171 protein-coding genes, 2 tRNA genes and 1 pseudogene (2 of these 174 cut by a window edge) are annotated in these 230686 nt (G+C 72.5%); 80 read left to right on the top strand and 94 right to left on the bottom strand.

Going from position 1 to position 230686, the window contains the following annotated elements:
* The 3 genes in view from WMF20_RS27275 to WMF20_RS27265 are tightly spaced (at most 54 nt apart) and all read right to left on the bottom strand, a layout consistent with a single transcriptional unit that may run on beyond the window.
* Positions 1-287: the 5' end (the start) of an ABC transporter permease gene (locus tag WMF20_RS27275; protein ID WP_437604865.1), read on the bottom strand. 787 nt of this gene lie to the left of the window's left edge; only the first 287 of its 1074 coding nucleotides appear in the window; its start codon is at positions 285-287; its stop codon lies off the left edge, out of view.
* Positions 284-1843 carry a sugar ABC transporter ATP-binding protein gene (locus tag WMF20_RS27270; protein WP_437604864.1) on the bottom strand — a complete coding sequence of 520 codons (1560 nt, stop codon included), beginning with the start codon at positions 1841-1843 and terminating at the stop codon, positions 284-286. The genes WMF20_RS27275 and WMF20_RS27270 overlap by 4 nt, the downstream gene beginning before the upstream one ends.
* 54 nt (positions 1844-1897) lie before the next feature.
* Complete coding sequence (locus tag WMF20_RS27265) at positions 1898-2920, bottom strand: sugar-binding protein (protein WP_437604863.1); 1023 nt, start codon at positions 2918-2920, stop codon at positions 1898-1900.
* Positions 2921-3390: 470 nt separating this feature from the next.
* On the opposite strand from WMF20_RS27265, the gene WMF20_RS27260 reads away from it, so the two are divergent.
* Positions 3391-3915, top strand: coding sequence for a hypothetical protein (locus WMF20_RS27260; RefSeq protein ID WP_437604862.1), 525 nt, complete (start codon positions 3391-3393; stop codon positions 3913-3915).
* Positions 3916-4029: 114 nt separating this feature from the next.
* Here the strand turns inward: WMF20_RS27260 and WMF20_RS27255 are convergent, their stop codons facing one another.
* A complete protein-coding gene (locus tag WMF20_RS27255) occupies positions 4030-4656 on the bottom strand; it encodes a hypothetical protein (RefSeq protein WP_437604861.1) in 627 nt (208 codons plus the stop codon).
* A 282-nt stretch (positions 4657-4938) separates the two neighbouring features.
* Between WMF20_RS27255 and WMF20_RS27250 the strand changes: the two genes are divergently transcribed.
* Positions 4939-5247, top strand: a complete 309-nt coding sequence (locus WMF20_RS27250; protein WP_437604860.1) for a hypothetical protein — start codon at positions 4939-4941, stop codon at positions 5245-5247.
* Between the two features lie 138 nt (positions 5248-5385).
* The gene (locus tag WMF20_RS27245) at positions 5386-6108 is read left to right on the top strand and encodes an MBL fold metallo-hydrolase (RefSeq protein WP_437604859.1); all 723 of its coding nucleotides are present in this window, start codon (positions 5386-5388) and stop codon (positions 6106-6108) included.
* Between the two features lie 594 nt (positions 6109-6702).
* Here the strand turns inward: WMF20_RS27245 and WMF20_RS27240 are convergent.
* A complete protein-coding gene (locus tag WMF20_RS27240) occupies positions 6703-7377 on the bottom strand; it encodes a phosphoenolpyruvate--protein phosphotransferase (protein ID WP_437604858.1) in 675 nt (224 codons plus the stop codon).
* A 322-nt stretch (positions 7378-7699) separates the two neighbouring features.
* Here WMF20_RS27240 and WMF20_RS27235 point away from each other — a divergent pair, with 322 nt between their 5' ends.
* Together WMF20_RS27235 and WMF20_RS27230 are read left to right on the top strand one after the other, a co-directional pair.
* Positions 7700-9400 (top strand): DUF1592 domain-containing protein, encoded by a 1701-nt coding sequence (locus WMF20_RS27235; RefSeq protein WP_437604857.1) that lies wholly within the window; start codon positions 7700-7702, stop codon positions 9398-9400.
* 9 nt (positions 9401-9409) lie between these two features.
* Positions 9410-10741 (top strand): DUF1552 domain-containing protein, encoded by a 1332-nt coding sequence (locus WMF20_RS27230; RefSeq protein WP_437604856.1) that lies wholly within the window; start codon positions 9410-9412, stop codon positions 10739-10741.
* Positions 10742-10933: 192 nt separating this feature from the next.
* Here WMF20_RS27230 and WMF20_RS27225 read toward each other — a convergent pair whose 3' ends face one another.
* Both WMF20_RS27225 and WMF20_RS27220 read right to left on the bottom strand, forming a co-directional pair.
* Positions 10934-11614 (bottom strand): universal stress protein, encoded by a 681-nt coding sequence (locus WMF20_RS27225; RefSeq protein ID WP_437604855.1) that lies wholly within the window; start codon positions 11612-11614, stop codon positions 10934-10936.
* Between the two features lie 209 nt (positions 11615-11823).
* Positions 11824-12648, bottom strand: a complete 825-nt coding sequence (locus WMF20_RS27220; RefSeq protein WP_437604854.1) for an SDR family oxidoreductase — start codon at positions 12646-12648, stop codon at positions 11824-11826.
* 639 nt (positions 12649-13287) lie between these two features.
* Here WMF20_RS27220 and WMF20_RS27215 point away from each other — a divergent pair.
* Entirely contained in the window at positions 13288-17163 is a 3876-nt protein-coding gene (locus WMF20_RS27215) for a serine/threonine-protein kinase (RefSeq protein ID WP_437604853.1), read from the top strand.
* A gap of 52 nt (positions 17164-17215) precedes the next feature.
* Positions 17216-18994 carry a DUF6178 family protein gene (locus WMF20_RS27210; protein ID WP_437604852.1) on the top strand — a complete coding sequence of 593 codons (1779 nt, stop codon included), beginning with the start codon at positions 17216-17218 and terminating at the stop codon, positions 18992-18994.
* Between the two features lie 51 nt (positions 18995-19045).
* Here the strand turns inward: WMF20_RS27210 and WMF20_RS27205 are convergent, their stop codons facing one another.
* Both WMF20_RS27205 and WMF20_RS27200 read right to left on the bottom strand, forming a co-directional pair.
* A complete protein-coding gene (locus WMF20_RS27205; RefSeq protein ID WP_437604851.1) occupies positions 19046-19990 on the bottom strand; it encodes a hypothetical protein in 945 nt (314 codons plus the stop codon).
* A 251-nt stretch (positions 19991-20241) separates the two neighbouring features.
* Entirely contained in the window at positions 20242-20382 is a 141-nt protein-coding gene (locus WMF20_RS27200) for a MopE-related protein (protein WP_437617173.1), read from the bottom strand.
* Between the two features lie 299 nt (positions 20383-20681).
* Here WMF20_RS27200 and WMF20_RS27195 point away from each other — a divergent pair, with 299 nt between their 5' ends.
* Both WMF20_RS27195 and WMF20_RS27190 read left to right on the top strand, forming a co-directional pair.
* Positions 20682-21470 carry an SDR family NAD(P)-dependent oxidoreductase gene (locus tag WMF20_RS27195; RefSeq protein ID WP_437604850.1) on the top strand — a complete coding sequence of 263 codons (789 nt, stop codon included), beginning with the start codon at positions 20682-20684 and terminating at the stop codon, positions 21468-21470.
* 189 nt (positions 21471-21659) lie between these two features.
* Positions 21660-22016 (top strand): hypothetical protein, encoded by a 357-nt coding sequence (locus WMF20_RS27190; protein WP_129577150.1) that lies wholly within the window; start codon positions 21660-21662, stop codon positions 22014-22016.
* Between the two features lie 70 nt (positions 22017-22086).
* Here WMF20_RS27190 and WMF20_RS27185 read toward each other — a convergent pair whose 3' ends face one another.
* The gene (locus tag WMF20_RS27185; protein WP_437604849.1) at positions 22087-22863 is read right to left on the bottom strand and encodes a hypothetical protein; all 777 of its coding nucleotides are present in this window, start codon (positions 22861-22863) and stop codon (positions 22087-22089) included.
* A 298-nt stretch (positions 22864-23161) separates the two neighbouring features.
* Here WMF20_RS27185 and WMF20_RS27180 point away from each other — a divergent pair, with 298 nt between their 5' ends.
* Positions 23162-23629, top strand: a complete 468-nt coding sequence (locus WMF20_RS27180) for a DUF2243 domain-containing protein (protein WP_437604848.1) — start codon at positions 23162-23164, stop codon at positions 23627-23629.
* Here WMF20_RS27180 and WMF20_RS27175 read toward each other — a convergent pair.
* The 3 genes from WMF20_RS27175 to ybaK all read right to left on the bottom strand — a co-directional run bounded on the left by WMF20_RS27175 (position 23618) and on the right by ybaK (position 26408).
* Positions 23618-24784 carry a protein kinase domain-containing protein gene (locus WMF20_RS27175; RefSeq protein ID WP_437604847.1) on the bottom strand — a complete coding sequence of 389 codons (1167 nt, stop codon included), beginning with the start codon at positions 24782-24784 and terminating at the stop codon, positions 23618-23620. The two genes, WMF20_RS27180 and WMF20_RS27175, sit on opposite strands and share 12 nt — an antisense overlap.
* Before the next feature lie 240 nt (positions 24785-25024).
* Positions 25025-25849 (bottom strand): hypothetical protein, encoded by an 825-nt coding sequence (locus WMF20_RS27170; protein WP_129577146.1) that lies wholly within the window; start codon positions 25847-25849, stop codon positions 25025-25027.
* Positions 25850-25922: 73 nt separating this feature from the next.
* Positions 25923-26408: a Cys-tRNA(Pro) deacylase gene (gene ybaK / locus WMF20_RS27165; RefSeq protein WP_437604846.1), complete on the bottom strand. Its 486-nt coding sequence runs from the start codon at positions 26406-26408 to the stop codon at positions 25923-25925.
* Here ybaK and WMF20_RS27160 point away from each other — a divergent pair.
* Both WMF20_RS27160 and WMF20_RS27155 read left to right on the top strand, forming a co-directional pair.
* Positions 26386-27732, top strand: a complete 1347-nt coding sequence (locus tag WMF20_RS27160; protein ID WP_437604845.1) for an ABC1 kinase family protein — start codon at positions 26386-26388, stop codon at positions 27730-27732. The genes ybaK and WMF20_RS27160 overlap by 23 nt on opposite strands.
* Before the next feature lie 145 nt (positions 27733-27877).
* Entirely contained in the window at positions 27878-28636 is a 759-nt protein-coding gene (locus WMF20_RS27155) for a hypothetical protein (protein ID WP_437604844.1), read from the top strand.
* A gap of 62 nt (positions 28637-28698) precedes the next feature.
* Here WMF20_RS27155 and WMF20_RS27150 read toward each other — a convergent pair whose 3' ends face one another.
* On the bottom strand, positions 28699-29625 hold the full coding sequence (locus WMF20_RS27150) for a hypothetical protein (RefSeq protein WP_437604843.1): 927 nt from the start codon (positions 29623-29625) through the stop codon (positions 28699-28701).
* 147 nt (positions 29626-29772) lie between these two features.
* Between WMF20_RS27150 and WMF20_RS27145 the strand changes: the two genes are divergently transcribed.
* A complete protein-coding gene (locus tag WMF20_RS27145) occupies positions 29773-30297 on the top strand; it encodes a hypothetical protein (protein WP_437604842.1) in 525 nt (174 codons plus the stop codon).
* 78 nt (positions 30298-30375) lie between these two features.
* Here WMF20_RS27145 and WMF20_RS27140 read toward each other — a convergent pair whose 3' ends face one another.
* The 3 genes from WMF20_RS27140 to WMF20_RS27130 all read right to left on the bottom strand — a co-directional run bounded on the left by WMF20_RS27140 (position 30376) and on the right by WMF20_RS27130 (position 33832).
* Positions 30376-30618, bottom strand: coding sequence for a hypothetical protein (locus WMF20_RS27140; RefSeq protein ID WP_437604841.1), 243 nt, complete (start codon positions 30616-30618; stop codon positions 30376-30378).
* A 116-nt stretch (positions 30619-30734) separates the two neighbouring features.
* A complete protein-coding gene (locus WMF20_RS27135) occupies positions 30735-32609 on the bottom strand; it encodes a DUF885 domain-containing protein (RefSeq protein ID WP_437604840.1) in 1875 nt (624 codons plus the stop codon).
* A gap of 323 nt (positions 32610-32932) precedes the next feature.
* Positions 32933-33832 (bottom strand): SCE4755 family polysaccharide monooxygenase-like protein, encoded by a 900-nt coding sequence (locus WMF20_RS27130; protein WP_437604839.1) that lies wholly within the window; start codon positions 33830-33832, stop codon positions 32933-32935.
* A gap of 641 nt (positions 33833-34473) precedes the next feature.
* On the opposite strand from WMF20_RS27130, the gene WMF20_RS27125 reads away from it, so the two are divergent.
* On the top strand, positions 34474-36495 hold the full coding sequence (locus WMF20_RS27125) for a lipoxygenase family protein (protein ID WP_437604838.1): 2022 nt from the start codon (positions 34474-34476) through the stop codon (positions 36493-36495).
* 54 nt (positions 36496-36549) lie between these two features.
* Here the strand turns inward: WMF20_RS27125 and WMF20_RS27120 are convergent, their stop codons facing one another.
* Entirely contained in the window at positions 36550-37209 is a 660-nt protein-coding gene (locus WMF20_RS27120; protein ID WP_437604837.1) for a carbonic anhydrase, read from the bottom strand.
* A gap of 151 nt (positions 37210-37360) precedes the next feature.
* On the bottom strand, positions 37361-41317 hold the full coding sequence (locus WMF20_RS27115) for a M36 family metallopeptidase (RefSeq protein WP_437604836.1): 3957 nt from the start codon (positions 41315-41317) through the stop codon (positions 37361-37363).
* A gap of 672 nt (positions 41318-41989) precedes the next feature.
* Here WMF20_RS27115 and WMF20_RS27110 point away from each other — a divergent pair.
* A complete protein-coding gene (locus WMF20_RS27110) occupies positions 41990-42949 on the top strand; it encodes a diacylglycerol/polyprenol kinase family protein (protein ID WP_437604835.1) in 960 nt (319 codons plus the stop codon).
* Positions 42950-42951: 2 nt separating this feature from the next.
* On the opposite strand, the gene WMF20_RS27105 is transcribed toward WMF20_RS27110, so the two are convergent.
* The 7 genes from WMF20_RS27105 to WMF20_RS27075 all read right to left on the bottom strand — a co-directional run bounded on the left by WMF20_RS27105 (position 42952) and on the right by WMF20_RS27075 (position 51126).
* Entirely contained in the window at positions 42952-43593 is a 642-nt protein-coding gene (locus WMF20_RS27105) for an HD domain-containing protein (protein WP_437604834.1), read from the bottom strand.
* 102 nt (positions 43594-43695) lie between these two features.
* Entirely contained in the window at positions 43696-44556 is an 861-nt protein-coding gene (locus tag WMF20_RS27100) for a mechanosensitive ion channel family protein (RefSeq protein ID WP_437604833.1), read from the bottom strand.
* A gap of 322 nt (positions 44557-44878) precedes the next feature.
* A complete protein-coding gene (locus WMF20_RS27095; protein ID WP_437604832.1) occupies positions 44879-45799 on the bottom strand; it encodes a formylglycine-generating enzyme family protein in 921 nt (306 codons plus the stop codon).
* Positions 45800-46389: 590 nt separating this feature from the next.
* Positions 46390-47610 (bottom strand): matrixin family metalloprotease, encoded by a 1221-nt coding sequence (locus WMF20_RS27090; RefSeq protein ID WP_437604831.1) that lies wholly within the window; start codon positions 47608-47610, stop codon positions 46390-46392.
* A 1-nt stretch (position 47611) separates the two neighbouring features.
* Positions 47612-48181, bottom strand: coding sequence for a hypothetical protein (locus WMF20_RS27085; protein ID WP_437604830.1), 570 nt, complete (start codon positions 48179-48181; stop codon positions 47612-47614).
* A 332-nt stretch (positions 48182-48513) separates the two neighbouring features.
* On the bottom strand, positions 48514-50526 hold the full coding sequence (locus WMF20_RS27080; protein ID WP_437604829.1) for a DUF4139 domain-containing protein: 2013 nt from the start codon (positions 50524-50526) through the stop codon (positions 48514-48516).
* A 117-nt stretch (positions 50527-50643) separates the two neighbouring features.
* Positions 50644-51126: a peroxiredoxin gene (locus tag WMF20_RS27075; RefSeq protein WP_129577131.1), complete on the bottom strand. Its 483-nt coding sequence runs from the start codon at positions 51124-51126 to the stop codon at positions 50644-50646.
* Here WMF20_RS27075 and WMF20_RS27070 point away from each other — a divergent pair.
* Positions 51125-52555 (top strand): hypothetical protein, encoded by a 1431-nt coding sequence (locus tag WMF20_RS27070; RefSeq protein WP_437604828.1) that lies wholly within the window; start codon positions 51125-51127, stop codon positions 52553-52555. The genes WMF20_RS27075 and WMF20_RS27070 overlap by 2 nt on opposite strands.
* Before the next feature lie 93 nt (positions 52556-52648).
* On the opposite strand, the gene WMF20_RS27065 is transcribed toward WMF20_RS27070, so the two are convergent.
* Both WMF20_RS27065 and WMF20_RS27060 read right to left on the bottom strand, forming a co-directional pair.
* Positions 52649-53134 (bottom strand): hypothetical protein, encoded by a 486-nt coding sequence (locus WMF20_RS27065; protein WP_129577129.1) that lies wholly within the window; start codon positions 53132-53134, stop codon positions 52649-52651.
* 335 nt (positions 53135-53469) lie between these two features.
* On the bottom strand, positions 53470-55062 hold the full coding sequence (locus WMF20_RS27060; protein WP_437604827.1) for a protein kinase domain-containing protein: 1593 nt from the start codon (positions 55060-55062) through the stop codon (positions 53470-53472).
* 170 nt (positions 55063-55232) lie between these two features.
* Here WMF20_RS27060 and WMF20_RS27055 point away from each other — a divergent pair, with 170 nt between their 5' ends.
* The 4 genes from WMF20_RS27055 to WMF20_RS27040 all read left to right on the top strand — a co-directional run bounded on the left by WMF20_RS27055 (position 55233) and on the right by WMF20_RS27040 (position 61116).
* A complete protein-coding gene (locus WMF20_RS27055) occupies positions 55233-57869 on the top strand; it encodes a protein kinase domain-containing protein (RefSeq protein WP_437604826.1) in 2637 nt (878 codons plus the stop codon).
* A 123-nt stretch (positions 57870-57992) separates the two neighbouring features.
* Positions 57993-59096 carry a serine/threonine-protein kinase gene (locus WMF20_RS27050; protein WP_437604825.1) on the top strand — a complete coding sequence of 368 codons (1104 nt, stop codon included), beginning with the start codon at positions 57993-57995 and terminating at the stop codon, positions 59094-59096.
* 52 nt (positions 59097-59148) lie between these two features.
* Positions 59149-60270, top strand: a complete 1122-nt coding sequence (locus tag WMF20_RS27045) for a hypothetical protein (RefSeq protein ID WP_437604824.1) — start codon at positions 59149-59151, stop codon at positions 60268-60270.
* A 591-nt stretch (positions 60271-60861) separates the two neighbouring features.
* On the top strand, positions 60862-61116 hold the full coding sequence (locus WMF20_RS27040; protein WP_437604823.1) for a hypothetical protein: 255 nt from the start codon (positions 60862-60864) through the stop codon (positions 61114-61116).
* A gap of 376 nt (positions 61117-61492) precedes the next feature.
* Here the strand turns inward: WMF20_RS27040 and WMF20_RS27035 are convergent, their stop codons facing one another.
* Positions 61493-62518: a serine/threonine-protein kinase gene (locus WMF20_RS27035; protein WP_437604822.1), complete on the bottom strand. Its 1026-nt coding sequence runs from the start codon at positions 62516-62518 to the stop codon at positions 61493-61495.
* 781 nt (positions 62519-63299) lie between these two features.
* Positions 63300-64334 (bottom strand): LysR family transcriptional regulator, encoded by a 1035-nt coding sequence (locus WMF20_RS27030; RefSeq protein WP_437604821.1) that lies wholly within the window; start codon positions 64332-64334, stop codon positions 63300-63302.
* A gap of 116 nt (positions 64335-64450) precedes the next feature.
* On the opposite strand from WMF20_RS27030, the gene WMF20_RS27025 reads away from it, so the two are divergent.
* Entirely contained in the window at positions 64451-65647 is a 1197-nt protein-coding gene (locus tag WMF20_RS27025; RefSeq protein ID WP_437604820.1) for an FAD-dependent oxidoreductase, read from the top strand.
* A gap of 128 nt (positions 65648-65775) precedes the next feature.
* On the opposite strand, the gene WMF20_RS27020 is transcribed toward WMF20_RS27025, so the two are convergent.
* Positions 65776-66495: a hypothetical protein gene (locus WMF20_RS27020; RefSeq protein ID WP_437604819.1), complete on the bottom strand. Its 720-nt coding sequence runs from the start codon at positions 66493-66495 to the stop codon at positions 65776-65778.
* Positions 66496-66977: 482 nt separating this feature from the next.
* Here WMF20_RS27020 and WMF20_RS27015 point away from each other — a divergent pair, with 482 nt between their 5' ends.
* Together WMF20_RS27015 and WMF20_RS27010 are read left to right on the top strand one after the other, a co-directional pair.
* Positions 66978-68060, top strand: coding sequence for an NADH:flavin oxidoreductase/NADH oxidase (locus WMF20_RS27015; protein ID WP_129577118.1), 1083 nt, complete (start codon positions 66978-66980; stop codon positions 68058-68060).
* 69 nt (positions 68061-68129) lie between these two features.
* Positions 68130-71738 carry an SNF2-related protein gene (locus WMF20_RS27010; protein ID WP_437604818.1) on the top strand — a complete coding sequence of 1203 codons (3609 nt, stop codon included), beginning with the start codon at positions 68130-68132 and terminating at the stop codon, positions 71736-71738.
* A gap of 6 nt (positions 71739-71744) precedes the next feature.
* On the opposite strand, the gene WMF20_RS27005 is transcribed toward WMF20_RS27010, so the two are convergent.
* Together WMF20_RS27005 and WMF20_RS27000 are read right to left on the bottom strand one after the other, a co-directional pair.
* On the bottom strand, positions 71745-72335 hold the full coding sequence (locus tag WMF20_RS27005; RefSeq protein ID WP_437604817.1) for a Uma2 family endonuclease: 591 nt from the start codon (positions 72333-72335) through the stop codon (positions 71745-71747).
* A gap of 65 nt (positions 72336-72400) precedes the next feature.
* Entirely contained in the window at positions 72401-73831 is a 1431-nt protein-coding gene (locus WMF20_RS27000) for an MATE family efflux transporter (RefSeq protein ID WP_437604816.1), read from the bottom strand.
* 175 nt (positions 73832-74006) lie between these two features.
* On the opposite strand from WMF20_RS27000, the gene WMF20_RS26995 reads away from it, so the two are divergent.
* The 4 genes and pseudogenes from WMF20_RS26995 (at position 74007) to WMF20_RS26980 (ending at position 76926) form a co-directional block, all read left to right on the top strand.
* Entirely contained in the window at positions 74007-74906 is a 900-nt protein-coding gene (locus tag WMF20_RS26995) for a hypothetical protein (protein ID WP_437604815.1), read from the top strand.
* Positions 74907-76099: 1193 nt separating this feature from the next.
* A complete protein-coding gene (locus WMF20_RS26990) occupies positions 76100-76507 on the top strand; it encodes a hypothetical protein (protein ID WP_437604814.1) in 408 nt (135 codons plus the stop codon).
* 110 nt (positions 76508-76617) lie between these two features.
* Positions 76618-76662 (top strand): annotated as a pseudogene (locus tag WMF20_RS26985) (hypothetical protein); the annotation flags it as partial.
* Positions 76663-76737: 75 nt separating this feature from the next.
* Complete coding sequence (locus tag WMF20_RS26980; protein WP_437604812.1) at positions 76738-76926, top strand: hypothetical protein; 189 nt, start codon at positions 76738-76740, stop codon at positions 76924-76926.
* 153 nt (positions 76927-77079) lie between these two features.
* Here the strand turns inward: WMF20_RS26980 and WMF20_RS26975 are convergent, their stop codons facing one another.
* Positions 77080-78330 (bottom strand): MFS transporter, encoded by a 1251-nt coding sequence (locus WMF20_RS26975; RefSeq protein ID WP_437604810.1) that lies wholly within the window; start codon positions 78328-78330, stop codon positions 77080-77082.
* Positions 78331-78429: 99 nt separating this feature from the next.
* Between WMF20_RS26975 and WMF20_RS26970 the strand changes: the two genes are divergently transcribed.
* Genes WMF20_RS26970 through WMF20_RS26950 form a run of 5 tightly spaced genes read left to right on the top strand, consistent with a single transcriptional unit; the run spans position 78430 to position 84539 of the window.
* A complete protein-coding gene (locus tag WMF20_RS26970; RefSeq protein WP_437604809.1) occupies positions 78430-78663 on the top strand; it encodes a hypothetical protein in 234 nt (77 codons plus the stop codon).
* Complete coding sequence (locus WMF20_RS26965) at positions 78656-79150, top strand: nucleotidyl transferase AbiEii/AbiGii toxin family protein (protein ID WP_437604807.1); 495 nt, start codon at positions 78656-78658, stop codon at positions 79148-79150. Before WMF20_RS26970 ends, WMF20_RS26965 begins: the two co-directional genes overlap by 8 nt.
* A 57-nt stretch (positions 79151-79207) precedes the next feature.
* Positions 79208-81619 (top strand): hypothetical protein, encoded by a 2412-nt coding sequence (locus WMF20_RS26960; protein ID WP_437604806.1) that lies wholly within the window; start codon positions 79208-79210, stop codon positions 81617-81619.
* A 47-nt stretch (positions 81620-81666) separates the two neighbouring features.
* A complete protein-coding gene (locus tag WMF20_RS26955) occupies positions 81667-83865 on the top strand; it encodes a hybrid sensor histidine kinase/response regulator (protein WP_437604804.1) in 2199 nt (732 codons plus the stop codon).
* On the top strand, positions 83862-84539 hold the full coding sequence (locus WMF20_RS26950) for a DNA alkylation repair protein (RefSeq protein WP_437604803.1): 678 nt from the start codon (positions 83862-83864) through the stop codon (positions 84537-84539). Before WMF20_RS26955 ends, WMF20_RS26950 begins: the two co-directional genes overlap by 4 nt.
* Before the next feature lie 60 nt (positions 84540-84599).
* Here the strand turns inward: WMF20_RS26950 and WMF20_RS26945 are convergent, their stop codons facing one another.
* The 3 genes from WMF20_RS26945 to hisS form a co-directional block, all read right to left on the bottom strand.
* Complete coding sequence (locus tag WMF20_RS26945; protein ID WP_437604802.1) at positions 84600-85232, bottom strand: COMM domain-containing protein; 633 nt, start codon at positions 85230-85232, stop codon at positions 84600-84602.
* A gap of 103 nt (positions 85233-85335) precedes the next feature.
* Positions 85336-87117 carry a hypothetical protein gene (locus WMF20_RS26940; RefSeq protein WP_437604801.1) on the bottom strand — a complete coding sequence of 594 codons (1782 nt, stop codon included), beginning with the start codon at positions 87115-87117 and terminating at the stop codon, positions 85336-85338.
* Positions 87114-88400, bottom strand: coding sequence for a histidine--tRNA ligase (hisS, locus tag WMF20_RS26935; RefSeq protein WP_129577106.1), 1287 nt, complete (start codon positions 88398-88400; stop codon positions 87114-87116). The genes WMF20_RS26940 and hisS overlap by 4 nt, the downstream gene beginning before the upstream one ends.
* A gap of 114 nt (positions 88401-88514) precedes the next feature.
* Here hisS and ruvX point away from each other — a divergent pair, with 114 nt between their 5' ends.
* Entirely contained in the window at positions 88515-88943 is a 429-nt protein-coding gene (gene ruvX, locus WMF20_RS26930; protein WP_129577105.1) for a Holliday junction resolvase RuvX, read from the top strand.
* A 9-nt stretch (positions 88944-88952) separates the two neighbouring features.
* Here ruvX and WMF20_RS26925 read toward each other — a convergent pair whose 3' ends face one another.
* Positions 88953-90515 (bottom strand): serine/threonine-protein kinase, encoded by a 1563-nt coding sequence (locus tag WMF20_RS26925; protein ID WP_437604799.1) that lies wholly within the window; start codon positions 90513-90515, stop codon positions 88953-88955.
* Between the two features lie 389 nt (positions 90516-90904).
* On the opposite strand from WMF20_RS26925, the gene rpsO reads away from it, so the two are divergent.
* The 5 genes from rpsO (at position 90905) to WMF20_RS26900 (ending at position 98786) form a co-directional block, all read left to right on the top strand.
* Positions 90905-91171 (top strand): 30S ribosomal protein S15, encoded by a 267-nt coding sequence (gene rpsO / locus WMF20_RS26920; protein WP_129577103.1) that lies wholly within the window; start codon positions 90905-90907, stop codon positions 91169-91171.
* Between the two features lie 523 nt (positions 91172-91694).
* Positions 91695-93968 carry a polyribonucleotide nucleotidyltransferase gene (pnp, locus tag WMF20_RS26915; RefSeq protein WP_129577102.1) on the top strand — a complete coding sequence of 758 codons (2274 nt, stop codon included), beginning with the start codon at positions 91695-91697 and terminating at the stop codon, positions 93966-93968.
* Positions 93969-94263: 295 nt separating this feature from the next.
* Complete coding sequence (gene pyk, locus WMF20_RS26910; RefSeq protein ID WP_044986218.1) at positions 94264-95691, top strand: pyruvate kinase; 1428 nt, start codon at positions 94264-94266, stop codon at positions 95689-95691.
* Positions 95688-97643: a protein kinase domain-containing protein gene (locus WMF20_RS26905; protein WP_437604798.1), complete on the top strand. Its 1956-nt coding sequence runs from the start codon at positions 95688-95690 to the stop codon at positions 97641-97643. The genes pyk and WMF20_RS26905 overlap by 4 nt, the downstream gene beginning before the upstream one ends.
* An 84-nt stretch (positions 97644-97727) precedes the next feature.
* Entirely contained in the window at positions 97728-98786 is a 1059-nt protein-coding gene (locus WMF20_RS26900) for a hypothetical protein (protein WP_437604797.1), read from the top strand.
* A gap of 19 nt (positions 98787-98805) precedes the next feature.
* Here the strand turns inward: WMF20_RS26900 and WMF20_RS26895 are convergent, their stop codons facing one another.
* The gene (locus WMF20_RS26895; RefSeq protein ID WP_437604796.1) at positions 98806-99564 is read right to left on the bottom strand and encodes a class I SAM-dependent methyltransferase; all 759 of its coding nucleotides are present in this window, start codon (positions 99562-99564) and stop codon (positions 98806-98808) included.
* A gap of 78 nt (positions 99565-99642) precedes the next feature.
* Here WMF20_RS26895 and WMF20_RS26890 point away from each other — a divergent pair, with 78 nt between their 5' ends.
* A complete protein-coding gene (locus WMF20_RS26890) occupies positions 99643-100140 on the top strand; it encodes a hypothetical protein (protein ID WP_437604795.1) in 498 nt (165 codons plus the stop codon).
* Between the two features lie 28 nt (positions 100141-100168).
* Here the strand turns inward: WMF20_RS26890 and WMF20_RS26885 are convergent, their stop codons facing one another.
* Both WMF20_RS26885 and WMF20_RS26880 read right to left on the bottom strand, forming a co-directional pair.
* Positions 100169-105349, bottom strand: coding sequence for a translocation/assembly module TamB domain-containing protein (locus WMF20_RS26885; RefSeq protein ID WP_437604794.1), 5181 nt, complete (start codon positions 105347-105349; stop codon positions 100169-100171).
* A 183-nt stretch (positions 105350-105532) separates the two neighbouring features.
* A complete protein-coding gene (locus WMF20_RS26880; protein WP_437604793.1) occupies positions 105533-107239 on the bottom strand; it encodes a protein kinase domain-containing protein in 1707 nt (568 codons plus the stop codon).
* Positions 107240-107409: 170 nt separating this feature from the next.
* On the opposite strand from WMF20_RS26880, the gene WMF20_RS26875 reads away from it, so the two are divergent.
* Positions 107410-108951: an FAD-dependent oxidoreductase gene (locus WMF20_RS26875; protein WP_437617172.1), complete on the top strand. Its 1542-nt coding sequence runs from the start codon at positions 107410-107412 to the stop codon at positions 108949-108951.
* A 54-nt stretch (positions 108952-109005) separates the two neighbouring features.
* Here WMF20_RS26875 and WMF20_RS26870 read toward each other — a convergent pair whose 3' ends face one another.
* Positions 109006-110214, bottom strand: a complete 1209-nt coding sequence (locus tag WMF20_RS26870; RefSeq protein ID WP_129577095.1) for a hypothetical protein — start codon at positions 110212-110214, stop codon at positions 109006-109008.
* Between the two features lie 493 nt (positions 110215-110707).
* A complete protein-coding gene (locus tag WMF20_RS26865) occupies positions 110708-111301 on the bottom strand; it encodes a hypothetical protein (RefSeq protein ID WP_020737439.1) in 594 nt (197 codons plus the stop codon).
* A 429-nt stretch (positions 111302-111730) separates the two neighbouring features.
* Between WMF20_RS26865 and WMF20_RS26860 the strand changes: the two genes are divergently transcribed.
* The 6 genes from WMF20_RS26860 (at position 111731) to WMF20_RS26835 (ending at position 118634) form a co-directional block, all read left to right on the top strand.
* Entirely contained in the window at positions 111731-112063 is a 333-nt protein-coding gene (locus WMF20_RS26860) for a hypothetical protein (RefSeq protein ID WP_437604792.1), read from the top strand.
* Between the two features lie 539 nt (positions 112064-112602).
* Positions 112603-113388: an alpha/beta hydrolase family esterase gene (locus WMF20_RS26855; protein WP_237244148.1), complete on the top strand. Its 786-nt coding sequence runs from the start codon at positions 112603-112605 to the stop codon at positions 113386-113388.
* Between the two features lie 406 nt (positions 113389-113794).
* Entirely contained in the window at positions 113795-115006 is a 1212-nt protein-coding gene (locus WMF20_RS26850) for a sugar ABC transporter substrate-binding protein (protein WP_437604791.1), read from the top strand.
* Between the two features lie 33 nt (positions 115007-115039).
* On the top strand, positions 115040-116608 hold the full coding sequence (locus WMF20_RS26845) for a sugar ABC transporter ATP-binding protein (RefSeq protein ID WP_437604790.1): 1569 nt from the start codon (positions 115040-115042) through the stop codon (positions 116606-116608).
* Complete coding sequence (locus tag WMF20_RS26840; RefSeq protein WP_437604789.1) at positions 116605-117660, top strand: ABC transporter permease; 1056 nt, start codon at positions 116605-116607, stop codon at positions 117658-117660. Before WMF20_RS26845 ends, WMF20_RS26840 begins: the two co-directional genes overlap by 4 nt.
* Before the next feature lie 5 nt (positions 117661-117665).
* Positions 117666-118634: an ABC transporter permease gene (locus WMF20_RS26835; protein WP_129577089.1), complete on the top strand. Its 969-nt coding sequence runs from the start codon at positions 117666-117668 to the stop codon at positions 118632-118634.
* 75 nt (positions 118635-118709) lie between these two features.
* On the opposite strand, the gene WMF20_RS26830 is transcribed toward WMF20_RS26835, so the two are convergent.
* Both WMF20_RS26830 and WMF20_RS26825 read right to left on the bottom strand, forming a co-directional pair.
* Complete coding sequence (locus WMF20_RS26830; protein WP_437604788.1) at positions 118710-120086, bottom strand: DUF1552 domain-containing protein; 1377 nt, start codon at positions 120084-120086, stop codon at positions 118710-118712.
* A 53-nt stretch (positions 120087-120139) separates the two neighbouring features.
* On the bottom strand, positions 120140-121783 hold the full coding sequence (locus tag WMF20_RS26825; RefSeq protein ID WP_437604787.1) for a DUF1592 domain-containing protein: 1644 nt from the start codon (positions 121781-121783) through the stop codon (positions 120140-120142).
* Positions 121784-121874: 91 nt separating this feature from the next.
* On the opposite strand from WMF20_RS26825, the gene WMF20_RS26820 reads away from it, so the two are divergent.
* On the top strand, positions 121875-122243 hold the full coding sequence (locus WMF20_RS26820) for a hypothetical protein (RefSeq protein WP_437604785.1): 369 nt from the start codon (positions 121875-121877) through the stop codon (positions 122241-122243).
* A gap of 273 nt (positions 122244-122516) precedes the next feature.
* Here the strand turns inward: WMF20_RS26820 and WMF20_RS26815 are convergent, their stop codons facing one another.
* The 15 genes from WMF20_RS26815 to WMF20_RS26745 all read right to left on the bottom strand — a co-directional run bounded on the left by WMF20_RS26815 (position 122517) and on the right by WMF20_RS26745 (position 138112).
* A complete protein-coding gene (locus WMF20_RS26815; RefSeq protein ID WP_437604784.1) occupies positions 122517-123350 on the bottom strand; it encodes a ferritin-like domain-containing protein in 834 nt (277 codons plus the stop codon).
* A 102-nt stretch (positions 123351-123452) separates the two neighbouring features.
* A complete protein-coding gene (locus WMF20_RS26810) occupies positions 123453-124517 on the bottom strand; it encodes a hypothetical protein (RefSeq protein WP_437604783.1) in 1065 nt (354 codons plus the stop codon).
* Between the two features lie 206 nt (positions 124518-124723).
* Positions 124724-125431, bottom strand: coding sequence for a hypothetical protein (locus tag WMF20_RS26805; protein ID WP_437604782.1), 708 nt, complete (start codon positions 125429-125431; stop codon positions 124724-124726).
* Positions 125432-125676: 245 nt separating this feature from the next.
* On the bottom strand, positions 125677-126018 hold the full coding sequence (locus WMF20_RS26800; RefSeq protein WP_437604780.1) for a cytochrome C oxidase subunit IV family protein: 342 nt from the start codon (positions 126016-126018) through the stop codon (positions 125677-125679).
* A 15-nt stretch (positions 126019-126033) separates the two neighbouring features.
* Positions 126034-126699 (bottom strand): cytochrome c oxidase subunit 3 family protein, encoded by a 666-nt coding sequence (locus tag WMF20_RS26795; RefSeq protein WP_437604779.1) that lies wholly within the window; start codon positions 126697-126699, stop codon positions 126034-126036.
* A complete protein-coding gene (locus tag WMF20_RS26790; RefSeq protein WP_437604777.1) occupies positions 126674-128332 on the bottom strand; it encodes a cytochrome c oxidase subunit I in 1659 nt (552 codons plus the stop codon). The genes WMF20_RS26795 and WMF20_RS26790 overlap by 26 nt, the downstream gene beginning before the upstream one ends.
* A complete protein-coding gene (gene coxB, locus WMF20_RS26785) occupies positions 128329-129414 on the bottom strand; it encodes a cytochrome c oxidase subunit II (RefSeq protein WP_437604776.1) in 1086 nt (361 codons plus the stop codon). The genes WMF20_RS26790 and coxB overlap by 4 nt, the downstream gene beginning before the upstream one ends.
* Positions 129411-130247 carry an SCO family protein gene (locus tag WMF20_RS26780; protein WP_437604775.1) on the bottom strand — a complete coding sequence of 279 codons (837 nt, stop codon included), beginning with the start codon at positions 130245-130247 and terminating at the stop codon, positions 129411-129413. Before WMF20_RS26780 ends, coxB begins: the two co-directional genes overlap by 4 nt.
* Entirely contained in the window at positions 130247-130639 is a 393-nt protein-coding gene (locus WMF20_RS26775) for a hypothetical protein (RefSeq protein WP_437604774.1), read from the bottom strand. The genes WMF20_RS26780 and WMF20_RS26775 overlap by 1 nt, the downstream gene beginning before the upstream one ends.
* Positions 130636-131823: a hypothetical protein gene (locus tag WMF20_RS26770; RefSeq protein WP_129577079.1), complete on the bottom strand. Its 1188-nt coding sequence runs from the start codon at positions 131821-131823 to the stop codon at positions 130636-130638. The genes WMF20_RS26775 and WMF20_RS26770 overlap by 4 nt, the downstream gene beginning before the upstream one ends.
* Positions 131820-132452, bottom strand: a complete 633-nt coding sequence (locus WMF20_RS26765) for a c-type cytochrome (protein WP_437604773.1) — start codon at positions 132450-132452, stop codon at positions 131820-131822. Before WMF20_RS26765 ends, WMF20_RS26770 begins: the two co-directional genes overlap by 4 nt.
* On the bottom strand, positions 132449-132982 hold the full coding sequence (locus WMF20_RS26760) for a DUF3341 domain-containing protein (protein WP_437604772.1): 534 nt from the start codon (positions 132980-132982) through the stop codon (positions 132449-132451). Before WMF20_RS26760 ends, WMF20_RS26765 begins: the two co-directional genes overlap by 4 nt.
* On the bottom strand, positions 132982-134325 hold the full coding sequence (gene nrfD / locus WMF20_RS26755; protein ID WP_129577076.1) for an NrfD/PsrC family molybdoenzyme membrane anchor subunit: 1344 nt from the start codon (positions 134323-134325) through the stop codon (positions 132982-132984). The genes WMF20_RS26760 and nrfD overlap by 1 nt, the downstream gene beginning before the upstream one ends.
* Positions 134322-137348 carry a TAT-variant-translocated molybdopterin oxidoreductase gene (locus WMF20_RS26750; RefSeq protein ID WP_437604771.1) on the bottom strand — a complete coding sequence of 1009 codons (3027 nt, stop codon included), beginning with the start codon at positions 137346-137348 and terminating at the stop codon, positions 134322-134324. Before WMF20_RS26750 ends, nrfD begins: the two co-directional genes overlap by 4 nt.
* A gap of 113 nt (positions 137349-137461) precedes the next feature.
* The gene (locus WMF20_RS26745) at positions 137462-138112 is read right to left on the bottom strand and encodes a cytochrome c3 family protein (RefSeq protein WP_437604770.1); all 651 of its coding nucleotides are present in this window, start codon (positions 138110-138112) and stop codon (positions 137462-137464) included.
* Positions 138113-138395: 283 nt separating this feature from the next.
* Between WMF20_RS26745 and WMF20_RS26740 the strand changes: the two genes are divergently transcribed.
* Positions 138396-139766 (top strand): PQQ-dependent sugar dehydrogenase, encoded by a 1371-nt coding sequence (locus tag WMF20_RS26740; RefSeq protein WP_437604769.1) that lies wholly within the window; start codon positions 138396-138398, stop codon positions 139764-139766.
* A gap of 6 nt (positions 139767-139772) precedes the next feature.
* On the opposite strand, the gene WMF20_RS26735 is transcribed toward WMF20_RS26740, so the two are convergent.
* Together WMF20_RS26735 and WMF20_RS26730 are read right to left on the bottom strand one after the other, a co-directional pair.
* Positions 139773-140855 carry a hypothetical protein gene (locus WMF20_RS26735; RefSeq protein ID WP_437604768.1) on the bottom strand — a complete coding sequence of 361 codons (1083 nt, stop codon included), beginning with the start codon at positions 140853-140855 and terminating at the stop codon, positions 139773-139775.
* Between the two features lie 10 nt (positions 140856-140865).
* Complete coding sequence (locus WMF20_RS26730) at positions 140866-142401, bottom strand: serine/threonine-protein kinase (RefSeq protein WP_437604767.1); 1536 nt, start codon at positions 142399-142401, stop codon at positions 140866-140868.
* Positions 142402-142677: 276 nt separating this feature from the next.
* On the opposite strand from WMF20_RS26730, the gene WMF20_RS26725 reads away from it, so the two are divergent.
* The 3 genes from WMF20_RS26725 (at position 142678) to WMF20_RS26715 (ending at position 150101) form a co-directional block, all read left to right on the top strand.
* Positions 142678-143301 carry a TetR/AcrR family transcriptional regulator gene (locus WMF20_RS26725; protein ID WP_129577071.1) on the top strand — a complete coding sequence of 208 codons (624 nt, stop codon included), beginning with the start codon at positions 142678-142680 and terminating at the stop codon, positions 143299-143301.
* A gap of 415 nt (positions 143302-143716) precedes the next feature.
* Entirely contained in the window at positions 143717-149008 is a 5292-nt protein-coding gene (locus WMF20_RS26720; RefSeq protein ID WP_437604765.1) for a trifunctional serine/threonine-protein kinase/ATP-binding protein/sensor histidine kinase, read from the top strand.
* Positions 149009-149099: 91 nt separating this feature from the next.
* Positions 149100-150101, top strand: a complete 1002-nt coding sequence (locus WMF20_RS26715; RefSeq protein ID WP_437604764.1) for a response regulator — start codon at positions 149100-149102, stop codon at positions 150099-150101.
* A gap of 91 nt (positions 150102-150192) precedes the next feature.
* Here WMF20_RS26715 and WMF20_RS26710 read toward each other — a convergent pair whose 3' ends face one another.
* The gene (locus tag WMF20_RS26710) at positions 150193-151194 is read right to left on the bottom strand and encodes a hypothetical protein (RefSeq protein ID WP_437604763.1); all 1002 of its coding nucleotides are present in this window, start codon (positions 151192-151194) and stop codon (positions 150193-150195) included.
* Between the two features lie 705 nt (positions 151195-151899).
* Here WMF20_RS26710 and WMF20_RS26705 point away from each other — a divergent pair.
* Positions 151900-153240: a S1 family peptidase gene (locus WMF20_RS26705; RefSeq protein WP_437604762.1), complete on the top strand. Its 1341-nt coding sequence runs from the start codon at positions 151900-151902 to the stop codon at positions 153238-153240.
* A gap of 160 nt (positions 153241-153400) precedes the next feature.
* Here the strand turns inward: WMF20_RS26705 and WMF20_RS26700 are convergent, their stop codons facing one another.
* Complete coding sequence (locus tag WMF20_RS26700; protein ID WP_437604761.1) at positions 153401-153925, bottom strand: hypothetical protein; 525 nt, start codon at positions 153923-153925, stop codon at positions 153401-153403.
* Between the two features lie 494 nt (positions 153926-154419).
* On the opposite strand from WMF20_RS26700, the gene WMF20_RS26695 reads away from it, so the two are divergent.
* The 6 genes from WMF20_RS26695 (at position 154420) to WMF20_RS26670 (ending at position 162351) form a co-directional block, all read left to right on the top strand.
* Entirely contained in the window at positions 154420-155022 is a 603-nt protein-coding gene (locus WMF20_RS26695) for an RNA polymerase sigma factor (RefSeq protein ID WP_129577065.1), read from the top strand.
* Positions 155019-155879, top strand: coding sequence for a hypothetical protein (locus WMF20_RS26690; protein ID WP_437604760.1), 861 nt, complete (start codon positions 155019-155021; stop codon positions 155877-155879). The genes WMF20_RS26695 and WMF20_RS26690 overlap by 4 nt, the downstream gene beginning before the upstream one ends.
* A 56-nt stretch (positions 155880-155935) precedes the next feature.
* Positions 155936-157750: an LA_2272 family surface repeat-containing protein gene (locus WMF20_RS26685; protein WP_437604759.1), complete on the top strand. Its 1815-nt coding sequence runs from the start codon at positions 155936-155938 to the stop codon at positions 157748-157750.
* Positions 157751-157985: 235 nt separating this feature from the next.
* Positions 157986-160385, top strand: a complete 2400-nt coding sequence (lon, locus tag WMF20_RS26680) for an endopeptidase La (protein WP_437604758.1) — start codon at positions 157986-157988, stop codon at positions 160383-160385.
* Positions 160386-160958: 573 nt separating this feature from the next.
* Positions 160959-161912, top strand: coding sequence for an endonuclease/exonuclease/phosphatase family protein (locus WMF20_RS26675; RefSeq protein ID WP_129577062.1), 954 nt, complete (start codon positions 160959-160961; stop codon positions 161910-161912).
* A 10-nt stretch (positions 161913-161922) separates the two neighbouring features.
* Positions 161923-162351 (top strand): hypothetical protein, encoded by a 429-nt coding sequence (locus WMF20_RS26670; RefSeq protein WP_437604757.1) that lies wholly within the window; start codon positions 161923-161925, stop codon positions 162349-162351.
* 75 nt (positions 162352-162426) lie between these two features.
* Here the strand turns inward: WMF20_RS26670 and WMF20_RS26665 are convergent, their stop codons facing one another.
* Both WMF20_RS26665 and WMF20_RS26660 read right to left on the bottom strand, forming a co-directional pair.
* Entirely contained in the window at positions 162427-165192 is a 2766-nt protein-coding gene (locus WMF20_RS26665) for a PAS domain S-box protein (protein ID WP_437604756.1), read from the bottom strand.
* Positions 165193-165487: 295 nt separating this feature from the next.
* Positions 165488-167950 (bottom strand): SUMF1/EgtB/PvdO family nonheme iron enzyme, encoded by a 2463-nt coding sequence (locus WMF20_RS26660; RefSeq protein WP_437604755.1) that lies wholly within the window; start codon positions 167948-167950, stop codon positions 165488-165490.
* A 642-nt stretch (positions 167951-168592) separates the two neighbouring features.
* Between WMF20_RS26660 and WMF20_RS26655 the strand changes: the two genes are divergently transcribed.
* Positions 168593-169468: a hypothetical protein gene (locus tag WMF20_RS26655; RefSeq protein ID WP_437604754.1), complete on the top strand. Its 876-nt coding sequence runs from the start codon at positions 168593-168595 to the stop codon at positions 169466-169468.
* 81 nt (positions 169469-169549) lie between these two features.
* Here WMF20_RS26655 and WMF20_RS26650 read toward each other — a convergent pair whose 3' ends face one another.
* The 3 genes from WMF20_RS26650 to WMF20_RS26640 form a co-directional block, all read right to left on the bottom strand.
* Positions 169550-169783: a hypothetical protein gene (locus WMF20_RS26650; RefSeq protein ID WP_437604753.1), complete on the bottom strand. Its 234-nt coding sequence runs from the start codon at positions 169781-169783 to the stop codon at positions 169550-169552.
* The gene (locus WMF20_RS26645) at positions 169780-169980 is read right to left on the bottom strand and encodes a hypothetical protein (RefSeq protein WP_437604752.1); all 201 of its coding nucleotides are present in this window, start codon (positions 169978-169980) and stop codon (positions 169780-169782) included. The genes WMF20_RS26650 and WMF20_RS26645 overlap by 4 nt, the downstream gene beginning before the upstream one ends.
* Positions 169981-170113: 133 nt before the next feature.
* Positions 170114-171694, bottom strand: a complete 1581-nt coding sequence (locus WMF20_RS26640) for an aldehyde dehydrogenase family protein (protein ID WP_129577055.1) — start codon at positions 171692-171694, stop codon at positions 170114-170116.
* A 373-nt stretch (positions 171695-172067) separates the two neighbouring features.
* Here WMF20_RS26640 and glgB point away from each other — a divergent pair, with 373 nt between their 5' ends.
* The gene (gene glgB, locus WMF20_RS26635; protein ID WP_437604751.1) at positions 172068-174314 is read left to right on the top strand and encodes a 1,4-alpha-glucan branching protein GlgB; all 2247 of its coding nucleotides are present in this window, start codon (positions 172068-172070) and stop codon (positions 174312-174314) included.
* 580 nt (positions 174315-174894) lie between these two features.
* A complete protein-coding gene (locus WMF20_RS26630) occupies positions 174895-175506 on the top strand; it encodes a response regulator transcription factor (RefSeq protein WP_129577053.1) in 612 nt (203 codons plus the stop codon).
* Positions 175507-176044: 538 nt separating this feature from the next.
* Here the strand turns inward: WMF20_RS26630 and WMF20_RS26625 are convergent.
* The 6 genes from WMF20_RS26625 to WMF20_RS26600 form a co-directional block, all read right to left on the bottom strand.
* The gene (locus WMF20_RS26625; protein ID WP_437604750.1) at positions 176045-176668 is read right to left on the bottom strand and encodes a hypothetical protein; all 624 of its coding nucleotides are present in this window, start codon (positions 176666-176668) and stop codon (positions 176045-176047) included.
* Complete coding sequence (locus WMF20_RS26620) at positions 176665-177228, bottom strand: FMN-binding protein (protein WP_129577051.1); 564 nt, start codon at positions 177226-177228, stop codon at positions 176665-176667. The genes WMF20_RS26625 and WMF20_RS26620 overlap by 4 nt, the downstream gene beginning before the upstream one ends.
* Positions 177229-177315: 87 nt before the next feature.
* The gene (locus WMF20_RS26615; RefSeq protein ID WP_437604749.1) at positions 177316-178689 is read right to left on the bottom strand and encodes a protoporphyrinogen/coproporphyrinogen oxidase; all 1374 of its coding nucleotides are present in this window, start codon (positions 178687-178689) and stop codon (positions 177316-177318) included.
* Positions 178690-178712: 23 nt separating this feature from the next.
* Positions 178713-180209, bottom strand: a complete 1497-nt coding sequence (locus tag WMF20_RS26610; RefSeq protein ID WP_437604748.1) for a hypothetical protein — start codon at positions 180207-180209, stop codon at positions 178713-178715.
* Positions 180210-180306: 97 nt separating this feature from the next.
* Positions 180307-181914: a hypothetical protein gene (locus WMF20_RS26605; protein WP_437604746.1), complete on the bottom strand. Its 1608-nt coding sequence runs from the start codon at positions 181912-181914 to the stop codon at positions 180307-180309.
* Positions 181911-182165 (bottom strand): hypothetical protein, encoded by a 255-nt coding sequence (locus WMF20_RS26600; protein ID WP_020737388.1) that lies wholly within the window; start codon positions 182163-182165, stop codon positions 181911-181913. The genes WMF20_RS26605 and WMF20_RS26600 overlap by 4 nt, the downstream gene beginning before the upstream one ends.
* A 136-nt stretch (positions 182166-182301) precedes the next feature.
* Here WMF20_RS26600 and WMF20_RS26595 point away from each other — a divergent pair, with 136 nt between their 5' ends.
* A complete protein-coding gene (locus tag WMF20_RS26595; RefSeq protein ID WP_437604745.1) occupies positions 182302-182988 on the top strand; it encodes an SMI1/KNR4 family protein in 687 nt (228 codons plus the stop codon).
* A 159-nt stretch (positions 182989-183147) separates the two neighbouring features.
* A complete protein-coding gene (locus tag WMF20_RS26590; protein ID WP_437604744.1) occupies positions 183148-184731 on the top strand; it encodes a serine/threonine protein kinase in 1584 nt (527 codons plus the stop codon).
* A gap of 158 nt (positions 184732-184889) precedes the next feature.
* Here the strand turns inward: WMF20_RS26590 and infC are convergent, their stop codons facing one another.
* The 3 genes from infC to WMF20_RS26575 all read right to left on the bottom strand — a co-directional run bounded on the left by infC (position 184890) and on the right by WMF20_RS26575 (position 188037).
* Positions 184890-185624: a translation initiation factor IF-3 gene (infC, locus tag WMF20_RS26585; RefSeq protein ID WP_437604743.1), complete on the bottom strand. Its 735-nt coding sequence runs from the start codon at positions 185622-185624 to the stop codon at positions 184890-184892.
* Positions 185625-185865: 241 nt separating this feature from the next.
* Entirely contained in the window at positions 185866-187932 is a 2067-nt protein-coding gene (gene thrS, locus WMF20_RS26580; protein WP_437604742.1) for a threonine--tRNA ligase, read from the bottom strand.
* 33 nt (positions 187933-187965) lie between these two features.
* Positions 187966-188037 (bottom strand) — tRNA-Val (locus WMF20_RS26575).
* Between the two features lie 466 nt (positions 188038-188503).
* On the opposite strand from WMF20_RS26575, the gene WMF20_RS26570 reads away from it, so the two are divergent.
* From WMF20_RS26570 to WMF20_RS26530, 9 genes are all read left to right on the top strand, one after another.
* Positions 188504-189640 (top strand): transketolase, encoded by a 1137-nt coding sequence (locus WMF20_RS26570; RefSeq protein WP_437604741.1) that lies wholly within the window; start codon positions 188504-188506, stop codon positions 189638-189640.
* Positions 189641-189858: 218 nt separating this feature from the next.
* Positions 189859-190293, top strand: a complete 435-nt coding sequence (yajC, locus tag WMF20_RS26565; protein WP_437604740.1) for a preprotein translocase subunit YajC — start codon at positions 189859-189861, stop codon at positions 190291-190293.
* A gap of 55 nt (positions 190294-190348) precedes the next feature.
* A complete protein-coding gene (secD, locus tag WMF20_RS26560; RefSeq protein WP_437604739.1) occupies positions 190349-192502 on the top strand; it encodes a protein translocase subunit SecD in 2154 nt (717 codons plus the stop codon).
* A gap of 77 nt (positions 192503-192579) precedes the next feature.
* Positions 192580-193821 (top strand): protein translocase subunit SecF, encoded by a 1242-nt coding sequence (gene secF, locus WMF20_RS26555; protein ID WP_437604738.1) that lies wholly within the window; start codon positions 192580-192582, stop codon positions 193819-193821.
* Between the two features lie 84 nt (positions 193822-193905).
* A complete protein-coding gene (gene recJ / locus WMF20_RS26550; protein WP_437604737.1) occupies positions 193906-195678 on the top strand; it encodes a single-stranded-DNA-specific exonuclease RecJ in 1773 nt (590 codons plus the stop codon).
* A 40-nt stretch (positions 195679-195718) separates the two neighbouring features.
* Positions 195719-196498, top strand: a complete 780-nt coding sequence (locus WMF20_RS26545) for an ABC transporter ATP-binding protein (protein WP_129577039.1) — start codon at positions 195719-195721, stop codon at positions 196496-196498.
* A gap of 35 nt (positions 196499-196533) precedes the next feature.
* Positions 196534-197649 carry an MlaD family protein gene (locus WMF20_RS26540; RefSeq protein WP_437604736.1) on the top strand — a complete coding sequence of 372 codons (1116 nt, stop codon included), beginning with the start codon at positions 196534-196536 and terminating at the stop codon, positions 197647-197649.
* A 293-nt stretch (positions 197650-197942) separates the two neighbouring features.
* Positions 197943-199085, top strand: coding sequence for a pyridoxal phosphate-dependent aminotransferase (locus WMF20_RS26535; RefSeq protein ID WP_437604735.1), 1143 nt, complete (start codon positions 197943-197945; stop codon positions 199083-199085).
* Between the two features lie 334 nt (positions 199086-199419).
* Positions 199420-199491, top strand: a tRNA-Val gene (locus WMF20_RS26530).
* Positions 199492-199810: 319 nt separating this feature from the next.
* On the opposite strand, the gene WMF20_RS26525 is transcribed toward WMF20_RS26530, so the two are convergent.
* Together WMF20_RS26525 and WMF20_RS26520 are read right to left on the bottom strand one after the other, a co-directional pair.
* Positions 199811-200728: a hypothetical protein gene (locus tag WMF20_RS26525; RefSeq protein ID WP_437604734.1), complete on the bottom strand. Its 918-nt coding sequence runs from the start codon at positions 200726-200728 to the stop codon at positions 199811-199813.
* A gap of 75 nt (positions 200729-200803) precedes the next feature.
* A complete protein-coding gene (locus WMF20_RS26520; protein ID WP_437604733.1) occupies positions 200804-202390 on the bottom strand; it encodes a TIGR02266 family protein in 1587 nt (528 codons plus the stop codon).
* Positions 202391-202644: 254 nt separating this feature from the next.
* Here WMF20_RS26520 and WMF20_RS26515 point away from each other — a divergent pair, with 254 nt between their 5' ends.
* Positions 202645-203010 (top strand): PilZ domain-containing protein, encoded by a 366-nt coding sequence (locus WMF20_RS26515; RefSeq protein WP_061627742.1) that lies wholly within the window; start codon positions 202645-202647, stop codon positions 203008-203010.
* Between the two features lie 540 nt (positions 203011-203550).
* Here WMF20_RS26515 and WMF20_RS26510 read toward each other — a convergent pair.
* The 6 genes from WMF20_RS26510 to pilB form a co-directional block, all read right to left on the bottom strand.
* Positions 203551-205182 (bottom strand): hypothetical protein, encoded by a 1632-nt coding sequence (locus WMF20_RS26510; protein WP_437604732.1) that lies wholly within the window; start codon positions 205180-205182, stop codon positions 203551-203553.
* Positions 205183-205425: 243 nt separating this feature from the next.
* Entirely contained in the window at positions 205426-206589 is a 1164-nt protein-coding gene (locus tag WMF20_RS26505) for an OmpA family protein (protein ID WP_437604731.1), read from the bottom strand.
* Entirely contained in the window at positions 206586-206912 is a 327-nt protein-coding gene (locus tag WMF20_RS26500; RefSeq protein ID WP_437604730.1) for a DUF4398 domain-containing protein, read from the bottom strand. The genes WMF20_RS26505 and WMF20_RS26500 overlap by 4 nt, the downstream gene beginning before the upstream one ends.
* Positions 206913-207039: 127 nt before the next feature.
* Positions 207040-207732 carry a transcriptional repressor LexA gene (gene lexA / locus WMF20_RS26495; protein WP_061627745.1) on the bottom strand — a complete coding sequence of 231 codons (693 nt, stop codon included), beginning with the start codon at positions 207730-207732 and terminating at the stop codon, positions 207040-207042.
* 203 nt (positions 207733-207935) lie between these two features.
* Complete coding sequence (locus WMF20_RS26490; protein ID WP_437604729.1) at positions 207936-209075, bottom strand: type IV pilus twitching motility protein PilT; 1140 nt, start codon at positions 209073-209075, stop codon at positions 207936-207938.
* A 4-nt stretch (positions 209076-209079) separates the two neighbouring features.
* Positions 209080-210780, bottom strand: coding sequence for a type IV-A pilus assembly ATPase PilB (gene pilB, locus WMF20_RS26485; RefSeq protein WP_437604728.1), 1701 nt, complete (start codon positions 210778-210780; stop codon positions 209080-209082).
* 106 nt (positions 210781-210886) lie between these two features.
* On the opposite strand from pilB, the gene WMF20_RS26480 reads away from it, so the two are divergent.
* Positions 210887-212113, top strand: a complete 1227-nt coding sequence (locus WMF20_RS26480; RefSeq protein ID WP_129577030.1) for an FHA domain-containing protein — start codon at positions 210887-210889, stop codon at positions 212111-212113.
* On the top strand, positions 212110-213459 hold the full coding sequence (locus WMF20_RS26475) for a serine/threonine-protein kinase (RefSeq protein WP_437604726.1): 1350 nt from the start codon (positions 212110-212112) through the stop codon (positions 213457-213459). The genes WMF20_RS26480 and WMF20_RS26475 overlap by 4 nt, the downstream gene beginning before the upstream one ends.
* Positions 213460-213472: 13 nt before the next feature.
* On the opposite strand, the gene WMF20_RS26470 is transcribed toward WMF20_RS26475, so the two are convergent.
* Positions 213473-213769: a hypothetical protein gene (locus WMF20_RS26470; protein WP_129577028.1), complete on the bottom strand. Its 297-nt coding sequence runs from the start codon at positions 213767-213769 to the stop codon at positions 213473-213475.
* A gap of 149 nt (positions 213770-213918) precedes the next feature.
* Here WMF20_RS26470 and WMF20_RS26465 point away from each other — a divergent pair, with 149 nt between their 5' ends.
* On the top strand, positions 213919-216717 hold the full coding sequence (locus tag WMF20_RS26465; RefSeq protein ID WP_437604725.1) for a tetratricopeptide repeat protein: 2799 nt from the start codon (positions 213919-213921) through the stop codon (positions 216715-216717).
* 56 nt (positions 216718-216773) lie between these two features.
* Here WMF20_RS26465 and WMF20_RS26460 read toward each other — a convergent pair whose 3' ends face one another.
* Both WMF20_RS26460 and WMF20_RS26455 read right to left on the bottom strand, forming a co-directional pair.
* Positions 216774-218921, bottom strand: a complete 2148-nt coding sequence (locus tag WMF20_RS26460) for a M3 family metallopeptidase (RefSeq protein ID WP_437604724.1) — start codon at positions 218919-218921, stop codon at positions 216774-216776.
* A gap of 97 nt (positions 218922-219018) precedes the next feature.
* The gene (locus tag WMF20_RS26455) at positions 219019-220539 is read right to left on the bottom strand and encodes a PPC domain-containing protein (RefSeq protein WP_437604723.1); all 1521 of its coding nucleotides are present in this window, start codon (positions 220537-220539) and stop codon (positions 219019-219021) included.
* 434 nt (positions 220540-220973) lie between these two features.
* Here WMF20_RS26455 and WMF20_RS26450 point away from each other — a divergent pair, with 434 nt between their 5' ends.
* Positions 220974-221252, top strand: coding sequence for a hypothetical protein (locus tag WMF20_RS26450; RefSeq protein WP_237244135.1), 279 nt, complete (start codon positions 220974-220976; stop codon positions 221250-221252).
* A 42-nt stretch (positions 221253-221294) separates the two neighbouring features.
* Here the strand turns inward: WMF20_RS26450 and pruA are convergent, their stop codons facing one another.
* Positions 221295-222935: an L-glutamate gamma-semialdehyde dehydrogenase gene (pruA, locus tag WMF20_RS26445; protein WP_437604722.1), complete on the bottom strand. Its 1641-nt coding sequence runs from the start codon at positions 222933-222935 to the stop codon at positions 221295-221297.
* A gap of 170 nt (positions 222936-223105) precedes the next feature.
* Between pruA and WMF20_RS26440 the strand changes: the two genes are divergently transcribed.
* Complete coding sequence (locus WMF20_RS26440) at positions 223106-224101, top strand: DUF2804 domain-containing protein (protein ID WP_437604721.1); 996 nt, start codon at positions 223106-223108, stop codon at positions 224099-224101.
* A gap of 19 nt (positions 224102-224120) precedes the next feature.
* Here the strand turns inward: WMF20_RS26440 and ligA are convergent, their stop codons facing one another.
* Together ligA and WMF20_RS26430 are read right to left on the bottom strand one after the other, a co-directional pair.
* Complete coding sequence (gene ligA, locus WMF20_RS26435) at positions 224121-226145, bottom strand: NAD-dependent DNA ligase LigA (protein ID WP_437604720.1); 2025 nt, start codon at positions 226143-226145, stop codon at positions 224121-224123.
* 13 nt (positions 226146-226158) lie between these two features.
* Positions 226159-226644 (bottom strand): NUDIX hydrolase, encoded by a 486-nt coding sequence (locus tag WMF20_RS26430; RefSeq protein ID WP_129577022.1) that lies wholly within the window; start codon positions 226642-226644, stop codon positions 226159-226161.
* A 150-nt stretch (positions 226645-226794) separates the two neighbouring features.
* Between WMF20_RS26430 and WMF20_RS26425 the strand changes: the two genes are divergently transcribed.
* On the top strand, positions 226795-227541 hold the full coding sequence (locus WMF20_RS26425; protein WP_437604719.1) for a hypothetical protein: 747 nt from the start codon (positions 226795-226797) through the stop codon (positions 227539-227541).
* A gap of 59 nt (positions 227542-227600) precedes the next feature.
* A complete protein-coding gene (locus tag WMF20_RS26420) occupies positions 227601-228419 on the top strand; it encodes a carbon-nitrogen hydrolase family protein (RefSeq protein ID WP_437604718.1) in 819 nt (272 codons plus the stop codon).
* 85 nt (positions 228420-228504) lie between these two features.
* On the opposite strand, the gene WMF20_RS26415 is transcribed toward WMF20_RS26420, so the two are convergent.
* A complete protein-coding gene (locus WMF20_RS26415) occupies positions 228505-229137 on the bottom strand; it encodes a helix-turn-helix domain-containing protein (RefSeq protein WP_437604717.1) in 633 nt (210 codons plus the stop codon).
* A 354-nt stretch (positions 229138-229491) separates the two neighbouring features.
* Positions 229492-230686 carry the 3' portion of a DNA gyrase/topoisomerase IV subunit B gene (locus WMF20_RS26410; protein WP_437604716.1) on the bottom strand. The gene runs 743 nt beyond the window's last position, so 1195 of the gene's 1938 nt are visible here — the last part of the coding sequence; the start codon falls outside the window, past its right edge — the gene reads right to left on this strand; the stop codon is at positions 229492-229494.

Here is a 230686-nt window from a genome sequence, read left to right as displayed (position 1 = left end):
GAGAGCGCGACCGGCACGCCGACCCAGAGCGGGTACCCCAGGCACCCCATCCCGGACGACGAGAGCTTGGCGAGCAGGACGCCCGTGAGGCCGATGACCGAGCCGATCGACAGGTCGATGCCGCCGGTGATGATGACGAGCCCCATGCCCATGGCGAAGATGCCGAGCATCGAGATCTGCCGGGCGGTGTTGACGACGTTGGACTGCCCGAGGAAGTCGGGGTTCGAGATCCAGAGCCCCGCGCACATCAGGACGAGCACGAGGCCCATGCCCAGCTCACGCTTCATACCGTCACCTCGACTCCCGCGGCGCCCGCGCTCCCCGTCATCAGCGCGGCGATGCGCTCCTGGGTCAGGCCCTCGCGCGGGAGCACGCCCGTGATCCGCCGCTCGTGCATGACGACGACGCGATCGCTCATGCCGAGGATCTCCTCCATGTCGGAGCTGACCATCAGCAGGGTCATCCCCTCGTCGACCAGCGCGGCCATGTGCCGGTAGATCTCGGCCTTGGTGCCCACGTCGATGCCGCGGGTCGGCTCGTCCAGGATGAGCACGCGGGGGCGCATCGACAGCCATTTCCCGAGGACGACCTTCTGCTGGTTGCCGCCGGAGAGGTTCACCGCCCGCTGATCGAGCCCCTTCGCCTTGATGCGGAGCCGGCCCACCTCGTCCCGCGCGGCGCGGCGCTCGGCGTCGCGGCGGAGCCACCCGAAGCGGCTGCAGCGGGCGAGGCTCGGCAGCGACGTGTTCTCGACGAGGGTCATCGGGAGCACGAGCCCGCGCCGCTTGCGGTCCTCGGGCGCGAGGCACACGCCGCGGTCGATGGCGTCGCGCGTCCCGCGCGGCAGGTAGGGCGCTCCCGCGAGCGTCATCGCGCCGCCGAGCGCCCGGGTCGCCCCGAAGATCGCCTGCATCAGCTCGGTACGCCCCGCGCCGACGAGCCCCGCGAACCCGAGGATCTCCCCGCGGAGCGCGGTGAAGCTCACGCCCGCGGGGGCGCCGGGCACGAGCAGGTCGCGCACCTCGAGCGCGGGCTCGCGCGGCGGGCGCGCGCGCTTCTCCGGGAAGTAGCGGCCGCTGAGCTCCCGCCCCACCATCATCGCGACGATCCTGTCGTGCGTCGCCTCGGCCCGCGGGACGTCGCCGACGTGCCTGCCGTCGCGCAGCACGGCGATCCGGTCGGCGAGGCGCAGCACGTCGTCCATGCGGTGCGAGATGTAGAGGATGCCGATCCCCTCGGCGCGGAGCTTCTCGACGATCGCGAAGAGCTCCCGCGACTCGGCCGCGGTGAGCGATGACGTCGGCTCGTCCATGAGGATGATGCGCGCGTTCACCGAGAGCGCCTTGGCGATCTCGACCATCTGCATCTGCCCCGCGGTGAGCGCCGAGACCGGCGTCGTGGGCGGCAGCGAGAGGCCGACGCGCCTCATCAGCGCCGCCGCCCCCGCGCGGAGCGCCTCGCGCCGGAGCGGGGCCAAGAGGCCGCTCGACCCCTCGTTGCCGAGGAAGATGTTCGCGGCGATGTCGAGGTTCGGCGCGAGCATCAGCTCCTGATGAATCAGCGCGACGCCGAGGCGCCTCCCGTCGCGGACCCCGCGCAGCGCGACGCGCGCGCCGTCGATGGCGATCTGCCCCTCGTCGGGGGCGAACGCCCCGCCGAGGATCTTCATCAGCGTGCTCTTGCCCGCGCCGTTCTCCCCCACGACCGCGAGCACCTCGCCGGCGCGCAGGGTGAGGGAGACGCCGGCGAGCGCGGTGACGCCCGGGAAGCGCTTGACGATCCCGCGCATCGCGAGCAGGGGCGGAGGCGCGGGGAGGGGGAGCGGAGCGGGGGCGAGCGTCATTGGCGGGAGGAGGCTCGAGGGCGGCGGGGCCGCCGCTCGCGCCGCCGGGTCGCGCTACTTCTTCAGCTCGGCGAGCCTGGCCTTGAACGCCGCGACGTTCTGCTTGTCGATCACGTCGACGCCGGTGTCGACCATCTTGTTCGGGGGGATGGCGGCCATGGCCGCGTCGCCCTTGGTGGCGAGCTCGTGCATCCACTTGCTCGTGAGGTAGCCGAACTGGAACGGCTTCTGTACGACGGTGCAGGCGACCGTGCCGCTCTCGATGCCGCTGAGCGTCGCGTCCTCTTCGTCGAACACGGCGGGGATGACCTTGCCCTTCTTCCCGAGCGCCTCGACGGCGGCGATGATGGCCGGCCCGTTGTACGACCAGAGGCCCGTCGCGACGTTGAGGTCCGGGTGGGCGTTGAGGATGTCCTCCACGTTCGCGCGCGCCTTGGCGCGATCCCCGTTGTCCTCGCGCTTGTCGACGATCTGGATGTTGTGGGGAGTGACCGCGTCCTGGATGCCCTTGAGGCGCTGGGTCGCGTTGTCGACGGCGAACATGCCGACGAAGACGGCCATCTTCCCGCCGTTCGGCAGGAGCTTCACGATCTCGTTGCCGAGCGCCTTGCCGGCCTCGTAGTTGTTCGTGCCGATGTACAGCAGCCGGTTCGACTTCGGTGCGTCGGAGTCGAACGTGATCAGCTTGGTCTTCTCGGCGACCTTGTTGAGCACGGGGACCTGATCGCTCGGCGCGAGGGCGGTCACGCCGACGGCGTCGTAGCCCTGGCTGGCGAGGCTCTCGAGGATCTGGTTCTGCTCCTCGGGCGTGCTGTTCTGCGGCATCTTGACGTCGACTTGAATCTTGGCCTCCTGCTCGTACTTCCTGACGCCGGCGATCGCGATCTTCCAGAACTCGCTGGAGCCGCTCGTCACGAACGCGAGCTTGACGACCTTGGCCGTTTCCGGGCTGCCCTTGCTGCTGCCATCGCCGCTGACACCGGCCGCGCCTCCCTGATCGCAGCCAGCGATCCAAGCCATCGACAGCACGGCGAGCGCCGCACACGCGAGCTTCCAGAGATTCTGTTGATGTTTCACGTCAGCTCTCCTCGGTTCGTCCGCGACAAGCGCGCGTCGAGACGATGCCGCCGATCCGCGACATCGGTGATACCCCGAAGCGATGCTAGCGATTCGCCGCGACGATGTCGCGCCTCGTCTGGACGACCCAGGCGGAAACTTCGGGCCGACGCTCTCGTGCGCGGCAGGGAAGAGCCGTGCACGAGCCCGCCTGCCTTGCAGAACAAGCGATGACACAGCCCTCGATGTGCGGCGCATTACGGTGATTTCAGGCTGCACGTCACCTGCCTGTGAGGTCGCCGCTGGCGATGTGTTCGCGCGGTGGCGACGTGGTGCGCGCGAGGCGCACCGGGGGTCGTGTCGGGATGGCGCGGACACACGTGGCTGAATGGTGAGGGGGACGTTGCGGGGACACCGGATCCGCGCGGGAACGGCGCCACCGCGGAAGTCATGGTTGGATTCGCGCGGGAGAACCTCTAGAATGACCAGCCGTGTCATCTCCCAAGCAGTCGCAGAGCGCTTCTTTGTTCCTCTGCGTGACGTTCGTTCCGAACGAGCGGCTGGCCACGGCCGTCTTGCGGCTGGTGTCCAGCTTTTGCGGCCAGGTGCTGGACGACGCGAATGTGAGCTCGCGGTTCTACATGGCCGCGCACGAGCTCGCGGAGAACATCACGAAGTACTCCACCGGGCCTCGCGTCAGCCTCGAGCTCGCGCTGGAGGAGGACGAGAGCTCGCATATCATGAAGATCCGCGCGCGGAACGAGGCGTCCCCCGAGCGCCTGCGCGAGGTCGAGCGGCGGCTCATGGCGCTGAAGACCGCGAGCGACCCGGTGAAGCATTACGATGATCTCATCACCGAGACGGCGATGCTCGACGGGATCTCGGGCCTCGGCCTCGCGCGCGTCCGGGCCGAGGGCGGTCTCGACATGGACTACACGATCGAGGGGAACGAGCTGACGATCATCGCGCACGCGCCGATCGAGCGATGGGGGGCGAGCGGGCAGGTCGGAGGTTGAGCCCGTCGCGCGTGGGCCGCCTGCTGCCCGACGGGCGGCGGCGCTGGGCCGCGCGCCGCAGCGGCAGCGCCGCGGGCCATCGGGCAGGCGAGCCGACCCACGTCGTGGGCTCGATCAGTGACAGGCCCTCTTGAGCCCGATGTACATGACGTCTTGCTGGCAGAGGAGATTGCAGCTGCCGACCGGGCCTGGGTCGCCGCACGCGACCTCCTCCACCAGGTACACGTTGGATGCGTTCCGGCAGGCGCCGCCGCCCTCGCAGCGGACCGCGGGGATCTGCGGCTCCTCCTCGCCGCTGCAGTCATAATCGAAGCCGCCTCCGGGGCGGATGGGGGTGTCATAGAACGTGTTGGGCTGGTCGGGGTGGACCTGCGCGTGCCTGTCGTCGCAGTCGGTGCCGCCCTCGCACGCGATCGACGGATAGCCGTCGCCGTCTGCGTCGCAGTCGATCATCCCGCCGCCGCCCCCGCCGGAGCCCGACGTCGCCCCGCCGCTCCCGCCGCCGCCGGAGGCCGCCTCACCCCCACCGCCGTCGCCGGAGGCCGCCGCGCCCGCGGCGCCCCCGCTGCCGCCCGCCGCGCCCCCGGCGCCGCCCGCTGCGCCCGACGACGCGGTGGCGCCCGCGGCGCCGGCGCTCGAGCTCGCCGGCTCGGTGAAGACGACATCGGGAAAGCTGCACCCCGCGCTCAGCGCGGCAGTCGCGGCGGGCATGGCGACGAGCGCGAACCATCGATGACGCAAGGGCATCCTTCCATGGTCCTCATGATTCCTTCCCGCGTCAACCGTCCGTCGAGATGTCCGATGGTGCAGTGCACCGCATCGTGTTCGCGCGGCGGGGAGGGCACGCCCAGCTGAACGGCGGAATGCGCAGCTTCATCATCTTCGAGTCCAGGCTGCCCAACCCGACCCCCAGCCTGGGCCGCGCGGGCTGCCGCCCCGTCGTCGAAGGGGATCCGGTCGCTCCGGGTCGGGGCGCCGAACGCTTGGAACCAGATCACGAGCGCGCCGTTCAGCACGGCGGGCATGACGCCGGTGGGCAACAAGCTGCGCCTCGACTTCTTCACCTCGGCGATCCAGCCCGATCCGTCGTGGGTCGGGACCGTGGTCGCGCTGATCTCGATCCTGTCCGCGGGCATCCACAACCAGTTCGTCGGGTCGGCCGGCCTCACCCCCCTCCCCAGGAACGTGTTCTCGCCCATTACGTTCACGCTCGCCGCGCCCACCGTGGCCGCGCTGAACGCGTCGCCGAGCGACGTGTCGATCACGCTCGAGCTCACCCTGAACCCCGGCTCGGGGCCCTACTTCCTGGACAACCTCCGCTTCACGAACTGACCGCGGCCATCGAGGCTCGCCGCCTCCGGCGGCGGCGCGCCGCGGGCGTGGCGCTTCCCGCGAGCGGCTCACTCTGGTAGGGTGGCCGCTGAGGCGGGAGCGCGCGGAACAGCGCCTTTCGCGCGAGAGGAGGAGCGGATGGCGGATTCACCGAGCGAGGCTCGGGTCACCGAGGTGGCCGATGGCGTCTACCAGCTCCACACCCCGGTGGGGGAGGGCAAAGCTGCGTTCTCGTTCAACCAGTATCTCCTGGTCGACGACGCGCCGCTGCTCTTCCACACCGGCCCGCGCCGCCTCTTCCCGGCGGTGCGCGCGGCGATCGCGCGGGTGATGCCGGTCGAGCGGCTGCGCTACGTGGCGTTTTCTCACTGCGAGTCGGACGAGTGCGGCGCCATGAACGAGCTGCTCGACGCCGCCCCGCAGGCGGCGCCCGTGTGCGGGCGGATCGCCGCGATGGTCGACGGGGACATGTTCGACCGCGCGCCGCGGGCGCTCAAGGACGGCGAGGTCCTCGAGCTCGGCCAGCGCCGGGTGCGCTGGCTCGACGCGCCCCACCTGCCGCACGGCTGGGAGTGCGGCTATCTGTTCGAGGAGTCCACCGCCACGCTGCTCTGCGGCGATCTCTTCACGCAGCCCGGCGCAGTCCACCCGGCGCTCACGCGCGACGACATCCTCGAGCCGAGCGAGGCGATGCGCCGGGCGATGGATTACTACGCGCACGGCCCCGACGCGCCCCGGCTCCTCGAGAAGCTCGCGGCCACGTCTCCCCGCGTGCTCGCCTGCATGCACGGCCGGGCGTACGAGGGCGACGGGGCCGCGCTGCTGCGCGCGCTCTCGCGCTCGCTCGCCGCGGCGACGTGAGCGGCGCGCCGAGGCGCTGACGCCTCTTCTTGGTGTTCTTGGCGTCCTTGGCGGTTCGTTCCCGTTCGAGCATCGTGATTGATCGGTGCTCTAGGATTGCCTCGGCGGGTCGTTCGGGCTCTATTCATGGGCGGGTCTCGCCGCAGGGCGTCCGCGACGTCGAAGTAGAGCTCTTCCGCCGGATCACACCCCTGTGTGAACGATACGACGAGGCGCTCTCGTCGCCGTTCTTCACGCCGTCGCGCCGGACAGCAGGGCGATGCACAGCGGGAGCGCGACGCGACGACGGGTGTTCCTGCGCACGGGAGCGGATCTCCTTGGGCGAGCCTCGGACCGGACGGAGCACGCCCGGGCCAGGCCTGCGGGCGACAGCCGCACGTACCAGAACAGGGCTGTCGGAAGGCCTGGGAGGCGCCGGGATGCGCGGGTGATGGTGCTGGCCACGCGCGTCGTGAGACGCATTCCGACGGCGCGATGAAAATTCTCAGCCGCAGAAGTACGCATCCTGACGATCTCGTCAGCGCCTGACTCGATGTTTGCCTGTGCGGGGCGGGAACTCGATGGCGCTCAGGGGCTGTGGGGCGCGGCGAGCGTTCAGATCGGCTCGGGCTCGGGCTCTGCCTGTGCCTTTCTCTTGGCGCTGGCCGTGCGGGCGCGCTGCTCGGCGCGGCGCACTTCATCGGCCGCGTCCTCGTACGGCGAGAGCAGCCGGTCGCGGAGGAGCGCGTGCCTCTCGTCCCTGTCGTCGTCGTACTCGGCGTGCACGTGGACCATGAGCGAGCCGTAGGCCTCGTGCCACGCCTCCACGGCCTTGATCGCCGGATCCGCGCTCTTCGCCTCGGTGACGCCGAGCTTCTGGCCGTACAGCTCGGTCCAGCGCCGCAGGCGGCCCGCCTCGGCCGAGAGCCCGAGCCGATCCACCGCCGCCTTCACGTCCTTGCGTTCGAGCGCCTTGATCATCGCGCTCATGCGCACCCATTGCTGGGAGTAGACGAGGCGGACGAAATCGATGCCCGACGAGAGCACCTCGGAGCGGACGAGCAGGGCGCCGCTGCGGCGCGCCGCCTCGTCCTCCGAGAGCGGCAGGATGCCATCGTGATCGAACGCGCGCTCGACGCTATCGAGGACGCTGTTGAATGCGCGGGAGCGGACCCCCGAGCGCCATGTCGACGACTGGTAGTGGATAGACGCGACCCGTGATAGGGTCGACGGGATCGGCGCCGGGTCCGCTGGCTCGACGCGCCGCACCTGCCGCACGGCTGGGAGCACGGCTACCTGCTCGAGGAGTCCACCGCGACGCTGCGCTGCGGCGATCTTTCGACGCAGCCCGGCACCGTCCACCCGGCGCTGACGCGCGACGACATCCTCGAGCTGAGCGAGGCCATGCGCCGCCCGCCCGCGGACCCGTCTTCGATGCGTGGATGAGCTGTTGAATTAGCGTCGCTTCTCCGGGAGGCTGGGCGGATCGCGCAAGGCTTCATATGTCGCCCATGTCTGTAAGATGGGGCGGCCACCACGAGGAGCTTGAAATTCGGATCGCGTTTTGATTTCCTGGCCCCCCCAGCTTTCTCTAGCCCAGCGAGAGCGTGCCATGCCGGTCGCAAAGCTCATCGGTGTCCTTCCTTCATTCATGGGCCGTTCGCTTCGCCTCGCGGCGCCGCTCGCGGTCGTCGTGGCCGGCGGGTGCACGGGCGTCTTGGGTGGTAGCCCCCTGGACTCGACGGATCCGGCGACGGATTCGGCGGCCGAGTGCGGCGCAGCCCCTGCGCTGGCCAAGCCGCGCATCTGGCGGTTGACCAAGAGCCAGCTCGCCAACACCTTGCGCGACGAGTTCGGCATCGAGCCCGCGGCGCTTTCGAACTTGCCGAGCGAGGCCCGGCTCGACGGCTTCGCCAACCAGGCCTCACAGCTGCGAATCGCGCCGCTCCTCGCGGAGGTGTACTTCGCGCTCGGCGAAGAGCTCGGGGCGCACGCGCTGCAGAACCCCGACAAGTTCGGCATCGCGTGCGACGCCGCCACCTTGGCGCCTGGCACTTGCCTGGAGGGTTTCATCGCCACAACGGGGCGAAAGCTCTGGCGCCGCCCGCTCTCGGCGACGGAGGTCGCCGACTTCAGCGCGCTCTTCGCCAAGACGGCCGCGCAGGGCGCAGGTCCTGCCGGAGGCATCACGAGCGTCGTGCAGGCGCTGTTCATGTCGCCGAGCAGCCTGCACCGCACCGAGCTCGGCACGGTGAAGGACACCGGAGCGGTGACACCGCTGACGGATCACGAGATCGCTTCGGCGCTCTCGTACATGCTCTGGGATAGCGCGCCGGATGCCGAGCTCACCGCGCTCGCAGATCAAGGGAAGCTGCGCGACCGTACAGTGCTCTTGGACCAGGCCAAGCGCCTGTTCGAGGCGCGCGACAAGGCGTCGCCGGCCATGAACCACTTCTTCGAGCAGTGGCTGGAGCTCGAGAATCTCCCGAACGCGGTGAAGGACGCCGGCCTCTTTCCGATGGCGACGCCCGAGCTCAACGCCGATTTGAAAGAAGAGCTGCGCCTGTTCACGGACAGCGTGCTGTTCGACGCGGGGGCGGATCGTCGCTTCGACTCGCTGTTCACGAGCACGTACGCGTTCGTGAACGAGCGCACCGCCCCGCTCTACGGTTTGAGCGGGGTGACCGGCGACGCCATGGTGCGTCGCGAGCTCGATCCGGCGGAACGCCGAGGCATCTTGACGTCGCTGCCGTTCCTCTGGGGCCACGCGCACGCCCAGGATACGGCCCTCGTTGGGCGTGGCGCCTACGTCCGCGCAGAGATCCTGTGCCACCGCGTGCCGCTGCCGCCCGGCGGTGTTCCGAATCCTGGCAAGTTTGCCGAGCCGAACGCCACGGGTCGGCAAAGACTCGGCATTCATGCGAGTCCGGCCTGCTCCGCCTGTCACAAGCTGTTCGATGGCATCGGGTTCGCGCTCGAAAGCTACGATCCCATCGGTCGCTTCAGAACGACGGAGCATGGGCAGGAGATCGATGCGAGCGGCAGTCTGCCGCTGCCGAGCGAGGGGAATAAGGAACCCGGAATCGTGTTTTCCAACTTCGTGGAGCTGGTGGACGAGCTGGCGCAAAAGCCGGATGTCTACGGCTGCTTCGCCCAGCAGTTCGCCGCCTACGCCTCAGGTTACGATTTGCCGGAGCTCGACGCCTGTGAGAAGGAGCGCGTCGTGGACGAGTTTGCGCGCTCACAGAACGCGATCGATCAGCTGGTGCTGAGCGTGATCGCATCGCCAAGCTTCATCGACCGGAAGAACTAGGAGCTCGCCATGCGCAACGTAAAGTTTTCCCGGCGTACGATGCTCCGTGGCCTCGGCTACGGAACCGTCTTCTGTTCTGGGCTGTTCGACAACGTCTACGCCCAGACCGCTCCGCGAATCACGCGCGTCGCCATGTTCGGCTACGCGAATGGCTCTCAGTATCAATCGGAGCCGACCGGAGGCGAAAAGGACTTCGTCCTCAAGCCGCACATGGCGCCGCTCGAAGCGGTGCGCAACGACATCCTGGTGTTCAAGAACCTGACGCTCGCACGCGACCCCGGTAACGCGCACCGCTCGGCGTCGTTCTCGGTGTTCGGCCTCGGCGCGCAGACCAGCATCGATCAGGAGTTCGCCAAGTTCCTCAAGGACACGACCCCGCTGGCATCGCTGGAGATCGCGGTCGGACAGACGTCCGGCGACGGCGGCGTCATCCCCGGACTGTCTCAGGTCGATGGCAGGTTCATCCCCAGCGTGAAAAACCCGCTGGCTGCGTATCAGCGCGTCGCCGACCGCATCAGCGGGGGCGCTCCCGCGCCGGGCAACGGCACGCCCATGAACACGCCCAGCGCCGCCGAGCAGGCGCTGCTCCGCCGCCAGAGCGTGCTCGACTTCATCAAGGAGGACGTACAGTCCTTCCGCGGGCGTCTCGGGCCGGAGGAAGCCTCCAAGATGGACTTCTACCTCGAGTCGCTGCGCACGCTCGAACGCGATGTCGGCGGCAGCATCCCCACAGACATGCCTTCGAACTCGTGCTCGAAGCTCGCGGCGCCGCTGCTGAGCAAGGACACCATGATGAACGATATGCCGGAGCACAGCCGGCTGTATCTCGACATCATGGCGATGGCTTTCGCCTGCAACGTCACTCGCGTGGCATCCATGATGTGGGGCGGTGGCGAAAACAACGAAGCCGTCAAGTTCGGTGACATCGATATCTCGGCCTGGCACTCCATCTCGCACGGCGATCCGGACGGCGCTCCGGGACGACAGATCATTCGGCTCCAGGCATATTTCGCGCAAGAGTTCCGCTATTTCATCGAGAAGCTGAAGAGCTTCTCCGACGGCCAGTTCTCGCTGCTCGACAACACCGCAGCGGTCCTTTCGACCCAGAACGGCAGCAGCCAGCTGGGCTCCGCCCAGAACTTCGCCGAGACCGACCACCCTCCCCAGCACGCACCTTTCGTGGTCGCCGGCAGCTGTGGAGGCGCTTGGAAGACCGGGCGCCTGCTCGACGCCGGCGGGCGCAATCACAACGACGTTTATCTCAGCATCGCCCGGGCGATCGGCATGAATGTGACGTCGGTCGGCCGCGCCGCGTGGTGTAGAGGTCCGCTCATCACGTAGCTGGCGGGCGCCGGGCGGCGCCGCAGCGCTGACTGACCACGCGGCCGGTCCTCGCGGGCGGCGGCGTTCGCCTGCGCCATCAGGCGGGCGACCGCCTCCCGCGGCGCCTCGGCGCGGCCCTCTGCGGCGCCGGACAGCGGGGCGATGGACAGCGGGAGCGCGATGCCACGACGGGTGTTCCTGCACGCAACGTCAGGTCGAGAACCCCCAGGGCCTCACCGCGCGGCGCACCGTCCTCGTCGTCTCGGCGCCCGAGTAGACGTGCGCGTGGACATGGCCCTTGTGGCGCTCGCACCACAGGCTCGCTCCGCCGGTCCGGTTGCGCTCCGCGAGGCAGTCGGGGCAGGGCGGCTCGATCTCAGGAACACGCCACGAGTCGTCGTGGTGCTTGTCCCGGACCACGCACACCGGACACCCGGCGGTCCGCACCACGCGCTCGGCGACCGAGCCGAGCAGCACGCGCTTCACGCCGGTGCGCCCGTGCGTGCCCATCACGATGAGATCCGCGTCGACGTGCGCCGCGAGCCACACGATCTCCTGGGCCGGATCGCCCGTGAGCAGGTGCGTGACCACGCGCTCGACGTGCGCGGGCCGCGACGGCATGGCGAACTCGTCGACGACGCTCTTCGCGAGCTCCTGGAGCCGGGCCGCGGCGTCCGAGGCGCTCGAGGTCTTGACGAGGCCCTGCAAGCCCAGCATCTCCCGGCGGCTGTCCGCCACCGCCACGACGTGCACCTCGCCGCCCGTCTCCTCGGCGTTCGCCAGCCACAGCGCCCGGAGCAGCACGCCCCGGCTCGCGGGCGAGAGATCCACCGCCGCCAGGACGTTGAACGGCCTCGTCGCGCTCGACGTGCTCGAAGAATTCGATTCCATGGCTTCCTCCCGTGACATGTCCTCGTTGGCTCGCGACCGAGTCGCAACGAGCGTGCCTCTCGCCGCCCCGCGCGCGGTCGCGCTCGGCGCGGCGCGGGGAGAGCCCGGGACGCAGACGATGCGCTTCGCCGCGCACCCGATGCGTGGACGAAAGGAGTGTCGGAGGAGGGAGCGGCGGCCGCGAGCCCCGCGCCGCCGGCCGGGAGCGCTCAGCCGGCGGCCGAGCCGGCCTTCCGCTGCGCGCTGTCGCAGACCCAGCGGACCACGCCCGGGATCACCCCCTGCGCGATCGCGCTCACGCGCGAGCCGACGTCGGGGTAAATCTCGAACCGCCCGCGCGCCATGCCGTCGGCCATGCTGCGCGCCACCGCGTCCGGCTCCAGCGTCTTCACGTTGCCCGCGATGGCCTTGGTCTCCGCGGGCTTGTACCGGTTCTCGAACGCGAGCTGCGGCGTGTCGGTGTCGGGCGGCATGCACACGCTCACCCGGACGCCGTGCGGCCACATCTCCGCGCGCAGCGCCTGCGAGAAGCCGATCAGCGCGAACTTGCTCGCGGCGTACGGCGTGTAGCCGTAGATGCCGATCACGCCCGCCAGCGACGAAACGTTGAGCACATGGCCGCTCCCGCGCGCCACCATCGCCGGCAGCACCGCCTTGCACAGGTGGACGGCGCCGAAGAAGTTCACGTCCATCATGCCGCGGAACTCCTCGACCGGCAGCTCGAGGAAGCGCCCCGGCATCACGGCGCCCGCGTTGTTCACGAGGTGATCGATCGGGCGCTCGGCGAGCAGCGGCTCCAGGGCGCGCGCGACGTCCTCCGCCCGGCCGACGTCGAGCTCCAGGACGTCGACCCGCGCCGACGGGTGCTCCCGCCGGATGCCCACCGCCGCCTCGTCGAGGAGGGCCCGGCGGCGCGCGACGAGCGTGACCGCCGCGCCGTAGCCCGCGACAAGCCGCGCGAACGACAGGCCGATGCCGCTCGAGCCGCCGGTCACGAGGACGCTCTTGCCCTGAAAGTAAGTTCGGGTGTCCATCGACGGCGGAACCTACCCCAGGAGAGCGTCAGGCGCGAGGCGCTCGTGCGGGCCCGCGCCGGAACGCCTCGGCGGGCGCGCCTCCGCCCCTTCCGAGCGTCCTTCAGCAGGCTCCCCGCGGCGGCGCCGATCGTCTCCGACCGGGCTTGTTGAGCTTCTTCTTCTTTTGCTTCTTGGACAGCTTCGCCTTCATGCGCTTCAGCCCAGCACGCTGGATGCCATGCATTGGAGTCCAGGGAGCCGTCACGAAAGCGATGCTCCTCCGTGACGCGCGCCACGCGGATAGGACGTTTTGCCCCGCTGTGGTGAAAATGCCCGGTCAACCCCCCGGCGCGCCGCCCCGCCTGGGCGACAGGGCAGCGAGCGCGCGCCGGACGAGCCCGCGGGGCGAGGGCGCCTCCGGGGGAGCGCCCGGCGCCCGGGACCCGCGCGCGGGATCACCACCCCGCACGGAACGGCGCGCGCCGCCCGTGCCCCGGGGCGTTGGTGTTTGCTACATTACAATGTCTGCGGTCGCGGTCGCCGGCGTGCTGCTGTGCCCAGCCGCTCCGGGCGGACCCGCTGGCGATCGGCGCCGAGTTCGTCTACTCACGTTGTAAGCAAGCTCATGCGAGATCTCAGGTAACACGGGGAGCCGAGATGCGCGTGGGAGACGTCATCGACCGTCGCTTCCGGCTCGAGCGCCTCGCCAGCTCCGGCGGGATGGGCGACGTCTACCGCGCCATCGATCTGGGCACGAACGAGCCGGTCGCGCTCAAGGTCCTGCAGCGCCGCGGGCTCCAGGAGGCGATCCGGTTCGCGCGCGAGGCGGAGGCGCTCGAGGCGCTCACCGCGCTGCGGCACCCGGGCATCGTGCGCTACGTCGCGCACGGCGCGACCGACGCGGGGCAGCCCTACCTCGCCATGGAGTGGCTCGCCGGCGAGACGCTGACCGAGCGCCTCGCCAGGAGGTCGCTCTCCGTCCGCGAGACCCTCGCGCTCGCCTCCAGGGTCGCCTCGACGCTCGGCGTCGTCCACCGCGCCGGCATCGTCCACCGCGACCTCAAGCCGAGCAACCTGCTCCTCGTGGGCGGCGCCGTCGAGGGGGTCACCCTCATCGACTTCGGCGTGGTGCGCCTCGGCGCCATCGACCGGCACCTCACCATGCCGGGCACGATGCTCGGCACCCCGGGCTACATGGCGCCCGAGCAGGCCCGCAGCGAGCCGAACATCGACACCCGCGCCGACGTCTTCTCGCTCGGCTGCGTGCTCTTCAAGTGCCTCACCGGGCGCTCGGCGTTCCAGGGCGCCGACGGGCTCTCGGTGCTCATCAAGGTCATCCTCGAGGACCCGCCGCGGCTCCGCGAGCTCCGCGGCGACATCCCCGAGGCGCTCGACGACCTCGTCGCGCGCATGCTCGCGAAGCCGCCGAACGAGCGGCCCAAGGACGGCGACGCGGTCGCGGCGGAGCTCCTCGAGCTCGACGACCTCGGCGCGGGCGCCGTGAGCAGCCGCCCGTCGAACACCCTGCGCGGGAGCGAGATCACCACGAACGAGCGCAAGATGATGTGCCTCGTGCTCGCGCGCGACGTGACCGGCGACGCCGAGGCGACGCGCTCCCAGGAGGAGGACCTGGAGCGCAGCAAGGCGCTCATCGCCGTGGCCGAGCGCTACCAGGGCGAGCTCGAGATCCTGGAGTCGCGCTCCCCGCTCATCGTGCTCTCCGCCGCCGGGGCGCCGACCGACCTCGCGGCCCAGGCCGCGCGCTGCGCGCTCGCCCTGAACGCGCTGCTCGGCTGCGTGCCGGTCGCGCTCGTGACCGGCCGCGCCGAGATCTCCTCGCGGCTGCCGGTCGGCGAGCTCATCGACCGCGCCGTCCACCTCCTGCCGCCGGCCCACGCCCCGGCCGGCGCGGACGCCGTCCGCATGGACGAGGTGACCGCGGGGCTGCTCGGCTCCCGGTTCGACATCACCCGCGACAAGAGCGGCCTCCGCCTGCACGGCGAGCGCGAGGCGCTCGCCACGACGCCGCCGCTGCTCGGCAAGCCGACGCCGTGCGTCGGGCGCGACCGCGAGCTCGCCCTGCTCGAGGCCGCGTTCGCGCACTGCGTCGAGGAGTCGACGCCGAGCGCCGTGCTCGTGACCGCGCCCGCGGGCGCCGGCAAGTCCCGCCTCCGCACCGAGCTGCTCCGCCGCCTGCGCGACCGCGGCGAGGAGATGGAGGTGTGGATCGGGCGCGGCGACCCCATGAGCGCCGGCTCGGCCTTCGGCCTGCTCGCGTCGGCGCTCCGGCGCACGATCGGCCTGTTCGACGGCGAGCCGGTCGAGGCGCGGCAGCACAAGATCCGCGCGCGCGTCGCGCGGTACGGCCGGGGCGAGTCCCCGCGCACCGCGGCGTTCCTCGGGGAGCTCATGGGCGTGCCGTTCCCCGACGGCGACAGCGTGCAGCTCATGGCGGCGCGGCGGAACCCCGTGCTGATGAGCGACCAGATCCGCCTCGCCTGGGAGGAGCTGCTGCGCGCCGAGTGCTCGGCGCGGCCGGTGCTGCTCGTGCTCGAGGACCTGCACTGGGGCGACCTGCCGAGCGTGATGCTGGTCGACTCGGCGCTGCGCAACCTCGGCGATCAGCGGCTGATGGTGCTCGCGCTCGGCCGGCCCGAGGTGCGCGAGCTCTTCCCGAAGCTCTGGGCGGGGCGCGGCGTGCACGAGGTGCAGCTCTCGGGGCTGCCGCGCCGCGCGAGCGAGCGGCTCGTGCGCCAGGTGCTCGGCGAGGACGTCGCGCCGGAGCTGCTCACGATGATCGTCGACCGCGCCGACGGCAACGCGTTCTACCTGGAGGAGCAGCTCCGCGCGGTCGCCGACGGCAAGGGCGCCGACCTGCCCGAGACGGTGCTGGCGATGGTGCAGGCGCGCATCGAGGCGCTCGACATCGAGGCGCGGCGCGTGCTGCGGGCGGCGAGCATCTTCGGGCAGACGTTCTGGCAGGGCGGCGTCTCGGCGCTCGTCGGCGGGGCGCAGGTGGCGCCGAAGCTGGTCGAGCTGGAGCAGCGCGAGGTCATCGCGCGGCGCGGCGAGGGGAGCCTTCCCGGCGAGGTCGAGTACAGCTTCCAGCACGCGATCGTCCGGGAGGCGGCCTACGGGATGCTGACCGAGGGCGATCGGCGGCTCGGGCACCGGCTGGCGGGCGAGTGGCTCTCGCGCTTGGGCGCGGCGGACGCGATGGCGCTCGGCGAGCACTTCGAGCGCGGCGGCGAGCTGTCGCGGGCGGCGGCCGCGTACTGCCGCGCGGCCGAGCAGGCGCTCCGGGCGCAGGACCTCGCCGCCGCCGTCGAGCGCGCCGAGCGCGGGGTCGCGTGCGGCCCGACGGCGCAGACGCTGGGCGCGCTGCGCCTCGTGGAGGCCGAGGCGCACGTCTGGCGGGGGGAGCTCGCGCTCGCGGAGCAGCGCGGCATCGAGGCGGTGGACCGGCTACCGGCCGGCTCGGCGCCGTGGTTCTCAGCCATCAAGCAGGTGGCGGTCGCCGCGGGCAAGCTCGGCGGCTTCGAGCGGGTGGAGCGCTGGATGGGCGTGGCGCAGGCCGCCGAGGCGGAGGCGGAGGGCGCGCTCGTGGAGAAGCACGTGTGCCTCGGCGGGGGCGCGCTCCTGCTCGTGTTCGGGGGGCGCTACGCGTTCGCGGACGCGCTGATCGAGGCGGTCGAGGGCGACGGGACCGACCTCGCGGAGCGGGAGGTCGAGGTGGAGGCGCTGCTGCACGAGGTGCGGTCGATCCGGGCGCTCGTGAACGGCGACCCCGGCGCCTGCCTGAGGGGCCTGTCGTCGGCGCTCGCGGCGTTCGAGCGGGCGGGCGACCGCGGCAACGCCTGCGCGGTCCGCATGAACGTGGGCTACATGCACGCGGAGCTCGGGGATTTCGCGGGCGCGGAGGAGGTGCTGCGCAGCGCCCTCGCGGCCGCGGAGCGGATGGGGCTGCACGAGCTGGCGGCGGCGACGCTGAGCAACCTGGGGCACGTGCTCGGCTACCGGGGGCGCATCGAGGAGGCGCAGCGGACCGAGCGGGAGGCGATCGCGCTGTCGCAGCGGCTCGGGGATCCGCGCCAGGAGGGGAGCGCGCGGACGTACCTCGCGCGGATCGCGCTGATCGCCCGGGATTACGAGGCGGCGGAGCGGGAGGCGAGGACGGCGGCGGAGATCTTGCAGAGCGCGCCGCCGCTGCGCGCGGCGGCGGTGGCGGCGCGGGCGCGGGCGCTCCTCGGCCTGGGGAGGTACGACGAGGGGCTCTCGGCGGCGGGGGAGGCGTTCTCGATGCTGGAGGCGATCGGGGCGATCGAGGAGGGGGAGTCTTCGGTGCGGCTCGTCTACGCCGAGGCGCTGGAGGCGAACGGGATGGAGGCGGACTGCGCGGCGGTGATCGCGGCGGCGCGGGAGAGGTTGCTGGAGAGGGCGGGGAAGATCAGCGATCCGGTGTGGCGGGAGAGGTTCCTCACCGTGCCGGACAATCAGAAGACGCTCGCGATGGCGGAGCGGTGGGTGGGGTAGGGAAGAGTTCGCGTGCTCCTCGTGGAGCACCGGGAGAGAGGTGAGACTCGATATGACGAATGCGCTCGCCAAGTCGACGCGTCCTCGCCACCTCGTGGCGAAGCTCCTCGAGCAGCCGGATCTCGTGCGGCTCGTGCAGGGTCTGGAGGCCCCGGTCCTCACCCGGCTGATCCACCATATCGGCCTGGAGGACGCGGGGGAGATCGTCGCGCTCGCGACGACCGAGCAGCTCAAGGGGATCTTCGACGAGGACCTGTGGCGCAGCGAGCGCCCGGGCAAGGACGAGGCGTTCGACGCGGATCGGTTCGCCCTGTGGCTCGAGGTCATGCTCGAGGCCGGCGAGGCGTTCGCGGCGCGGAAGATCGCCGAGCTCGACGAGGATCTCGTCACGCTGGCGCTGTGCAAGCACGTCCTCGTGATCGACATCGACGGGCTCAGCGTGCAGATGTCGAGCTCGGAGCGCTCGGACGACGACGATCTCGTGGAGAAGGCGCTCGAGAGCTGCCTGTATCAAGAGTTCGAGGAGTTCCGCGTCATCGCCAAGGATCACCGGAGCTGGGATTCCATCCTCCTGGTCCTGGTCGAGCTCGACAGGGAGCACCACGCGCTCCTGCGGGCGCTGCTCGAGCGGTGCTGCGCCATCTCCACCGAGGTCATCGAGGAGTCCGGCGGGCTCTACGACGTCCTCACCTCCGAGGAGATGCTGGAGTCCGACGTCGCCGCGGACCGGGAGGACCGGCGCGAGCAAGAGGGGTTCGTCGCGCCGTCCGCGGCCGTGAGCTTCCTCAACCTGGCGCGGGTCACGCCGCTCGACGAGATCCTCGGGGCCCGGACGTACGATGCCGTCACGCGCGCGCATTTCCGGGCGGCGGCGGCGAAGGCGCGGCCCCCCGCCGCGGCGCCCCGGCGGCCGGTCTCCGGCGGGGAGAAGGGCGCGCCGGCCGCGGAGGACCTCCAGAGCTTCCTCGAGGTGCTGCGCGAGGCGGACATCGTGGCGCCCGCGGCCGATGCGCGGCTCCTCACGGCCGGCGAGCGGCGCGAGGGGGAAGACCTGCTGTTCACGTCGGCGATCCGCGAGGCGATGGCGCGGGACGCGGAGCTCTACGGGAAGCGGCTCCTGGAGCTGAGCTATCTCGTGAACGTCCTCATCTCCGGGTGCAGCCACGACGGCCGCGCGTTCCGGCCGTTCGAGGCGGCCGAGGCCGTGCTCTGCACCTGCAGCCTCGGGCTCGAGCGCCTCCTCGGAGAGCGCGCGGGGCGCAAGAGGCCGGGCCCGGACGAGCTCGCGTCGGCGATGACCGAGCATGACGCGGTGAAGATGTTCATGGCCGGGTGGAATCTCCTGCACCACGAGGTGCTGCTCCAGGCCGCCGGCGCGCTCCGGAAGGCGCTGGCCGGGCTGATCGCCGACCAGCCCGACGCGCAGGCGGCCCGGGCGATCGAGCGCGTGGCCGCCGGGCTCGCGGCGGACGTCGACGCGGGCAAGCCGTGGCGCTCGCGCGGCAAGCTCGATCGGATCGAGCGCGCGCTCGGGGCCGAGGCGACGGCGGCCTACCGCGCGCTCCTGGACGAGCTCCCGACGCTGCCCGACGGCGCGGTCGAGGCGGCGCGGGCGAGCGGCGCGCAGCGCTCGCGGTTCGTCTCGAGCGCCGCGCAGATCCGGGCCATCCAGGCGATGCTGACGCGGCCGGATGGGAGCGGGGCGACGGCCGCCTCGCGCGCGGCCGGCCCTGCTGGGCGTGGGGCAAAGGCCGCCCCGCGCGCGGCCGGCGCCGCTGCGCCCACCAAGGCGCGCAAGCGCGCGCAGCCCGGCGCGGGCCGCCGGAAGTAGCGGATCGGGCCACCGCCGCGCCGCCGCCCGGCCGGGGGGGGCGGCGCGCGATCAGCCCTCGCGCGGGGGCGCCTCGGGCAGGCCGCCGTTCTTGCGGAGCGTGGCGATGAGGCGGTCCAGCGCCTCGCGGTAGCCCTTCTGGGCCGCGGCGATGCGCTCCTCCATCGTCGCGTCGATCTCCTTCACCTGGGTCGCGGACGAGTCGAGCATCGCCTTGCTGCGCCCGAGCTCCTCGATGCGCTCTTCCGACGCCTTCTTCTCCTCGTCGGTGCGCCGGCCCGACGACTGGAACGCGCGCTCCGCGGCCACGGCCTCGTCGATCGACGCCTTGATCGCCTCGATCTCCTCGAGCATCCGGCGGAGCCGGAGCTTGTGCTCGACCATGTCGATGTGGACGGTGTAGCTCGCGAAGGCCACGGCGTCGGCCTGCCGCTCGAGCGTCGCCGCGTTCTCCTTGCCGAGCGAGGCGCGGTGGCGCTCGATGGTGCGGTGCGCCTCGTTGCGCTCGCGGACGTACTTCTCGAGCTGGCGCGCGACGCCCTCCTCGAGCGCGTGCGCGGTGGCGCCGGTGACGTCGGCGTCGCACCCCTTCTGCTTGACGACGTACTGCGCGGCGCCGCTCACCTTGCGGGTGAGCTCGTCCTGATTTTCGTTGAAGAACTCCATGGCGCCGTTCACGACGCGCAGGCGCTCGACGTAGTCGTAGCTCCGGCCCGCCGCGTCCGCCTGCTCGATGACCTCGACGGCCACCTTCCAGTCGGGCTTCTTGAGCTCGTCCGGGTAGCCCTTGAACTGGCCGGTGGCGCGCTTCGCGAGGTCCTCGCGCTCGCTGAACGACGTGGCCGTGGCCTGGAGCTCGGCCGGGTAACGCTCGGCATAGCCGCTCTGGCGGGCCGACGAGGCGATCTCGGGCTCCGGCTTGGGGGCGCTGCAACCGAGCGCGAAGAGGTGGCCGGCCAGGAAGAGCGCGCCGGCGACGAGGCGGGGTCGGTTCATGGGCGCAGGCGTATAGCCCAACTCCGCCCCCGGAGGGCGCGCTCCGCGCAGCCCGCGCGGCGGCTCGGCGCGCCCGAGATGCGATGTGTCATGTGGTGTGGGTCGCGCAGGGTCAGGTGTGCGTTCGCCTGGGCTCGCGGGGCGGATCGGGCGATTGCGCTCGCGTGACGGGGCGCAACGCACCTGGAGCGACGGACGGAGGGAACGTCGGATCACCGAAGGAGCTCGAGCCGCCGAGACGCCAAGCGCGCTCAGCCGCCGGTCCCGCCTAAGCCGCCTGCGCCCTCTGGCTCATCGCCGCACGCGACGCCATCACAGCTGTTGTCGACGCCGTCGCCGCACACCTCCTCGGCTCCCGGATGCACCGACGGAAGGTCGTCGCGGCAGTCCAGCTCTTGGTACCCATCCTGATCGCGGTCCGAGCACGATTCGTCGTGGACCAGCAGGCCGGGGAGACGAGCCCCACAGCAGAGGCTGCGCGCCCCACACCCGCGCGCGCCGCGCGTCGCGCACCGCTGGACATCGCGCAGGACGCTGGAATTGCTTCCCTTCTCGTCGCGTCCTTGGCATCGTCGCGGCCCGCTCTGCGCGCCCGAGGCGAGCGAGGGCGGTTGTTCTTCTTTATCTCAGCATGGCGAGCGCCGGAGCCGGTCACGGCGGCGTCGATCACCTTCGCGAGAGGATGTGCGGCATGGGAGCTTTGAAAGACAAGGTCGTCATCGTCACGGGCGCGAGCGCGGGCATCGGCAGGGAGACGGCCGCCGCCCTCGCCGCCGAGGGCGCGAAGGTCGTCGCGAGCGCGCGGCGCGAGGCGCAGGGGCGCGAGCTCGTCGCCGCCGTCAAGGACCGCGGCGGGGAGATCACCTGGGTCACCGCCGACATGCGGGTCGAGCGCGACGTGCAGGCGCTCGTGGACGCCGCGGTCTCCACCTACGGCCGCCTCGACGGCAGCTTCAACAACGCCGGGGTCGGCTTTCTGGCGCCGTTCATCGAGATGAGCAACGAGGACTACGACCAGTTCCTGGACACGAACCTCCGCGGCGTCTTCTGGTGCATGAAGTACCAGATCAAAGCCATGCTCGCGGGGGGCGGGGGCTCCATCGTCAACTGCGCCTCCGTGGCAGCGTCGCGCTCCTTTCCCGGGCTGTCGGCCTACGCCGCGTCCAAGGCCGGCCTCGTCGCGCTCTCGCGCGGCGCCGCGGTCGAGGTCGCGCAGAAGGGCATCCGCATCAACACGGTGAGCCCCGGCATCATCGAGTCGGAGATGGCCACAGTGGGCTGGCGCCTCGACGATCCCCAGGGCCGCGCCTTCGCCTCGTCGCTCCACGCCATGAACCGCGTCGGCAAGCCGGGAGAGGTGGCCGCGGCGGTCGCGTTCCTCCTCAGCGACAAGGCCTCGTTCGTCACGGGCCAGGACATCATCGTCGACGGCGGCCTCGTGCCGGCGGCGTGGCCCGCGGGCTACGCGGGCGGGGGCTGAGCCGCGCCCAGCGCGCGCCCTGAGCCGCGCTCCTCCGCGGCCGCTCGCCGCCGGGTGCGCGGGATGGCCCCGCTCGGCCCGGCCGGCGCGAGCGGCCGGGGACGGCGCGCGTCGGCACCTCGCGTGCACGCAGCGGGTCGGCGCGCGCGTGTGCGGGGGATGCACGGCGCGCGGCGATGGAGGGGAACCATGGGGCGCGATGACGAGGAGCGGCCCGAGCCGCAGGCGCAGGGCAAGGGGCGTGTCGACGAGGTCGATCAGTCGAAGGGGATCTTCCGGCTCGACGGGCCGCATCCCAAGGAGGCCGAGCTCCGCGCGCCGGGCACGCTCGGCGGCGGTCCTTACGAGGAGTCCGGGCGCGGCGGCCCCGCGGGCTCGCTCGAGCCGCGGGACCCCAGCCTCGCGTCCGCGGGCGCGGCGGCCTCGCCGGAGGAGCCGCCGGCGCAGGGCGGCGACGCGGCCGACGAGGCGCGGCCGGTGGCGGGCGCGCTGCCGCAGCACGAGGAGCGGAGCGCCGAGGAGCGCAGGGCCGCCGGGCAGGGGTAACCAGGGGTAACAGGGGAGGCGGCGGCCGGGCGCGCGCCGAGCGCGCCGAGCGCGCCGGCGCCTCGCGCGCTCACCGCGGGGCCGCGGCGCTCGCGACGCCCAGGGCGACGTATTTGCTGAGGGTGCCGAGCACGCCCATCTTGTCGCGGAAGTTCTTCATGAGCCGATCGGGCAAGATCAGCTCGTCGAACAGGAAGCCGCCGAGCGCCGACAGCGCGCCCGTGAGCGGGCCGCTGCGCTTCCCGGTCGCGTCGAGCGCCCTCTCGTAGCCGATGCCCCAGGCGAGCAAGCCCCCGGCGAGCACCGCGATCCCGGCGGGCGTGACGACCGGATCGAACCGGTCGCTCGCGCGGCGCCCCCCGAGCCCGACCGCCGTCGCCATCGCGTTCATCGAGGCCCAGGGCGAACCGCGCTTGAGGCTCGACGCTGCCATCATCGTGCACATCGTCGCCGCCGTCAGCGCGGCGCCGGTCCGCAGCCCGCGCGTGACGATCTCGCTCATGCGGGCCCCCTGCTGAGGGCGCTGCGCCGCCGCGCGGGGCGCCTCGGGCGGCAGGGCCGTCGCCTCGGGCGGCAGAGCGCTCGCCCGAGCAGGCGGAGGGGCCGCCTCGGCCGGCACAGCCGTCGCGGGCGGCAGGGCGCTCGCCTCCGGCGGAAGGGCGGTTGTCTGGACGGGGGGAGACATCCGCTCGGAAGGGGGGACCAGCGCCGCGGGCTGGTCGGCCTCGGCGCCCCCCTGTCGGCCGACATGGAGATAGTCCTCGCGACCATCATGGTAGGTATAAGGGACCGGCTTGGGACCCTGGTGCTCCGGCTCCGGCGTTCCTGCGGCGCGTTCCGGGTTCATTCGATTCTCCATCTGACACCTTTCGACGATTTCTGCGAAACCTAGGATCTGCGGCGGGTGCCAACTCCGTGCCAGCGCCGTGTCAGCCAGTCCACGTCGCCGGGCCATCGCCCGAGCGCGATCGACCCGGGCTCCCGCGGTCGCACGGACGCACGCCGGCGGTCCCGCTGGCCTGGCCGATCCGCCCTCGTCCGCGCGCGCCCGTGGTTTGACCCTCGCATGGGGCTGCGCCCAGGAGGACCCCATGAGCACGGCGCGCCCGCTCGATCACGACTCCCCCACGAGGACATCGCGCGCCGTGAAGACGGCCGGCGTGCTCTTCGGGTTGGGCGCGGGCGGGCTGATCGATGGAATCCTGTTCCATCAGCTCCTGCAGTGGCACCACATGATCTGCTTCAGCTGCCATCCGGGCGCGACCATCGACGACGTGCGGAGGAACATCTTCGCAGATGGCCTGTTCAGCGCTGTCGCATTCGGTCTCACCGTGGCAGGAGTCAGCAAGCTCTGGGGCGCGCTGCAGCGGGGCGGAGCCCTGCTGTCCGGGCGGATCTTCCCCGGCGCCGCCGCCGTGGGCTGGGGGGTGTTCAACCTGGTCGAGGGGGTGATCGATCATCACCTCCTCCAGATTCACCACGTCCGTCCAGGGCCAGGTCAGCTGGGTTGGGATCTGGCCTTCCTCGCGTCCGGGGGCTTGCTCGTGCTCGGCGGCCTGCGCCTGATGCGCGCGGCGCCACGCGGCGCGCGTGCCGGGCTGTCAGCGGGATGAGGGGGCGCGGCGGGGCGAGGGCAGGCGCCGGGCCGGATCGCCGGCGCGGTCGGCTGCGTCGAGCGACAGGTCGCGCGTCTCGGTCACGGGGGCAGCCGCCGTGAGCGGCGGCGGCACGGCGAGCGTGGTCATCGGGGCGCCCTGCGCGACGGCCGCGCCCCCGTCGCCCTCGGCGGCAGAGGTCATGTCGAGCGACGCCGTTGTCTCGCCCCCAGGGGCCGGCGCGGCCGCCTCGACCGAGCGGCCGAGCGGGTCGCCGCCGGGCCACGCCAGCGCGATGGACGCAGCGCTCGACGCGGGCCCGCGCGCGCGGCGCTCGGCCTTCATCATCGACGGGTCGAGCGCGGTGCCGCCCGCGAGCAGCGGGCGCAGCGCCGCCAGCATGGCCGCGGCGCTCGGGTAGCGCGCCGAAGGATCCAGGGCGAGCGCGCCGTGGATGACCGCCGCGACCTCGACCGGGACCCACGGGGCGATCTCGTGGAGCGGCAGCGGCGGCGTGCTGCAGATCGTGTAGACGAGCTTCCCGAGCGTGCCGACCTGCTGGTACGGGGCGTGGCCGGCGACGGCGCAGTAGAGGGCGCTGGCGAGCGACCAGAGATCGGTGCGGTGATCGACGTCGCGGCCGTTCTGCACCTGCTCGGGCGACATGTACAGCGGCGAGCCGAGCACGCTGCCGGTGTTCGTCAGCCCCGTCGTGTGCGCCAGGGCCAGCGGATCGGCCAGGATCTTGGCGATGCCGAAGTCGAGGATCTTGACCGTGAGCGACCCGTCCGGGCGCCTCGCGAGGAAGAGGTTCGCCGGCTTGATGTCGCGGTGGACGATGCGCGCCTCGTGCGCCTTCTGCAGGCCCGCGAGCGCCTGGGCGCCGATGCGCAGCACGACGTCCGGCGGGAGGGGCCCGACCGCGTCGATGCGCTGCTGGAGGTCCTTGCCGTGGAGGCGCTCCATCGCGATGTACGAGGTGTCCGTCTCCTCGTCGGTGCCGGCGTCGAGCACCTGCACGATGTGCTCGCTGTCGATCGCGCTCGCCGCCCGCGCCTCGCGGCGAAGGCGCTTCACCCCCTCGCTGCCGGGCAGGAGGTGGCGCCTGCTCATGACCTTGATCGCGACGCGCAGCTGCGTGGTCGTGTGCTCCGCCTCGTACACGGAGCCCATCCCCCCTCGCCGAGGAGGCGCACGAGCTTGTATTTGCGGTCGATCGTCTGGCCTATCAATCGCAGTGCAGCCTAGCGAAGCGACCCTGGTGCGGCAACGACGTCTCCCGTGGACGGCCGCGCCGCCGGCGGCCTGGCGAGGCACGTCAACAGCGCTCACCCGCTCGAGCCGCGCGGCGCTCTGGAGGTGGGTCGCCGAGCTGCGGAGATGGGTCGGGGCGCGGCGCCGCGCTCCGCGCCATCACCGCTCCGCCCGCGCGGGGCCGCCTTCGCCCCACGCCATCTGCGCGAGGCGGTGCAGCAGGGACAGCGAGGGCGGCTGCGCGCCCGCCTCGAGCGATGGGAAGGCGCACGTCAGCTGAACCACGGCGAACGGCGCCCTCCTGGCGATGAGCAGCTCGCAGTGGCCGCTGAACGCCGCCGGGTTCCGGGGCCGGGCGGGGGGGGCGAGCGAGAGGCCGTCGGGGAGCTCCGCGAGCGCGCGCCCGAGGTCGTCGAGCTCCTCGGGCGCGAGGCGTCGCTCGCGCGGCTCGGCCGCGCCGCTGCCACCCGGGTAGAGCAGCGCGTGCCCGCTGGCCTGCGAGCGGAACGGGCCGTCCGAGGACGGCGAGAGCGAGAGCTCGACCTTGGCCCAGCGGCGCCCGCCGCCGGCCGGCGCGATGCCTTCGAGGACGAGGAGCCAGTCCGGCGCCGGCCGGCGCGCCATCGCGCGCCTCGCCCAGCGCCGCAGCGCGTGGGGCCGCGCCCAGGGCGAGAGCCCCGCGTGCCACGCGCGGAACGCGAGCTCCTCGCGGTACGCCGCGCCCGGGAGCCACGATCGGGCCGCCTCGAGCGACTCCCACACCGCGAGCCCCGCCGCGAACGCCGGGCCCACGCTGATGCACTGGACCAGCCCGGGGATGCACGCGGCCGCCGCGGCGAGCACGGCGCCCCCCGCCGCGGCCGACGCGACCAGCTGGACCGCCCCGAGCCCGAGCTCCCACGGATGGCTGCCCTGGCACAGCTGCCGCAGCTCGGCGGTGCTCAGCTCGCTCGGGTCGCGCACGTCGCAGGCCGCTCTGGTCATATCCTCGTCGCCGCCCCGGGCTCGGCCCAGGGCCGAGCGCTCCCATCATACCGCGATCCGGCGGCGCGCGCCGTCAATCTGCGTCGCCGCCGGGGACGGCGATGGGGCCGACCGCGGCCTTCGTCGCGCGCAGGTAGTCGCCGGGGGCGACGAGGATCTGGGTGCCTCGCACGCCGGCCGAGATGGAGACGACGTCGAAGAGCTCGATCGTTTCGTCCGCGTAGACGGGATAGGCCTTCTTCGCGCCGAGCGCCGTGACCCCGCCGCGGACGTAGCCCGTGAGCGGCTGGACCTCTTTCAGGGGCACGGTGTCGACCTTCCGATCTCCGGTGAGCCGCGCGATCGCCTTGAGGTCGAGCTGGGCGTTGCCCGGCACCACCGCGAAGCAGACGCCGTGGCGATCGCCGCGCGCCACGAGCGTCTTCCACACCTGCTCCGGCGGCAGGCCGATCTTCCTGGCCACGGTGCTTGCGGTCAGGTCGCTCGGATCGACCTCGTAGGTGCGCAGCTCGTACGGGATGCCGAGGCTGTCGAGGATGCGCGCCGCGTTGGTCTTCATGCGGGGCATGCTATACGCGCCGACCGGGCCGATGACGACCGAGAAGAAGCTCCCCGAGGGCCGGCTGAACCGCTTCGTCCGCCTCGCGGGCCTCGGCGCCCGCGCGGGGGCGGCGCACCTGCTCGCGCGGCGGGGCGACGCCGCCGCGGACGCCGCGGCGCACGTCGCCGAGGTGCTGGGCGCGATGCGCGGGCTCGCCGCGAAGGTCGGCCAGATGGCGAGCTACGTCGACGGCTTCATCCCCGAGCCGCAGCGCGAGGCGTACGAGGCCGCGCTGCGCTCCCTTCGCGCCGCCGCGCCGGCGTCCTCGCCCGCGGCCGTCCGCGCGGTGGTCGAGGAGGACCTCGGGGCCCGGATCGACGAGCTCTTCGCGGCGTGGGACGACGCGCCGTTCGCGAGCGCCTCCATCGGCCAGGTGCACCGCGCGGCGCTCGCGGACGGGCGCGCGGTGGCCGTGAAGGTCCAGCACCCGGGGGTCGACCGGGCGCTCGCGAGCGACCTGGAGAACGCCGGCATGATCCAGGCGATGGTAGGCGCGGTGGCGCCCAGGGCGCTCGACTCGAAGCGCGTGCTCGAGGAGGTCAGGGCGCGGTTCCTGGAGGAGCTCGACTACACCCTGGAGGCGGAGCGACAGCGGTATTTCGCGGGCGTGCACCGGGGCGATCCGACGATTCACATCCCCGAGGTCATCGCGTCTCGCTCGTCGCGCCGCGTGCTCACCGCCGAGCTCGCGCGCGGCGCGACGCTGGAGGAGGCCGCGGCGCGCGATGAGCGCACCCGGCGCGCGTATGCCGAGGCGCTCTGGCGGTTCGTGTTCAAGGGCAACCTCGTCGGCGGGATGTTCAACGCGGATCCGCACCCGGGCAACTACCTCTTTCACGCGGACGGCCGGGTCACCTTCCTCGATTTCGGCTGTGTCGAGCCGCTCGACGGCGCGCGGCTCGAGCACGGGCGCGGGATGCACCTCGCGGCGCTCCGGAAGGACGAGGCGGCGTTCGCGCGGCACGCGGCGCTGATCCTGGGGACGCGGGGCGGGCGGTTCGAGGAGATGTCGCTCGCGTACACGCGGCGGTGCTTCGAGCCGCTGTTCAGCGCGCCGTTCCGCGTCACGCGGGCTTACGTGACGAGCCTTGTGGAGGGCGTGATGGCGATCAAGGAGCAGATCCTGGTGAAGGACAGCGGGTTCGTGCAGCTGCCGCCGGGCATGGTGTTCTTGAACCGGCTCCAGTTCGGGTTCTACTCGGTGCTCGCGCGGCTCGGCGTGGAGGTCGACTACGCCGCGGTCGAGCGGGCGTTCCTGCGGGAGGCGGGGCTGCTCGAGTAAGGCTGCGGGCGCGCGCGCGACCCGGCGCATGCGCGACCCGCTGGCGAGGGCGCGTCGGAGAGCGGCTCGACGGCTTCTGCCGGGAGCGGTCGGCGCTATAACGCGTGGTCGCGGCCCTTGATCGGGGCAGGCATTGGAGGGGCACATGAACAGACTCGCTCATCGAAAGACAATCGCCGCGCTCGCCCTGCTCGCCGCCGCCTGTGGCGGGTCGTCGGACGACGCGCCCGACGACGGGAGCAGCGGGACGACGGCGTCTGGCGCGGGCGGCGGCACGACGGCGTCTGGCGCGGGCGGCGGCACGACGGCCTCCAGCGGGGCGACCGCGCCGGACGGCGAGATCCTGGCGCTCGAGATCGTCGAATGGCACCAGGACGAATCGGCGCTGCGGGTCTCGTTGGTCCTCAGGAATCAGGATACGTTGCCGCTGCCGGTGACGCCGGAGAGCTTCTCCGTGACGAGCTCGGATGGGTTCTCGCTCGGCTGGGTGCCCTTTCGATGGATCACGAACCCGTGCCCGGCGGTGAATCTGCCGTCCTCGGGCTCCTTGCGCTGCGAGATGGGCTTCAGCAAGAGCGCCGAGCAGGAGCCGGCACGGCTGGTGTTCGCCGCGCTCGACGGGCGCCAAATCGAGACCCCGTTTCCGGCCGAGTCGCCCATCACGCTGGACAACTTCTGCTCCCACATCAGCGTCGACGGTCGTTGCTACGAATGCGTGACCGAGTGCGGGTTGTACGAATCCGTCTGCACCTCGGACGAGGACCGGATCAACCTCGACAGGCTTCTCTTCTCTGCGGGGGACTCTTGCACCGAAGATGCTCCCCCCCTGAGCGAGGCCTGTTTTGACGGGCTGCTGACGTGCATACAGGATGACTGCGTCGAGGACTGCGATTTGCACCCTTGATCCACGAGGCGGCCGACCGCGGGAGCGCGCCTCGCCTTCCGCCTGCCGGGAGGGAGGGCGCTTCAGCGCGCGCGGCGGTCGTGGAAGAGGAGCATCTCGATCGTGCCGGCCTCGCGGAGCCACGGCTGGTCGTGCGGGCCCGGGAGGACGCGGAGCGTGTGGGGGATCGAGCGCTTCGCGAGCTGCGCGGCGAGGGCGGCGTTCGCGTCGTGGAACGGGTCGCCCTTGCTGGTGAGCAGGTGGAGATCGCGCGGGCCGGCCGCGGCGACGGCCCCGGCGAGGCGGTCGGCGTAGGCCGAGGCGCGGTGGGCGCTGATGGCGGACTGCACACCGCCCCAGGCCCCGAAGAGCTCGGGCCTGCGGAGGAACACCTCGACGCCGACGTAGCCGCCGAGCGAGCAGCCGTCGAACGAGGTGCGGGCCGCGTCCTGGAACACGGGCGCCTCGGCGCGGGTGCGGGGCAGGACCACCTCGGCGAGCCAGCGCGCGTAGCCGTCGAGGGCGGCGGAGGGGTTCGGGGCCTTGTGGACGTTCGGCGTGTACGGGCACGCGATCGCCAGGCCCCGGAAGGGCTGCGCCGCGAGGGCGGCGTTGACCTCGGCGAGCCGCGCGTCGGTCCAGTCCTTCCGGCGCGCGGTGCGGCCGAGCGGCGGGCGGCGGAGCCGCTCGTAGGCGGACCCGAGGCCGTAGCGATCGAGCCACGCGAAGGCGCCGAGGCGCTCGTCGCCGGTCTCGCCGAGGCCGTGGAGGAGCACGAGCAGCGGCACGCGCTCGCCCGGGGCGAGGTGCCTCGGGACGAGCAGCGTGAACCGCCGGCCGAGGGCGCGATCGCCGGGGACCTGGAGGTCGCGGACGTCGAAGGCCGGCGGGGCGGCGGGCGCCGGAGGCGGCGGGGCGGCGGAAGGGGCGCCGGCCGGGTCGGCGAGGGCGGCGCGCGGGGCGAGGGCGGCGGCGCAGAGGGCGAGGAAGGGGCGCCGGGGGAGGAGCATGCGGGGAGTGTCGCAGCTCGGCTGCTCCGGGCCAGCTCGTCGGGGCTCCACAGGGATCTCCCGGGTCTCTGGGGGCTGACAGGAAATGGCCGAGGCGCGCCGACGGGGTGGACGCGGCGCGCGCCGAGCGGGTACACCGGGGCGCCCATGGCCACGACGCACGACGCGACCGACGAGACGCACGACGAGGTGGGGCAGGCGCGCCCCGTTCGCCCCGAGGACCAGGACCCGAAGCTGTGGAGAGGCCAGGGGTGGACGGCGCGGGTCATCAAGAACGAGGACGACGACGGGTGGGCCGTCGAGATGACGTGCGACGGCCAGAGCGAGCCCTCGCTGGTGGGGCCGTGGACGATGGGGCGCGACAAGAAGAACCCGAAGCCGCTCGACGCGGGCGCGTTCGCCACCCTGGTGAAGACGGCGAACGAGGTGCTGGCGCGGCACGTCCAGCAGCGCCGGGCGCTGCTCCACCGGAACGTGACGGTGGCGGTCGAGGGCGGCGCGCGGGTGCGGGTGGACCTCGACGTGGTGCCCGACGAGGACGACCCCCACGCCGTCCTCACCGAGCGCGACGCCGCCGGAGGGATCGTGCGGCGGTCGCGGGTCGCCGCCGATTTCAAGCTCACCGCCGAGAGCGCGCGCAGGTGGCTCGAAGGGGGCGTCCCCGAGGCGTGACGGGCGCGCAGCCGGTCATGTGCCCCTCGAGGTCGTGAAATTAGGGCCGCGAAAGAGAGGGCCGCCGATCCCCCGCGCTCAGCCGGGATGGCCCGGCGTCCAGGCCGGCGGATCGCTCGCCGGGAACGACTCGTCCGACGCCTCGTCCTCGGGCTCGACCGGCGCTTCCGGCGCCTCGCGCGGCGAGAGCGCGCCCCCGCGGTCGACCGGCGTCTCCGGAATCCGCTCCTCGCGCGTCTCCTCCGTCGGCTCGGAGCCGGCCGCGGCGCCCTCGGGCGCTCCCGGCTGTCGCTGTACCGCCGCCTCCTCGCTCGCTTCCATGCGTCCCCTCCGGCGCTGCCGTGCCCTCCTCGACAGCTGGAGCCGGCGAGGCGCGCCGCAAGGGGATCCCCGGCGAGATCGAGGCGGCGCTCTCTCTGCGCTCGCCTCGCCCTCGCTCAGCGCGCCGGCTGAGCCCCCACGAACCGCTCCAGCACCGCCTGGCGCAGCAGCTTCGGCGGCAGGATCCCCTGGGCGAGCACGAAATCGTGGAACCGCTGCGCGTCGAAGCGAGGGCCCATCCTGGACTCGACCTCTGCGCGGAGCTCCATCAGCCGGGTGAACCCGTAGAAATACGATGTCGCCTGCCCCGGCGCGCGGAACGTGTAGCGCTCCACCTCGGACTGCGCGAACGGCGCCGACAGCACCACGTCCTTCTCCAGCAGGGCGCGCGCGGCCGCGGGCGTGATCTTGCCGGCCTGGAGCTCCGGGTCCAGGAAGGCGCGCGCGGCCCGCAGCAGGCGGTATTGCAGCGAGACGAGCTGACCCTCCGGCGGCATGAACGGGAGCACGATGGCCTCGGCGTAGAGGCCCCACCCCTCCACGTTGGCGCTGTTGTCCGCGAAGACCGCCCTGGCGATCGAGACGCCCCGCTCGACCAGCGAGGCGAACTGGAGCTCGTGTCCGGGGCGCGCCTCGTGGGCGGTGAGCGTCCACGACGCCGCGGCGTGGGTGAAATCGTCGACCTTCCGCAGCCCCTCCGCGGAGCCGGGCGGCGCCGGGAGGCTCAGCGGCAGCACGAACTCCCCTTGTTCGCCCTGGTTGTCGAGCAGCCGCGGCGGCCGCATGTGCGGCGCAGGCGTCTCGGCGCTCTCGGCGGCGGTGCCGAGCCGGATGCGCGCCGGCCGCTCGGGCAGGGTGACGAGGCGCTCTTTTCGAATGATGGCCTCGATCTGGGCGAGCCGCTCCTTGTAATGCGGCAAGATCGCCTCGCCCACCAGCTGCTCCTGTTTCAGGGCGCGGATCACGTCGCGGTAATCCGCGCTCGGCAGCTTGCGCGCGGCGGCGATCGACACCGAGACCTTCTGCATCTGCGCCTTCAGATCGTCGAAGGCGGCGTGGGCCAGGGACGCGAGCTCGGCGGGCGGGAGATCGACGCCATACGACTCGAGCGCGAACGCATAGAGCGGCGGGGGCAGCGCGAAGCCGACCCGCGCCCGGGGGAGCACCTCGGCGCGCAACGCCGCGTCGTACGCCTCGAGCTGGCGGTTCAGCGCGGCGAGCGGCTCTTCGTGGCCGCTGATCGCGTATTTCCGGAAGAGCTCTCCGATGCCCTCCCGCACGCGGGCGTTCGTGGCGAGGTGCCGCTCGATCTCCATCCTGGAGGGGGCGAGCAAGCCGGGTTTCCCGAGGTCCTGGGTGAGCCTGGCCCTGGCCTGCTCGGCGATGGGCGCGTGGCCCCCCTCCAGGCCTGCGTAGCGCCGGAGCCGCGTGAGGGCCATGGCCCGCCGCGCCGGCGAGTTCCGGTCGTCCAGCAGGACCGAGATGCCCGTGAACACGAGCCCCGTGACGTGCACGTACGAGACCCGGTGCTTCTCGTCGAGCTCCGAGCCGCGCACCGCGCGATCGGCGGCGTCCAGCAGGATCTGCAGATCTTCGGCGACCGCCGGGTCCTTCTCGGCCTCTCGCCGCTTCTGGAGCTCGACGATGGCCGCGCGGTAGGCCGCGCGCTCCCGCGCCTCGACCCCCGGCGAGAGATCGGTGATCTCCCCGTCCGCGCGCTCGATCCCCGCCGCGCCGGCGTGCTCCGGCGAGAACCGCGCGAGCACGTCGAGGAGCACCTGCGCGTGCTCGTTGCTGCGCTCGACCCACGCCGGGGTGCGGGGGGCTGCCGCAGGCGGCGCGGCGGGCGGCGCCGCCTTCGCGCTCGCGGCGGCCGGCGGCGCCGGCGAGGGCAGGGGAGCCGGCGCGGCCGCGGGAGGCGGCGCCTCGCGGGCGCACGCGGCCACGAGCAGGGGGACGACGGCGAAGGGGCGGAGGGCGCGCAGGGCCATATCGCACCTCTGGCACAGGCGCCGCCGCGAGCCAATCACGACGAAGACACGCGAGGGCTCCGCGAGCGCGCTTTTCGCTGCCGTGATGCGCCGCCCCCGCGACCTGTGTTGTTCTTCATGAACTCCGCGGTTTACAGCGTACTTCTCCAATCCGCGCGCGCGCGGCGATCACCCTGCGGAGCGGGCGCATCTCGCGACGTGCCCTCCTCCGGCGCGGGGCGGGCGGCGCGGGGCGGGCGGCGCGGAGCTGGCGGCGCGGAGCGGGTCGCCCGCGTGGCGCGCCAGGGAGCGCGTCGCGCGCGCTCGCTCGCGCGCCGATGTGCTCAGCGGCGGCGGCGCCAGCGCAGGAGCCCGAGCGCGAGCAGGCCTGCGGCGGTGGCGATCGCCGGGTCCTCGGCGGCGCCGACGCGGCAGCCGCAACCCGACGAAGAGGAGGAATCGGACGCGTCAGCGCCGGCGCTGCCGCCGTCGCCGCTCGCGCCGGCGCCGCCGTCGCCCGCGCTGCCGCCCGAGGACGCGGTGCTGCCGCCGTCGCCGGAGCCGCCGCTGCTCACGCTGCTCGATGCGGCGCCGCCCTCGCCGGATTCGCCGCCTGCGCCGCCTGCGCCAGCCCCGGTGGGCTCACCCTCGCGCGGGAGGATCGTGACGGTCGCGCAGTGGTGATAGAAGCAGCCGCCCGGGTTGTTGATCCCGTGGTTTGACATGAACTCGCTGACCTGCAGCGTGCAGTTCTCGCAGGTCAGATCGTCGGGGAGCTTGATCTCGACGGTTTGCTCGGCCGTGAACGCCGACGTGTGGACGAGCAGGCCGTCCGCCACGAGGGGGAGCTGCGGATCTGTCTCGATGACGGTGGAGCCGCACGGCGTGGCGCCAGGGGTCACCACCGGATCCGGGGGGAGCGACTCCGGCTTCTCCGCGATCGACACGCGGTAATGGCCCGGGTGGAATATCGTCTCGTCGATCCTCAGCTTGATCGTCTGACCCTGGACATACGTGGTCACCTCGCCGGTCGGCTTGATCGGCGTCCCGGGGTCCGCCTGGCCGCAGGGCGCGCTCTTTTGCGGGTCGCCGAGGTTGCTTTGCTCCGAGTAGCAAGCGGGCTCGAGCAGGACGAAGTGGGCGTGGGCCACGGCCGGGTCGATCGCGGCGAGGGCCGCCGCGGCGAGGGCCGCTGCCGCGGGCGCGCGCCACGGCGCCTTGGGTCTCGTTCGTGATGTTCGCATCGCAATTCTCTAGGTCAGGAGGTGGTCTCGCGGCCGCGCCCGTGGAGACTCGTTGGCTCTCCTCCCAGGGCGTCGCGGGCGCCTACTCTCCACCACCGCTTGTCCGCCGCCAAGCCCGAACTCGCCGCGGCGACGACACCCGAGCTCGCGATCGCCGCGGCGACGACAACCAAGCTTGAACTCGCCGCTGTCAGCGGTCGCCGGACCGCGGCGCAGCGCCGCGCCCGCGCCGGCCCGAAGCTCGTCCCCGTGACGGCAGCGCCGGCGCCAGCAGCTCGCCGTCGATCCGGAAGCCGCCGTGGCGCGCCGTCGACCACGTCGCCGGCGCCGGACGGCTCGATGGGCCCGACGGACGGCGCCGCTCTCCGTCGCTCACGAGGCGGCTCGCGTCCCCGGACCGGCCGGACGCGCTGCCACGGCTCCGCACCTCGCCGCCAGACGACGCCGCGATGTCACCGGACTGCCTCCATGTCCTCCGCGGCGCTGTGGTCGATTCTCGTTTCGTGTGGGCGTGAGCGCGAGGTGCGCGCCCGGGATCTCTCGACTGCCGATCTGCAGATCAGGCCACGCGCCGGATTGTCAGTCGTGTGGACCCGGCGTAGCGTGGTGCTCCTTGCAGTTCCTCCAACATCGAGGGCGTCATGAGTAACCCGTCCCTGCCTCAGAACGACTCTCCCGCGGAGCAGCAGCAGCGTAAGAGCGAGCTCGCCCGCGCCCAGCAGACGTACGTCTACGACCACGACACCCGTCTATCGCCCCTCGGGGTGGCCCAGAGCGTTCCGAACGGACAGGGGTTTGCCCCCATCCTGGTGGGCTCGGCCGCGCTCGTCATCCTCGAGCTCGTCGGCAACGTGATGGCCAAGGCGTCCAAGCTGGTGGGCTCCGACGGCGCGCTTCATTCCCCGAAGGGAGGCCCGATGGACGACGCGACGAGCGCCAAGATCCAGGGCGTCCTCCACGATCTCAAGCAACGTCATCGGGAGCTCACCCTCATGCTGACGCCGCTCCATGGCGAGCCCGAGCGCGCCCCCGCGCCGCCGCCGCGAGCGCCGGCGGTCGCGGTGGTCGAGGGGTTCGCGCAGAAGATCGTCACGGCGGCCGAGGGCCGCGCCGTGGAGGGCGTCCTCGGCGCGACGAACTATCCCACCAAGAAGGTGGGCGATATCATCAAGTCGCTGCTGGATGCGCTGCTGAGCGCGGCGGGGAAGCTCCTTCTCAGTCTTGTCGGGATGTACGGGCAGGCGACCGGCGTGTACGACTACGTCTCGGAGTTCCAGACGTTCCGCCTGCCCGAGATCGCGAGCGTCTACCAGGACGACTCCATCTTCGCCTGGCTGCGCGTGGCGGGGCCGAACCCGCTCGTCCTCGAGCGCGTCGCGTCGCCCGGCGCGAGCTTCCCCGTGACCGACGCGCAGTATCGCTCGGTGATGGGCGAGGGCGACTCCCTGGCGAGGGCAGGCGAGGAGGGGCGCCTCTACCTGGCCGACTACGAGGTGCTCTCGCAGCTCGTGCCCGGGACCGCGCCGGATCAGCAGAAGTACGTCGAGGCGCCGCTCGCGCTCTTCGCGGTGCCCGCCGCGGGCTCGCCGAGCCGCCTGCTCCGCCCGGTGGCCATCCAGTGCGCCCAGACGCCGGGCGCGGCGAGCCCGATCTTCACCCCTTCGGACGGCGTGGCGTGGGAGGTGGCCAAGCTCCACGTGCAGGTCGCCGATGGGAACTTCCATGAATTGATCTCGCACCTCGGGCAGACCCACCTCGTCATGGAGGCGTTCGCGATGGCCACCCCGCGGCAGCTCGCCCCCGAGCACCCGGTCAACGTCCTGCTCACGCCGCATTTCCAGGGCACCCTGGCGATCAACAACGCCGCCGAGGCCGATCTCATCGCCCCGGGAGGCCCGGTGGACAACCTGCTCGCCGGGACGATCGCGTCGTCCACCCGGCTCGCGGTCGACGCCGTGCTGAGCTACAGCGTCAATCAGCAGTTCCTCCCGGTGGCGCTCGCGCGCCGCGGCGTCGACGACCCGAGCACCCTGCCGAGCTACCCCTACCGCGACGACGCGACGCTCCTCTGGAGCGCGATCCATACGTGGGTGTCGCGGTACCTCGCGATCTATTACACGAGCGACGCAGACGTGCTGGGCGATTACGAGCTGCAAGGCTGGTTCGCCGAGCTGTCTTCCCCGTCGGGATGCGGCCTGAAAGACATCGGCGAGGACGGGGCGATCCGCACCGTCGCTTATCTGGCGAACCTGCTGACGCACGTGATCTTCACCGCCAGCGCCCAGCACGCGGCCGTGAACTTCCCGCAGAGCTCCCTCATGAGCTTCACCCCGGCGCTCCCGCTCGCCGCCTACGCCCCGGCGCCGAGCATCACCGCGGGCCTGCCGTCCTCGGAGATCTTCCAGCACCTGCCGCCCCTGCAGCAGGCGCTGCTCCAGCTGAACGTGATGATGCTCCTCGGCGGCGTCTACTACTCGCGGCTCGGCGACTACGACCGGAACATCCCGGGGGCGTATTTCACCGACGCGCGGATCCGCGAGCCCCTCGAGGCGTTTCAGCGCGAGCTGATGGATATCGAGGCGACCATCGGCAAGCGCAACCTCCAGCGCTCCCCGTACGTCGTCCTCCTGCCGTCGCAGATCCCGCAGAGCATCAACATCTAGGCTCGGCCTCGCCGGAAGCGCCGGAATCAGGCGTCGTGGAGCGTCATCGACGCGTCACGCGCGATCGAGGAACGTCACCTCGCCGGTCTCCAGGGCGTACTCGGCGCCGACGATGCGCATGCCCTCCTCGGCGCACAGCCGCTCGAGCAGCCGGCTGCCGTGCCGGAGGTGATCGCACGAGTTGCGCACGTTGGCCCGGACCGCCTCGCGCATCAGGAAATCCCTTGGAGCGTGGCGGCCGGCGGCGCTCACCACCGTCTGCACCGGGGCGCGGCAGCGCTCGACGATATCGCGGATGTTGTCGGTGAGGACGCCGCCGCTCTCCTCCTGGAGCAGCTCGCCCAGCGTGGCCTTGATGGCGCCGCAGCGCGAGTGGCCCATCACCACGGCGAGGCGCGTCCCGAAGGCGGCGGCGGCGAACTCCACGCTGCCGACCAGCGACGGCGCCACCACGTTGCCCGCCACCCGGATGACGAACAGATCGCCGAGGCCCTGGTCGAAGATGAGCTCGGACGGCACCCGCGAGTCCGAGCAGGAGAGGATGATGGCGAACGGCCGCTGCCCTTCCGCGAGCGCGGCCCGCTCCCGCTGGCCCAGCACCACGCGCTCGCTGCGGACGTTGTCGGCGAAGCGCCGGTTGCCCTCGATCAGCCGCTCCAGCGCCTGACCGGCGGACATGGGGGGCAGGGCGGGCGGGGGGTCGGTGATGCTCATGACGGCCGGCCAGCGTGGTAGAGCGCGCGGCGGGCGTCAATGGGCTGTCGCCCGCCGCGGTGCGCCGTTCGTGGCCATCGGCCTCGGAGCGACCGCGATCACGGCCGACGCCGCGCTGGAACGCGGCGCCGGGGCGCGGCGCGCGCGGGGATCACCGCGCCGTGCCGCCGCGGCGCCGCCGCCGCATCGCGAGCGCCGCGACGGCGGCCGCCGCCCCGAGCGCGCCCAGCGGAGCGCGCTGCGCTCCCCCCGGGATCGCGCACCCGCACCCCTCCTCCGGCGGCGACGGCTCCCTCGCCGGATCGACCACCACGCTCACCTGGTCGGCCGCCTCCAGGATCCCGTCGCTGACCTTCACCTCGAACGCGAGCGCCGTCGCCGCGGCCACCTCGGGCGCCACGAAGGTCGCCCGCGCGCCGTCGCCCACGAGCTCGACCGCCGGCCCCGCCGTCTGCGTCCAGGAGAACGTCAGCTCGTCCTCCTCGGGATCCGAGCTCCCCGACGCGTCGAGCGTCACCAGCTCTCCCACCGCGACCGCCTGATCCGCCCCGGCGTCGGCCGCCGGCCCTCGCTGGCAAGAGGCGGTGTCCTCGACGAGCGTCGCGAACGGCTTGTTCTTCACGCCCGCGAACCCGATGTCGTCGATCTCCCAGCCGGTGTCGCCCGCGGCCTCGTCGGTGCCGAGCCGGAACCGCACCCGCACCGTCTTTCCGGCGAACGCGGTCCCCAGATCCACCGACACCCTGTCGAGCTCGGGCCACGACGGGCTCTCGCCGACGAACGCCCTCCGCCTGGCCAGCGGGTTGCCCGACTCGCTCGTGATCCTGCCGCCGTAGCCCGGATCCGCGGTCTTCGCGACGTCGACCCACGTCTCGCCGCCATCGGCGCTGATCTCGATCACCGCGCCGTCCCAGAACGTGCCGTCGCTCGCCTCGAACTGGTGCCGGTGCGCGAACGTCAGCACGAAGCGCTCGGTCTCGCTGACCTCCAGGGGCGGCGACACCAGCGCCGCGTCGGACAGGGTCCCGAGATCGACGCCGCGCCAAACGCGGTTCGGCGCGGTCCCCTCGGCGCGCGACCACACGAGCTCGCTGGAGATCCCCTCGACCGTCCACGTCGTGCTCTGCGTCTCCACGCCGTCGACCGTCGACGACCCGGGGACCTCATCGTAGTTCACGCGGCGCACCAGGGCCTCGACCCGCGTCGGCGTGCACGCCTCGGCGCTCTTCAGCGTCAGGTTGAGCTTCAGGTCCTCGGCGGGCTTCATGTTCCGGTCGAGCTTCACCGGCACGGTCGCGGTCCCGGTCGCGAACGGCGCGATGTCGCCGAACGACGCGCGCGCGCCCTCCGGGAAGGTCACCCCGCCGCCCGGCCCCTCGATGGACACCGCCGCGCCGGTCAGGGGCGCCGCGCCGCGATTGACGATCTCGATCGTGACCGTGCCGGACTCCTCCGCGTCGAGCAGCCCGTCGCTGTCGCAGGAGCCGGCGCTGTCGTCGAGCTCCGCGCGGACCAGCGCGAGCTCGGGCTGGACCTTGAAGCTCTCGACCACGCCGGAGAGGCCGCGCGCGTCGACGCGCGGCGACACGGCGCACGTGCCGGCCCCGCGCCGCGCGAACGCCTCCGCCATCGCGCGGAAGTCGCCCTGATCGCTGGCGAGCGCGGCGGCCAGCACCGCGTCGCGCTGCTCGGTGAAGGTCGGGTTGGCGGGGGCGAGCTTCATGCCGGCCACCACGTAATCGCTCATCCGCCGCCGGGTCTGCTCGAACGCGCGCGGCGGGGTCAGGCCGCCGCCGTGCCGGATCAGCGCGACATAGGCCTCGAACATCATCGCCGCCCAGACCTCTCCGGCGTTGTGCACCTCGGAGTTCTGCGGAGCCGAGACGTTGAGCGGGTGGTCGGGGAGGCGCTCGTCGTCCGAGATGTGCCGGAACGTCAGCCCGTTCTTGGCGAAATCGACGGAGTAGGGCGCGCGGCGGATGCCGAAGTAGCTGTCGCCGAGCGCCGCGCTCCCGTAGCTCGAGATCGGGTAAGCGCCGTCGAGGTCGTCGCCCTCGCGCAGCGCCATGTGCAGCGCGATGAAGTCCCCCCACCCCTCGCTCTGCGCGCCGCACATCTGGGTGCTGCACGCGACCTGACGGAGGTGGATGTAATGGCCCCACTCGTGCGCCACGATGGTGTTGTCGATCGTCCCGTCGCGCTCCACGCTGGGCTCTCGGGTCATCGTGACCGTGAGCGGCGCCTGCGCCCCGGCGAGCGCCGCCTTGAGCGCGCCGCCGTCCTCCAGCGAGACGCTCTGGGCGGGCGTCGTCACCTCGAGGTCGTCGCCGGCGAGCCGCGGGGCCCCGTCGCTCTCGCGGTTGTTGGCGATGATGACGCCGACCGCGCCGGCCTCCTGCGCGTTGCGCGCCTTCTCTGCGAAGGCGCACCCGCCGCGGTCGACGAGGGCGATCTTGCCGGCCACGTCGCTCGTGATCGGCCCGCACGCGTCGCCCCGGGGCGCGGCGTCGTCCTCGCCGAGGGCGAGCTCGCCGGTCACCTCGTAGCGCTGGGGCCCGAACATGGCGGTGTTCGACGCGTAATTGGCGTTCTGCGGCGTGACGCTGAGCGACCGCAGGTCCGGCCCGGTCCACAGGTACATCTGCATCCGCGGCGACGCGCCGTCGTACGTCGCATCCATGTTCGCGTTGTCGCGGCTGCCGCCGGGCGCGTCGTCCTGCGCCTCGGCGAGGAGCGGGTCGCCGCCGATGCCGCCCCGGCCGAGGTTGTCGCGCTGGGCGTTGCCCGCAGCCTCGGTGAAGCCGGAGTCGTAATACCAGTCGTGGAGCCAGTTCGTGACGTAGAAGACCTGGGTGACGGCCGCCATGATCTGATCGGGCCCGGCGAGCGGCTCGGCGAGCGGATCATAGGTGTAGTCGAACGCGCCCGGCCCCGAGAGCTCCGCGCGCGTATCGCCGCTGGAGAACCCGTCGGGCGCGTTGTGATCCGCGTAGGCGTCGACGTTGTTGCCGCGGGTCGAGGTCGCGTCGGCCGGCAGCCACGGGTCGGCCCGGCCGTCCGGGTTCGTGTTGAAGCCCTCGATGGAGATGAGGCTCGGCGCGATGAACCGCGGGCGATGGCCGTCGGGCCGCCCGGTCGGGTGCGGCGACATGTCCGCGATGGGCCCGCCGAGCGGGGTGTGCTTGTCGTCGTCCTCCGCCCAGACCCGGTAATCGAAGGTCGCGGCGTGGGAGAGGTTTTCCCGGTAGAGATACCGCCCGTCGCTGGCCCCGAACACCCACGCGGTCGCGTCGGAGCTCGTGCGCCCGGCGTCGCCCGAGACGAGCTCGACGAAGTAGCCGGGCACGAGCCGGTCGGGCAGCGGAAACAGCACCTTCCTCACCCGCGCCGGCTGCGCGAAGCGCAGGCTGCCGGCGCGCTGGCGCGCGTGCGCGGTGTCCGCGAGGTCGAAGAGCCGATATCCGCCCTTCGCCTCGCCGAGGTCGCGGAGGTCGGCCGTCTTGATGTCGATGCGGTGCGCGTCGCGCACGGCGCGGACGACCGCCTGGGCCGGCGCGCCGGTGAACGCGCGGCTGCGCTTCGAGCCGGGCCGGAGGGAGCCGGCGCCGGGCGGCAGCGCGACGGCCGACGCGTGCAGGTTGCCGCCGAGGGCGACGAGCGTGAGGTCGCGCTTCATGAGCACCTTGAGCTCGCTGCGGAAGACCGGGATCCCGTCGACGTCCTGCCCCAGCGTCACGAGGATGCCGCCGCGCCCGGTGTCGTGGATGTGGCGCACCACGGCCGTGTCGAGCGCGGCCTGCGGCAGGTGGTAGAGGCGCGCGTACTGCTGCACGTACCAGCGGGCGGCGGCCTCGGCCGTACTGTGGGTGGCGGCCGGCGGGCGGTGCTCCGGCGAGGTCGCCCACACGAACGTCGGCACCCCGCGCTGCGGGTCGGTCGACGCGATGACGGCGCCCGGCGCGTCGTCGCTGGCGACGCGCGCCACGCCGGCGGGCGGCGCTGGCGGCTCCCTGAAGTAGGCATCGTGATTCGGGCGCTCGCGCGCGTGGGCGAGGGGACCGGCGAGCAGCGCGAACGACAGCGCGGTGTACCGAACTGAAACCTTCATGTTCCTCGATTCTCCGATTCCGAGGGAACGACGCCTGTTGGCCACGCGCGCGACGGCCGCGCGCTGCGTCCCGGGCGCCTCGCGCCCACCCGTCGAATCCGCGACGCGCGGCACCCTAGCCGCAGCGTGCGTGCAGGGGAAGCGCGACCGGTCGCGCCCTGTCCGGAGTCGTAAGGCGCCTCTCATGCGATCTCGTCGCAGCGCTTGTCAGGGCGCGAGTCCGGCGGCTCCGATCCAGGCATGGAATAAAGAGGATACCGTCGCGCTCCACTCCATGAATCCATGAATCCATGAATTGCACTGTTGTGATCGCCGCCTGACGTCGTGGGGCGCATCGGCCGCGCGCGCCGAGCTCGCCCGACCTGGGCAGGAGGGGAGACTGTCGCGCCCGCGACCTCCGCCGGAATCGGGCGGGGTGGGGGAGCTGGGGAGGGGGGAGCTGGGGAGCGCTGGCTCAGGAGGCTCCGGATCATGCGGTGCGTCGTCGCTGCGCGGGCTCGTGCGGCGTCGGCCGTGCAGCGAGGGATCGAGCGAAGGCGGTTACGCGGTCGTGCGCGCTGTGGCGCGCCTCAGCGGCGCGGGCGCGGCGGGCCAGCCCACGTACGCCCCTGCGGTATGACGAAGCGCTGACATGCAGCGCGGGCATCGGAGACTATTCTGACAAACGCCAACGTGATCCACGCCTTGCACGTCGAGACCAAGCTCGTCTCCGAAGAGCTCTGCGCTCTTCTGCGTCAGGTTGATCCCGCGGTCTTCGTCTTCCGGGACGAGCCCGAGGTGCGCGCCCGGGTCGATCGGGTGGTGTTGCGGCTCCGGGAGCTCGTCGTGGCGGCCGAGCGCGACGACGCGGGGGGCGCGCTCGATCGGCTCCGCGACCGCCTCCGCGCGCTGCTCGCGGCGGTCGAGCGGGCGACCCCGTCCGGGACGCCCTCACCCAAGGCGGCGTGGATCGCGTTCCAGCGCGAGGTCCAGCCTGCCTACGAGTCGTTGCTGCTGGCGCTGCGCGGGGTCGTCGCGGCGCCGCCGAGCGTCAGGCCGACGAACCATGCGCGCAGCCTGTGGCACGTGGGCTCGGGGCTGGCGGTGCTCGGGCTGGTCCAGCTCCTGCCCGAGCGCGGCTGGCTCGTGGCCGTGAGCGGCGCCTTCGCGGCGGCGGCGTGGTCGATGGAGATCGCGCGCCGGGTGAGTGAGCGGGTCAACGATCGGCTGATGCGGCTCTTCCGGCTCGTGGCGCACCCGCACGAGCGTTACCGGGTGAACTCGTCGACCTGGTACATGACGGCGCTCCTCCTGCTGGCGCTGTTCGGGACGCGGCTGAGCCAGTCGCTCGCCGTGGTGGTGCTCGCGGTGGCCGACCCGGCGGCGGCGCTCATCGGCCGTCGCTTCGGCCGCACGCGGCTGCGCGACGGCCGCTCGCTGGAGGGGACGCTCGCCTTCTTCGCGGCCGGCGCGCTGAGCTCCCTCGCGGTGATGTGGGCGCTCGGCCCGGCGTCGCTCTCCTCGCGGCTCCTCCTGGCCGCCGTCGCCGGCCTGGCCGGGGCGGCCACCGAGCTGTTCTCGTCGCGGATGGACGACAACTTCACGATCCCGGTCGCCGTTGCGGCCGCGGTGACCGTCGCCGGCGCGGGCTGAGCTCAGCGCACCGCGCCGCCGATCTCGACCGCGAGGCGGGCGAGGTACTGCCTCATGAACTCCGCCCGTCGCGCCCCCTCGCGACGCCCGGCGGCCGTCCTCAGGCTCTCGGCGGTTTTGAACAGCTTCACATGAAAGTGGTCGATCGCGTTCTCGCGGTCGTTCCACGGCCTCCGCTCGGCGAACGGATCCTGGGGATCGTAGAACCGCACCCCGAGCAGCCCGCCCACGGCGAAGCAGCGGGCGATCCCGATGGCCCCCAGCCCGTCGAGCCGGTCCGCGTCCTGGACGACCCTGGCCTCGAGGGTCCTCGGCTCGATGCCCGCGCTGTAGCTGTGGGCCTCGATGGCGTGGGCGATGTCCGCGAGGAACGCCTCGGGGTACGCGACGCTCCGGAGGAAGCGCAGCGCCTCCTCCGCGGAGAGCCGCGAGGCCTGGGAGCGCCTGGGATCGTTCTTGGGGACGTTCACGAGGTCGTGCAGCCAGGCCGCGGGGACGACGACCTCCAGCTTGGCCCCTTCGTCGGCCGCGAGGGCCTTGGCCGTGGCGACCACGCGCGTGAAGTGCGCCAGATCGTGGGCCGGATCCTTGCCGAGATCGGTCTGCTCGAGCTGCTTCGCGAAGAGCGCTTCCCAGTCCCTCATCCCCCGCCTCTTACCCACCGGGACGAGCGCGGGCAACGCCGACGGGGAGCGCGAGCGCCATCCGTCGCGGGCCGCCTCCGCGCGCGGCCCGTGGGCGGCGCGTCAGGCCGCCGGGTGCGCCTCTGCGCCCTCGCCGCGGGGAGGCGCGGCCGCGAGCTGGTTGATCTGCACGTGCTGGCTCGGGACAGGCAGCCCAAGCTTGCCGAGCTCCTCGCGGATGACCTTGTTGGTGGCGAAGAAGACGGCGCCGTAAGAGCTGCTCTGGCAGAAGGGCCGGACGGCCAGCACGGGCCCGGAGAGGTTGAACTCCAGGATCTCGACGACGGGCGCGGGCTCGCTGACCACGTTGGGGATGAGCGCGAGGCGCGCCTTGAGCCGGGCGATCGCCGCCTCGTGATCCGCGCCGTGCGCGAGCTGCGCCGTGCAATCGACGCGACGGAACGGGTTCGCGCTGAGGTTCTGGATCGTGTCGCTGAAGATCTTGGCGTTGCCCACGATGGTGCGGATGTTGTCCGGCGTGTCCAGGGCGGTCGCGAAGAGCCCGATCGAGTGCACCGCGCCCGTCACGCCCCCGGCCGTCACGACATCGCCGGTCTTGAAGGGGCGCAGGAGGATCATGAAGATGCCCGCCGCGAGGTTCGAGAGGAGCCCGGACCACGCCATGCCGATGGCGATGCCGATCGCGGCGAGCAGGCTGGCAAAGGTGGTCGTCTCGACGCCGAAGACGCTGAGCACCGCAATGATCAGCAGGATGTTCAGCAGCACGGACGTCGCCGACTCCAGATAATGCGCCAGCGTGACGTCGAGCTTCTTCAGCGCGGCGCTGCGCTGCATGACCGAGAGGACCCCCCGGATGATTATCCGGCCGATGACCCAGACCAGGATCGCGCCCACGATCTTCGTGCCGACGCTCACCCCGAGCGCGACCCCCATGTCCATGTATCGCTGAACTCTCTCGTCCATCTCAAGCCTCCTGGCGACGTGCGCGCCGCTCGCGGGGCGCCCTGTGCAAGGCGCGTGCGCGCCTCGCCTCGAGAGAGCTTCCCCCGGCGGGCACCTCTATCACGCGAGCGGGGCGGTTCGCGAGAGGGGCGGTAGAGATCTTCGAGCATCAGCCGTGCGGCCTGCGCACCTCAGCTGGCCGCGGGGCCGGCGCCCGGCCGCGCCTCGGGTCGCCGGCGCGTCCTCCTCGCTCGCCGGCGCCCGCGGGCGCTGCCGCGGCCGCACACGATCGCTCGCATCTCCGGTCGGTATGCTGAGGTCAGCGCCACGGAGCCGCTGGGCGCTACGTCGCCTGCGGCTCCACGTCGGCGCAGCAGCGGAAGCCGACCTCGTAGCCGTAGTCGTCTTCCTTGTGAAAGGTCGTCATCGGGCGGCACTGGCTCCGGATCGGACCCCACCACCCGCCCTTGAGCCCGCTGCGGTAGGGGGCCTTCTGGTCGGTGCGCACCACCCACTCGTTGACGTTGCCGTTCAGATCGTAGACGCCTGCCCACGAGGCGCACTCCGCGCGCGAGCCGGCCGGCTCGCGGCCGTCCAGCCGCGAGAGCTCGGCGGCGCATCGCTCGTTCTGCATGCAGGCCTGGTAGTGGAGCAGCCGCTGCGAGTGGTCTGGAAAGCGGTACTCCCGGTCTTGATTGCACGTCTCGGCGTTCCGCTCGTAGCCGTAGACGTAAGGCAGCGCCTCGGGGCCCTCGCAGGCGAAGTTGAACTCGGCCTCGGTGCACAGCCTTTTGCCCTGCGCCTCGCAAAGATCGGCGGCCTGCTCCCACGACGTCAGGGTGCGCGGCAGCTCGCCCGGGACGTTCGGGTACTCGTAGCGGTCCATGCAGAACGAGAGGCTCTCGGTCTTCTTGGCGACGCACCGCGACGGCTCGCGGAAACGCAGGCACCGGGCGGCCACGCCCGGCTCGCCGTGGCGCTTCGTCCACTCGGGGTGGTATTCGAGGCATTCTTGCACCACGGCGGGGCAATACTCGCCTTCCACCCGCACCATCCCGCCGGGGCAGCCCTCGGTCCTTCCGGGCAGGGTGACCGGCGCCTCGATCGCCGGGGGGTCGTCCGTCGTGGGCTCGTCCAGCGGCCCGTCGGTCGCCATCTCCGCAGACGCGATCGGCGCGGGATCGGACTGCGGGAGGTCGGACTGCAGAAGCTCGGACTGCGGGAGGTCGGACGGCGGAAGCTCGGACTGCGGGGGTTCGGACATCCCCCCGGAAAGCTCGCGAATCTCGCCGTTGCGAGCGTCCCTTCCCTCCGTGTCCGGGTGACTGCTGCAGCCAGAGGCCGCAACGCCAAGCAGTGTCAGTAGTACCGTGATGCCCAGGGTTCGCACAATGACCTCTTCCCACGTTTGCCTACATCGGCGCACATGCGTGGGCCAAGACTTGAACCGAGCTCGCCTCGATCGTCGCGCGAGCGTCGGGACCTGGGTGGAGAGATTGCAAAATCCCGGCCTACTGCCGTGCCCGGCGATCGCGGGCCACGCGGCTGCGCGGCCCGTCGTCGAGCCGCGGTGTGGCCGCCTGGACGGCCGGAATGGCCGGCCAGCGCGCGGCCACCTCGGCACACCGCCTTGCGCGCGACATGCGCGCCCTACGTCAGTTTTGCGTGGTTGGATGGCCGCCGACGCGTCGCCGTGCCCACGGTCGGTCGGCGGTCCCCGGGCGGCGCGAGCGACGGCGCCGCGGCGGGACGATCATCGACGCCCACCGCGGGCCGGGGTGGGGCCGGCCGGGCGGCCGACGCCCGCGCCGGCGCGGCCGCCGGCGGTCCCCCGGGATGCCCGCGGCCGAACGCTCAGCGCCGGCGCCGCCGCGAGGCCAGCGCGCCGAGCACGCCGAGGAGCATGACCCCCCCGAGATCGGCCGAGCGGCCGTTGGTCGAGCACGAGCACCCGGAGTCGCTGCCGGACTCCCCGTCGTCGTCCTTCGGCGTGTCGTCGGGCGACGCGCCTCCGCCGCCCACGCCGCTGCCCGAGGCGCTGCCCGAGGCCGCCGACGAGCTCGACGCCGCGCTCGTGGTCGAGCCGCCTCCGGCCGAGGAGGTCGACGTGCTGCTCGCGCCAGCGCCGCCGCCGCCATCGCCGCCGCCGCCGCCACCGCCGCCGCCGCCGTCGACGCCGGCGCACTCGGTGGAGCACTCCGCCGAGCACTCGCCGCAGATGCACTCGATGATGCGGACGTAGATGCTGGCGCCCTCCGCATGAGTGTCCACGCAGCGCTGCGCGCACGCGTCGTCCGCGCACTCGGAGTAACAGCCGGCGAATTCCCGGCACGGGCGCGACGCGCCGCAGGCGTCGTACCGCGCCCTGCACACGCCCGCGAGCGAGTCGTTGGAGCAGCTGTTGCACTCGCTGCCGCCGCCGCTCGCGGCGCTCGCGGCGCTCGCGGCCGTGGTCCCGCCGATGGGGTACAGGGCGCACACGCCCTCGATGTCGTCGTCCTCGAGGGAGCGGATCGACGAGCCAGCGACGTAGTACGCGGTCATCGTCGAGCCCCGCGCGTCGGAGTGGCCGAGGCCCAGGAAGTGCCCCTCTTCGTGCGTGGCGATCGACTGCGTGTCGACGCATCCGTCGTTGCCGGTGTCGTTCCAGCAGAACCCGACGTTGTTGAAGACCATGTCGGCGTCCACGATGGCGTTGCCGAAACCCCAGGCCGGCGTCGTGACGCCGATGACCGAGTGGACGTCGCCGAGCATGCCCGGCCAGGAGTCGCTGATCCAGTGGAACACGCTCTTGCCGTCTCTGTGGTCGTAAAGATCGGTGGTGTCGCCGAGGAGGGTGACCCCCCACTCCGTACACCCCACGCTCGACCACGCCTCGAACCCGGCCTGGATCCGGGAGACGGCGATGCCGGCGATCGGGCGCGGGATCGTCGACTGGTTGATGTAGTAGCCGACGGGCAGCTTGCCCCAGCGGGGAACGCTGGGGTCGAGCGGCGTCCACGCGGCGGCCTCGCCAGCGGCGGCGAGGGAGGAGAGGGCGCCGAGGGCGGCGGCGAGGGCGACGCGGCGCCTCACCTCACTTCACTCCCGCGAGGTGGACCACGTCCGTCATGAGGCTCTCGACCGGCTCGACCTCCACGGCGGGCGTCTGCACGGGCACCAGCGCGCCGCCGTTCCGCCGGACGAGGTGCAGCCCCTCGAGGCTGCGCCGCGCCAGGCCCTTCGTGTCCACGTGATAGACCGACAGCGCGAGCGCCGTGAAGTGCCATCGCCCCTTGTCGCCGGCGCGCAGGAAGACCACCGCGTCCTCGCCCTGCGAGAGGTTGGCGTCGCCGAGCACGCGCTGTGTCTTGCCGTTGTAGGTCCCGCCCATCTGCTCCAGCACGATCACCTTCGGACCACCGCTGTCCGCGCCGCCCTTGAGCGGCTGAGTGACCGTGAGCTCGGTGCGGGTCACGATCGACCTCCCGTCGTCGGACTCCGTCGTGTACGACTTGCCGACGGTCACGCGCGCGACGGTCGCCGACTTGCGCACGAGCTCCTCGCGCGAGAGCAGGACGGCCGTCGTCGCGTCGGCGGGCGCGCCGAGGCACAGCAGAGCGGCGGCAGCGGACAGGGAGAGCACTGCGTTCACGCTTCTCTTCATGTCGATGACTCCTTAAGACCCTCTGTTCTATCCTGAAGCGCGCGCGGCGGCCAACCGGGATCAGGACGGAGTTCGTGCTCTCCGTGCTGCGGTGCAGGATATCTGTCGTGGTGACGGAACATCGCGCGATCGGATGGCGTCATGCCGTCATCTGCGCTCTGCGTAATTGCTCACCGCGCGTGGGTGGTGCGCCGAAATTTGTGCGGTGCCTGTGACGCGCTGCTCGTCCTCGAGGGCGAGATCGTCATGTCGCTGCGCGACGGGGGGAGAGCGTCATCGCGCCCGGGAGGAGCTGCCCGGGCCGCATCTTCGGGGCCCGAGGCCGGGCGGAACTAGGGCGCGAGCGACAGGTCGCGCACGTAGTCGGCGAGCGCCCGCTCCGCGCTGGCCACCGCCTCCCGCGCGCCCGGCAGCTTCGCCGACAGCGCCGCGATCCGGTCTTCCTGCTCGCTCAGCGCCCTGAGGTACCGCTCCTGGAGCGCGCTCCCGGCGGGCACCACCTTGAGGTTCGCGCGCACGCGCTCCTGCTCGCCGCGCAGCGCCGCGAGCTCGGCCTCCAGCGCCGAGAGCGCGCGCCGCTGGACTTCGACAGCCGCCCTGAGCTCCGCGATCCGCGCGAACACGGCGCGCAGCGCCTCGGGGATCTCGCGCGAGGACAGGTACACCTCGATCTGCTCGTTGGACAGGCTCGTGAGCGCGATCGTGTGCGAGACGGGGTGCTCCAGCGCGACCGTGAGCCGCGCCGTCTCGCCCGCGGCCACCTCCCGCCGGATGCGGTAGCGATCGCGCGTCGTCTCGACGCCCTCCTTGGGCTCGGCGAGCTCCCACCCGGCGAGGCGCGGGTGCTCGATGAGCACGACGCGCGGCTCGCGCGCGGCGCCCACGATCGTGTAGACCGTCACCTTGCGGGCGGTCCGGACGAGCTCCAGCACGCCGCCCTGGATCCGCGCGCGGGCGATCGCCTCCTCGGCCCGCTCCTCGCGGTCGATGCGCACCTTCAGGTCCACGGCGAAGCTCACGAGCCGCGACTCGCCCGGCGGCAGCGCCGCGAGCCGGGCGTCGCCCACGTAGGTGACGACCCCCCCGGCGGAGCGCTCGTAGACCGTCATCGCGCCGGGCGGCAGGCTCGTGTCGCTGTCGTTCCGCAGCCGCACCGAGGCGAGCGGCCTGTGCGCGCTCGCCTCCGGCTGGTAGAGCCACACGCGCTCCGCCGGGAGCTCGCGCTCGACGATCGGGAGGAGCGCCGTATGCCCGCTCGCGATCGTGAGGGGCGCAGGGAAGTGGAACACGACCTGCGTCGCCGCCTCCTTGCGCTCCGGCGCGCGCTCCTCGGCCTTCTCGGCCACGGCCTTTTCGGCCGGCGCGGGGGCCCCGGCGGGGCCCGCGAGGCCTTGGTAGCCCGCGTGCCGCGCCGCCCTCGCCGCGAGCGCCGCGGCGCCCTCGTCGAGGCGCGGCAGCACCCGCTCCGCGACGTCGACCGGCACCTCGGGGCGCTCCACATAGTAGATCTCGTAGAGCGCCTGGCGGAACGTCACCGGGTTGCCCGACACCAGGGTGAAATCCACGTTCTCCCAGTCGCCGCCGCTCTGGTTCTCCACGATGGCCCACCCGGAGAGCGCGCCTGTCTTCGCCTGCGCGTCCTCCGGCACGGTGAGCCGATACGAGGTCTTCCAGAGCGGCACCTCGATGACGTAGGCCACCCGGACGACCCGCTCGCCCTCGCCGGCCGTGCGCACGACGAGCTCGCGGCGGTTGCGCTGGCGCCGGCTCGCGAGCCCGAGCAGCGCCGCGCCGACCTGCCGCCGCAGCCGCTCCTCGGCGAACTCCACGCTCTCGAGCGCCTCCAGGACGACCTGCTTCAGCGCGCCGTCCGACATCAGCGCGAGCCAGTGCCGGTTCTCCGAGCCGCCGCCCGGCAGCGCCACCTGCGCCGCCGTGACCGCGACGATCCGCCCGGCGACGATCCCCTCGGGCCCGCGGGCCCGCACCTCGGCGCCGCGCAGGGCGTTCAGCAGGGAGGCCTCGGACTCCAGCGCTCCCTCGTCGAACGGGAGCTCGCGGAACAGGTCGCGCAGCGGCTCCCTCCCGGGAAGCGTGATGCTCCCGGTCACGCCGCGATCGTCGTAGACGACGATGCTCTTCAGCACGTCGTCGACCTGATCGAGCCGCACCTCGAGCCGGAGCGCGGCGTCGCCGCGCACGCGCGCCTCGTACTCGAAGTATCCGACGCCGCCGGTCGAGAGCACGACGCGGCGCAGCGAGAGCGCGTCCGCCGCGGTCCCCGGCCGGGCAACACCCGTCGCGTCGGCCGCCAGCGTCGCTGTCGTCCACAAGTGATGATCCATCGTCGCCTCCCCCCGGCGGAGGCGTGCGATGGCCCCGCCGTGGGGGTTCATAACGCCCCTCGCGAGGGCGTCAACGACGGGCGACGGGTGGAGTTCGCGCGCCGCTCCCGGCGCCCGTCAACCGCGGCCGGAGGCCTCGATTCGCTTCACGACGGCGAGCGCCTCCTCGACGTGCCTCGCCGCGCGGAGCTGGGAAGAAAAGGCATGTCGAACGACCCCCTCGCGATCGATGACGAACGTCACGCGGCCCGGGAGGAGCCCGAAGAGCGGCCTCACGCCGTAGCGCGCCGCGATCTGCCCGCCGGGGTCGCTGAGCAGCGTCATGGGCAGGCGGTGCTTCTGCGCGAACTGCTCGTGGGATCCCTCCGAGTCGGCGCTCACCCCGATGACCTCGGCGCCGGCCTCCGCGAAGGCGTCGTAACGATCGCGGAAAGCGCACGACTCCGCGGTGCATATCAGGGTGTCGTCCTTGGGATAGAAAAAGAGGACGACGGCCTTCTTGCCGCGGAAATCGGAGAGCTTCACCGCCTCTCGCCTCTGCGATTGCAGGGTGAAGTCAGGGGCGATCTGACCGACGGACAGGGTGGAGGGGGCGAGCATGTCGGTCCTCTACCCGATGCGCCGCGCCGCGTCCAAGGCCGCGGGGCCGCGCGGAGACCCGCCGGCGGCGCGCGGCGGCGGCTCCTCCGCTCCGGAGCTTCTTCGCGATCTCCAGGCAGGCGCCCGGCCGCAGGCCGCGGCGGATTCTCCAGGGACCGGGCCCGCGGCCGCCCCGCGCCCGGGAGAGATCGAGCGAGCGGCGGCCCAGAAGGCGCGCAGCGCGCGCCGGACACCGGCCGCGGGCGGCCGATCGGGCTACCCTGGGCGCCCCATGGCCACCACGTTCGCTGCGCTCATCTTTCGACCCGCCGAGATCCCGGACCGCGCGCTGTCCCAGGGCTTTGCCGTGGCGCTCGGCGGCTGGGACGTCGCCGCGCCGCGCCTGTTCGTCGCGCCGCTCCCGGGCGTGCCCGGCTACGCTGCCGCGTATTACTCGAGCGGCGAGCCCGCGGGCGGCGGCGACGAGCTCGACCACCTCGCCGAGCTCTTCGAGGACGAGCTCTCCCCGCCCGTCGCCGTGCTCGACGCGGCCGAAGGGCTCGGCCACGCGGGCGCGACGATCTTCGCGCTCGTGTTCTCGGAGGAGGTCGTCCACGACGACGGCTGGCGCTTCGAGGCGAGCGGGTTCGTCCGCCATTTCGTGCGGGAAGGGGAGGACGGCCTCGAGGCCGGCGTGGAGACGCCCGACCGGAGCGACCTCGTCGCCATCGACGCCGATCTGCCGGAGACCGCGACCGCCCAGGAGGAGCGCGACGCGACGGATCGCGCGATCCGGCCGCACCGCGGCTCCACGTTCCTCGCGGCCGAGCTGGGGGCCCCGGTGCTCGGCGCGCTGATGGGCGGCCTCTTCGCGCCCGAGCGCCGGGTCGCGGTGCACCTGGTCGAGCCGGGGCCGGCGTCGATCGCCGCGGAGGTGGAGCGCCTCAACCGGGTGCTCCGGCGCGAGGACGGCCGCGGCGCGAAGGCGACGCCCCCGCCGCCCGTCCGCGGCGTCGCCCCGCCGGCGACGTACGCGGCGTTCGCGCGCGCCTACGACTGGGCCGATCCGGCGGATCCGGAGGATCTCTACCGGGAGCTCGCGATCGGCGCCGTCGAGGGCACGCTGCGCTTCCTGCGCGAGGACGAGCTCCTCGGCCACGAGCGCGAGCCCGGCTGGGACGCGGCGGCGGCGCGGCAGCTCTACCCGATCGCGCGGCTCTCGGGCTCGGCGCTCGGCGGCGGCGCGGCCCAGCGGGCGATCCTCGCGCTCGGGGCCGACGGCGAGCAGCTCTGGGTCGTCCGCGGCGGCACGAGCGCGGCGCCGGCCGGTCCGACGTTCGGCGAGCTCCTGCGCTACCTCTCGCTGGGCTGGTCGCGCCGGAGCGACGCGGAGGAAGACCTCATCGGGGCGCTGATGCTGCGCGCGCGCCTCAGGTCCCTCGGGGGCTGAGCCGACGCGCGGGCGGCTGGGCGTCCGGCATCGAACGGTCGCCGCGCCCCGCGCCTGCGGCGTGGGGCGCCTCGGTGCGTGTGCCCGCCCGGATCAGAGATAGGTGTCGTACGCTTGGCGCCCGGTGATGGCGGGGCGGACCGGGTACATGCTGGGGTCGTCAAGGACCATGTGGAGCACGCCCACCTCCCGCTCGTTGTTGGCGAATACGCTCACGAGGATCCCGCCCTGCTTGACGCCCTTTTCGTAGCGTTCCGCCCAGTGCTTCGGGACGCCTGCGGAGATGAGGATCTCGCGCAGGCCGCCGGTGATCCCGGCGCCGACCGCGCTCGCCACCACGGCGGCGAGCGGGCCGGCCACCACGAATCCGAGGTCGGGAACCACGGCGCTCATCGCGATGGCGGCGCCGAACGTGTGCGCCGGCGGCGTTCCGTCCGGAACCCTGAAGCACCTGTGGCGCGTCGCGTCGGTCATCAGCAGGCTGACGTCCTGTCGCGTGTAGCCGCAGTCGATGATGCGTTCCGCCGCGGCTTCCGCCTCGTCGCGCGTCTGCACCAGGCCAATTACGAGCTTCGCCATGAGAGACCTCCTTCGCGTGAGCGCGTCCCCGCTCCGGGCCCCCGCGGCGGATACCGCACGGACCATGCCAATTCGGATTTCTCACGCGTCCGCGCGATTGCTTCGATATTCGCGGCCCCTGGACCCCGGCCGAGCGAGGCGGGATGTCGCAGTGCGCCCGCCGTGCCTCGCCTTCTGATGGCAACTTTCGCCTGCGCCGCGCGATATTCCATGTTTGAAAGCGAACGGCGCAAGAACGCCGTGACAAGAGGTCTCGTCCGGCCGGTGCGACCGCGCGCGCGCCGGCGTTCACCGACCGCCTGGGGCGGCTGGAGCACGGCAGCGCGGAGGTCGCCTCAGAAGCCGATCGTGTCCTCGAGCGGCGGAGGCGGCGGCTTCGTCGCCGCGGGGCGACCCGTCGTCGCGGCCCGGCCGCGGCCGTCCGCGGCGCCGCGCGGCGCTGCGGTCGCGCCGGGCTTCCCGGCCGCGGGCGAGCCCGTCCGGGGTCCCGGCGCGCCTGCCTGGACCGACGGGGTGCCTGCCGTGCCCGCCTGGTTCGCCTGCGCGGCCGCCGCCCCCGGCTGTGCGCCCTCCGCGGCCTCGGCCGTGCCCGCCTTCGCGGGCTCGACCGTGGCTTCCGCCGCGGGCTCCGCCGGCGCGATCTGCCCCGGCGCCAGAGCGCCGCCCTGCGCAGCGGGCCCAGCCGGCTGCGCTGCGCCCGACGCCGCCTGCCGCGGCGCCGGGTCGGCCGAGGGCGAAGACGCCTCGACGCTGGGCGACGGCCTCGCCACGAGGAACACGACCACCGACAGGGCCGCCCCCGCGGCGAGCGCCCCCGCCAGGATGGCCGGCGCCCATTTGCGGGACCCGTCGGTCCCCGAGGTCGCCATGCCGGCGAGCGTCCGCCCCGGCGTGCCCGTGCTCGAGAGCCGCGCGCCCGGCGCCGACGACGGCGTGCCGGTGGTCGAGAGCCGCGCGCCCGGCGAAGGCGGCACCGGCGCCCCGAACAGCACCGGCTGCGACCCGCCCGCCGGCGCGCCCCCGTGGCTCACCCGGTCCCCGCTGGACGACGGCTCGGTCGTGAACGGCGTGCGCGCGAGCCCGAGGACCGCGTGCTCCAGCGCCTCCGCCAGCTGCCGCGCCGACGCGAAGCGCGCCGCAGGATCGAGCGCCAGCGCCCGCTTCATCCAGGCGTCGATCGCCGGGGAGAGCTCCGGCCGGATCGCGCTCGGCGGCGTGAAGATCCCGGTGTGGAGCACGACCGACAGCGCGCCCAGCGTCTCGCCCCGGAACGGCACCTGCCCGGTGAGCGCGTGGTAGGCGACCACCGCGAGACCCCAGAGATCCGCGCGGAAATCGACGTGCTTCGCGCTGAGCAGCTGCTCGGGGCTCATGTAGAGCGGCGTGCCGAGCATGCTCCCGGTCGACGTCATGCCGAGATCGCCCTGCGGCGCGCCCTGGACCCGCTTCGCCACCCCGAAGTCGACCACCTTCACGAACAGCTCGCCCTCGACGTCGAGCAGGAAGATGTTGTCCGGCTTGACGTCGCGGTGGACGATCCCGAGCTGGTGCGCCCGCCCGAGCGCCTTCGCCGTCTGCGCCACGATCGCCGCGACCTCGACCGGCGGCAGCGCGCCCAGCCGCTGCATGCGGCTCTTCAGGTCCTCCCCCTCGAGCAGCTCCATCACGATGTACGGCACGCCGTCCGGCGTGACCCCGTGATCGAAGACCTGCGCGACGTGCGGGCTCTTGATCTGCGCGGCCGCCATCGCCTCCCGCCGGAAGCGCTCGACGAAGCCGCTCTGGTCCGCGTAGGCCGGCGACATGAACTTCACCGCCACCTGCGTCCCGAGCGCGAGGTGATCGGCCACCCACACGCTCCCCATCGCCCCCTTGCCGAGCTCACGCGCCAGCCTGAGCGTGCTCGTCACCTGCTGTCCGGGGTTCATCGGGGGTGCCTCTCCAATCAGCCGAGCCGCCGACCCGAGAAGGCGCCGTGTGCGCGAAGCGCGGTCCTCCGGGCGTCTACGCGCACAGCGTACAACAATCGCCCCGAACCGTCACCAACGAGCGCGTAGGCCGCGGACGTGGCAGGTGCTCTCGGATAAGCTCTCGCCATATGCGCGAGGGCACGCTGGTCGCAGGCCGGTTCGAGGTGCACCGCCTTGCCGGCGCCGGCGGGATGGGCACGGTCTACCGGGCGACCGACCAGCTCACCGGCCGGCCCGTGGCGCTCAAGGTCGCGCCCCCGGAGCTCGCGGCCCGCTTCCGGCGCGAGGCGCGCCTGCTCGAGGCCGTGCAGCACCCGCTCATCGTCCAGCACATCGCCCACGGCACGAGCGACGACGGCGCCCTGTGGCTCGCGATGGAGTGGCTCGACGGCGTCACGCTCGACGCGCGCCTCGGCGAGGGGCCGCTCCCCGTCGCCGACGCGCTGCTCGTCGCCCACCAGATCGCCGACGCGCTCGCCGCCGTGCACGCGCTCGGGATCACGCACCGCGACCTCAAGCCGAGCAACGTGCTCCTCCGCGACGGCAGGGTCGACGGCGTGGTCCTGCTCGACTTCGGCGTCGCGCGGGCGGCGGCGTCGACCACCCTCGTCACGGAGGCCAGCTCGCTCGTCGGCTCGCTCGGCTACGTCGCGCCCGAGCAGGCGCGCGGCGACGCCGAGGTCGACGCGCGCGCCGACGTCTTCGCGCTCGGGGTGCTGCTCTTCGAGAGCCTCGCCGGGCAGCGCCCCTTCGCGGCCGACGACCCGCTCGCCGAGATGTGCCGTATCCTCCTCGAGGAGGCGCCGCGCCTCGCCGAGCGGCGCCCCGACGTGCCGCCCGCCATCGACGAGCTCGTCGCGCGCCTCCTGGCGAAGGACCCGTCCGCCCGCCCCGCGGACGGCCGCGCGGCCGCGGCCGCGCTCGCGGAGACGCGCGCCCTGCTCGCGCGCTCGCCCGGCGAGGGCGGGGACGGCGCGCCGGCGTCGGTCACGGGCGACGAGCGGCGGCTCATCAGCGTGGTCCTCGTCGACCTGGGCGCCGCGGACCCCGAGCCGGCGAGCGATCGAGGCGTCGAGCGCGTCGTCGCGGACGTCGCCGAGGCGTTCGGCGGCGATCGGGTGCGGCTCGCGGGTGGCACGCGGATGGTGCTCCTGTCCTCGCAGACCGACGAGGCGTTCACCGGCCGCGGCGGCTCCGGCACGATGGTCGCCTTCGATCTCGCGGCGCGCGCCGCGCAGTGCGCCCTCGCGATGAAGGCGCGCCTGCCCGGGCGCCCGGTCGCGCTCGCCACGGGGCGGGCGCAGGTGGGCGAGCGCCTGCCCGCGGGCGACGTGATCGACCGCGCGGTCGCCTGCCTGCGCGAGGCCGGGGGCGACGTGCGCATCGACGAGGTCACGGCGGGGCTCGCGGCCCCGCGCTTCGAGGTGATCGGCGACGGCCCCTCGTTCCTGCTGAAGGGCGAGCGCGACGGCACGGAGCCGGAGCGCACGCTCCTCGGGCGCGTCACCGCGTTCGTCGGGCGCGACCGCGAGCTCGCGATGCTGCGCGGCCTCTACGAGCAGAGCGCCGACGAGCCCGTGGCGCGCGCCGCGCTGGTGCTCGGCGAGGCGGGCATCGGCAAGACGCGCCTGCGCTGCGAGCTCGTCCGCGCGGTGCGCGAGGCCGACGCGCGCGCGTCGGTCTACGTGGCGCGCGGCGATCCGATCGGCGCGGGGGCGCCGTTCGGCATGCTGGGCGAGATCGTCCTCGCGGCCGCGGGCTGCCTGCCCGGCGAGGCGATCGAGGCGCGCCGCGGCAAGATCCGCGAGCACGTGGCGCGCGCCGTGCCGGCCGCGGACGCGCGGCGCATCGCGTTCTTCCTCGGCGAGATCGCGGGAACGCCGTTCGACGATCCGGAGCCCGAGCTCGACGCCGCGCGGGGGGACGCGGTCTTCCTGGGCGAGCAGGCGCGCCGCGCCGTGCTCGACTGGCTCGCCGCGCGGTGCGCCGAGGGGCCGGTCGTGGTGGTGCTCGAGGACATGCACTGGAGCGATCACGCCTCGGTGTCGGTGCTGGACGAGGCGCTCCTCTCGCTCGCGGATCGCCCGCTGCTCGTGCTCGGCTTCGCGCGCCACAGCGTGATGGAGACGTTCCCCGGGCTGTGGGCGGCGCGCGGCGTGCAGCACATCAGGCTCGGCGCGCTGAGCCCGCGGGCGGCCGAGCGGCTCGTCCGCAGCGTGTTCGGCGACGAGCTCGCGCCGTCCGAGGTGGCGCGGCTGGTCGAGCACGCGGACGGCCACCCGTTCTTCCTCGAGGAGCTGATGCGCGCGCGGGCCGAGGGCCGGAGCGACCTGCCGCCCACGGTGGTGGCGCTGATGCACACGCGGATCGAGGCGCTGCCGGCCGAGGCGAGGCGCACGCTGCGCGCGGCGAGCCTGTTCGGCGGGAGCTTCTGGCCCGACGGGGTGCTGCAGCTGCTCGGCGCCGGCACGTCGGCCGAGGCGCTCGATCGCTGGCTGAAGAGCCTGCTCTCGGAGGAGCTCGTCGCCCGGCGGGGCGTGTCGCGCTACCCGGGGCATGAGGAGCTCACGTTCCGCCACGGCCTCGTGCGCGACGCCGCCTACGGGATGCTCACCGACGGCGATCGCGCCGCCGGCCACCGCGCGGCCGCGCGCTGGCTGCGCTCGGTGGGCGAGACCGACGAGCGGGTCCTGGCCGAGCACGTCGAGCGGAGCGGCGAGCCCGAGCGCGAAGGCGGCGAGGCGCTCGCCCGCGGCCCGGCGTGAGGGCGACATATGGAAAAGGGTGAAAGACGCGACAACGCGTCACACGACGACGGCGCGTAACGTAAAATGGCCGGGTTGATGGATTTCCATTGACGTGATACCTGGCCGTCCAGAGTATCGAGCATGGAGTCGTCTGGTCTGGGCACTGTCGGTCCCTACGAGCTGCTGCTGCAGCTGGCCGTGGGCGGCATGGCCGAGGTCTTCATCGCCCGTCGCGCCCGCGCGGCGGGCCCGGGCGGCGAGGGCGCGGGCGGCGCGGCTGCCCCGGGCGAGCCGCTCGTCGCGGTGAAGCGGATCCGCGCCGATCTGCGGTCCGAGTCGGGTTATGCCGCGATGCTCTTCGACGAGGCGGGCATCGCGTCGCGCATCGCGAGCCCGAATTTCGTGCCGATCCTCGATTGCGGCCTCGACGAGGGGGGCGCGCCCTACCTCGCGATGGAGCTCGTGGTGGGGGTGACCCTGAAGCACCTCACGAGGCCGCCGGAGATGCTCGAGATCGGCGACGCGCTCGAGCTCATCGCGGAGGCGGCCGACGGGCTGCACGCGGCGCACGAGGCGCGCGACAGCTCGGGGGAGCTGCTCCAGGTGATCCACCGGGACATCTCGCCGTCGAACGTCCTCGTCGGCGTGGACGGGCGGGCGTCCATCTGCGACCTCGGGCTCGCGTACGCGCTGCGCCGCACGACGCGGACGAAGACCGGGACGGTGAAGGGGAAGCTGAGCTACCTCTCGCCCGAGCAGGCGCACGCGCGGCCGCTGGATCGGCGCTCGGACGTGTTCTCCCTCGGGGTCGTGGCGTGGGAGGTGCTGGCGGGCAGGCGGCTGTTCATCGGCAGCAGCATGCTGTCGATCCTGCACGCCGTGCTGGAGCGCGAGGTGCCGCCGCTCTCGAGCGAGCGCGAGGGCGTGGGGCCGGCGGTCACGGCCGCCGTGGCGCGGGCGGTCGAGCGCGATCGCGACGCGCGCTGGCCGACCGCGGCGGATTTCGCGCGGGCGCTGCGCGAGGCGGCCGAGCGCGAGGGGCACGCCGCGTCGCGCGCGGCCATCGGCGCGCGGGTCGCCGAGATCCTGCCGGAGCCGCTGCGGCCGCTGCCGCCGTACTACGCGCCGGGCGGGCCGGTCGTCACGCCGGAGATCATCGCCACGCTGCGCTCGATGCACGCGGCGGGGGTGGTCGGCGAGGCGGACGCCAGCGTCCTGATGCCGCGGGGGCGCTCGCGCGGCTGAGCGGCGTGCACGCATGGGCGCGCGCCGGCCCGGGAGGATAGGATGTTCGAGGATGGAGCCCATCTTCGTCCTGATGATCATCTCGGGGATCGCGGGGCTCGCGAGGTGCTTCGCGGGGGCGCGAGGGGAGGCGATGCGGGCAGCCGAGGTCCGCTGGCGGCTCGCCCGGCCCGTCTGGCAGCGCGCCGCGGCCCTCGTCGGGGGGGAGTTCAGGTCGGGCCCGAGCCAGTCGGGCGACCCGCGGATGCAGATCTCCGTCGTGGTCGAGAACGTCGCGCTGCTCGTCGACCACGACGTCGACCTCGACGACGTGCTCGCCGTGCGGTACCGCACGTGGATCACCAGCACCGCGCGGAACCCGTCGGGCCTCAGGCTCCGGGTCAACGAGCAGCGGCTCGGCGGCTCCTGCGGCGGGGCCTTCCGCGCGAGGCGGGTGGACGTCGGCGATCGGGCAGCGGACGGCGCCTTCGTCGTCAAGGCGAGCAGCGCGACGCTCGCGCGCTGGTGGCTCACCCCGGAGCTGCGCGCGGCGCTCCGCGCGGCCACGGACTACCAGCTCACGCTCGAGTCGCACCGGCTCACCGCCGTCCGCGCCGGGCTGGAGGACGACGCCGAGAAGCTCGCGAGCGCCATCCGCGCCGCCGCGCTCCTCGCCGGCCGCGGGCGCGCGCTCACGAAGGAGCTGCGGGCGCTGGCGCACGAGCTCGGCGGGCGCCTCTCGCCCGGCGCCGGCTCCATCTCGTCCGAGGGCGAGGTGACCATCGAGCTCGAGCACCGCGGCCGGCGCGTGACCGTCGATTTCGGGCGGGACGGGAAGAAGGGCCCGTTCGGCACCCAGGTGCGCGCCGCCCGCGCCGCGTCCCCCTCGGAGCGGTTCGCCGCGAGGCGCCGGTCCAGGCGCGCCGCGGCGAAGGGGACGCCCCGCGCGCGCGGCGACGAGCCCCTCTCCGTCGCCTACGAGGTGCAGGCCGAGGCGCCGGACCGGCTGGCGCGGCGCCTCGGCGACGAGCTGCAGCGCGAGATCGTCGCGCTCCGCCCGGCGGCGATCCTGGGCGACGAGGCCGCCGTCGCGCTGGTGTTCGGCGAGCTCGAGACGGGGCGCGATCGGATCGAGCGCGCCATCGCCATCGTCGCCGCGCTCGCGGCGCCCGGCCCGCACGGGCCCTACCGCTGATCGCGCCGAGCCGCCGTGTCGCCGTGTCTCCGCGAGCCCGGCGTGACGGCGCGCGGTGGGCCTCGCGCGGGAGCCCGCTGTCACATCGTCCCCTGCCACAGGGGGTGTGCAGGCGTTCCTCCACGGCCTGGCCGCGCCAGAGCCAGGAGTGATCTGCCGAGATTCCCCAGGAGAGGAACACCCACGCATCGTTCGGGCCCTCGCTCGCGGCGGCCTCGTAGATCCGGCGAAAGCCTGCCCGTCCGTCCACGAAGCCATCGCTTTCCAGCTCGATGGCGAGCCTGCGGAGCCGCTCGGAGCGGGACAGTCCTGCGTCCGCGGTGCTCGCGAGGAATCGTTGGAGCGCCTCGGCAGTGATCTCGATGGGGGCGTCAGCGCGCCTGAGCTTCTCGATCTCGGCGGCAAGCCAAGGCTCCACCTGGCGAGCCTCGATGCCGCGCTCAGCCCTCTCTAGAGCTGCCCGGATCGCTTCCACAAGATTCATTCGAGACACTCTACGATGGCTCGCTCTACGTCGCAAACGCGGTGGCTCCAGGCGGCCGGGCGCGAAGGGAGGCTTCCGTCGTTGGACAGGCGAAGTCTTTGAGCCCGATGGTTTCCAAAGAAAGGAGCATCGACGTGCAGCAAGAAACTGTGCGCGAGCGAATCGAACAGACCCTGCGGGTCCTTGTAGGGCTGCCGCTACGCTACATGGGACGTGCTGTGGACATGGCCTGGCTCGGTTTCGGCGACATGGTCGAAGTGCCGAAGCGCAATGGGGGGACAAGATGGGTCGCAAGGCACGCGTTGCACCTGCAATGCGATGACAGTCACTTCGTGGTCTTCGAGGATGCTGAGAGTGATTGAGGTGGTAAGCGTCCAGCGCTGGGGCACGACGAGCGCGGATGGCGCCTTGAAGACGTGCCCGTTGGCCGGGTGCAGCAGACCGCGCGCCTTGGTTCCTGGACGGGGCGCCTTGGTTCCTGGACGGGGCGCCTTGGTTCCTGGACGGGGCGCCTTGGTTCCTGGACGGGGCGCCTTGGTTCCTGGACGGGGCGCCTTGGTTCCTGGACGGGGCGCCTTGGTTCCTGGACGGGGCGCCTTGGTTCCTGGACGGGGCGCCTTGGTTCCTGGACGGGGCGCCTTGGTTCCTGGACGGGGCGCCTTGGTTCCTGGACGGCGCGCCTGGGTTCCTGGACGGCGCGCCCGCCTGACACGGCGCACGCAGCGCGACGTCCGGCGATCAGGGCGTTGTACCCTGCCGCCCCAGCAGCCGCGCCGTCGCGCCCTGCGCGGCGTCGACCGCGCGGCCGGCCGTGCGCGCCGCCTCGCGGAGGGCCTCGTCTGCGCCGCGTGCGCCGGCGCCCCCGGACGGCCTCGACAGGAGATACGCGGCGAGCGCCACGCCGAGCGCCACGGCGACGCCGGCCGCCGCGAGGCGCCGGCGCCGCGGTCCGCGCCGCGCCGGCGCCGCACCCGCCGCGGCCGCGAAGGCGGCGATCATCGCCTCGACGCTGGGGAACCGCTCCGGCGGGCTGATCGCGAACGCCCGCGCGAACCACGCCTCCAGGGCGGGCGGCGCCTCCGGGCACAGCGTGGTCACCGGGAGGCGCGCGCCGACGAGGATGGAGGCGAGCACGGCGGCCAGGTTGCGGCCCGGGAACGGCAGCTGCCCGGTGAGCGCCTCGTGCGCCACGACCGCGAGCGACCACATGTCGAGGTGCGGCCCGGTCTGCCCCTCGCACGTGTGCTCCGGGCTCAGGTACGCCGGCGTGCCCAGCACCACGCCGTCCGCCGTCCGGCGGCGGAAGTCGGCCGGCCGATCGTCACCTACCCATTTCGCGATCCCGAAATCGGCGATCTTGGCGCGCAGGTGGCCGTCGCTCCCCGCGACGAGCAGGATGTTCGACGGCTTGATGTCACGGTGCACGACGCCGAGGCCGTGCGCCACCGACAGCGCGTCGCCGAGCTGGCGGAGGAGCGGCGCGAGCTCGGCCGCCGGCATCGGCCCTCGCTCCTGCAGCCATTGCCGCAGCGACCTGCCGCGCACGTACTCCATGACGAGGTACGGGCCCGCCGCCGGGTCCTCGCCGGCGTCGTGGACCGCGACGACGCCGGCGGTCTTCTGGCCGAGCTGCGCCGCGACCCGGGCCTCGAGCCGGAACCGCTCGATGGCGTCGAGTTGCCGCCCGTTGCGCGCCACCACGAGGAACTTGAGCGCGACGTCGACGCGCCGGACGCTGTCGTGCGCGCGCCAGACCTCGCCCATAGCGCCGCGCCCGAGCGGGTGCTCGAGCCGGTAACGCCCGCCGACGAGGCGGCCTCGCAGCCGCCCGGCGCGGCGCGAGGAGGCAGGGCGGGAGTCTGCGGGTCGATCAGCGAGCGCGGCCGCGGCGCGCGCGCCGTCTCTTCTCTGGGAATCGGGTTGGGGATCGAACGAGGATGGCTGGAACACGATCGAGCACCTCCGTGCCGCCTCTGTGTCCCAGATGCGTCGATGCTCCTCTCGGGCGACGCGCTGGGGCCAGGGACCGGGGCATGAACGGAGCGTATCGCGAACGTGGGATTCAGGGAATCCCGGACAGCGCACCTCGATCGGAGAGCCAACCGCGGACTTGTGCTCACAAGGTCTTACGGTGGCGCAGAACGTCGGTGTCTACGCTACGTGGATCTCGCTCGGCGGTCGAATCCCGCCCGTACCGCGTCGCGGCGCGGGGTCTCGCGTCTCCGGTCGCGGAGCTGCGCGAGACCTGGGGCTCAGAATAGCGCCACGACGGTGGTCACCACGCTCGCCGTCGCGGGGATCGCGCGCAAGAACGCCTTGGAGTTCCACGACTGATCCATCGAGCAATCCGCCGTGGTGCCGCCGGTCAGGTCCTTCCAGTTCGCGGCGATTCGCTCGTTGACGCCGAACTCGGTGTTGTTGTCCGTGCGAGAGCCGCCGCCGAATGCCCGGCGAGGGGCCTCAGCCCGCGGGCGCGCCGTCCGCGCTGGCGAGCCGCGCGCCGACCGGCTGGATCGCCCGGCGTGGCCTCACAGAAGATGTGAAGTCAGGAAGCGGGTTTGGCCCGCCTCCCCATCTTCCCACCGTCCTGTTCGCGCCGGGCGCGGGAGACTGCCCCCTTCTGTGAGCGCCCCGCCTGGGTGCGCGGGCGCGCGGGCGGGGGCGTGGTTTCGCGCACTGCGGAGATGACGACCTCGCGGAAGCAGCGCGCGCCCTCGTCCTCGTGGGTCCTCTCGTGCCATACGAGCTGGATCTTCAACGAGAACCCGGGCAGCGGCGGCTCGATGATCGCGAGCGGGGCGAGGCGGGCGAGCGCCTCGGCCAGGCGGCGAGGCATCCCGGCGATGAGATCGGTATTCGCGGCGGCGACCGCGGCGGCGGAGAAGCTCGGGACCGTCATGGCGATTTCGCGGCGCAGCCCGTGCGCCGCGAGCTGCTCGCGGGCGGCCCGGTTGCCGATGCCGCCCCGCCCGAGCGCGACGTGGATGTCGATATGGCGCATCGCATTGAACACCTCGCGCGTCATCGGGCCGCGGGCGCACGGGTGGCCGCGGCGGACCACGAAGACGCTGTCCTGCTCGTAGAGGTCCGCGGCGTGGTGGCCGGGCGGCAGCGGGTGAGCAGGCGCGATCGCCGCGTCGATGTCGCCGCCGGCGAGCCCCCCGGCCGCCTCGAGGTGGTCGACGCTCGCGACGCGGAGGACCGCGCGCGGCATCTTCGCCGCGAAGGCCCGCGCGATGGCCGGCAGGCTGCATATCTGATCGAGGTCGGAGCACGCGATCGCGAACGCGCGCGTGGTCGCCATCGGGTCGAACGCGCGGTCGCCCGCGATCGCGCCGGCGATCTCGCCGAACGCCGCCCGGAGCCGCGGAATCATCTGCTGCGCGCGGGGCGTCGCGACCAGACCGCGCCCGCTCCGAACGACGAGCGGGTCGCCGAGCTGCGCGCGCAGCCGCGCGAGCGAGTTGCTCACGGCCGACGGTGTAACGTGGAGCCGCCGCGCCGCGCGCGCCGCGCTCCGCTCCTCGAGCACCGCGTGGAGCACGAGCAGGAGGTTGAGATCGAGCGCCGGTAAGTTCACGAATCGTGACGATTAGCATCACAAACCATCACTGGCAATGAATGCCTGTCACACGCATGCTGGCCCGGACATCGAGCCGGCGTGGCTCGACCGGCGGACAGGGTGGAGGTGGTGAGATGACCAAGCGAGGCGTGCAGCGGGCGATCGTGGTCGGCGGAGGCATCGCGGGTCCGGTGCTCGGGATGTTCCTGCGGCGCATCGGCGTGGACGTGACGATCTTCGAGGCGCGCGAGGCGTCTGCGGAGCGGGAGGGCGCGTTCCTGGGCATCACTCCGAACGGAATGAACGTGCTCTCGGATCTCGGCCTCGCGGGCGCGGTGGAGGCGCTCGGCGCGCCGTGCGCGGGTCTCCGGTTCGAGAACGCGCGCGGCCGGCGCGTCGGGGTGATCGATCAACGGGAGGCGGCGCGCCGCTTCGGCGCGGGGCTCGTCATGATCCGGCGCGGGGCGCTGCACGCCGCGCTCGCGGAGGAGGCGGCCCGGCGCGGCGTCGCGATCCGGTACGGCGCGCGGCTCGAGGACGTGGACGCCTCGGATCCGCGCGAGGTCGTCGCGCGCTTCAGCGGCGGCGGCGAGGCGCGCGGCGACGTTCTCCTCGGGTGCGACGGGTTCCGCTCGCGCACGCGGGCTCGGGCGCTGCCCGGCGCGCCCGAGCCGCGCTACACCGGGCTCATCGACTTCGGCGGCTTCGCGCGTTGCCCCGGCGCGCCGATCGAGCCTGGTTGGAACGTGATGGTGTTCGGCCGGCGCGCGTTCTTCGGCGCGTTCGCGGCGCCCGGCGGCGAGGTGTGGTGGTTCCACAACAGCGGGGAGCCCGCTCCGGCGCACGGCGACGCCGCGCCGCCGGAGCCGCTCCGCGAGCGCATCCTCGCGCTGCACCAGGGCGATCCGGGCTGGATCGCGGACGTGGTGCGCGCGACCCCGGAGGTCCTCGGGCCGTGGCTGCTGCACGACATCCTGACGATGCCGCGCTGGCACGCCGGCCGGGTTTGCCTGATCGGGGACGCGGCGCACGCGGCGACCCCGCACGCCGGCCAGGGCGCCTCGCTCGCCATGGAGGACGGGATGCTCCTCGCGAGGTGTCTCCGGGACGAGCCCGACCCGGAGCAGGCGTTCGCGGCGTTCGAGCGCCTCCGGCGGCCGCGCGTCGAGGCGATCGTCCGGCAGGCGCGCCGGAACGGCAGCCGCAAGGCCGTCTCCGGGCCGGTGGCGGAGTGGCTCCGCGACCGGGCGCTGCCGCTGTTCCTGCGGCTCGGCGCGGCCGCTCAGCAGCGCGTGTACGCGTACCGGATCGACTGGGAGGAGCGGGTCTAGCTCGCTCCGCCGTTCAGGCTGGCGCCGAGGGCGTCGGCGAGGATATCTGTACACGGGCAGCGCGGCGAGGCTCTTGACCTTGGTGCCGTGTCAGAGCGGCCGTGGCGCGACCGGGGGCGCGCGCCGGATCAGCGCGCCACGCAGATGCCGGCGCAGTCGGCGCTGCCGGTGGCCGTATCGCAGTCGTCGCTCGGGTCGTCGACGCACTCGAGCCCGTCGGGGCAGGGGAAGCCCGCGAAGCCGCCGCACATGATGGGCTTGGGCTCGACGCAGACGCCGGCGCAGTCGGCGCCGCCGTGCTCCGGGTCGCAGTCGTCGGTCGGGTCGTCGACGCACTCGAGCCCGTCGGGGCAGGGGAGGCCCGCGAAGCCGCCGCACATGGCGGGCTTGGGCTCGACGCAGACGCCGGCGCAGTCGGCGCCGCCGTGCTCGGGGTCGCAGTCGTCGGTCGGGTCGTCGACGCACTCGAGCCCGTCGGGGCAGGGGAAGCCCGCGAAGCCGCCGCACATGACGGGCTTGGGCTCGACGCAGACACCGATGCAGTCGGCGCCGCCGTGCTCCGGGTCGCAGTCGTCGGTCGGGTCGTCGACGCACTCGAGCCCGTCGGGGCAGGGGAAGCCCGCGAAGCCGCCGCACATGACGGGCTTGGGCTCGACGCAGACACCGATGCAGTCGGCGCCGCCGTGCTCCGGGTCGCAGTCGTCGGTCGGGTCGTCGACGCACTCGAGCCCGTCGGGACAGCTGGTCCCGAGGAAGCCGCCGCACTCCTGGGTCGTTTGCGGATGCTGCGTCTCCCCGACGTCGTCGTCGTCGCCCTCCGCCTGGCAGCCGACGAGTCCAATCACCATGAGCAAGAAAGCCAATCCTGTGTGGCGCATCAGAACCTCCGCGTCGTGCTTGTTCGAGCCCTCATGCGGCCGCCGGACCGGCGATCGCGCGGCAGCCTGGCGCGCAGGCGCCGCCAGGGGAGGACACCCCTGACGCCACCGCCCAGGCCACCTTCAGGGCTCTTCTGTTTCTGCTCCCCGAGGCGCGTCCTTCGGGAAGCGGCGCTCCATCGTCGCGCCTGTCTTCGCCCGTCTTCAGCTTGAGCAGCCTCCGTGCCAGCGAGATTTGGCACAGCTCGCGCGGAAATCGCGGCCTGCCGCGGGGGGGTCATCGCGGCCGCGGTGTCTCGCGTGTGTCTCGAAGTGTCTCACGTGTGCCAACGGTGAGACAGCCGGCTCGTGCGCCTCGCACCGAGGCCACGGCGCCACGGCCGGAGGACGCCTCCGCTTGCGCGCGCGCGTCCGGGCTGCAACGCTGCGCGCCTCTTGCAAGGAGGTCTTCTGTGGCGAGCTTGTTCGAGCCCTTTCGCTTGAAGGACATCACGCTGCGCAACCGCGTGGTCGTCTCTCCCATGTGCCAGTACTCCTCCGTGAACGGCCATGCGACCGACTGGCACCTTGTCCATCTGGGCTCGATGGCGAGAGGTGGAGTCGGCCTCGCCATCGCCGAAGCCACGGCGGTGTCCCCGGAGGGCCGTATCAGCCCGCGAGACGCCGGGCTGTGGGAAGACAGCCAGATCGAGCCGCTCAGGCGGATCGTCGCGTTCATCAAGGAGCAGGGCGCGGTGCCGGGCGTCCAGCTCGCGCACGCGGGGAGGAAGGCGAGCGCCAACCGGCCGTGGGAGGGCGACGACCACCTCACGAAGGAAGAAGGCGCCTGGGAGACGCTGGCGCCCTCGGCGAAGCCGTTCGGCGCGTACCTCCCCCAGGTGCCCAGGGAGATGTCGAAGGCCGACATCGACCGCGTGAAGGGCGATTTCGTCGCCGCCGCGCGTCGGGCCCTCGAGGCAGGCTACGAGTGGCTCGAGCTGCACTTCGCGCACGGCTACCTGGCGCACAGCTTCTACTCGCCGCTCTCGAACGCGCGCACCGACGCGTACGGCGGGACGTTCGAGAACCGGATCCGCTTCCTGATCGAGACGTTCGAGGCGGTGCGGAACGCCTGGCCGGAGCGCCTGCCGCTCACCGTCCGGCTCTCGATCACGGACTGGGTGGATGGCGGGGTCACGATCGAGGAGTCGATCGAGCTGACGAGACGGCTCAAGGCGTCCGGCCTCGATCTGCTCGACGCGAGCCACGGGTTCGTGGTCCCCGATGTCTCCAAGATCCCCTGGGGCCCCGGCTTCCTGCTCCCGCACGCCGGACGCCTCCGCAAGGAGGCGGGCGTGCCGGTCGCGGCGGGGTGGTTCATCAACGAGCCGGAGCAGGCCGAGGCGGCCCTGAAAGAGGGCCAGGCGGACCTCATCGTGCTGGCCCACGCCCTGCTCGACGACCCGCACTGGGCCTACCACGCCGCGAAGAAGCTGGGCGTGGAGCAGCCGAGCCGCGTCCTCCCGCCGCCGTACGGCCACTGGCTCAAGCGCTGAGGGCGGCGGCCGGCGCGCCAAAACCCCTTGAACCGGGCCCGCGCACCGACGACGTTGCGCGGCCCGACCATGCCAGGCGACCCCCAGCCCGTCACCCCCGGAGCGCCGGAGGCGCCGTTCGCGACGCGGGCGGCGCTCCTGTCCTGGCTCGCGCGCCACGCCATCGCGCACCTCGCCCGGCTGAACCTCGAGGCCGTGGCCCCGCGCCTCGATCCCGCCCTCTGGCCCGAGCTGCGCGTCCTCGGCGCGCGGCGGCGCCTCATCGACCTCGCGAGCGACGACGAGCTCGCGCGCTCGATCGAGTGGCTGCCGCCCTCGCGCCTCCGCGACGCGCTGCCGCCCGCCGTCCTCGCCTTCCTGGAGGACGAGCGCGCCGCCGCCGCGCTGGCGCGCGCCGCGGTCCCCGCGCTGCTCCGGCCGCCCGACGAGCCGCGGGCCCAGCCGGCGCACGCCCTCCTCTGCGCCCTGCGCGCCCGCGTCCCCGACGCCGTGGCCCCGCGCCCCGAGCGGGCGCTCCGGGCCGCCCCGCTGCGCTTCGACGCGGCGCTGCCCGGCTTCCGCCTCGACGACCCGCTGCCCTACGAATCGCAGCGCGTGGGCGCCGGCTTCGTCCGGCCCGAGGCGCGGCTCACCCTCGCCCCCGGGGCGCTCCGCGCCGAGTGCGGCTGCGGCGCGGCCGACTGCGTGCACGTGCTCGCGGCCATCGACGCGGCGCTGCTCTGGCTCCGCCAGCCCCCGGGCGAGGCCTTCTCCCGGGCGCTCGACGAGCTCGGGCGCCCCCCCTGGGAGCGCACCTTGCTGGCGCTCGACCGGGCGTTCGACGACGGCCCCGGCGCGCGCGCCGGCGTCGAGCTCACCTTCCGGCTCGACGTCGTCGAGGGCGCCGGCGTCGCGGTCGCCCCCTGGATCCACCGCGTCGGCAAGAAGGGCCAGCGCGGCGCCGGCGCGCGGATCGGCAAGAAGCGCCTCCTCCTGGAGCACGGCGCGAAGCTCTCCGCCGAGGACGCCCGCATCGCGGCGCTCCTGCCCGACGGCGACGCGTTCGCCTCGCGGGCGCTGCTCGACGCGCTCATCGGCCACCCGCGCCTCGTCCTCGGCGAGGCGCCCGACGTCGCGGTGCGCATCGAGCGCACGCCGGTGGGCCTCGTGGCCGAGGAGCGCCACGGCGCCGTGCGGGTGAGCGCCGGCGTCGAGGGCACCGCGCTGCCCCCTCCGCTGCTCGAGCGCCTGCGCCGGGCCCGGCCCGAGGAGGTGCTGTTCCTCTGGGACTGGGACAAGGGCGCGCGCCGGCTCACGCTGCTCGACGTCAAGACCGAGGTCCGGTCGCTCCTCGACGTGCTCCTGCGTGAGGGCAACGTCTTCCCGCCCGAGAGCCACGCCGCCCTGCTCGCCGCGCTCGCGCGGTGGGCGCAGCGCGTGCCCGTCGCCATGCCGCGCAGCGTGATGGGCGAGTCGGTCCCGCCCGCGCTGAGCCCGGTGCTGCGGCTCACCGCCCAGCCCCGCGGCGCGGTCGAGGTGGAGCTGCGCATCCGGCCGCTCGAAGGCGGCCCGACGCTCGCGCCGGGCGCGGGCGCCCGCGACGTGCACGTGCGGCGCGGGGAGAAGGCGCTGCACGCGGTGCGCGACCTCGCCCGGGAAGAGGGCTTCGCCGCCGCGCTCGCGGCCGAGCTCCCGCTCGCCGGGGCCGAGCCGCTCGAGGATCGCCGCTTCCACTACCGCTTCGCCAGCGCGCACGGCGCGCTCGACCTGCTCGCGGCCTGCGCGGCGCGCGACCCGCCGCCGGAGCTCGAGTGGGTCGGCGCGCCGCTCCGCGCGGTGGCGAGCCGCGGCCCCCAGGCGCTCAAGATCATCCTCGAGCGGCGGCGCGAGTGGTTCGGCGTCCTCGGCGGCCTGAGCGTCGCGGGCGAGCGCGTCGAGCTCGCGCGGCTGCTCGAGGCGGCGCGGCGCGGCGAGCGTTACGTGCAGGTCGAGGCGCAGACCTACGTGGAGCTGGGCGAGGCGCTGCGCGCCCACCTCGAGCGCCTGTCGGACCATGTCCACGAGACCCGGCACGGCCTCGCGGTGGGCCCCTCGGCCGCCGGGGTGCTGTGGGAGATCGAGCAGGCCGGCGCCGCGCTCGACGGGGATGGCGCCTTCCGGCGGCTCGCCGAGCGCGTCGCGGCCGCGGGCGAGCTCTGCCCGGCGGTCCCACCGGCGCTCGGGACCGAGCTCCGCCCGTACCAGGTCGACGGTTACCGCTGGCTCGTGCGGCTCGCGGCCTGGGGGGCCGGGGGCGTGCTCGCCGACGACATGGGCCTCGGCAAGACCGTGCAGGCGCTGGCCGTCCTGCTCGAGCGCGCCGAGCGCGGGCCGGCGCTCGTCCTCGCCCCGACGTCGGTGGCCTTCAACTGGCGGGACGAGGCGCAGCGCTTCGCGCCCTCGCTGCGCCTCACGCTCTACGCGGACGAGGCCGATCGCGACGGCGCGCTCGCGCGGCTCGGCCCGGGCGACGTGCTGGTGCTCAGCTACGGCCTGCTCGCGCGCGACGCCGCGCGCCTCGCGGCCCGGCGCTTCGCCACGGTCGTCTTCGACGAGGCCCAGAGCCTGAAGAACGCGACCACCCTGCGCGCGCGCGCCGCGCGGGCGCTCCAGGCGGACTTCACGAGCGCGCTCTCCGGCACGCCGCTCGAGAACCACCTCGGCGAGCTCTGGAGCCTGTTCACGATCGTCTTTCCCGGCCTCCTGGGCAGCTGGGACTCGTTCCGCGATCGCTATGCCGCGCCGATCGAGCGGCACGGCGATCCCGCCGCGGCGCCCGCGCTCGCGCGCGTGCTCGCCCCCTTCCTCCTGCGTCGGACCAAGGCGCAGGTGGAGGCCGAGCTCCCGGCGCGCACCGAGGTGCGCGTGCCGGTCGTCCTCTCGAGCGCCGAGTGGCGGCTGTACGAGGACGCGCGCCTCGCGGCGCTCTCCGATCTCGAGACGCGCCGGTCGGTCCGTCGCGAGCAGCAGCGGCGCGTCGAGGTGCTCGCGGCGCTCACGCGGCTGCGGCTGCTCGCCTCGCACCCGCGGCTCTACGACGAGCGCTCGGCGCTCGCCTCGTCCAAGCTCGCGCGCCTCCTCGAGCTCGTCGACGAGCTGCGGGCGGAGGGGCAGCGCGCGCTCGTCTTCAGCCAGTTCACCTCGCACCTCGCGCTGGTGCGCGAGGCGCTCGAGGCGCGCGGCGTCGCGTACGTCTATCTCGACGGCGAGACGCCGCGGCGGGCGCGGGGCGAGCGGGTGCGCGAGTTCCAGGAGGGTGCGGCGCCGCTCTTCCTCATCTCGCTCAAGGCGGGCGGCTTCGGCGTCAACCTCACGGCGGCCACCAACGTGATCCTCCTCGACCCCTGGTGGAACCCCGCGGTCGAGGATCAGGCCTCGGATCGCGCGCACCGGCTGGGCCAGCGCCGGCCGGTCACCATCTACCGCCTGGTGGCGCTCGGGACGATCGAGGAGCAGATGCTGTCGCTGCACGAGCAGAAGCGCTCGCTCGCGGCCCAGGTCCTCGGCGGCAAGGACGCGGCGGGCAAGCTCTCGACGCAGGAGCTCCTGGGGCTGCTCTCGGCGCGGCTGCGGGGGCCGGACGGCGGCGAGGGCGGCGAGGTGGAGCGCGCCGCCGGGCTCGACGAGGATCCCGGCGCCGGGGCGCCGGCGCCCGCCTGAGGGGCGCTACGTCGCCCAGAGCACGGCGAGCTCCAGCTCGATCGCCTCGAACGGCGCGGCGCGGACGCGCGCGGCGTCGCGGTGGACGGCGAGCTGGATCCAGCCGCGGCCGGGGGCGAGCGAGAGGACCTCCAGGGTCCGCTGGATGGGATCGACCAGCCACGCGTGCAGCACGCCTTCGCGCGCGTAGAGGGGCATCTTCTCCTTGCGATCGTGCTGCTCTGTCGAGGGGCTCAGGACCTCGCAGATCCAGTCCGGAGCGAGCGAGAAGTAGGGGGTGTCGGGGAGCTCGTGCATGCGCTCCCGGCGCCAGCCGGCGATGTCCGGCACGACCGCTTCCACGTCGCCCGGCGATTCCGGATCGGGGAAGTGCAGCTCGGGCTCGTCGAGGATCCACCATCCGCCTGGGCCGTTCCTGCCGTGGTCGAAGGGACCGCCGATCTCGATGCCCAGGCTCGACGCGGCGCGCGCATGCCGCGGCGCCGGCCGCGGGAAGACGTGCAGCACGCCGCGGATGAGCTCTGCCACCTTGTTCGGCGGGGCGGCCTCGAGGTCGGCGTACGTGGCGCGGCGGGGCTTCTCGGCGGGCTGGCCCATGGCTCCAGCCTGCCTGCGGGCGCACGGCCAGGCAAGCTGCGCCCGGCGGGGGCGCAGTCGGCGGATCACGCCTCGCCGACCTCGTTCGCGAACCCCTTCGCGGGGTCGGCTTGCCTCGCCGCGTCCGCCGGGCCGGCGGGGTGGACGACCACCCGCTTCCAGCGCCCCGAGGCGTAGTAGGCCAGGCTCGCGGCGAGCGACACGACGAAGCTCGCCGCGATGGCGTACCAGACGCCCTTCACGCTGCGCATCTCGCGGGAGAGGAAGTAGGCGAGCGGGGCGCGGACCACCCAGAGGCCGAGCAGCGAGATCGCGGTTGTCACCAGGGTGGCGCCGGCGCCGTTGATGATGCCGTTGCTCACGAAGGAGAGGCCGAAGAGCACGTACGACGCGCCCACGATGTGCAGGTACGAGACGCCGAGATCGATGACGACCGGATCGGCGATGAACACCCGGAGGAGCGCCTCGGGGAAGATGATGGCCGCCGCCGAGCACGCGAGCGTGATCGCGGCGCTGAAGGCGCAGCCCCACAGGAAGATCTCGCGCACGCGGCCGTGGTGCCCCGCGCCCAGGTTCTGCCCGGCGAGCGTCGATATCGCCATTCCCATGTTGATCGCGGGCAGGAACGCGATCTGGTCGATGCGCGAGGCCGCGCCGAACGCCGCGGTCGCGACCTCCCCGAACCCGTTCACGATCCCCGTCACCACCACCATGCCCAGCGAGACCACCGACTGCTGCACGGCCGCCGGCACGCCGATGCGGAGCGTCCGCCGGATCGTCGGGCCGAGCTGGCCGAAGCGGGGCCACCTCGGCGAGATCGGGGATTTCCGGGCATAGAGATATCCGTTGAGCGCCACGAGCGCGAGGACCTGAGAGACGATCGTGGCCCAGGCGGTCCCGTTCAGGCCGAGCTCCGGCAGCCCCAGCTTCCCGAAGATGAGGAGAGGATCGAGCACCGTCGTGAGCAGGACGGAGCCGAGCTGAAAATAGAGGGGAGTCTTCGAGTCCCCCGTCCCCTGCAGCATGCTCCTCAGCGCGAACATGCCGAAGCTGAAGGGCAGCGAGAGCAGGTAGACGCGGAGGTAGTGCACGGCCGGCTCGAGCACCTCGGCCGGCGTGTCCATCGCGCGGAGGATCTCGGGCGTGAAGATCTCGCCGACGACGGTCAGGACGATGCCGAGGCCGTAGATGAGCACGGTCGAGCCGTCCACCACGCGCTTCAGCTCGTCGAACCGCCTGGCGCCGAAGCTCTGCGAGACGAGGATGTTCGTCGCCAGGGTCATCCCCATCCCGACGCCGAAGATCGTGAAGACGACGGGGAAGCTCACGGTGACGGCCGCCAGGGCGACCGTGCCCAGGTACTGGCCGACCCAGATGGCGTTGATGAAGCTGTAGGTCGTCTGGAGGAAGCCCCCGAGGAGCATCGGGAGCGAGAACGTCACGATGTGTCTTGGGATGCTGCCGGTCGTCAGATCGGTGCCGAACGTCGGTTTCATCGGGCTCCTCGCCCGCGGGCGGGCGGAAAGTAGGGATCGTGGGGGGTCTCGGGTGCGGCGTAACTTAGCGGACGCGCGGCGACAGTCCATGCCCGCTGGCGCGCGGTTTGCAGCCCGCGCCGGCCGCTGAGCGCATCGGTCCTTCCTGCGGTTGCGCCAGCGAGAGGAGAACGACATGCCGAAAGCGAAGTCCGCCGGCGCCCCCAAGCAGCCGGGGGCGCGGGGCGCGGCCCCGGAGCCGTCCGAGGCGACCTTGCCGCTGGTGCTCACCGCGGCCGAGCAGGATCTCCTGGGGCGCGCCCTCAAGCTCCTGGTCAACGTCCAGGCCGCGCCGTTCGTGGAGAGGGCGCGTCGCGAGGGCTACACGGCCGAGGAGCACCGCGAGGGGTGGCGGCTGCTCAAGCTCGCCTCGGGCGAGCAGCGCCCGCTGGAGCACCTGTTCGTGGAGGCCGCGAGCGGCGGGGTGGTGGAGGGGACGGAGCGGATGCGGCTGCTCCAGGAGGTCGATACCTTCGAGAACACGTGGTTCCCGCGCGCGCGGGCGATCATCCGCCGCGTGGTGCCGCGCGAGCGGCGCGGCGGGTTCGAGGCCGCGTTCTTCAAGAACCTGGAGCAGCAGCCGCTCGGGCCGGCGGTGATCATGTCGGTCGGGACGTTCCTTCGCCGGGTCGAGGGGCTCGCCAGGAACAGCGACGGCGACGCGAAGAAGGTCCACAGGACGCTCACGGCGCGCGGGCTGACCGAGGCGAGGATGCAGCACGTGCGCGAGCAGATCGCGCGGCTGGAGGCCGGCGCCGGCGCGCCGGGGCAGCCGCCCCGGGTGCCTGTGGCGGAGCTGGAGCGGGCCCGGAAGGAGCAGCGGGAGGCGCTCGAGGGGCTGCGCGACTGGTTCAACGACTGGGCGACGACGCTCCGGCAGGTCTTCTCGGTCAAGGCGCAGATCCAGCTCGGCCTCACGGTGATGAAGCGCGCGGCGGCCGCCGCCGAGGAGGTGGTCGAGGAGGAGCCGCCGCTCGACGGGGCCGACGACGGCGCCGAGGTCGAGGTCGCGGGCGCGGAGCCGCCGCTCGGCTGACGCGGCGCCGGGCGCCGCCCGGCCCGTCAGGCGCCGGGGAGGCCGGCGGGGCGGCGCGGCGGAAGCGGAAAGCCGGTCCGGGGAGCCGGAGGAGGGGGTCTCGAGAACGGCCGAGGGGGGTCTCGAGAACGGCCGAGGGGGGTCTCGAGAGCGGCCGAGGGGGTCTCGAGAGCGGCCGAGGGGGTCTCGAGATGTGCGCAGACCTCGCTCCGCGCTCTCCGGACCGGCTGCGGCGGTGTCCAGACCCGCCGCCCCGGTTTCCAGACCGGCACCGGCGCCCTTCCGCTGCCGCGCCGGCGCTCTCCGGACCGGCACCGGCGCTCTCCACCCCCGCGCCGGCGCGCTCCGGACCGGCTCCGGCCATCTTCAAGCGCGTCCTGGAGGCGATCGCTGTCCAGGGAGCGATCGCTCGCCTCTCGTTCGGGCGCGACCGAGCCGTCCGCGCCACCCGAGACGGTCGGTGCATGTGGCCACGAGCCCTTTCGAGGTGGCTCGGGACACCGGGCCGGCAGCGCGAAACCCCCTGAGCGAGCGCACAGATGCCGCGCGGGCGAAAGGAGCCTTCGCGGCGCCAATCGCAGAGGGGCTCCGCAACCGGTTGCTCCCTTCCGCAATGGTTTGCGTCATTGAACAACGGTTTGCGGTCCCCGGGACCCCGGCCGCACGTCCCGACGGCACTGGCGCAGGGCCGTGCAAGGGGTTGCATCGCGGCAGCGATCCACCTCGGCCGCACCAACGCGGGGCTCCGCGCCAGGGCGGAGGACGCGGCGTGTCGGGGGGCACGAGAAGAGTTGAAATCCCAAGGCGCCGAGGACACCAAGAGAGAGGAGACGCCCGTCTTCGTCTCTCCCTTTTATGGACGTCCTTGGTGTCTTATTCTTGTTTGTCTGAGTCGTTGTACCCGACGGGGCTGAGCTCCGCCTCGGACTACACACTGCGAGCGCCGTCGCCTGATGCGGGGATGCTTGTGGCGATTGTTCCATCTCGACCAGCGATCCCTGCCAGCACACCCGGACGGCCTCATGCGCTCAGAAACAGCTCTCGAACCCGTCACGGCACCCACAGCTCGACGTGTCGATGATGCACGCACCCGTTCGGCTGCGAGGGATGGCGCCTGCGCCGAGCGCCCTGACCTGGCGACGCTTGCCTCCCGATGTGGCGCGGAGTAGGGTAAATCAATGGCCGTTCAAGCGGTGACCGTGAACCTGCCGGAGCCTCTGTACGAGCGGCTGGCGCGACGCGCGAGCAGGATGCATCGGACCGTCGAGGCTGAGCTCGTCGAGGCGGTGGCGGCGTTGCTCCCGGACGAGCCCGAAGAGCTGCCGGCCGACATGGCCGAGTCGATCGCCGCGCTGCACCTCCTGGACGACGAGGCCTTATGGCGAGCCGCGAGGACCTCCCTGGCCGCTCAGAAGGCTGCCGACCTCGAGGCCCTCCACGTCAAGCGCCAGGGAGAAGGGCTCTCTGCATCGGAGTCCGATGCGCTTGCGATGCTCGTGAAGGAGTATACGCGGATCATGCTGGTTCGCTCCCGAGCGGCTGCGTTGCTCAAGCAGCGTGGGCACGATGTCTCGGTGCTGCTCCAGAAGCATGAGCCGTAGTTACATCTCCAGGGCGCTGCGGGAGCAAGTCGCCGCAGAGGCGCGCCACCGGTGCGGCTTCTGCCTCACGTCGTCGAGCATCATCGGCTCGCCGATGGAGATCGAATCACATCATCCCCGAGTCGCTGGGAGGCCTCACCGAGAGAGAGAACCTCTGGCTGGCGTGCTCCCTCTGTAACGAGCACAAGGGCAACCGCATCGCGGCCTCCGACCCTCACACCGGGGAGACCGTGCGCATCTTCGATCCGCGCCGACAGGCGTGGCCGGATCATTTCTCGTGGAGCGCGGCGGGAGACCAGATCATCGGCAAGACCCCCACGGGCAGGGCTACCGTCGTTGCCGTTCGCTTGAACCGCGCCGAGCTCGTGGAAGCCCGGCGGGGCTGGGTGATCGCCGGCTGGCATCCACCCAAGGATTGACCTAAAAGCATCGATGTTCCCGCGCTTGCCGCGCAACCCGGCGGCCAGGCGCCCGCAAGGCGCTCCGGGCTGCGCGCGCTCCAGAGCTCCTCCCGACCTTGCTCGAACAAACGCAGCTCGCCGCGGGGCGCGCCCGCGCACACAGCGGCCCTCTCAGGCCGCCCGCAGCCGCCACACCGCGGGGCGCAGCAGCAGGAGCGGCGCGGCGAGGCCCGCGATGACGCCGCACCACACCGCCGCCTCGACGCCGATCCGACCCGCGAGCCAGCCGGCCGCGAGCGTGCCCGCCGGCAAGAGCGCGCCGGTGAGCACGTGGAGCGTGGCGTTGACCCGGCCGAGCACGTGGAGCGGCAGCATCGATTGCCGGGCGCTCACCGCGTGGATCATGAACGCCACGAGGAACGCGTCCCCGAGGAGCTGGTGCAGCACGAGGGCAGGGACCGCGAGCCGCCCGAGGTGCGCGGCGAGCGGGATGAGCGCGGCGCCGGCCTGACCCACCGCGAGGCTGAGGATCATCGCAGGCCCGGCGCCGAGGCGGCGGCCCAGCCACCCCGCGATGACGCTGCCGCCCAGCGCGCCGACGCCGCCCGCGCTGATGATCAGCCCGACCGCGGCGGGATCCAGCCGCAGGCCCTCCAGGAGATAGAGCATGTACAGCGCGGAGAAGACCCCGCCGCTGAAGAGCGCCTGCGCGCCCATGGCCAGGAACGTCGCGCCGACCACGGGGTGGCCGAGGCCGTGGCGCAGCCCCACCCGGAGATCCTCGCGCAGCGAGGCGCCCCCCTCGGCCGCGTCGCCCGCAGGGGCGGCCGGCGCCTCGACGGCCCGGATGCGCCCGAGGAGCGCCGCCGACCCGAGGTAGGACAGCGCGTCCGCCACCATCGTCACCGGCGCGGTGAGCACCTGGATCAGGATGCCCGCGGCGCCGGGGCCGGCGATCTCCGCGGCGGCCTCGGTCATCTCCAGCCGGGCGTTCGCCTCGACCAGGCGATCCTGCCCGACCAGCGCCGGCAAGTACGCGTTGTCGGCGATCTGGAACAGGGAGGTGGCCACGCCGACCAGCGCGGCCACCGCGGAGAGCTGGAAGAGGGTCAGCGCGCCGGCCCAGGCCGCGATCGGCACCGAGAGGATCAGCGCGGCGCGCGCGAGATCCGCGCCGATGAGCAGCGGCCGCTTGCGCGACCGGTCGACGAGCCCGCCCGCGAAGAGCCCCACGAGGACGCCCGGGGCGGTCGACAGCGCCGAGAGCGCCGCGACGCCGGCCGCGTCGGCGCCGAGGCTCACGATGGCGATCACGGGCAGCGCCGTCCGGCTCACGCGGCTGCCCAGCGCGCTCACCGCCTGCGCGGCCCAGAGGCGCAGGAAATCGGGGTGGCGAGAGAGGCCGGCGGGGGGAGAGGACATGGGGCCGGGGCGCGAGTAGAGCAGAAAAGAAGGAAGGACGGGGCGCCGCGATGGCCCGGGACCATCCGGCTGGCTCGAGAGGCGTGCTACACGACGGCCATGGACCGCGACGAACGTACTGGTGAAGTCTTTCTCCGCGTCGTGGGTCGGCGCACCGCGCCGCCGCTCGGCGAGCCCCCGCCGCTCGAGTCGCGCGACGCCCTCGCCACCATGGCCCGCTATCGAACACGGGCCCCCAAAGGGATCTTCGTCTACCGCAGCCACGCCGAGATGGAGGCCGACAGGCTGCGCTGGACCGTCGATGCCATGATCGAGCGCGCGCGCCGTGGCTGAATATACGCGCCCGGCCACGTGGGACGATGTCAAGCTGCTTGCCCGCTACCTCGATGAAGCGGGCGTACGATGGGCGCTGATCGGTGGCTATGCGATCGCCGCGCACGGGTTCGTCAGGTTCTCCGAAGACGTCGACATCCTCGTCGACCCGTCCACCGAGAACGCGAAGCGCTGGATCGCGGCGCTCGCCCGGCTGCCCGACGGCGCGACGCGCGAGCTCGTCGGCGAGGAGGATGTCTTTGAACGCGAAGGTCCGTACGCCATCCGGGTCAACGACGAGTTCACCATCGACGTGATGCCTTCGGCCTGCGGCCACGGATGGGCCGAGCTGGAGCCCTACGTGGAGGAGCGCTTCATCGACGGTGTCCGGCTACGGGTCCTCGGGCTCGAAGGGTTGCTGAAGACAAAAGAAGGCATGCGCGACAAGGACCGCGCCGACGCCGCGGTGCTGCGCGCCGCCCTGGACGCTCTCCGCAGCGCGAAATGAGGGTCGCCTCTCCGGGCAGACGCGACTACGAAAGCAGCCCTGGAGCCACCCGCGCCCATGCCCACGCTGCTGCGTTCACCAGCCACGAGGCTCGCCGCAGCGCTCGTCGCGATCGCGATGGCGCTCGTCGGCCTCCTGCCCCTCTTCGACGGCCCCGGCTACGAGAGCGCGCTCGCCGCAGGCCTGCTCGCGCCGAGCGCCGCGGCGATCGCGACCGCCCTCGACGTCGCCGCCCACCGGCCCGTGCCGATCGACGCCTTCCGCCGCGGCGTCGCGAACGGCGCCCTGCTCGCGGTCGTCGCGTACGCCACCACCCTGGCCCACGGCCTCCGCGCAGGCTTCTGCGACGTGCTCGGCGGCTCCGCGCACTTCGCCCTCGGGCCCGGCCTCGGCGCGGCCCTCGGCGGCGCCTGGGGCGCGGTCGCGGGCGAGCTCGCCGCCGGCATCCGGCGCGACGACGCCGCGCCCCTGCCGCCTGCGTCCCCCGCGTGGCGGCGCCGGCTCGTCGCCGTCCTCGCCGCGCTCGCCGCCCCGCTCGCCTCGATCGGCGTGAGCGCCGTCCGCTTCTACACGAGCCCGATCGTCTTCGCCTACGACCCGTTCGTCGGCTTCTTCAGCGGCACCCTCTACGACACCGTCGTCGACGCCTCCGGGCTGCTCACCTACCGCGCCGGGACGCTCGCCACCCTGGTCGCCGCCTCCGCGCTCGCCCACCACCTCGTCCACGACGCGGGCGGCCGGCTGTCGTTCCAGCTGCAAGGCCGCCCCGGGCTGCTCCTGCTCGGCGCGGCGTGCGCCGCCCTCAGCGCCGCGAACCTCCTCGAAGGCGCGCGCCTCGGCCACTTCCAGACCTCCGAGACCATCGCGGCCGAGCTCGGCGCCCTCTCGCAGGGCCAGCGCTGCGAGGTCGTCTACCCGCGCGGCATGCGCGAGGCCGACGTCCAGCGCTTCGTCCGCGAGTGCGACGCCCACGTCGCGGCCGGCGAGCGCTGGCTCGGCGCGCCCGCCGAGCAGGACGGCGCGCCGCTCCGCGTCCGCGCCTACCTGTTCGAGAGCGCGGCGCAGAAGGGCGCGCTGATGGGCGCGTCGCGCACGTACGTGGCGAAGCCGTGGCGCCGCGAGGTGTACCTGCAGGCCGCCGGCTACCCGCACCCGACCCTCGGGCACGAGATCATGCACGTGCTCGCCGGCGCCTTCGCCCGCGGCCCGTTCGAGATCGCCGGGCGGCTCGGCGGGTGGCTCCCCGACCCGGGCCTCATCGAGGGGATCGCCGTCGCCGGCTCGCCAAGGGAAGGCGAGGACCTGAGCCCGAGCGAGTGGGCCAAGGCCATGAAAGATCTCGGGATCCTGCCGCGGCTGTCGCGCCTGTTCGCGCTCGGGTTCCTGGCCGAGAACTCGTCGACCGCCTACACCGTGAGCGGCGCCTTCGTCGGCCACGTGCGCGCGACGTACGGGCCCGCCGCGGTCCGCGCCTGGTACGGCGGCAAGCCGCTGCCCGAGCTCACCGGCGCCTCGTGGGACGAGATGGAGCGCGCGTGGCACGCCCAGCTCGACGCGCTGTCGCTCCCGGACGCGGCCAGGGCGCAGGCGAAGGCCCGCTTCGATCGGCCCGCCGTGTTCGAGCGGCGCTGCCCGCACGTGGTCGACGCGTGCGCGCAGAAGGCGGAGCAGCTGCGCGCGCGCGGCGACCACGAGGGCGCCATCGCCGAGTACCGGCGCGTCCTCGCGCTCGACCAGAGCCCCGCGACGCGCGTCGCCATCGCCGAGACGCGGCTCGCGAGCGACGCGCCCGGCAGCCGGGCCGAGGGGGTGCGCGAGCTGGAGGTCGTCGCCGGGGACGCGTCGGTGCCGCGCCACCTGCGCGACCGCGCGGCGGAGCGGCTCGGCGACGTCGCGCTCTCGGCCGGCGACCGGGAGCGCGCGGTCGCGTGGTACCAGGAGGTCGCCGGCCGCCTCGTCGACGAGGACCGGCTGCGGACGCTCGACGTCAAGATCGCCGCCGTCCACGACGAGCGGGCCCGCGCGGCCGTGGTCGAGCTGCTGATCGGGACCCGCGGCGGCGCGCCGGACCGGTTCCGGGCGGCGGAGCTGCTCGGCGCCTGGGCCGCGCAGGCGCCCGGCGACGGCCTGCCGAGCTACCTCCTCGGCCGCCAGTACCTGAACGACGGCCGCTTCGACGAGGCGGCCGATCGCCTGGACCGGGCGCTCGGGGCCCACCTGCCCATCCAGCGGGTCTGGATCGAGGCCGAGCGGCTGCGCCTCGTGGTGGCGTGCGGCGTCGGCGACGCCGAGACCGCGCGCCGGATGTTCGCCCAGTACGCCGCCCACGAGGGGCCGGCCGGCGCCGGGCCCGCCGTGAGCCAGGAGCGCCGGGACGCCGCCCTCCGGCTGCTCGAGCGGTGCGACCACGCGGCGCCCCGGCCCGCGGCCCCGGCGACCCCATCCGACAGGCCGGACGGACAAAAGTGAAGAATGCCTCTCGTCCCCGCGCGCCGACGTGGTGAGATGTCGTGGCGATGCACGATGCGCCTGCGAGCGAGAGGTACCGCCGCCTCGTCGCGCTGAACGCTGTCCTCACCGTCGTGGCCCGCCACTCGAACCTCCTCCTGCCGAGGCCGTTCGAGGAGCTCGCCGACGCCGTCGGCCGGTTCGCCTCGTTCCAGCTCTTCGCGGTGCTGTTCCCGGAGCCCGAGGGCGAGCTCCGCGCGCACGCGGTCATCCGCAGCGACACGCTCGCCGCCGCGCCGTTCGGCGCGCTGCTCCCCGCGCCGGCGGCGCTCTTCCGGCGGGTGTTCGGCGAGGGCAAGGCGTTCTCCTGCGACGACACCCGCGCGGGGGACGCGCTCGACGGTCTGGGGCCGACCGAGGGGTGCCTCGCGTACGTCGCCTTCCCGGTGCGGGCCGCGCCGCCCGGCGCCGAGGCCGCGGCGCGCGCCAGCAGCTCCGGCGTCGGCCCCGTGGTGGCGGCGCTCGTGCTCGGCTACGCGGACGCCGCGGCGGCGGCCGCCGCGCCGGTCGAGCTCCTGGAAGAGCTCGCCGACGCGCTCGGCGCCGGCCTGGATCGCTCGCTGCGCGTCGTCGCCGGCGAGCGCGAGGCCGCCGAGCGGCTGCTCAGGATCCGCGAGCTCGAGGAGCAGCACCGGAACCTCCTCGACAACGCGCCGCTCATCATCTTCCGGCTCGATCCCGAGACCGGCGAGCTCTCGTTCCTGAACCGCCACGCCGAGCGGCTCCTCGGGGTGCCGGTGGCCGAGGCGCTGAAGACGCCGGGCTTCCTCGGCGAGGCCCACGCCGATCCGGAGGGCGTGATGTGCTTCGAGGACGCGGTGGCGCGGGCCAAGCTCGGCGCCCCCTCGTCGTCCTACGAGGCGCGCCTCAGGCGGCGGGGCGGCGACGCGATCACCGCGCGCGGCACGGTGTACCCGCTGGTCTCGGATCGCGGCCGCGTGGTGGCGATCGAGGGCGTGCTCGCGGACGTGAGCACCGAGCACGCGGCGCGCACGCGGCTCATCCAGGTCGATCGGCTGTCGACGCTCGGCACGCTGGCGGCCGGCGTGGCGCACGAGATCAACAACCCCGCGGCGTTCATCCTGCTCGGCCTGGACATGCTCGACCGCCTGCTGCGCGGCCCGAACGTGCGCATGGAGGGCGCGGCCGCCTCGAGCGCGTCGGAGCTCTTGCGGGAGCTGCGCGACTCGATCAAGCGCATCGTCGACATCGTCCGCGACCTCAAGCTGTTCGCGAGCCCGCCGCAGCCCGAGGGGTCGCGGCGCACGCTGACGGACGCGAACCGCACCGTGGAGTCGGCGCTGAGCCTGACGCGCGGCCAGATCATCGAGCGGGCGCAGATCGTGAAGAACCTGTCGGAGGTGCCGCCGATCCTGATGGACGACGGCCGGCTCGGGCAGGTCATCGTGAACCTGCTCGTCAACGCGGCCCAGGCGATCGCGAAGCCGAGCTCGAAGCACGAGGCGCGCGATCAGACCGTGACGGTCGAGACGCGGAGCGACGGGGACACGGTCGAGATCGTGGTGACCGACACCGGCGGCGGCATCGCGGAGGAGAACCTGCCGCGCATCTGGACGCCGTTCTTCACGACGAAGGGGCCCGAGGTCGGCACGGGGCTCGGCCTGTCGATCAGCCGCGAGATCGTCGAGCGGGCCGGCGGGCAGATCACGGCGCAGAGCCCGGTGCCCGGGGGCGATCCGCCGGGCGGGGCGCGGTTCATCATCTCGCTGCCGGCGGCGGGGCGCGCGGAGGAGGCGACGCCGAGCGTCTCGCCGGTGCCGCGGCTCGTGTCGAAGCGGGCGCGGGTGCTCGTGGTCGAGGACGAGGCGTCGCTGGCGCGCGCGCTGTCCGAGCAGCTCGGCCGGGTGCACCAGGTGGCGATCGCGCCGAGCGCCGACGCGGCGATGGGGATGCTCGCCGGCGGCCAGCGGTTCGACGTGGTGCTCTGCGATCTGCGGATGCCCGGCATGTCGGGCGACGTCTTCTACACGCGGATCCGCGAGAGCGATCCGGCGCTCGCGCAGGGGTTCATCTTCATGACCGGCGTGGGCTTCGGCGCCGACGTGGAGCGGTTCCTCGCCTCGTCGGGCCGGCCGCTCCTGGAGAAGCCGTTCTCCGCCGAGGACGCGCTGAGCGCGATCGCCGAGGTCGTCACGGCGAACCGGGCCGAGGAGCGGGAGAGCACGAGGTCGCGGTCCAGCTCATGAACCTCGCCGACGTCATGCGGGAGCTCGCCGCGCTGGGCAACGAGAAGATGCGCGAGGTCAACGCCCGCGCCGGAGACGCCCACGGCGTGAACCTCACCGAGCTCCGCGCGCTCGCGAAGCGGCTGAAGGCGGACCACGCCCTGGCCGGCGAGCTGTGGCGCACCGGGGATCCCGACGCCCGCCTCCTTTCGACGCTCGTGTTCAAGCCGAAGGCCCTCTCGGCGGACGAGCTGGACGCGATGGTCCGGGAGGTCGGCTACCCCAAGCTGCTCGACTGGTTCATCGTCAACGTGGTGAAGGCGTCGCGCCACGTCGAGGAGCTGCGCGTGCGCTGGAAGGACTCCGCGAGCGCGCTGGTCGGGCGCGCCGGCTGGAGCCTGACGACGGACCGCGTCGTGAAGAGCCCTGCCGGCCTCGATCTCCCCGCGCTGCTCGACCAGATCGAGGCGGAGATGAAGACGGCGCCGGGCCCGAAGCAGTGGTCGATGAACCACTGCCTCGCCGAGATCGGCATCCGCAACCCCGGGCTGCGCGCCCGCGCGGTGGCCATCGGCGAGCGGCTCGAGGTGCTCAAGGACTACCCGGCGTCGCCGGGCTGCACGCCGCCGTTCGCGCCGGTCTGGATCGCGGAGATGGTGCGGCGGCAGAAGGCGGAGAAGGCGCGGGGCGGGTGAGGGGGGCGGCTCGCCCCGCTCCATCGCGGTGACGCGCGCGGCCGCCGGCGGCGCGCGCGGTCAGCCGAGGATCTGCGCGCAGATCTGCTGGAGCTCCCGCAGCAGGTCGGGGGTGGCCTGCAGCGTGATCCGGGAGCGCTGGTCGCCCTCCTGGTAGCTCAGCGTGAGCAGGACGACGGGCGCCGCGATCTTCGCCCCGCGGCTCGCGGCCGCGATCGAGTCGATGCGCCAGTCGACGCCGGTGAGCAGCTTGCCGTGGTCGAGCAGCGCACCGCGCACGATCTCCCGCCGCACGACCGCCCGGGCCTGATCGTAGCCGGCGAGCAGGATCGCCTGGATCTCCTCGGCGCCCTCGCCGGGCGCGAGCGCCGCGAGGTCGGCCGCGAGCGCGGCGCGATCGAGGTCGCGCTTGCTCGCCTCGCGCACGAGGAAGCGGCACGCCTTGAGCACCCGCGCGAGCGCCTCGGACCCGACCTCGTGCCGGCGGCAGAACCCGTCGAGGAGCCGCTCGACGGCGGCGGGCACCGGCTCGCCGAGGCTCGGCCCGAGCGCCTCCCAGAGGCGCTGCCGCGCGCCCTCGGGCAGGTCCAGGAGCCGGCGCAGGTCGGCGGCGAGCTCCGGGGGCGGCGGCGCGCCGCCGAGGCTCACGAGCTCGGGGCGAGGGGAGGGCGCTTCGCGCGCGGATGTGCTCATCGCGACCGCGCCAACGATTGCCGAGCTCCGCGGCGATGTCCACCGCCGCGCGTCCGCCGGCCGCGCTGGAGGGCCGAGGCCGCCAGCGCGGCGCCCGGCCGGATCACTTGCTCAGCTGGATCGGGACGTAGAGGGCCCGCATCTTCGACATCGTGCCCTCGCGCGTGTACCCGGCGAGCCCGTACAGCAGGTTCCACCAGTGCCCGTTCGGCGTCTCGCCGACCGAGAACACGGGGAAGAAATGGAACTCCCACTCCTTGCCCGTCCGCACCCGCTGCTCCCGGTAGAACGTGTTGAGCGCGACCTGCGTCACCGAGTTCTGGTCCGCGAACCGGAAATAGATCGGCAGCGCCAGCGTGGTGCGCGACGTCGGCGTCGCGAAGTCCCAGAGGAACGGCGCGACCACGAGGTGCGTGGAGTTGCGGTTTCGACCCGAATAGAAGAACGGGTAGATGTCCGTCTCCCACCCCGTGAGATCCTGCGTGTGACGGACCAGCGGCGTGAGCCACGTGGTGTCGCTCAACCCGTGGCGCTTGAAGCGGCCATAGAACGGAAAGAGGACGAGATCGTCGCTGCGCGGCGAGGTGTTCCGGTAATAGAACGGGAGCAGGAACGTCCGCTCCAGATCGATGTCCGGATCCCGGTACTGCCAGAAGAGCGGCGTGATCATGTCGAGCTCCGTCCGCCCTCGATAGCGGGCGTAGCCCCAGGTCGCGAACGTGCTCTCTCCCTCCTCGCCGCGCGCCTTCACGAAGAGCGGTGTGACGAGCAGGTTCGAGTTGCCCTCGTACCCGTAATGGAAGAACGGGAACAGCGTGGTGCGATCGTAGTTCTTGCCCCAGCTGTGCCAGTAGAAGGGCATGACGTTGAACACGTCGCCCTTGCGCGAGTGCTGCCACATCAGAGGACCCCAGATGTTCGTCGAGCGGTCTCCGACGTCGCTGTAATGGTAGTAGTGCAAGAGCGGCGGGATGACCTCGTACTCGCTGCTCTCGTCGCGACCGTAGAAGTAGAGCGGGGCCAGGCCGAGATCGATCTTGTCGGCCGAGCGCGCGTCGCACGCGGGGCCGCCCTTCCAGCTGCAGAAGAGGGGGCCGACGAGGTTGAAGCCGCTTTGCGCCGTGTGGTGCGTGAAGGTGAGCAGGGGAGGGATGTGGAAGTAGCCGCTCCCGTCATCGCTCTTGCCCTCGAAGAAGAGGGGGGCGAGCCAGTTGTCGTGCCGGCCCGGCTCCGCCTTGCGCCCGGGGCCCGCGGGGCGCCCCTCGCGCTCGCGGTGCATGAACGGGCCGACGATCGTCGTGTACGTGTTCTGGTCCCGCAGCTTCCAGAAGAACGGGAAGAGCACGTCGGCGTCGACGTCCTTGCTCCGGCGGTTGTAGTAGAGCGGCGTCACCATCGTGGCGCGGTCGCCGGGCATCCTGCGCTCCGCCCACAGGGGGAAGAGCGTCCGGAACTGGTAGCTGCCGCTCTTCTCGCCGTAGTAGAGCCCGTACCAGTCGCGCTGGATCTCCGCGGCGCGCCCGACCTCCCAGTCGCCGGCGTCGTTCGTGCCGATCTGCTTCTTGACCTGCGGCGGGATCGCCAGCGGGTCCTCCGGCAGGGTCGGCTCCTGGGTCTGGATCGGGCTCTCCTCCGAGGTCGGCGCCGCGTGCGTCTCCGGCGTGCCGGGCGGCGGCTTCGACGGCGCGCTCGAGGGGGGCGGCCCCATGCCGGGCTGGCCGAAGCCGACCTGCGCCGCCGCGACCGACGGCGCCGCCAGCGCGGCCAGCGCCGCGGCGAGCGAGAGCGCCGCGCCCGCGCGCCGCGCCCGGCCCCGCGCCTCGCCCGCCGGAGCGCCGCGCGCCCCCCGCGAGCAGCCCTGCGCTCCCATCGCCTCGGAGGTCAACGCGCTCCCCGCTGGCCGCCGGGCGACGCCTCGAGGGCCCGATCCGCGAGCACGCGCGCCGCGCCCTCCAAGGGGATCTCCTCCTGCACGTGCGCCACGAGATCCTTGATCTGGACGACGCCGCGCTCGACCTCCGAGTCGCCGAGGATCACGCACAGCCGCGCGCCGAGGGCGTCCGCGCGCCGGAGCATCGCCTTGAGCCGGCCGCCGCGCCCGTCGAGCTCGACCGAGACGCCGAGCGCGCGCAGCTGCTTGGCGAGGAGGAGCGCGCGGTCCGCGCCGCTCTGGCCGAGCGGGGCGAGGAAGCAGCCAGGCCTGCGGCGCGCGGGGGCGTCGGGCATCATCGTGAGCAGCCGCTCCATCCCCATCGCGAAGCCGATCGCCGGCACGCTCGGCCCGCCGAGCCCCGCGACCATGTTGTCGTAGCGACCGCCGCCCGCGAGCGTGCTCTGCGCGCCGAGATCGCCCGAGGTCGCCTTCACCTCGAAGAGCGTGCGCGTGTAGTAGTCGAGCCCGCGCACGAGCGACCGGTCGACGACGTAGTTCACGCCGAGCACGTCGAGGCAGCGCAGCACGCCCTGCCAGTGGGCCCGGTCGGCGTCGTCGAGCAGGTCGAGCGTCGACGGCGCGTCGCGCGACACCTCGTGGTCGCGCGGGTCCTTCGAGTCGAGGATGCGCAGCGGGTTCTTCTCGAGCCGGCGCTGCGAGTCCTCGCTGAGCTCGCCCTTGCGCGGCGTGAAGTGGGCGAGCAGCGCCTCGCGGTAGCGCTCGCGCGTGCCCGCGCTGCCGAGCGAGTTCACGTGGACGACGAAGTCGCCGACGCCGATGCGCTGCAGGAACGTCCCGACGAGGTCGATCGTCTCCGCGTCGCAGAGCGGCCCGGGATCGCCGAAGAGCTCGCAGCCGGCCTGGTAGAACTGGCGGTAGCGCCCCTTCGCCGGCCGCTCGCCGCGGAACATCGGCCCGAGGTAGTACCAGCGGGTGACCGGCTCCTTGGCGTGGACCGCGTGCTCGACGTACGCGCGCGCGGCGCCCGCCGTGCCCTCCGGACGCACCGTGAGCTGATCGCCGTGGCGCTCGAAGGAGTACATCTCCTTCTCGACCACGTCCGTCGTCTCGCCCATCTGGTGCTGGAAGAGCTCCGTTGGCTCGAGCAGCGGCGTGCGCACCTCGGCATAGCCGTGGAGCTCCGCGTGGAGGCGGAAGGCCCCCTCGAGCTTGTGCCAGCGCTCCACCTCTTCGGGGAGGATGTCGTTCATCCCCCGGACCGCGCGCAGTTCCATCGCGCGGCGCTTATGGTCGGTGCTGGCGAGCGGGTCAAGCTGGTCGGAGGCCTCCCGGTGCGCTCGGGTCTCGCCGGCTCACCGTTCTGGGGCTATGTGCTGTCTCCGAGAGGTATGGCGAAGGCAAAGACGCGCGCTGCGGCGATCGATCTTGGGAAGGCCCGCGTCGGCGTGGCGGTGACCGACGAGCTCGGGCTCTACGCGCACCCGCGGCCGCTGCTCGACGGGCGGAACCGGAAGGCGCTCCTCGAGGCCCTCGCGGCGCTCGCCCGGGACGAAGGGATCACGCGGTTCCTGGTGGGGCTGCCGCTGGAGATGAACGGGGACGAGGGGCCCGCGGCGCGGCGGGCCGCGGCCTTCGCGCAGGCGGTGGCCGACGCGACCGGGGTCGAGGTGGAGCTCATCGACGAGCGGCTGACGACGGTCGAGGCGGCACGGCGGCTGCGCGACGGGGGCGTCTCGGGGCGGAAGAGCAAGGAGCGCGTCGACGGGGCGGCGGCGGCGCTGCTCCTCCAGGCCTGGCTCGACGGCCGGCGCGGCTAGATCGCCGGGCTACCGGCTCTCGCTGCGGAGCAAGAGGTACGCCCCGGCGGCCCCGACCGCGCCGATCGCGAACAGTACGACGTCCCACATGGGCCAGGCGACGCCGGCCGCGCGCCGGAGGACGACGGCCTCGACGACCCGCACGAGCAGCGACGAGAAGCCGTAGGCGCACAGCCCGACGACGATCGGCCGGCGGAGGTTGTCGGCCAGATCGACCGACTTCATGCTGTTGTTCCACACGCTCCGGCGCACGTGGCGCGCGCCGATCAGCGCGGGGGTGATCAGCGCGAAGCCGATCCCGGACGCGAGCAGGACCGCCTCGAGGCCGGTCAGGTTGTCGGTCACGGTGCCGCCGCGCGAGAGGCGGATGATCGCGGTGACCAGCGTGATCAGGCCGCCGGCGACCCAGAAGAGGCCGAGCGCCGAGAGCAGCAGGATGAGCGGCCTCGCCATGCTCACCTGCTGCGCCTGGCGGAGCTGCATCGTCGCGGCGCGCGGCGCCGACGGCAGCGACGTGCGCGGCCCGGGCTGGACGACGGGGGAGCTCAGCTCCCGCGGCTCGGGCTCGCTCGTGTCGTAGAGCGCCAGCTCCGCGTCGAGCTCCTCCATCGTCTGGTAGCGGTGGCTGGGCTCCTTCGCCATCGCCCGCTGGATGATCATCTCCAGCGGCTCGGGGATGCTCGGCTCGAGCGAGCGCGGGCGCGGCGGGTCCTCGGTGAGCACCGCGGTCAGGGTCGCGGTCGGGTCGTTGCGGTCGAACGGGCGGCTGCCGGTGAGGGCGCAGTAGAGGATGGCGCCGACGGCGTAGATGTCCGCCCGGTGATCGACGCGCTCGCCGCGGGCCTGCTCCGGGGCCATGTAGGACGGCGTGCCCATGATCATGCCGGTCTGCGTGAGCGCGGCGCCCGGCGCGTCGTCGACCTTGGAGATGCCGAAGTCGATCACCTTGGCCGTGGGCATGGCGAGGTCGCCGGTGAGGAACACGTTCTCCGGCTTCATGTCGCGGTGCACCACGCCCTTCGCGTGCGCGGCGGCGAGCGCCTTGCAGATCTGCCGGACGATGCGCACGGCGGGGCCGGTCTTCATCTTGCCGACCTCCGTGAGGTAGTCGGCGAGCTCCTTGCCTTCGAGGAACTCGTTGACGAGGAACGGCCGCCCCTCCGCGGTGCGGTGGACGTCGAAGACGGTGACGACGTACGGGCTCTGCACCGCGGCTGCGGCCTCGGCCTCGCGCTGGAAGCGCGAGATCACCTGAGGCTGCCGCGCGTACTCCGGGTGCAGCATCTTGATGGCGAAGCGCTTGCTCGAGATCCGGGTGTGGCGCGCCTCGTAGACGCGCCCCATGCCGCCCTCGCCGACGACGCGCATGACCGTGTACGTCTCGTTGAGCGTCTTGCCGACGAGATCGTCGCGGAGCGCGTCGTCCACGGAGTCGTCGAGCGTCGCGGCGTCGCGCGGGCACACCCTGAACTCGGCCGGGTACCGCACCCCGCAGGTGGGGCAGACCTTCGGCGTCGCGTTGTCGCTCCCGGAGCTCGGGGGCGCGTTGGCGGGGGTCGACAGGCTCGTCATCGCGTGCGCGATATGCAGGTCCGACTGCGAGCCGCGGGCGTCCGACTGCGGTCGGGAGCCGCGCGGGTCCGACTGCGGTCGGGAAGGGTCCGACTGCAGTCGGGGAGCGTCTTCAGGGGGCCGGAGGGTGCCGGGCATCGCTGACCGAGGGTAGCCAATCGGCCGTTCTGGGGGTGACAAATCGCGCGGGCCACGTCGACCGCGTTGACGGACCGAGGCGCCTGCGTATACTCGCGCGCTCCTCAGCTCACTGGCCTGAATTTCGCGGGCTCCCGCCGCTCCGGGCGCGGGGCTCGCCTTCAGGCGTCGCTTGGCCAGTCGCCGGCGTCGTGAAGACGCGTCGGCCCGGGCGCTCGGCAGCGCACCGGAGAGGCCATGGAGAGCCAGCCATGCTGCATTCTGTTCAGAAGACGGACATCATCCAGAAGTACGCGATCCACGAGGGCGACACCGGGTCGCCCGAGGTCCAGATCGCGCTCCTCAGCGAGCGGATCAACCAGCTGCAGGAGCACTTCCGCACCCACCAGAAGGACCACCACTCCCGCCGGGGTCTGCTGAAGCTGGTGAGCCAGCGCCGCCGTCAGCTCGACTACCTGAAGCGCATCGACATCGAGCGCTACCGCAGCCTCATCAACCGCCTGAACCTCCGCAAGTAGCGGATTTCAGGGCAGATTGCGCCGGTCCAGCCGGCGCGCTCCCGAGGACGCCGCGCGCCCGCGCGGCGTTCGTCTGCCTCCCGCCGGCGTCCGTTTACCTTCTGCCCGCGGTGTCGGGGCAGGTGCGAGCGCCGGCCGCGGTCGGTCGGGCGTGTCCGCCTGCCGAGCGCAGCTCCGTGCCGCCCCATCGTCACCCCCGCGCGCCCAACGTCAACGCGTCGCCGACCGGCGTTCCGGCCCTTCCGTTCGGGAGGTTTTGCGGCACGCACCCCTGAACGCATGCGTTTTGCGCTGGCGAGAGCGGGGCGAACGCTCTAAGGAGCACATTCATTGACCACGGGACGGCGGGGCGCTCGGCCTCGCCGTTCCCGAGCGCGGGCTCCGCGCGTCTTCGTCTTCGCTTCGTGCGCAGCAGCAGCGCGGCTCCTGCGCAGGAATCGAGGAAGAAGAGCAGCCCCTCGCGCTCGGCGTAGCGCCGCACGCAGCGGCCCTCGCGCTCGCGCGAGAGAGAGCTGAAATCCTGATGTTCGTTCGTGAATCCGTCATGGTGGGCGGCCGCGCCCTCACCCTCGAGACCGGCCGCCTGGCGAAGCAGGCCCACGGGGCCGTGCTCGTCACCTACGGCGATACCATGGTGCTCGTGACCGCCGTCTCGCAGGACGAGCGGCCGGGCCTCGACTTCTTCCCCCTCACCTGCGAGTTCGTCGAGAAGACGTACGCCGCCGGCAAGATCCCCGGCGGGTTCTTCAAGCGCGAGGCGCGCCAGCGCGAGGAGGAGATCCTCTCGAGCCGCCTCATGGACCGCCCGCTCCGCCCGCTCTTCCCGGAGGGGTTCAAGCGGGACACGCAGATCATCGCCACGGTCCTCTCCAGCGACAAACAGAACAAGGCCGACGTCCTCGCCCTGACGGGCGCGAGCGCCGCGCTGCACATCTCGGACATCCCCTGGCACGGCCCGGTCGTCGGCGTGCGCGTGGGCCGCCTCGAGGGCGAGTTCGTCGCGTACCCGACGGTCGCCGACATCGAGCGGTGCGACATCGACCTCGTCGTCGCCTGCTCGCGCGACGCGATCGTGATGGTCGAGGGCGGCGCCGCGGAGGCGACCGAGGCCGAGATCATCGACGCGCTGATGTTCGCGCACGAGACGGCGCAGCCGGTCATCGACCTCATCGAGAAGATGCGCGCCGCGGTGGGCAAGCCGAAGCGCGAGTTCGTCGCGCCGGCGCTGCCGGACGACGTCAAGCAGCGCGTCGCCCAGATCGTCGACGAGGACCTCAAGGCCGCGACGCGGGTGACCGACAAGAAGGCGCGCTACGACGGCTACAGCACGCTCAAGAAGAAGCTGACCGAGACCCTGGCGGCCGAGCTCGGCCCCGAGAAGCTCCTCCCCCTCCAGGGGCTCGTGAAGGCCGAGTTCGAGGAGCGCAAGGCGCACGTCGTCCGCACCTACGTGATCGACGAGGGCCGGCGCATCGACGGCCGCGACGGCAAGAGCATCCGGCCGATCATGTGCGAGGTGGGCCTGCTCCCGCGCGTGCACGGCAGCGCGCTGTTCCAGCGCGGCGAGACGCAGGCGATCGTCACGACGACGCTCGGCACCTCGACCGACGAGCAGAAGATCGACGGCCTGATGGGCGAGACGTGGAAGCGCTTCTACCTCCACTACAACTTCCCGCCCTTCTCGACCGGCGAGACGAAGCCGCTGCGCGGCCCCGGCCGGCGCGAGATCGGCCACGGCGCCCTCGCCGAGCGCGCGCTCTCCCGGATGATCCCGCCGCCGGATCAGTTCCCCTACACGATCCGGATCGTGTCGGAGACGCTCGAGTCGAACGGCTCGTCGTCGATGGCGGCGGTCTGCGGCGGGTGCCTCTCGCTCATGGACGCGGGCGTGCCGATCAAGTCGCCCGTCGCCGGCATCGCGATGGGGCTCATCATGGAGGGCCAGCGCTACGCGGTGCTCTCGGACATCCTCGGCGACGAGGATCACCTCGGCGACATGGACTTCAAGGTCTGCGGCACGGCGCGCGGCGTGACCGCGATCCAGATGGACATCAAGATCGCCGGCCTGAGCCGGCAGATCCTGATGCAGGCGCTGGATCAGGCGCGCGAGGGGCGGCTCCACATCCTGAACAAGATGCTGGAGACGCTGCCGACCACGCGGCCCGAGCTCAGCCAGTACGCGCCGCGGATCACCACGGTGCGCGTGAAGCCCGACCAGATCCGGCTCATCATCGGCCCCGGCGGCAAGACCATCAAGGGCATCGTCGACCAGACCGGCGTCGCGATCGACGTCGAGGACGACGGCACGGTGAACGTCGCGTCGTCCGACTCCGACGCGGTGAAGCGGGCGCTCGACATCATCAAGGGGCTCACGGCCGAGCCCGAGGTCGGCGCGACCTACAAGGGGACGGTCAAGCGCATCACCGACTTCGGCGCGTTCATCGAGATCCTGCCGAACACCGACGGCCTGCTGCACATCTCGGAGATGGCCCACACGCGCGTCGAGCGCGTCGAGGACGTCCTCAAGGAGGGCGACGCGGTCGACGTGAAGGTGCTGAGCGTCGATCGCGACGGGAAGATCCGGCTGAGCCGGCGCGAGCTGCTCCCGCTGCCGGAGGGCGAGGAGGGCGACCGGGCGCGCGAGCGCATGGCGCAGGCGCGCGACGCCGGCCCGCCGCCGCGGCGCGACGGCCCGGGCGGCGGGCGCGGCGGCGACCGCGACCGCGGCCCGCGGCCCGGCATGGAGCGCGACCGCGGCGGGCCGCCGCCGCGCGAGCGCCGCGAGCGCCGCTCCTAGCCACGAGATCCGCGCGGGGAGGTCATGCCGCGCTGCGGCGCACGCTGGCCTCCCCGTCGCTCACGCCCCTCACAGAGATCGCCTGATTTTCAGCGTTCCGCGGCCTCGCGCGGCGCCCGCGGCCTCGCGTGGAGCGCGCTGCCCCGCTGCGGGCCTGCGCGCTCGGCTGTGCGCCGGCGCGCGCGCGGCGCCTGGGCTCGTCCACCCAGCGGCTTTGTTGGAATCCGGTGAAGTCAGCATGGCTCCTTCACAATCAGGGTAGTGTCGCGACCCCTGCTCGTGGCATGCTCCGCCCGTGCTCGTACGCAGAGCGAAAATCGTCTGTACCATTGGCCCTTCGTGTGACTCTCAAACGACGCTGGAGCAGCTCATCCGCGCCGGTATGGATGTCGCTCGACTCAACTTCTCTCACGGCTCGCATGAGGATCATGGCAAGGCAATCGCCACGGTCCGCGCGGCTGCGGAGGCCTGCGGAAAGCCTGTGGCGATCCTGCAGGATCTCTGCGGCCCGAAGATCCGAGCCGGTCGCTTCCCCGGCAACACCTTCGAGGTCGCTGACGGGGCTTCCGTTACCTTGGTCGAGGCGAACCGGGACAGCCCCGTCGCCACGCCCGGCGAGATCCCGATCCTCTACGAGGGCCTCGCCTCCGACCTGCAGCCGGGCGACGTCGTCCTCATCGACGACGGCCGCGTGGTGGTCACCGTCACCAAGGTCGAGGGCGAGCGCGTCCACGCCGGCGTGACGCAGGGCGGACGCCTGCGCGATCGCGTGGGCGTGCACCTGCCGGCCAGGCGCGTGCGGATCTCCGCCCTCACCGAGAAGGACAAGGCCGACCTGAGCTTCGGCCTCGCGCAGGGCGTCGACTACGTCGCCCTCTCGTTCGTGCGCAACGCGGACGAGGTCCGGCACGTCCGCGACATCTGCGAGGCCTGGGGCCGCCCGACGCCGATCGTCTCCAAGATCGAGACGCCCGGCGCCATCGACAACCTCGAGTCGATCATCCTCGCCTCGGACGGGGTCATGGTCGCGCGCGGCGATCTCGGCGTGGAGTTCAACCCGGAGCGGGTGCCGATCATCCAGCGCGAGATCCTCGGCCTCGCCCGCGTGCACCAGAAGCCGGTCATCGTCGCGACCGAGATGCTCCAGTCGATGGTGACCGCGACGCGCCCGACGCGCGCCGAGGCGAGCGACGTGGCGACGGCCGTCTTCGACGGCACCGACGCGGTCATGCTCTCGCAGGAGACCGCGACCGGCGCGCACCCGCCGCTCGTCGTGCGGATGATGGCCCGCATCGTCACCGAGGCCGAGCAGAGCTCGTTCTACCGCTATCTCTCGAGCGAGCAGCCCGGCCAGCGCGCGAACGTCGCCGAGGCGACCGCGCGCGCCGCGTGCGACATCGCGAAGGACATCGGCGCGAAGCTCATCATCGCGTTCACCGAGAGCGGCCTCACCGCGCGGTACGCGTCGAAGGCGCGCCCCGTCGTGCCGATCGTCGCCTTCTCGCCGAACGACACGACGCGCCGGCGGCTCGCGCTGCTCTGGGGCGTGGTGCCGTTCCCCGTCGACGCGCTCCGCAACTCGGACGAGATGATCGAGCGCGCCACCGGCCAGCTGCTCGCGAACGGCCTCGTCTCGCCGGGCGACAAGCTCGTCACCATCTACGGCGCTCCCGTCGGCGTCTCGGGGTCGACCAACGCGATTCGGGTGAAGGTCGTTGAATGAGCCTGCTCGCCCGCGATAGGGGCTCGACGGGCGAGCAGGAATCCCTCTTTCGACACGCGGGCGCAGAAGGCCTCCCGAAGCTCGAGAAATACGAGCTGATCGAGGAGCTCGGCCACGGCGGGATGGCCACGGTCTACCGCGCCCGCGACCCGCGGCTCCGCCGCGAGGTCGCCGTCAAGATCATCCACAAGCACCTCCGCGAAAACGCCGAGGTCGGCGCCCGCTTCGTCGCCGAGGCGCGCGCGGCGGCGAAGCTGCGCCACCCCGGCATCGTCGAGGTGTACGACGTCTCCAGCGAGCAGGATCGCGAGCGCTACCTCGTCGTCGAGCTGCTCCGCGGCTCCACGCTGTGCAAGATCCTGAGCGCCCACCGCGACATGCCGGCCGAGATCGGCGCCGCCGTGGTGCTCGAGCTGTGCGACGCCCTGGAGCACGCGCACGCCTCGGGGATCATCCACCGCGACGTGAAGCCGGAGAACGTGCTCGTCGAGCTGCCGTCCGATCGCCCGGGCGGCAGCTGGGACGGCGCGAGCGTGGTCATCAAGCTGACCGATTTCGGCATCGCCAAGATCCTCGACGCCCAGGGCGTCACGTCGACCGGGCAGGTGCTCGGCTCGCCGGCGCACATGGCGCCGGAGCAGATCGAGGGGGGCGAGGTCGACGCGCGCACCGACGTCTTCGCGCTCGGGGTGCTCTTCTACGAGTGCCTCGTCGGGCACCTGCCGTTCGAGGGCAAGAACCCGGCGCAGGTGCTCCGCAAGGTGATCGAGGGGGTCTACCCGGAGGCCGAGCGCGAGCGGCCCGCCGTGGGCGCGCGCTGGAGCCGGATCGTCGCGGGCGCCCTCTCGCACGACATCGCGGGCCGCACGGCGAGCCCTCGCGCGCTCGCCGAGCTGATCCGGGCCGAGCTGGCCGAGCTCGGCGTCGCGGAGCCGCGCGCCGAGCTCGCCGCCTACTTCGCCGACCCCGCGGGCTACGCCGAGCGGCACGCCGCGCGGCTCGTCCCGCGCCTCGTGGCGCGCGCGGAGGCCGGCCGCAAGCGCGGCGACGTGCCGGGCGCGGCCGCCGATTACAACCGGGCCCTCGCCCTCGCGCCGACCGACCTCACCATCCTCAGGCGGATCGCGAAGCTGAACGCGAGCCGCAACCGGAGGCAGCTCGCGCAGCGCGCGCTGCTCGTGGCGCTCGCGTCGGTGGGGCTCGGCGTCGCCGCGTTCGGCGTCGCGCGCGCGCTGCGCGATTCTCCACCGTCGGCGGGGGCGCCGTCGGCGGGGGCGCCGTCGGAGGGGGACGCGCCCCTCGCGGGCGCGCCGCCGCGGCCCGTGCCGATCGACGCCCCGAGCCCGCCGCCGAACCTGCGCGCGGTCGCGCCGGGCGCCGCGGAGGCCGCGCCGAGCGCCGCGGAGGCCATGATCACGCCGCGGCCCCGCCCGCGGTTTCATCCGCCGCCCGTCGCGCCGCCGGCCGCTTCCTCGGCCGAGGCGCCGGCGGTCCGCGACGTCGTCTTCCAGATCGTCCCGACCGGCGCCAAGCTGGTGCTCGACGGGGTCGAGATCAACTGGTTCGGCGCGAATAAGGTCACGCCGCTCAAGATCGGCGCGCACAGCGTCCAGATCAGCGTGCCCAACTCGCGGTGCTGCAAGCCGTACTCGGGCGTCGTCTCGGTGGTCGCGCCCAAGCCCGGGGTCACCGCGCCGCAGCGGATCGTCTACAAGCTGGAGATCCTGCCCAGCACGGTCGTCCTGAGCGGCGCGCCGCCGAGCGCGCAGTACCAGTGCCCGCAGATCGGCCTGATCGGCTTCGCGGGCGCCCCGCAGACCGTGACCCTGAGCGACGTGTTCTGGAGCGGGCGCTGCATCTTCACGCCCCCGACGCCCGAGGCGACGCCGCTCGTCGGCAACGTCACGCTCGTGGCCGGCGAGTCGAACACCGTTTCCTGGCCGTCCGGCTGACGGCGACGCCATCATTGCGGCGTCGGCTCCGGAAATCTCAGCATCCCCGCCCAAACTCCGCTACATCACGGCGCACCCCTCCGCATGGCTGCGCGAACTCCAGGCGGGAAATCTCCCGGCGCTCGCTTCCCATCGGTCGGGAGCGGCCGCGCCCTGCTCGCGCCGCGGCGCCTCGCCGCGGCCGCCGCGGGCGCCCTCGCGCTCCTCTGCGTGGGCCCGGCGGCCGCCGACGACATGCAGCAGTTCGAGCTCGCCAAGACGCGCTTCGACGCCGGGCACTACGAGGAGGCCGTGAGCCGCTTCGCGGCGATGCTCGACCCCGCGACCCCGCCCTGCGACCGCGGCGCGACCGAGGTCGAGGGCAAGCCGTGCCGGATCTCGGATCCCGCCCTGGTCGAGCGGGCGCGCGGCCTCGCCGCCGCGGCGCTCGTGGCGCTGCGGCGCACGAGCGAGGCCGACGCCTACATCGAGCAGATCCTCCTCGACAACCCGGTGTACTCGCCGAACCCGGCGGTGTTCCAGCCCGAGGTCATCGACCGGTTCACCGCGGTCCGGGCGCGCATCCGGGCGCGGATCGAGGAGATGACCCGGCAGAAGGCGGAGGCGCAGCGCGCGGAGCGGCTGCGGATCGAGCGGGGCCGCGACGACGAGCGCCGCTGGATCGCCGAGCTCCACCGGCTCGCCGGGCGCGAGCGGGTCGTGGCGCGGAGCTCCCGCTGGATCGCGATGCTGCCGTTCGGGGTGGGGCAGTTCCAGAACGGCGACGAGGGGCTCGGCTGGTTCTTCCTGGTCAGCCAGGCGGTCGCCGGCGGGACGTCGATCGTGTCGGCCCTGGCGCTGTCGAGCTACACGAACGTCGACGTCACGCCGCGGCCCAGGGCGCCGGGCACCCCCGCGCAGGCCGTCGACATCGACGCGCTGAACAGCCGGATCGAGACCGCGGCCGCGGTCAACCGCGTGGCCTTCGGGACGTTCGCGACGCTCGTCGCGGCGGGGATCGCCCACGCGCAGATCACGTTCGTCCCGGAGCGGGTCTCCTTCCGCACGCGCCGCGTGCCGCCCCCGCCCCCGGGCTTCACCGCGGCGCCGACGATCTCCGCGCTCCCCGGCGGCCTGTACGCGGGGCTCCTCGGCCGGTTCTGACCGGGGCCGGCGGCGCGGCTCACGCCTTCTGCGCGGCGGCGATCCAGAACCCGCCGAGCTCGGCGAGCCTCGTGTCGCACAGCGCCCACTCCGCCCGGCGCAGGAGCCGGCCGAGGCCCGGCACGCGCATCGCGGCCGCGAACGGGGTCACGATGCGCACGCCCCGCGAGGCGACGACGCGCACGCCCTCCGGCATCAGGGCGGCGGCGGCGCGCGGCGCGTCGAACCGCGTGTAGACGGCGCTCTCGCGGGTCCGGTCGCTGATGGCGCCCGCCGGGCCGAGCTTCTTCACGAGCCCGCGCAGGCTGTAGGGGTTGTAGAACTCGGCGATCACGTGCCCGCCGGGCCGCACCACGCGCGCCATCTCCGACAGCGCGCGGCGCACGTCCTCGACGTGGGCGAGCACCTTGAACGAGCAGGCGACGTCGAAGCTCTCGTCGGGGAAGGGCAGGGCGGTCGCGCTCCCCTCGACGACGTCGAGGCCGCGCTCGCGGGCGCGCTCGAGCATGCCGGGCGAGAGGTCGACCCCGCGCGCGGAGCGCGCGAACGCGCCGATCCGCGCGAGCAGGAGCCCGGTGCCGCACCCGACCTCGAGCACGTCGCGGCCCTCGCCGAAGCGCCGCACGAAGTCGACCTCGAGCGCGTCGACGACATCGTGGTAGCCGCCGACGTCGCGGCCCCCGCGCCGGTCCTCGTAGCGCGCGGAGAACTCGTCGTAGTACGCCCGCGTCGCGCGCAGGTGCTCGTCGGCCTTGGCCTCGTCCGTCTGGGATCGCATGGGCTCGCTATAGTACTCCCCGGCGCGCGCGGCTTGCGCGGCGCCGCGCCGGGCCGCATCTCTCCTGCGAGGTGACCCATGAAGCCCGGCGACCATCCTGACTTCTTCCGGTTCGCGCCGCCCCCAGGAACGTCCCGCGAGAGCTCGATCCGGCTCGATCGCGAGGGCCGCTTCTGGCACGACGGCGCCCGCGTCGACCACCCCGCGCTCGAGCGCGGGCTGAGATCGTGGATCGCGCGGCACCCGGACGACGGCCGTCCGATCCTCTCGAACGGCTACGACTGGTGCTACTTCCAGGCCGACGACGCCCCGCTCTTCGTCGACGCGCTCCGGATCGGCGACGGCGGCGCGGTCACGCTGGTCCTGTTCGACGGGACCGAGGAGCCGCTCGATCCGGCGACGCTCTCCCTCGGCGAGGACGGCGTCGTGTACGCGCGCGCCCGCGGCGGCGCGCTCGAGGCGCGCTTCTCGCGCCACGCGCAGTCGCAGCTCGCCCCGCTGCTCGTCGAGGCCGAGCCGCCCACGCTCCTCGTCGGCGGGCGCGAGATCCGGCTGCCCGCGCGGGCCGCGGGGTAGCGCGGCGCGAAGGCGCCCCGCGCGCCGCTCAGTAGCGGTACTGCCAGAGCAGGTCGAGCATGCCCGAGGTCGCCTGGCGCGCGTCGACGCCCACGGTGCCGCGGAGCGTCCAGTGCTCGTCGAAGCGCCAGTCGATGGTGACCTCGGTGCGCGTGCCGCGCTCGCTCGCCGTCCCCCCCGGGGTCGGCCCGCTGTCGCTGGTCGTGGTGCCCCGCACCGCGCCCTCCTGGAAGGTGGCCTGCGCGGTCAGGTCGTCGTTCAGGCGGTAGACGAGGCTCGTCCGCAGCGTGCCGTCCGCCGTGGTCCCGAACCGCGTCGACAGCCCGCGCAGCGGCGCGATGCCGCTCAGGAGCGCGTTGAACTGCGCCGCCGCGAGCTCGCTGCCGACCGACGCGGCGACGCGGCCCGCGGCCAGCCCCGCGGGCGTCTCGGCGCCCGCCGCCTGCGCGCCCTCGGAGAAATCGGCGCCGAACAGGAGCCGCGCGAGGATGTCCTGCTGCGAGCTCGGCGGGCTCGAGGTGAAGCGCAGCGACCGCTCGGTGATGGGCCGGAGGTTGCCGTTGAAGGCGACGTGGATGCGCGTGCCGTCCGGGGCGTCCCAGTGCGCCGTGGCGTTCAGGTGCGGGTTCGACGCATCCTCCTCGCGCAGGCGCACGCGCCCGCCCTCGATCTCGAACGTCTTGCCGTAGATCTCGAGCGCGCCCCGCGTGATCACGATGCCGCCCGACACGAGCACGTCCTCGCCGATCACCACCCGCGGCGGCGCGTCCTCGGCGCTCCGGAGCCAGAGCCGCAGCCCCGCGCCGCTGACCGCCGCGTCGTGCACGTCGAACGTCATCGCGTAGCGGAGCGCGTCCGCGGCGCGCTTCTGCTTCTCCGGCCCGAGCGGGTGGGAGACGGAGATGTCGGGGTTGTCGCCGAGCGGCTGCACGTCGCGGCTGCTCGTCGCCGGCAGCGTGAGGCGGAGCCTCGGGACCGTCGCGTAGAGCGCGAGCTCGCCGGGCTTCTTCTCCGCGATGAACGACAGCGACCCCGAGGCGGTCCCGAGCGGCACCCCCTCGAGCGTGAGCGGGAGCGCCTGGTCGTCGGCGATCGTCAGCGCCCCGGCCCCGTCGCGCAGCGCGAGCCCGTTGAGCCGGAGGAGCGCCCATCCCTCCGCCAGCCCGGTGGAGCCCGCCGCGCGCAGGCCCTCGATCCGGACGACGCCGCCGCCGGCCGTGACGCGGGCGGCGACGTCGCGCAGCTCCTGGCCGAGCTCGGGGATGTGCACGACCCCGTCGCGGACCTCCAGCTGGGCGCGGACGCTGCCCCCGTCGTCTCCGTACGCGCCGCCGAGCTCGACGCGCAGGTCGCCGTCCAGGGTGCCGTCGATCTTGCTCAGCAGCCCGCCGACCAGGGGCTGCAGCGCCGCGAGCCGGAAGCGCTCCGCCGAGAGGGCGAGGTCGGTGTGCTCGCCGTCGGGGACCGGGAGGAACCCGTGGCGGAAGCGCACGCTGGCGTACGCGTTCGCCCGGAGCTTGCCGCCGCGCGGGCCCTCGAGCGCGAGCTCGGTGACGCGGAGCTGCCCGCGGTCCGTCCCGCGCTTCGGATCGATCCGCAGCGAGAGCACGCCGCGCTCGAAGGCGAGGTCGCTCCCGATCGTGACCCCCGGCAGCGCGAGGTGCGCGGTGAGCGCGGGCGCGACGTTGAGGTCGCGCATCTCGATCTCGCCGCTCACGCGCCCGCCGATGCCGCTGTCGCCGAGCAGCGGGATCTCGCCGAGCGGGACGTCGCGCAGCGTCGCGCGGAAGCGGCCGGTCCACGCCGGGGGCGGGGGCGCGCCGCGCAGCGCGCGCGGCGAGGGGGCCGCGAGGAGGCGGTCGAGCGGCGCGATCACCTCGGCGCGCGCGGTCGCGATCTCGTCCGGGCCGCGCGTGACGTGCGCGTCCAGCGTGGCCTTCTCGCTGTCGTACGTGAGCCACGCGTCGAGATCGGTGGGGAACAGGAGATCCGTCGCGCCCGTCGCGCCCGGCGGCGCGTACGTGAGGCCCCACCAGAGGGTGCGCGCGGTCAGGGACGGGCGCGCGAGGGTGCCGCCCGCGTAGGCGTCGATCCGCAGCTCGCCGGCGAGGGGCGGGAGCGCGTCGCGCACGAACGAGGGGAGGGTGGTGAGCTCGTCCACGCGGCGCCGCGGGAAGGAGACCTGCGCGGCGATGGGCGAGCGCAGGAGCGACGGCCACCGGCTCGCGGGCGGACCGGCGAGCGCCGCGAGGTCGAGGTCGACCGAGCCCGAGGCGTCGGCGAGCAGCCCGCCGTCGTACAGGGTCAGCGCGGCCTCGGCCCTGCCGGTCGTCCCGTCGAGCGAGCCCTTGAGCTGCGCGTCGATGAAGCGCGACTCCCAGGCCGGGCGCTCGGCGCCCAGGCGGTGAGGCCCCACGAGCGCGAGGCCCTGCGTCCGCACGAGCACGTCGTGCAGCGAGGGGAACGCCTCGCCGGGCGCGCGCGACACCCGGAAGCGGGTCGTGAGCTTGCCGCGGACCTCGCTCACGACGTGCGCGATCGGCATGAGCCGCGCGAGGCACCCGAGGTCCCAGTCGTCCGCGGCGACCTCGGCCTGCCCCACGAGGCCGGCCCACGTCTCCGCGCGCAGGAGGGGCCCCTTGAGCGTGCCCTCGGCGCCGGACACCCGCACGCTCGCGAGGGTGCCGGGGCACCGCGGCAGCGCGCCGTTCGACGCATCGTTCGACGCGCCGTTCGACGCGCCGTTCGACGCATCGTTCCACGCGCGTCCTCCGGCCGGCTGCGGCGCCGCCGCGTCGATGCGCACGAGCCCGTCGGCCTTGAGCTGGTCGCGCTCGAAGGTCGCGGCGAGGTGCGCCGAGACGCCGGACAGGAACGCGATCTCGCCGCCCGTGAGATCGAGCCGCACGTGGCCCGAGCGCCCGGTGTTGCGGTCCTGGTCGAGCGCGACGTCGACGTCCGCGCGCCCGCGCACGCGGAGCGGGATCCCGAGCATCCGCGCGAGGCGGCCGACGTCGATGTCGTCGCCCTGGAGCCGCCCGGTCACGTCGTCGCCGCGCACCGCGAGCTGGCCCTTGAGCGAGCCGAGCTCGGCGGAGGCGAGCTCGATCCCATCGACGGCGAGCCCTCCGGCCGACGGGTCGATGGCCGCGATCTTCCCGACGACCACGGCGCCGTCGCGCTTCAGCCGGAGCTCGACGCCGCGCAGGGCCCCGGTGGCGGTGCTCAGCCGGGCCGAGGCGTCCAGGGCGTCGTCGCCGTCGGTGACGGTCGCGCGGAGCTTCGGCGCGGCGAGCGGGCCGGAGATCTGCGCCGTGACCTCGTCGAACGTGTGGCCGCCGGCGAGCGCCTCCTGGCCGGAGAGCGAGCCGCTCACCGCGAGCGTGTCGAGCGGCCCGGTGACCCGCCCCGCGAAGCGCGCGCTGGCGAGCGCGACGTCCGGGCCGACCCGGAGCCTGGCGAACGCGCCCTCGACGTGCGCGTCGAGCGCTCCGTCGCGCAGGCTCCCCTCGACGCGCACGCGGCCGGCGCCGTCGACGGGCCCGGCGAGGCGCGGGGCCGCGGCGATCGCCGGGATGTCGGCGGTGGCCGCGAAGCGGATGCCCTGGCCGCCCGGCAGGACCGAGACGGCGGCGTCGATCGGCGCGCCCGGCTCGTGGAGGTGCGTGCGCACGTGGAGCTCGCCGCGGTCGAGCACGAGGTGGACGTCCGCGGCCGGCACCCGCTCGCCGAGCAGCTCGGTCGGCTCCGTCCGCGCCTCGACGGCGAGCCGGAGCTCGTCGCCGAGCTCGACGCGCACCCGGCCGTCGGCGGTGATCGAGGTCGCCGCCTCCTCCTCCTCCGGCGCGCGGCCGGTCCCCGGCGCGGTCTTGGTCGCGGCCGCGCCTGTCCGGGCGGGCGCCACGCCTGTCCGGGTGGACGCCGCGCCTGTCCGGGTGGACGCCGCGCCTGTCCGGGTGGACGCCGCGCCTGTCCGGGCGGGCGCCGCGCCTGTCCGGGTGGACGCCGCGCCTGTCCGGGTGGACGCCGCGCCTGTCCGGGTGGACGCCGCGCCCGTCCTGGAGGGCGCCGCGCCGCGCTCGTCGCCCGTCGCATCGGACGAGAGGCGCACGCCGAAGAGCCGCAGATCCACGTCGCGCGCCTGCACGTCGGCGTCGAGCCGGACGGGCCCCGTCACGTCGAGCCGCCCCGCGAGGGCGACGCTGTCCCCCGCCGGGCCGGCCGGATCCGCCGAGAACGAGGCCGCCACGTCGAGCTGGGGGAGATGGCCGTTCAGGGCGACGCGCGCGGCGACCGGCTCGGTCAGGGGGTGATCCGGCACGAGGCTCCGGAGCTGCTCCGGCGTGGCGCGCGGGACGCTCGCGTGCGCCTCGAGGTGATCGTCGTCGAGCACGGCCCGCGCGGTGATCTCGACGTCGGCGAGCCGTCCGGCGAAGCTGCTCCACATCCGGACCTTCTCGCCCGCGCGGAGGTGGTAGTTCGCCGTGCCGGCGGTCCGGGCGGGCAGGAGCGCGCGGTCCACGAGGCCGGTCTGGTCCACGTCGAGCGCCACGCCGTCCGGGCCGATGTGCACCGACCCGACGAGCCGGCTGATGTCGGCGTCCAGCGCGCGCGGCGGCGCGAGCTGCCCGTGGACCCACCCCCGCCCGATCTCGATGCGCGAGAGCGCGACGACGACGTCGCGCGGCGGCGCCTCGGGCGCCGACGAGGGCGGGCGGCTCGGCGGCAGCGGCGCGAACGTGTCGCCGAGGGTGACCCCGCCGGCGCCGTTGTCCTGGACCAGCACCTCGATCTGCTCGACCCGGATGGACGGGAGCTCGACGCGGAGCGCGCCCGTCCCGAGGAGCGCGCCGCGGACGATCGCGAGCACGTCGGCGCGCGCCGCGATGCCGCTCGCGCGGATCACCTTGTTCCCCCGCGGGTCGAGCGCGACCGCGGAGCGGATCCGCACGCCGTTCAGGCCGAGCCTGTCGATCTCGTCGGCGACGATCCGCCCGTAGAACAGCGAGCCGAGCAGCCGGTTCGTGGCGTCGCGGGCGACGCGGCGCGCGGCGGGCATATCGAGGTGGAGCGCGACGCCGACCGCCGCGGCGCCGGTGAACACAAGGGCCAGCCCGAGCGCCGTCGCCGCGGCGGACGCGGCGCGGCGCATGCGTCCCGGCGCGCGCGGCGAGGGGCGCCGCGGCTCTTCTGCGGGGGCGGGCGTCACGTGGGTTAGCTTAGTACGCGCGGAGCGCGGCGACTGTGCTGGCGCGCGGCGCAACACCGGGCAACGGAGGCCTGCTGCGGCGCCGGCGCGATCCCGGCGCGCGCGTCCGCGCCGGATCGGCGCGCTGCGCGGGAGATCCGCCCGCCGCCGGCGGCGCGTCCGGGGCGCGCCGGACCGGAGCGCTCAGCCGGCGAGCCGCTCGAGCTCCACGAAGAGCGTGCCGAGCTCCGGCTTGGACCGGAGCGGCGCGCAGAAGCGGCTGGCCAGGTGGAGCAGCTCCGCGTCGAGCTGATCGGCCCTGCGCCCGATCTCGGCGATGCGCTCCTGGGACTCCCGGCGCCGCGCCTCGAGCTGCCGGTCGAGCTCCTCGAGGCGCTCGCGCAGCTTCTTGATCTGCGCGTCCACCTCGGCCACCTCGTGCTCGCGGGCGATCGCCTCGCTCTCCGCCTCGTAATCCGCCTTCCGCGACGCGTACCAGCCCTCGACGAGCTCGGCCAGCCGGCGGTAGCTGGCGGCGAGCTCGAGGTAAGGCTCGGCGAACCCGCACCGGCCCTCCCAGCGCACGGCCTCCTTGTGCGCGCTCAGCACCGCGGGGACGAACGCCTGCGTCGCCGCGTTGAGCGGCGCCACCCTGGCGCGGAACGAGCGGGCCTCCTCGCGCGTGAGCGAGGCGTCGACGGTGAGCGCGTCCATCGCCCGCCCGATCTGCAGCCGGCCGTCGCGCCACTCCTCGGCGACGCCCTCGAGGCGCCGCTGCTCGTCGAGCGCCCGCGAGCGGAGCTCGACGTGCTCCCGCACGAGGCCCCGCAGCCCCTCGAGCTGCCGCTGGATCTCCGCCGGCGCGGACGCGCCGAAGGCGCGGGCCGTCATCTTCTCGAACAGCTCGAGCCGGCTGACCCAGGGATCGCGCCCGGCGCCGCGCGAGCGCACCGCCGAGTCGCGCGGCATCGCCTCGGGCGGCGGGGGGAGGGCGATCCCGCTCGCCGCCGCGATCTCCTCGAGCTCCGCGAGCACGCGGTACGCGTCGACGGGGCGCGCCGAGGGGTCCTTCGCCATGAGGGCGTTGACCAGGCGGTCGAGCGCGTCGGGCATCTCCGGCGCGAGCTCCTGGAGGTGCGGCGGCTGCTCGTTCAGGTGCTTCAGGATCCAGCTCGCCGGATCGGGCGCGTCGAACGGCAGCCGCTGCGTGATCATCTCGAACATGATGACCCCGAGCGAGTAGAGGTCGGCCGGGGGGCCCGCGTCGATGGTCGTGCTGCGCTCGGGCGCCATGTACTGCGGCGTGCCGAAGATCTCGCCGAGGTTCGTGAGCCGCGCGTCCTGCGCGCACCGGGCGATGCCGAAGTCGAGGAGCTTCACCCAGTCGCCCTTCAGCAGGAACACGTTCTCGGGCTTGAGGTCGCGGTGCACGACGTCGAAGTCGTGCGCGCGGCCGAGGGCGCGCGCCATCTGCACCCAGATGGGCAGCGCCCGCGCGAGCGGCACCCGGCTGCGCTCCACCACGTCGGCGAGGCTCGTCCCCTGGAGCAGCTCCATCACGAGGAAGGGCAGCCCGTCGTCGGTGTCGCCCTGATCGAAGATCTCGATGATGTTCGGGTGCGCGAGCCGCTGCGCGTGCCGCGCCTCGCGCCGGAAGCGCTCGCGCGTCGTCGTGTCCTGCGCGAACTCGCGGTTCAGGATCTTGATGGCGCACGGCGTGCCGATGAGCTTGTTGTAGGCCCGGTAAACCGTGGCCATCCCGCCGATCCCGAGCGCCTGCTCGATGACGTAGCGGCCCGCGATCGACATCCCGATGCGGGGGTCCTTCTCGGAGACGAGCGACGAGCCGTCGATGAAGCAGAAGGTGCTCTCGGCCGGATAGCGCTGGTGGCACTGCGGGCAGGTCTTCATGGCGGGCACGTCGGCTGCAAGGCTACACTCTACGGGCGGCTGCTCTCGAGGGTCAACGCTCGCCGCGCGCCTCGCGCTCCGCGCGCTCCTTGGCGAGATTCCGTGCGACGCCGGACGGTGCTGGGCGATACGCCGCGCGCGGGCTCGCCGCGTTATGTTCTCGCGACGTGATGGACGACGAGGTCCCCTTGCGCGCGGTGGTGATCGGCTCGGGCGTCGGCGGCGCGGCCGCGGCGCTCCTCCTGTCGCACGCCGGTATCCCGACCCTCCTCGCCGAGAAGGAGCGCCGCCTGGGCGGCTCCGCTGCGGCGGTCGAGAGGGACGGCTTCCGTGTCGATACAGGCACGCACATGCTCTGCCGGGGCGAGGACGGCCCGCTCGGCGACGTGCTCCGCCGCGTGGGCCAGGGCGACGCCATCGCCTTCCGCCAGAGCGGCGAGCCCGCCGCGCTCTGCTTCGCCGGCGCCGCGCGCGGCGCCCGCGCCGGGGCTGCGCGCGGCGGCCGCGTCGCCCTCCCGGCGGATCTCCGGCGGCTGGCCGCGACCGCGCTGGATCTCGCGCGCGCCCTCGAGCTCACGCCCCTGGAGGCCGCGCGCGCCGCGCGCCTCCTCGCGCACGCGACGGCGATGCGCGACGTGGACCTGGCCGCGTGCGACGACGTGACGGCCGAGGCGTACGCGGCCCGCTTCCTCCCGCGCGCCGCGGCCGCGGCGCGGCTCGGCGGGCTGCTCGGCCTGCCGCTGCTGCTGCCCGGGTCCGAGGCGTCGGCCGGCGAGGCGCTCTTCGCCTTGCGCCAGCTCGCCCGCTCCGGGCGGCGGAGCTACCCCGAGGGCGGCGCGGCCCGGGTCCCCGAGGTCTTCTGCCGCCTGGCCCGCGAGCTCGGCGCCGCCGTGCGGACGGGCACGGTCGTGCGCCGCGTGCTCGTGCGCGATCGGCGCGCGCGCGGCGTGGAGCTCGACGACGGGACGACCCTGTCGGCGCGCATCGTGGTGAGCACGGCCGGCGTCGCGTCCACCGTCGCGGAGCTCGTGGGCGAGCCGCACTTCCCCGAGGCGTACGTGGCGCGCGTCCGCGCGCTGACGCCGCTGCCGAGGCAGGCCCAGGTGAAGATCGGGCTGCGCCGGCGGCTCGCCGCGGCGGGCGCGCTCGCCGGCCTCGGCGGCGGCAGCGGCGCGCCGGCCCTGCCGTTCTACTGCGTCGCGCCGACGCGCTTCGATCCGTCGCTCGCGCCGCCCGGGCACGAGCTCCTCTGCGCGTGCGCCGTGTCCGGCGCGAGCGGCGGCGCCTCGCCCGGCGCGCCCCCCGCGACGGTCGACGAGCTCCTGCGCGCGCTCGCCGGCGCGGTGCCCGGCCTGCTCTCCGAGGCGGTCTTCGTCGATGGCTCGCCCGGGGACGAGCGCGGGCCGGCGTGCGGTCCGGGCGGCGAGCCCGCGGCCGGGACCGCGCAGACGCCCGGCCAGGTCGGCCGCGCGCGGCCGGCGGTGTACACGCCCGTGCGGGGGCTCTACCTCGCGGGGCGCGCCGCCGGCGGACGCGGCGCGGGCATGGAGCTCGCCGCCTCGAGCGCGATGGAGTGCGTCGATCGCATCCTCGTCGACCTGGGCCGCGATCTCGGCGCCCCCGCGCCCCCGGCGCTTCTCGACATCGCCGGCGATCTGCTCGGGCGCGTCGCGGCCTCCACCGTGTCGTGGGTCGCGCGTCCGCGCGGGTAGGTCGACGCCGTCCGGTGAGCTCCTGCGCTCGCCGGACGGCGTCGCCCCGGCGTGTCAGCGCGTCGAGCTGCCCCGGTTGCCGCGCGCGAGCGCGTCGAGCGGCAGCTTCTGATCCTCGAACACGGCGTCGAGCTCCTCGCTGCCCCGCTCCCGCACGCCCGAGCGCGGCGACAGCTCGGGGCGCACCGAGGACGGCGGGGCCAGGCGGGCCGACAGCGGCCCCATCGTGCGGATCGACGGCGGGGGCTCGGTGCCCGGAAGCCGACCGGGTGAGCTCGAGCGGACCGAGGCGGGCGAGCTGGACACGCCGCGCACGGACGGCGGGCTCGGCAGCGTCCGCGTGGAGGAAGGCGGCCCGGCCTGCGAGCTCGACGGCGGCATCGGCGTCGGCCGCCGCGCCACCGGTCCCCCCGGCGCGCGCGACGACGGCGGCGGCGCGTTCGGCACCGCGCGGGTCGAAGGAGGCGGGCTCGACCGCAGCTCGGCGCGCACCGAGGCGGCCGCCGCGCGGGTGGACGGGGGCGGGACCGACAGCGGGGCGCTCGCGACGACCGGATGGGCAGGCGGCAGGCTCGAGAGCGGGCGCGAGGCGGGCGGCGGAACCGAGCGAGGTACGCCCGAGGCGTATGCAGGCGCCTGCGCGCGCGACGACAGCGGCGCCGAGCGCACGGAGGGAGGGGAGCGGAACGACGGCGGCGCGCTGGACGGAGGCACCGGGGTGACCGCGTGGCTCGGCAGCGGCAGCCGGACCGACGGCGGGGCGGCGGTGCGCGACGACGGCGGCGGCATCGTGCTCGGCCCCGGCGACGAATCGCGCTGCCGCGGCGCGAGCCGGGGATCGGCGCTCGCGCCCGGCCGCGACGCCGCGCGCGCGTCCACGGCGCTCATCGCGCCGACGGTCTCGCTGCGTTGCGCGCCGATCACCGTGTAGCGCCCGCTGCCCTCGTCGCGCCGCGCCGCCTCGCGCTGCGCGTTCATCTCGCGCGTCTCGCGCAGCGCGCCGCTCAGCATCGCCTCCAGCTCCCGCTCGCTGACCTCCTCGTCGAGCCGCAGCAGCGTCGAGTGGACGTCCCGGGCGAGCGCGTCGAACTCGGCCGGATCCATCGCGTAGACGCTGTTCGACAGGATGATCGCGAGCGGCCGCCGCTCGGCGGCGATCGTCGCGGCCGTGGCCGCGTCGCAGCGGTGCAGGAGCACCCCGCAGCCCGGCGCCACCGCGAGGCACAGGCTGAAGAGCGCCGGCCACGCCGGATCAAGGACCACAAGAATGCTGGGTACATGAAGCGGGGTTGCGGTGATCTGCGCGCGACGGTCCATGGCAGACTGAGGATAACTGAAGCTACCGGCTTGATCGTAGTTCTCTTTCACGGAATCGGTCATTTTCGCTCTGCTTGTGCGTGCTGCGATGTGGCCAGAGGCGTAGATCTCCTACAGCTGATTGCCTGTGCGGCGTCCTCGCGGGTCGCGCCACTGCAGGTTTCTGCTGCTGCGGCGTGACGGCGCCGCGGCGTCGCTGCGACGCCGCATGGCGGCATCGCAGCGATCGCTCGCCACCTCGTCCGCCGCCCGGGCCGCCGTCCGGGCCGCCGCCCGGGCCGCCGCCCGGGCGGGCCCCGGCGCTGGGCGGGCGCGGGCGCCGCGCCCTCCGCCGGGATGAGCGGCGGAGGGCGCGGCGACGCCGGCGGCGCGGTGGGCGCCCCGGGCCCGGTGGACGCCGGGAGATGACGTGGTGCGATGCGCGCCGCCGCGGCGCCGATCACAGCCCCGTGTAGATGGTGGCGAAGGAGGCCGCCTCGCCGCGGAGCAGCAGGTTGAGCCGCGGGTTCGGCACCTTGAAGGTGTGGATCTTGGCGTTCCGCACGTCGAGCACCGCGAAGGCGCCGCCCGGCGTGCTCTCGGCGAGGCCGTTCATCAAGAGGTTCAGCACGACCGACACGCGCTTCGACGACAGGGGCTCGCCGCGGAAATACATCTTGATCACGTGCGGCGTCCCGTCGATGACGAGCCCGAGCTCCGGATTGACGTTGATCTCGAGATCGCCGAGGCGGTACGTCGACGCCGGCGGCTCGAACCACGTCATCTTCGTCGAGGCGAGGAACTTGCGATATCCATTCACCACCGACGGGTAGATGCGGCGACGCCGCTCGTCGTGCTGGGCGGCGAGGAAGCCGTCGAGCACGCTGGTGGGCTTTCCGCTCCTGTGCATGTCGACGATCGCCTCTCGCACCTGCCTGTAAAAGTCCGTGTGGAGCTCGTCCTTCCGCTCCTTGAACTCCCTGACGCCGGTCAGCTTGGGCGTCCCGGCCTTGAGAACGAAGTCGACAAAGTACGTGAGCGAGATCTTTTCCATGAAGTCTCCTCCAAAACGAAGCGTTCCGGCGCGCCATTTACACGCGTCGTGCGAGAGACACGCCGTCGCGCCGCGTTTTTGATGTCTACCATGGATAGCCATCTTCGACCCGTCCGAAAAGGGATCGATCGGACGGACATTGTCCCAACCTGTCAGGGTCGGACGGCCGCGGTGCGGGTGCGAAAAATTTCAGCAAATTCAGTTACTTATGGGCGACCTTCGGACGCCGGCTCGGCCGTGCGCGCGAGGTTCGGCCAGGCCCCGCGAGGGGCATGACGAGAGGAGGCGCGCGCCGCGATGGTAATCGACAGAATCCAACTGTTGCCCCTGGGTACTTCCTGTGGAGAAAGCCTGTGGAGAACTGGAGTCCTCGGGGCGCGCTCTCCGCGTGGACGGGGTCGGACGTGGTCTGTCACAGCCGGGGGCGACTTGGCGCTTGACGCTGACCGCGGGCGAGGGATGGCGCCGGGCGCCGCCTCTGGCGAGGTGGGGCGCGGCGGCCCGCCGCCGCCCGTGCCCGGCATCGAGGGCTTCGCGGCGCACCGTTGGGACCAGGTCAAGCTCCCCGGCCGCGTCGAGGTCCGCTGGCTGGGCGGTGCCGCGCGCCGGATCGTCCTGCGCTTCGTCCCGATCGCGGCCGATCGATGCCGCCTGGAGTGGATGATTGCGAGGGCGCTGCCGTTCGGAGCGCGCGCGAGCTTTCGCCGGGAAGAGCCGGCGATCCTCCGGCAGGGACCGCGGTTTGGCGCCCGCCTCTCTTGACGCGGCGCTCCGGAGGAGCCCCGCCAGCATTGTCCTCCTTCGGGCTCTGTCTGAGGATACCCGCGGTCACACCGACAATTGTTGACATCAACGATGTGAGCGCTCACAATGTGCGCCTCGCCGCGATTGCGGCGAGCGGAGATCGAGCTTCGTCGGGGGCCTCCGATCGTTCAATCAACTGGAAACGACCTCACGCAGAGGGCGCGCCTCGCGGAACGCCGCCGGTGAGGGCGAAAACACGCTTGGGTATTCAAGTGAACAACAAACCTACTTTCGCTCGAACCACACTATGCGCGGCGCTGGTCGGCGCTTGCGCGCTCTCGGCTTGCAGCGACGACGGCGCGGATCCGCCGGGCAACGACCCTCAAGCCGGGACGAGCGGGGCCGCCGTCTCTGGCAGCGGCGGCAGCGCCACGACCGGCGGTAGCACCACGACGACCGGCGACGGCAGCGCGTCCGCGGGTGGAGCGGGGGCGGGAGGTGAGGGAGGAATGGGCGGGAGCGGTGGTTCGCCAGGAGTCGGTGGCTCGGGCGGATCGATGGGAGGCAAGGCCCCCCCGCAGCCGAGCACGGGTTGCAACAAGGCCAATCCGCAGACGGGCAGCGCGCAGAGCCCGCTCACCGTGGCGGGTCACCAGTACTACGTGAAGCTGCCGACCAACTACGACGCCAGCAAGCCGTATCCGGCGATGATCATGTTCAACCCGACGGGCAACCCGATCAGCTGGGCAGAGCAGAACGCGGGCTTCGAGGCGACCGGCCCCAAGGAGGCGTGGATTCGCGTTTACCCGCATCCGGCCAACTCCGGCTCGGGCTGGGGAGCGAACGACGTCTCTTTCTTCCAGCCGTTCTACGAGCAGATCACGGACAACTTCTGCATCGACAAGGCGCGCGTGTTCGCGGCGGGCGAGAGCTCGGGCGGCGACTTCTCGAGCATCTTGGGCTGCGAGCACGCGGACAAGCTGCGCGCGGTGGGCCCGTGCGCCACCAAGGACGTGCGCCAGTATCCGCTCAACGCCGGCACCCGAGCGTGTACCGGACAGGTCACGTCGGTCGTCATTCACGGAAAGCGCGACTCGGTGGTCGGGACGGAGAACGGCCCGAAGACGCGCGACTTCTACACCGCGCTGAACCACTGCGAGGCGAGCACGACGCCGGTCGAAGGATACACGGACGACCTCTCGAACTGCGTCATGTACCAGGGCTGTGACGAGGACCATCCGGTCTACTGGTGCCTGCACGGAGACCCGAACTACAGCAACACGAATCACGGCTGGCCCGGGTTCGCGCCCAAGTTCCTCTGGAGCCTGTTCTCGACCTATTGAGGATCCTGAGGGGCCCGGAGGCGCGGGGCGCACTGTGTGCAGCGTGGCTGTACGACGGGACGACCGCTGCGATGATCTTGACTTTCGGATCGCGTTTGGATTTCCTAGCCCCTCTAAACCAGAAGCTCTAGTGGTAGACGTCACGAGCCTCGCCGAGCATGTCACTGGATTCCGGGGCCGATCGCGAAATCCGCGTGGTGCCCCGGAATGACGCGCGACACCGTCGCTCGCCAAATGCTAATAGTTTGCGCTTCAGCGCTTTTGCCGTGAACAATGCGGCGTCACGCGGACCTCGCGCTCGTAGTTCGCGAGGGCGAGGGCGTGACGACATGGGATGGGCCGGAGAGGCCTCTATCTGACCACGTCTCTTGGCTCGAAAGGTGGCGGCACGATGTTGATTGGCCCGTTGAAGTCTCGTGGACCGGCGCGGCGCGCAGCGGCGGTGTTGAGCTGTGCGCTCGCGCTCTTGGGTCTCTCTGCCTGCAAAGGTAAGCCCGACGGCACTCAGGTCGCAGAAGGGGCCGCCAGCGCCGCCGCCGCCGAGCAGGCGCCGAGCGGGCACGGGCCCAAGGTCGTCCCAGGGCCCGGCTTCAACCCCGAGTGCTTCGCGCCGTGGAAGAAGGACACAAAGTATTTGCAGTGGAAGGCGCGGACGCCGCCGTTCCGCCTCGCGCTGGTCAACGGCTACGTCGGGAACGCCTGGCGCATCCAGATGGTCAAGACGGCCAAGGCCTTCGCCAAGGACCCGGCCATCGCGCCGCTGATCAAGGAGTTCAAGGTGGTGTCGACCGGCACCGACGTCGCGGCCCAGCTCGGTGCGATCGAGGACTTCATCAACCAAGGCTTCGACGGGATCGTCACGCTCGCCGTCAGCCCCGACGGCTTCGATCGCGTGATCCGTCTCGCGGACAAGAAGGACGTCGTCCTGGTTCCGTTCGACAACGTGCTCGACACGGACAAGGTCATGCAGGTCAACGAGGACCAGCTGGCGATGGGGCGCCAGTGGGGGGAGTTCCTCGACAAGCAGCTCGGCGGGAAGGGCAAGGTGCTCGAGGTCCGCGGGCTGCAGGGCAACTCCGTCGATCGCGACCGCCACGACGGCTTCCGGCAGGTCATGGAAGCGCCGGGGAAGAGCTACACCATCGTGGAGGTGGTCGGCAGCTGGGACGACGGCAAGGCTCAGAAGGCGGTGGCCGACGCGCTGGCCGTGCACCGCCAGTTCGACGCGCTCTTCGCGCAGGGCGGCTCGACGGGCGCCGTCCGCGCGCTGCTCGACGCCGGCCACAAGCCGATCCCGGTCGCCACGGAGGCCGAGAACGGCGTGCGCAAGCTGATCGCGAAGCACCACGAACAGGGCATGAAGGGCCTGTCGCTCGGTCAATCGCCGGGGCTCGCGGCCATCGCGATGAAGGCGGCGCTCGAGGGCCTGCAAGGCAAGGTGCTGCCGCAGATGATCTCCGTGCCGATCCCCGCCGCTGATCACACCACGCTGAAGGACGGCGAGAACTTCTTCTCCCAGCTCTCCGACAATTTCTTCACGCCCAACGAGTTCCCGCCCTGCGGGGTCAACATCTCGGGCGTGAAGATCATGAACGAGTCGGAATCCGACGTAAAGTAGACGTGAAGTAGCGCCCCCCGGCGCCCCAGCATCATGACCGAAACGGTGAGCCCTCCGCTTCTCGAGCTCCGGGCCGTCTCCAAGCACTACGGCGGAGTCACCGCCCTGAGCGGCGTCGACTTCGCCTGCGAGGCGGGGAAGGTGCACGCGATCCTCGGCGAGAACGGCGCGGGCAAGAGCACCCTCATCAAGATCATCGGCGGCGTGGTCAAGCCGAGCGCCGGGGAGCTCTTGCTCCACGGCGAGCCGGTCCGGTTCGGCCACCCGATCGAGGCGAACGCCGCCGGCATCGTCTGCGTCTTTCAGGAGCTGTCCCTGATGCCGACGCTGACCGTGGCCGAGAACATCGGCATCACCATGCCGACGAGCCGCCTCGGGCTCTTCGATCGCAGGGCGCAGGTCCGCAGGGCCGAGGAGCTCTTGGCGCGCGTCGGCTGCGAGGGCGTGAACCCGAACGCCTGGGTGAGCGACCTGCCGCTCTCGCGCCGCCAGATGGTCGAGATCGCGAAGGCGCTCGGCAAGGACCCGCGGCTGCTGATCCTGGACGAGGCCACCTCCGCGCTGACCAACAGCGACGTCAAGAAGGTCTACGACCTCCTGGCCGAGCTCAAGGCTCAGGGCGTCGGCATGCTCTACATCTCGCACCGCATGCACGAGATCAAGGAGCTCGCGGACGTGATGTCGGTCTTCCGCAACGGTCGGCACATCGAGACCTTCGCCAAGGGCCAGCGCAGCGACGATCAGATCGTGGAGCTCATGATCGGGCGTGACATGGGTCACGTCTTCCCGCCGAAGCCGGCGGCGCGCAGCTTCCCGGAGACGCTGCTCGAGGTGCGCGACCTGAGCTGGGAGCGGCAGCTCGAGAACGTGTCGTTCAAGCTCGGCAAGGGCGAAATCCTCGGCATCGGCGGGCTCGACGGCCAGGGCCAGCGCGAGCTGTTGCTCAGCTTGTTCGGTGTGCTCAAGGACCTGCGCGGCGAGATCAAGATCGACGGCAAGCCGGTCAAGCTGACGAGCCCGCGCCAGGCGAAGGACCGCGCGCACGGCATCGCCCTCGTGCCCGAAGACAGAAAGACCGAGGGCCTGATGCTGCCGATGGCCATCGGCACGAACATGTCGCTGGCCTCGCTCGACAAGCTCACGAGCGGCGTGGTGATCGACCGCCAGCGCGAGGCAGCGCGCATCGACGAGATGGTGCGCCGCATCCAGATCAAGATCGGGTCGCTCGACCACCCGGTGTCATCCTTGTCCGGGGGCAACCAGCAGAAGGTCGTGCTGGCCAAGTGGCTGATGACGGAGCCGCGGCTGCTGATGCTCAACGACCCCACCCGTGGGATCGACGTCGGTACGAAGCAGGAGATCTACCAGCTGCTCCGCGAGCTGGCGGACGGCGGCACGTCCATCCTCTTCTACACCACGGACTACGACGAGCTGATCGGCTGCTGCGACCGCGTGCTCGTCCTCTACCAGCACCGCGTGCAGGGCGAGCTCGTGGGGCCCGACATCACCGAAAAGAACATCCTGGACCTGGCCCTCGGTCTGCGCGGCGGGCCTGAGCGCGCGAAGCCCGAAGCCGAGCGCGCGCCATCAGAGGCACGATGAACGACTGGAAGCTCCGCCTGCGCCAGAACCAGGGCCTGCTCGTGGCCGTCGGTCTGTGCATCTTCTTCTACGGGCTCTACTCGCTGTCCCATCCCAAGGGCTTCAGCGCGCCGCTGGTCGGGCAGAACGCCAACGAGTCGTTCGTGCTGGTGGCGGCGGCCATGGCCCAGACGATCCCCGTGCTGACCGGCGGCCTGGATCTGTCCGTGGGCGCGGTGATCACGCTCGTCAACTGCGTGGCCTCGCACGTCCTTGCCGGCAGCGCGTTCGAGAGCTTCCTGGGCATCCTGCTGTGCCTGGCCGTGGGCATGGCGGCGGGCCTGCTCAACGGCTGCCTCGTCGTGTACGGCCGCCTGCAACCGATCATCGCCACCCTGGCCTCGGGGACGATCTTCATCGGCATCGCGCTGTTCCTGAGACCGACGCCCGGCGGGCAGGTGGATGGCGATCTGGCGTTCGCGGCGACCTTCGATCTCAACGAGCTGCTGCAGGCTGCGGGCGCCGCCCCCCTCGACGGCGCGCTGGGCTTCGTCGGCGAGATCCCGTCGCCCGCGATCTGGATGGCGCTGCTCGCGCTGCTCTGGGCCTACTACCGCCGTACCCGCTACGGCCTCGGCGCTTACGCCGTCGGCGCGTCGCAGGAGGCGGCGTACATGTCGGGCGTCCGCATCGAGCGCGTCAAGCTGGCCGCGTACACGCTGTCGGGGTTCTTCGCCGGCGTCGGCGGCCTCTACCTCGCGCTGCAGACGACGTCGGGCAACGCCGACATCCCACAAGCCGGCTCCTACACGCTGAACTCCATCGCCAGCGTCGTGATCGGGGGCACCTCGCTCTACGGAGGGATGGGCGGCGCCATAGGATCGCTCTTCGGCGCGCTCGTGCTCCGCTCCGTCGCCTTCAACTTCCGCGTCTTCAACGAGGGCTCGGCGCTCGGCTTCCTCGCCAACCCGCTCTACCAGCCGCTGTTCGAGGGCCTCATCCTGCTCGCGGCCGTCTGCCTCGGCGCGCTCTGGGTCGTCCGCGTCAAGAACCGGCTGCACGTCTTCAGGTGAGCTCGATGCAACAGCTCCGCTCCTTCAAGATCCGCTTCGGCGAGATCGACAAGCCGACCTGGTACGCGCTGCTGTCGATCGGCGTCATCCTCGTGATCGGCTCGGTCGGCACGCTGATCACCCAGGGCACGCTGAGCTTCCTGAGCCCCTACTACATCCTGCAGCAGCTGCAGATCGCCGCCTTCCTGGGCGTGGCCGCCACGGGCATGATGATCGTGATCCTGCTCGGTCACATCGATCTCTCGCTGCCGTGGGTGCTCACCTCGAGCGCCATGCTGGCCGCAGGGCTCGGCGGCTGGGCCGCGTTGCCCTGCGGCCTGGCCATCGGCGCCGCCGCGGGTCTGGTGAACGGGCTCGGCGTCGCCTACCTGCGCGTGCCGTCGATGATCTTCACGCTGGGCACGAACACCGTGCTTCAGGGGCTGATGGTGCTCTACACCGGCGGCTTCGCTCCGCGCAGCGAGGCGCCGGAGTGGATGGAGGTCCTGGCCGTGGGCAAGACGCTCTCCATCCCGAACTCGCTGTTCGTCTGGATCTTCGTCGGCGGCGTCGGCACCTTCGTGCTGAAGAAGACCACGCTCGGCCGCTATATCTATGCGGTGGGCAACCAGGAGCAGGCCGTTTATTTGTCGGGCATCAGGACGCACCTGGTGCTGATCGGCGCCTTCGTGATGTGCGGCGTGTGCTCCGCCATCACCGGCATGCTGCTAGCAGGCTTCTCGCACAAGGCCTACCAGGCCATGGGCAACGACTACCTCATGCCGGCCATCGCCGCGGTGGTGATCGGGGGAACCAACATCATGGGCGGGCGCGGGACGTACCTCGGCACCGTCCTCGGCACGATCCTGATCGTGCTGCTCCAGAGCATGCTCAGCGTGCTGCAGATGCCCGAGGCCGGCCGTCAGATCATCTACGGTGCCGTGATCATCGCCATGTTGCTGGTCTACGGCCGACAACATCAGGCGGGACGATGAGCCGAACCGGGCTCGGCCACCAAGTCGAGGTGGCCAGCCCGGTCGGCAGCGAGGCTCACCGTCCGGCGACGGCGCTCAGGCGAGCATGCCGTCGATGGGCCCGGAGCCCTGGCCCTCACCGAAGTTCTTCGTCCACTCGGTCTTGTCCCGAACGGCGGCGGCGATGAGGCCGTTGAAGAGGCGGTTGTTCGTGACGTTTCCGGCGTCGATGAACTGCCCCTGCTTCAGGTAGCCGCCGCCGCTTCCGGCGATGATCGTCGGCACGTTGCGGAAGCTGTGCGACGGGCCATCCGAGACGTGGTTCGTCCACATGATGATGGACTTGTCGAACAGGCCGCGCGCCTTGAAGTGATCGAGGCCGTGGAGCAGCGTCTGCATGCGGAGCACGTCGATCTCGGCGTGCGCTTGCTCGGCCGTCGGGTTGTTGCCCGAAGCCGCGTCCGACTGCACACGGTGGCTGATGTGGTGGAAGGGCCAGCCGAGGCTCTTGTTCGCCGGCACCGCATACTTCGTCTGATCCGTGCCGTCGCCGTGCTGCAGCGTCGCCACCCGGTTGAAGTTGCAGGCGAACGCCAGCGCCACGAGCTCGAGGTGGAGCTTCGCGACGTCTTCGATCATGCCGTCCGTCTTGAACGCGAAGCCGCTCTTGAGCGCCTCGAGCTCCGACGTCGCGAGGCCCGCCTGGCTGCAGGCCGCGCCCATCTCGCCCATCGTGACCTCGGTGTCGCGGATGGCGTCGAAATGCTGCTCGAGGCGCTGCTTGTCGGCGGAGCTCAGGGCCGACATGCGCATCAGGCTGTTCAGCTCCTCGCGCACGAAGTCGTTCGCGCTCTTGCGGCTGCGGAGGAGCTCCTCCGCGAGCGAGACGCCGCCGCCACCACCACCACCGCTCGCCAGGCCGACGAGCTTGGCGTAGAGCGTGTACGGGTTGTCGTCCGCCGAGCGCACCTGTCCGGCGCCGCCGCCCTTGAAAGAGATGCGCTCGGCAATGTACCCGTTCCTGCGGTTGCCGGCGTAGAGCGTGAGCGGCTCGGCGCCGCCCTCGTTCACCAGCTGGGCGATCTGCACGTCCGCGGAGATGCCGCTCGAGGATGCGGTGCTGCCGCCGCCCTGCGCCGGGCGCGCGGTGAGCGACTGACACAGGCCCTGCGCGTGGCCGCAGTTGGTGGGGCCCCCCATCGGGAAGTTGATGCCGCGGATGAACAGCAGGTTCGCGGCGTGAGGCGCGAGCACGTGCGTCGCCTTGTCCGTCATGGCGCCGAGCCCCGCGGTCGTGAGCGGGCCAGTCTGGTCCGGGAAGAACTTTTTACCCACCACGCCGCACGCCGCCACGATGTAGAGGCTGAACACGGGCGCGTTGTCCGCGGCCCAAGCGGAGCGCGACGGCAGACCCTCGAGGAACGGAAGGGCGATGGCAACGCCGCCGGCGCGCAGGAACGCGCGCCGATTCATCCCGCGCCTGCGGGCCACGTGCGATTGAGTGAGGTTCGTTACGATCTTGGGGTTCACAGCGGGCCTCCCACGCGAGTCCGGAATGCTTCGTCCTTCACGAGCTCGAGCATCATCTCTTTCACCGAGCCGCTGGCGCCGCGGCTCACGTCGGCGAGCGTCTCGACGAGCGGCAAGTCCGACGGGATGACGTCGCGCTGCAGCGCGAAGCTCGCGAGCTTCTTGGCGTAGCAGAGGTGAGCCTGCTCGCCCTCCGCCATGTAGTGCATCAGCTCGCCGGCATCCGCGAACGACTTGGCTCCTTCGGAGAAGGAGTAGACGCCGCTGCTGTCGATCGGCAAGCCGCCGTTCTCCTCGTCCCGATAGAGCCCCATGCCGTCGAAGTGCTCGAAGGCGAAACCGACGGGGTTGATGAGCTCGTTGTGACACGAGCCGCCGCAGCCGGACGTGAGCCGCGTGATGCGTTGACGATTCGTCTGCCCGGGCTCGAGCGGCGGGACCGGCGGAATGTTCGGGGCCGGCGAACCGAGCGGCGCGCACAGCACGTCGAGGTTGATGCTGACGCCGCGGTGGATCGAGTCCGACTCCTCGTTCAGGGCGTTGAGCGTCAGGTAAGGGAGCTGCGAGAAGAAGCCGACGCGATCGGGACCGAGGTCTCGCTCCACGACGTCGCGGCCGCTCGGCGAGAGGCCGTAGAGCTCCGCCATCCCCGGCCCCACGAAGCCCTTCGTGGACGTGAGGATGTCCTTGATGCCGTGGCCCTCGGTGAAGATTTTTTCGAAGAACAGGTACGCGCTCTCCTCGTACTCCGCGTTCAACGACTCTTTGTAGCTCGGCACGCCGAGCTTGCTGATCGTGGCGTAGCGATCGAAATGGAGCAGCTCGCCATGGAAGTATCGCATGCCCCTGGCCGCAGCGGGCTCCTCCAGCATGGACTCGGCGACCGCGGCGATCGCTTCCGGCGTCGTGAACGTCGGCGCCCTGTCGAGCAACGCGTCGTCCGGGGCGGCGTTGCGCAGCCAGAGCGAGAGCTTCGCGGCGATCTCGTAACCGTTGAGCGGCTTGCGATCCTCGCCGAGCTCCGTGCGATAGAGGAAGTGCGGCGACTGGAGCATCGTCCGGATCACGAGCTGCGCGCCTTTGGCGAACGTGCTCTTCGTGCCGGACATCGCCGCGCCGGTCTCGAAGAGCGCCGTGTACTTGGTGAGCTCGGCGTCCGTCAGCGGACGGCGATACGCACGGCGCCCCACGGTTTTGAGGAAGCCGGCCGGGTCCGTACCCGGGTAGACCTTGGCGAGCGCCGCATCCGAAGCCGTCACCTCCTCGGCGAGCGCCTCCGCCGCCGATTGGTAGTCGCTCCACGAGCGCTGGTTCACGCTCAGCAGGAGCTCGTTGTTCGTGAAGTCCGTCGTGCCGGCGACGGGCTTCTCGAACGCTTCGGACAGCGTCGAAGGAGCGGCGAGGTTCAGGACCACCTGCACGCTGCTCGCCCACTGCGAGTTCGTGAGGCGCACGAACCGGTGGTACCGCGGCGCACCCTGCATGTCGATGCCGCGCGCCTCGCCGCCGGTGGCCTCGCCGCTGCCGCCCGGCCCAGGGTCGACGCTCTCCTCTGGATCGCCCAACGTGCCCGTGCACCCCGCGAGCAGGAGCGCCGTGACGCAGAGCCCCGCACCGAGCGCCCGCCCGCGGCGCGGCAAGCCGGTTATCGAAAAAAACGGTGGGGTCATCATTGTCTCCTGACTGACCTTTGGTGACTGGGCAGTTCCCTTGCCCTGGGTGGACAGAAACATGGTTCTGTGCGATCTGGCCATCTTGGAAAATTGGCGCTATATCAACAACTCATCGATGCAGCGAAGGGGTCGCATTCACTCAGAGGCTGCGGGTTGCCACCCGGACGCTTCGCCGGAGGATGAAAAAATCATTCTCGGTGAACAATGTTCGGAGCTCACGACAGCGGTCGAACAAGCAAGGCCTGTCGTGTTCTCCAGGGGAACACCCCTGGCAAGACGCCGAGCACCAACGAGCAGCGATCGCTTCCGCGACGACGGGGCGAACGCGATCCTTGCCGAAATCGTTCAGATCACGAAGGTCTCGGCGCGCACGACGAGGCCTCCTATCAAGGGCGAAGCAAAAGGATACCCTTCGGGTCGAATGTGAGCGATCACAATTTCTGTGTCAATTCCAATCGACCGGCCCGCGGGTCTCCTCGAGTCCGGTGCGCCGCGTCAAGCGGGGTAGGCGCCGGACCTCATCTGGTGCCATGGCGCGACCGTCCAGGTGAACGCGCATGAGGACGCGGGGCCCGGCGCGCATCACGGCCTATCCCAGGGCAAGGCAAAGAAGCCTCGGGGCGTCGGATGTGAGCGATCTCATCGGACCCGGCGCGCTCCTGGCTCCGCGGCGGCGCGTGGGGGACGCGCGCCGGCCGGCTCAGGTGGGCGCGGCGGGCCGGTCGGGCGCGCTCGCCGAGCGGCGCCACGCGGCGGCCGCGTCGACGCCGTGCTCGCCGAAGCGGGGCACGTAGTCGCGCTCGATGGCGCGCTCGAGGATCTCGCCGTATCGGGCGACCGGCATCAGGCCCCAGGCGCGATCGTCGTCCGAGATGGCCGCGCGCTTCGCGCCGCCGGGGGGCATGTAGCTCCGGCGCAGCCGCGCGAACATGGCGTGGAGCTCGCGCTCGACCAGCTGTCGCACGGCCGGCGCGCACGGCAGCTCGAGCAGGTAGCGGAGCAGCGTCCAGCCGAAGTCGCGGTGCCGCACCTCGTCCCGGAGGATGCGGTCGAGCGCCCGGCGCGCGACCGGGACGGTGCACCCCTCGCGGAGCACCTTGAAGAGCGGGACCGCGACCGTCTCCCCGAGGCAGAACACCTCCACGCCCGCCCGGGCGACCGCCAGCTCGAGCGGCTCGTCGCCGCCGCCCTTCAGGCCGAGGGTCTCGCGGCGCAGCGCCGGCAAGGCCCCGCCGCCCGCGCGGGCGTGGACGCGATGGCTGAGGCGCGCGTGCGCGAGCTCGTCCTTGACGATGCGCAGGCCGTCGTCGATGAGATCCGGCGACGCGCCCATCTGGATGAGCCAGAGCGTGAGGTGCTGCGTGATCGCCGCCGAGCGGTACTCGGCCTCGATGCGCCGCCCCCACTCGGCGCGCACGGCGTCGCTCGCGGGCGGAAGCGGGAGGGGCGCGCGAGCGGCGGGCGATGGCTCCTCGCGCGGCGCCTGCTCCGCGGCCGCGGTGCTGTCGTGCTCTGCGTCGGGGGCGTCCGTCATGGGGTCACGCTATGCGCGGGGTCCGGGAGCGGCAAGACGAGAGGCGGGGCGCGCCGGCCGCGGCGGAGCGCCCCTGGCGGGGCGCGCCGGCCGCGGAGGAGCTCACTTCCCCGCGGCGGTCGCCGCGGAGGGCGGCGCGCAGACGTTCTTGGTCGACCCGCACGCGGCGCAGGTCACCCCGCCGGGAGACGCGGCAACACAGGGGTTGACGACGACCTCCTGGCAGAGCGTCCCAGCCGGACACGCGTCGTCGGTCTCGCACGGCAGGCTCGGGAAGCAGCCCACCGCGGGCAGCGCCGGCGCTCCGTCGCCGTCGGCACAGCCTGGCACAAGCCATTGACAGGTCGGGCCGAGGCCCGCGCACGCCTCCGCGGTGGCGGCGGTGAGGCAGTGCTCCGGCGGCGGCGGGTTGCAGAAGATCTCGTGCACCTGCCAGCGCCAGGCGTCGCCTTCCAGGACGCACGCCGCGTCGATCGGCATCGGGCCGCAGCCGGTGGGCATCATGTAGCCGCAGGTCCCGATCGCTCCCTCGCAGGGAGCCCCGTCCTCCGGCGTCGCCTCGGGGCACTCCGGGGGCGGCGGCGGGTTGCAGGACATCTCCGGCCCCATCTGCCACGCCCCGCCCATGCACGTGTAGTCGATGGGGTTGTCGCAGTCGTCGAGGTACGAGCAGGACAGGCCGCCCGCCGTACAGCTCGATCCGGCCTCCGGCCTCTCCTCCGGGCACGCCGGAGGCGGCGGGTTGCACGTCGGATCGACCCCCATCTGCCACGCCCCGTCCTCGCACGTGAACCTGAAGGTGTCGTCGCCGCACGTGCCCGGGTAGGTGCAGGACAGGCCGCCCGCCGTACAGCTCGATCCTTCCGCCGGCCGCTCCGCGGGGCACGCCGGAGGCGGCGGGTTGCACGTCGGATCGACCCCCATCTGCCACGCCCCGTCCTCGCACGTGAACCTGAAGGAGTCGTCGCCGCACGTGCCCGGGTAGGTGCAGGACACGTCGTCCGCGTCGCAGCTCGACCCTTCCGCCGGCCGCTCCGCGGGGCAGCTGCCGTCCTGCACCGTGGGGTCGCACCCCGGCAGGGCCACGGCGCCCGCGAACGAGGCTGCCGCGGCGACGGTCACGACGAAGGGGGTCCGGAGCACCTTGCGCTTCTTCTGGATGGCCATGACGTGCGATATCCTTTCTGTGGCACAACCCGGCGCAAGCTCTGTCCTTGCGCGCTTCTCGTGCTGGGCTCAGCAAGCGAGGTGCCAGGACGATCGGACGGCGAGCCTCGCAGGTGCCCGGAGCGAGCTCCCATGAAAGCGGAAATAATTGATGGCTGTCGATCTCTCCTGCCGTGCTCTCGCCGAGCCCGGTCCACGGCGGCCGGCTACCGGCACGCGCTGATCTGCACGTCGTCGATGTTCCAGCCGGACGTGGGCGCGCCGCCGAAGGCGAGCACGGCGCTGTAGCCGAAGCGCACCCGGAGACTCCGGTTCTTGTAGGGCGTGAGATCGTACGCGACGTTCGTCCACGCGGACTCGGCGACGTCCTCGTGGGGAGACTCGTAGAGGATCCTCCAGCGCGCGCCGTCGAAGACCTCGACACGGGCCTTGTTGCGGTAGGTCGTGTTCAGCCAGCGCCAGAAGGACAGCGTGACTCGCCCGCTCACGGCCGCGTCGACGGCCGGGCTCGTCAGATAGCGCTGCGGGTGCGAGGCGTTGACGCTCGGGCCGCCGCCGAGGAGCACGCCGGCGACCCCGTTGTCGCCGGAGGTCGTGTGATCGCTCGCCGGATCGGGGAACCCCGCGCGCTGGCCGCTGGACGCCCGCGCCGGGCCGATCTCCCACCCTGCCGCGAGGCTCCACCGGGCCGCGTTGTCGGCGAAGCCCTCCGCGAGGAGGACCCGCGCGGCGCACGGCGCTGCCGGGGCGTCGTTCCCGGGGGCGCCGCGGAGCGCCGCCGGCGCGCGCGCCGCCCAGTCCAGCACCAGAGACCCGTCGCCCTCCGCGACCCACGGCGCGTCCGCCGGGCCGGCGGTGCACGCCGCCGCGGCGAGACCGCACGAGACCGCGGCCCGTCCAACCCACCTCTTCATGGTCGCTCCTGCCGAACGTGCAATGCCCCTGGCGCAGGCGCCATTCCTCATGGCCGCCGCGCGGCGCCGAGAGCACGTGTTTGTAGGACCGAACCGGGGCGGTGGATAGCCCACGTGCGCGGCGGCCGATGCGGTGGGATCGGCATCGCCCGACCGGCGGCCGATGCGGTGAGATCGGCGTCACCCGACCGGCGGCCGATGCGGTGAGATCGGCGTCGTGCGCCCCCCGACGGGGCGACCCCGCATCACCGGGGCGGGGCCGCGACCTCGGGCGGCGGCGGCGCCGGCGGGATCGGGCCGCGCGAGACCGTCTCGCGCGTCGCGACGTCGCTGACCATCAGCGTGAACAGCAGGCCGAGGAGGAGGGCCGACACGATCATGGGCAGGGCGTTCGCGAAGCGCTGCTCGATGAGGTGCATGAAGAAGAGGACCACGAGCACCGTCTTCGCCGCGGCGATGAGCAGCGCCGCGACGACGTCGGCCCGGCCGAGGTGGGCCAGCGAGAGGAGGTACGAGGCCAGCGTGAGCGCGAGCAGGACGAGCCAGACGATCACGTAGGTCCGCAAGGAGAGGTGTTTGACGATCATGGGCGCTGCGTGCCGTTAGCGGTGCATCAGGTAGAGCATCGGCCAGAGGAAGATCCAGATCACGTCGACGAGGTGCCAGTAGAGCCCGCCGAGCTCGACGTGCGTCTCGTTGCCCGCGCCGTACCGGCGCCGGAAGCACCCCCACGCGAGCCAGCCGAGGACCACGAGCCCCGCCGTGACGTGGATGGCGTGGAGCCCGGTCGTCAGGTAATAGAGCGTGAAGAACACCTTCGCGCCCGCCTGCGGGAGCTCCTCGAAGCGGTAGGCGGCGCCGGGGAAGATCCCCTCGTGGAAGTGCGCCGTGTACTCGACGCCCTTCAGCACGAGGAAGGCGATGCCGAGCGCGATGGCGCCGAGCAGGAGGCGGCCGGCCCTCGCGGGATTGTCGAGGCGCACGGCGTGGACGCTCAGCGCGACGAGCAGGCTGCTCGTCAGGAGGATCGCCGTGTTCGACGTGCCGATCACGGCGTTGTTGTGGGCGATCGCCGCGGTGAAATCGGCGCCGAACATCGCGCGGTAGGCGGCGTACAGGGCGAAGAGGCCGCCGAAGAGGAGGACCTCGCTGGCGAGGAAGATCCACATCCCGAAGTGCGCGGCGTGGGTCTGCTTCTCGAGATCCTCGAACTGCATGGCGAGCCGCGCCGGGGCGAGCGGCTCAGAGGGCGGCTGAGATTCGGGCATGGGCCTCCTCCTCGGTCAGCTGGTAGTCGTACGGGCCGCGCTCGACGATCGGCGTCACCGGGAAGTTGTGCGCCGGCGGTAGGGGCGGCGTCGCCCACTCGTAGCTCCGGGATCTCCATGGATTGGCCGGGGCGCGCGTCCCCCAGCGCAGGGCGACGAGGAGGTTCACGAGCGCGAGCACGAGCGCGCCCGCGAGCAGGTAAGCGCCGCCGGTCGAGAGGACGTTCAGCCACTGGTACTGCTCCGGATAGCTGTAATAGCGGCGCGGCATCCCGGCGTTGCCCAGCAGGAACTGCGGGAGGAACGTCAGGATGAACCCCAGGAACACGCCGAACGAGGTGAGCAGCCCCATCGCCTCGGAGTACATGCGGCCGAACATCTTGGGGAACCAGTAGTGCGCGGCCGCGAGGAACGCGGTGAGCGTGCCGCCCACCATGATGAAATGGAAGTGCGCGACGACGAAGTAGGTGTCGTGCCAGTGCACGTCGAGCGACTGCGTCGCCGTCGCGACGCCGGTCATGCCGCCGAAGACGAAGAGGAACAGGAACCAGAAGAAATAGAGCATCGGGGTGTTGAAATAGATGGACCCCTTCTGCAGCGTCGCCACCCAGGTGAAGACCTTGATGGCGGAGAAGATCGCGACGAACATCGAGAGCGCGCCGAAGACCCCGGCGTCGAACTCGCTCATCCCGGCCACGAACATGTGGTGCCCCCACCCCGTGAACCCGATGAACGCGATGCCGAGCGACGAGAGGGCGATCGCCCAGTAGGACGCCGGCTGCCGCTGGGAGAAGGTGCAGACGACCTCGCTGACGACGCCCTGGGCCGGGAGCACCATGATGTAGACGGCAGGGTGGGAGTAGAACCAGAACAGGTGCTGGAACAGCACGGGATCGCCGCCGAGCGCCGGGTCGAAGACGCCGAAGTGGTAGATGTGGTCGAGCCCGACGAGCAGGATCGTGAGGCCGAGGACGGGGGTCGCGAGCAGCATGATGACGCTCGTCGCGTAGTTGGCCCACACGAAGAGCGGCAGCCTGCCCCAGCCGATGCCGCGGGCGCGCATCGTGTGCGTCGTCGCGATGAAGTTCACGGCCGTCATGATCGACGACATGCCGAGGATGAAGATGCCGATCACGATCGGCAGGACGGCCGCGGGCGTGGTCGTGCTGTACGGCGGGTAGAACGTCCACCCGGTGTCCGCGCCCCCGGCGATGGCCGTCGCCAGCGTGATCACGGCGCCAACCGCGTAGACGTAGAGGCTCGCCAGGTTGAGGCGCGGGAAGGCGAGGTCCTTGGCGCCGATCATGAGCGGGAGGAAGAAGTTCCCGAAGACGTTCGGGATCGACGGGATCATGAAGAGCCACACCATGACCACGCCGTGGAGCGTGAACATGCGGTTGTAGGTCGGCGCGTCGATGACGGTGGGCCCGGGGGTCAAGAGCTCCGTCCGGAGGACGAGCGCGAAGGCGCCGCCGAGCAGGAGCATCAGCACGATCAGCGCATAGAACATGAGCCCGATGCGCTTGTGATCGGTCGTGAGCAGCCACGATCGCACGCCGGCGCCGGCGCGGAGGTAATCGAGCTCGTGCGAGCCGTGAACGGGCGCTGTCCCCTCGATCTCATGGGCCGTCATGGCGTCGTTATCCCTCCCGGCGCCGGGGCGCCGCCTCCGCTGACGCCGTCCCACGGCACGACGGGGCCGTGGGGGACGTCGCGGATCGATTTGATGAGCTCGATGATCGCGGCGACGTCGGGCGGCGTGATCTGCCCCAGGTACGACGGCATGACCGGCGAGAAGCCGCGGTGCAGGACGGCGAGCGGATCCATGATCGACTCCGTGATGTAGGCCTCGTCGGCGACGCGCTCGCCGCCGCCCTCGAGCGGCACGACGGCGCGGTAGAGCCCGGCCCAGGTGGGGCCGACGTGCTGCGTGCCGTCGAGCGTGTGGCAGCGGAGGCAGTTGTGCCGCGCGGCGGCGAGCTCGCCGCGCTGGGGCATCGTCGGCTCCGCGGCGGCGAGCTCGGCCCGGTCGGCGGCCTCCTGCGCGAACGCCGGCGTGCTCGCCGCGCCGCCCGCGAGCCAGCGCTCGTAGTCGGCCGGGGCGAGCGCGATCACCTGGCCGCGCATCTCGGAGTGGCTCGTGCCGCAGTACTCGGTGCAGAGGATGGGGTACGCGCCCGGCTCGCTCGCCTCGAACCAGACGGTGGTATACCGGCCCGGGACGACGTCCTGCTTGATGCGGAACTCGGGCACGAAGAAGCTGTGGACGACGTCCCGCGACGTCATGACGAGCCTCACCGGCCTGCGCGCAGGGACGTAGAGCACCGAGATCATGCTCTCTCCCTCCGGATAGCTGAACTTCCACATCCACTGCTTGGCCGTGACGTAGACGTCGAGCGCGTCCTCCGGCGGCGTGCGCAGGTCGACGAACTGGCGCGTGCCGATGTTCCAGAAGGTGAGGAACAGGAAGCCGAGGCCGAAGAGCGCCGCCGTCTCCAGGAAGAGCGCCGGCCGCGCGAAGGCCCCGGGGTGAGGCGTCGAGGTGTCCTGGACCCGGCGGCGATAGCGGATGAGGAAATACCCGCCGATCAGCGTGATCAGGGCGGCGCCCCCCATCGTCACCAGGATGACGAAGTAGTGCAGCCCGTCGACCTCGCCGGCCAGCGAGGAGCGCTGCTCGGGCAGGAAGAGCAGCTGGCGCAGGAGGTCGTTCATCGCGCGCCCTCCCGCCGACTGCGCCGCCGCCCCTGCCAGCCAAAGAAGGCGAGCAGCGCGACGACCCAGGTCAGGATGGAGGCCGCGCCGACCCGCAGGAAGCCGGCCACGTAAGGGCCGTAGCGGCGGCTCGCCGGATCGTAACGATAACACGTCATGAGGACGCGATCCAGGGAGGTGCCGACCTGCCCGCGGCTGGCCTCGAGGAGCGCGAGCCGGAGGTCGAGGGCGGAGAACTCGATGCCATAGAGATAGCGGGAGATGCGGCCGTCCGGCGTGAGCACGAAGACCGCCGCGGGGTGCGCGTACTGCTCGGTCCGCGGGTCGTACGCGAACCGGAAGCCGAGATCGCCGGCGAGCGCGCGGATCTCGGGGAGCTCGCCGGTGAGGAACGGCCAGGCCCCGCGATCGGGCGCGCCCGCCGCGCCGAGCGCCGACAGGGCCGCTCCGCGCTTCCGCGCGGCGGACTCCGGGGTATCCCGCGGATCGAAGCTCACCGTGAGCGCGCGGTACTGCTCGCCCAGCCGGTAATCGAGCTTCGTCATGCCGGCGACGAGGCCGCGCAGCACGAGGCCGCAGAGCGTCGGGCAGCGGTAATAGGCGAGGACGAGGAGGACCGGCCGCCGCCCGTCGAAGTGCTCCGCGAGCGGCGCGCGCCGTCCATCCATGTCCGTGAACTGGAGGGCCTTGTCCACGGCGCCCCCGAGGCGCTCGTCGATGTCGGCCTCGCGCGCGGCGGGCGGGAGCGACGGCGGATCCGCGGCGGCGGCGAGCGGCGCGCGCGAGAGCGCGAGGGCGAGGAGCGCGGCGGTGGACACGGGGTGCATCCTCATCAGCGGCTCTCCTCCACGACGAGGCTCATCGCGTCCTCGATCGGGATCTGCACGATCCCGCGGCCCCGGTCGGCCCAGCCGAAGCGGCCGAGCTCCTCGCGCTTCTTGCGGTTCAGCATCGTGCCGAGCCCCGCCTCGCCGCTGGCCGCGCGCTGGAAGAGCCGCTGATCCACCCCGGCCACCACGCCGCGCGGCTCGAAGCCCTCCTTGGCGCGCGCGACGGTCCTGCCCGCGGGGCGGAGCTCGGCCTCGCGGCCGCGCAGGATCATCCACGACCAGATGCCCAAGAGGAAGAAGATCACGACGACGGCGAACGCGACGGCGAGGATCCTCCGCCAGGGGAGGAGATCCTCTTCCTGGCGAACGTCGGGGCGGCGGTAATGGGACGTCATACGCTCTCGTAGCGGAGGGCGGCCGGCAGGGCCGGGTCGTTGATGGGGGCGAGCGGCCTGTTGCGCATGCGCAGCGCGGCGAACGCGACGCTCGCGCCGATCACGGCGAGGAGCGCCGCCAGATCGAGCCAGTGGAGCGGCGCGCGCGCGCCCGGGATCTCGGGCGCGACGAGCCAGTGCATGTCGAGGTAGTGCGCGGCGACGACCCAGGCGGCGACCGCCGACAGCCAGGCCGGCCGCCGCTTGATCCGGTAATTGAGCAGGATCGCGAACGGGATCACGAACCGCGCGAGCACGAGGACGAGCGTCTCTGTCCGCCACGGGCCGTGGGAGCGGCGCAGGAAGAACTCGATCTCTTCGGGCCTGTCCGTGATCCATATCAGCATGAACTGGAAGAAGGCGGCGTAGGCCCAGAAGATGGTGAAGGCGAGGAGCAGCCGGCCTAGGGCGTAGTAGTGCGACGCGCCGAGCCCGGGCAGGAGCCCGGCGCGCTCGGCGGCGAACGCGAGGACCGTGAGCAGCGCTATCGCCGCGACGAAGCCGCCGGCGAAGACGTAGACGGGGAACATCGTCGAGACCCACGTCGGCGCGAGGGACATGAGCCAGTCGAACGAGGCGAACGAGAGCGTGAGCGCGACGAGCGGGAGGCCGACGACGCTGATCACGCGGAGGCGGCCGCCGGCCGCGAGCGCCGGGGTCGCGTCGCCCCGGAGCGAGCCGCGCCGGAGCAGGGCGCCGAAGGCGAGCCAGACCGCGAAATAGATCGCCGTCCTGACGAGGAAGAAGGGGAGGTTCAGGTAAGGCTGCTTGTGCAGCACCACCTCCCTCACGTGCTCTTCGCGGATGGTCTCGGGATGAAGCCACTCGCCGTAGAGCGCGTCCAGCCCGAACAGGAGCGGGAGGAACAGCACGGCGAGGAGCGGCAGCGCGCCGACGATCGCCTCCGCGAGGCGGCGGACGGCCACCGGCCACGTCGCGTTCATGGCGTGACAGATCATGAGGAAGATGAGCGCGCCGACCGCCGTGGTCACGGCGTAGGCGTAGGCCGCGAGGTAGGCGTAGAAGAGCCGCTCGCGATCCACGAACGCGCCGGCGACGAGCAGCGCGGCGCCGACGAGGGCGAGGCCGAGCGAGCGCGTGACGATCGCGCGGCCGCCCCGGAAGACGGGGATGCGGAGGTTCACGGGAGCTCCTTCCGGGCGCGCTCGCGGAGGGGTGGAGGGAGCGCGTCGAGCGCGGCGGCGCGGCTCCTCCCGAGCGCCTTCACATAGGCCACGATCGCCCAGCGCTCGCCGAGCGGGATGTTCGGCTCATAAGACCGCATGAGCCCGTAGCCCTCGACGATGACCTGGTAGATGCGGCCGGGCGGGAACGCCTGCACGCGCGCGTCGACGAGCGACGGCGGGCGGCGCTGGGTCATGTTGCGCGCGACCTCCGACTCGCCGTCTCCGGCGATCCCGTGGCAGGCGGCGCAGAAGATCTCGAAGCGCTCCTTGCCGTACCGGAGCAGATCGAGCGTCAACGGGACCGGGATGCGCGTGACGTACGCGCCGCCCGCGACCCCGCGCGTCAGCCCGGGATCGCCGGTCGCGCGGTCGTTCGGCACGGTGCCCTCGGGCGGGCGGCGCATGACGGAGCCGTCGTTGAAGAGCTCGGAGGGCTGGTAGGGGAGGTAGCGCGCCTGGCGGAGCATGCGCTCGAGGTCCAGCGCGTCGGCGTCCCCGGGCTCGGGATCGGCCGGGGTCGACGGGGTGCACGAGAGGCAGAGCGCCGCGGCCAGGCAGGCGAGCGGGAGGAGGCGGCCGCGGTTCATGCGCGCCCCTTCCCGGCCCAGGCGACGGCGAGCGCGCCGAGATCGGTGAGATCGCGCTCGGCGAGGGGGCTGATGAGCGCCGGGTCGCGGGCGTCGATGCCTATCCAGAATCGATCGATGGTGGCGCGCTCGAACCCCGGGACATCGAAGATCGGGTTCCAGAGCTCGGGCAGCCGCGCGAGGACGAGCATCACGACGAACCCCGCCAGGGCGGCGGCGAGCACCGTCATCTCGAAGGTGATCGGCACGAACGCCGGGGGCGCGTGCCCCGGCCGCCCGCCGATGTTGAGGGGATAGTCGTACGCGTTGTTGTGCCACTGGACGAGGTAGCCCCCGGCGGCGCCCGCGAGCGCGAACGGCAGGACGATCCAGTTGAGCGGCGAGCGGCGCAGGCCGAGCGCCTCGTCGACGCCGTGCACCGGGTACGGCGTGAACGCGTCGAGCCTGCGGTACCCGCGGCTCCTGAGCTCCGCGATCGCCAGGAGCATCGCCTCCGGCGTCTCGAACTCGGCGAGCAGACCTCTCCGCATCAGTGCTCCTCCTTGCTGATCTCGCGGTTCAGCTCCTTGACCTCGGCTACCGGGATGAACGGCAACAGGCGCAGGAAGATGAGGAAGAGGAACAGGAAGAAGCAGAACGTCCCGGCGAACAGCGTGAGATCGACCCACGTCGGGCCGTAGGCGTGCCACCCGGACGGGATGAACTCGCGCTGCAGCCCCATGACGATGATCACGAACCGCTCCGACCACATCCCGACGTTCACGAGAATCGAGACGATCCAGAGCAGGATCATGTTGCTGCGGACGCGCGAGGACCAGAGCAGCTGCGGGACGGCGACGTTGCAGAACATCTGCGCCCAGAAGACGGCGGCGTTCGGCCCGCTCGGGCGCGCGACGAAGAACTGGTAGATCTCGTACTCCGAGCCGCTGTACCAGGCCGCGAAGAGCTCGATGATGTACGAGTAGATGACGATCCAGCCCGTGACGAGCGTCAGCTTGCTGAGGTTGTCGAGGTGCCGCTGGGTGACGACGCGCTCCAGGTGGAAGATCCGGCGCGCCGGGATGAGGAGCGTGAGCACCATCGCGAAGCCGGAGAAGATGGCGCCGGCGACGAAGAACGGGGGGAAGATGGTCGAGTGCCACCCCGGGACGAGCGATATCGCGAAGTCGCTGCTCACGATCGAGTGCACCGAGAGGACGAGCGGCGTCGCGAGGCCGGCGAGGAGGCCGTAGAGGAGGCGATAATGGCGGTAGTCTCGCGCGGAGCCGCGCCAGCCGAGCGACAGGATGCCGTAGATCACCCGGCGGCCGCGATCGGGCGCCCGATCGCGGAGGGACGCGAAATCGGGGACGAGCCCGAGGTACCAGAACACGAGAGAGACGGTGAAGTACGTGAAGATCGCCGCCGCGTCCCAGGGCAGCGCGCTCTTGAACTGAGGCCAGGCCCTCAGCGTGGAGGGGTAGGGGATGAGCCAGTACGCGAACCACGGCCGGCCGAGGTGCAGGAGCGGGTAAAGGCCTGCCTGGACGACCGCGAAGAGGGTCATCGCCTCGGCGAACCGGTTGATGCTCGTGCGCCAGCGCTGCTCGAGCAGGAGCAGGATCGCCGAGATGAACGTCCCGGCGTGCCCGATGCCGATCCAGAACACGAAGTTGATGATCCCGAACGCCCAGCCCACCGGGATGTTGTTGCCCCAGACGCCGATGCCGCTCACGATGGTGTAGGTGACGAGCGTCAAGAGCACGATCGTCCCTGCGCCGGTGACCGCGAACGCCGCCCACCAGAGCCGCGACCGCGGCTTCCAGACGACCGACAGCAGCTCTTCCGAGAGGGCCTCGTCGGTGGGCCTCCCGAGGATGAGGGGTTGTGTCACGGCTCGCCGAGCTCCGGGTTCTCGTTGTCGACGCGCGCGAGGTACATCGTCCTCGGCCGGGTCCCCTGGTCGTGCAGCACCGCGTAGCTCCGCGGCTCGTTCCGCCACGCGACCATCGGCGTCTCTGCGTGCTCGAGCGCCCCGAACTGGATCGCCCGCGTCGGACAGGCCTGCTGGCACGCCGTGACGACCTCGCCCGGGCGGATGCCGCGCTGCTCGACGCGCGCCGCGATCTCCGCGCGGCGGATCCGCTGGACGCAGTACGTGCACTTCTCCATGACGCCGCGCTCCCGCACGGTCACGTCGGGGTTGCGCTGGAGCCTCGCGAGCCCCGTGTTGTAGGCGTGGAGCTCGTGGTAATCGAACCAGTTGAAGCGGCGGACCTTGTAGGGGCAGTTGTTCGAGCAGAACCGCGTCCCGACGCAGCGGTTGTAGGTCATCTCGTTGAGGCCGTCGGGGCTGTGCGTGGTCGCGTTGACCGGGCACACGTACTCGCACGGCGCCTTCTCGCAGTGCTGGCACAGCATGGGCTGGTGGACGACGCCCGGGTCGCGCGGGTCGCCGGAGTAATACGTGTCGATGCGGAGCCAGTGCATCTCGCGGCTGTTCAGGACCTCGTCCCTGCCCACCACGAGGACGTTGTTCTCGGCCTGGCACGCGACGACGCACGCGCTGCACCCGGTGCAGATCGAGAGATCGATCGTCATGGCCCATTGCGCGAGCGGCACGCCGGGGGCCGACACCGCGGGCATGAGGGACGGCACCGGCCCCTTGAACGCGCTCGTGAAGTCGGGGTGCTCGCGGTAGACGGCGAGGGGGACGGAGAGCGCGATGGGCCGCCCGTGCACGCTGAAGTGCTTCTGCGTCAGGGCGAGCCGGTGCTTCTGATCCGGCCGCTTGCGCGCCGAGACGCCCGCCGCGAAGAACGGCGCGTCCGCGGTGCGGAGCCGGTACGCGTCGGCCCCCACGCCAGAGGCGATCGACTCGGCGCCGCTCCGCCCGTAGCCGAGCGCGAGCGACACCACGCCGTCGGCGTGCCCCGGCGCGACGAGGACCGGTATCGAGATCGTCCGCCCCCGGAGCTCGAGATCGACCACATCCTCGCTGTCGACGCCGAGCGCTCTGGCCGTGTCCGGGCTGAGCAGCGCGGCGTTGTCCCAGGTGAGCTTTGTCATCGGATCGGGCAGCTCGAGCAGCCACGGGTTGTTGGCGAACCGGCCGTCATAGACGCTCGCGTCGACCGAGAAGGCGACCTCCAGGACCTCCGCCGGCGCCGGGACCGCCGCCGCGAGCTGCCCGAGCGCCGCGAGGGCGCCGTCGGGCCGCAGCGCGGCGCCCTCGCGCGGGGCCGCGGTGCCCTCGACGAGCCCGCGCCGGAGCGCCTCCTCCCAGAACGCCTCGAAGTCGGCGCCGCCCCGCCGCGCCGACCAGGCGTCGCGCAGCAGCTCGCGCGCGCTCCGGCGCGGCTCGCCCGCGAACACGGCGAGCCCCTCGGAGGCGGTCCTGCCCTGGAAGAGCGGCTCGATGAGCGGCTGGACCAGCGAGATCGTGCCGTCGTAGGCGCGGGCGTCGCCCCAGGCCTCGAGCTCGTGCGCGGCGGGCACGAACCAGCCGCAGGCGGCCGCGGTCTCGTCCTCGTAGAGCCCGAGGTAGACGCGGTTCGGGACGGAGCGGAGCAGCGCCGCGAGCTCGAGATCCGCGGGCGCCGTGTAGGCCACGTTGTTCTCGAGGATCACCAGCGTATCGACGCCGCCGCGCCGGATCTCGTCGGCGAGCGCGGCGAGCTCCTGCTCGGCGGCGCCGGCCGAGATCAGGGTCGGCCCGGTGACCCACGCGGCGCGGTCGTTGCCGAGCGCCGCGTTCATGAGGTGCGCGAGCGCGTGGACCGGCGCGGGCTGCCGCTCCCCCGCGACGACGACGCTCGCCGCGGCGCCGCGCGCGAGGTCGCGCGCGAGCGCCCGGACGAACGGCTGCTCCTCGGCGCGCACGTGCGCCCGGAGCGGCTCGAGCGCGCCGAGCGCCTGGGGCGGGACGGCTCCGGGGCGCGGGCCGACCGCGAGGAAGAGCTCCGCCGCGATCGCCGCGGCGAGCGCCGGCACCTCGCTCGGGCGCTTGCGCAGCCGGTGGTCGGCCATGCTCCCGGTCGGGCTCAGCCCGGGCTCGACGACGTAGAGGCGGTTCATGGTGCCCGTCGGCGAGCCGACGCGCCTGCGCTCGGCGAACTGGCGCGCGTACCGCGCGCTGAACGGCACCGACGCGAGGAAGTCGGCGTCGAGCGCGAGGATGACGTCCGCCGCCCGGAAGTCGTACTGGGCCTGGAGCGGCGCGCCGAAGGCGAGCGCGGCCCCGCGCGCCGGATTGGCCGACCGGGCGGGCGCGTAGAACGTGAACCGCGCGGCCGGGTGGCGCGCCTGGACGCGGCCGATGAGGTCGAGGACGAGCGGCGAGCCGGTCGGCCGGAGGACGAACCGGAGCCCGGCGCCGCGGTCGGGCCGCGGTGCGCCGAACTGCTCGACGAACGCCTGCCACGCCGCCGGCGCCGCGCCGCGCCTCGCCGCGCGCGCCCGGTGCTGATCGTAGAGGCCGAGCACCGACGCTTGCTCGTAAACGCCGGTCGCGCCGAGGCTCGCCGGGTGCTCCGGGTTGCCCTCGACCTTCGTCGGCCGCCCCTCGTGGTTCTCGACGAGGATGCCCGTGGCGAACCCGTCGAGCTCCAGGCTGGTGGCGTAGTACCGGAGGATCCCCGGCGTCACCTCCGGCGGGGTCGTCACATAGGGCACGATCTTGTCCGCGGGCGTCGCTCGGCACCCGGAGACGCCGGCGAGCGCCATGCTGGCGCCGAGGAGCTTGAGCCAGCCGCGCCGGCTCACCGCGCCCGGGTCGCCCCCGCCGCCGGGGAGCTCTCGCGCCGCGGCCTCGCGGAGCTCCGGCGATTCGAGGAGGTCCGCGAGGCTGCGCCAGTATGCCTTGCCCGTCTTGCCGTCGAGCGCCGCGCTCCAGGGGGTCTGTCTCTGATCAGCCATCATCCCTCTTCAGGTCCTCGGCGGCCGGCGCCGCCGGCTCGAGTGCTCTCCGCTGTTCGCCGCATGCCGTCTCCTCGTCTCCGCGCCTCCGCTCGATCCTCGATCCCGCGCGTTCACCTGTGGCAGGTCGAGCAGTGCTCGAGGCGCCGCACGCCGAGCTGCTGCGCGATCTGGCGGCCGATCCGCTCCGCGTCGGGGCCGGCGTCCCACTCCATGTCCGTGACGGCGGACGGCGGGCGGAGGTGCCGCTCCGGCGCCCTGTGGCAGGCGAGGCACCAGCCCATCGTCATCGGAGACACCTTCCGGACGTCGGGCATCTGGTCCACGCGGCCGTGGCACGTCACGCAGCCCACCCCCTTGTTCACGTGGATCGCGTGGTTGAAGTAGACGAAGTCGGGGACGTCGGTGACGCGGTTCCACGCGATGGGGGTGTTCGAGAAATAGCTGCTACGGACGAGCTCGAGCTTGGGGCTCTGATTCCAGATCTGGCTGTGACACCCCATGCAGAGCGCGGTCGACGGCATCCCCGCCGTGCCGGCGCGCTCGACCGTGGAATGGCAGAACCGGCAATCGATGGCGTCGTCCTGCACATGGTGCCTGTGGTCGAACTGCACCGGCTGCTGCACGGGCAGGTTCTGCCCGGTGTTCCACTCCGTGCGCACGTAGATCATCGGCGCCGCCACGGCCGCCGCGCCGCCGAGGAGGACGGCGGCGATGGCGAGTCGGAACGCGGTGTTGCTCCAGCGCGGGAAAACGGATGCCATGATCTCGTGTAGCCGGCATCGCTCGACGGGCGGCGAGGCGGCCATCTCCATCGATGCGGAGATCGCCGGCGTCGTTTCGCGATCTCATCGAGCGCGCGCCGGGATCCGCGCGCTCGGGCGATCCCGGAGCGGCGCCGTCCGGCGTGCGCTCGATTGCACCATGCGCGCGAGCGCCGGCCGCGAACACCAGATCTTCGCCTCCCGGGACGGAGATCTGCGATATCTTGCCGTGATGAGGCCATCGAGCTCTGCCCTATCGCCACTCCTGGTCATCGCGCTTCCGGTGGCGACCGGGCTCGCCTTCTTCGCGTGCTCGCGCGACGAATCGATCTCCCCGCTGATGCTCGGCACCGGCGGCGCGGCCTCCTCCGCCTCCTCGACCGGCGGGCCGGGCGGGAGCGGCGCCGGCGGAAGCGGCGATGCCGGGGGCAGCTCCGGCGGGGGCGGCGCCGGTGACGGCGGGGCCGGCGGTGACGGCGGCGCCGGCGGCGCTGGCGCGAGCGGCGGGGGCGGCGCGCGGCTGAGCTGCGCGCCGCCGTCCGAGGACGAGGGCGCGCTGAAGCTCACCCCGCTCGTCACCGGCCTCAAATCCCCGATCCTCGTGAAATCCGCGCCGGGCGACCCGACGCGGCTCTTCATCGTGACGCAGCCCGGTCAGATCCTCGTCCTCGACGAGGGGGCGACCGAGCCGACGGTCTTCCTCGACATCCGGGAACTCCTTATCTTCGCGGACGAGCGCGGCCTCCTCGGGCTCGCCTTCCACCCGGAGTACGAGAGCAACGGCCGCTTCTTCGTCCACTACTCCGACAAGGCGACGGACGGCGATACGCGCGTCGTCGAGTTCGCGCGGGGCGAGCGCCCGGACGTGGCCAATCCGACGCCGGTGGCCACCTACCTCGAGCAGGCGCAGCCGGCGCGCAACCACAACGGCGGCTCGCTCGAGTTCAGCCCGGTCGACGGCTTTCTCTATCTCGCGCTCGGCGACGGCGGGAACAGCAACGATACCGGCCCCGGCCACTCGCCCATCGGCAACGGCCAGGATCTCGCGACGTGGCTCGGGAAGATCCTTCGCATCGACGTCTCGACGCACCCGTACCGCATCCCGGAAGGGAACATGACCGGCGAAGGCGTCCTGCCCGAGATCTGGGACTATGGCCTACGGAACCCGTACCGCTTCAGCTTCGACGCGTGCACGGGCGATCTCTACATCGCCGACGTCGGACAGCGGCTCTGGGAGGAGATCAACATCGAGCCGGCGGGGCAGGGCCGGAAGAACTACGGGTGGCGCCTGATGGAGGGCGCGCACTGCTTCTCGCCGGCGGAGGACTGCGACCCCGAGGGCGCCACGACGCTCCCCGCCGCCGAATACGGCCATGCCGGGCAGGTGATCGAGGACTGCTCGGTCACCGGCGGCTACGTCTACCGGGGGAGCAAGATCCCGTGGCTCCGCGGCAGTTACTTTTTCGGCGACTACTGCAGCGGCCGGATCTGGACGCTGAGATACGAGGGCGGGGTGGCGTCCGCGCCCGTCGACCGGACGGACGATCTCGGGTCGTTCCGCTTCAAGCTCGCCAGCTTCGGGCAGGACGGCACGGGCGAGGTCTACGTCACGGATTTCGGCGGCGGCACCGTGTACCGCATCGATCCGGAATGAGGGCGCTCACATGGACCAGCGGAGCCCGGCGTAGCGCGGGCCGAGGACGAGCTCGGGCGGCGGCGCGGAGGCGGCCTTCTTCTCCGGCTGGACCGGCACCTTGCGGCCGCCGATGATCGCGAGCGGGATGCCGACGCCGGCGAAGACGACCCCGCCGAGGATGAGCGCGACGCCGGCCTCCTCCGCGCTGGCATCTTCCTCGTAGCCGAACTCTTCCTCGAACGGGTCGGGGGGCTCCCCCGTGTACTCCGAGTCCGTGCCCGAGCTCGCGGCGAGCGCCAGGCCGCCGCCGAGGAGGGCCACGGCGCCGATGCTCGTCAGGACGATGCCCGTGACCATCAACCCCTTGCTGCGGCGCCGGGTCAGCGGCTCGGCCGGGGGGGGCGGCGCGCGCCCGGCCACGGGCGCGAGCGCGGCGCCGCTCGCCGGCGGGGCGGCGGCGCGCGCGGGCGGCGGCGCGGCGGGGCCGCTCGCCGGCGGGGCGGTGGCGCGGGCCGGCGCGGCCGCGAGCGGCGGGACGGCCACCGTCTCCGAGGCGCCGGCCTTGTTGACCTCGACGGTCTTCACGAACGGCGAGCGGCCGGCGGCGGAGGCCTCGACCGTGTGCTGTCCGGGATCCACGGGCACCGGCGTGCCCCACTGCGCGCGCCCCACGAGGGCGCCGTCGCGCTTCACCTGGAGGTCGGCCGGGGCGTCCGCGGGCGCCGTGATCGTCAGCCGGACGAGCTTCGGCTCCAGCGCCGTGGCGCGCTGCCGCGCGACCTTCTCGCGCTCCAGCTGGCCGGCGGCCTTGGCCGCGCCCGCCACGTCGAGGAACGTCGACCAGGCGCTCGCCGTCCGGCCGAGCTGCTCGTAGCAGGCCGCGAGGTTGAACTGCGTGCCGATCCCGGGATCGAGCCGCTGGCTCTCCTCGAGCTTGGGGCACGCCTCGGCGTGCTTGCCCTGGGCCATCAGCTGCCTGGCCGCGTCGAACAGCGCCTGCGCCGCCGCCGTATCGGCCCTGGCGTCGCGGCCGCCCCCCACGAGGGCGGCAAGGAACATCGCGAGCGCCAGCAGGCGCCCGAGGTGCTGCATGGGCAGGCTCGTCATGGTCGTGTCCTCACTTGCGATCGTCGAACAGGTTGCCGCTCGCCGGCGCGGCGGCCGGAGCGGCGGCCGGCCGGGCGGTCCGGGGCTGCGGCGGGGCCGCGGCGCCCGCGGGTCGGGGGGCGGCGCTCGCCGGGGGCGCCGCCGCGGGCTTGCCGCCGGCCGCCGCCGCGGAGACGACGGCGGCCGGGCCCGCCGCCGCGGAGGCGGCCGCGGCCGGGCCCGGCGCCGCGCGGTCCTCCGCCGGCGGGGGCGCCTCGACGCCGCCGGGCGTGACGGCGGGCGAGAGCGCCGCGGGCGCGCCGGGCAGCGCCGCGGAGCCGGCCGGCGACGGCGCCGCGGGCGCGCCGGGCAGCGCCGCGGAGCCGGCCGGCGACGGCGCCGCCGAGGCGCTGGCGGACGGCTCGGCCGGGGCGCCGTCGCGGCCCGCGCGGGCGCTCAGGAAGCCGAAGATCCCGAGCGCGACCGCGAGCGACAGGCCGATGCCGGCCAGCGCGACGAGCCCCACCGGCCGCTTCCGCCGCGCCACCGTCCCCGTCCACGGCGCGGCGGTGCTCGCCATCGTCGGCGAGATCGCCCCGCTCCGCGCCGCAGCGTCGGGCCGCGACGGCGCCGAGCTCCGCGAGATCCCGCTGATCCGGTCGACGGAGAGCCGCGCCCGCCCGCTCGCGAGCGGCGCGAGCGCCTCGGCCAGCGCCCCGACGTCGCGGAACCGCCGCTCCGGCAGCTTCTCCAGGCACCGCTGGATCACCGCCTCGAGCGCCGGGGGCACGTCGGGGCGGAACGAGGCGAGCGGGCGCGGGATCCCCTGCATGATCGCCACGCAGAGCTGCGGCATGGTCGCGCCGTCGAACGGCGGCGCGCCCGCGAGCAGCTCGAACAGGATGACGCCGAGCGACCAGATGTCGGTGCGCGCGTCGACGTCGCGCGCGGACTTGAGCTGCTCCGGCGACATGTAGAGCGGCGAGCCCATGACGGCCGTGGTGTCGGTGATCCGCGGATCGGCGCCGCCGGTCGCCACCTTCGAGATCCCGAAGTCGAGCACCTTCACGCACGGCGAGCCGTCGGCGCGCCGCGTCAGGAACAGGTTCGCCGGCTTGAGGTCGCGGTGGACGATGCCCGCGGCGTGCGCCTCGGCGAGCGCTTCGCAAGCCTGGAGCACGTACTCGACGGCGACCTGCGGCGGCATGGGCCCGCCGGCGCGGAGCGCCTCGGCGAGGTCGCTGCCGGACAGGTACTCCATCACCATGTACGGCGTGCCCGACTCGAGCGTCCCGACGTCGGTCACGCGGGCGACGTGCTCGCTCTTGACCTTCACCGCGGCGCGCGCCTCGCGCACGAAGCGCTCGGCGAGGGTGCGCGAGTGGGCGGCCGCGGGCAGGAGCAGCTTGATCGCGACCTGCTCCTCCAGCTGGAGGTGGGTGGCGGCGACGACGACGCCCATCCCGCCGATGCCGATCACCCGGTCGACGCGGTACTTGCCGGCGATCACCTGCCCCTGTCGAACCAGCCCTTCGGCTTCGTCGTGTGTCGGCGCGGTGCTCGTCATCGATCGGTCCCTTCGGCCCGCCGGATCGAGGATCGCGTGAAACGCGCGATCTTCGCGGAGAATCCGGCGCAAAGCCAGCCCACGATAGCCGCCGGACGGACGGCAATCAACGTCATGGCTCGGCTCCGTCGCCCCGCGCCCGCGCGCCGCGGGCCCGCGCCTGCTTCGGCGTCCCGCGCGCCCGCGCGCCGCCCGCCCCGCCCCCGGGGTGTTCCCGCCGACGGCTCGCCGGGACGCTTCCCCCGGGCGTGAATCCGAGAGAACATCGCTCACGCCATGGAGCACGGTCACCCCGGCGGCGCGAGCGAGCGGCGTCAGCGGATCCTCGAGGCGACAGAGCGGCTCCTCCGCCGGTACGGGCCTGCCAAGACCACCGTCGCCGACATCGCCCGCGAGGCCGAGATCGCGGTCGGCGCCGTGTACCTGGAGTTCGCCTCGAAGGACGCCATCGTCGAGGAGCTCTCCCACGGCCAGCACCGCGCCGTCATGGCCGCCATGCGCGCCGCCGCGGCCGTGGACGACCTGCCCTTCTGCGACCGGCTGCGCGCGGTGTTCGACGTCCGCGCGCGCTCCTTCCTGGAGCTCGCCGGCTCGGGCGCGCACGCCTGCGACCTCGTGCATTGCCAGAGCCGCGCCGTGAAGGCGGCCCACGCCCGCTTCCTCGACGAGGAGCGCGCCCTGCTCCGCGACCTCATCGCCCGCGGCGCCCGCGCGGGCGAGCTCGACGCCGAGGATCCCGAGCTCGCCGCGCGCGCGCTCCTGCGCGCCTACGCGAGCTTCTCCCCTCCGTGGCTGTTCCAGAGCTCCCGCGACGAAGCCTTGGCGATGCTGTCCGCGGTCCACCGGATCGTCCTTTACGGCCTCGTCGGCCGCGCGCCCGCCCCCACGCCGAAGCGCTGACCGCGGCGCCGGCGTATCCGTGCTCGCGGGGTAAGCCCGCCTGCCCCGGCGGGCGCCGCGCAGGGGGCCCGAGAGCCCCAGTCGCCGCCCCGGCCGCCGCGCGGGTCAGCGAGGCTGTCAGACGGGCCGCGCGACGCGCCTCCGGCGAGCGCGTGTCCCCTGGACACGAGTGCCCTCGATCCGCGCACCGGCAGGGTCTCTGTGCGCACTCCCTGGTTCGATGATCTCGAGCGCAGAGGCGCGCAAACGCGCGCAAACACCGACAGACGCCGAGTTCTCCCTGGAGGTTCGACGATTTCTGTGACAGCCGCGGATCGGCGGCTTATGATCCGCCCCTTGCTGGAGGGCAGTCATCGCCTCGCCAGATCGGAGCAGAGCCTTGCAAGCAGCTGTGGGCTATCGAAGCGAAGAGGTGGTGCATACGACAAATGAGCGGTGGAGCTTCGTGCGCGCCGTGCGCGAGAGCGACGAGCGCCGCGTCCTGCTCAAGGGGCACCTCGACTCACCTCGTCACACGGCTGCTGCGGCCGCTTCTGCGCTCCTCAACGAATTCGAGATCACCCGCTCTCTCGACGCCGCGGGGGCGCTGAGCCCCGCGCGGATGGAGCTGTCCGGCGAGACACCGGTGCTCGTCTTCGAGGACGAGGGGCTCACGCCCCTCGACGCGCTCCTCGCGCGCGCTCCGCTCCGGATCGAGCAGCTCCTCTCGTGGGCCGCGCGCATGGCGGACGCGCTCGCCGAGGTGCACGGCGGCGGCGTGATCCACAAGCACATCCAGCCGCAGAGCTTCTTCGTCGACCCCGGGACAGGCGCGGTCCGGCTCACCCATTTCATGTTCGCGACGCGGCTCCGCAAGGAGCACCCGCAGGCGCAGAGCACGGTCGAGGAGGGCAGGCTCCCCTACATGTCGCCGGAGCAGACGGGCCGGATGAACCGGACCCTCGACTGGCGCACAGACCTCTATTCGCTCGGGGTCGTGTTCTACGTGATGCTCGCCGGGCGCCTTCCGTTCGACGCCTCGGGGCCGCTCGAGTGGATGCACGCCCACCTGGCCCGGCCGCCCGCGCCGCTGTCCGAGGACTCCGTTCCTCCGGCCGTGTCGGCCATCGTGATGAAGCTCCTCGCGAAGGACGCGGAGGAGCGGTACCAGAGCGCAGAGGGGCTGTCGAAGGACCTCGAGAGGTGCCAGCGCGCGCTCCGCGAGGCCGGGCGGATCGACCCGTTCCCCCCCGGCGAGCACGACGTCTCCGGTCATTTCCGCATCCCGCAGCGCCTCTACGGCCGCGAGGGGGAGGCGCAGCAGTACCTGTCGATCTTCGAGCGGGTGCTCGCCGGCAGCCGCGAGATGATCATGATCACGGGCTATTCCGGGATCGGCAAGACGTCGCTCGTGCACGAGATCTACAAGCCGCTCACGCGGGAGCACGGCTATTTCATCTCGGGCAAGTTCGACCGTCTCCACCGCGGGATCCCCTATTCCGCGGTGATCCAGGCGCTCCGGAGCCTGCTCCAGCAGGTGCTGGCGGAGAGCGCGGAGCGGGTCGAGGCCGCGCGGCAGTCGCTGCTGAAGCGCCTCGGGAGGAACGCGTCGCTGCTCATCGAGGTGCTGCCCGAGCTCGGGATCGTCCTCGGCGCCGGGAACGTCCCGCCGGCGCCGGCCGAGCTCGGTCCGGCGGAGGCGCAGCACCGCCTCCTGCTCGCGTTCCGCGGGGTCCTCAAGGCGTTCTGCGGCCGCGAGCAGCCGCTCGTCCTCTTCCTCGACGACCTCCAGTGGGCCGACGCCGGCTCGCTCTGGCTCCTCGAGGGGCTCCACGGCGGCGAGGATCTCGGGCCCTTGCTCCTCGTCGGGGCCTATCGCGACAACGAGGTGAACGAGAGCCACCCATTGCTCATGACGCTGAGGTCCGTGCAGGCGACCTCGGTGACGGTGAACACGATCCAGCTCTTCCCGCTCCAGTTCGCGGCGCTGACCCGGCTCGTGGCCGACACCCTGAGGCAGGACCCGAGGGCGGTGGAGCCGCTCGCCTGGCTCGTCATGCACAAGACGGAGGGGAACCCGTTCTTCGCGCGGCAGTTCCTCCAGGCGCTCGACGCCGACGGGCTCGTCTACTTCTGTCCGGAGGAGCGCCGCTTCCGCTGGGACATCGAGAAGATCGAGGCGCGCGGGTTCACCGAGAACGTCGTGGAGCTGATGAGCGGGCGGGTGCGCAGCCTCGACGCCGGGACGGTCGATCTGCTGAGGCTCGCCGCGTGCATCGGGAACACGTTCGACCTGGAGACCCTCGCGGTCATCGCCGGCCTCGGCAGGGCGGAGGTCGCGCGCCGCCTCCTGCCGGCGATCCGCGACGAGTACATCCTCCCGGTCGGCGAGCCCTCGGGCGAGGCCGCCGCGGGCCGCTACCGCTTCCTGCACGACCGGGTGCAGCAGGCGGTCTATGGGCTCATCGACAGGCCGCAGCGCGAGGCGGTCCACCTCCGGATCGGCCGGCGGCTGCTGGCGGCCGCGGCGCCGGAGGAGCGCTCCGAGCGCATCTTCGAGATCGTCGAGCAGCTCGACGAGGGGCTCGGCCTGGTGCGGTCCGCCGAGGAGCGGCTCGCGATCGCGCAGCTCAACCTGGAGGCCGCCGTCCGCGCCAAGCAGTCGACCGCGTACGCCGCCGCCCGGCGCTACCTGGAGGCGGGCCGCGGGCTGCTGCCGGCCGGCGCGTTCGCGTCGCACTACGCGCTCGCCTTCGCCCTGCTGCGGCAGCTGGCCGAGGTGGAGTACCTGCTCGGGGCGATGGACGCGGCCGAGGCGCTGGTCACCGAGGCGCTCGGCTACGCCAGGACGCCGGTGGAGAAGGCCGACCTGCTGAAGCTGCGGATGGTGCAGTACACGATGCGCGGGCGCTTCACCGACACGGTGGAGGCCGGGCGGGAGGCGCTCGCGCTGGTCGGCGTGGCGCTGCCGTCGCGCGCGAGCGCGGCGGAGCTCGACGCGCTGGTGGAGGCCGAGGCGGCGCGGGTCGAGCAGCTGCTGGGCGGCCGGGCCCCGGCGTCGCTGATCGAGGCGGAGGAGATCGAAGGCGAGAGCCAGCGGCTGGCGGTCGGCGTGCTCAACGAGCTGATGGCGCCGCTGTACATGCTGAAGCTCGAGAAGCTGAACTTCTTCGCGTGCTGCAGCATCGTGCGGATCTCGCTCGAGCACGGGCTGGCGCCCGAGGCGTCGTACGGCTTCGCCATGTACGGCGGGCTGATCGGGCACTTCTACGGCGACTACCACCAGGGCTACGCGTTCGGCCGGCTGGCGGCGGATATCGGCCTGCGGTTCCGGATGCAGGGCGACTTCTGCCGCGCCTGCTACATCCTCGGCAACAACATCCAGTCGTGGGTGCGCCCGCTGTCGGAGACGGACGCGCTGTTCCGGGACGGCTACCGGGCGGGCCTGGACGCGGGCGACCTGCAGTTCGCGGGCTACTTCCTCATCTACCTGCTGCTCAACCCGCTGTTCCGCGGCGCCAGCGCGCGCGGGCTGCTCGAGGAGCTGCCCGCGTCGCTGCGCTTCGCCAAGCGCACCAAGCACACGGTCGCCACGCACAGCATCCTCGGCCTGCTGCTGGCGCTGCGGGACCTGACGGGCGACGAGGCCGCGGTCGCCGAGGAGGCGCTGACGGAGGAGCAGTACCTCAAGGACTGCGAGGCGCACCAGACGCGCTACGCGCTCTGCCACTACCAGATCCTCAAGGCGATGTGCCTGTACCTGCACGGCCTGCCCGCGGAGGCGCTGCGGCTCGCCGACGAGGCGGAGGAGAACCTCGGCTTCCTCGCGGGGAAGTTCCAGACCGCGGCGCTCAGGTTCTACCGGGCGCTGGCGCTCGCGGCGCTCCTTCCCGAGGCGGCGGAGGGGGAGCGGGCGCGGCTCCGGGCCGATCTGGACGCGTGCCGCGAGCGGCTGCGCGGCTGGGCGGAGAGCTGCCCGGCGAACTTCTCCCACAAGCACGCGCTGGTCGAGGCGGAGGCGGCGCGGCTCGATGGCCGGGTGGACGAGGCCGCGAGGCTGTACGAGCAGGCGATCGCGCTGGGCCGGCAGCACGCGTTCGTCAACATCGAGGCGCTCGCGTGCGAGCTGGCCGGCCGCTTCTGGATGTCGCGCGGCAGGACGCGCGTGGCGCTCGACTTCCTGACCGACGCGCTGCAGGCCTACGGCCGGTGGGGCGTGGACCGCAAGATCGCGCTCTTGACCGAGGAGTTCCCGCTGATCAAGCCCGGGCGAGAGCGGGGCGCGCGGGCGGACGTGTTCGACGCGGAGACGCTGCTCAAGGCGGCGCGCGTGCTCTCCGAGGAGCTGGTCGTCGAGCGGCTGCTCAGCAGCATGGTGCAGGTGCTCGTCGAGAACGCCGGCGCCGAGCGGGGGGCGCTGCTGCTCGTGCGCGGCGACGACCTCGCGCTGGTGGCGCTGGGCACGGCGCACCCGCCGGCGTCGAGGGCGCTGCCGTCGATCCCGCTCGGGGACCAGAGCGACGAGGTCTGCGCCTCGGCGGTGCGGCTCGCGGTGCGCACGCGACAGAGCGTGATCCACGCCGACGCCTCGCAGGACCCGGCCTTGCGGGACGACCCGTACGTGAGCGCGCGCAAGGTCCGGTCGATGCTGTGCGCGCCGCTGCTCTTCAAGGGGCGGGCGCTCGGCGCGATCTACCTGGAGAACAACCTGTTCGAGGGGCTCTTCGGGCCCGAGCGGCTCGAGATCCTGCACCTGCTCGCCGCGCAGGCGGCCGTCTCGTTCAACAACGCGCTCGTCTACGAGAGCCTCGAGCGCATGGTGGAGGAGCGCACGCGCGAGCTCCGGAGCACGCAGCAGCAGCTCGTCGACGCCGCGCGCAAGGCGGGGATGGCCGAGGTCGCGGGCAGCGCCATGCACAACGTGGGCAACGCGCTGAACAGCGTCATGGTGCTGCGGATGCAGCTCTCGGAGCGGATCGCGGGCTCGCGCGTCCCGCGGCTCGGCCAGGTGGCGCAGCTCCTGAAGGCGCACCGGGGCGACCTCGCCGGGTTCCTCTCGGACGACCCGCGCGGCCAGCGGCTGATCGAGTACGTCGACGAGCTGGCGCGCCACCTCGCGGCCGAGCAGGAGGCCGCCGCCGGCGAGCTCGCGGAGCTCGGCGAGTGCGTGGCCCGCATCCGCGACATCGTGTCCGATCAGCTGCGCAACGCCGGGATGAAGATCATCGTCGAGCCGGTCATGGTCTCCTCGGTGGTCGAGGACGCCCTGCGCGTCGGGCTGAACCGCGCCGAGCGCGCGCACCACGGCATCGAGGTCGTCTGCGAGCTCTCGGACGAGGCGCGGGTCGAGACGGACCGGCACCGGCTGCTCCAGATCGTCACGAACCTCATCACGAACGCGCGGCGGGCCGTGTGCCACGCGGTGGGTCCGGATCGCCGGGTCCTCGTCCGGTGCGCGCCGCGGGACGGGGGCGGCTGCTCGGTGGAGGTCGAGGACACCGGCGTGGGCATCGCGTCGGATCACCTGGCGCGGCTGTTCCAGCAGGGGTTCACCACGTGGCCCGAGGGCACGGGGCTCGGCCTGCACGCGAGCGTGCTGGAGGCCCGCCTGCTCGGCGCGGACCTCCGCGTGGAGAGCAGCGGCCCCGGCCAGGGCGCGAAGTTCACGCTCGATCTCCCGGCCACCGCGCCCCGGAGCGGGAAGCGGCGCGCCGAGGCGCTCGCTTGACGCGCGCCCGGCGGGCGCGGGGCGGCGATCTTCCGTGCACGGCAGGGCCGGCTCGCTCGGATCGAGCGGACCGGCGCGGGCCGAGGTCCCGATGAACAAGGCGAGCGCGCTCCACAGAACGAGGATCCTGGTCGTCGACGACAACGCCGCGATCCACAGCGATTTCCAGCGGATCTTGAGGGTCGGGCCCCGGAGGTCGTCGCTCGAGGAGCACGAGGCCGAGCTCTTCGGCGATCTCGACGCGCCGATGACGCTCCCGGTGGTCGAGCTCGACGTGGAGCTCACGCTGGCGCACCAGGGCGAGGAGGGGGTCGAGCTCGTGCGGCAGGCGCGGGCGCGCGGGGAGCCCTACGCGGTGGCGTTCGTGGACTTCCGGATGCCTCCCGGGATCGACGGGGTCGAGACGATCCACCGGATCTTCGAGGAGGATCCGGACGTGCAGGCGGTGTTCTGCACGGCGTACACCGACCTGTCCTGGAAGGAGATCGCGAGCCGGCTCTCGGAGGTGGACCGGTACCTGATCCTCAAGAAGCCGTTCGAGCCGATGGAGGTGCGGCAGATGGCCGCGGCGCTGAGCGCGAAGTGGCGGCACCAGCGGGAGCGCGCGAGGGCGCACGCCGCGCTGCTCGAGCGCGAGGCGCACCTCGCCGAGCTCCGGCAGCGCCAGGAGGAGGAGAGCCGGCTGCGCGAGCGGGAGATCGCGCTCCGGGCGCAGGTCGAGGCGCTCGCGGCGCTGTCGACGCCGATCGTGCCGATCTCCCGGCGCGCGGTCGTGGTCCCGCTCGTGGGGGAGCTCGACGCGCGCCGCGGCGAGGGCATGCGGTCGGCGCTGCTCGCGGGGATCGTCGCGCGGGGCACCCGGACCGCGATCATCGACGTGACGGGCGTGCCGAGGATGGATGAGCCGATGGCGATGGAGCTCGAGCGGACGGCGGGCGCGGTCCGGCTGCTCGGCGCGGAGCCGGTGCTGACCGGCCTCGGCCCGGAGGCGGCGCTGCAGCTGGTGGCGCTCGGCGTCTCGCTCTCGGGGCTAAGGACGTTTCTGACGCTCCAGGAGGGCGTCGCGTTCGCCCTCCGGCGGCACAAGGTTTAGGGATCCTGCTCGGAGGGGGGTGATGCGCCCTGCGCCTCAACCCCCGAGAGCAGGGTTGCCTCCGGCGCGCGTCGTGGGGGAAGATCCGCGATCAGTTACACGACCCGAGGGAGACCCACTCGGCAGGGCACCACGAGGCCGGGTTGATGGGCGGGCAGTCCGGGTGCGACCACCAGATCTGCTGGGTCGCCTGCCAGAACTGGCCTCCGTAGGTGACCAGCGTGGAGGGCGTATACACCTGCCCCGACTGCCATGCGGGCAGGCTGCTGCACGTCGAGCACGCCTCCCAGGTCGACGGCGACGCGCTGAGGTTCTTGTTCTGGTAGACGTACGGAGGGGCGTTGTGGAACGACCAGGTGCTCGAGCCCGACATGTTCTGCCAGACGCCCGAGGTGGTCTTCAGCTGCTGGCGCAGCATCTTGATGGGCGCGTCGCAGGAGATGTGCGGCTCGGCGTACTGCGGGCCCACGTCGCGGAAATGCTCGATGTCGTGCGCGTACATCTCGACGGTCGTGCGCGTGTCCTGGGCGAGGAACTGCCAGCCGGCGCCGTCCTTCATGTCGACATAGAGGCAGAGGAGGGAGCCGTTCACGTCGGCGACGCGCGCGGACGTGCACCACTCGTACTTGAAGACCACCTGATCCCCGGGCTGCAGGCCGCTGAGCGAGCCGCCGCAGGTGCCCCCCGAGCCCCACTGGGTGTTGCAGCTCGAGTGATTCCCCGTGACCCCGTCGTCATCTCCGAAGTAGTAGACGAACCACCCGTCCGGGGTGTGGTAAATGCCGGACTCCAGGTTGTAGTACCACTGGCCCACCACGCCCCAGGCCGTGGACTCGTTGAGGAACTCGGGGACCTCCCACTCGATGAGCCAGCCGCGGGTATCTCCGACGGTGCCCGTGTAGCTGCTCGTCAGATCGTAAGTCCCGAGCAGGCTCGCCTCGCCGAGGCTCTCCTCCTCCACGTCGACACCGGCGGTGCACGCGGCGCCGCCGAGGGTTCCGAGGAGCAACAGCGCCGCGCCGACGCGAGGCCAGACGGCGCGCGACGGACGACGAGAATGGGTATGCGTCGACAGGGTGCTCTTCTCGATCATAAGGTTTCTCCTGAAAGCGGTGTTTTCCCCCCACGGCGTGAGTAGCGCAGACCCCGCCCGCTTGCTGTTAAGTTGTGTGAAGTCGTACGACTTGATTCCGGGATCAGGCGCCGAACGCGCAGGTCGCCGTTCGCGCGGGAGGTCGATGCTTTGACGGCGAGTTGGGCGGCGGCGCCGCGCGCCCGGGAGGCCGCCGGGGGAGCGATGTGCCGGGATGAAGGCTGCGGCCTGGAGGCCGTAGCCTCCAGGCGTGGAGGCTCGCCCCTCCGGCGAGACACCCCAGGGGCGAGCAGCTGCGTCGGTTGCCGGGCGGGGACGAAGCGCGGGGTCGGGCCGATTCCGCCGTGATCTCGGCTGGCGATGATGTCGACCGCGCTCTTTTCAGCCTCTGGATGCGCTCGTGATCGACGACCTCCGTTCCGACACGCATGCGCGAGCGCCGCGCCGCGCGCATCGCGGTGATGTCGAGCGCATCGGCGGCCGATGTCGGCTCGCGGCGAGCTCATCGGCATGCCCGTTGCTAACCATCGGATTGCGGCGCGACCTCGGACGGGCGCCGCAGGATCGTCGATGCCAGCAGGCGGTTGTTCCGCGGCGAGCGCGCGTGTCGCGCGGCGGCCTGCGCTCGGGATCCTTGGCTGGGCTCATCGGCGGAGTCACGCCGCGTCTCCCCGACAGAGCCTTTGAGCGAGAACGGAGATGATCATGTACTATCACCATCGAAAGACCACGCTGTCCCTCCAATGGCTCGCCATCCCCGCCGTGACGGCGCTGCTCTCGGGATGCTTGACGGCCGATCCGGACACGGAGCCTTCGCACGAGGACTCGGTCTCGGAAGGACACCTGTCGCCCAGCGGATTTTCGCCGCTGTCTTCCGCCACTCGCGCCGAGAAGGACTGGGAAGTGGAGGGGTTCGCCCGCGAGCGTGGCATCTCGTACGCCGAAGCGCAGCAGCGGCTCGGCTGGCAGACGCTCGCGCCAGAGCTCGAAGAGCTGGTCAGCGCCGGTCTGGGCGACCAGTTCGGCGGCACCTGGATCGACGCCGCCCGCGGCGATCGGATCATCGTCGGCGTGGCGGGCAAGGCCGGCACCGACGCGGTCGCCGTCGTGCGGGACGCGGCCCGGAAGATCGGTCTGACCGAGGGGTACGATATCGTCGAGGTGCGCCACTCCATGGCGGAGCTCGAGCGCGCCAACGACCGGCTCGGCGATCGGATCGAGAAGGTCAACGACGGCGCGGACGCGACCCTGACCGCCGGCTTGCGCGCGGACCTCAATGCGGTCGAGCTGCAGGTACCAGCTGAGGGCCGGCTGACCGATGCCCAGCGCGATCTTGTCGCCGCCGCGAGGGCGGAGCTCGGCGGCGTGCTCGCGCTCGGCTCGTACGCCGGCCGCGCCACGGCGCGCGCCTGCGTCTATCCCCATTGCGACCCGCCGCTACGCGGCGGTATACGGATCACCAACTCCGGAGCGGGTTGCACCGGGGCGTTCATCGCCAAGAGCAAGATCGACGACGTGCTCTACCAGTTCACCGCCGGGCACTGCGCGCCCGGAAACGTCGACGACTGGTCGACCCGCTTCACCGACAAGTCCAGCCATGTGATCGGCCCCGTGTGGCACTGGGAGTGGCACAAGGGCGGTGACATGGCGATCCTGCGGATCAAGAACCCGGGCGGATGGGAGCCGGAGCCGTGGGTCCACGTCACGAGCGGGCCGGACACGACGACCAACACGACGTATACGATCAAGTCCGACCACCTGAGCGTGCTGGGCATGCGCATCTGCACCACCGGCGCCTTCTACGGCCGCAGCGACTGCGGGTACGTCACCCAGCTCGGGGTCACGGCCACGTACGGCGGCGTGACCGTGCGGAAGCTGGGTCGCGGGTCGTTCTGCGGGACCGGCGGCGACAGCGGCGCGCCGATGTACGCATCGCACGTGGCCTACGGGCTCCAGGTGGCCGGATACAGCGAGTGCGACAGCCTCTACCAGGGCATCCGGGCCGCCGAGTCGGTGCTGAACGTCAATGTCTTGCACGCGCCGTAGCTGCGGACGAGCGGCCGCCGCGTGAGCGCCGCCCCGCGCTGACCGCCCGGCTGCTGTCCCGCTCCAGGGACTCCTTGGACAGCGCGCGGCGACACGACCGGCGAGCGCGGAGGCGACCCGGGTCACATTGAGCTAGGGTCCCCGGGAAGCGCCGTGCGCCTCAGGTGCAGGTCCCCTCGACGCACTCGCTGCCGCTCGGACAGTCGCAGTCCGCCTCGCAGGAGATCGCCGGCTCGGGCGGCGGCTCGCAATAGCCGGCCTCGCACGACTCGCCCTCGGGGCAATCGCACGACGCCGCGCAGGGCGTCTTGCAGGTCCCCTCGACGCACTCGTCGCCGCTCGGGCAGTCGCAGTCCGCCTCGCAGGCGCCCGGGTTCTCCGAGGAGCCCCCGCCGTCGCCGCCGGTGCTCACGCCGCCCTGGCCGCCCGTGCTCGAGCCGCTCTGGCCGCCGGTGCTCACGCCGCCCTCGCCGCCGGTGCCCGAGTGGTCATCTTCTTCTTCCTCTTCTTCGCGGTCCGGGCGCCCCGCGTGGGGAGCGCCGGGGCCTTCGTCCCAGAAGCACTCCTCCTCATCTTCATCCCAGTCGCAGCGATCGTTTGTGTTGATGTAACAACCCATCATCGTCGTCGAGGCGAAGCACAAAGAGAGGCCGAGGCCCCACTCGAAGGCGGTGCGCATGCTCATACGTCATCACTCCTGATCAGCGATGGACCCAGGGCAGCGGCGCCGCACTTCCCGCGGCGCCCTCTGCCCACCCGACGCTGCGTGCCCGCCGCCGCGCGCTCCGTTCAACGCTCCCGCGCCTCCGCACGATCTCGACGCCCACCCCCGCGCCGACCCCTCGGCTCGGTGAGGTGAAGTACACCCGGAGGTCGGCTTCGCGGGCCGAGGTCGATTTCCCCCGCCGGGGTTGAACGTTCCGGACCCGTCCGGGCACGAAACCGACGCCGCCCCATGAACGATCCCCGCCACGCCGGGCACGAAGCCGTGTGCCACAGGTCGCCCCGACCCCCCCGACGCCGGCCGACGTCAAAAGGGCAGCGCCGCTGGGCCCGTTCGGATGTAACCATGACAACGCAGGGATGGACCGAGAAGGGACGGAGCGAGCGGCGGGCTTTCCGCCGGGAGAGGCAGCGGGCCCCGGTCACCCCGCGAGCACCGCGGAGAGGTCGCGGCCGATGAGGACGCTCGCGCTCGTGATGCCGTTCCTCTTCTCCCGCGGCGCCGAGCGCGCGCAGGACGAGGAGGAGGCGCTCGTCGAGCGGCTGCGGCGCGGCGACGCCGCGGCGGTGGGCGAGGCGTACGACAAGCACTACGCGGCGGTGCGCGGGTTCGCCCGCCGCCTCACCGGCGACGACGCCGCCGCCGAGGACCTGGCGCACGACGTCTTCGTCAGCTTGCCGCAGGCCGCGCAGCGGTTCCGCGGCGGCTCGTCGTTGAAGACGTTCCTCATCGCGATCGCGGTCAACCACTCCCGCCACCACCTCCGCGCCGCAGCGCGCCGCCGCGCCGCCATGGAGCGGCTCGCCCTGGAGCCGGACGAGGGGGACGCGCCGAGCCCCGAGCGGGAAGCCGGCCGCGCCGCGCTCGCCCAGGCCCTGAGCCGCGCCCTCGACGCGCTGCCGGACGCGCAGCGCGCGACGTTCGTGCTCTGCGAGGTCGAGGAGCGCAGCGCGCGCGAGGTGTCCGAGATCCTCGGCGTGCCCGAGGCGACGGTGCGCACGCGGCTGTTCCACGCCAAGCAGAAGCTCCGGACGCTGCTGGAAGAGAGGACCCCATGAAGGACGACGTGCTCCGCGAGGCCGCGCGCGCGCTGCGCGACGATGCGGACGCGTCCGTCGCCCGCCGCGACGAGACGCGCGCCCGCGTGATGAGGAGCCTGAAGGCGCAGCGCGCCCGCCGGCTCACCACGGTCCGCGTGGTCGTCCCGCTGGCCGCCGTGCTCGTCGGCTCGGCCGCGTGGGCCTCGGCCGCGCGCTGGTTCCCGGACGCCTTCCACGACATCGCGTCCCAGCTCGGCCTGAGCGCGGCCGAGCCGCCGAGCGCGCCTCCGGCGCCGCCGTCGCCGCGCGCGCGCTCCGGGCCGCGGCACGCGGCCGACGCGCCCGCGCCCGACGTCGAGGCGCCCGACGTCGAGGCGCCCGCGCCGCCGGAGGCCGAGGCGAGCGCCGCGCCGATCGCGCCCGCGCCGCCGGCGCCGTCTCTGCCCACCGCCGATCCCCCGGTCGCCCCCGCGCCGCAGCGCGCCCCGGAGCTCGCGGTCGCGCCGCGCGCGCGCCCGCCCGTCGCGCCGCGCGCCGCGCGCCCCGCGCCCTCGCCGGCGGGCGATCCGCAGGCCGTCCAGCGCCCGCCGGCGGGGCCCGACGCGGACGCGCTCTACCAGGCGGCGCACCGCGCGCACTTCGTCGAGCGCGATCCCGCGTCCGCGCTCTCGGCCTGGAACGCTTACCTCGCCGCTGCCCCGCGCGGCCGCTTCGCCGTCGAGGCCCAGTACAACCGCGCCCTCTGCCTCGTTCGCCTCGGCCGCAAGGACGAGGCGCAGCGGGCGCTCGAGCCGTTTGCGCAGGGCTCGTTCGGCGGCTACCGCCAGGCCGAATCGCGCTCGCTGCTCGAGGCGATGCGCAGCGCGGACGAGTGAGCGTGAGCGTCGCGCGCGCGTGAACGAACGCGCCGCGAGCGGGCACAGCACGGTCGATGAACACTCCCCACATTGCTCCTCCCCCCGCGCCGCCGCGGGGCTCGCCGCGCCGCGACCGGAAGACGCCCGCGCGCCGCGCAGGCCTCCGCGCGGGCGTCGTCCTCCTGCGCGCCCTCGCGGCCGCGGGCGCGTTCGCCGCGGCCGCCGCGCCTCCCGCGCGCGCCCTCGCCGAGGAGCCGCGCGCCGCCGGCGTCGATCTCGTCGTCGACGGCGCGCCGTGGACGCTCGATCCCGACGCGGTGCGCGCCGCCGTCGAGCGCGAGCTCGGCGCCGGCGTGACGCTGGCCCGCGCGGCGGCCGCCGGGCGCCCCACGCTGGTGCTCCGCGGCGAGCCCGACGGCCGCGTCACGCTGAGCTACAGCGCCGCGGACGGCCGCCGCATCGAGCGCACCATCGACCTCCCCGAGGATCCCGATCGCGCCGCCGAGGCGATCGCCCTGCTCGCGGGCAACCTGGTCCGGGACGAGGCCGCGGAGCTCGCGGCGTCGTTCGGCAAGCGCGCCCCCGAGGCTCCGCCCGCCGCGCAGCCGGAGCCCGCCCCGCCCTCGGCGCCCCCGGCCGCCGGCGAGCAGGCCGCGCCAGCGGGCGCCGCGCGGGGCGCGCAGGCCGCGCGCCCCTCGCAGCCCGCGCGCCCGGAGCCTCCCCGGTGCTCGCTCCCCGGCGCGAAGAACGTCTTCCTCGGCGCCGACATCGCCCCGTTCGTCGGCACCTCGACGTTCGACGGCACGAACGTCGTCCGCCGCTACTCGCTCAACCTCGCCGGCGGCTACACCGCGGGCATCGCGGGCCTCGAGGCCGGCGTCGGCGTCAACATCGCCTCGTCGTTCCTGTGCGGCGCCCAGCTCGCGGCCGGCGCCAACCTCGCGCTCGGCCCGGCGCGCGGCGCGCAGATCGCGCTGGGCCTCAACCTCGCGAGGTCGCTCTCGGGCGCGCAGGTCGGCTCGATCAACGTCGCCGCCGGCGCCGTGGACGGCGCGCAGGGCGGCGTGCTCAACGTCGCCGCCGGCGCCGTGGACGGTGCGCAGATCGGCGCGATCAACGTCGCCGCGGGCGCCTCGGCCGATCTGCAGCTCGGCGTGGCCAACGCCGCCGTGAGCGACGCGACCGGCGTGCAGCTCGGCGCGATCAACCTCGCCGTGGGCGCGGCGACCGACGTGCAGATCGGCCTCGCCAACCTGGCCGCGAGCAGATCGACCGACACGCAGCTCAGCCTGATCAACGTGGCCGCGGGCGAGTCGACCGACGTGCAGATCGGGCTCCTGAACGTGGCCACCGGCAAGGTGGAAGGGATGCAGATCGGCATCGTCAACTACGCCGACGACTCGCCGTTCTCGCTCGGGCTGCTCAACTTCATCCGCAACGGCCGTCTCCACGTCGACGTGTGGGGGATGGAGTCCGGCATCGCGATGGCCGGCCTCAAGAACGGGAGCGATCACTTCCACAACATCTACGGGATCGGCGTCCGCCTCTCGGGCGACCACCCCCGCATGGTCTTCTCGCTCGGCCTGGGCGGCCGCATCTCCCTCGGCGAGCGCGCCTACGCCGACCTGGACCTGCTCGGGTACTCGATCCACGAGCCCTCGACGGCCAACCCGTCGGCCTCGCTGGTGCAGGCGCGCGCGGTCCTCGGCGTCCGCCTCTTCCCGGAGCTCGCGGTCTTCGGCGGCCCCAGCTACAACGTCGCCTTCGGCGACACCGCAGAGGACGCCCGCCTCAGCCCGTACGGCAGCACCTCCTTCGCCGACAGCGCCGACGACGTGAATCCCTGGCGCGGCTGGCCCGGCATCGTGGTCGGCGTCGAGGCGTTCTGACCTGACCGCCGCGCTCGCTCGCAGGGCGGGTTGACGGACGCATGAACGAATTTACTTTCCGTTCATCGATTCATGGAGCTCGCCCGAGCGGTCGCTCGCGGCGGTCTACGTGAGCGACCCATCCGCGCGCCGCGCGCCGCCCTGACCCGGCGGAGGCGCGGCGCTCCGCAACCACCCGTCCACCGATCCGATCCGGCAGGGATGGCGCGAGCCTTTCGCTGCCCCAGGAGTTCGCATGAGCCAGCTTCGCAGCGGCGCCAGCGCGCCTCGCTCTCCATTCCCCCTGCTCCCGCTCCGCACGGGCGTGCTCTTCCCGGGCACCGTGCTCACGCTCCCGGTGGGCCGCGCCCGCTCGGTGGCGCTGCTCGGCGCGGTCCACCCCGGCGACGTGATCGGCGTGATCGCGCAGCGCGATCCAAAGCGCGAGGATCCGCGCCGCGAGGATCTCCACGACATCGGCACGTTCGCTCGGGTCGTCGACGTCACGCGCGTCTCGAACGGCTACCGGCTGGTGATCGAGGGGCTCGATCGCTTCGCGCTCACGGCCCTGGTCGAGGCCGAGCCGTACTGGCGCGCCGAGGGCGCGCTCGCGCCCGAGTACCCCGGCGACGCCGAGGAGGCGCGCCTGCTCGCCGCGTCGCTGCGCGAGCGCGCCCGCGAGCTCGGCCCGAGGACCGCGACGAACCTCGCCGAGATCGCCGCCGCGAGCCGGGCCGAGCCGGGCCTGTTCGCGGATCAGGTCGCCGGCGCGCTCGGGCTCCCGACCGAGAAGGAGATGGAGGTGCTCGCCGAGCTGCGCGTCGTGCCGCGGCTCCAGCGGGTCGCCGGCCTGCTCTCCGAGGCGGCCGCGCTCGCGGACCTGAAGAAGAAGATCGACAACGACGTGCGGCGCGAGCTCGGCAAGGGCCAGCGCGAGGCGATCCTGCGCGAGCAGCTCCGGGCCATCCAGAAGGAGCTCGCGGGCGGCGAGGAGGGCGAGGACGAGCTGTCGCTCCTCCGCCGGCGCCTCGACGAGGCCGGGCTCTCCGAGGAGGCGCGCGCCGTCGCCGACCGGGAGCTCCGGCGGCTCGAGTCGGTCGGCCCGCAGGGCGCCGAGCACAACGTGATCCGCACCTACCTCGAGTGGATCGCCGATCTGCCGTGGAGCGCGCGGGCGGCCGTCAAGGACGACCTCGACGCGGTCCAGGCGAAGCTCGACGAGGATCACCGCGGCCTCGACGACGTGAAGCGCCGCATCCTGGAGCACATGGCGGTGCTCAAGCTGACCGGCAAGGCGCGGGCGACCATCCTGTGCTTCGCGGGCCCGCCCGGCGTGGGCAAGACCTCGCTCGGCCAGTCGATCGCCGACGCCACCGGCCGGCCGTTCGTGCGGATCTCGCTCGGCGGCGTGCACGACGAGGCGGAGCTGCGCGGCCACCGGCGGACGTACGTCGGCGCGCTGCCCGGGCGCATCGTGCACGCGCTGAAGAAGGCGAAGGTGAAGAACCCGGTCGTGCTCCTCGACGAGGTCGACAAGCTCGGCGCGGGCTTCCGCGGCTCGCCCGAGGCGGCGCTCCTGGAGGTGCTCGATCCGGAGCAGAACCGGACGTTCGTCGACCACTACATGGAGCTGCCGTTCGATCTGTCGGAGGTCGTCTTCCTCTGCACGGTGAACGACCTCGGCGCGCTCTCCGCGCCGCTCCGGGACCGGCTCGAGGTCATCGAGCTGTCCGGCTACACGCCGGACGAGAAGATCGCGATCGCGCGGTCGCACCTCGTCCCGAAGCAGCTCAAGGAGCACGCGATCGATCCGGGATCGCTGTCGATCACGGACGAGGCGCTCGTGGCGATCGTGCGCGACTACACGCGCGAGGCCGGGGTGCGGCAGCTCGGCCGCGAGATCAAGAAGCTGTGCCGGGCGGTCGCGCTGGAGATCGCCCGCGCGGCGGACGGCAAGGCGCCGCGCGTGGCGATCGAGGCGAGCGATCTCGGCAAGTACCTCGGCAAGGTCCGGTTCTTCAGCGACGTCGCGGAGCGGACGAGCGTGCCCGGGGTCGCGACCGGGCTCGCCTGGACGCCGGTGGGCGGGGACATCCTGTTCATCGAGACGTCGCGGATGCCGGGGAAGGGGAGGGTCGAGATCACGGGTCAGCTGGGCGACGTGATGAAGGAGTCGGCGAAGGCGGCGCTCACCTACGTGCGCAGCCACGCCGGCGAGCTCGGCGTCGATACGGCGAAGCTCGAGACGGAGGACCTGCACATCCACGTCCCGGCGGGCGGGGTGCCCAAGGACGGGCCGTCAGCGGGCGTGACGATGTTCACGGCGCTGACGTCGCTCCTCTCGGGGCGGCGCGTGCGCTCGGACACGGCGATGACCGGCGAGTGCACGCTGCGCGGGCGGGTGCTGCCGGTGGGCGGGATCAAGTCCAAGGTGCTCGCGGCGCACCGGGCCGGGATCACGCGGGTGATCCTGCCGCAGAAGAACGCGCGCGACGCCGAGGAGATCCCGGCGGAGGTGCGGGGCGAGCTGGAGATCATCTTCGTCGAGGACATGAGCCAGGCGATCGCGGCGGCGCTGGAGGAGGCGCCGATCGAGGCCGTGGGCGGCGGCGCGGCGGCGAACGCGGCGGCGGGGGAGCCGGCGGCGGCCGCGTAGCGGAGGGGGATCCGGGGGGGGCGGGCGCGCGCGGCTGTGCCGAGCCGCGCGCGCCGGCGGGGGGCTGTGCGCGGCGGCGCGCGGGTGGGCGCTCGGCCATCCGCCGAGGCGGGCGGCGTGGGCGCTTGCGCTGAGAACACCGCCCGGCATGTCTCACTTCGGGCCATGCCTCCTGGGACGTTTCGTCGCGCGCCACACAAGGCGCGCCTGAGACGTGGAGCCCCCTGAGAGCTTATGGCACCTCGTTCGGTGCTCGCCGCGCCCACCCGCGCGCCGCCGCGCACAGCCCCCCGCCGGCGCTTACGTTGTTGTGGGGGCGTCGTTCACCGAGCTGCAGGCGCACCGTTTCGAGGCGCTCACGATGCGTCGGGTCGTGGACGACGCGCATGGGGGGACGCGCTCGATGACGAGCGCTGCGCGGTGCCTTTCGTGCTTCGGACGCGCTCGCCCGAAGGGGCGACGCGGCAGCGCGGCTGCTCTCAGGCGCCGTCGCCGCGAGGCGCGCCTGTCCGTTCTCGCCGTCGAGGAGCCCAGGGCACTTGACTCGGGGAGCGCCCTCGGTATGCATCGCTCATGTCCGGCGCCCTGGAACGGATCCCGTTCGCGTGGTGGAACACGAAAGTTTCGCCCCCGAGCACCCGATCGCGCGCGACAACGGAGCATCGGACCGCCGCCGTCAACGTCTTCCGCACGCTGGTCGAACAGCACGGCTGCCGCTTGGTCGCCATGGCCGAGGTGCGACGTGAAGACGTCCTCGGATGGCTCCCTGAGGGCTTGCGCGCGAGCTGGAACAGCTTGAGCGACACGTCCGGCGAACTCCATGATTTCGACGTCGCGATCGCCTACGACCGAAGGTCACTGACGCTCATGGACCACGTCTGGGTGCGGACGCATCACGCCGCCAACGCGGTTCGAGCGGGGCTCGTCGCGACGTTCGGCGTGCATGACCGCGGCGGGTGGCTCGTCGTCGCGGCCGCGCATTGGCGGTCGAACCTCGGAGATGCCGCGGACGCGGACGCGCGGAGGTCGCGCTCCGCCGAGGCGCTGCGCGACGCGATCATCGCCAGCACGGAAGCCGTCGGAGAGGACGTCCCCGTCCTCATCCTCGGCGACTTCAACGCCGAGCCGTTCGAGAGGCAATTTGACGCGAGCCTTCCGGCGGCTCGATCGCGGGCCGCGGTTCAGCGGCACCGGCCCCGCTCGCCGTCGGATCTCCTCTTTTACAATGCAGCGTGGCGCTGGCTTGGCGAACGCCATGCCTGGGATGGTGAGCGACAGCCAGCGACGCTCGCGGGCACGTTCTGTTCGACAGGCACTGTCGGACAGACCTCCTGGCGGACCTTCGACCAGGTGCTCGTCTCGCCATCGCTACTCCGAGGCTACGGGTGGTCGCTCGACGAGAGGGCCCTCGGAATTCATGAGGACAGCGCCGTCTTCGACCGGGCTGGGGCGCGTCTCCGCGCTCCCTTCGACCACCTGCCGATCGTAGGCCACCTTCGATGGCTCGCGCCACCGACAACCGATTGAGAGAGGACCCATGGCCAGCTTTGGAGAAGCACTGAAGAAGGGGCTCGACGCTCACAAGCGTGCGGCGGAGGCACGAAAGGAGATGGACGCTGTGCTTGCCGCCGCATCGGCAGAGGTGGCGATGATCACGGGGGCGCCCATCGCGCTTCGGTTCGAGACCGTCGAGCATGCGGTGCGAGAGGCGTCCGACGCCGAGGTCCTCATGGGGATACCCGCGCCGCGTGAGAAGATCACCGCGCTTACGGCGCGGCTCGACACGGGGCCCTTCGTCCCGCTGGCCGAGGTCACCTTTGGGGAGCTCGGATACCCCGTGAGGCTCCGCTGGGAGAATCGCTTCGACTCGGCCAACGATCGCACCTCCTTCGAAGAGCTCCTCAAGACGATCCTCGAACACCGCGCCACCGGGGAGAAGATCGCCGCGCTCATCACCGGAGAATAGGGGGATTATCGTTTCGAGAGGTGCTGCCGGTCGGCGGGATCGACTCCAAGATGCTCGCGGCGCGCCGCGCCGGGATCACGCGGGTGAGCTCGCGAGCGACGCGAGGATCCGCTGGAGAGACGACAGATCGATCGGCTTGATGAAGTGCATGTCGAAGCCGGCCTCACGGACCCGGCGCTGATCTTCCTCCTGACCATAGCCGGTCAGCGCGATCATCAGCGAGGGTGATGAGAGGTCCACGTTCCCCCGCAAGGCCCTGGCCACGCCATATCCATCCATCCCGCCAGGGAGACCGATGTCGCACAGGATGACCTCCGGGCGGAACGAGCGCGCCGCTGTCACGCCGGCAGGCCCGGACAGAGCGACCTCGACGTGGTAGCCGTACAGGGCGAGCAGCGCCTGCAGGGTCTCCGCGGCGTCCACGTTGTCCTCGATGATCAGGATGCGCAGCGCGTGCTCCGCGCCGCGCGAGGGGGGCGCGGAGCGCTCCGACGGCGGGGCCGGGCTGCGCTCGATCGGCAGGCAGAGGACCATCTCCGTCCCGTGGCCGATTCCCCCGCTCTCGGCCGAGATCGTGCCGCCGTGGAGCCCGACGAGGCCCTTCACGAGCGCCAGGCCGAGCCCGAGCCCACCCCGGCTGCGGTCCAGGCTGCGATCGGCCTGGGTGAACGGCTCGAACATGCGCGCCAGCGTCGCCGGATCCACGCCGATGCCGGTGTCGCGGACGCGGACCACGGCGGAGCTCTCCGGCGTCACCGACAGCGCGACCGTCACCCGGCCGCCCGGATCGGTGAACTTGTTGGCGTTGTGCAGCAGGTTGCTCACGGCCTGCGATAGCCGCGTCGGGTCGCCGAGCACCCAGACCGGCCCCGACGGCAGCTTCAGATCGAACCGCAGGCCGCTCGCTTCCAGGGTGCTGCGGTAATCCTCGGCCGTCTGCCGGAGGAGGCGCACCAGGTCGCAGCGCTCCTTGCGGAGCTGGATCCTGCCGCGCGCGACGCGGGAAACGTCGAGCAGATCGTCCACCAGCCGGGCCATGTGAGCGACCTGCCGATCGATCACGCCGCACGCCCGCACGAGCGCCGGCTGCTGCACGGCCGTGTGCCGCAGGAGCTCCACCGCGTTGCGGATGGGCCCGAGCGGGTTGCGCAGCTCGTGTGCGAGCATCGCCAGGAAATCGTCCTTGCGCTGATCTGCCTCCTTCAGGGCCGCCTCTGCGAGCTTTGTGTCGTGGATGTCCGTGCAGGTGCCATACCACCGCGCGATCTCGTCCGAGGCTCCCCGGATCGGCACGGCGCGGACCAGATACCACCGGGGCTCGCGGGCGGCGGGGAACGCGATGCGGTGCTCGATCTCGTAGGGAGCGCCGGTCGCCACCGAGCGAGACCAGGTGTCGAGGACCCGCTGGCGATCGTCCTCTGGCAGGAACGAGATCCAGGTATCGCCGGCCACCTCCGCCTGCGCCGCGCCGGCGAGCTCGAACCATCGACGGTTGTAGTAATCGATGCTGCCGTCCGGCTTCGCCGTCCAGACGATCTGCGGCATCGCGTCGGCGAGCTGCCTGAAGCGCGCCTCGCTCTCGCGGAGCGCCTCGTCGATCTGCCTCCGCTCGGTGACGTCGTGGGCAATGCTGATGGCGAGTCGCCGGCCGGCGGCGTCCTTCCCCAGCGGCGCGGCGCTGAACGCCCAGATTCGCTGCTCGCCGCTCGCCGTGGTGATCGGGAGCTCGCGCTCGGCCGTGCCGCCGTCGGCATCGTAGAGGGACTGGATGAGGTCGCTCACGTCGCCTCTCTGCGCCCCGTACGCCCGCTCGATCCACGCCGCGAGGGTGGGGATCTGATCGCGGGTATACCCGCTCATCTCCGTCCACGCGCGGTTCAGGCTGATGACCTCGCCGTCGTCGGCGTGGATCATGATGGGGAACGGCGTCGCCATCACGGCGCGGCGGAACCGCTCCTCGCTCTCGCGCAGGAGCAGCTCCGCCTCCTTCCTCTCGGTGATGTCGACGACCGAGCCGACGTAGCCCAGGAGCTCGCCGTCCGGCCCGATCCACGGATGGGCCGCGTCGATGCACCAGCGGTACGCGCCGTCGCTGCGGCGGAGCCGGTAATCCATCCTGAAGGCCTCACGGCGCGCGGTGGACCGCCGAAACGTCTCCGCCGCCGTCGCGTGGTCCGAGGGGTGCACCGCCGCGAGCCAGCCGAAGCCGAGGCTGGTCGCCTCGGGCTGGCCGGTGAGCTCGCGCCACCGCGGGTTGGCGTAAATGCACGAGCCGTCAGGGTCCGTGACCCAGATCACCACGGGCGCGTGATCGGCGATGTTCCGGAAGCGCGCCATGCTCTCGCGCAGGCTCTCCTCCGCGTTCCTGCGCGCCGTGACGTCGCGGGCGGTCTCCAGCACGAGCCGCCGCCGGTCCATCCCCTCGACGAGCTCGGCGCGCCTGCGCTCGTCGATGTCGGCGGACGTGCCGAGCCAGCGGATCACGCGGCCGGCGCCGTCCTTGACGGGCTCCGCTCGGGCGAGGAACCAGCGGTATGCGCCGTCGTGGCGCCGCAGGCGGAGCTCCTCGGCGAACGGCGCGCCGCGCGCGACGGCGGCCCGCCACGCCGCCGCGCAGCGGGCGGCGTCTTCCGGATGGACCGCGGCGGCGAAGCCCGCGCGCATCAGCTGCTCCGCCGTCAGCGCGGTGTACGTGCGCCAAGGCTCGTTGACGTAATCCCATGTTCCGTCGCCGCGAGCGGACCAGACCATCTGAGGGAGCATCTCGGCGAGCAGGCGGAACTGCAGGTCGACTCTACCCACCTCGTCGTCCTGTCCCGGCGTCGACGCTGCCGCGCTCATGTCCTAACCAGGGTACCTCGAAGGAACCGGAGGGCCAGGCCGCGTCGTCCGGCGGGAGCGGGCCATGGCAGCCGGGCGGAGGCGGCCTCGGAGGGGGCGAGGGGCGCCGAGATCGCATGGATGCTTGATCGACGCGGTTGTCCTCGATCGCCGTGTCTTCTATTTCCTCCGTCGCCCGCGGGGCGTCCGCGGATTGTGCCGCTGAGCTCCTCCGGGACCATCACCTGGAGCAGAGCGAGGCGAAGCGAGGATGAGGTCACTCTTTGCTGAATACGACCTGACCAGGTGTCGGGGGTCATGGAGCAGCTCGGCGCACAGCTCTGAAGCCGATGTCTGACCGACGCATCCGCACGTTGTTTCCCAGGTAGGGGCCGGCGCTGCGGCTGTACCACTCATTCGCCAGATAGCCGCCCCCCCGTGTACATCGCATCGGAAGCCTGGATTGCTGCTTCGCTGCCTGCAGAAGGCGGAAGTTCGTGCTGCCCTCCTTTAGCAGGGCCATCTGCGCGTCCGACGTGACATCGTGGAGCCCGTTGCCTTGCGGCGGCTTCTCGCCCCGCTGCATTGCGTCCAACTCTGCTGCCCAGCTGTGTGGGACTCGAAATTCGTCCCACACCCACTCCCACACGTTTCCATGGACGTCGCGCAGGCCAAAAGGATTCGGTGGCTTCAGGCCCACCGGCATTGGGTGCAGCGGACTATTGCGGTTGTGCCAGCCCACGCGACTCAAATCATCGAACGTGTCGCCGGGCCAATATTCGGTTGTAGATTTGCCACGTGCAGCGATTTCCCACTCGTCTGCGGTGGGTAGCCGGTAGCCGTCCGCCGTCCACCGGACGTGGATGACCGCGCCCGCTTCACACCCGTCCAAGCCAGCGCCGGCCCGAAACCCAGGGCCTTCGTCTGGTACGCACGAGTCGCCGCTGCAATAGACAGGTGTGCGACTTTCCACAAGAGACCAGAGATTCAGAAATCGCGCCGTCTCGCACCATGATACTGTCTCGACCGGGAGCTCGTCGCCGATGTAGGTCCACGGTCGACGGGGCAGCTTCCAGCGTCGTGCCTGCTGCGGATTCTGGTTCCAAATCCACAGCCACCAGTCCTGCGGGATCTCCGTCTGCGTGATTTCGAATGCCCAAGTCAGATTGGTTCGTCGCCTCGGCTGGTCGATGGCGTGCATCGGTGATGTCTCAGGTGCCCCGATCTCGTACTCGCCAGCGGAAACAGCGCTCCAGGATAGGTTCATTGGCGGTTCAGGTGTTCGTAGTGATTCGAAGCTCCATATGGCAGCAGCCGCCACTGCCGGGAGATAAAGCCTCGAGAGCGGACCAGCCGGATCACCCGCAATGGTACGCGCTAGGCGCCCTCCCAGAGGCAGAACTAGTCGGCCCGTTATCCTGTGGGCGAACGCCGAGGCGAGGATCGAGAGCAGCACGATGAGAGGAAAGAGGGCCACCAGCGCGGTCCAGGCGAGGCTGGCAAAGAACACCGGCAGGCCACCAGAGAGGTGCAGACGGTCGACCTGGATCGCGCCAGACGCGAGCATTCCGAGATGCTCCACGGCCGGAACCAGAAGCGAGCGAAAGTGAGCCGCTCCACCGTCATAGGTCACGGTGAGAAGGCGGTAAGGGGTAAGTTCGAACGCGACGTAGCTGACCCCGGCCAGGACTACGGCTCCGAGCACGAAGCCTCGCAGCAGACGGGGCCACGATGGTGAAATCTGAATGCTCCGGAGCATCGTCCGCGTGAGCCAGAGTGAACTGTAGCTGACGAGCGTGAACGTAAAAAGGGAAGGTGTTATGAATAATGTCGTCTGGGTTAGCAGCGGTATCCACGGATCGCCGAGCTCTATCACCGCTGTGATGATGGTGACGACGCCTATCGGAATCATGAGGCTCGCGACGAGAATCAGCGTTATCCAGAGCGCGCGCCGGGAAAGGAGCTCGCGGCCATAGACCTTGTCTAGGAACCAGTCGGCGAGCCCGACGAGATCGGTCATGCCGGCGCGTTGTAGCCAGTCGCCTAGGCGGAGAAGGTGGTTGCGCAAGGCGAACCGGTGGATGGAGTCGATGTACTGTCCGATCAGGAATGCCACGCCGACCGCGCCGAGGATGGCCAAGCTCATGCACGGCCTCTCCAGCCAACGGGCCACCAACGCGCCCAAGAAGGCGATGCACGTTCCAATTGCCGTCGCCGTGTCGATACGGCCGCGCGATACATTGTTGGTGTCTCGGAGATGGGCACGCTCCTCAGACGGCGGAGCGTCGGATGATAGTGGAACGATGCTGATACTGTTGCTGCCGCCAACGACAACAACGCTCTCGCTCACGCTGCCCCCGATGGTCACGCCGCTAGCTGCGGCGGGCGTCGAGCCGGTCTTCGTGGAACCGGGCGAGCACGCCGATTCCGTCGCCCTCGCCTGCGTTGCCGGAGCAGCACCGGAGGCCGCGCGCGCGGCCGTCCCGACCAGTTGTGCGAGGCTATCCTCGAATACACGCCCCTGCGGTAGCGTGGCCGCGAGCATCCGGGCGTTCCTCAGCCAGGTCATGAGGGGGACCGTGCCGTCGGCCAGCGCCGGGAGAGCGTTCATTGCGTGCAGCGTCTGGAGCAAGCGCGCCGCCGGTTGCACCGGCGCTGGGAGTATGGCCACGTACGCCGTGGGCAGCCCGGCAACGAGCGCATCCTGCTGAGCGGCGAGGCCGCTCGCGACGGCGGCCTCGTAGATGGCCATTATCCGATCCTCGGACAGGTACGCCATGAGGACTCATCCTAGCCGAATGAGCCGACGGGGATCGATGCTGACCGTACCGCCCGTCGCCGCACGGTCAGACGAGGTGCCCCGCGGAGTTAGGACCCGATCCGGTTGAACGCCGGCCGTCGGAGCATGGCGAACTTCTTCGACCGCTGCGGTAGCGAGCTCTCGACCCCCCTCGCGCGCGTCGCTACCCCCGCTGCGTAAAAGTGTGCGGCGCCGGGCCGCCATGGAAACCGCTCAGCAGCGCAGTCGACCGCGCCAGCAGCTCATGGACGCTTGCCAGCACGTCCGGAGCCCTCGTCAGCACCCGCTGGTGCAGCTCCCCCGAGCTGCTGGCCGCGCTCCCCGAGCTGCTGGTACCGCTCCTCCGACCCGCTGGTGCAGCTGCCCCGCCGCGCTGACATCGCTCCTCCGACCTGCTGGTGCAGCTGCCCCGCCGCGCTGGCCGCGTTCCCCGACCCGCTGATCCCGCTCCCCAGCTCCGCCGGGCCGCGCCCCGGAGGCGCTGGTGCAGCTCCCCGGTGACGCAACCGTGCTTTCCGGTGCACCGGGCGCCGCTGGCCCACGCCGAGCTCTGCTGTCGTGCTACGACCACCCGCTGGCCACGATGTCCACACTGGCCACCACCCCACCAGGAGGTAGGTTATGGGAATCGAACTCTCACAAGAGCAGCACGCGGTCCTGAAGGAGACCCGCGCGGTCGGCACCCCCGCGGAGTTTCAGGCCCTCCTCGAGCAGGCGCGCCCCGAGCTGGACCGCATCGTCCGCGAGGTCATGGAGCCGAGCCAGCCCATCTCGACCACCCTCACGGAGCTCCGGGACCTCTACCTGTCGGTCGTCCAGTACGAGGCGCCGCTCGCCAGCAAGGCGTACGGCCCCGAGCGCCGCGCGCTGTTCCGCGGCGCCATCCAGCTCCTCGACACGGCGAACCTGTGGTTCGGCGAGGGCAAGCGCACCGGCGCCTACCAGGTGCGATCGATCGAGCAGGTGCTCAAGGCGAGCCGGCCCTGGCGCGCGCGGCTCAAGGCGTTCGCCGACCAGGCGTTCGTCTTCGAGCCGGACTTCGCGGAGCAGTTCGCCGACGTGAACTCGAGCGGCACCCTCGACGAGGAGATCAGCGATCTCGCCATGCTCCTCCGGCTCGCCAGGCAGCACCAGGCCCGCTTGACCCCGGTCGGCCTCACCGAGGACTTCGTGCGCGAAGGGAGCGTCCTGCTCGACGAGGTGAGCGGCCGCGACCTGCTCGGCATCCTCGGCCTGCGGAACCGCGAGGAGGCGATGGCGCTCCGCAACTCCGTCGTGACCTACGCCACGCTGCTCGGGCACGAGGCGCGCGCCGCCGGCGTCAACGCCTGCTGGGACCTGCCCGAGGCGAAGCGCCGCTTCAGCGCCACCTCGTTCCGCAACGCCCTCCGGAGGCTCCGCCCGAAGCGCCGGGGCAGCGCCGCCGCGGAGACCGAGCCCGCGCCCGTCGAGACAAAGCCGGCCGAGTCCACAGCGGTCGAGCCCGCGCCGGTCTGAAGCGACTCCCCTCACCGCACGCGCGGCGCTGGATGCCGGCGCCGCGCGGGGCGGCTTCGAAGCGCTTGCCCTCGGTAAGGCTCAGCGAACGCGATAGATGCGGAGCACGGTGATCGTCCGCGCCTCGCGATCGATCGCGAGCACCGCGTCGTGGAAGCCCGCGCTGAGGAGGTGGTAGGGCGCCTCCCACGCGAGCTCGCCTTCACCCGTCTCCGCGAAGCGAACGACCGCCCGGTCGATCATGAAGGCCGAGTGCATCGGCAGGCTGTAAAACGTCGCCAGGGCGGGGAAGTTCCAGACGACGCGGAAGCTCATCCGTCCCGCCCGCGAGCCAGCTCCTCCAGGGCCCGCGGCAGATCCTCGTGAGGGACGAGGCGCGCTCGGCCCGCCGCGATGTCGGCGAGGTCTTGCTCGAGCTCGGCGCGCTGCTCCGGCGTGAGCCTCTGCACACGCGGCGCGCGATCGAGGGCCGCAAGGATGGGGTCGCTCGGCGAGACGTCGGGGCGGGGCATGGCTGCAGCGTGGATCGGAAGGGGGCAAGGGGGCAAGGGGGCGCGTCTGGCACGTAGCCAAATGGCCGCCGTCCCCACCCGGCGGCCGTCCTGCCTGGCACCTGGCCGGCCCGCCCCCCGCCCGCGCCCTCGCCTAGAACAGCTCCCCGATCCGCCGGATCAGGCTGCCGCTCGAGTAGAGCGCGCGCATGCCGCGCTTGAACCAGCCGTACGACGACTCGGTGTAGGGGAACCACGTCGGGTCCTTCGACCCGAGCGCGACGCGGTCCGCGTTGATGTGCTTCACGTCGCACATCTGCCGGAGCCCGTCCTCGCCCATCACCCGGCCGAAGCCGCTCTGCTTGATGCCGCCGAACGGCGCGTCCGGGAGCGCGCCGTTCATGAGCACGTCGTTCACCAGCACGCTGCCGGCCTGCAGGCGCTCGGCGAGCCGGCGGGCGTGATCCGTGTCCTCCGAGAAGACGTACGCGTTCAGGCCGAGGTGCGACTCGTTCGCCAGCCGGATCGCCTCCTCCTCGGTCGCGACCTGCATGAACGGCACCACCGGCCCGAAGATCTCCTCGCTCATCACGTTCATCCCGTGATCGCAGCCGGCGAGGATCGTCGGCTCGAAGAACTGGCCCTGCCCAGGCGCGCGCTTGCCGCCCGCCCTCACGCTCGCGCCCTTCTCGATCGCGTCCTTGATGAGCCGCTCGGCCACCTCGATCTGCGGCCCGAAGATGATCGCCCCGACGTCGACGAACTCCTTGCCCGGATCGCCCTGGTTCAGCCCCTTCGTGATCTCGACGGTGCGCTCGAGCAGCCGGTCGTGGATCTCGCGGTGCGCGTAGACCCGCTCCACCGCCACGCAGACCTGCCCCGCGTTCGCGAAGCCGCCGAACACGATCGCCTGCGCCGTGCGCTCGATGTCCGCGTCCGCGCACGCGATGAGCGGCGCCTTGCCGCCGAGCTCCATCACGCACGGGATCAGGCGCTCGCCGCACGCGGCCGCCACCCGCTTGCCCGTGCCGACGCTGCCCGTGAACACGAGCATCTGGATGCCGCTGTCGATGAGCGCCGCGCCGGTCGGCCCGTAGCCGGTCACCACCTGGAAGAGATCCTCCGGCATGCCCGCGCCGTCCCAGATCTCCTTCTGCTTGAGCGCGATGAGCGGCGTCACCTCGCTCGGCTTCAGCACCGCCGCGTTGCCCGTCACCACCGCCGCGAGCACGTCGCGCAGCGCCAGCTGGAACGGGAAGTTCCACGGCGAGATCACGCCGATCACGCCGCGCGGCGCGTAGTGGACGAAGCTGCGCCGGTGCTTGAAGAGGTGGAGCTTGATCTCGCGCGGCTCGAGCGCCCTCGGCGCGATCTCGGCGAAGTACGTCGCCATGTCGGCCGCGACGAGCACCTCGTGCAGGAGCGCCTCGTGCCGCGGCTTGCCGCACTCGCGCGAGAGCAGATCGACGATCTCGTCGGTCCGGTCGACGATGGCGTCGCGGAAGCGGAGGACGCGCTGGCAGCGCTCCGCGACCGGCAGCGCGCCCCAGGCCTCCTGCGCGCGCCGCGCCCTGGCCACCGCGGCCCGCACCTCCTCGGCGCTCGTGTTCGGCGCCTCCCCGAGGAGCTCCCCGGTCGCGGGCGCGTAGCTGCGGATCGTCGCGCCCCCGTGCCCGTTCATGCCAGGACCGCTGCCGTTGCCGCCGATCGAGCGTTCGCTCACCACCTGACCCATGTTCGATCCCTCCGCCTGTCGAGCCCCGCGCAACCCGCCGGATGGCCTCCGTGGCTCGCTGCTCGGCGCCCGGACCGTAGCCTCCCAGCGAAGCTACAGCAAATGAGCATTTGCTCAATTTCCCGACGATTCCGGCCGGTTCCCGGCGAGCGCGCGCGGGGCGCGGCCCCCTCCGGCGCCGCTGTTGCGCCGCGGACAAATGGTGAGCACACCGCGGTTGCGCCAGGGGCAGGCGGGACGGCGAGGGCCGCGCCGCGTGTAGGGCGCGCCCTGCCTTTCGGCTCGGTCATTTGCCGGGGCGACCCGGGCTCTCGTCTCGGGCGGACTCTCGGCATGACGTCGGCGAGAGGAGCCGGTATAGGCGGACCCCGACATGTTGGAACAACGAGAAGTCGATCTCATCGCGGCTGTGGAGCACCCGGATCCGCACCACGTGCTCGGCGCGCACGAGGACGAAGACGACCTGGTGGTCCGTGTCTTTCGCCCGGACGCCACCGAGATCGCGGTGGTCCCGGACGACCCCTCGCTCCGGAGGCAGCCGATGGAGCGCATCCACCCCGCGGGCCTCTTCGAGGCGCGCTTCCCCGGCGTCTCCTACCCGAAGGACGGCCGCTTCCTCTACCGGATCGAGCTGCGCCACCCGGACGGCAACACCTCGGTCGAGCGCGATCCGTACGGCATGCCGCCCACGCTCGGCGACATCGACCGCCATCTCCTCGCGGAGGGGAGGCACTGGGAGCTCTACCGTGTCCTCGGGGCGCACGTGCGCGAGGTGGACGGCGTCTCCGGGACGTCGTTCGCGGTCTGGGCGCCGAACGCGCGCCGCGTGAGCGTCGTCGGCGACTTCAACCACTGGGACGGCCGCCTCCACCCGATGCGCCGGATGGGCGAGGGCTTCTGGGAGCTCTTCATCCCCGGCGTCGGCGACGGCGCGCTCTACAAGTACGAGATCAAGACCCCGGAGGGGCACATCACCGTGAAGAGCGATCCGCTCGGCCAGGCGATGGAGCTCCGGCCGGCGACCGCCTCGCGGGTCACGACGAGCCGCTACGCGTTCCAGGACGGCGAGTGGATGCGGACGCGCGGCCAGCTCGACTCACGCAAGAAGCCGATCGCCATCTACGAGGTCCACCCCGGCTCCTGGCGGCGCGTGCACGAAGACGGCCCGCCGTACGAGCACGGGATGCGCTGGATGACCTACCGCGAGCTCGCCGACCACCTCGTCGACTACGTGGCCGAGCTCGGCTTCACGCACATCGAGCTGATGCCGATCATGGAGCACCCGTTCGACGGCTCGTGGGGCTACCAGGTGGCGGGCTATTACGCCCCGACCAGCCGCTACGGCGATCCCGACGACTTCCGCTACTTCGTCGACCGGTGCCACCAGAGGGGCATCGGCGTGATCCTCGACTGGACCCCGGCGCATTTCCCGAAGGACGCGTGGGCGCTCGGCCGGTTCGACGGCACGGCGCTCTACGAGCACCTCGACCCGCGCCTCGGCGAGCACCGCGAGTGGAACACGTACATCTTCAACTACGGCCGGCACGAGGTGCGGAACTTCCTCGTCGCCAACGCCCTTTACTGGCTCGACGAGTTCCACATCGACGGGCTGCGCGTCGACGCGGTCGCGTCGATGCTCTACCTCGACTACGCCGCGCAGGGCGGGGACTGGGTGCCGAACCGGTACGGCGGCCGCGAGAACATCGAGGCGATCGAGTTCATCCGGGAGCTGTCGAACCGGGTGCACGAGCGCTTCCCGGGCGCGATCCTGTGCGCGGAGGAGTCCACCGCCTGGCCGTCGGTGACGCACGCGACGTACGTCGGCGGGCTCGGCTTCGACTTCAAGTGGAACATGGGGTGGATGCACGACACGCTCGACTTCTTCAAGCACGAGCCGGTCCACCGCGCGTTCCACTACCACCAGCTCACGTTCGGGCTCATCTACGCCTTCTCGGAGAAGTTCCTCCTGCCGCTGAGCCACGACGAGGTCGTCCACCTCAAGCGGTCGCTGCTCTCGAAGATGCCCGGCGACTACTGGCAGATGCTCGCGAACCTGCGCGCGCTCTACGGCTACATGTGGGCGCACCCGGGCAAGAAGCTGCTCTTCATGGGCGGCGAGATCGGCCAGTTCGCCGAGTGGAGCGAGAAGACGGAGCTCGACTGGGGCCTGCTCTCGGTGCCTGCCCACGCCGGGCTCAAGCGGCTCGTGACCGACATCAACGCGCTCTACAAGAAGTACCCGGCGATGTACGAGCTCGACGACGAGCACCACGGCTTCCGCTGGATCGACTGCACCGACAACCTGCAGACCGTGATCTCGTTCATCCGCTACGGGGACGGCGCGGGAGACCAGATGTCGCCCTCGGGCCAGCACGTCGTGTTCATCGGCAACTTCACGCCGGTCCCGCGCCGCCCGTACCGCATCGGCGTCCCGCGCCGCGGCGCCTACCTGGAGGTGCTCAACACCGACGCCACCGAGTACGGCGGCAGTGGCGTGGGCAACATGGGCCGCGTCGAGGTCGAGGACATCCCCTGCCACGGGTTCCCGCAGTCGATCGAGCTGACGCTCCCGCCGCTCGGGGTGCTCTGGCTCATCCCCGAGCGCGACGCGCAGCCCTGACGCCGCGCGCGGGCCGACGGCGACCGACGACACCGACGACAACCCACGATGGAGGAGCGACGGCCGGCATCCCGCCGCGCTCCTCCGCCGCCGGCCCCTCGCGAGGTCGCAGGCTCATCTCGCCCTCTGCTTCTCTGGCCGCGATCGAGATCCATTGTCCGTCCAGGTCGGAGAACTTTCGGCGTTTGGGCTGCGCGCCGTTCTCTCTCGTTCCGCTGTTCGTGCTCCGAGGCAGGCGCACTGCACAGCGGCCGCGGGCAAGCAAGATGTCGTGCACGAAACCGGCTTGCACGAATTGACAAATTTCTTTACTAAGGAGTTTCCGCAACGGAAAGGGCTCCTCGACTCACCCGGGGCGAATGCGTCGAGGGGGGAGCCTTGTCCTGGCGGGGCCGCTTCTCCGGCGGCGAGCGAGGCAAGAGCGATTCGGTCGGTTGTCGGCGGGGGCCTCGCTGCTCGCTCGTCCTCACGCACCCGGCCAGCAGGGCCGATCCCGTAAACACGCTGTCTGCTGCTCGCCTGCTCCTCGGACGTGCGCTGGGATGGACTGGCTTGCATCGAGCGGAGGTGGACCTTTTCAATGACGAGTCACAACGGCAAGCTCCTCGGTCACACGCTGGCGACGATGAGCCAAGGAGGTCCGCCGCGCTTCTCGTCGCAGCTGCCGCCCGCGGCGTGGACGGGGCCTGACGCCGCGCGGGGGAGCGAGGTCCGGAGGGTCCTCGTCATCGACGACAACCCCGCGATCCACCGCGATTTTCAGAAGCTGCTGTGCCCGGATGTGGGGACATCGGCGGACCTCGACGCCCTCGACGCGGCGATCTTCGGGGCGCCGGCGGCGGTCCCGAGGAGCACGTTCCAGGTGGACGGCGCTTGCCAGGGCCAGGAGGGGCTGGAGAGGGTCCGGCGGATGCAGCGGGTTGGCCGCCCGTATGCGCTGATGTTCGTGGACATGCGGATGCCGCCGGGCTGGGACGGCATCGAGACGATCGAGCGGATCTGGGCCGAGTGTCCGGACATCGAGGCCGTGATCTGCAGCGCGTACTCGGACTACTCGTGGCACGACGTGATCCGGCGCCTGAAGCGGCCCGAGCTCCGGCTGCTGAGCAAGCCGTTCGAGAGCAAGGACGTGCTCGATCTCGCCTGGTCGCTCACGTCCCGATGGCTGAAGCGGAGCGCGATCAGGCGCTGAGGCGGCGCGGCGCGGGGGCGTCGACACCCCGGGAGCGGTGTTTCCACCTTGCCGTGGGTTCGGCAGCGGTCCTGAGCCAACGCCCCAACCTCGCCACCGGTCCATCGGTACAGAGGTGGTGAGCTCCCCCGTCCCGGCGCTGTCCGACGGCCGCAGCGCGCCGGGCAGCGCCCCGCCAGGAGCTCCTCTGTCCGCCGGGTACTCCTGATCTGGCGCCCTCCGGCTCAGGCCCCCGCCGAACCGTTCGAGAGCGAGCGCTGTCGAGCCGGGCGCCGCCCTGCGTACCTCTCGCAACACTCTGTTTCATGGAAGGAACGGACTCGGCGGCGCGCTCCGCCGCCCGCGGCTCGGCGGCGGGGCGCGCCCTCCGGGGGGAGATGGGATGCGCGTCGCGATCCCGCATCCGCCGGATACGGCGCAACGAAGGAAGGGGGAAACACCTGTGTTGACGACCTACACTCGCTGGCTCACGAGCGATCCCTGGGATACCGTCAACCCCGAGCGACGGGCCCCGTCGCCGGCGGCGTGAGGCGCCGTCTCACCGCGCGTCGTCGAGCGGCGCCGCCTCGCCCCGCCGCGATCGCCTCGGCAGCCACATGTCCACGGTCGAGACGACCGCCATGGCGCCGAGCGACAGCAGCATGGCCACGCCCGAGATCGGCATCAGCGCCGCGGCGCCGGGCGCGCTCCGGATGAGCCACGGCGCCGCGATGTGCAGCCCGCTCGTGACGACGGCCGCCGCCACGCCCCCGGTGTGCAGCCACGCCGGCAGCCGCGCGAGCAGCCAGAGGTGCGCGAGGATCAAGACGTAGACGGGCACCGAGAAGAGGTGGAAATGGGTCACCTCCAGCAGCTTCCGCTCGGAGATCTGCTCGACCAGGACCCGCGGCGGCTCCGGCGCGGCGGGGAGCTCGAGCTCCGGGCCCAGCTCGAGCGCGGGCCCGTCGGCCGCGGCGGGCGCCTGCGTGGGCGCGGGCGGCGGCGCGGCGGCCGGCGCCCCCGCGTAGTAGGCGGCGGCGCCCGCGTCCTGCACCATCGCCCCGTAGAGGCGCCACGACACGAGCAGCCCGGCGATCGAGGCGATCGCGAACGCCGTGTACAGGAGCTTCGCGCCGAGCGAGAGCGACCTCAGCCGCCCCGCCGCCGCGGCGAAATCCCTCACAGCGCGCCGCGCTTGAGCGCGAGCTGGAGGACGAGGGCGTCGCGCTTCACGCCGAGCGCGACCGAGCGCGACGAGATGGACGCGCCCGACACGATGTCGATGTCCTTGCCCGCCGTGATCGGATCGCTCGCCGTCTTGCCCTGGAACTGGGCGCGGAAGCGATCGCCGCGGACCTCGTCGCCGTACGCCTCGCGGTACTCGAGGATCTCGATCCGCTCCACCGCGCCGGCCGTCGAGAACTTCACGGCGAAGTCGATCGGCTCGTGCATCCCCTTCTCTTCGTCCTTGATCGCGTAGCCGTCGGCCTTGCCGTCCGACTCCGCGACGTAGACCACCCACTCGCGCTTGACCTGCGCCCCGAGCCTCTTGCCGATGTCCTGCGCCTCGGCGTCGCTGAGGACGACCTTGCGGTAACCGACCTTCTTCGAGCTCGCGAAGAAGCTCTTCAGGACGGCAGGGACCGTCCAGTACGTCGCGCCGTGGGCAGGGAGCGCCGCCAGCGCGAACGCGAGGGCCGTGGCGGCGGCGAGGTGGGCCGTGCGGAAAGCGGAAGGACGCATCGAGACTCCGAGGAAACTGTCATTCGTGAAAGTCAAAGTCAACAGCGTTTGGCCGCTGGATCCGCTGGATCCAGCGGCGCGCGTGGCTCAGTCGCGCACCTGCACGTCGAGGTAGCGCTCAGCGCTCAGCACCCACGCCTCCGGGCTGCGGCCGGCCTCGACGTGGGCCACCGCGTCGGCCGCGATCGCGGCGCAGTGGTCCAGGTTGCAGTGCAGGAAGAGCGCCTGCCGCCCGAAGGGGAGCGCGCCGAGCGCGGCGGCGCGGCGCATCGCGGCGCGCCAGTCCTGGAGCCAGCCGCGCCGGTAGAGCGGGTAGACGCCGGGGACGAAGCGCTGCCGGGCCTCGATCGGCGCCACCCCGCGCGGGGCGATGTTCGCGCAGACGAGCTGGTCGAGCAGCGCCTCGAGCGGCCGGCCCGAGGCGAAGTCGCGCCCGCGGCCCCAGGCGCCCTCGGGGATCTCCACGCACAGCACCGTCTCGCCCGGGCGGCGGAGATCGGGCGCGTAGTTCTGCAGCTCGGAGACGCGGCCGAACCAGAAGCGCGGGTCGGGGCAGTAGTACGTCTCGGGCGCGCCGAGCCGCGCGCGCGGGTAGGCGAGGTAGACGAGGTACAGGCCGCGGTGCTCGAGGCGCGCGTCGGGCACGAGATCCGCGAGGTCGCCCGCGAACAGGACCGGCGCGGCGCCGGCGGCCGCGGCCACGCCGGCCGCGTCGAGGGCGGCGCCGCACTCGGCCCGGACGCCGGCCTCCGCGAGCCGGGCCTCGAGGTACGCGATGAGCGACGAGATGCCCGCCGGCGGGTAGACGAACCGCGCGAGGTCCGCGGCCGCGCCGCCGCGGCCGCGGGCGAGCCCCCGGAACAGCGCGAGCGGGCTCGTGGTGCTGATCCGCTTCTTCGCCACGGTCTGGGACAGCTCGGACGGCGGGATGCCCCAGACCTTCTCGGCGTAGGGCCGGTAGAACGACGCGTAGGCCGCGGCGCCGACGCGCTCGCGCACGAACCGCTCGAAGCCGACGTCGTCGCCGGCGATCGCGCGGTCGTGCTCCCAGCGGGCGAAGGCGGCGCGGCGGCCGCGCTGCGCGACGAAGCCGAGGCCCATCGCGGCGCCGGCGCGGAGGCCGAGCGCGCGCAGCATCGACGGGGCGCTCGGGGGGTAGGGGACGTGGCGCTCGCCGAGCACGAGCACGCCGCGGCGCGGGCGCGACAGGAACGGGGAGCGCGCGTGCACCTCCCGGAAGAGCGGCTGCTCGAGCGCGGCCGGGTGGAGCCGGTGCGAGCCGAGGTCGCACGGCAGCCCGCGGAAGAGCTCGGCGCCGGCGAGGCCGCCGGGGCGCGCCGCGCGCTCGAGGAGGCGCACGCGCCGGCCGGCCCGCGCGAGCAGCAGGGCAGCGTAGAGGCCGGAGATGCCGGCGCCGACGACGAGGCGCTCGGGCCCCGCGCCGTCTGGGCGGAGTGACATGGCGGTGCCCTCGGCCGGCGCGCTCAGTACATGAACCCGAGCCCGAAGTTGAGCTGCGTCTGGTCGAACCCGAGGGTGCGGTCGCGCAGCTGGTAGTCGGCCTTGAGCACGATCCCCTGGGTCGGCCGGTACGAGGCCCCGAGCGTGAGCTCGCGGACCCCGTACGAGGCGTTCGCGGTGTAGCCCTCGGGCACCGCGGACTGCGTGTCGTACGCCTCGAGGCGCGCGAACGGCAGGAGCTCGTGGCCCACGCCGAGCGGGCGGAGCACGTCGTAGGCGGCCTCGACGTAGCCGCCGCGGATCCGGGTGGCGACGGGGCTCGTGGGATCGATGAAGTTCGGCGCGCCGCTCCGGTTGAACGAGACCATGAGGGCGCGCGCCTCGGGCAGGTGCCACTGGGCGAACAGGATCCGGGCCTCGAGGCCGCTCCTGCGCCAGCGCGCGTCGAGCGACCAGCCGAGGACCGGGACCGAGAGATCGACCGGGGTGCCGTCGCGGAGGAAGAACTTGCCGTCGCCGTTCGGGCCGGCGTCGCTGGCGTACAGCGACGCGCCGGCGACGACGCCGAGCAGCGGCTCGGCCTCGACGCGCGCGACGCCGGCCCACGCGTTGGCGCGGGCGAGCCCGCCGTTCTGCCGGCCGCCGGCGAGGCCGCCCGCGCGGAAGCCGAGCGGATCGAGGCCGGTCATGGCGTAGGCCTCGAAGCGCAGCCAGTCGAGCGGCTGCCCGAAGGCGCCGACGGCGATCTCGCGCCACGTCGAGGGGATGACGACGGTCTCCACCTTCGGCCGGACCACGCCGTGGAACACGGGGGGCTCGTGCCACTGGTTGATGATCCCCATCGGGACGAGCACGAGGCCCGCGCGCAGCCCGAGCGCGCGGCCGGCGGCGTTCCACTCGATATAGGCCTGCTCCAGCTCCGCGGCGCCGGGGCAGCTCGCGCAGGAGAGCGAGTGCTCCACCTCGAACTCGACGTAGGACCGGATGTCGGTCGTGAACTCGTGCGCGACGAAGAGCACGAGCCGGGGGATGTCGGCGACCCACGCGCGCTCGCCCTCGCGGCCGGTCGTGGTGCCGCGGACGTGCACCTCGCCGTAGCCGCCGATCGAGGTGCTCGTCGCGCTCGCGCCGGCGCTCCGGAACCGCTGCTCGGTCAGGCCGCGGACGAGCTCGTGCTCCGGCGCCTCCCCGGCGCCGAGGCCGACGGCGGGCTTCGAGGGCTCCGGCGGCGGTGCGGCGTGCTCGGGCGGGAGGTCGAGGACCGGGCCGTCCGGCGCGGGCTGCGCGGCGGGGGCGGGCTGCGCGGCGGGGGCGGGCTGCGCGGCGGCGGGCGCGGGCTGCGCGGCGGGGGCGGGCTGCGCGGCGACGGGCGCGGGCTGCGCGGCGACGGGGGCGGGCTGCGCGGCGGCGGGCGCGGGCTGCGCGGCGGCGGGCGCAGGCTGCGCGGCGGGGGCGGGCTGCGCGGCGGCAGCGAGGGGCAGCAGCGCGCTGAGGACGACGCCCGCAGTGCGAGGCCACAAGGACGAGATCGCTTTCATGACGAGGACCGGGAGCCCGGCGAGGCGCTCGGCATGGCGGGAGTCTTCGCGCCCTTGAAAACGGAGGTCAACCTCGTTTTCAGCCGGAGGGCGCGCCGCGCGGCGAGCGCGGGAGCGGTCGACCCGCCGGAGATCCGGCCGGCAGCGCCTCGAGCAGGGCGAGGTCGCTCCAGAGCGCGTCGACGTAGCGCGAGCGCGGGCGCGCGAAGCGGACCGATATCGCGTAGCCGCGGCCGGCGAGCGCGTCGCGCGCCGCGGGCGAGAGCGCCTCGCTCGTGATCAGCGCGCCGCCCGGGCCAGCCTGCTCGACGGCGCGGACGAGCTCGTCGTCGCCGCGGACGCGCATCGGCCGCCGGCCGGGCGCGCCCTCCTGGATCATCCGGTCGAGGTCGCGCGTGAGCACGGGGCGCTGCTCGGCGCCGGCGTCGCGGAGGAAGCCCACGATCGCGGCCGCGGGCGAGGGCGCCTGGTGCTGGCGCGCGAGGGCGACCGCGTCGGCGAGCCACTGCGCGGCGAGGGCCGCGACGAGGGCGGCGGGCGCGGCCGAGCGGAGCGCGCGGCCGCGCGACGCGCCCGCCGCCGGGAGCGCGGGCGCGAGCGCCGCCGCGCCGGCGGCCAGGGCGACGATGAGGAGCGGGACGAGCGGCAGCCAGTGACGCGGCTTGAAGGCGATGTTCTGCCCGAGGAGCGCCCAGACGAAGTAGGCGAGCGCCGAGGCGAAGAGCTCGGGCTGGTCCCGCGCCGCGCGCGCGGCCCGCCGGAGCGGCGCGGCGCGGAGCGCGGCCGCGGCGAGGAGCGCGAGCAGGATCGGCGCGCCGAGCCAGCGCGCCGCCGGGGCGTCCGGCCACGCGCCGCCGAGGCCGTTGGCCCAGATCCCCCAGACGACGCCGTGGAGCCGATCGGCCGGCGACGAGACGGTGATCGCGGTCCCGCCCCAGCGGGTGAAGTGCCCGAGCCCCTGGACCCACGTGGTCGCGACGAGGTCGCGCGGCGTCGCGATCAGCACGAGCGGCACGAGCCACGCGAGCGCGCCGGTCGCGAGGTCGCGGCCGCGCGCGAGCCAAGCGAGGCGGCCGCCCTCGCTGCGGGCGATGACGGCGAGGCAGGCGAGCGCGAACGGGAAATACGAGAGCCGCACGCCGAGCCCGACGCCGAGCAGCACGAGCGCCGCCGTGCGCGCGCGCGCGGCGCTCGCCTCGCGCGCGGCGCGCTCGGCCTCCGCGGCGTCCGCCGCGCGGCGGAGGCGCCGGCCGCGGGCGCAGAGCCAGAGCGCGGCGATCGTCACCGCGGCGCCGGCCATGTCGCTGAGGAGCTTCTCGGACGACAGCCACAGGAACGGCGAGGCGAGGGCGAGGATCCCGGCGAACGCCGCCGCGCGCCGCCCGGCGACCTCGCGGGCGAGCAGGGCGGTGAAGGCGACCGCTGCCGCGCCCGACGCGGCGCTGACGAGGGCGAGCGCGGCGCGCGGCGCGGCGCCGAGCAGCGCGAGCCCCTTCGCCGCGGCGATGAGCACGGGGTAGTACGGCGCGTGCGGGCGCAGCGAGGCCACGTCGAACCGCTCCACGCCGAGCGCGAACCGGAGCGCGTCGATGTCCTCGTCGTGGTCGATGCGGAACCAGAGGCGCGAGGCGAGCGCGGCGGCGGTGAGCGCGGCGAGCGCGGCGAGGTCGCGCCGCTCCTCGCTCACGAGCCCGAGCCGGAGCCCGATCCCGGCGCGTGCGTCGGCGCGCCGCAGTCCGGCGCGTCCGCGCCGGCCGCCCCGGTGCTGACGGTCGCGCCCGAGCCGGAGCCCGATCCGGGGAGCGGCGCCGCCGGGGTGTCGCACTGGTCGAACAGCTCCTCGCCCGCGTAGTCGAGGCACGCGGTCGCGAGCGACACGAACACGAACGTGGCGCCCGCCATCACGAAGGCGGTGCGCAGCGATGCCCAGGAGCCCAAGCCGGCCACGCAAGCACCGTGCCGCCGACGCAAATGCATGTCAAGCGCGCGTGTTGCGCGATCGCGACCGGGGCGGCGGCGCCGGGCGTCGCGCGTTTTTTGCTCCTCCTCGCGCCTCGCGCGTAGGGTCGCGCGCATGGAGTGGCTCGAGTCGATGCACCGCATCCGCGCGCTCAAGCTGGAGCTCGCGCGGTTGGACCCGCGGCGGGGAATGCCGATCGCGCCGCCGGCCGGGGCTCCCGAGGCGGCGATCGCCGGCGTCGAGCGCCGCCTCGGCATGCCGCTGCCGCCGAGCTACCGCGAGCTGCTCGCGCGGCACGACGGGTGGCCGCAGCTGTTCGCCGGCGCCAGCTTGCTCGGGGTGCGCGCGCTCGCGCGTGGCTCGTACATGGACGTCGGGCGGATGGTGCTCGAGCTCTGCGAGGGCGAGGAGGCGCGCCGCGCAGCCGAGCGCGACGTCGCGCCGTCGAGCCTGCGCGGCCGGTACAGCGCGCGCAGCGCGCTCATCCCGTTCGGCATCGACGCGGCGGCCGAGACGGTCTTCGCGTGGGATCCGGAGGTGAGGTCGCCGGACGGTGAGCTCGAGGTCATCCTCTGGACGAACGACGTCGGGATGCGGCTCTCGGGGTTCGCCGAGCTCCTCGACATGGTGAAGGAGATGCTCGCCGCGGAGCTCGACGATCGCCGGCAGCGCGCCGCCGCGCAGCTCGATCTGACGCCGCGGCCGCGCGCGGCGGTCGCGCCGCGGAGCCGCGCGCGCGCGGTGGCGGTGCCGCTCACACCTCCGCCTCGCCCGTTCGCGCGGAGCGCGCTCACGGGCTGACGCGGCGTCGCCCGCCGAGCCTGGCCGCGGCGCGCTCCGCGGAGCTCGCGCCCGGCAGGCCCGGGACGCGCTCGTCACGCGGCGCGCGCGCGGCGTGGCATGGAGAGACGAGCCGGTTGTTTCCGCGCACAGCGTGGGACGTGATGTACTAGGCGGAGCATGACGGAAGCCCACCAGCAGCAGCGCTACCGGGTCGTCGAGCGGCTCGCTTCGGGCGGCATGGCCGAGGTCTTCCTCGCCGAGAGCGCGGGGATCGAGGGGTTCAAGAAGCAGGTCGCGATCAAGCGCGTGCTCCCGCACCTGAGCGAGAAGAAGCGCTTCATCGCGATGTTCCTCGACGAGGCGCGGCTGTCCGCGCACCTCTCGCACTCCAACGTCGCGCAGGTGTTCGACATCGGGGTCGGCGACAACGCGTACTTCATCGTGATGGAGTACGTGGACGGCGCCGACCTGAAGGCCGTCCTCGAGTCGATGCGCAAGGCCGGGCGCACCCTGCCGGTCGAGTCTGCCGTGTTCATCGCGGCCAAGCTCTGCGAGGGGCTCACGTACGCCCACGAGCTCCGGGCGGCCGACGGGCACCCGCTCAAGATCGTGCACCGGGACATGTCGCCCCCGAACGTGCTCATCACCAAGTACGGCGAGGTGAAGATCGTCGACTTCGGCCTCGCCAAGGCGACGAGCCAGCTCGAGAAGAGCGAGGCGGGGATCATCAAGGGCAAGTTCAGCTATCTCTCGCCCGAGGCCGCGCAGGGCCTCGAGGTCGATCACCGCACCGACATCTTCGCGGTGGGGGCCATCCTCTGGGAGATGCTCTCGGGCAAGCGGCTCTTCCTCGGCGAGACCGACTACCAGACCGTCAAGCTCGTGCAGCAGGCGCAGATCCCGCCGCTCTCCGAGATCAACAGGGCGGTGCCCCCCGAGCTCGATCGCATCATCGCCCGCTCGCTGACCCGCGAGCCCGGCGATCGCTACGGCTCCGCGCGCGAGTTCGGCCGGGATCTCACGAACTTCCTGTACAAGTTCGGCCGGCCGGTCAGCGCCTACGACATCGCCGAGCACGTCCGCAGCACCATGGCGCTGCGGAAGCGCGCCCCCGCTTCGGACAAGGCGTCGTTCATCGACAGGCTGATCGAGGAGACGCTGCTCGAGTTCACGTCGCTCCCGGACGACAAGGCGGCGCCGAGCGCCGCCCGCCCGAGCGAGCCGCTCAAGATTTCGGCCTTCGAGGACATCGGCAAGTGGGCCGACGAGATCAAGGTCTCGGCGCCCGGCGAGGACCTCATGCGGCGGTCGCTCGCCGCGGTCTCGGTCGAGGAGGGCAACCTCGCCGCGCTCGAGGAGACCGACGCGGGCATCTCGCCCGCGAAGTTGCTGGCGTACCCGCAGGCGAGGCCCGCGGAGCCGCCGCTCGCGCCGCCCCAGCCCGCGCGCCCGCCGCTCGCGCCGCCCCAGCCCGCGCCTCCGCCGCTCGAGCGGCGGGCCGAGCCGACGCTGGCGTCCCCGCAGCCGGTGCCAGCCCCGCTGCGCCCTGCGCCGCCCTCGCCCGCGCTGGCGCCGCCCGTCCCGGCCACGCCGCCCGCGCTGGCGCCGCCCGCGCCGCTCGGCCCGGCCGCGCCGTACGACCTGGAGGCGGAGCTCCGTCCGCTCAAGACGGGGGGCGGCGCCGTGAAGGCCGTGCTGCTCGTCGCCGCGCTGGCGGTCCTCGCCGCGGGGGCGTGGCTCGGCGGCCTGATCCCGCACTGAGCGGGCGGCGCGCGTGCCCCTCGCCGCGCCCACGGCGGTCCGGCTCGCGTGCCGCGCCCTGCGCGCCGCGCGCGGTCCCGCATCGCCTCCTTCGCGGCGCGATGCGCGCCCCGAAGGAGGCGCGGCCGTCGTCCTGACGCGCGCCCTCTCCGGGCGGGCTACTCGTTCCCGCCCTCGCCCTCGCCCTCGTCGTCGTCGTCGTCGTCCTGCTCTTCGAGCTGCCTCTCGAGCTTCTCGATCTCCTCGTCCTCGGCGTCGTCCGCGGCCGGAGCGGCGCGCCCTTCCTGGAGCGCCTTCTGGCGGGCCTTCTCCGCGGCGGCGCGGGCCTGGGCCACCTTCTGCAGGATGGCGGGCTTGGGCGCCATCATCAGCGTCATCGTGCGCTGCTCCATCATCGGGCGCACCTCGACGTTCGCGATCTCCTCGCAGTGCTGGACGATCCAGTCGAGCTGCTCCTGCGCCTTCTCCGGGTGCGTGATCTCGCGGCCGCGGAAGCGCACCGTGAACTTCACCTTGTGACCTGCGCCGAGGAACCGGTGCGCAGCCCTGGTCTTGAACTCGAGATCGTGATCGTCCGTCTTGGGACGGAGCTTGATCTCCTTGATCTCCACCACACTCTGCTTGCGCTTCGCCTCGCGGGCCTTCTTCTTCTCGTCGTACTTGTACTTGCCGAAGTCGAGGATCTTGCAAACCGGAGGATCCGCCTTCGGGTTGACCTCGACGAGGTCGAGCCCCTTCTCCTGAGCCCGGCGCAGCGCCTCGTGGGTCTGCATGATGCCGAGCATCTCGCCATCATCGCCGATGACGCGGATCTCCGGGACGCGGATGCGCTGGTTGATGCGGATCTGCGGCCCCCGCTGGGCCTGCCGAGGGTCGAAGCGTCTCATCGCCATGTGATATTTCGCTGCCTCCTTGTGTTCTGTGCTTCCGAAAGCGACGGACCGCCGCTTCGCGACCGATGGTGGTCGCGGCGACCATCACCACGTCAATGTCGCCTGACTCCGCGCCGCAGGCAACGGCGGCAAGCACAGCGGCCGCCGCGACCCAGGGGCGCTTGGGAGCCCTGGACTGCCGGGCTCGACGGGAGTGGTAGGGAGAGGCCTGCCGGCGAGAGGGACCGGCCGGAACGGCGGGTCACGAACTGGGGTCGCTCGCAGCCAGGCGGGGGGGCTTCGACTCCGCGGCGAGCCGGTCGGCGAACTCGTCGAGCGGCATCGCCCCGAGGTCCTTGTTGAGATCGCGCGACCGGGGGGCGACCTTGCGGCCCTCGGCCTCCTTGTCGCCGACCACGACCACGTACGGGACGCGCGTCAGCCGCGCCGCCCGGATCTTGGCGCCGAGCTTGTCGGAGCTGAGGTCGGCCCGGGCGCGGAGCCCGCGGCCCCGGAGGTGCGCCACCACCTCTTCCGCGTAAGCGGCCTGCTTCTCGCTGACCGTGACGATGATCGCCTGCTCCGGGGCCAGCCAGGCCGGGAAGGCGCCCCCGACGTGCTCCAGGTACACCGAGAAGAACCGCTCGAGCGAGCCGAGGATCGCCCGGTGCAACATCACGGGGCGGTGCACGCCGCCGTCGGCGCCGGTGTACTCGAGCTCGAAGCGGTCGGGCAGCGCGTAGTCCACCTGGATCGTGCCGAGCTGCCAGCTCCGCCGCAGCGCATCCTGGACGTGGAACTCGAGCTTCGGGCCGTAGAACGCGCCCTCCTCGGGCGCGATCTCGAAGGGGAGGCCGGCCTGCTTCAGGGCGTCCGCGAGCGCGCCCTCCGCGGCGTCCCACTGCGCGTCGGTGCCGATGCGCTTCTTGGGCCGGGTCGCGAGCTTGATGTCGATCTTGGCGAACCGGAACGCGGCGTACACCTCGAGCAGGAGGCGCAGGAACGCCTGGATCTCGCCGTGCATCTGCTCCGGGGCGCAGAAGATGTGGGCGTCGTCCTGGCAGAAGCTCCGCACCCGGGCGAGGCCGTGGACGACGCCGCCGCGCTCGTACCGGTGGAGCCGCCCGAAGTCGGCGAGCCGCCACGGCAGCTCGCGGTAGCTGCGCCGCCGCTGGCCGAAGATGAGGCAGTGGCTCGGGCAGTTCATCGGCTTCTGGGCGAGCCGCTCGAGCTCGGCGAGCTGCTCCAGGACCGCGGCGTCGCGCTTCTTGTCCGCTTCCTTGTAGGCCGCCGCGTCCGCGTCGCCGGGAGAGACCCCGAGCCGGAGCGCGAGCCGCGCCGCGTCGAGGTGCTCCGCCGTGACCGGCAGGTACATGTTCTCGCGGTAGTTCGGCAGGTGCCCGCTCGTATCGAACAGGCGCTTGTCGAAGATCTGCGGCGTGATGACCTCCTCGTACCCGTAGTCGACGTAGAGGTCGCGCATGTACTGGACGAGCGCGTTGTAGACGTGCGCGCCGCGCGGCAGGAGGAACGGCATGGCCGGCGCGTACTCGTGGAACATGAAGAGCTCGAGCTCCTTCCCGAGCTTCCGGTGGTCGCGCTCCTTGGCCTCCGCGAGGAGCTTCAGGTGCTCGTCGAGCGCCGCCTGGCTCGGGAACGCCGTGCCGTAGATGCGCTGGAGCATCGGGTTGCGCTCGTCGCCGCGCCAGTAGGCGCCGGCCACGCTCACCAGCTTGACGGCCTGGAGCAGCGAGGCGTCCGGCACGTGCGGGCCCTCGCAGAGGTCGACCCACTCGCGCTCGCCGTCGCTGTGCCGGTAGAGCGAGACCTCCTCGCCCGGCGGGATCGCGTCGATGAGCTCGCGCTTGTACGTCTCGCCCATCTGGGCGAAGAGCTCGTGCGCCGCCTCGCGGTTCACGACCTCGCGCCGGAACGGGCGGCCCGCGGCGATGATCTCGCGCATCTTCGCCTCGATCTTGGCGAGATCCTCGTCCGTGAAGGGGCCGCTCGGCTTGTCGAAGTCGTAGTAGAAGCCCGCCTCGATGGCGGGGCCGATCGTGACCTTCGTCCCCGGGAAGAGGCGCTGCACGGCGTCGGCCATGATGTGCGCCGTCGAGTGCCGGACGATGCGGAGGCCGTCCGGATCGCTCGTCCGCACCGGCTCGATGCGGGTCGCGCCGTCGCGGAGGAAGGGGGTCTGAAGATCGAGGAGGCGCCCGTTGACGCGGGCGCCGATGACGGTGCGGTCCTTGGCGAGTTCGTCGGCGAGAGCCTCGCGCACCGTGGTGCGGGCCGCCGAGGCGGCCTGGGCTGTCTGATCGAGGGCCATGAAACCTCGCAGGCTAGGTCTCCTGCTGATTTGTAGGCGCGGCCGGTTTCGAACCGGCGACCCCTACCGTGTCAAGGTAGTGCTCTACCACTGAGCTACGCGCCTATGTCCCGCTCGCTCGGCGTGACGCCGACGAAACGGAGAGCGCCTCCTATCAAGGGCAGGACAGTCCGTCAAGCGATCAATTTTTCGGGTTCGCTTTTTTCTGCGGCGCGCGGGTCCGGAGTTCTTCCTTCCCGCGCGGTGTCCTCGTCGGCGCGCTGGCTTGTCGGTCCGACGGGCGAGCGGCCCGAGTTGCTGGCGGCTCGTCCGCTGGCGGGGCGTCCGCTGATCGAGCGCGAGCGCGACGCCGCGCGCGGTTGAGCCTGGTGACTCGATCCGACCGCGCGACCACCGCCGAGCCGAATGCGACAAGAGCATCACCTCGGGATGAAGGCTTCGCTTCCCGGAGTTACGTCCAGGCATGGATGATCGCGATCGCGGCGCCGCTTCGGCCCGGTCGCTGCGCCGAATCCTGTCGCGCTCGCGCTTGACCTCGCGTGCGGCTCGGGCGACGAACGATTGGATGGCAGTGCCTGACGGTCTAGGCGCGCCGCCGGATCCGGCGGCGGTGATCGCACATGTCGAGGTGGCCGCGGGGAGCGCGCTCTTCGCCGCGCACGCGGCGGTGCCCGGCGATCTGCCGATCGAGCGCGCCGCGTCCGCCGCCGAGGCGATCCGCGGCGCGGCGGCGCGCTCGCGCGCGGGGCAGCGCGCGAGCGTGGTGCTGGGCGCCCACGAGCTCGTCGGGGCCCTCGCCGCGCTCGGCGAGGCGGCGGCGGTGCGCACGCCGGTGACGGTCCACGTCATCGAGCGGCGCGGCGGGACCGCCGTGGGGCGCGACGAGCTCGCGCCGGCGCTCGACGTCGGCGCGGGGGTGCTCGTCACCTGGAGCAGCCAGGAGGCGGCCGACGTGGCGCTCGTGGCGCGGCGCGCCGCCGAGGACAGCGAGACGCCGTTCGTGCACCTCGTCGACGCGCTGCCGTCGGACGTGTCCGCCCTCGGCGCGGCGCGCGATCTCGCCGCGCGCTTCCTCGGCTCGGAGCGGGGCGCGCCGACCTTCACCGACGCGGCGCCGGGCGAGAGCGACGGCGACGGGGGCCCTCGCCCGCAGGGCCGCGGCGTCGTCCGGAAGCGGGCCGAGCGCGGCTTCTGCGCGCGCGTGCCGTTCGCGCTCACCAGCGCGATGCGGGAGCTCTGCGAGCTGACCGGCAGGCCGCTCGGCGCGATCGAGCGCGTCGACACCGCCGACGCGGAGGAGATCATGGTCGCCGTGGGCTGCGCGTTCCCCGCGGCCCGCGAGGTCGTGCGCAGCCTGCGCGCCCAGGGCCGGCGCGTCGGCCTCGTGGGCGTGCGCGCGCTGCGGCCGTTCTACGGCGCGGAGGTGGTGAAGACGCTCGGCCGCGCCAAGGCCGTCGTGGTGCTCGAGCCGCTCGACGTGCCCCTCGCGCCGCACGGGCCCGTCGCCGCCCTGGTCAAGGCCGCGTTCGCGGACGCGCTCACGTGGGCCCCCGGCTTCCCCGGCGTCGGGCGCATCCCGCCGATCATCTCCGCGACGTTCGCGACGATCGACGGCACGATCACCGAGCGCGACGTGCGCCTGTCGCTGGCGGAGATCGCGAGCGGCGAGCGGGCCCGCCGGCACGTGGTGTTCGGCAGCGACGGCTGACGCCGCGGCGGCGGGCGGCCGCGCCGCGGGCCCGGGCGGCCGGGTGGGGCGGAACCGGAAAAGGCCGTAAGGCTGTATTCCCGTCGCGTCCGGGTGAGGCTGCCCGCCTAGCTCCTTGCGCGACCCTTGGATCCTGGGTATGGAGGCGGGCCCCGGGGGGTTGGGAGAGGCCCGCAATTTGCGGGCGAGCCCGTCGGGGCCCGGAGACACGCGTCACCTTGGCAAGCTCAAACTGGTTCCAGCCGAACGCCGCCCCCGGGCGCGCGGGCAACGCGCCCGCGGCGCCGGTCGAAGGTCAATCGCCGCCGCCCTCTGGGGGGCACGAGGCGCCGCCCGCGCCGTTCGGCGGAGGGGCCTTCTCGTTCCTCATCCTGGCGCTGCCGCTGCTGCTCATCTTCGTGATGACGCGGAGCCAGAACAAGAAGCAGAAGCAGCTCGAGTCGAACCTCAAGGCGGGCGATCGGGTGGTCACCCAGTCCGGGCTCCTCGGCAAGATCACCGACATCAACCCGAACTCGCCCCGGGTCAAGCTGGAGATCGCCCCTGGCGTGAACGTGCAGATCCTGAAGAGCGCGATCCAGGGCCAGGACCCGGGCGAGGTCGCGGCGGCGGACGCCAAGGTCGCCGACGCGGCGAAGGACAAGAAGTCGTAGGCCGGCGCTCGGCCCAACAGGAAGCTCTTTACCGCCCCCCGCGGCGCCACACTCCATGCTCCTAAACATCTTCCAGTACGGGTTCGCCGGCGTCGCCGGCCTGTGCCTCCTCGGCGTGTGGCTCAGCCGCCCGCGGCGCGCGGTCTTCGCCTGGGCGGCGCTCGCCGCCGGCGCGGCCGCCGTCGCGGCGCACTACCAGGTGTTCTGGGCCCTCGCGACGTTCGGCCTGATGGTGCCGTGGGCGCTGCTCTGCGCCGGGCCGTGGATCGATTTCGCGTGGCGGGTGAAGACGGGCTTCGTGCTGTTCCTCGCGCTCGGCTCGGCCCTCTGCATCTACCCGACCTACCACGACGAGCGGCACGGCCGACCGGACCATACCGGCCTCTCGTCGGAGGAGGTGTCGGAGCAGGAGACCCAGGCGAGGCGAGGGGAGCTCGGGTTCAGCCGGTTCCTGACCTCGAACATCCCGTTCCGACTGGTGCGCGGCCTCGACCTGAAGGGTGGCCTCCGCCTCGTCTACACGGTCGACGTCGACGAGGCGATCAGCGACAAGCGCGACCGGTACTACGACGACCTGCGCGCGGCGCTCGCGAGGTCGTTCGGGTTCCACGAGGGCGACAAGCCGCCGACGATCGAGGAGATGCAGAAGCTCCAGACGAAGCTCCGCATCGAGAAGCCGCGCGAACACACCGACACGATCGCCATCACCTTCGACGACCCGGCGGACGCCGAGAAGATCGACGACGCGTTCCTCTCGAAGTTCCTCGGGGAGCTGCAGCTCCAGCGCTCGGCGGACCGCAAGGTCGTGAGGTTCCGGATCCGCGACGAGGTCTCGAGCAGCATCCGCGAGCGCGCGGTGTCGCAGGCCAAGGAGACGGTGCTCCGGCGCGTCGACGGCCTCGGCCTCAAGGAGGCGAGCGTCTCGACGCGCGACGAGGACGTCATCATCGAGGTCCCCGGCGACGACGAGAGCGCCTTCAACACGATCCGCGAGATCATCAGCCAGACGGCGCGGCTCGAGTTCAAGATGGTCGACGACGACCACGACTTCTTCGAGCCGATCGCGAAGAGCGCCAAGGAGGAGGACCTCCCGAAGGGGCTGACGTTCTCGATCGAGAACGCGCCGGTCGGCCCCGGGAAGACCAAGCCGGTCCACTTTGCCCGGATGGTGCGCGCCGAGCACGAGGAGATGCGCGACACGCTGAAGCGGCTGCGCGAGTGGGTCGGGACGCTCCAGGTCCCGCCGGACAACGAGGTCGGCTACGGCAAGCTGTACGAGTACAACGAGGAGAAGGACGTCATCGAGGAGATCGGCTGGCGGACGTACTTCCTCTTCAGCAAGGCCGAGATCACGGGCGACATGGTGCGCGACGCGCAGGCGCTCCCGGATCAGAGCGATAGCGGCCTCGGCGGCTGGTACGTGTCGATGGAGTTCACCCCGACCGGCGCCGACCGGTTCGAGGACATCACGGGCAGGAACATCAAGCGGCGGTTCGCCATCATCCTCGACGAGAAGGTCGAGAGCGCGCCGGTCATCCAGACGAAGATCGGCGGCGGCCGCGCGCAGATCACGATGGGCTCGCAGAACCCCGAACAGCAGCTCCAGGACGCGCGCAAGCTCGAGCTGGTGCTCCGGTCGGGTGCCCTGCCGGCCCCGATCTCCCCGTCGAACGAGCAGCGCATCGGCCCGTCGCTGGGCAAGGACGCGATCCAGCAGAGCATGAAGGGCGCGATCGCGAGCGGGGTGCTCGTGGTCGTGTTCATGGTGATCATCTACAGCCGCGCCGGGCTCATCGCGGACGTCGCGGTCATCTTCAACCTCATCCTGCAGATCGCCGTCCTCGCGATGTTCGGCGCGTCGATGACGCTGCCCGGCATCGCCGGCCTCGTGCTCACGATGGGCATCGCGGTCGACGCCAACGTGCTGATCAACGAGCGTATCCGGGAGGAGCTCAGGGCTGGCAAGAGCCCGCGCGCCGCGGTCGACGTCGGCTACGACAAGGCGTTCAGCGCCATCCTCGACGGCCACGTGACCACGCTGATCTCGGGGCTCATCCTCGCGCAGTACGGCACCGGCCCCATCAAGGGCTTCGCGATCACGCTGATCGTCGGCATCGCGATCAGCCTGTTCACCGGGGTCGTGTGCACCCGCCTGATGTTCGACTGGGCCGTCCGCGGACGGAAGATCAAGACGCTCTCGCTCGGCTGAGAACGGGGCCGCTGGAGCGGATCTCCGGCCTTTGAGGGAGAACGCGCGAGCGGTTCTCCGATGGTTGAGACACGACGATGGAACTCATCAAGCCTGGCCGTCAGTTCGACTTCATGAGCAAGCGCTGGCTCTTCATCGGGCTCAGCGGGGTGCTGCTCATCCTGTCGATCATCTCGTTCATCGTGCCGGGGCCGAAGCTCGGGACCGATTTCAAGGGGGGCACCGAGGTCGAGGTCGCCTTCAAGGCTCCGGTCTCGAGCGCCGAGGTGCGCGAGGCCGTCACGAAGTCGGGCTTCGACTCCCCGGACATCGTCTCCGTCTCGGACCAGGCCAACCCGAACCGCTACCTCATCCGGGTCCACGAGGTCTCGGCGCTCTCGGAGCAGCAGAAGGGGGCGGTGCGCGAGCACATGTGCCTGGCGCCCGAGGGCGGCTCGGTCCCCGAGGATCGCTGCCCGGAGGCGGTGCGCGCCACCGAGGTCAAGTTCAGCCCCGGCGGCGACAAGATCTCCGCCCGTTACGAGGTCGCCCCCGACCTGGAGGGGATCAAGAAGCAGCTCGAGGGCATCGAGGGCGTCGAGCTCAGGCCCGGCGCGAACAACGCGCTCGTCGTGAGCGAGCGCGATCACAAGGTCGAGCTCTACCTCAAGTCGAAGGGCGACCAGCTGATGGACGGCCTCCGGGAGCACCTCGGCGCGGACAAGGTGCCCGACCAGGCGCTCCGGGTCGAGTGGATCGGGCCGAAGGCCGGCGCCCAGCTGCGCGACGCGGCCATCAAGAGCGTCCTCATCACGATCTTCTTCATCATGGCGTACATCGCGTTCCGGTTCGACATCCGGTTCGCGCCCGGCGGCATCCTCGCGCTCGTCCACGACGTCGGCATCGCGCTCGGCGCCATGGTGATCACGCAGCGCGAGATCACGCTCTCCACCGTCGCCGCGCTGCTCACGATCGTCGGCTACTCGATCACGGACACGGTCGTCGTCTACGACCGGATCCGTGAGAACCTGGGGAAGCACCGCGACATGAGCTTCGCCGCCGTCATCAACTTCTCGCTCTCCGAGATGCTCGGCCGCACCATCCTCGTGTCGCTGACGACGTTCCTGTCGCTCGTCATGTTCCTCTTCTATGGCACGGGCGTCATCCGAGACTTCGCGTTCACGCTCGTCGTCGGCATCGTCGTCGGCACGTACTCCTCCATCTACGTCGCGGCGCCGCTCACCGAGTGGATCGACCGCCGGTTCTTCGGCTCGGCCGCCGGCAAGCGCAAGAAGGTCAACCGCGTCCGCACGCAGAAGCGCGCCGACGCGGTCGTCTGAGCGCCCCGCCGTGGCCGCGGCCGCTCGCGCCGCCCCGACCCAGACCATGGACGCCCCCGCCGCGCCGGTGTACCGGCTCTCGCGATGACGAGCACCGTCACGGAGGCCTGGAAGGAGCTCGCCGAGCGCGAGGCGCCGACCCCCGCCTCGCACGCGGCCCGCGGCGCGCCGCTCGTCGAGCGCGTCGCCGACCCGGGTGAGGCGTCGCCCGAGGCGCTCGCGATGGCGCGCGAGCTCGGCCTGTCGATCACGGTGGCGGACATCCTGCACCGGGCCGGCCGGGCTCCGGACGAGGCGACGCGGCGCTTCCTCGACCCGCGGCTCTCGCACCTCACGTCGCCCGACGCCATGGCCGATCGCGAGGCGAGCGCCGAGCGGATCGCGCGCGCCGTGCGCGCCGGCGAGCGGATCGCCGTCTTCGGCGACTACGACTGCGACGGGATCACCGCGACCGCCATCATGACGGGCGCGCTGCGCGCCCTCTCGGGCCAGGTCGTGCCGCTGCTCGCGACGCGCGCCGAGGGCAGCTACGGCCTCTCGGCCCCTGCGCTCGAGCGCGTGATGCGCGCCTGCCCCACGCTGCTCGTCACGTGCGACTGCGGCTCCAGCGATCACGAGCGGCTGGCCGCCGCGCGCGCGGCCGGCATCGACTGCGTCGTCATCGATCACCACCTCGTCCCAGCCGAGCCGCTCCCGGCGATCGCGTTCCTGAACCCGCACCGCGCCGACTGCGGCTTCCCGTACAAGGGGCTCGCGTCCTGCGGGCTCGCGCTCTCGCTCCTGGCCGCCGTGCGCAAGAAGCTCGGCTCGTCGCTCGACCTCCGCCCCTACCTCGACCTCGTGGCCATCGGCACCGTCGCCGACGTCGCGCCGCTGACCGGCGACAACCGCGCGCTCGTGCGGGCCGGCCTCACCGTGCTCCAGACCGGGCCCCGGCCCGGGCTGCGCGCGCTCGCGGCGCTCGCCAACCTCGATCTCGGGCGCGGCGCCTCGGCGGAGGACGTCGCTTTCCGGATCGCGCCCCGCCTCAACGCGCCCGGCCGCCTCGGCGATCCCGACGTCTCGCTGGAGCTCCTGCTCGCGCACGACGGCGTGACCGCGTCCGCGCTCGCCGCCACCGTGGAGCAGGCGCAGATGAAGCGGCGCGCCATCCAGGACGAGATGCTGGTGTCGGCGCTCGCCGAGATCGAGCGCGCCGGCTTCGATCGGGATCCCGCGATCGTCATCGCGCGGCAGGGCTTCCACCCCGGCGTGGTCGGGATCGTCGCGGGAAGGCTCACCTCCCGCTTCGGCAAGCCCACGATCGTCATCGGCCTCGAGGGCGCGAAGGGGCGCGGCTCGGTGCGCGGCCCAGCCGGCGCGCGGCTCCACGACGCGCTCACCCGGTGCCGCGCCGAGCTCATCGGCTTCGGCGGCCACCAGGCGGCGGCCGGCGTCGAGGTGCGCGCCGATCGCGTCGAGGCGCTCCGGGCGGCGTGGTGCGACGCCTTCCGCGACCAGGAGCTCCCGGCCGCCGCGGCGCTCGCGACCGCCCACGCCCGGCTCGACGATCGCGACGACCCGGCGGCCGTGGCGCGCGATCTCGAGCGGCTCGAGCCGTGCGGCGAGGGGAACCGCCCGGCGCACGTCCTCCTGTCGGGCGCGGCCGTGCGCTCGGCGAGGAACCTGAAGGGCCACCTCAAGCTGGAGCTCACCTTCGCCCGCCGCGAGATCTCGTGCTTCGGGTTCGAGCTGGGCGAGCTCGCGGCGCGGTTCGCCGGCGGGCGCGTCGACGTGGTGGGCCGCCTCCGGCGCGACGCCTGGCGCGGCGGGGACGCCGTCGAGATCCGGATCGAGCACGTCGCCGCGGCCGACTGAGCGTTCGCGGCGGGCCTCGGCGGCGTGCTAGCGTGGGCGCGTGGCTGAGCCGCTGATCCGGTTCTCGCATGTGCGCAAGGCCTTCGGCCCGAAGGTCATCTACCGCGACCTGAACCTCGAGGTGTACCAGGGCGAGACGCTCACCGTCATGGGCGGGTCGGGCGTCGGCAAGAGCGTCATGCTCAAGCTGCTCATCCGCCTGCTCGACGCCGACGATGGATCTATCCAGTTCCACGGTGAGGAGATCACGAAGCTGAGCGAGGCGCGCATCGCCCAGGTGCGCCAGCGCATCGCGATGCTGTTCCAGGGGGGCGCCCTGTTCGACTCGATCTCGGTCGGCGAGAACGTCGCCTACGGCCTGCACGAGCACTACCGCAAGGAGATGACCGAGGCGCAGATCGCCGATCGGGTGAACTGGGCGCTGTCGCTCGTCGGCCTGCCCGGCATCGAGCAGATGCGCCCGGGGGACCTGTCCGGCGGCATGAAGAAGCGCGTCGGCCTCGCGCGCGCCATCGCGGTGCAGCCCGAGGTGCTGCTCTACGACGAGCCGACGACCGGCCTCGATCCGATCAACACCGAGCGCATCAACCACCTCATCAAGGGCCTGAAGCAGGCCCTCAACGTGACCAGCATCGTCGTGACACACGACATGAAGAGCGCGTTCTCGATCTCGGACCGGATGGCGATGATCTACCGCGGCGAGGTCATCGCGACCGGCACGCCGGACGAGTTCCGGGCGTCGAGAGATCCGCATGTCGCCGATTTCATTACCGGGACCGCGCCGGTGAACGAGGACGTCCAAACGCTTCTCGGGACGTGACGATCCCCCCGAGATCGCGCAAGATGCCCTTCCGCATGGGCAGAGCGCGCGATCTGAAGGTCGGACTCTTTGTGCTGGCGGGCCTCATTCTTTCCGCCGTAGTCATTTTCCTGATAGGCGACGAGCGGCGGCTCTTCGACTCCTCGGTCGAGTTCTCGACGAGCTTCTCCGACGTGCAGGGGCTGAAGCCGGGCGCGCCCATCCGCATGGGCGGCATCGACATCGGCCACGTCGCAGAGGTCGGCTACGGGCCTGACCCGAAGGACACGAAGATCTACGTGAAGCTCGAGATCGTCGAGAGCGAGGCGGGCCGGATCAAGACCGACAGCGTGGCCCAGATCGCGAACAAGGGGCTGCTCGGCGACAAGATGCTGGAGCTCACGAAGGGGCAGAGCCCCGACGCGGTGCCGCCGGGCGGCCAGATCCCAGGCGAGGTTCCGACCGACGTGATGGGGAAGGTCGCCGGGATGGCCGAGAAGGCCGAGGCCACGCTCGACAACATCCAGAAGGTCTCGGAGAACATCGCCGACGAGCGGCTGCACAAGGATCTCCGCGAGACGGTCGCCTCGGCGAACACGCTGATGAAGCAGGTGACCGAGGGCGAGGGCTACCCGCACCGCTTCCTGACCGATCCCGAGGAGGCCGAGCGCATCTCGCGCACCCTGCAGAGCCTCGACCGCGTGAGCACGGAGCTCGCGAGCACGCTGCGCGAGGTGAGGGGGGTCGTCTCGCGCGTCAAGGAGGGGCCGGGGTTCGCGCACGACGTCATCTACGGCGACGGCCCGCAGAAGCAGATCCAGCAGTTCGGGAACGCCGCGGACGAGGTCGCCACGACGCTGAAGGGCATCCGCGAGAGCGACAGCCTCGCGCACGACGCGCTGTACGGCGGCAAGGGCGACGGCGCCGAGGCGCTCGCCAACGTGACGGCGATGACGGGCGATCTGCGGGCGATCGTGCACGACATGAGGGCGGGCAAGGGGACCCTCGGGGCCCTCCTGGTCGATCCGTCGATCTACGAGGACATGAAGAGCCTCCTCGGCAACGTGCAGCGCAACGACGTGCTCCGCGCGCTCGTGCGCTACTCGATCAAGCAGGACGAGCAGAAGCCCGCGGTCCAGGTCGGCGGCGCCACGCCGTCACCTTCTCCGTAGCGCCGCGCGTCAGGCGTCCGGCTACACGTTGTCGGGCTTACAGCGCTGCTTCGCGGCGGCTCGCTCGGCTCCGCCTGGCCTGCATTCGGCCGCCGCACGTGCGCGCGAGGCGCGAGGCGCGCGGCGCAGGCGGCGAGGCGCGCGCGGCCCGAGGCACATCCGGGCCGCCGGCGCAACCGTCAGGCGGGATAGCGCCTTGCGTCGTCCCGGGCCGCCCTTTATTCCTCTTTATCCCGATGCCCAGGAAGCTCGCTGACCGTCTGTCGGCCGTCGCGCCCAGTGCAACGCTCGCCATGGCGGCGCGGGCCGCGCGCCTCCGCGCCGAGGGGCACACGGTCTACGCCTTCGGCGTGGGCGAGCCGGACTTCGACACGCCCGAGCACATCCGCACCGCGGCGAAGGCGGCGCTCGACGCCGGCGCCACGCACTACACGGCCGTGTCCGGCACACCCGAGCTGAAGTCGGCGATCTGCGCCGCGACCGAGCAGCACCGCGGGTGGCGGCCTCTGCCGAGCCAGGTCACCGTGAGCTCTGGCGCGAAGCACGCGCTGTTCAACCTCGCCGCCGCGCTCTTCGAGCCGGGGGACGAGGTCGTCATCCCGGCGCCTCACTGGGTGAGCTATCCCGAGCAGGTGCGCCTGTTCGGCGCCGCGCCGGTCGTCGTCGAGACCGCCGAGGCGACGGGCTTCCGCCTCACGGCGGACGCGCTCCAGGCCGCGCTGACGCCGCGGGTGAAGGCGCTCGTCCTGTGCACGCCCTCGAACCCGACCGGCTCGGCGTACGCGGAGGAGCACCTGCTCCCGCTGGCCTCGGTCCTGCGGCGCCACGACTGCTGGATCATCGTCGACGAGATCTACGCCGACCTCACCTACGACGGCTTCCGGCACGTGTCGCTCCCCGCGCTCGCGGAGGACCTCGCCCCGCGCGTGATCGTCGTCGACGGGGTCAGCAAGACCTTCGCGATGACGGGCTGGCGCATCGGCTGGAGCATCGCGCCGATCGAGGTCGCGAGGGCGCTCGACGTGGTCCAGGGCCAGAGCACCACGAACGCCGCCGCCGTGTCCCAGGCCGCCGCCGTCGCGGCCCTGAACGGCCCGCGCGACGCGGTGTTCGCGATGCGCGCGGCCTTCGCCCGGCGGCGCTCGCTCATGGTCGATGGGCTCAACGCCGTGCCCGGGGTGCGCTGCCGGACGCCCGAGGGCGCCTTCTACGCGTTCGCCGACGTGCGGGGGCTCTGCGGGCGCTCGTTCCAGGGGAAGACGCTCGCGAGCGACGAGGACGTCGCGACGTGGATGCTGGAGCAGGCGCACGTGGCCGCGGTCGCCGGCACCCCCTTCGGCGCGCCCGGCTATCTTCGGTTCTCCTACGCCTGCGACGAGGACCACATCGAAGCGGGCCTCGCCGCGCTCCGGCGCGCGGTCGCGACGCTCGATTGACGGGGGCGGCCCACGGCGGGGCGATGCCCTGGCCCGCAGGTTCGGGGCAGCGGCGGCGGCCCTGCTCGCTGCACGGCGCGACGGCAGGGGGGGCGCGGAAGCGGCGGCCTGCCTGGTCCACGCCCCGCGCGGAGGCGTGCGAGAGCGCGCGACGACGCGCGACCGAGCCTCGGCCAGCGCCGGGAGGCGCGCCGAAAGGCGCCGCTGGCGCTTGGTTTCCCGAGCGCCGCGAAGAAGTTCGACATGGGCAGCGAGTTCTTCTTGTCGAACGCCGATCTCTGAGTTAAAAGCGCCACGTCTTTCCGAAACGGCCGGGTGACGACCGGCTGGCATCGGGCGCATAACTCAGCGGTAGAGTGCGTCCTTCACACGGACGAAGTCACAGGTTCAAATCCTGTTGCGCCCACCCCGATTCGTTCCCGTCGCGAGCTGGTCCAACGCATCGAGTCGCCTGCGCGACGATGCCGCCAGCGGTAGGCGACGGAGCAGCTAGGCGCGAGGTGCTCGCGCCGAGCGCGGTGCGGCCCGCGCCATGGCCTCCGAGGTGCTCGCGCCGAGCGTGGTGCGGTCCGCGCCAGGGGCTCCTGTTTGCGGGGCGTGCCAGCGCGGCCAGGCGCGCGGGTCGACGGCGACGACCCTGTCGCGGCCTGGACGACGAGGGCGCCTGCAGACGGCGTCGGGGCGGCTGCGTCGAGGCGGGGCTCACCCGACCTCGACGGGGCGGATCAGGGCGCGGCGCTCCCCGCGGGCGGGGTGGCCGCCGCCTTCTTGCGCTTCTCGATGACGCTGGCCGTTGCGCGCAGATCCTTGGCGACGGCGCCGCACTTGAGGCACGTGCGCATCCGCGCCCCGCAGCGCTGCGGGGTGAGCAGCGACTTGATGTAATGCAGCGCGCGGACGTCGCCCTCCTCGCGCGCCCTGGCGATCAGCGCCTTGGTGGGGCACGCCGTGAGCCGGCGCAGGTCGTCGGCGACGATCAGCGCGGGCGACGCCACCTGCCGCACGCCGGGATCGAGCAGCTGCTTGCTCGCGTTGTCCCTGATCCAGTCGCCGAACCTCGGCGCGGTCACCACCTCGTAGAGCAGGTCGGGGCCGCGGCTTCCCATCTGCTTGGCCATCAGATCGAGCGCCGTGAGGGCGACCTCCGGGGGGCCGTTCGCGATCCTCAGGAGGAGCTGCTTGAGCTCGTCGTTGCCGGTCTCCTCGGGGGCGATCTCGAACAACCGCTTCGTCGTGGCCAGCGCGGCCGCGTACGACTTGTCGCGCCCCTGCGCGAGCGCGAGCGCCCGGAGCACCGGGGGGTCCTCCGGGTACCGCTGCGCGAGCGCGCCGAGCGCCGCGATCCCCTCGGCTTGGGCCCTCTCGAGCTCCGAGGCCTGCGCGCGGGCAGGCTCGGCCTTCGCCGGAGCGTCGGGCTCCGCAGGGTCGAGCGCGGGCGCCGGCTCGGGCGACGGCGCGCTGGCGCGACCGCTGCTGCCGCCGGGGGCGGCGGTCGGCGCAGGCCCATGCGCCGCGACGCTGGGCTCCTGCTCGAGCACCGCCACGGCCGTCGGGCTGCGGAGCGCGACCGCGCCGCAGACGAGCCCGGTGGCCGCCAGCAAGCCCAGCGCGGCCAGGGGGGCTGCCGCCTTCGGGCGACCCATACTCGGTTCACCGCCCTGACTACCCGAGCCGCTCATTGCAGCTGCCTCTCCCGCGGATGGCCCACGGCCTCGCCCTCAACCGTAGGGATCGTCGTTCTTCGGAGCCTTCGGCCTCGGCCTGGGCGCCGGCTTGGGCGGCGCCGGCGTGGCCGTCGTCGTGGGGACCGCGGGCGGCTCCGCGGTCGCCTTGGGCGCTGCCGGCTCGGGCGTCGTCGTCGTAGGGGCCGCGGGCTCCGCGGTCGGCTTGGCGGGGGCCTCGACGGTCGGAGCGGTGGTCGCCGCCGGCGCGGCCGACGCCTCCGGCGCCGTGGGGGCCGCCGTGGGCGCGGTCGCCGCCGGGGCCGTGGCCGTGTCCGTCGCCGCGGGCGCGACCTCCGTCGGCCGGGGCTTCTCCTCCTCCGGAGCTGCGGGCTTGGCCGCGGGCTGCTCCGGCGCGGGCGAGGCCGGCGTGGGCGCGGGCGCGGCCGGCTCCGGCTTGGGATCGCTCTGCCCGAACACGAGCCAGAGCGCGCCGCAGAGCGCGGCCGCGACAAGCAGGATCGTGAGCAGCCGCCCGGTGCCGCTGCTCTCCTCCTCCTGCGCGAGCGGGACCTTGCCGGTGGGCGCGGCCTTGGCGGCGACCGCCTTGTCCTCTTTCGGCTTGGCTGCCGCAGGCTTCGCCCTGGCCGCGTCGTCGGCCGCCTTCTCTTCCTGGCGCGCGGGCTTGCCGTGCAGCTCCTCGGACGGCGTCCTGTCCGCCGCCGCCTCCGCCGGCTTCTTCGCTGCGGCGACCTTGGCGGGCCTCGCCTCGGCCGCGGGGATCTCGTCGCGCGCCTCCCGCTCGTTCGCCAGCTGCGCGACCGCCGCGACCGGGATCGCCGCCGGCTCGGCCAGCGGCTTCGCCCGCTCCTCCCTCGGCTCCGGCGCGGGCTCCGGCTCGGCGCGCTTCGGCGGGGTGGGGATGAGCGGCTCCTTGGACGCGCCGATCTCATCCAGCGAGCCGCCGGCCTCGGCGAGCGCCTGCTTCAGCAGCTCGGCCGCCTGCTTCATCATCGTCCGCTCGTCGGGCGGCGGCATCTCCTTCTCGGGGTTCGTCTTGGGGAAGAAGCCGCCGGCCTCCGCGGGCTCGGCCTTCTTCGCGTCGCCCTTGCCGGCGTCGCCCTTCGAGGTCGCCCCGATCGAGCCGAGCCCCAGCATCGTCGACGCTCGCTTCACCTGCGCGGCCTTCGCGGCCGCGGGCTCGGCCGGCGGCGCGGCCGCCGCTGCGGCCGCGGGCTCCGTCACCTCGTCGCCCAGGTCGGCGCGGTCGGTGATGCCGGCCTCGAACGCCGACCCGGCGCCCTGCTGCGCGTCGACGAGCCGGGTGATCACGGCCTTGGACTTCTCATCGATCTTGATGAACTTCACGCCCATGCCGGACGGGTGCGCGTCGCTCGCCTGCGCGGGCTCCCGCTTCCATACGACGCGGCCGACGCCGGCGATGACGGCTTGCTCGTCCTGCAGCCGGATCTCGAACTTGAGCAGCGTGCCAGCGGGGAAGGGCGACGGCGTCTTGATGAAGATGCCGCCACGGCTCACGTCATGCGAGTGGTGCTCGATGAACTCGTCGACCGTGGCGCTCTTGTAGCGCACGGTCATCTGCAGCACCCTCGCTCGCGGATCTTTGCGTGTGTCCTGGGCCATCAGGGTAGAACTCCGGTCTACTTCGCGACTCGCTCCTGCGGATGTGGTCCGCATGTTAACCCAAGGTCCGCCGCGAAGCCCAAAGGCTAACACGTGGCGGTCCGCTTTACCGAACGCGGCCATGGGCTACCGGGCGAGCACGCTGTTCGAGCGCGCGCGCACGCGCCCGTGCCCCTGCGCTGCAGGGGTTGGTGAACCGAGCGTGAGCGCGCGCCGCTCGTGATATGTTCGCGCTGACTGGAGAATGCGCCGGGATGGCTGTCCGGGACCACTTTCGCGCTCATGCGAGGCGACGCGTCGATCTTGGAGCGACGCTGCGCGATCGGCAGTCGATCGAGGAGCATGGCGTCCGCATCCGCGATTTGGGGCTGGGCGGCGCCGGCATCGAGCTGTCCGAGGCTCAGCTCGCGTCGGAGCTGCTCGATCCAGAGACCGCGGTGACGCTCGAGGTCACCACCCCGAACCTGTGGGATCCGCTGAGCCTCCGCGGCCGGATCGCCTGGATCCGCCGCGGGCCGGCGGGCCGGCCGGCCCGCGCGGGCGTTCGCTTCGAGCATCACGATGCCGGGGCGCTCTATGCGCTCTACCAGCTGCTCGGCACCGAACGCTTCGATCTCTAGCGCGGGGGGCGCCCGCTTCGGATACGGGCCCACCTCGACGTTTTCGGTGCTCGGCGCACGTGAGTGCGCCTGCGCGCCGAAAACGCCGATCTGGGCCCGTCTCCTGTGCGGGCGCCCCCCGCGCTGCGGCGGCGATGGGGGGAGGGAAGCGAGGCTCGGCACGGAGGAGTGCGTCTGCGGCGAGAATGTCGCTGCGTGTGCGGGAATGACGGTGCGTTGGTGCCGCGTCGATCTGGCTCGTGCCTGGTTCCGGGAGAGGGATAGGCCGAGAAGCTCCTACCCGGTGTGCGGCGCGAAGTGTCGATGATGGAGCGGGAAAAGGTGAGGAACGGTAGGCCGCCAGCGAGGGAGCACGTCGCACGGCACGGCGCGGGGGATGGGCCGATGTCTGAGCCTGGGACATCATCTCTCCGGCGCATCGCGCCGGAGGGATGATGTCCCAGGCGAGTTCGGCGGGGCCCCCGCGCCGTGCTCCCTCGCTGGGGGCCGGGCAGCTCGGCAAGGCCGCCCGCACCCGCGGACGAGCTGGCTGAAGAGGCCCTAGAGGGCGAACACCGGGCCGATCGTGGGAGCGAAGACGAGGCCGAGCGTCGGCCACATCAGCATGACCTTCAGCTCGGCGGATACACCGAGGTTCTCGGTGATGCCGTAGACCACGCCGGCGCCGGCCGCCGAGAAATTCCGACCGGTGATCTGGTAGGCGTCGAGGTCCTCGACGAAACGGGTGTCCGCCGGGCACCTGTTGCTGCCGATCCCATCCTGCAGCGAACCGTCCTCCCTCCGGCGATCGCACACATCCACGGGCACCGACGCGTTCACCTGGGCCAGGCCGATGGGCGACAGGAACCCGTAAGGGCGGAATCCGCCCTTCTCGACAATCCGATCTCCCAGGAAGAAGTACGTGGCGCGGAGCTCCCCGTGGAGCGGCAGGAAGCTGAGCGCCTGGAGATGCGGGTTCTGCTTCTCGTCTCCCACCCACGGCGTCGGCTGCTGCTCGGAGGTCGGCGAGCCGCCGAAGGCAAACCCGAGCCGCGCGCCCACGAGCAGCGGCAGATCCGGGAAGAGCTGCCGGTCGTACGACAACATCACGCGACCCCCAGCAGGGCTCAGGCCACCCTTGACCCCGTTCGTTCCAGGAAGATCCGCCGGCTCGCCGTAGAACTGCTTGCCGTTGCCGCCCGAATAGAAGCAGGCGTACGCGGCGTCGCTGCCCGAGCAGACGTAATCCGTGCCGCGCACGAGGAGCAGGTCGAGCTCCCCCCAGAGGCCGAACACGTTGCGCTTGCCCTTGCGCCCCGCGGCCCCGCCGCCCCCGTCCCCTTGCTCGCAGGTCCCGTTCAGGCAGACGAGCCCGGACTGGCACTCCACGGTCTCCTCGCAGGCCGAGCCCCAGCCCTTGTCCCCGCGCTCGCCTCCGGCCTCGGGGCAGCCAGGCAGGCCAGGCGGGCAATCCTCCTTCGCCGCGCAGCGCTGCGGCGGCTCCTGGCCGGGGAGCGACGGCGCCGTGTCGATCTCGTTCTTGATCGGCACCCGGTGCGGCGCCTGCATCGAGCCGGCCGTGCCCACCGGGTCGCCCGCCTCGTCCCGCAGGATCACGAAGTACCGGATATCGCCGGTCGTCGTGACGTCCTCGCAGGGGATCTCCCCCCCGAAGCCGCTCCCCATGGGCGTCATCTCGAGCGACTTCCACTTGGGCGAGCCGAACGGCTTGTACCGCAGCGTCGCCTTGGACGCGTCGATCTCCTCCGGGATCTCGATGTAGACGGGCACCGGCGTGTTCACCGCCTGCTCCGCCACCGGCGTGTGCGGGACGTCGCCCGCGGCGGCCTTCGCGGGCTTGCCGCCCGCGCCCGCATCATCCGACGGCTTCCCGGCGGCCTGCGCCTCCTTCTGCGCCTCCTTGAACGCCTGGGCCAGCTCGGGCGTCGTCAGCGCGTCGATGAGCGCCGCCTTCGGGTCGGCCTGGAGCGCCAGCACGAACTCCGCCCTGGCCTGCTCCAGCTTGTTGCCGCCGCCGTACACCGTGCCGAGCGCGATGTGCAGCTTGCCGATCACCGGCTTCGTGCAGGCGTTCCTCTCGCACTTCTTCAGCGCGTCTCGGAGCTTCTTCTCCGCCTTGTCGAACTCGACAGAGAGATAGTCCTCGTCCATCGCCAGGTTGTGCAGCTTCATCGCCTCCGCGTCCTTCTCACCGGCGGCGCTTGCCACCGCCGGCGCGCCGAGGACGAGCAGCGAAGTCAGAGCGAACGCGAGGCGAGCGCGGCGGGAACGACGGAAAAACACGGGTTCGGACCTCCAGGAAAGGCTGGGGAGGGGCGCTTGCTTTTCAGGATCGGAGCCACGGGGGCTCCCGGACGGCGCGGTCGAGATCGCGCGTACCCCCGACACGTCGGGCGGCGCTCCAGCGGCTGCAGCCTACTGCGCGCCACCCTCCGTGCGGACGAACTGCACGCGCCGGTTCAGGGCGCGGTTCTGATCGGACGTGTTCGGCACGATCGGCTGCTCCATCCCGTAGCCCTTCGATGTGAGCCGCGCCTCGTCGATCCCCTTGGCCACGAGGTACTTCTTCACCGAGGCCGCGCGCCGATCCGACAGCTTCTTGTTGTACGCGGCGGCGCCCTTGTTGTCGGTGTGCCCCTGGATCTCGATCCTGATCTTCGGGTTCTGCTGGAGGACCTCCACCACGGCGTCGAGGATCGGGAAGCTCTCGGGCCGGATCTTGTCCTTGTCGAACTCGAAGTGGATCTGCTGCGTGATCTTGATCTCCTTCTCGGTGACGATGACCAGGCTCGGCTTCTTCGGGCAGCCCGGCTTGTCGCCGCCGACCACGCCCGGCTCGTTCGGGCACTGGTCCTCGAGATCGACCACGGTGTCCTGGTCGTTGTCCGGCTCCGGGCAGCCGTCGGCGTCCTCGTAGCCGTCCGGATCCTCCGGGTCGTTCGCGCAGTTCTTGCCGGTGCTGTCCTTGTCGTTCAGGTCGGGGACCGTATCGAGATCGTTGTCGAGCTCGGGGCAGCCGTCCTCGTCGAGGTAGCCGTCCTTGTCCTCGGGCAAGAGCACGCAGCTGTCCTTGCTGTCCGGGATGCCGTCGCCGTCGGTGTCCGGATCGTCCGGGCAGCCGTCGTCGTCCTGGAAGCCGTTCCACGTCTCGGCGTCGCAGGGGCACTTCTTGTCCTGCGGATCGAGCAGCCCGTCGCCGTCGCAGTCGCCGGGCGCCGGCGGCGGCGCGTCCTCGATGAACCCGCGCTCGGCGCACTTCTGCGGCGGCGAGAGATCGTAGGCGGCGTGCGTGTTCGCCTTCGCGATGTCGAGGTGATCCTTGGCGCGGGCGAAGAAGCCCTGATCGAGCTCGACCTTCGCGAACGACAGGTGCGACTTCGCCATCGCCAGCTCGCGCGGCGCGCAGCGGAGCGCGCCGTTGCGCTCCGCCTGGTTCGCGATGGTGGTCAGCGCCTCGATGTCGCCGCGCATGACCGGCACCTGCGCGCACGAGAGCGCGGACAGCGCGATCAGCGCGACGGCGACGGTGCCGGCGCGGCGAGCGCGGCGGGAAGAGCGATGCCTCGTCCGATTGCTCATCGACCCGCGCCCTCGTGCGCCTGCTTCGCCAGGGTGATCGCCTTCTCCGCGTACTCCTCCGCGACGTCGGCGAAGTCGATCGCGTCGCCGTAGTCGGCGGCCGCGGCCTCCTCGCGCGCCTTCCAGAGGTGCTCTCGCGCGGTGTAGTACTCGTACGGCGCGTACTTCTCTGCGCCGAGCGCCTCGGCGGTCTCGAGCTTGCTCGAGGCCGAGTTCGCGGTGAATGCGTAGATGGCGCCGCCGCAGCCGCTCGTGAGAGCCGCCGCGAGCACCATGCCCGCGCCTGAAATCAAAATCCCGAATCGCCGCCCGTGCGTCGTCACGATCGCGTTCTTTCTGGAGCGGGCCCCTTAGACCGTCTGCCCGGTCGTCGCGACGCTATCAAGGGCGCTCGGCGCGCGTCAACCGGCTCGGGGAAGGGAGGAGGAGGTTAGGAGGAGGAGGAGGAGGTTAGAGCTTCCGGTAGACGCCCACGACCACGCCGAGCAGCATCGCGGGCTTGAAGTCGCTCGCCCGGACGAGGATGGGCGCCATGGCCGCGTTGGCCGGCTGGAAGCGCACGTAGTCCTTCTCGGGGAAGAAGTACTTCACGGTCGCCTCGTCGCCGATCAGCGCGACCACGATGTCGCCGCGCTGCGCGGTGAGCTGCCGGCGGACGAAGATGTAGTCGCCGCTGAAGATGCCGGCCTCGATCATCGAGTCGCCCGTGACGCGCAGGCCGAACACCTCGCGCCCGCCGCGCACGAGCGTCCGCTCGATCCGGACCGTATCGAGCACGTGCTCCTCGGCGAGGATCGGCAGGCCCGCGGCGATCCGGCCGACGACCGCGATCTCGACGAGGTCGTCCTCCTGGTCGTTCGCAGGGGCGTCGTTGCCGCCGCCGACGAGCGCACCGCGGAGCTCGGCGCCGCCGCTCGAGCCGCCGCCGTCGAGATCGCGCGGCCGCAGGGCGCGCGACTTCATGTCCTCGCGGGTGAGGTAGCCCTTGCGCTCGAGCGCCCGGAGGTGATCGTTCACCCCGTTCGTCGAGCGGATCCCCATATGCGCGCCGATCTCGCGCAGCGTCGGCGGGTACCCGCGCTCGCTGATCGACTGCCGGATATAGTGAAGCACCTGCTGTTGTCGCTCGGTGAGCCCCTGCATCGGGCGGAACCTACTGAACGGTTGGGTAGATGTCAAAAAAGTGTGGAGGTACCTCTCCACAGGCCCGAATTTGCCGCGATTTGGGGGGTGCCGGGGCGTCGGTAGGGCGCGGCGCGGGGCGGCTCGGCGCGCGGGGCGGATCGCGCTGTGAGCCGCGGGGCGCGTCGAGCGTGCAGGGTGAACCGAAGGGCAGGGGCCCGCGATCAGGGCTGCTTCGGGAGGTTGTTCCGCGAGCTCATGGCCGGGCGGGGCTCGAGCATCGCCCGGATCTCGTCGGGGTCGGCGGCGGCGGCGAACATCTCCTCCAGCGTGATCATCCGGCGCTGGTAGAGCGAGACGAGCGACTGCGCCATCGTCTGCATCCCGCTGCCGGCCTGGCCCACCTGCATCTGCGAGTAGATCTGGTGGAGCTTGTCCTCGCGGACGAGGTTCCGGATCGCGGCGTTCGGGATCATGACCTCCATCGCCATGACGCGCCCCGGGCCGTTCGCGCGCGGCAGGAGCAGCTGGGTCATCACGGCGACGAGCGTGAACGACAGCTGCTGCCGCACCTGCGACTGCTGGTGCGGCGGGAAGACGTCGATGATGCGGTTGATCGTCGAGATCGCCGAGTTCGTGTGGAGCGTGGCGAACACGAGGTGGCCCGTCTCGGCGATCGTCAGCGCCGACTCGACGGTCTCCAGGTCGCGCATCTCGCCGACGAGCACGACGTCCGGATCCTGGCGAAGGGCGTAGCGCAGGGCGTCCTTGAACGACGCGGTGTCGGAGCCGATCTCGCGCTGGTTCACGAGCGAGAGCTTGTGCGGGTGCAGGTACTCGATCGGGTCCTCGATCGTGAGGATGTGGAGGCGCTGCTCGGAGTTGATCTTGTCGATGATGCTCGCGAGCGTGGTCGTCTTGCCCGAGCCGGTCGGGCCCGTCACGAGCACGAGGCCGCGCGGCTTGGCGGCGATGTCGAGCACGACCGGCGGCAGCCCCAGCTCGTCGAAGTTCATGATCCGGAAGGGGATCTGCCGGAAGGCGGCCGCCACGGCGCCGCGCTGCATGTAGATGTTCGCGCGGAAGCGGGCGAGCCCCTTCATGCCGAACGACAGATCGAGCTCGTTCCGCTGCTCGAACGCCGCCACCTGCTCCTCGCTCAGCACCGAGTAGCAGAGCTGCCTCGTGTCGCTCGGCATGAGCGGCGGGAGCTTGAGCGGCACCACCGTGCCGTCGATGCGCAGGAGCGGCGGCGTGCCGCTCGTGATGTGCATGTCGCTCGCGCCCTTCTCCACCATCGCGCGGAGGAGCTGCTGGAGCGTGTACCTGAGGCCCTCCTGCTGTCCGACGAGCTCCGTGGTCATGCGCTCAGTCCCCCATCGTCACGCGGCCGACCTCCTCGGTCGTCGTGACGCCCGCCAGCACCTTCTCGATCCCGCTCATCCGGAGCGTCAGCATCCCGCCCTTGATGGCGGCGGCCTTGAGCTCGGCCGTGGACGCGCCCTGGAGGACCATCTCCTTCAGCGCGTCGGTGAAGCGCATGACCTCGTAGAGCGCGACGCGGCCCTTGTAGCCGGAGCCGTTGCACGTCTTGCAGCCCGCGCCGCGGACGAGGTCCGCGCGCGCGACCTGCTGCTCGGTGAAGCCGAAGTCGAGGAGCACCCTCGGGTCCACGCGCAGCGGGACGCGGCAGTCGGGGCAGATCTTGCGCGCGAGGCGCTGGGCGAGCACGAGGTTCACGCTGGCGGTGATGAGGAACGGCTCGACGCCCATGTTGAGGAGGCGCGAGATCGTCGACGGCGCGTCGTTCGTGTGCAGCGTCGAGAGCACGAGGTGGCCGGTGAGCGCCGCCTTGACGGCGATCTCGGCGGTCTCGAAGTCGCGGATCTCGCCGACCATGATGATGTCCGGGTCCTGCCGGAGGAACGAGCGCAGCGCCATCGCGAAGTTCAGCCCGATCTCGTCGTGCATCTGCACCTGGTTGATGCCGTGCAGGTTGTACTCGACCGGATCCTCGGCGGTGCTGATGTTCGAGCCGATCTGGTTGAGCTCCGAGAGCGCCGAGTAGAGCGTCGTCGTCTTGCCGGAGCCGGTCGGGCCGGTGACGAGGACCATGCCCCACGGCTGGCCGATCGCCCACTTGAAGTCCGCGAGCGGCTTCGGGTCGAAGCCGAGCTTCGCCATGTCGAGCTGCAGGTTCGACTTGTCGAGGAGGCGGAGGACGATCTTCTCGCCCCAGATCGTCGGGAGCACGGAGACGCGGAAGTCCATCTCCCGGCCCCTGCCCATCTTCAGCTTGATGCGGCCGTCCTGCGGGAGCCGCCGCTCGGCGATGTCGAGCGAGCTCATGATCTTGAGGCGGCTCGCGATCGCGTTCTTCAGCTTGATCGGCGGCTGCATCTCCTCCATCAGCACGCCGTCGATGCGGTAGCGCACCCGGAGCTTCTTCTCGTACGGCTCGACGTGGATGTCGCTCGCGCCCTTCTTGATGGCGTTCAGGAGGATCGCGTTGACGAGCCGGACCACGGGCGCGCCCTCGGCGGCCTTCTCCAGCTCGAGGACGTTCACGTCGTCGGCCTCGACCTGGAAGCCGACCTCCTCCTCCCCGAACTCGCTCAGCACCTCGTCGTAGGACGGCCCGACGTTGTACGCGCGCTCGATCGCCTCGGTGATGCCCGTCTCGGACGCGACGACGGGCTCGACGTTGAAGCCCGTGAGGAACTTGATGTCGTCGATCGCGTGCAGGTTCGTCGGGTCGGCCATCGCGACGACGAGCGCCGTCCCCGACCGGGAGATCGGGATGATCTTGTGCTTCTCGCAGACGTCCCGCGACACGAGGCGCGAGACCTCGGCGTCGATCTCGTACTCGTCGAGGGCGACGGCCGGGACGCGGTACTGCGTCGAGAGGAAGCTCGTGATCTCGCCGTCGGAGATGTACCCGAGCTTGGCGAGGGCGTAGCCGAGGTTCTGCCCCGTCTTGCGCTGCTCCTCCTGCGCTTGCCGGAGCTGCTGGAGGCTGATGAGCTTTTCGCGGACGAGCAGTTCGCCGAGGCGGTGGTTGGTCGACATCGAGGGGCGCAAATCCTGCGGGTGGCGAGGGAGGGAGTCAACGCTGGCGGTTGGGGCCGGCGCGCTTCAAGGGTAGGATGTCGGATGCTGGTGAGGATGGCGCTGCGTGAGTCTCTTTGAGTGGTTCGGGCTCAAGCGGGGGGACAGCCGTCGCAGGGCGGCCGAGGCCAGGGAGCTCGCCGGCGATCTCGCGGGGGCGGTCGAGCTGTACCTCGACGCCGGGATGCCGGACGACGCGGCCCGGGTCCTGCTCCTGCGCGCCGACGCCGAGCGGAGCGTCGAGAAGCGGATCGCCTTCTGCGCGTCGGCGTTCCGCACGGCCGAGAGCCCGGAGCTCAAGCGCGCGGCGCTCGGGCGCAAGGCGCTGCTCGCGTTCGACCTCGTGCGCGCGCGGGGCGCGAGCGCGATGCGGAGCGAGGTGCTGGCGGTCGCGCGCGAGCTCGAGGCGGCGGGCGAGCTAGAGCGCGCCGCGGACGCGTACGCCCTCGTCGGCGACACCGAGTCGGAGACGCGCGTCCTGGCCGCGGCCGGCGCGATCGACCGGCTCGAGGAGCGGCTCCGCGCCTCGATGACCGCCGAGAGGGACCAGCGCGAGCTCGCCGCGACGCTGCGGAGGATCGCCGATCTCGACCGGATGGCCGAGCGCCGCGAGGCGATCGCCGTGGCCGAGGCGTGGGCGGGCGGAGGCCGCGGCGGCGAGCAGGTGGCCGACGCGCTGCGCGCGATCCGGGCGCGGCTCCTGTCGGGACCGGTCCTCTCGATCGAGCTCGGCGGCGCCCTCGTGCGGTGCGCGCTCGGCGACGAGGTCACGATCGGCCGCGGCGAGGCGACCATCGTCGTCGCGTCCCGCGCCGTCAGCAGGACGCACGCGCGGATCCGGCGCGGCCCGTCCGGCATCGAGGTCGAGGATCTCGGGACGCGCAACGGCACGACGCTGGCGGGCGCGCGGCTCACGGCGCCGCTGCCCGTCGGCCGGGGCGTGCAGATCCTGCTCGGCGGGGAGGTGCCGTGCGCGATCGCGCCCGGGATGGGGCAGGGCTGCGCGGTGGACATCGCGGGCGAGCGCTTCGCGGCGCCGCTCGGCGATCTGCCGGTGGGGCCGTGGCGGATCCGCCTCGATCGGGCGGGCGCCTCGGCGTTCGTGGCGCTGAAGACGCCGCCGGGGGCGCCGCCGCCGTTCCTCGGCGACTACCAGCTCGCGCCGTCCGTCGAGCTCTGCGCGGGCGACGCGATCGCCGCGTCGCGCGGGGGGACGCCGGTCTTCCGGGTGCTCGCCGCCGGCCAGGCCTCGCCGACGCGGCGCGACGGCGGCGGGGAGGGCGGGCCGGCGTGAGCCTGTGGCGGCGGCTCAAGGAGCGGCTCGGCGGCGCCGCGGCGGACGGCGGCGCGCCGGCGCCGGGCGGGGGCGCCGCGCCGGGCGCGTCGGACGTCGCGCGCGGCGCGGACCCGGCGCGGGCGGCGCGCCCGGCGGCGGACGCGCGGGCGCGCGGGCGCGCGTCGCGCGAGGACGGCGGCGACGAGATCGCGCGCCTGCGGAGCTCCGGCGCGCGCGACGGGCCCTCGACGGACGAGGTGATCGCGATCCTGCGGCGCGCGCGGGGGACGCTGCGGGAGGCCGAGGCCGTGGCGCACCTCGTCGCCGCGATGGCGGAGCGGGCGCTGCCGGACCCGATCCGGGTGGCCTGCGCCGACCTGCTCGCGGCCCGGGGCGACGAGCTGGGCGCGCTCGCCGTGCTCGAGGGCGCAGCGGCGCGCGAGCGCGGCGGCGCGGGGCGCGCGCAGCCGGTGTCCTCGACCGAGGGGCTCGTCCTCGCGGCCGACCTCTATGCGTCGCTGGGGCAGCTCCCGCGGGCGGTCGGCGCGATCGAGCGGGTGCTCGTCCGGGAGATCGACGCGCCCGGCGCGCGCGAGCGCCACCAGCGCTGGCGGGCGGCGCTCGGCGCCGAGCGGCCCGCCGCGGCCCGCGTGGAGGACGTGACCGTGGTCGCTCCCGCGACGGGCAGGACCCCGTTCCGCCTGCTGCGCGAGGTGGCGCGCGGCGGGGCCGGCGCCGTCTACGAGGCCGAGGACGAGGTGCTCGGCCGGCGCGTCGGGTTCAAGGTCTACCACGGGCGCGGCGGCGACCGGGCGCACCTCACCCGCGAGGTGCGGCTCGCCGCGGCGCTCGCGGGGCCCGGCGTGGTGCGGGTGTTCGACGCGGACCCGGAGGAGGGGTGGATCGCGCTCGAGTGGATCGCGCGCGGCTCGGTGCGGGACGTGCTCCGCGCCGGCGACGCGGCGTCGCTCGCGCCGGTCGCGCGGTGGGCGCGCCCGCTCGCGCGCGCGCTCGCCCGCATCCACGAGCGCGGCTACGTCCACGCCGACGTCAAGCCGGCCAACGTGCTCCTGCGCAGCCTCGCCGAGCCCGTGCTCAGCGACTTCGGGCTGGCCAGGCCCCGCGGCGCGCCGTCCGCCGGCGGCAGCCCCGGGTACGTCTCGCCGGAGCGGCTCGCTGGGCGGCCGAGCGACCCGCGCGACGATGTCTACGGCTACGGCCGCGTGCTCGAGGACGTCCTCGTGCGCCTCGAGCCGCTCGGGGGCGAGGGGCTGGCCCCCTGGAAGGAGCTGTCGCTGCGGTGCCTCGGCCCGGACGACGAGCGGCCGCCGGACGGCGCCGCGCTCGTCCGCGCGGTCTGCTGAGCCCCGCGGCGGCTCAGCAGGCGTCGAGGCAACGCCTGTACCGATCGAACGCGGCCGCGTCCGTCCCGTCGAACGCGCCGCAGGGGACCTCCGCGGCGCAGGCCGACGCGCAGTGGACGGCGCCCTCGCACGACGCCTCGCTGGACATGCCGCTGCCCTGGTAGCCGCACTCCTCCATGTGGTCCTCGGCCTCGTCGCACACGCTCTCGCAGCCCGACGCGAGGGCGACCGCGAGCGCGAATGACGCGGCGCGAGCTCTTCCGGAGCTGCCGGACACTTCCGTCCACCAACGACCCCTGCCTTTGCTCATGCGTGCTCTCTCCCGGAGTGATGTCTCGTACGGGGGACCTCGCGCTGCGTCGGAGTTGCGTGCCGGATGGCAACCTTCTTCGCTTCGGGCGCGGCCCTGGGTAGATTGCTCGCCTGCATGCGCGTACGCAACGAGGAGGGGGCGCCCTGATGCGCTTGGCGATCGTCGCCACGCCCAGCTTGCACCGCGATCAGCGGCCGGCGCCCGGCTCGCTGGACGGGGATCTCATCCGGGCCCGCCTCTCGCTGGAGGACGCCGGCTTCCGGGTGATCGACATCGATCCTGGGCGGGACCTCGCGGAGCAGCTCGACGCGCTGTTCGATGAGCTCACGGCGACGCGGCAGACCCTGGTCGACGCGGAGGACGCCGCGCGCGACGAGGCCTCGACCCTGTTTCTGTTCTACGCCTCCAGCGCGGTCGCGCTGTCGCCGGACGGGGAGCTCTTCCTCTGCCTCGACCCCGAGAACCCCGGCGTGGGCGACGCGCTGGGCGACGTGGCCGCGGTGTTCCGCGATCGCGCGCGCGGCGAGGTGCTCTTCGTCCTCGAGTGCCACCACGGCCCCGGGGCGACCTCGCGCGCCGTCGTCACCGCCGCGGAGCAGGCGGTGGCGTCCCCCGTGACGGGCGTCGAGCTCCTCGTGGCGGCCCACCCGATCGGCTCGCTCGACGCCGACCTGCCCTCGGTGTTCACCCGCGCCTTCGTCGAGCACCTCGACGAGGCCGACCCGGATCGAGGCCTCACCGCCGAGGAGATCTTCCGCCGCGTCGAGGGGAACCCCGGCCTCGCCGGCGCCATCCCGTGCTTCGCGCGGGCGAGCGGGCGGGGGGCGTTCTCGGTGCTCGTCCCGCGCGGCGGCGCGCCCGGCCGGCGCCCGGCCAGGGCCGAGGCTGCGCGGCTCGGGGCCGCGGGCGAAGGGGGCGCCGCCACCACGCCCGCGTCCGCGCCCGACGACCCGGTCGCGCAGTACCTCGCGGCCGGCGACACGCTCGCCGCCGCGTCGGACCTCGACGGGGCGCTCACGGCGTACAAGAAGGCGCTCGCGCTCGTCGGGGTCGCGCAGCGGGACGCGCGCGCGGAGGTGCACCTGCGCATCGCCCAGGCGAGGTGGCGCCAGCAGCGGCACCGCGAGGCCATCGAGGGCTTCGAGAAGGCGCTGGCGCTCGCGCCCGAGCACCGGCCCGCGCTCGAGGCGCTGGTCGAGCTCCACCTCGCCGAGCAGGACTTCGCGCGGCTGCGCACCGCGGAGGAGCGGCTGCTCACGCGCGTCGAGGGGGACGCCGATCGCCTCGGGCTCCTCGTGCGCCTCGCCGAGCGCTGGGAGATCGTCGCCGGGGATCCGGCGCGAGCGCAGGAGCTCCTCGAGCGGGCGCGGGAGATCCGCCCCGACGACGCCGCCGTCCTGCGCAGCCTGGGCCGGCTCTACGAGGCGACGGGCGATCTCGCGGCGTCGCTCGACGCGCGCCGCTGTCACGCCGAGCTACTCCCGGACCCGCGGCAGCGGGCGGTCGCGCTCCTGGAGCTCGCGCGCGCCGCGATGCAGGGCGAGGCCCGCGCGACCTTGACCGAGGTCACGCGCGAGCAGGACGGGATCGAGCTGCTCGAGCGCGCGCTGGACGCCGACCCCACGTTCCTCGATCCGCTCGCGCTGATCGCGATCCTCCTCTCGGCGCGGCAGGAGTGGGGCGAGCTCGAGCTCGCGTACCGCCGCATGCTCGACCGGGCGCAGCGCATCCCCGACCCGCGCGTGCGGAGCGACGTCACCTGGGAGCTGTGCCGCCGCCTCGGCATGCTCTTCCGCGATCACCTCGAGGATCCGAGCTCCGCGCTGGAGGCGTTCGAGGGCGCCGTGGTCGAGCGGCCGGACGACGTCCCGGGGCGGCTCAGCGCCGCGTCGCTCGCGCGGGGCGCCGGCCGGATCGAGCGCGCGGCCGCGCACCTCCAGGCCGCGGCGGTGCTCGATCCGGGCAACGTCCAGGTGTTTCACGACCTGTTCGACACCTTCCAGAAGCTCAGGCGCGTCGACCAGGCCTGGGCCGCGGCGAGCGTTGCCGTTTACCTGGGCGCGGCCGAGGCGCGGGAGCGCTTCATCTTCGAGGAGCACCGGCCCGCCGGCCTCGTGCAGCCCGCGCGCGGGCTGAGCCCGGGCAGCTGGGATCTCCTGCGCGCGGCCGATCGCGATCGCGCCCTCGAGGAGGTCCTCGCGTCGGTCGCCGACGCGGCGGTCCGCGCGCGGCTCGCTCAACACGCGCGGGAGAAGAAGATCCCGCACGTCGATCCCGCCGCGCGCGCCGACGCGGAGCGGAACGCGGCGGGCGTGGTGCGCCTGTTCTCGTGGGCGAGCCGGTGCCTCGGGATCCCCACGCCGGCGGTCTACCTCCGCAAGGACGCGCCGATCGCGGTCGCGGCGGTGCCGGTCGAGGACCCGAGCGTCCTTGTCGGCGGCGAGGCGCTCCGCGGGCGGACGGCCGCCGAGCTCGCGTTCCTGGTGGGCAGCCACGTCGCCTACCACGTCGGCCCGCACCGCTTGCTCCTGCACTTCCCCTCGCTCGAGGAGCTCGGCGTCTGCCTCGCCGCCGCGGTCAAGGTGGCGCGGCCGTCGGAGCCCGTCCCTGTCGAGCTCGAGGGCGCGGTGCTCGCGCTGATGCCGCTGCTCGACGAGCGGCTGACGGAGCGCGAGCGGGACGCGCTGGAGGCCGCGGTGTTCGAGCTCTACGAGATCCGCGCGCCGCTGGATCTCGCCCACTGGGTGGGCTCGGTGGAGCGGTGTGCCGCGCGGGTCGGCTACCTGCTGACCGGCGAGCTCTCCGTCGCGGCGTCGTCGCTCTCGCGCGGGGACACGCCGGGCGTGCTGACGGCGGAGGAGAAGATCGGCGATCTCCTCTCGTTCACCGTCTCGGACGCCTACCACGCCCTGCGCGAGGAGCTCGGCGTCGCCATCGAGCCGTAGCTTCGGGCGTCAGACGTCCTGCCCGAGCCCCGCGTCCGCTCCCGGCCGGCGCGCGTTCACTCCTTGCCCTGGAGGTAGGCGAGGTAAGCGTCGTGGCTCGGCGGCCTTCCGAGGAAGCGGGCGACGAGATCACCTGCCTCGACGCCGCCCCCCTTGGCGAGCACCTCGTCGCGGAAGGCGCGCGCGACGGCCGGGTTGAGCAGGCCCTCCTGCTTGAAGCGGGTGAGCACGTCGCGCGAGAGCGACAGGGCCCACTGGTAGCCGTAATAGCCCGCGTCGTAGGTGATGAGGTGCCCGAAGCTCGACTGCAGGTGCGTCCCCTTCACGAAGACGAAGGACTCGTTCGCGCGCTGCGCCTGCTCCACGACCAGGGTCGTATCGAAGCCCGGCTCGCGGGTGTGGAGCTCCAGGTCGATCGACGCGAGGGTGAGCTGCCGCTGCGTCGCGAGCGCTCGGCCGAAGCTCCGCGCGCGGGTCATCGCCTGGAAGAGATCGTCCGGGATCCTCTCGCCGGTCGCGTGGTGCTTCGCGAACAGATCGAGCACCTCGCGGGACCACGCCCACTCCTCGAACATCTGGCTCGGCGCCTCGACGAAGTCGCGCACGGTCGCGGTCCCCGAGTAGGAGGCCAGCTCCGAGCGCGTGAGGAGGTGGTGCAGCACGTGCCCGAACTCGTGGAAGAACGTCACCACGTCCTCGTGGGACATGAGCGCCGGCTGCGCCCCCGGCTTCGGGAAGTTGCACTCCAGCGCCGCGACGGGGGTCTGCCACGATCCGTCGGCGAGCCGCTTCGCCGTCCGCACGGCGAACATCGCCGCGTGCTTGTACTTGTCGGGCCTGCTGTAGAGGTCGAGGTAGAACTTCCCGATCGTCGTGCCGTCGGAGCGCACCTCGTACGCGGTCACGTCGGGGTGCCAGGCGTTCGCGGGGACCTCCTTGTACTCGAGCCCGTACATCCGCGCCGTGATGTCCATGAGCCCCTGCTTCACCGCGCCGATCTCGAGGTAGGCCGACAGCGCCTGCGAGTCGAACTGGTACTTGGACGCGCGGACCCGATCTTCGAGGAAGTAGCGCTCGGAGGGCGGGAGCCTGTCGGTCGGCTTGCCGCCGAGCCGCGCGTGCTCCTTCATCAGCTCGGCGAACTCGGCCTTGGCGGGCTCCTTGAGCGCGGCCTTGACCTGGTCGAGGAAGGCGCGCACGGCGCCGCTCGTCTTGGCCATCCGCGGCTCGATGGCGTAGTCGGCCCAGCTCTTGTAGCCGAGCATCCTCGCCTTCTCGGAGCGGAGCGCGAGCAGGCGCTCGAGCAGCTTCACGTTCTTCTCGCCGCCGCGGTTGGTGAACAGGACGTAGAGGTCGAGCGCGGCCTTGCGGTCCTTCGCGTAGGTGACGAAGGGGAAGAAGTCGGGGTAGTCGGTGCTGATCTCGACCTTGCCGTTCTCCTTGGGCGGGTGCTTCGCCGCGTACTCCTTGGGCAGCCCCTGGAGCGAGGCGGGCGCGATCTCGATCGAGCCGGTCGACGCCGACAGGTTCGCCATGAACTCCTGTCCGATGCGGGTGATCTGCTCGTTCACGTCGCGGAGGCGCTGCTGCCGGTCGGGCGGCAGCGACAGCCCGTTGCGGCGGAAGTCGCGGAGCACGTCGGAGAGGAGCCGCGCACGCTCACCCTTCAGCGCCTCGCGCGCCTCGCCCGTCTGGGCGTACGCCTGGATGACGGCGGCGAGATCGGCGTCCAACCACATCGCGGTCGTGAACCTGTCGACCTTCGGCTCGCAGAGCCTTGCGGCCTCTCGCACGGCCGCGTCCGGGTGCGCGACCCCCATCAGGTACGGGAAGTCGCCCGCGCTGTTCACCTCGAGCACGGCGTCGTCGAACCGCCCGAGGGTCGCGGCGTAGGTGAGCTTCTCCGGCGGCGCGCCGCGGAGCGCCCTGATCGCGGCGAGGTGCTCCTCTGACGCGCGCAGGTGATCGTCGCAGAGCTGCTTCACCCCGCCCGCGGTGATCCCCTGCGGCACGGGGTCGAACTCGGCGCGCGGCGGCGCCTCCGGCGGCGGCGGCGTCGCCGGGCGCGCGGTCGTCGCCGGAGGGGCGGCGTCGCGGGGCCCGTCCGGCGGCGCGACCGCGCCGGCCCGAGGGCCGGCGCTGCAGGCGACGAGCAGGACGAGGGAGAGGAGCCCGGAGCGCGCGGGCGTGTGGCCGACCTTCATGTCGGTCCGGCTATACCACGAGGATTTCGGGGGAGCCGGGCCCTGGCGGCGTGAGCCCCGGGGAACGGGGGCTCACGCCGCGCGGTGCTTCGTGCCGTCAGTTGGCTGCCGGCGGCAGGTAGGCGAAGAGGCAGTTATAGCCTCGGCTCGTCACGTCGGCGGCCGGGGTGCCGGCCGACACCCGGACGAGCAGCCGGTTGCCTTCGGGGGCCTCCGGGATCGCTTTCGACTGGACGAACAGGTCTTCCGCTTCGGTCTCCGTGGCCGAGTAGGCGGCGCCGAGCTCGGTCCCGTCGCCGTTCAGCACCTCGGCGCGGAGCTCGCGGACCCCGGACCCATGGCGCTGCGCGCCGCAGATGACCGAGACCGTCCAGCCCTCTTCCACGTCGTCGAGCGGGAGCGCGTAGACGTCGACGTCCGGCGCCTCCTCGGTGCCAGCGATCTTCCCCTCGATGGCGTAGCTGACGCCGCCGGCGCGGTTGCTGAAGCCGACCAGGTCGCCTTCGGGCGTCGCCACGTCGCCGTTGGTCTCCTCCTCGGCTTCGAGCGGATCGGAGCTCGTCCGGCTGTGCAGCAGGATGTAGAAGTCGTTCTTCCCCACCTCGCCTGCGGGGCGCTTGACGAAGACGAAGTACTCTTGGTCGGCCTCCACCGGAACGGCGATATCGCCGCCCTTCGACGGGTCGACCTTCGCATAGGCGCTCGTGAGATCGGTCGCGTTGAAGATGGCGACCTCGCTGACGTCGACCGTCGAGCCGTTGCCCTCGGGCCCGCTCGGCCCGGAGAAGCTGAGCTGGGCGAGCACGGCGTTCTCGAGCTCGGGGGTCGCCGGCGGCGTGAACGAGTACACGTCGACGTCGGCCTCGTCCGCGAAGCTGCCGAACACGAACGTGGTGTAGTAATCCGACTCGTCCTGGGTCAGCTCATACGGCATCTCCACGGCCTGCTCGGCGTCGTCGTTGGGCTCCGTCTCCCCGACGAGGCTGTCGGTCTTGTCGGCCGCCAGATTGAGCGGGAGGAACTTCAGCGTGTAGTCGAAGCTGACGACCTCGGTCGGGTCGAAGCAGCCGTTCGGGAAGGCGGACTCCGGGAAGGCGGCGTTGCAGTCCTGGACGACGACGAAATACTCGCCGTCCGCGGGCAGGACCGTGAGCAGCTCGCTGTCGTTCGTGAAGCCGCCAGCGGGATCGTCGTTCTGCGCGATCTGGTTCCCGTCGGCGTCGAGCAGCGTGATGACCGTGTCGGGGTAGGTCGGATCGTTCTCGTCGTCGGCGGGCTTCGCGTCGGTGACGAGGTAGACCGGCAGGCCCTTGGTCCCGGTGAAGCTGTAGTAGTCCGCGTCCGCGTCGATCGGCTCGAGCGTCCCCTCTAGCCCGTTGTTCCCGGCGGGGAGCTCCTCTGCTTCCTCGATGCTGTCGTTCCCGTCGTCCACGGGGCCCGAGCCCGAGGAGGTGCTGGTGGCGATGCCGGTCGTGCTCGTCACGCTCGACGTCGTGGTGCTCCCGGCTCCCCCTTCGCCGCCGCCGCCGCCGCTGCCGTCGTCATCGCCACCGCAGCCCACGGCGGTCGCCGCCATCGTGCCAAGCACGAAAAACCCGAAAAAATACATCGACCTCATGGCACCTCCAAGAACGTTTGCGTACCACAGCAGCATTTTGTGTGGCTGCGTAGGAATAGTACACCTACACGGCTGCTCACCGCCTCCGCCATGGGAGCGCACGGTTTTGACGGTCCAAGATCTGGACTATCCGCGGCAGATGGTGGCTGGTCCACAGGGAGATCTTCAAGGCGCACGAAGCGAGCGGTGGAGCGCGGTGCCTGGAGGGAGATCGATCGGGCCTGATCTCTGAAGGAGCGATCTGTCCGCGCTTTATGCGCTCACCGTTGCGAGCCGAGCACGGCGGTCGCCGGTGAGCTCACCTCTCGAGCCACCGCGCCCGGGGGCGCGTTCCTCCGGGCTTCCCGGGCAGCATGGCCGCGCGTAGCCGCCCTGCTGCTCACCCCTCGCCGCCGGCGGCGCCGCGTGCTCCGATGGCTGGCGGAGCTTCCGCCATGCCCCGTCCCGCGCTCGCCGTTGCCCTGCTGCTCTTCGCCCTCACCCCTGGCTGCTCGAGCAGCGGCGGCGATCCCTGCGAGGTCGTCTGCGCCAAGAGCGCCGAGTGTCAGCCCGACGGCCCCGGCGAAGACATCTGCGTCGACCTCTGCCGCAGCGAGTCCGATCGCGTGTCCTACAGAACGGCCATCGAGCGCCAGGCCGAGTGCTACGAGGAGGAGGGCTGGTCCTGCGCCGACCTCGCGGCCGGCGCCTGCGACTACTCGCCGGAGGATTGATCGGCGAGGCCCGCGGCCTCGTCGGCGCGCGCCGCGCGCATCTTACTCCGCGGCCATGAACGGGTAGGCGACGGCGCGCGGCGGGGCGAACGTCTCCTTCACGACGCGCGGCGAGACCCACCGGAGCAGGTTGAACAGGCTGCCCGCCTTGTCGTTCGTGCCGGAGGCGCGACCGCCGCCGAACGGCTGCTGCCCGACGACGGCGCCCGTCGGCTTGTCGTTGACGTAGAAATTGCCCGCCGCGAAGCGGAGCGCGTCGCTCGCCGCCTCGATGAACGCGCGGTCCCGCGCGAACACGGCGCCCGTGAGGCCGTACGGCGACGTCTCGTCGCAGAGCGCGAGCGCCTTGTCCTCCTCGCCGTCGGGGTAGACCCAGACCGTCAGCACCGGGCCGAACAGCTCGTCGGTCATCAGGGGGTGGCGCGGATCCGTGGTCTCGATCAGCGTCGGCTCCACGAACCAGCCGTCGCTCCCGTCGTGCGCGCGCGCGCCGCCGCCGCACACGAGTGAGCACGCCGCGTCCGCCTTCGCCTCGGCGATGCGCCCGGTGAGCCGGGCGTGAGCGCGCCCGTCGATCACCGCGCCCATGAAGTTGCGGAAGTCGGCGACGTCCCCCATGCGGATCGCCTGGATGTGGCCCGCGAGCCGGTCCTTGAGGGCCGGCCAGAGCGAGCGGGGGATGTACGCGCGCGACGCGGCCGAGCACTTCTGCCCCTGGTACTCGTACGCCCCCCGGACGAGCGCCACGGCGAGCGCGTCGACGTCGGCGCTCGCGTGCGCGAACACGAAGTCCTTGCCGCCGGTCTCGCCCACGATGCGCGGGTAGCTGCGGTAGCGCCCGATGTTCTCCCCGATGCGGCGCCAGATCGACTGGAAGACCGCGGTCGATCCCGTGAAGTGGATGCCGGCGAAGTCCGGGTGATCGATGCAGGCGTTCGACACGAGCTCGGGCGGACCCATGACGAGGTTGACGACGCCGCGCGGCAGGCCCGCCTCGATGAGGAGCTCCATCACGAAGTGCGCGGCGTAGAGCGCGTTCGCCGACGGCTTCCAGACCACGGTGTTGCCCATCAGCGCCGGGGCCGCGCACAGGTTGCCCGCGATCGCGGTGAAGTTGAACGGCGTCGCCGCGAAGACGAAGCCCTCGAGCGGGCGAGGCTCGGCGAGGTTCCAGATGCCGGGCGCGCTCGCCGGCTGCTCCGCCGCGATCCGGTGGGCGAAGTGGACGTTGTAGCGGAAGAAGTCGATGAGCTCGCAGGCCGAGTCGATCTCCGCCTGGAACGCCGTCTTGCTCTGACCGAGCATGGTCGCCGCGTTCAGCACGGGGCGGTACCGGGTCGCGAGCAGCTCGGCCGCCTTGAGGAAGACGGCGGCGCGCTCTGTCCACGGCGTCCGCGACCACGCGCGGTGCGCTCGCTTGGCGGCCTCGATCGCGCGCGCGACGTGCTCGGCGCCGCCCTGGTGCGCGCGGGCGAGGAGGAGATCGCGCCGGTGCGGCGCGCGGACCTCGTCGAGCGCTCCGGTCCTGACCGCCTCGCCGTCGATGACCATCGGGATGTCGATCGTCTCCCGCGACCGGCGATCGAGCTCCGCCTTGAGGGCCGCGCGCTCGGGGCTGCCGGGGGCGTACGCGAGGACGGGCTCGTTCTGGGGGCTCGGTGGCGTGGCGATGGCGTCGATCATGACGCGAGTCTAGCGGCGGAGACGCGGGCGCGCAGCGCTCCGGCGCAGCCGATCGGGGCCTCGGCGTGAGCGGGATGGCCGCGCAGGACAGCGCTCGCCGCATTTCGCGGATGCCATGTTCAGGCGTCGCCCGCCTTGGGCGCCGCCCGCGCCGTCGCTACTCTCGAGCGATGCGCGAGCTCGTCACGCCGCCCGACGCGATCCTCGATCCGATCACGGGAGCGGCGCGCGTCGGGTCCTACCGGGGCGAGCTCCCGCGCGTCGACCTGAGCCCGCTCGCGCTGCGCGGGCTCGATCGCCTGCTCAAGCACAAGCGGTGGACCTACGTCGCGATCGCGTCCGACGAGGTCTTCATCGCCGTGGCGGTCGTGCACCTCGGTTACCTCGCGATCACGTTCGGCGTCGCCTTCGACAAGGCGGGCCGGCGGCTGCTCGTGGATCGCTCGATGTTCTGCCCTCCCTTCTCGGCGAGCGTGGGCGACGCGGGCGGCTCCGCGCGCGCGTGGCTGCCCCCCGCGCAGGTGCGGATCGAGCGCCCGCGCGGAGAGGCGAGGGGCGCGGTGGCCGCCGCGCTCCGCGGGCTCGAGCTGCAGGCGCGGCTCTCCACCCGCGCGGCCCCGCAGGCGCTCTCGGCGATCGCCGAGGCGCCAGGCGGCGTCCTGATCGCGACCGAGAAGCGGCTCCTCCTCGGCGTCGAAGGGGAGGCGTCGGTGCTCGGTCGCCGGATCTCGCTCGACGGCGCGCTCGCCAGCTACGACTACACGAGCGGCCTCCTTCCGCGCCGCACGACCTGGCGCTGGGCCCTCGCGCTGGGGCGCGCCGAGAGCGGCGAGCGCGTCGGCCTCAACGTGGGCGAGGGGTTCATCGGCGACGGCGAGTGCGCGATCTGGCTCGACGGCGAGCTGATCCCGCTCGCCGAGGGCCGGTTCACCTTCGACGCGGCGCGGCCGCTCGATCCGTGGCACGTCCGAACCGTGGACGGCGCCGTGGACCTCCGGTTCGTCCCCGGCGCGGCGCACTCGAACCACACGAACCTCGGCCTGGTCGCCTCGGAGTTCATGCAGCCGATCGGGCTCTACTCGGGCACGATCCGCCTCCCGGAGGGGCGGCACCTCGAGCTCCGGGACGTGCTCGGCGTGACGGAGGACCAGGACATCACCTGGTAGCTCCGGCGGCTCGCCCCGGTCAGCCGCCGCGGCGCTCGGCGATGAGCTTGTCGAGGTCGTCCTCGGTGATGAGCTTGGTACCGTACTTGCGCGCCTTCACCGCCTTGCTCGACGCGGACGCCACGTCGGCGAGGACGAGGTAGCTGAGCTCCTTCGTGACGCTGTTCAGCACTCGGCCGCCGTTCGACTCGACGAGGTGGGTGAGCTCGCCGCGGGAGCGCGTGGCCGCGCCGGTGAAGCAGAACGTGAGGCCGGCGAGCGGACCCTCGGCCTCGGGGGCGACCGGCTCGATGCCGGCGGCGAGCAGCCGCGCGATCTCGTCGCTGCGGGCGCGCAGCCCGCGGACGATGCTCGCGGCCTTGATGGCGCCGAGCCCCGGGATGCCGGCGAGCTCGTCCTCGCCGGCCGCGAGCAGCTTCTCGATCGTGGTGTACCCGGCGGACACGAGCAGCCGCGCGGTCTGGATCGCGAACCCCTCGATGCCGAGCGCGGCGAGGAAGATCGGCAGCGTGAGCGGCAGCCGGCTCTTCAGCTGGTCGAGGCACTTCGTGGCGCTCTTCTCGCCGCGACGGTCGAGCTCGGCGATGTCCTTGACCGTGAGCTTGTAGAGGTCGAGCGGCTCTCGCACGAGGCCCGCGGCCACCACCTGCTCGATCAGCTTGTCGCCCCACTCGAGCGCGCCGATGGCGTCGATCCAGTTGTGGATGCGCCCCTCGATGAGGGCTCGGCACGCGGCGTTCCGGCAGAGGAGGTACTCGCCCTCGACGACGAGCGGCGCGCTGCAGACCGGGCAGACCGACGGGGGGACCGCGGCGGGCCCGCGCTTCTCGACGACCTCCTCGACGTACGGGATCACGTCGTTGCGGCGCGAGACCAGCACCTCGTCGCCCACCCCGATGCCGAGGCTCCGCACGTTGGCCGCGTTGTGCAGCGACGCGCGCCGGACGTTGGCGCCGGCGAGCTCCACCGGCTCGACGATCGCCACCGGGGTGACGCGCCCGCTCGGCCCGGTGTCCCACTGGATCGCCACGACCGTCGTCACCTTCGCGGGCGACGCGAACTTGAAGGCGACGGCGCCGCGCGGCCGCCGGTTGACGTCGCCGAGCAGGCCCTGGAGGTGGAGCGAGTCCACGTACACGACGAGCCCATCGATCTCGTAGTCGAGGCCCGCGCGGAGCTCGCTCGAGTACCGCCGGTAGAGCTTCACGACGTCCTCGACGTTGCCGTGCGCGGTCTGCGGCGTCGCGAAGCCGAGCTCGCGCAGCCACGCGAAGCGCGCCCGGCACGTCGGGATCTCGAGGTGGTCGGCGACGTCGTAGAACAGCACCGTGCAGTGCTCCGCCCCCTGGCCGTCGAACCGCTTGGACGCGCCCGCGGCCATGTTGCGCGGGCTGGTGACGCCGGGGAAGTAGCGCTTCATGTCCGAGAGGCGGAGGATGATCTCGCCGCGCACGGACAGCCGTCCCCGCTCCCGGATCCGCGAGGGGACGCCCTTCATCCTCGCGACGTTCGCGGTGATCCGCTCGCCCCACTCGCCGTCGCCGCGGGTGATGGCGTCGACGAGCTTGCCGCCCTTGTAGATGACCTCGATGGAGATGCCGTCGAGCTTCTCCGCGACGAACAGGTCGTCCGCCACGCTCGCGCGGCCGGAGCTCGCCGGCTGCGCCGCGCCGTCGCCGTCGTGCGCGTCCTTCGCGAGGAGCTCGTCGCACCGGGCGACCCAGGCCCGGAGCTCGTCCTCGGAGACGACCTTGTTGAGCGAGCCCATCGGGATCTCGTGCCGCGCCTTCTCCCACTCCGTGATGAGGGAGGCGGAGCCGACGCGGGCGAGCACCGGGTGCGTGGGATCCAGGGCGCGGAGCTCGTCCTCGAGGGCGTCGAACGCGGCGTCCGAGATCTCCGGGTGCCCTGCGTAGTAGCTCGCCCTGTATTTCTCGATGCGCTCGGCGAGCTCATCGATCCTGGCCTTGTGCTTCGGATCCGTCGCGAGCCCGCCCTGCAGCGGGCTCTGCGCTCCGGCCTCGTCGTGGTGTGCCTGCGTCATCGCTTGCCTCGGCTCACTCGAGCTCCGCCTCGCCGGCGCGCCGGGCGGCGGCGAGCAGGTCCCCCATGCCCATCGCGAGCTCGGCCGGGAGCTCGTCGTCGCGGAACAACCGGACCTCGCGGATCTCGAGCGGGTTCTGGGGAGGGCGCGTGGGCGCGCCGATCCGGGCGGCGACGACGACCGTCACCGCGTGGAAACGGACGTCGCGATCGGGCCGCGAGTACACGCCCACGACGCGCCCCAGCTCGACCTCGGTGACGCCGGCCTCTTCGGCGAGCTCCCGCACGATGCTGTCGCGGAGCGTCTCGCCCCACTCCAGGGTCCCTCCTGGGAGCGCCCAGGTTCCGGTGTCGCTGCGGCGGATGAGCAGCCACCGGCCGTCGGCGGTCTGCGCGGCGGCGGCGATCCCGACGACGGGCCGCCGGAGCAACGCTCGCGCGACCTCCTTGGCCAGGGCGAGCACGGAGCGCGGCATCAACGAAAGGGGTGCGATTTCCATGAGAATTTTTGCGACGTGTCAGCAAAGCATAGAAGCGATCGGCGGCTACCGGGAGAGGGTTCCGTGCGACCTCGGCCGATCCCCCGGACGGCCGTGAGCCACGCGGCTCGGCTCGGCCCCGGGTGAGGGGCAGGCTACGCTCGCACCATCATGTCGTTCGTGGAGAGGGCGCTGCGCGCTCCTGTCGGATCGTACGGCCTCGTTGTCCGCTGTGGCGCGGCGGCGTGGGGCGCCGCGCTCGCGCTCGCGCTCGCGTCGCTTCCGAGCTGTACCGAAGAGCGGCTCCCCCCGCCGCGCCCTCCTGCCGGCGAGTCGATCGGCGCGGGCGCAGCGGGCGGCGCGCCGCCGGATGCGGGCGTCGACGAGGGACCTCGGCCGTCGAACCTCTGCGAGTGCGTCGCTGCGTACGGCGGCGAGGCCGGGCCATGCGGCGATTGCTTCAACGAGCATGCCTCGCGCGGCGCGCGCTGCGAGGCGCAGCTCTCGGCGTGCGACGCCGAGCCCGGTTGCAGGCCGATCAGCGTGTGCCTCAAGGGCTGCGGTCACGACAAGGCCTGCCAGGCGGCGTGCGTGTTCCCGGACGACGCAGGCGCCGCGCACCAGGCATTCCAGCAGGTGCTCGCCTGCGTGTGCGACGCGTGCGCCGCGATGTGCGCCTACTACGATGCGCCGCTCGAGTGCGCCGAGCCCGGCGCCGGGAGCGGTGGCACCGGTGGAGCTGCTGGCGCCGGTGGAGCTGCTGGCGCCGGTGGAGCTGCGGGCGCCGGCGGAGCTGCTGGCGCCGGTGGAGCTGCAGGTGCCGGCGGAGCTGCGGGCGCCGGCGGGGAAGCGGGCGGTAGCAGAGCTGCGGGCGCCGGCGGGGGAGCGCGCACGTTCGGAGGACGAGGAATCCGGTGAGCTCCGCGCCCTCGCTCGCGCGCCGTCCGCTCTGGCGTCTCGTGCGGTAGGCTTGCCGGATGCAGAAACCGGTGATCTGGGCGGCCCTTCAGCTCTCCAGCCAGGAGAACGTGAGCGACAACCTGGCGCGGATCGAGGCGCGCATCGCGGAGGCGGCGAGCCACGGCGCGACGACGGTCGTGCTGCCCGAGAACTTCGCGTACATGGGCAACGAGGAGGGAAAGCGCCACATCGCGGAGGACCTCGACGCCGGCGGCGGTCCCATCGCGCGTCGCCTCGCCGACGCGGCGCGGTCCGCTCGGGTGACCCTCGTGGCCGGCGGCTTCCCCGAGCGCGCGCCCGACGCGGCGAGGCCTTACAACACCTGCGCGGTCTTCGGACCCGACGGCCGGCTCACCGCTCGCTACCGGAAGATTCACCTCTTCGACGTCGAGATCGCCGACGGCACGAAGTACCGCGAGTCGGCGTCGACGACCGCCGGCGATGCCCCCGTCGTCACCGAGATCGACGGCGTGAAGGTCGGGTTGTCGATCTGCTACGACGTCCGGTTCCCGGAGCTCTACCGCGCGCTCTCGTCGGCGGGCGCCGAGGCCATCGTCGTCCCCGCGGCGTTCACGCTGCTCACGGGCAAGGACCACTGGCTGGTCCTGCTCCGCGCGCGGGCCATCGAGGCTCAGGCGTACGTCGTGGCCGCAGCGCAGTGGGGCAAGCACCCCGGCGCGCGGGCGACGTTCGGAAAGTCGTGCGTGATCGATCCGTGGGGTGAGGTGATCGCTCAGGCGTCCGAGGGGGAGGGGATCGCGATGGCGATGCTCGATCCCGCCTATCTCGAGCGCGTCAGGGCGAATCTCCCGTCGCTCAAGCACAGGCGACTCTGATCGCGATGTCATGGGGGTAAGCACTTTGTCTCGCGCCGGGGCGTGGTGGTTCCGGCGCTTCGCGTGGCCGACGTCTTGCGTCCGTTCACTCGGCCGAGGCGTCGCTCTCCACCTCGCCGGCCGGGGGCAGCGCGCCGCCGCGCTTCGACAGGAGGGCCCGGAGCTCCGCCGGTCGGCGAAAACCGATGCGGCGGGCGACCTCCCCCTCGGTGTGCCCCTCCCGTAAAAGCGTGCGGGCGCGCTCCGCGCGCACCTCGTCGTAGTAGACGTGGGGCGATAGCCCGAAGGCGGCGCGGAAGAGCCGCGCGAAGTGAAACTCGGACAGATCGAGATCCAGTGCGACCTCGTAGGAACGGATCCTCTGGCCACCTTCGGCGGCGCTGCGGATGCGGTCACGGCCGAGCAGGAGGCGCTCCGAGGTGCTGCGCGGGAGCGGGGCTCCCGAGCGCGGCGGCGGGGTGGAGCGCGAGGCGGCGATGGCCGCGGCGCGCTCGCGCAGCGGGGGCGCGCTGTAGCTCGGCGCCGCGGCGCCGGACGTTGGGAGCGCGGCCGACGCGCCGCTCTGGGCTGTGATGGGCGAGGCCGAGACCGACAGGGAGCGTGCGGCCGGCGTGCTGTGGGACGAGGAGGGTGCGATCGGAGTCGAGATGGGAAGCGCAATCGTCACGAGTACCTCTCCAGCGGTGTAAGGGCGACGTGCCGCGGTCATCGCGGCCATCGGCGCGACGTATTGCAACCGGTAGGCCGCAAGCGGACGCAACGCTGCTGGGTTGGGTGAATCGGCGCTCCACAGCGCAAAACGCCGCGTTTGCTCGTCAACCTGCGCGCGATGTCATGGGGGGTGTGGCCCACCGTTCACGTGGCACAGACGCCGGAGACCACCCGTGCCTGGCACAACGTGCCTGTGCGGCGCACGCCGCACGCACGCACGCCGCGGCGGTCGCACGCATCGCGACATCGTCGCGGCGATCTCGTGTCTGTCAGAAGATGAATGCGAGCGCGGGCTCCTGCATCCAATGAGGTTCGCGCCCGCGCGCGGAGTCGCCGCGACCTCTGGGGCCAGGGGTCGACGTCACACGTCGATCTCGGCGTTCGGCGCGCGCTCCATGATGAAGCGGAAGCGCGCCTGCGCGTCCTTGCCCATCAGCTCGTTCAGGATGCGATCGGTCTCGATCTCTCCCTCGATCATGACGCGGAGCGCGCGCCGGCGGCGGATGTCGAGCGTCGTCGCCTTGAGGTCCTCCGCGGGCATCTCGCCGAGTCCCTTGAAGCGAGAAATATCCGCCTTGGCTGTCTTGGAGAGCTTCGCGAGGACCCGGTCGCGCTCTGCGTCGTCGAGGGCCCAGTACGTCTCCTTGCCCACGTCGATCCTGTAGAGCGGCGGCTGCGCGAGGAACACGTGCCCGCCGCGGAGCAGGCCGGGCAGGTGCCGGTAGAAGAACGTCAGCAGCAGCGTCGCGATGTGCTGGCCGTCGCTGTCGGCGTCCATCAGCAGAAAAATCCTGCCGTAACGCAACTTGGACGCGTCGAAGTCCTTGCCGAACCCGCAGCCCAGCGCGCTCACGATGTCCTGGAGCTCCTTGTTGCCGAGCACCTTCGAGGTGGAGGCCTGCTCCGCGTTGAGCACCTTGCCGCGCAGCGGGAGGATCGCCTGAGTCCGGCGATCCCGACCCTGCTTCGCGGAGCCGCCTGCGCTGTCGCCCTCGACGATGAAGAGCTCGCTCTCGCTGGGATCGGTCGAGGCGCAGTCGGCGAGCTTGCCCGGCAGGTTGAGCCGATGCGACACCGGCGTCTTGCGCAGGACCTGCTGGGTCGCCTCGCGCCGCGCCTCCCTGGCGCGCGCCGCCAGGATCGCCCGGGCCACGATCGACTCGCCGGCCGTGCCGTTGTGGAGCAGCCACTGCTCGAGCGCGGGCCGGACCATGCCCTCGACCGCCGGGCCTGCCTCGGGGTTGTTGAGCCGATCCTTCGTCTGCCCCTGGAACTGAGGCTCCTGGATGTAGATGGACAGGACGCCCACGATCCCCTCGCGGATGTCGTCGGCCGTCAGCGTCACGCCCTTCGGCTGGATCTTCTTCGCGTCCATGAAGGCGCGGACCGCCTTCACGATCGCGGTGCTGAAGCCGGACTCGTGCGCGCCGCCCGCGTGCGTGGGGATGCCGTTGACGTACGACTTCACGTAGTCGTCGGTCGACTCCGTCCACTGGAGCGCGGCCTCCAGCCGGATCTCGCCCTCGCGCGCGACGTAGAAGATGGACGGGTGCGTC

The organism is Sorangium sp. So ce834 (assembly GCF_051521425.1).
GTDB classification, from domain to species: domain Bacteria; phylum Myxococcota_A; class Polyangia; order Polyangiales; family Polyangiaceae; genus Sorangium; species Sorangium cellulosum_D.
Note: the sequence above shows the minus strand (reverse complement) of the source record. Positions and strands in the feature narration are given on the sequence as shown.

Bases quoted from the DNA above. Each gene is read 5' to 3' on its own strand.
- WMF20_RS27270 (WP_437604864.1), bottom strand. From the start codon at position 1,843: ATGACGCTCGCCCCCGCTCCGCTCCCCCTCCCCGCGCCTCCGCCCCTG.
- WMF20_RS27250 (WP_437604860.1), top strand. From the start codon at position 4,939: ATGACGCCGGTGGGCAACAAGCTGCGCCTCGACTTCTTCACCTCGGCG.
- WMF20_RS27245 (WP_437604859.1), top strand. From the start codon at position 5,386: ATGGCGGATTCACCGAGCGAGGCTCGGGTCACCGAGGTGGCCGATGGC.
- WMF20_RS27235 (WP_437604857.1), top strand. From the start codon at position 7,700: ATGCCGGTCGCAAAGCTCATCGGTGTCCTTCCTTCATTCATGGGCCGT.
- WMF20_RS27230 (WP_437604856.1), top strand. From the start codon at position 9,410: ATGCGCAACGTAAAGTTTTCCCGGCGTACGATGCTCCGTGGCCTCGGC.
- WMF20_RS27225 (WP_437604855.1), bottom strand. From the start codon at position 11,614: ATGGAATCGAATTCTTCGAGCACGTCGAGCGCGACGAGGCCGTTCAAC.
- WMF20_RS27220 (WP_437604854.1), bottom strand. From the start codon at position 12,648: ATGGACACCCGAACTTACTTTCAGGGCAAGAGCGTCCTCGTGACCGGC.
- WMF20_RS27215 (WP_437604853.1), top strand. From the start codon at position 13,288: ATGCGCGTGGGAGACGTCATCGACCGTCGCTTCCGGCTCGAGCGCCTC.
- WMF20_RS27210 (WP_437604852.1), top strand. From the start codon at position 17,216: ATGACGAATGCGCTCGCCAAGTCGACGCGTCCTCGCCACCTCGTGGCG.
- WMF20_RS27205 (WP_437604851.1), bottom strand. From the start codon at position 19,990: ATGAACCGACCCCGCCTCGTCGCCGGCGCGCTCTTCCTGGCCGGCCAC.
- WMF20_RS27195 (WP_437604850.1), top strand. From the start codon at position 20,682: ATGGGAGCTTTGAAAGACAAGGTCGTCATCGTCACGGGCGCGAGCGCG.
- WMF20_RS27190 (WP_129577150.1), top strand. From the start codon at position 21,660: ATGGGGCGCGATGACGAGGAGCGGCCCGAGCCGCAGGCGCAGGGCAAG.
- WMF20_RS27185 (WP_437604849.1), bottom strand. From the start codon at position 22,863: ATGAACCCGGAACGCGCCGCAGGAACGCCGGAGCCGGAGCACCAGGGT.
- WMF20_RS27175 (WP_437604847.1), bottom strand. From the start codon at position 24,784: ATGGGCTCCGTGTACGAGGCGGAGCACACGACCACGCAGCTGCGCGTC.
- WMF20_RS27170 (WP_129577146.1), bottom strand. From the start codon at position 25,849: ATGACCAGAGCGGCCTGCGACGTGCGCGACCCGAGCGAGCTGAGCACC.
- WMF20_RS27160 (WP_437604845.1), top strand. From the start codon at position 26,386: ATGCGCGCCGCGTTGGTCTTCATGCGGGGCATGCTATACGCGCCGACC.
- ybaK (WP_437604846.1), bottom strand. From the start codon at position 26,408: ATGAAGACCAACGCGGCGCGCATCCTCGACAGCCTCGGCATCCCGTAC.
- WMF20_RS27155 (WP_437604844.1), top strand. From the start codon at position 27,878: ATGAACAGACTCGCTCATCGAAAGACAATCGCCGCGCTCGCCCTGCTC.
- WMF20_RS27150 (WP_437604843.1), bottom strand. From the start codon at position 29,625: ATGCTCCTCCCCCGGCGCCCCTTCCTCGCCCTCTGCGCCGCCGCCCTC.
- WMF20_RS27145 (WP_437604842.1), top strand. From the start codon at position 29,773: ATGGCCACGACGCACGACGCGACCGACGAGACGCACGACGAGGTGGGG.
- WMF20_RS27140 (WP_437604841.1), bottom strand. From the start codon at position 30,618: ATGGAAGCGAGCGAGGAGGCGGCGGTACAGCGACAGCCGGGAGCGCCC.
- WMF20_RS27135 (WP_437604840.1), bottom strand. From the start codon at position 32,609: ATGGCCCTGCGCGCCCTCCGCCCCTTCGCCGTCGTCCCCCTGCTCGTG.
- WMF20_RS27130 (WP_437604839.1), bottom strand. From the start codon at position 33,832: ATGCGAACATCACGAACGAGACCCAAGGCGCCGTGGCGCGCGCCCGCG.
- WMF20_RS27125 (WP_437604838.1), top strand. From the start codon at position 34,474: ATGAGTAACCCGTCCCTGCCTCAGAACGACTCTCCCGCGGAGCAGCAG.
- WMF20_RS27120 (WP_437604837.1), bottom strand. From the start codon at position 37,209: ATGAGCATCACCGACCCCCCGCCCGCCCTGCCCCCCATGTCCGCCGGT.
- WMF20_RS27115 (WP_437604836.1), bottom strand. From the start codon at position 41,317: ATGAAGGTTTCAGTTCGGTACACCGCGCTGTCGTTCGCGCTGCTCGCC.
- WMF20_RS27105 (WP_437604834.1), bottom strand. From the start codon at position 43,593: ATGAGGGACTGGGAAGCGCTCTTCGCGAAGCAGCTCGAGCAGACCGAT.
- WMF20_RS27100 (WP_437604833.1), bottom strand. From the start codon at position 44,556: ATGGACGAGAGAGTTCAGCGATACATGGACATGGGGGTCGCGCTCGGG.
- WMF20_RS27095 (WP_437604832.1), bottom strand. From the start codon at position 45,799: ATGTCCGAACCCCCGCAGTCCGAGCTTCCGCCGTCCGACCTCCCGCAG.
- WMF20_RS27085 (WP_437604830.1), bottom strand. From the start codon at position 48,181: ATGAAGAGAAGCGTGAACGCAGTGCTCTCCCTGTCCGCTGCCGCCGCT.
- WMF20_RS27080 (WP_437604829.1), bottom strand. From the start codon at position 50,526: ATGGATCATCACTTGTGGACGACAGCGACGCTGGCGGCCGACGCGACG.
- WMF20_RS27070 (WP_437604828.1), top strand. From the start codon at position 51,125: ATGTCGGTCCTCTACCCGATGCGCCGCGCCGCGTCCAAGGCCGCGGGG.
- WMF20_RS27075 (WP_129577131.1), bottom strand. From the start codon at position 51,126: ATGCTCGCCCCCTCCACCCTGTCCGTCGGTCAGATCGCCCCTGACTTC.
- WMF20_RS27065 (WP_129577129.1), bottom strand. From the start codon at position 53,134: ATGGCGAAGCTCGTAATTGGCCTGGTGCAGACGCGCGACGAGGCGGAA.
- WMF20_RS27060 (WP_437604827.1), bottom strand. From the start codon at position 55,062: ATGAACCCCGGACAGCAGGTGACGAGCACGCTCAGGCTGGCGCGTGAG.
- WMF20_RS27055 (WP_437604826.1), top strand. From the start codon at position 55,233: ATGCGCGAGGGCACGCTGGTCGCAGGCCGGTTCGAGGTGCACCGCCTT.
- WMF20_RS27050 (WP_437604825.1), top strand. From the start codon at position 57,993: ATGGAGTCGTCTGGTCTGGGCACTGTCGGTCCCTACGAGCTGCTGCTG.
- WMF20_RS27045 (WP_437604824.1), top strand. From the start codon at position 59,149: ATGGAGCCCATCTTCGTCCTGATGATCATCTCGGGGATCGCGGGGCTC.
- WMF20_RS27040 (WP_437604823.1), top strand. From the start codon at position 60,862: ATGGTTTCCAAAGAAAGGAGCATCGACGTGCAGCAAGAAACTGTGCGC.
- WMF20_RS27035 (WP_437604822.1), bottom strand. From the start codon at position 62,518: ATGGGCGAGGTCTGGCGCGCGCACGACAGCGTCCGGCGCGTCGACGTC.
- WMF20_RS27025 (WP_437604820.1), top strand. From the start codon at position 64,451: ATGACCAAGCGAGGCGTGCAGCGGGCGATCGTGGTCGGCGGAGGCATC.
- WMF20_RS27020 (WP_437604819.1), bottom strand. From the start codon at position 66,495: ATGGTGATTGGACTCGTCGGCTGCCAGGCGGAGGGCGACGACGACGAC.
- WMF20_RS27010 (WP_437604818.1), top strand. From the start codon at position 68,130: ATGCCAGGCGACCCCCAGCCCGTCACCCCCGGAGCGCCGGAGGCGCCG.
- WMF20_RS27005 (WP_437604817.1), bottom strand. From the start codon at position 72,335: ATGGGCCAGCCCGCCGAGAAGCCCCGCCGCGCCACGTACGCCGACCTC.
- WMF20_RS27000 (WP_437604816.1), bottom strand. From the start codon at position 73,831: ATGAAACCGACGTTCGGCACCGATCTGACGACCGGCAGCATCCCAAGA.
- WMF20_RS26995 (WP_437604815.1), top strand. From the start codon at position 74,007: ATGCCGAAAGCGAAGTCCGCCGGCGCCCCCAAGCAGCCGGGGGCGCGG.
- WMF20_RS26975 (WP_437604810.1), bottom strand. From the start codon at position 78,330: ATGTCCTCTCCCCCCGCCGGCCTCTCTCGCCACCCCGATTTCCTGCGC.
- WMF20_RS26970 (WP_437604809.1), top strand. From the start codon at position 78,430: ATGGACCGCGACGAACGTACTGGTGAAGTCTTTCTCCGCGTCGTGGGT.
- WMF20_RS26960 (WP_437604806.1), top strand. From the start codon at position 79,208: ATGCCCACGCTGCTGCGTTCACCAGCCACGAGGCTCGCCGCAGCGCTC.
- WMF20_RS26955 (WP_437604804.1), top strand. From the start codon at position 81,667: ATGCACGATGCGCCTGCGAGCGAGAGGTACCGCCGCCTCGTCGCGCTG.
- WMF20_RS26950 (WP_437604803.1), top strand. From the start codon at position 83,862: ATGAACCTCGCCGACGTCATGCGGGAGCTCGCCGCGCTGGGCAACGAG.
- WMF20_RS26945 (WP_437604802.1), bottom strand. From the start codon at position 85,232: ATGAGCACATCCGCGCGCGAAGCGCCCTCCCCTCGCCCCGAGCTCGTG.
- hisS (WP_129577106.1), bottom strand. From the start codon at position 88,400: ATGGAACTGCGCGCGGTCCGGGGGATGAACGACATCCTCCCCGAAGAG.
- ruvX (WP_129577105.1), top strand. From the start codon at position 88,515: ATGGCGAAGGCAAAGACGCGCGCTGCGGCGATCGATCTTGGGAAGGCC.
- WMF20_RS26925 (WP_437604799.1), bottom strand. From the start codon at position 90,515: ATGACGAGCCTGTCGACCCCCGCCAACGCGCCCCCGAGCTCCGGGAGC.
- rpsO (WP_129577103.1), top strand. From the start codon at position 90,905: ATGCTGCATTCTGTTCAGAAGACGGACATCATCCAGAAGTACGCGATC.
- pnp (WP_129577102.1), top strand. From the start codon at position 91,695: ATGTTCGTTCGTGAATCCGTCATGGTGGGCGGCCGCGCCCTCACCCTC.
- WMF20_RS26905 (WP_437604798.1), top strand. From the start codon at position 95,688: ATGAGCCTGCTCGCCCGCGATAGGGGCTCGACGGGCGAGCAGGAATCC.
- WMF20_RS26900 (WP_437604797.1), top strand. From the start codon at position 97,728: ATGGCTGCGCGAACTCCAGGCGGGAAATCTCCCGGCGCTCGCTTCCCA.
- WMF20_RS26895 (WP_437604796.1), bottom strand. From the start codon at position 99,564: ATGCGATCCCAGACGGACGAGGCCAAGGCCGACGAGCACCTGCGCGCG.
- WMF20_RS26890 (WP_437604795.1), top strand. From the start codon at position 99,643: ATGAAGCCCGGCGACCATCCTGACTTCTTCCGGTTCGCGCCGCCCCCA.
- WMF20_RS26880 (WP_437604793.1), bottom strand. From the start codon at position 107,239: ATGAAGACCTGCCCGCAGTGCCACCAGCGCTATCCGGCCGAGAGCACC.
- WMF20_RS26875 (WP_437617172.1), top strand. From the start codon at position 107,410: ATGGACGACGAGGTCCCCTTGCGCGCGGTGGTGATCGGCTCGGGCGTC.
- WMF20_RS26865 (WP_020737439.1), bottom strand. From the start codon at position 111,301: ATGGAAAAGATCTCGCTCACGTACTTTGTCGACTTCGTTCTCAAGGCC.
- WMF20_RS26855 (WP_237244148.1), top strand. From the start codon at position 112,603: ATGGGAGGCAAGGCCCCCCCGCAGCCGAGCACGGGTTGCAACAAGGCC.
- WMF20_RS26845 (WP_437604790.1), top strand. From the start codon at position 115,040: ATGACCGAAACGGTGAGCCCTCCGCTTCTCGAGCTCCGGGCCGTCTCC.
- WMF20_RS26840 (WP_437604789.1), top strand. From the start codon at position 116,605: ATGAACGACTGGAAGCTCCGCCTGCGCCAGAACCAGGGCCTGCTCGTG.
- WMF20_RS26835 (WP_129577089.1), top strand. From the start codon at position 117,666: ATGCAACAGCTCCGCTCCTTCAAGATCCGCTTCGGCGAGATCGACAAG.
- WMF20_RS26830 (WP_437604788.1), bottom strand. From the start codon at position 120,086: ATGAATCGGCGCGCGTTCCTGCGCGCCGGCGGCGTTGCCATCGCCCTT.
- WMF20_RS26820 (WP_437604785.1), top strand. From the start codon at position 121,875: ATGGTTCTGTGCGATCTGGCCATCTTGGAAAATTGGCGCTATATCAAC.
- WMF20_RS26815 (WP_437604784.1), bottom strand. From the start codon at position 123,350: ATGACGGACGCCCCCGACGCAGAGCACGACAGCACCGCGGCCGCGGAG.
- WMF20_RS26810 (WP_437604783.1), bottom strand. From the start codon at position 124,517: ATGGCCATCCAGAAGAAGCGCAAGGTGCTCCGGACCCCCTTCGTCGTG.
- WMF20_RS26805 (WP_437604782.1), bottom strand. From the start codon at position 125,431: ATGAAGAGGTGGGTTGGACGGGCCGCGGTCTCGTGCGGTCTCGCCGCG.
- WMF20_RS26800 (WP_437604780.1), bottom strand. From the start codon at position 126,018: ATGATCGTCAAACACCTCTCCTTGCGGACCTACGTGATCGTCTGGCTC.
- WMF20_RS26795 (WP_437604779.1), bottom strand. From the start codon at position 126,699: ATGCCCGAATCTCAGCCGCCCTCTGAGCCGCTCGCCCCGGCGCGGCTC.
- WMF20_RS26790 (WP_437604777.1), bottom strand. From the start codon at position 128,332: ATGACGGCCCATGAGATCGAGGGGACAGCGCCCGTTCACGGCTCGCAC.
- coxB (WP_437604776.1), bottom strand. From the start codon at position 129,414: ATGAACGACCTCCTGCGCCAGCTGCTCTTCCTGCCCGAGCAGCGCTCC.
- WMF20_RS26780 (WP_437604775.1), bottom strand. From the start codon at position 130,247: ATGAGGATGCACCCCGTGTCCACCGCCGCGCTCCTCGCCCTCGCGCTC.
- WMF20_RS26775 (WP_437604774.1), bottom strand. From the start codon at position 130,639: ATGACGTCCCATTACCGCCGCCCCGACGTTCGCCAGGAAGAGGATCTC.
- WMF20_RS26765 (WP_437604773.1), bottom strand. From the start codon at position 132,452: ATGAACCGCGGCCGCCTCCTCCCGCTCGCCTGCCTGGCCGCGGCGCTC.
- WMF20_RS26760 (WP_437604772.1), bottom strand. From the start codon at position 132,982: ATGCGGAGAGGTCTGCTCGCCGAGTTCGAGACGCCGGAGGCGATGCTC.
- WMF20_RS26750 (WP_437604771.1), bottom strand. From the start codon at position 137,348: ATGGCTGATCAGAGACAGACCCCCTGGAGCGCGGCGCTCGACGGCAAG.
- WMF20_RS26745 (WP_437604770.1), bottom strand. From the start codon at position 138,112: ATGGCATCCGTTTTCCCGCGCTGGAGCAACACCGCGTTCCGACTCGCC.
- WMF20_RS26735 (WP_437604768.1), bottom strand. From the start codon at position 140,855: ATGACGAGCCTGCCCATGCAGCACCTCGGGCGCCTGCTGGCGCTCGCG.
- WMF20_RS26730 (WP_437604767.1), bottom strand. From the start codon at position 142,401: ATGACGAGCACCGCGCCGACACACGACGAAGCCGAAGGGCTGGTTCGA.
- WMF20_RS26725 (WP_129577071.1), top strand. From the start codon at position 142,678: ATGGAGCACGGTCACCCCGGCGGCGCGAGCGAGCGGCGTCAGCGGATC.
- WMF20_RS26715 (WP_437604764.1), top strand. From the start codon at position 149,100: ATGAACAAGGCGAGCGCGCTCCACAGAACGAGGATCCTGGTCGTCGAC.
- WMF20_RS26710 (WP_437604763.1), bottom strand. From the start codon at position 151,194: ATGATCGAGAAGAGCACCCTGTCGACGCATACCCATTCTCGTCGTCCG.
- WMF20_RS26705 (WP_437604762.1), top strand. From the start codon at position 151,900: ATGTACTATCACCATCGAAAGACCACGCTGTCCCTCCAATGGCTCGCC.
- WMF20_RS26700 (WP_437604761.1), bottom strand. From the start codon at position 153,925: ATGAGCATGCGCACCGCCTTCGAGTGGGGCCTCGGCCTCTCTTTGTGC.
- WMF20_RS26695 (WP_129577065.1), top strand. From the start codon at position 154,420: ATGAGGACGCTCGCGCTCGTGATGCCGTTCCTCTTCTCCCGCGGCGCC.
- WMF20_RS26690 (WP_437604760.1), top strand. From the start codon at position 155,019: ATGAAGGACGACGTGCTCCGCGAGGCCGCGCGCGCGCTGCGCGACGAT.
- WMF20_RS26685 (WP_437604759.1), top strand. From the start codon at position 155,936: ATGAACACTCCCCACATTGCTCCTCCCCCCGCGCCGCCGCGGGGCTCG.
- lon (WP_437604758.1), top strand. From the start codon at position 157,986: ATGAGCCAGCTTCGCAGCGGCGCCAGCGCGCCTCGCTCTCCATTCCCC.
- WMF20_RS26675 (WP_129577062.1), top strand. From the start codon at position 160,959: ATGTCCGGCGCCCTGGAACGGATCCCGTTCGCGTGGTGGAACACGAAA.
- WMF20_RS26670 (WP_437604757.1), top strand. From the start codon at position 161,923: ATGGCCAGCTTTGGAGAAGCACTGAAGAAGGGGCTCGACGCTCACAAG.
- WMF20_RS26665 (WP_437604756.1), bottom strand. From the start codon at position 165,192: ATGAGCGCGGCAGCGTCGACGCCGGGACAGGACGACGAGGTGGGTAGA.
- WMF20_RS26660 (WP_437604755.1), bottom strand. From the start codon at position 167,950: ATGGCGTACCTGTCCGAGGATCGGATAATGGCCATCTACGAGGCCGCC.
- WMF20_RS26655 (WP_437604754.1), top strand. From the start codon at position 168,593: ATGGGAATCGAACTCTCACAAGAGCAGCACGCGGTCCTGAAGGAGACC.
- WMF20_RS26650 (WP_437604753.1), bottom strand. From the start codon at position 169,783: ATGAGCTTCCGCGTCGTCTGGAACTTCCCCGCCCTGGCGACGTTTTAC.
- WMF20_RS26645 (WP_437604752.1), bottom strand. From the start codon at position 169,980: ATGCCCCGCCCCGACGTCTCGCCGAGCGACCCCATCCTTGCGGCCCTC.
- WMF20_RS26640 (WP_129577055.1), bottom strand. From the start codon at position 171,694: ATGGGTCAGGTGGTGAGCGAACGCTCGATCGGCGGCAACGGCAGCGGT.
- glgB (WP_437604751.1), top strand. From the start codon at position 172,068: ATGTTGGAACAACGAGAAGTCGATCTCATCGCGGCTGTGGAGCACCCG.
- WMF20_RS26630 (WP_129577053.1), top strand. From the start codon at position 174,895: ATGACGAGTCACAACGGCAAGCTCCTCGGTCACACGCTGGCGACGATG.
- WMF20_RS26620 (WP_129577051.1), bottom strand. From the start codon at position 177,228: ATGCGTCCTTCCGCTTTCCGCACGGCCCACCTCGCCGCCGCCACGGCC.
- WMF20_RS26615 (WP_437604749.1), bottom strand. From the start codon at position 178,689: ATGTCACTCCGCCCAGACGGCGCGGGGCCCGAGCGCCTCGTCGTCGGC.
- WMF20_RS26595 (WP_437604745.1), top strand. From the start codon at position 182,302: ATGGAGTGGCTCGAGTCGATGCACCGCATCCGCGCGCTCAAGCTGGAG.
- WMF20_RS26590 (WP_437604744.1), top strand. From the start codon at position 183,148: ATGACGGAAGCCCACCAGCAGCAGCGCTACCGGGTCGTCGAGCGGCTC.
- infC (WP_437604743.1), bottom strand. From the start codon at position 185,624: ATGGCGATGAGACGCTTCGACCCTCGGCAGGCCCAGCGGGGGCCGCAG.
- thrS (WP_437604742.1), bottom strand. From the start codon at position 187,932: ATGGCCCTCGATCAGACAGCCCAGGCCGCCTCGGCGGCCCGCACCACG.
- secD (WP_437604739.1), top strand. From the start codon at position 190,349: ATGCTCCTAAACATCTTCCAGTACGGGTTCGCCGGCGTCGCCGGCCTG.
- secF (WP_437604738.1), top strand. From the start codon at position 192,580: ATGGAACTCATCAAGCCTGGCCGTCAGTTCGACTTCATGAGCAAGCGC.
- recJ (WP_437604737.1), top strand. From the start codon at position 193,906: ATGACGAGCACCGTCACGGAGGCCTGGAAGGAGCTCGCCGAGCGCGAG.
- WMF20_RS26540 (WP_437604736.1), top strand. From the start codon at position 196,534: ATGGGCAGAGCGCGCGATCTGAAGGTCGGACTCTTTGTGCTGGCGGGC.
- WMF20_RS26535 (WP_437604735.1), top strand. From the start codon at position 197,943: ATGGCGGCGCGGGCCGCGCGCCTCCGCGCCGAGGGGCACACGGTCTAC.
- WMF20_RS26525 (WP_437604734.1), bottom strand. From the start codon at position 200,728: ATGGGTCGCCCGAAGGCGGCAGCCCCCCTGGCCGCGCTGGGCTTGCTG.
- WMF20_RS26520 (WP_437604733.1), bottom strand. From the start codon at position 202,390: ATGGCCCAGGACACACGCAAAGATCCGCGAGCGAGGGTGCTGCAGATG.
- WMF20_RS26515 (WP_061627742.1), top strand. From the start codon at position 202,645: ATGGCTGTCCGGGACCACTTTCGCGCTCATGCGAGGCGACGCGTCGAT.
- WMF20_RS26510 (WP_437604732.1), bottom strand. From the start codon at position 205,182: ATGAAGCTGCACAACCTGGCGATGGACGAGGACTATCTCTCTGTCGAG.
- WMF20_RS26505 (WP_437604731.1), bottom strand. From the start codon at position 206,589: ATGAGCAATCGGACGAGGCATCGCTCTTCCCGCCGCGCTCGCCGCGCC.
- lexA (WP_061627745.1), bottom strand. From the start codon at position 207,732: ATGCAGGGGCTCACCGAGCGACAACAGCAGGTGCTTCACTATATCCGG.
- WMF20_RS26490 (WP_437604729.1), bottom strand. From the start codon at position 209,075: ATGACCACGGAGCTCGTCGGACAGCAGGAGGGCCTCAGGTACACGCTC.
- pilB (WP_437604728.1), bottom strand. From the start codon at position 210,780: ATGTCGACCAACCACCGCCTCGGCGAACTGCTCGTCCGCGAAAAGCTC.
- WMF20_RS26470 (WP_129577028.1), bottom strand. From the start codon at position 213,769: ATGAGCAAAGGCAGGGGTCGTTGGTGGACGGAAGTGTCCGGCAGCTCC.
- WMF20_RS26465 (WP_437604725.1), top strand. From the start codon at position 213,919: ATGCGCTTGGCGATCGTCGCCACGCCCAGCTTGCACCGCGATCAGCGG.
- WMF20_RS26460 (WP_437604724.1), bottom strand. From the start codon at position 218,921: ATGAAGGTCGGCCACACGCCCGCGCGCTCCGGGCTCCTCTCCCTCGTC.
- WMF20_RS26455 (WP_437604723.1), bottom strand. From the start codon at position 220,539: ATGAGGTCGATGTATTTTTTCGGGTTTTTCGTGCTTGGCACGATGGCG.
- WMF20_RS26450 (WP_237244135.1), top strand. From the start codon at position 220,974: ATGCCCCGTCCCGCGCTCGCCGTTGCCCTGCTGCTCTTCGCCCTCACC.
- pruA (WP_437604722.1), bottom strand. From the start codon at position 222,935: ATGATCGACGCCATCGCCACGCCACCGAGCCCCCAGAACGAGCCCGTC.
- WMF20_RS26440 (WP_437604721.1), top strand. From the start codon at position 223,106: ATGCGCGAGCTCGTCACGCCGCCCGACGCGATCCTCGATCCGATCACG.
- ligA (WP_437604720.1), bottom strand. From the start codon at position 226,145: ATGACGCAGGCACACCACGACGAGGCCGGAGCGCAGAGCCCGCTGCAG.
- WMF20_RS26430 (WP_129577022.1), bottom strand. From the start codon at position 226,644: ATGGAAATCGCACCCCTTTCGTTGATGCCGCGCTCCGTGCTCGCCCTG.
- WMF20_RS26425 (WP_437604719.1), top strand. From the start codon at position 226,795: ATGTCGTTCGTGGAGAGGGCGCTGCGCGCTCCTGTCGGATCGTACGGC.
- WMF20_RS26420 (WP_437604718.1), top strand. From the start codon at position 227,601: ATGCAGAAACCGGTGATCTGGGCGGCCCTTCAGCTCTCCAGCCAGGAG.
- WMF20_RS26415 (WP_437604717.1), bottom strand. From the start codon at position 229,137: ATGGCCGCGATGACCGCGGCACGTCGCCCTTACACCGCTGGAGAGGTA.